A 227,384-nucleotide genomic window follows, 5' to 3' on the forward strand; every position below is an offset into this window, starting at 1 on the left:
GGACCAGCTGGTGCAGGCGTGGAACGTGCTGGCGACGATGACGCCGCCGGAGTATTCGGCGATGCGGCCCTACCTGGGGATGTCGTCCGGCTTCCAGTCGTTCCAGTACCGCGAGATCGAATTCATCCTCGGCAACAAGAATGCCGCGATGCTGCGTCCGCACGCGCACCGTCCGCAGCACCATGCGCTGGTCGAGGAGGCGCTGCGCACGCCGTCGCTGTACGACGAGGCGATCCGGCTGATGGCGCGGCGCGGCTTCGCGATCGACGCGGCCTGTCTCGAGCGCGACTGGACCGAGCCGGCCGGCTACAACGCCTCGGTCGAGGCGGCCTGGCTGGAGGTCTATCGCCAGCCGGAGGCGCATTGGGAGCTGTACGAGCTCGGCGAGAAGTTCGTCGATCTCGAGGATGCCTTCCGCCAATGGCGCTTCCGCCATGTCACCACGGTGGAACGCGTGATCGGCTTCAAGCGCGGCACCGGCGGCACCGAGGGCGTCAGCTATCTGCGCAAGATGCTCGACATCGTGCTGTTCCCCGAACTGTGGAAGCTGCGCACGGACCTGTGATGGCGATCGCTCGCTGAGCGGCCCCGGCGACCCGAGCGACTCGGATGGCCGGGGCGGCCTCTGCGGCTCCGACGGCCCAGCGCCCCAGCGCCCCAGCGCCCCAGCGACCTCAGCGACCCAGCGACCCAGCGACCTCAGCGACCTCAGCGACCCAGCGACCCAGCGACCTCGGCGGCCTGAGCAACCGCAGCGGCCCAGGCTGCCGCGCTCAGCGCGCGGCGCCCTCCGACAACCGCGCCGCCAGCGCGCGCAGCGCCGGAGCCAGCGTCTCGTGGAAGACCGCCTCGTCGACGCTGCCATACGACGCGCTGCAGCTCAGCATGTGGATGTCCTTTTCGCCGATCGGCCGGAACGGCACCGCGCAGGCGTGGATGGCCGGATGCCAGTCGCGGAACGAGGCCGCGTAGCCGCGCTGCTCCGCCTCGGCGACCGCCGCCCGCATGGGCGCCTCCTGCGCCTTCCATTGCTCGGGATAGGCCTGCGCGAATTCGGCCAGCAGCCGTTCCCGCTTCGGCCCGGCCAGCGCCGCCAGATAGGCCCGCCCCATCGAGCTCGACACCAGCGACAGCCGCGATCCGACCCCAAGGCCCAGCATCGAGCCGGCGTCGTTACGGATCGACTCCAGATAGATCACCTCCAGCCGCTCGCGCTTGCCGAGCGACACCGACACGCCATGCGTCTGCGCGAACGCCAACATATGCGGCCGCGCCAGCGCGACCACATCGGAGGCCGACAGATAGGCAAAGCCCAGCGCCAGCACGCCGGCGTCGAGCGCGTACTTGCCCAGGCTGTCGTCGTAGCGCAGATACCCGAGTTGCACCAGCGTGCCGGCGAGGCGGCTGACGGTCGCCTTCGGCAGGCCGGTGCGCCGCACGAAGTCCTGGTTGCCGAGCATCGACTCGCCGGTGCGAAAGCACCGCAGCAGCTCCAGCCCGCGGGCCAGCGCGGTGACGAAGTTGGGGTCGCTCTCGCGCACGGCGCGCTCCGACCCGGGCTCGGTCGCCTTGGTGACCTCCGCGGCCGGAGGGCTCTTTGCGGCCGGGGTGGCTGGGGCAGCCGCATTCCCCGTGCTGGCGGCGGAGGAAAGCGCGTCGGAATTGGCCACGGCGGGCTCCTGGGTCGAAAGGCGGTGAACGAAGTCGGGAGGTCCGAACGGGCTGTTGCCGGCCGGACGCTTTGCGCTATACTAACGCATCGGAACACGGTTCCGCAATGCGGAACCTCAAAACGAGACCGGCAGCGCCCCGCCAGCCGGTCCTCCGCGCCCGATTACCACGTTCCATTCCAAGCTCAATCACGCTGACCCGCGTTCACCGCTCTACCGAAGGAGACCTCGATGGCCGCCAACGCCGAATTCCACTGGGCCGACCCGCTGCTGCTCGACCAGCAACTGACCGCCGACGAGCGCATGGTGCGCGACGCCGCCGCGGCCTACTGCCAGGACAAGCTGATGCCGCGCGTGCTGGAGTCGTTCCGGCATGAAAAGACCGACGCGACCATCTTCCGCGAGATGGGCGAACTCGGCCTGCTGGGCCCGACCATTCCCGAGCAGTACGGCGGCCCGGGGCTGAACTACGTCAGCTATGGCCTGATCGCCCGCGAGGTCGAGCGCGTCGATTCCGGCTATCGCTCGATGATGAGCGTGCAGTCGTCGCTGGTGATGGTGCCGATCTACGAATTCGGCAGCGAGGCGCAGAAGCAGAAGTACCTGCCCAAGCTGGCCACCGGCGAATGGATCGGCTGTTTCGGCCTGACCGAGCCGAACCACGGCTCCGACCCGGGCTCGATGGTGACGCGCGCGAAGAAGGTCGACGGCGGCTACGAGCTGAGCGGCGCCAAGATGTGGATCACCAACTCGCCGATCGCCGACGTGTTCGTGGTGTGGGCGAAGCTCGCCGACGATCCGCAGAACGGCGGCAAGGAAGCCATCCGCGGCTTCATCCTGGAAAAGGGCTGGAAGGGCCTGAGCGCGCCGGCGATCCACGGCAAGGTCGGCCTGCGCACCTCGATCACCGGCGAAATCGTCATGGACCAGGTGTTCGTGCCGGAAGAAAACCTGATGCCGGGCGTCAGCGGCCTGAAGGGCCCGTTCACCTGCCTGAACTCGGCCCGCTACGGCATCGCCTGGGGCGCGCTGGGCGCCGCCGAGTTCTGCTGGCATACCGCGCGCCAGTACACGCTGGACCGCAAGCAGTTCGGCCGCCCGCTGGCCGCCACGCAGCTGGTGCAGAAGAAGCTGGCCGACATGCAGACCGAAATCACGCTGGGCCTGCAGGGCTGCCTGCGCCTGGGCCGGATGAAGGACGAGGGCACCGCGGCGGTCGAGATCACCTCGATCATGAAGCGCAATTCGTGCGGCAAGTCGCTCGACATCGCCCGCGTGGCGCGCGACATGCTCGGCGGCAACGGCATCTCGGACGAGTTCGGCGTGATCCGCCATGTGGTCAACCTCGAGGTGGTCAACACCTACGAGGGCACGCATGACATCCATGCGCTGATCCTTGGCCGCGCGCAGACCGGCATCCAAGCCTTCTTCTGAACGGCTCCGGAATGACCCCGGCCGAGCCAGTGCGCACGGCCCAATAAAAAGGCCCGGCTGTCGCCGGGCCAAAGCACACTACCAAGGAGACGACGGGCGAACCCGTCGGTACGACACCGTTGGCGCCGCGCCGTCCCCGCTTGCATCACGCGGGGCGGCGCGGCGTTTCTCGTTTCTGGTTCTCGTTTCTGGTTCTCGTTTCTGGTTCTCGTTTCTGTTTATCGCTGCGGTTTCCCGCTGCGTTTATCATTGCGGCTTCTCGCCGCGATTCTTGCGCGGTTTCTCGTGCAGCCGATGGCTTACTGCTGCTTGTCCGGCTGCGGCGTCATCCGCAGGTACGGGCGCAGCGCCTTGTAGCCCTTCGGGAACTTCTGCTTGATCACCTCTTCGTCCTTCAACGACGGCACGATGACCACGTCCTCGCCCTGCTGCCAGTTGCCCGGCGTCGCCACGCTGTGCTTGTCGGTCAGCTGCAGCGAATCGATGACGCGCAGGATCTCGTTGAAGTTGCGGCCGGTGCTGGCCGGATAGGTAATGATCAGCCGCACCTTCTTGTTCGGATCGATCACGAACAGCGAGCGCACCGTCAGCGTCTCGTTGGCGTTCGGATGGATCATGTCGTAGAGCTCGGACACCTTGCGGTCGGCGTCGGCCAGGATCGGGAAATTGACCTGGCAGCCCTGGGTGTCGTTGATGTCCTCGATCCAGCGCTGATGGGACTCGACCGGGTCGACCGACAGCGCGATCGCCTTGACGTTGCGCCTGGCGAACTCGTCCTTGAGCTTGGCCGTCAGTCCCAGTTCGGTCGTGCAGACCGGGGTGAAGTCCGCCGGATGGGAGAACAGCACGCCCCAGCTGTTGCCCAGCCATTCATGAAAGCGGATGCGGCCTTCGCTGGAATCCTGTTCGAAGTCCGGCGCAATGTCGCCTAGCCTGAGTGCCATGGTTGCCTCCTTGCCTGTCGGTCGTCAGTCGTCTGTCGGATGTTGCTTGCCTCCGGGCCGCCAGCGCCCGGACTCAGACCAGTCTATTCCGATTGCGGTGAGACACAAACAAATATAAAGTCACTACAACATCACGCGAAGTCATTTGCCGAATCGATGGTCGAAGGCTTTGGCGTGACGCCGAAACCCGCCGCCACCTCGCGATCCGGGGACGCGCCGGACGGGCGCGCGACGCCCGACGGCGTGCCGGCCGATAAAAACCGCTCAGGTTTGCATCGCGCTGCGCCGATGTCCTACATGACTTGTAGGACTCGCTGTCTTGAAACCATTGCAGACCGCCGCATATCCTAGGAAATGCTTGGACCGCAGCAAGGCGAAGACACCCTACGAGAGCGAGGAAGGCCAACATGCAACTATCCGAAACAACCGCCCGCAACCAGGAGAAACTGATGAGCGATGTCAAAACCGTCCTGTCCGATGCCGAGGAACTGCTCAAGCAAGCCGCCTCGACCACCGGCGAGAAGGCCGCCGAACTGCGCGAGCGTGGCATGGGCCTGCTGAAGCAAGCCAAGGAAAAAGCGCAGGATCTGCAGGACGCCGTCGTCACCAAGAGCAAGGCCGCGGCCCGCGCCACCGACGACTACGTACACGACCATCCCTGGCGCGCGGTCGGCATCGCCGCCGGCGCCGGTCTGCTGATCGGCCTGTTGCTGAACCGCAAGTAAAGCCAGCCGGTCGGGCCGCTGTACCCGCAACCCGCGGGTTCCCGCGCCCGACCGCGACTTGCCGGCCTGCGCGCCGGCGCCCTTCCGGAGCACCCCGTTCGCGGGCGCTCCCGGTGCGCCGATCGCGCAGGCCCCCTCCTGCCGGGTGCCGCAACGCGGCGCATGACGACACTCCAATCAGCGGAACCGCATGACCGACGACACCTCCTCACCCAAGTTACTGGACTCGCTGCGCACGCTGGGCAGCTCGGTGGCGGCGATGGTGCAGACCCGGCTGGAACTGGCCAGCGTCGAACTCTCCGAGGAAAAATCACGGCTGTTGCGCATGGCGCTGCTGGCGCTGGTCGGCCTGGTGTTCTTCGGCCTCGCGCTGTTCGCGCTGACCGGCCTGATCGTGCTGCTGTTCTGGGACAACTACCGGGTGCAGGCGCTCGGCGCGGTGATCGTGGTCTATCTGCTGCTCGGCGGCGGGTGCCTCCTGGCCGCGCGTAATATCGTCCGCCATTCGCCGCCGATGTTCGAAGCCACGCTGGCCGAAATCGACAAGGACCGGGAGAGCCTGCGCCAATGACCCCGACCCCCGCTCCGACTCCGATTCCGTCCCCTTCCCCGTCTCCGACCGCGGGCGCTGCCCCGGCCCCGACGCCGACCCCATCCGCGGGATCGTCCGCCGACGCCTACGCCGCGCCGTCGGCCACGGCGCTCGACGAAGCCGGACTGCCGCCGATGCCGCCGACCGGTGTCGGCGCGCGGACGGCGCGCACCGAACCGCCGGCACGCCGGCGCACGGCCCGCGAAGTCCGCTTGCCGCTGGCGGTCCGCAAGGAATTGCTGATCACCCGCGCGGCGCTCGAGCGCTACGACTGCGCCCAATCGCTCGCCGACGTGCGCGCCAGCGTCCGCAACATCGGCCGCATCGGCGCCTGGTTGCCGCGCATGGCGCGGCCGCAATCGATGTGGAAGCTGCTGGGCCTTGCCAAAGACTATCCGATCGTGGGATCGGCCCTGTCGCTGGCGCTGCCGCTGATGCGCCGCGTGCCGGTGCTGCGCTGGGGCTGGAAGCTATCCAAGCTGGGCGCCGTCGCCGGCGCCGGCTACTGGGCCTACCGGACCTGGCAGCAGGCGCGCTCGCAGACGCCCGAAGGCAATGTTCCCGCGCCGGGCACCGCCCGCGGCGACGCCGCCGCGCGCACCGATACCGGTTTTCACGATCCGCTGGTACGCTGAGCCGTCGCGCCCGCCGCGGGACGCCGGATTGCACTGGCATCCGAGCGGGCCGCCGGCTCGCCAGCGGATCGCCCATCCATCGCGTGTCCTCGACACGTCCACACCTCGACACTGAACCGCCATGCACCAGAAGGCCTTCTACATCCTGTTGGCCATCGTCACCATCGCCTTCTTCTGGGTGCTTCAGCCGTTTTTCGGCGCGGTATTCTGGGGCGTGATCCTGGCGATCATCTTCACCCCGCTGAACAATCTGCTGACGCGCAAGATGCGCGGCCGCGCCAACCTTGCCTCGCTGATCACGCTGCTGCTGTGCCTGCTGGTGGTGGTGCTGCCGATGTTCCTGGTCACCGCCTCGCTGCTCAATGAAACCACCGCGGTGGTGCACCAGATCCGCTCCGGGCATATCAATTTCACCGCCTACTTCGAACAGGCCGTGGCGGCGCTGCCGTCGAGCCTGAACTCGGCGCTGACCCGGCTCGAGCTGAACGACGTCGCCTCGATCCAGGAAAAGCTGGCCACCGCGGCCGGACAGATCAGCCAGTACCTGGCCACGCAGGCGCTCAGCATCGGCCAGAACACCTTCCAGTTCGTCATCAGCTTCGGCGTGATGCTGTATCTGCTGTTCTTCCTGCTGCGCGACGGCGCCAAGCTGACCCGGCGCATCCGCCTGGCGCTGCCGCTGAGCGAGGAACACAAGCAGATGCTGCTGCTGAAGTTCACCGGCGTGATCCGCGCGACCATCAAGGGCAATCTCGCCGTGGCCGCGCTGCAGGGCCTGCTCGGCGGCGTGCTGTTCGCGGTGCTCGGCATCCAGGGCGCGGTGCTGTGGGGCGTGGTGATGGCGGTGCTGTCGCTGCTGCCGGCGGTCGGCGCGGGCCTGATCTGGGGACCGGTCGCGATCTATTTCCTGCTGACCGGCGTGCTGTGGAAGGGCATCACGGTGATCGCCTTCGGCGCGCTGGTGATCGGCGCCGTCGACAACGTGCTGCGCCCGATCCTGGTCGGCAAGGACACCAAGATGCCAGACTGGGTGATCCTGATCTCGACGCTGGGCGGCATGGCGCTGTTCGGCATCAACGGCTTCGTGATCGGACCGCTGATCGCCGCGCTGTTCATCGCCAGCTGGGACCTGTTCGTGTCGATGCGGGAAACCGAGTCGAACACGCCGACGAAGACGCCGCCTACCCAGCCGCCGACGCCCGGCCGTTGAAGGCCTTGTCCGGCCGCAACGCGGTCGGGACACCATGCGGTCGGGACACCATGCACGCCTGGGACACCATGCACGCCTGGGACACCATGCACGCCTGGGACACCACGCACGGCTGGGACACCACGCACGGCTGGGACACCATGCAAAAAAGGGCCTGTGACTTGCGCCACAGGCCCTTCTTCAATACTTGGTGGGTCGTGCAGGATTCGAACCTGCGACCAACGGATTAAAAGTCCGCTGCTCTACCGGCTGAGCTAACGACCCGAAAAAACCGAAGCCGCGATTATAGTCAGCTTCACTTGATCATGTCAACGGCACTGCCCTTGGCGTCCGGACCGCAGCGTGATCGCGCGGCTCAGGCCATCCGCTCCAGCCGCCACATCTGATAACGGAACGCCAGCACGGCGCCGAGCAGGATGCCGGCCAGCGCGATGAAGGAACCGATCGCCAGTGTCGACACGCCGGACAGGCCCTGCCCGATCGTGCAGCCCAGCGCGGTCACGCCGCCCGCGCCCATCAGGATGCCGCCGACGATATGGTTGGCGACGTCCTCGGCGTTGCCGAAGCCTTCCCAGCGGAATGTGCGCGAGGCCAGCGCATAGGCGGCCGCGCCGGCGATCACGCCGATCACGCTGACGATACCGACCGTCAGCACCTTGCTCTTGTCGCTGAACATCATCAGCCAGTCCAGCGTATAGGCGTAGGGCGCGACGAAGCTCAGGCTCTCCATGCGGCCGCTGTTGGTGGCGACGAACACCTCTTCCAGCGTATTCGGATCTTCCGGCACGAAGCCGAGATGGCCGGACACGTACCACATCGCCACGATGATCAGCCCGACCGCGATGCCGCCGAGCAGGTTGTCGAAGGTGCGAAAGCCCTTGCCGGCCAGCGCCCACAGCGACAGCACACCGCCGAGCAGCAGGCCCAGCACGAGCTGCAGCGTGCCGCGCGACAGGCCGGTCTGCGCCAGCAGCGACGGCAGGTCCTGCGAGGTCGGCAGCTGCATCGCCACCGCGTCGACGGTATTGACGCGGATCACGCCGAACAGGCCGCGCAGCGTCATATAGGCCGACAGGCCCAGGAACACGAACACCACCAGCGACTTCAGGTTGCCGGCGCCGATCCGCACCAGCGTCTTGCTGCCGCAGCCCGAGGCCAGCACCATGCCGAAGCCGAACAGCAGCCCGCCGACCAGCGCGGACAGCCACGCGAGCTTGTCGGCCGCATAGATGGTCCGGGCCGGATCGATCTGGCCCGACCACGCCAGCACGCCGGTGCCGATCATCGCGACGCCGATCGCCAGCACCCACATGCGCATGCGGGTCCAGTCGCCCATGTTGACGATGTCGGAGACAGCGCCCATGGTGCAGAAGTGCGTGCGCTGCAGGACCGCGCCGAACAGGAAGGTCAGCGCGAAGGTGCAGACCAGCACGGTGCGGGTCAGCGCGGGGACGTCGATTTCAGGCATGGCGGATTGCCGGTGGCAGGACGATAAGAGGTAAGCGAAGCAGCCGGGCCGCGGCGGTCAGGATCACGCGGCGCTCTGGTAACGGGTCGGATCGGGCACGCCGGCGGCCTCGAAGCCCGCGCGGCGGATCCGGCAGGAATCGCAGACGCCGCAGGCGCGGCCCTGCTCGTCGGCCTGGTAGCACGACACCGTCATGCCGTAGTCGACGCCGAGGCGGACGCCGGCCTGGATGATCTCGGCCTTGGTCATGTCGATGATCGGCGCGTGGACGCGGATGCGCTCGCCCTCGACGCCGGCCTTGGTGGCCAGGTTGGCCAGCGCCTCGTAGGCCTGCACGTATTCCGGACGGCAATCGGGATAGCCCGAATAATCGACGGCATTGGCGCCGAAGAACAGGTCGCGGCCGCCGATCGCCTCGGCCCAGCCGAGCGCCAGCGACAGCATGATGGTGTTGCGGGCCGGCACGTAGGTGACCGGGATACCGCCGGCCGCGCCGTCGGTCGGCACGTCCAGCGCGTCGTCGGTCAGCGCCGAGCCGCCGAAGCGGCGCAGATCCAGGTCGACGATCTCGTGCCGCTTGGCGCCGAGCGCCGCGGCGACGCGCTTGGCCGCCTCCAGCTCCGACGAATGCCGCTGGCCGTAGCGCATCGACAGCGCATAGGTCTCGAAGCCCTGGGCATTGGCCATAGCGAGCACGGTGGCGGAGTCCAGACCGCCGGAAAGCAGGACGATTGCGCGTTGGGTCATCTCGGGGTGGCGCGTGCCGGGTAGCGGGCGAAGGCCGCTCGGCCTTCGCGGTACATCGGGTAACCCGTTATTTTAGCGCGACCACGAAAAAGGCCCGCTTGCGCGGGCCCCCGGCACATCCCACGCCGGCGCCGCCGCGAGCGGCGGGCTTCAGCGTCCTCGACTTCCGTGCGCCTTACTTCAGCGTCTTCAGCCGGTTGCTGGCCGCCTGGGCGCCCTCGGTGCCGGGATACTTGGCCACCACCTGCTCGAGCGTCTTGCGCGCCGCCGCCTTCTGGTTCGACTCCAGTTGGTTGTTGGCGATCGCGATCATCGCGTCGGGCACCTTGGGGTGCGTCGGGCTGGCCTGCACCATGTTCTGCAGCACCGTAATCGAGCCACGGTAGTCGCGTTGGGCGTACAGCGAATTGCCCAGCCAGTACTGCGCCAGCGGCAGGTACGGGCTCTGCGGATACTTCTTGATGAAGGCCGAGAAGTTGGCGCCGGCGCCCTTGAAGTCCCCGGTCTGGAACTGCTTGAGCGCGGCGTCGTACTCGGTCTTCTCGCCCGGCTGGGCCAGGCCCTGCTGGCCTTCCACGGTGACCTGCTGCGGCTCGAACTTCTTGAGCCGCGCGTCCAGGTCCGCGTAGTAGTCCTTCTGCTGGCGCTGCAGATTCGCGACTTCGTTCTGCAGCACCTCGTTCTGGCCCCGCAGGCGCGCCACTTCCTGGCGCATCCCTTCGAGCTGGTTCTGGATCTCGATCTGGGCCCGGCTGTTCTGGTCGATCCGCTGCGAGGCAGTGGCCTGGAAGCCATTGAACTGCTCTCGCAGCGTGATGATGGCGCGACGCGCCTCGTCATCGTCGAAGACACCGGCCTGTGCCTGGGCGGCCGGCAACAGGCCGGCACAAACTGCGGCGACTAGCCACGACAGAGTAGAGACGCGTGCTTTCATGGATCGACTTTCTTCAGCGCGGGATCAACGGATCGAAACGAATCCAGACGGCAATCAATAAACGATATCGGCGCGGCGGTTCTCTGCCCACGACGCTTCGTCATGACCGGTCGCCTTCGGCTTTTCCTTGCCCAGGCTCACGGCTTCCATCTGGGTCTCGGGCACGCCCATGGTGGCCAACGAACGGCGCACCGCCTCGGCACGCTTCTGGCCCAGCGCCAGGTTGTACTCGCTGGTACCGCGCTCGTCGGTGTTGCCCTGGATCAGGATGCGGCGGCCGCGGTTGCCCTGCAGGTACTTGGCGTGCTCGTTCAGCATGCCCTGGTATTCCGGCTTGACGCTGTAGCTGTCGAAGTCGAAGTAGACGCTGCGGCGGGCCAGCGGGCTGTTCGGGTCGTTCAGCGGATCGCGCGAGACGTCCACCGGCGCGACGGCGCGCGGGTCGGTGGTCGAGGTGCCGCCGGTGCTGGCACCGGCCTTGGCGGAGTCGTCCAGCTTGACGCCCGACGAGCAGGCGCCGAGGGTCAGCAGAACGGCGATGGCGAGAGACTTGGTGATCATGTTGGACATGGTAGGAGGCTCCTGTTTCTGTTATTGCATGAAGGGTCCCCAGGACGGCTCGCGAACCTCGCCGGACTGGAGCGACAAAACCTGCTTGGTACGTCCATCGGTCGACACCGCCGCCAGCACCGCGCGACCGCCGACGCGAGTGGCGTAGAGAATGTACTTGCCGTTGGCGGCGAAGCTGGGCGCCTCGTCGTTGGCCGTGTCGGTCAGCGCGGTGACATCGCCGCTGCCCAGGTCCATCAGCTGCAGCTTGAAGCCGCCGCCGCGGCTAATGTACGCCAGTTGCTTGCCATCCGGCGAAACCCGCGGGCTGACGTTGTAGTTGCCCTTGAAGGTCACGCGCTGCGCCGCGCCCGACTCCTCGCCGGCGGCCGGCATGCGGTAGATCTGCGGCGCGCCGCCACGGTCGCTGGTGAAGTAGATATGGCGGCCATCCGGCGAATACTGCGGCTCGGTATCGATCGCGCTGCTGCGGCTCAGGCGGCGCAGCCCCGAACCGTCGGCATTGACCTGATAGATCTGCGTATTGCCGTCGCGCGACAGCGCCAGCGCCAGATGGCGGCCATCGGGCGACCATGCCGGGGCGCTGTTGTTGCCCTTCTGGTTCGACACCAGCGTGCGGCGGCCCGTGGCCAGGTCATGCACATAGACAACCGGTTTCTTCGCCTCGAACGAGACGTAGGCCACCTTGGCGCCGTCCGGCGACCACGACGGCGAGATGATCGGCTCGTTGCTGGTCAGCGCGACGCGCGAATTCTGGCCGTCGGAGTCGGAGATCAACAGCTGGAAGCGGTTGCCGACACGGGAAACGTACGACAGCCGGGTCGCGAACACGCCGCGCTCGCCCAGCAGCTTCTCGTAGATATAGTCGGCGATCTTGTGCGCGGTCACGCGCAGCTGGTCCTGGCCGACGGTAAAGGCCAGGCCGCCCAGGCTGGCGCCCTTGACGGTGTCGTACAGGCGGAAGCGGACCTCGTAGCGGCCGCCGCCGGCGGGCGTGACGCTGCCGGCGACGAAGGCGTCGGCGCCGCGGGTCTTCCAGCCGGCCAGGTCGACGTTGGCGGTTTCCGGGACGGTGGCGCCGGCCACGTCGACATTGCGGAAGCGCCCGCTGCGCTGCAGGTCGGCGCGGATGATCGCCGTCAGATTGGTCGGCGCCGCGCTTTCATTCTGGAAGTTGGCGACGGCAATCGGGAACTGGCTGGAGCCGACGCCGGAGATTTCGACGTTCAGCTGGGCGTGGGCGGTGCCCATCGTCAGCATCATGGCCAGCGCCATGGTGATCCAGGCCAGCACGGCCGAACCGGCGGTGCGCCGGCCGGCGGCGGGGGTGGCTGGGGTGCGTCGGCGGGCGTCGGCCGCCCGATAGGCGAAGCCCCCATGGGCCAAAAGGGCCAAAAGCGATCGCATGCTGCTCCTCTATCTATATCGAGATCGTCAATCGATGCATCGGACGCGTCGGCAACGGCGCGCGGAGCGAGGCGCCGCCGGGCCGCGCCAGGCAACCGTCGATGGTAGCCAGCCGCCCCGCGGCCAGCGATCCCGGTTGCACTATGTTGCAAATCATACGCTTCCCCTGCCTCAGTCCTTGGGCCGGAAAGTGATCGTAAAGCTGGACGGCGCCTTGCCGTTGTCGTCGCGCGGCAGCGGGTCGGAACGCTCGACCGCGCGCAGCACGGCGTTGTCCCAGGCCGAATTGCCGCTGGACTTGGACAGGCGGGCCGACAGCAGCGAGCCGTCCGGCGCCAGCGACACCGACACCACGGCGGTCGGGTTGCCCTGCACGTCCTCGGTGAAGACGATGTTCGGCTTGACCCGGCGGCGCACCTTGTCGGCGTAGCCCGGCGAGGCGCGGCCGCCCGAACCGGCGTTGTCGGAAGTGCCGCCGCCCGAGCCGCTGCCGCCGGCCAGCGCCTTCAGGCGGGCCAGTTCGGCCTGGCGCTGGGCATTGGCGGCGGCCTCGCGCTTGGCCTTCGCGTCCGCGTCTGCCTTCGCCTTGGCCTTGGCCTCGGCGTCCGCCTTGGCCTTCTTCGCCTGCTCTTCCTTGCGCTCGGCCTGTTCCTTGCGCTTCTGCTCCTCGGCGCGCTGCTGGTCTTCCTTGCGCTGGGCCTCTTTCCGCTGCTCTTCCTTGCGCTGCTCTTCCTTGCGCAGGGCTTCCTTGCGTTGTTCTTCCTTGCGCTGCGCCTCGCGGCGCTCGGCCGCCTCGCGTTCCTCGCGCTCCTGGCGCGCCTTCAGCTCGGCCTGCTTGCGCGCGGCCTCGCGCGCCTCGGCTTCGCGGCGCTTCTGGCGCTCGAGCGCGATGTCGGCGTCCTCTTCCGGCTTGGGCTGCGCCACGGGTGCCGGCGGCGCCGGAGTCGGCTGGGGCTGGGGCCGCGGAGTGGGCTCCGGGGCCGGGGTATCGGGGACTTCCTCCCACAGCTCGGCTTCGACGCCGGCGGGAGTGCTGATCTGCCAGTTGACACCGTAGTACAGCACGATGGCCAGCAGCAGATGCATGAAGAGCGCCAGCAGGAAGGAGCGCAGCGTGCCGCGTTCCTTGACCGGCTGATACGGATAGGAGTCGGCGGTCTTCATGGAAAAGGCTAACGGCAAGGTTCCGGGCGACATCCGGTCGTCATCCAGCGGTTACTTGGACTTGACCATCAGGCCGACGCGCTTGACGCCATCGGCCTTCAGTTCGGACATCACGTCGAGCACCGCCTCGTACTTGACCGCACGGGCGGCGGCGATCACCACCGGCTGGTCCGGGTTCTCGTTCTGGCGCTGGTGCACGAAGTCCAGCAGGCCCTTGGTGTCGAGCTTGCGCTCGAACGAGGCGCCCTCCGGGCTCTTGCCGCGCGCGGTCAGCGTGCCGTCCTCGTGCACGGTGACGACGATCGGCGGGGTCTTCTGCTGCGGCGTGGCGTCGGCCACGGTCGGCAGGTCCACCACGGCGGGGCTGACGATCGGCGCCGCCACCATGAAGATGACGAGCAGAACCAGCATCACGTCGATATACGGCACGACATTGATGTCGGCGCTGGCCCGGCGGCGCGAGCCGCCGCGGCGCTGAATGGCTGCCATGCTGCGCTTCTCCTTGGCCTGGCCTTCAGCGGGTCTGCCGCTGCAGGATGTTGAGGAATTCTTCCATGAAGCTCTCGAAGCGGATCGCCAGCCGGTCGATCTCGGTCGCGTAGCGGTTGTACGCGATCACGGCCGGAATCGCCGCGAACAGGCCGATCGCGGTGGCCACCAGCGCTTCGGCGATGCCGGGCGCGACCGAGGCCAGCGTCGCCTGCTGGACGTTGGACAGGCCGCGGAAGGCGTTCATGATGCCCCAGACCGTGCCGAACAGGCCGATGTAGGGGCTGACCGAGCCGACCGAGGCGAGGAACGGCAGGTGAGACTCGAGCACGTCCATCTCGCGCTGGTAGGCGGCGCGCATCGCGCGGCGGGCCGCGTCGAGCAGCGCGCCGGCGTCGTTGCTGCGCTCGCGCGCCTTCAGGTACTCGCCCATGCCGGACTCGAAGATCCGCTCGAGCGCGCCGGTGCTGTGCCGGTTGTTGGCCGCGCTGTGATACAGCGCCTGCAGGTCGCCGCCCGCCCAGAAATCGCGCTCGAAGCCCTCGGTCTGGGTGCGCGCGGCGCGCAGCGCCATGTGCTTGCGGAAGATATAGGTCCAGGAGAACAAGGACATGACGACCAGCAAGGCCATCACGGCCTGCGCCAGGAAGCTGGCGTGCATCACCAGCGTTAGGATCGACATGTCTTGCGTGACGGTCACGGGATTCATCGAGCGGTCTTGATGGTTGCGAGGACGGGTGCGGGAATCGGGGCCGGGCGGAAGCTGTCGCGGTCCACGCATCCCACCCGGATCGTGCCCGCGGCCAGCATCAGCGGCCCGCGCCACGCTTCCTGGGCGAATTGGACCGAGGCCGGCCCGACCCGTTCAATACGGGTACGGATCTCCAGCAGGTCGTCCAGCCGGGCGGGCGCATTGTATTCCACCGCCGTGCTGCGCACGACAAAGACCACGCCCGATTCATCGGCGAGGGCCTGCTGCTCGATACCGAGCGAGCGCAGCCATTCGGTGCGCGCGCGTTCGAAAAACTTGAGGTAGTTGGCGTAGAACACCACCCCGCCGGCGTCGGTGTCTTCCCAGTAGACGCGCAGCGGCCATACGAAATTCGTCATGGCCGCGATTGTAACGGACGCGGGCGCGGCTTCGGTGTCACACGGCGTCCGACAACGCAACGCCGTGGCGTCCTACAGACGAGCGCCCCCCCTTCCCGCCCGCCAGGCCCCGTCCCAGGCGGCCCAGCCGGCTTGCGGCGAGCCGGGGCCTCGCGTAAACTCCGGCCAACCATTCCACCTTGCGCGACTGGCGAAGTCAGTGGGTACTACCACGAGGAAGCGCAAGATCTCTGGCGCCAAGCCACCGGAAGCGGTCCGAAGCCAGGGCGCAACGCCCGGCCCCGGCCCCTTGCGATAGCCGCCGCGCCTGCCGCTCGCCTGGGCCAGCGAATGGGAAGCAGGGTGCGCCCTGCGCCGCCAGTCCCGGGCCCCGCGCCCAGGCCGGCGACGCGGTTCGCATGCGTCTTCCCCGCGCGCCCTACCGTCGTTCCGTTCCCGTATCCTTCGGTCAATCCGCCGTCATTGCACGGTTTTCACCGATCCTTCTACAGACGAGTTTTCGCCATGTTCGAACGCAGCCGTTACACGATCGACCAGATCGATCCCGAACTCTGGTCCGCCATCCAGCAGGAAAATCAGCGCCAGGAAGACCATATCGAGCTGATCGCCTCCGAGAACTACACCTCGCCGGCCGTGATGGCCGCCCAGGGCTCGCAGCTGACCAACAAGTACGCCGAGGGCTATCCCGGCAAGCGCTACTACGGCGGCTGCGAATATGTCGACGTCGTCGAGCAGCTCGCGATCGACCGCGTCAAGCAACTGTTCGGCGCCGAGGCCGCCAACGTGCAGCCGAACTCGGGCTCGCAGGCCAACCAGGGCGTGTTCTTCGCCGTGCTCAAGCCGGGCGACACCATCATGGGCATGAGCCTGGCCGAAGGCGGCCACCTGACCCACGGCATGGCGCTGAACATGAGCGGCAAGTGGTTCAACGTGGTCAGCTACGGCCTGAACGCCGACGAGGACATCGACTACGGCGCGCTGGAAAAGCTGGCCCAGGAGAAGAAGCCGAAGCTGATCATCGCCGGCGCGTCGGCCTTCTCGCTGCGCATCGACTTCGAGTGCATCGCGGCCGTGGCCAAGTCGGTCGGCGCCTATTTCATGGTCGACATGGCGCATTACGCGGGCCTGATCGCCGCGGGCGTCTACCCGAACCCGGTGCCGCACGCGGACTTCGTCACCACCACCACGCACAAGAGCCTGCGCGGCCGCGCGGCGGCGTGATCCTGATGAAAGCCGAGCATGAGAAGGCCATCAATTCGGCGATCTTCCCCGGCATCCAGGGCGGCCCGCTGATGCACGTGATCGCCGGCAAGGCCGTCGCCTTCAAGGAAGCGCTGTCGCCCGAGTTCAAGGCCTATCAGCAGCAGGTCGTCAGGAACGCCCAGGCGCTGGCCGAGACCCTGATCGCGCGCGGCCTGCGCATCGTCTCGGGCCGCACCGAGAGCCACGTGATGCTGGTCGACCTGCGCGCCAAGCAGATCACCGGCAAGGAAGCCGAGAAGATCCTGGGCGACGCGCATATCACGGTCAACAAGAACGCGATCCCCAACGATCCGGAAAAGCCGTTCGTGACCTCGGGCATCCGCCTGGGCTCGCCGGCGATGACCACGCGTGGCTTCAAGGAAGAGGAAGCGCGTCAGGTCGCCAACCTGATCGCCGACGTGCTGGACAACCCGCACGATGCCGGCAACATCGCGCGCGTGCGCGAGCAGGTCGCGGCGCTGACCAAGCGCTTCCCGGTCTACGGCTGATCGGCCGTCGCCGCGCGCCCCCGCTTCGGCGGGCGGCGCGCGGCCGCTCAACCTCCGCCTCCAGGTGGTCCGATGAAATGTCCCTTCTGCGGTCACTCCAATACCCAGGTGCTCGACACCCGCATGTCCGAGGAAGGCGATACCGTGCGCCGGCGCCGCCGTTGCGAGGCCTGCGATCGGCGCTTCACCACCTATGAGCGGATCGAGCTGTTCTTCCCGGCCATCGTCAAGAAGAACGGCAGCCGCGTCGACTACGCGCGCAGCAAGCTGAAGGATTCGATGCGGCTGGCCCTGCGCAAGCGGCCGGTGTCGGCCGAGGCCATCGACGAGGCGATTGCGCGCATCGAGGAAAAGCTGCTGGCGCTGGGGCAGAAGGAAATCCCGAGCAGCCAGGTCGGCGAACTGGTGATGCGCGAACTGCGCAAGCTCGACAAGATCGCCTATATCCGTTTCGCTTCGGTGTACCGCAGCTTCGAGGACGTGTCCGAGTTCTCCGACGTGCTGGCCGAAGTCAGCTCGCCCAACGGCAAGCGCTGAGGCGTTGCTTCGCGGCGGCGTGGGGGTGTTGCGGCTTTTAGCTGCTTGGCGCCGCGTGTTGCTGCCTGATGCTGCTTGTCGCCGCGTGTTGCTGCCTGATGCTGCTTGTCGCCGCTTGTAGCTGCTTGTTGCCGTCGCCGCTGTTTGCTGCAGTTGCCGTTGCCATTGCCGCTGTTGCAATCCTTGTCGAATCCTCCACGGTCCGAAACCTTATCCCCGCTCGCTGACGATTAATCTGGTCCCCGCTTGTCACGCGCAGGACCAGAGCGATGGTTGCTATCCCTTTTGCGGCTTCAGCGGTGCCGACCGCTTCGGCGTTGTTGGCGGCTTCCGAGTTAACGACCGCTTCGGCGTTGCCGGCCGCTTCCCGGTTATCGACCGGTTCGGCGCCTTCCGGCGCCTCAACTGCCGGCGCCCTTCCATGGCGCGCCGACTGCCGCTCCCCTTCTTGCCCTTGCCTGACTGACCGCCGGCGTGCGCGCCACCGCGGCTACCTGCTGCTCGAATCGCTGGTCGCGCTCGCCCTGCTCGGCATCGGCCTGCTGCCGCTGGCCGGGCTCGCCCCAATGGCGCTGCAATGGTGGCGCGAGCCGCTGCGGATCGGCCAGGCCCTGCGGCTCGCCGCCGAGGGCGCCGAGCTGGCCGGGCTGGCGGGACCGGATGCGCTGCCCGATCCCGCCCGGCTCCCTGCGCTGGCGCGGATGCCTGGCGTGCCGCCGCCACGCTGGTGCGCGTCGGTGCCGGCCGACGCGGCGCAATCGAGCTGTCCGGCCGGCCAGCGCGTCGTCGTGGTCGGCCCCTTGCCCCCCGGCGCTCGGCATAGGCAGCGGGGCGGATGCGGCCCAGCCCCGGACCGCGTTGCGCGCCATCGCGCTGCGGTTGCGGCCATGAGCACGACGGTTGCAACCATGCGCGCGGCGATCGTCGCCCCATGGGCGATCGGATCGCCCGGGCCCAGCCGCGCGGGTTCGCCATGGCAGTCCGCCGCGACGGCCGGATGGTCGCTGGTCGAGGTGATGGTCGGCCTGCTGCTCGGCGCGCTGGCGAGCAGCGCTGCGGTGACGGCCTTCCTGACCATGCGATCCGCCTATGTCCTGGCCGCCGAGCAACGTGAACTGGAGCAGCGCGGCGGCGCCCTGCTGGACGCGATTGCCGCGCTGCTGCGCCATGCCGGCTGGCATCCGGCGCCGACCGCCGCCCTGCCCCCGCCGCTGATCGGTCGCGACGACTGCGGCCAGCCGACGCTCGGCGACGCACTGAACTGCGGCAAACCCGGCATCGCCGGCAGCGATGCGCTGCTGATCCGCTTCGGCGGCGACCATCCCTTCGGCGATCCGGCGGTGCCCGACCGCTACCTGTCCGACTGCAGCGGTTACCCGGTCCCCATCGCGGTGGCCGCCGCGGAACCCGCACCGGCCTCGTCGCCGCGGGCGGCCGGCTACCTGACCGCCAACCTGCTGTACGTGGCCAACGGCGCCGACGGCGAGCCGCAATTGCTGTGCCGCTATCCCGGGCGCCGCGATGGTGGCAGTGGCAGCAGTGGCAGCAGTGGTGGCAGTAGTGTCGGTGGTGGTGGTGGTGGTGGTGGTGGCGGTGGCGGTGGCGGCATTGGAGGCAGCGGCGGCACGACGTGGAGCACCGGCGCACTGGCCCGCGGTGTCGAGACCCTGCAGCTGCGCTATGGCGTCGACCGCGACGGCGACGGCCGCGTCGACACCTTCCTGCGCGCCAGCGAACTTGCCATCGGCGGAACGGAAGCGTGGCGCAAGGTGTTGGCCGTGCAGATCGCCCTGGTGCTGCGCAGCGGGGCTGGCATGCCGGGCACGGCCGCGACGCCCTTGCCACTGCTGCCGCCACGCACCACCGGCGAGCAAGGCGACGATATCGCGTTTATGCCCCGCTCCCGGCCCACCGTTTCGCGGCGGGTGTTCGCCACCACCGTGTGGCTGCGCAATGCCTCGTTCTGCGCGGAGTCGCCATGCTGAGCGCCACCGGCGTTGCGATGCCAGCGCGGGTCCCACGCGGCGCCATCACGCTGATTTCGGTGGTCGTGCTGTCGACGCTGACCCTCGCCCTGGCCGGCGCGCTGTTCGTACTGCTCCTGGCCGGACATCAGGCAATCGGCCAGCGGCTCGAGCGCGAGATTGCGTTTCGCGGCGCGGAGGTCGCGCTGCTCGATGGCGAGCACGATTTGCTGAGCGCAACTGCCGCCATTGGGGGACCTGCCGCTATTGGGGGGACCCGCCGCCATGACGGGACCTGCCGCCATTGCGGGACCTGCCGCCATTGCGGGACCCGCCGCCATTGAGGGACCTGTCCCCGTTGGCGGACCTGCCGCCATTGCGCGACCGGCCGCCATCGACGGAACTACCGCCATGACGGGACCTGCCGCCAGCGCGGCGCTGGCCGGCCGCAACGCTCGCCTCGCCTCCTGGCCTGCGCCCGGCCATTGCGGCACGCAGGCGCAGCGCGGCCTGTGCAGCCCTGCTCCGGGCCGGCCACCGGCGTGGCGGGCCTGGATGGATCAGGCCCCGCCCGCGCACGGCATCGGTGTCCCGGTCGGAAACGTAACCGGCGCGACGCTGCCGATCATCCCGCCGGACATGGCCGGCGCCACCACCGTGCCGCGCTATCTGATCGAACGGCTGCCGCCGAAAAACACCGGCGGATCGGCGCCCGCCGGCATGCCGGCGCAGCGCTATCGCATCACCGCGCTTGGCCAGGGCCGCGACCCGGCCGCGCGCGTCGTGCTGCAGACCGAATGGATCGATGCGGAAGGGAGCGATCCGTCTTCACGGCGCGCAGCGGCAAGCCACCCGGAAGCCGCCCGCGTCCGGCGGCTCGGTTGGCGCGAACTCGTCCCGCCTTATCCATCGTGACGTCATGTCGCGTCATGAGGCGCCCTGACTCGCCATGAGGGCCATGCCCTTCCATGCGCCTGCAAGCCCCGCCGTGACCCGCATTACCGGCCACCACGCGCTTTGACTCGCCATAAACGCGCCATAACGCGCCCTGACCCGCCATGACCCGCCATGACCCGCTTTGACCCGCCATGACCCGCTTTGACCCTCCATGACCCGCCATGACCCGCTTTGACTCGCCGTGTCCCCCCCATCATCCGCCATGACCGCCAACCGCTCCCCCGCCTTCACGCTGATCGAACTGCTGATCGTGATCGCCATCGCCGCCATCGTCGCCGGCATCGCGGCCACCAGCTGGCATCGGCACCTGCAACGCAGCTGGCGCGCGCAGGCGCGCACCGCGATGATCTCGGCAATGCTGGACCTGCAGCGCCACGCGATGGCCCGGGGCGGCTTCGCCGACGACAGCGGTCACGGTCCCGCCGGACGATGGCCACAGTGGGTGCCCGCGCCGCCGGCGCCTGCGCGCTACCGGCTGGCGGCGCTGCCCTGCCTTGCCGCCGGCCAGCGCGAGCGCGACCTCCACCGTTGCATCGAACTGCATGCCGTGCCGCAATGGCCCGACCCCGCTTGTGGCACGCTGATCCTGCGCAGCAGCGGGGAATGGCTGATCGATTCGGCGGACACGGCCGGGCCGGTACCATGGCCGGAAGCGTGCTGAGCCGGCCCCGCGGCAAGGACCCGCGGCGCCGCGCACGCACAACGGGCGCCACACTGATCGAATGGCTCGCCGCGATGGCGATCACGGCAACGCTCGCGGCCTCGGCCTATCCGTCGTATCGCGACGCGCTGGAGCGGCAGCAGATCCGCCTGGCCGCCGACCTGCTGGCGGCCTCGATCGAGACGGCACGTGAATTCGCGCTGGCCAGGCGCAGCACGGTTCTGCTGGCGCCGCAGCCCGGCTCCGCCGACTTCTCGCGCGGGTGGCGCATCCTCCCGGGCGAGGCCAGCATGGCCGACGGGGCCACCAGTGCGACAGGGGCGACAGGGGCCATGGGAGCCACCGGGGCGATAGGGGCGATAGGGGCGATAGGGACGATAGGGGCCATAGCAGCCACAGGCACCAGCGAAGCCACCGACGCCCCGGCGCTGTCCTCCGTGGGCCTGGCCGCCGCCTGCCTGCGCGTCACGCTGCGCGCCACCGACGGCGGCCGCGCGCTGCGGCTGGCTCCTGTGGGATACTCTCGGTCGGAACGTGGCGGCTTCTATGCGGCCACCTTTACTGTGCGCTGCGGCCATGCGCAGCGTCAGGTCAGGCTCGGCGCGCTGGGCCGCTTGCGCATCTGTACGCCCTGGCAGGACGCCGACTGCGACAGCCGGACCGACAGCGAGCCCTGAGCCGCGCACCGGCCACGACCGCGGTCCGTCATGCCCGGCCGGCGTGGCCAGGCCGACTTGGCCGGCCGGCTTGGCCTGACCCAGTTAGCCAGACCGACCACGCCAGCCACGCCAGTCAAGACAACCGGCAGGAAAACCGCCCACTCATGTTCTCCGAAACCGATCACGCCGCCATGCAGCAGGCCCTCGCGCTCGCCGCGCGCGGCATGTTCATCACCACGCCGAATCCGCGCGTGGGCTGTGTGCTGACCAAGGGCGGCAAGGTGATCGGCGAAGGCTATACGCAGCCCGCGGGCCAGGACCACGCGGAGATCCAGGCGCTGAAGAACGCCGCCGCGCGCGGCATCGATCCCGCCGGCGCGACCGCCTACGTCACGCTGGAGCCGTGCAGCCATTTCGGCCGCACGCCGCCGTGCGCCGATGCGCTGGTGCGCGCCGGCGTCAAGCGCGTGGTCGCGGCGATGGAAGACCCGAATCCCACGGTATCGGGACGGGGCCTGCAGCGGCTGCGCGATGCCGGCATCGACGTGCGCTGCGGCCTGCTGGAGAAGGAGGCGCGCGACCTGAACATCGGCTTCGTCTCGCGCATGACACGCGGGCTGCCGTGGGTCCGCGTCAAGGTCGCGGCCTCGCTCGATGGCGGCACCGCGCTGCATGACGGCACCAGCCAGTGGATCACCGGCCAGGCCGCGCGCGACGACGGGCATGCCTGGCGTGCTCGCGCCTGCGCGATCCTGACCGGCATCGGCACCGTGCGCGACGACGATCCCCAACTGACCGTGCGCGCCATCGACACGCCGCGCCAGCCGCAGCGCGTGCTGATCGACTCGCGCCTGGAGGTGCCGCTGGACGCGCGCATGCTGACGCCTGACACCGGCGAATTCGCCAAGCCCGTGCTGGTGTTCTGTGCGATCGACGATCGCGCGCGCCGCACCGCGCTGGAGGCGCGCGGCGCCGAAGTGGTGGTGCTGCCCAACGCGCACGGCAAGGTCGAGCTGCGCCGCATGCTCGAGGAGCTGGGCCGGCGGGGCATCAACGAGCTGCATGTCGAGGCGGGCTTCAAGCTCAACGGTTCGCTGATCCGCGAAGGCTGCGCAGACGAGCTGCTGGTCTATCTCGCGCCCCGGCTGCTCGGCGACGCGCAGGGCATGTTCAACCTGCCGCCGCTCGCCCGCCTGCAGGACGCGCCGGCCTTCCGCTGGCACGATGTGCGGCAGATCGGCGACGACCTGCGGCTGATCGCGCGCCGCCATCCGGCGGGCTGAACGGCACGTCTCGCTTCGGGCTGCTAGCATGCCGCTTTCCTCTTTGCTTTCCCCTTTGCTTTCCCTCCCTGCTGACCAGACCATGTTTACTGGCATTGTGGCGGCCGTCGGCCGCATCGACTCCGTGACGCCGCTGGGCGACCAGAACACCGACAACGCCGGCGTCCGCCTGCGGATCGACGCCGGGGGCCTGGACCTGTCCGACGTGCAGATCGGCGACAGCATCGCCATCCAGGGCGCCTGCATGACCGTGGTGGCGCTCCAGCCCGGCCGTTTCGACGTCGAGGTTTCGCGCGAGTCGCTGGACAAGACCACCGGCCTTGCGCAGCCCGGCCGCGTCAATCTGGAAAAGGCGCTGCGCCTGGCCGACCGGCTCGGCGGGCATCTGGTGTCCGGCCATGTCGACGGACTCGGCGAAGTCACCCATTTCGCGCCGGTCGGCGAATCGCACGAGCTGCGCGTGCGCGCGCCGCGGGAGCTGGCGCGCTATCTGGCCTACAAGGGCTCGGTGGTCGTCAATGGCGTCTCGCTGACGGTCAACCGCGTGACCGACCAGGCCGACGGCTGCGAATTCTCGATCAATCTGATTCCCCATACGATCGAGGTGACCACGCTGCAGGACCTGCGTCCCGGCGCCAAGGTCAATCTGGAGATCGATCTGATCGCCCGCTATGTGGAGCGGATGCTGAGCGCCGAGGGCAAGCTGGGCTGAACGCCCGCTGGCGGGCCCACGCAGGGCTGCCGCGGCCGGATTGCCCCGTCCATCGGCGGGCCCATCCCCTCGTCCATCTGCTGGCTATCCCGCGGGCCATCCCCGCGGCCATCCCCGCGGCCATCCCCGCGGCCATCCCCCGGGGCCATCCCCCGGGGCCATCCCCGAGGGCCATTCCCGGGCCGGCTCCGACCGGGGGCGCCTCGGGCGAACCCAGCCCCCGGCGCCCCTTGCCCCCGCCCCGCATCGCGTACAATGCCGGGTTAAACCGCGCGCCGCCCCGGCGCGCCGCAGTCGCCTCACGGGCCTCGCCCGGGGCCGCCCCGCCAGACTTTCCTTTGCCTACCTCATGACGATCGCCCCAACCGAAGACATCATTGCCGAGATCCGTGCCGGCCGCATGGTCATCCTGGTCGACGAGGAAGACCGCGAGAACGAGGGGGATCTGGTGCTGGCGGCCGATTTCGTGACGCCGGAGGCGATCAACTTCATGGCCAAGTACGGCCGTGGCCTGATCTGCCTGACGCTGACGCCCGAGCGCTGCCGCCAGCTGGAACTGCATCCGATGGTCAGCCGCAACGGCACCCCGCACGGCACCGCCTTCACGGTGTCGATCGAGGCGGCCGAGGGCGTGACCACCGGTATTTCGGCGGCCGACCGCGCCCGTACCGTGCAGGCAGCCGTCGCGCGCGACGCCAAACCCAGCGATCTGGTCCAGCCGGGCCACATCTTCCCGCTGACCGCCCAGCCCGGCGGCGTGCTGATGCGCGCGGGCCATACCGAAGCGGGCTGCGACCTGGCCGCGCTGGCCGGCGTGACCCCGGCCGCGGTGATCTGCGAAATCATGAAGGACGACGGCACCATGGCGCGCCTGCCGGACCTGATCGAATTCGCCGAGCTGCACGGCCTGAAGATCGGCACCATCGCCGACCTGATCCACTACCGCAGCCGCACCGAATGCATCGTCGACCGCGTCGGCGAGCGCATCATGCAGACCCCGTACGGCACCTTCCGCAGCATCGCCTACCGCGACAAGCCCAGCGGCCACGCCCATCTGGCGCTGATCAAGGGCGACCCGCAGCGCGACCGCGAGACCCTGGTGCGCGTGCACGAGCCGCTGTCGGTGCTGGACCTGCTCGAGGTCTCGCGCACCACCCACTCGTGGACCGTGCCGGCCTCGCTGGAGGCGATCGGCGCGGCCGACAGCGGCGTGATGGTGCTGCTGAACTGCGGCGACAGCGCCGAGCGGCTGTTCGCGCAATTCAGCGCGCTGGACGAGCCGCAGACCCGCGCCCCGCGCAAGCCCGACCTGCGCACCTACGGCATCGGCGCGCAGATCCTGCGCGATGTCGGCGTCGGCAAGATGCGCGTGCTGGCCTCGCCGCGCAAGATGCCCAGCATGACGGGCTACGATCTCGAAGTGACCGGCTACCAGCCGATGAACGGCGACGACGACTGAGCGTCCCCCCCAATACCGGCGGCCAGCCCATCCCGGGCGCGGCCGCCCACCGAACCCTGGAGAACGATATGGATCACGGTTTCTACCCGAGCAACCTCGACGGCGAAGGCCTGCGCATCGGCATCGTGCAGGCGCGTTTCAACGAGCCGGTCTGCGACGAGCTGCGCGAGGCCTGCGTGGCCGAGCTGGAAAAGCTGGGCATCGAAGGCGAAGACACGCTGGTGGTGACGGTGCCCGGCGCACTGGAAGTCCCGCTGGCGCTGCAGAAGATGGCCGAGAGCGGCCAGTTCGATGCGCTGATCGCGCTGGGCGCCGTGGTGCGCGGCGAAACCTACCACTTCGAGCTGGTCTCGAACGAGTCGGGCGCGGGCATCACCCGCGTCGGCCTGGACTTCAACCTGCCGATCGCCAACGGCATCCTGACCGTCGATACCGACGCCCAGGCCCATGCCCGCACCCGCGAGAAGGGCCGCGACTGCGCCCGTGCCGCGGTGGAGATGGCGAACCTGGTGGCGGCGCTCGATTCGCTGCGCGGCCAGGACGACGAGGACGAGGACGACGATGAGTGATGCAGCACAGGGCGGCAAGCCTGCCGCCAAGTCCGGCCGCTCCGACGCCAAGGCGCCGCCCAAGAGCGCGCGCCGCCGTTCGCGCGAACTGGCGCTGCAGGGCCTGTACCAGTGGCTGCTGAACCGCAACGACATTGGCGCGATCCAGGCCCATCTGCACGACGCCCAGGGCTTCAACAAGGCCGACCGCGAGCATTTCGACGCGCTGCTCAACGGCGCCGTGCGCGAGGAAGAGAGGCTGACCGCCGCCTTCTCGCCGTTCCTGGACCGCACCGTCGAGGAGCTGTCGCCGGTCGAGCGCGCGGCGCTGCTGATCGGCAGCTACGAGCTGGTGCACTGCATCGACATCCCGTACAAGGTCGTCATCAACGAGGCCGTCGAGCTGACCAAGACCTTCGGCGGCGTCGAGGGCTACAAGTACGTCAACGGCGTGCTCGACAAGGTTGCCGCGCAGGTGCGCGCCACCGAGGTCGCCGCCCGACGCTGACCGGCGCCCCGCCTCGCGGCATGCGCCGGACCGACACCCGCCCAGGCGGGTGTTTTCATTTCCGGCGATGATCGCGGTGGTGCGCCAAACCGCGCCGCGCCGCGACGGCGCACCGCCCTATTCCACCGATTCCGAGTTACCCGCCATGGACCCACAGCGCCTCGCCACCGCCTCCCGCCTCGCCAATATCCGCGCCTTCCACGTGATGGAGCTGGCCAAACAGGCCGCCGAACTCGAACGTGCCGGCCGGCACATCATCCATATGGGCATCGGCGAGCCCGACTTCACCGCGGCCGAGCCGGTGATCCGGGCGGCGGAAGCGGCCATACGCCGCGGCGTGACGCAATACAGCGGCGCGCTCGGCATTCACGCGCTGCGCGAGGCGATCGCGGGCTACTACAAGACCGCCTACGGGCTCGATATCCCGGCCCGCCGGGTGATCGTCACCGCCGGTGCTTCCGGCGCGCTGCTGCTCGCCTGCGCGGTGCTGGTGGAGATCGGCGCCGAGGTGCTGATGCCGGACCCGAGCTATCCCTGCAACCGGCATTTCGTCGCGGCCTTCGACGGCGTCGCCCGGATGATCCCGAGCGGCCCGGAGGCGCGCTTCCAGCTGACCGCCGACCAGGTGCGCGAACACTGGGGCGATGCCACCCGCGGCGTGCTGCTGGCCTCGCCATCGAACCCGACCGGCACCTCGATCCTGCCCGACGAGCTGGAGCGCATCCTTGCCGAGGTACGCCAGCGCCGGAGCTTTGCCATCGTCGACGAGATCTATCAGGGGCTGTCGTATGACGGCCGGCCGGTGTCGGCGCTGTCGCTCGACGACAATGCCGTCACGGTCAACAGCTTCTCCAAGTACTTCAACATGACGGGCTGGCGGCTGGGCTGGCTGGTGGTGCCGGACGCGCTGGTCGCCGACTTCGAGAAGGTCGCGCAGAACCTGTTCATTTGCGCGTCGGCGGTAGCCCAGCACGCGGCGCTGGCCTGCTTCACGCCCGAGGCGCTGGCGATCTACGACGAGCGCAAGGCCGAATTCCAGCGCCGCCGCGACGCCATCGTGCCCGCGCTCGAAGCGCTGGGCTTTGGCGTGCCGGTCAAGCCCGATGGCGCCTTCTATGTCTACGCCGACTGCCGCGGCGTCCAGCACCCGGCCGCCGGCGATTCGGACCGGCTGACGCAGGCGATGCTGCACGATGCCGGCGTGGTGCTGGTGCCCGGCCTGGACTTCGGCCCGCATACCGCGCGCGAGTACATCCGCATCTCGTACGCGACGTCGATGGCCCACATCGAGGAAGCGATGCGGCGGCTCGGCAAGCTGTTCGGGAAATAGAGAGTGCGATAGGGCAATCGCGACGGCCGGCCATCGAGCCCGCCAAAACAGCCCGCCAAAACGAAAGCGGCGCAGCCTGGTTGGCTGCGCCGCTTTTTTTCGACGGTGCGCGTTCGGCCGTGCGCGGACCAGCCGCGCCGGAATCAGGCCAATCAGGCCTTGCGGGGCGTCTGCGCCGCCTCGAGCTCGAAGGTCTCGGGCTCGGGCGTATGCTCGGCCTGCGTCTTGGTCGACGACGGACCCGGCAGCGACTCGATCACGTCCGGCTTGGCCGCCGGCGCGTTGCCGCGGATGCCCAGCACCTGACGCAGCTTGGCGCGCTCGGCCAGCACCTTGGCGCCGTAGCCGCCATCGGTCGCCGTGGTGGCGCCGACGTAGTACTTCAGGCCGCCCTCGATCGAACCGGCGCGGGCGATGCAGTCCTTCAGCACCAGCGCACCGATCTTGATGTTGGCGTAAGGATTGAGCGCGGCCGCGACGCCGCCGACATGCTCGTACTTGTCCTGGTGGACCTTGGTCATGACCTGCATCAGGCCCTGCGCGCCCACGCCGCTCTCGGCGTACGGATTGAAGCTGGACTCGATCGCGATCACGCCCAGGATCAGCAGCGGATCGATGCCGACCTCGCGGCCGGTCAGATAGGCTGCCTTGACCAGTTGCGCGGTCGCCTGCGCGGCCACGCGGTACTTGCGCGCGATGTACTCGGCCACCGCGGCCTGTTCGCGCGCGCTGGCCAGCGTGCTGCTGTAGCGCGCGTCCAGGGCCACGCGCTGAGCCGGGATACGGGCCGCCAGATGGGCGACCGACGGCACCTTCGACTGGCTGGCATTGGCCCACTCGCCGACGCCCGACACGCTCGGCAGGCCCACGCCCGCCACGGCCGGCACGGCGGCGCCGCCTGCCGGCACCGCTGGCACCTTCACCGCCGGCAGCAGCTTGGCTGCCGCCACGTCGGCCGTGCTGGCATGCACAGGCGCCGACGCGGTCGCCGCCTCCAGCAGGATCGCAGGCGCTTCATTGCCGGCCAGCATGCCGGCCAGCGCGGTGCGCCATTCCTGGCTGACCGACAGCGAAATACCGGCCACCACCGCGATCAGACCCGCGCTGTTCAGCGCGTATTTCAACGTTGCGCGACCGCTGCGCAATGCGCGGCCCGCGACCGGATGCGCGAGACGAACCTGCAGGGCACGCCGCACACCGGGAACCGGTTGCCTGAAGCGGACCTGCAACGCCCGCCCGACACCGGGAAGATGAAGGGTTTTCCAACCACTCATGCTTACCTCCATGCGCCGCCGGCTCCCGGTCCTGCAGGGCATTCGCCCACGCATGACCGTCCACTGGCAACGTAGTCAAGTAAGGATGTCGCACCGCCTTGCAGGGGCGATCGGCATCTGTTGTTGGTGGGCGCTCCCCAAGCGCCCAGCGATTAGCAGAGGAGGCTCTTGGGGTAGCCTGCCCTGCTGCGAAGACTCAAGACGCGCCGGTCATTGCCGGCGGTGATCGGAGGGACCTCCCTTGTAGCGGTCCGCTCTGGTTGATCCAACGTGGTGATCTGCGTTACACCCCTTGACAGGATCGAAAACTTCGTTGTTGCAACGCAGCACACCTTTGAGCAGACGCGATTGTAAAAACCGTTTTATATCCAGTCAAGAATTAAGGAACGCAAAACGATTCCTTTTCGTTATAACGAAACCCCGCTATGGTGGGGTGAAAGAATCACTCAGCTGGCCGCAATCGTAGTGCTGGCCTAGGATGCCCCGCCCTGCTCGTCCGCCTGTCTTTCAAAAAAACTTACAATTTGCCGGTACGCTGTACCGCAAAATTTTTCTTCCGAAGCGGTCAGATATGGACCCTGGTTCACTCCAATCGATACGCCGACGTGCGTGGCGCCCTCGCCGCGCTCCTCGCCCAACCACAAATTCCTGATGCAATACAAAGACTTGCGCGATTTCATCGGTCAACTCGAACAGCAGGGCGAGTTGCGGCGCATCGCGGCGCCGGTGTCGCCCGACCTCGAAATGACCGAGATCTGCGATCGCCTGCTGCGTGCCGAAGGCCCCGCCGTGCTGTTCGAGAAGCCCGCGCGCGCCGCCACGGCAACTGGTGAGGCGATTTTCGACATGCCGGTGCTGGCCAATCTGTTCGGCACACCACGCAGGGTCGCATTGGGCATGGGCGCGGAATCGCTGGCCGATCTGCGCGACATCGGGCGCGTGCTGTCGGCGCTGAAGGAGCCCGAGCCGCCGCGCGGGCTGCGCGAGGCCGGCAAGCTGTTCACGCTGGTCAAGTCGGTCTGGGACATGGCGCCGAAGAAGGTGTCGAGCCCGGCCTGCCAGGAGATCGTCTGGGAAGGCAACGACGTCGACCTGGCGCGCCTGCCGATCCAGAAGTGCTGGCCCGGGGACGCCGCGCCGCTGATCACCTGGGGGGCTGGTCGTGACCAAGGGCCCGTACAAGAAGCGGCAGAACCTCGGCATCTACCGCCAGCAGGTGATCGGCCGCAACCAGGTCATCATGCGCTGGCTGGCGCACCGCGGCGGCGCGCTCGACTTCCGCGAGCACGCGCTGGCCAATCCGGGCAAGCCGTTCCCGATTGCGGTCGCGCTGGGCGCCGATCCGGCCACGATGCTCGGCGCGGTGACGCCGGTGCCCGATACGCTGTCCGAGTACCAGTTCGCCGGCCTGCTGCGCGGCAGCCGTACCGCGCTGGCCGGCTGCCTGACGCCGACGCTGTCCGAGCTGAGCGTGCCGGCCTCGGCCGAGATCGTGCTCGAAGGCCATATCCAGCCCGACCCGACGCATCCGTCCGGCTACCAGCACGCGCTGGAAGGCCCGTTCGGCGACCACACCGGCTACTACAACGAGCAGGACTGGTTCCCGGTCTTCACCATCGACCGCATCACGATGCGGCGCGATCCGATCTATCACTCGACCTACACCGGCAAGCCGCCCGACGAGCCGGCCGTGCTCGGCGTCGCGCTGAACGAGGTGTTCGTGCCGCTGCTGCAGAAGCAGTTCCCCGAGATCACCGACTTCTATCTGCCGCCCGAGGGCTGCAGCTACCGGATGGCGGTGGTGCGCATGAAGAAGCAGTACGCGGGCCACGCCAAGCGGGTGATGTTCGGCGTCTGGAGCTTCCTGCGCCAGTTCATGGAGTACGAAGTTCATCGTGGTGGTCGACGACGATGTCGACGTGCGCGACTGGAAGGAGGTGATCTGGGCGATCACCACGCGGGTCGACCCGACGCGCGATACGGTGCTGGTCGACAACACGCCGATCGACTACCTGGACTTCGCCTCGCCGGTATCGGGGCTCGGCTCGAAGATGGGCATCGACGCCACCGACAAGTGGCCCGGCGAAACCACGCGCGAATGGGGACGTCCGATCCAGATGGACGCCGCGGTCAAGACCCGCGTCGACGGCATGTGGGAGACGCTGTTCGAGCGGCCGGCCGGCGGCTGAGGGCCGAGGGCCGAGGGCTGAGAGCTGCGGGCTGAGGGCCGGGGCTGAGGGCTGGAGAGCTTGAGGGGCCCGGGACCCCATGCGTCCGGCGCGCTCGGGCGGCTCGGACGCGGCCTGCGCCATCCCCCGCTATCATCTGCAACCAGAACCGATTACAGGAGACCACGATGGCCAATGCGCTAGACCGAATCCAGGACCGTGCCCTGGTCCGCAGCCAGTCCTATGTCAACGGCGAATGGGTCGGGGCCGACAACGGCACCACCTTCCCGGTGATCGACCCGGCGAACAACCAGGAACTGCTGCAGGTCGCCAACCTGGGCGCCACCGAAACGGAACGCGCGATCGCCGCCGCCGAGGCCGCCTGGCCCGCCTGGCGCGCGAAGACCGCCAAGGAGCGCGCCAACCTGATGCGCCGCTGGTTCGATCTGCTGATCGCTCATACCGACGACCTGGCCGCGCTGATGACCGCGGAACAGGGCAAGCCGCTGGCCGAATCGAAGGGCGAGGTCGTCTACGGCGCGTCCTTTATCGAGTGGTTCGCCGAGGAAGCCAAGCGCGTCAGCGGCGACGTGCCGGCCTCGACCTGGGCCGACAAGCGCATGGTGGTGCTGAAGCAGCCGATCGGCGTGTGCGCGTCGATCACGCCATGGAACTTCCCGATCGCGATGATCACGCGCAAGTGCGCGCCCGCGCTGGCCGCCGGCTGCACCATCGTGGTCAAGCCGGCCGAGCAGACGCCGTTGTGCGCGCTGGCCATGGCCGAACTGGCGCACCGCGCCGGCATCCCGGCCGGCGTGATCAATATCGTCACCGGCGACGCCGACCAGTCGATCGCGATCGGCAAGACGCTGTGCGCGTCGCCGGTGGTGCGCCATCTGTCCTTCACCGGCTCGACCCCGGTGGGCCGCATCCTGATGGAGCAATGCGCGCCGACGGTCAAGAAGATCGCGCTGGAGCTCGGCGGCCACGCGCCTTTCATCGTGTTCGACGATGCCGATATCGACGCGGCGGTCGAGGGCGCGATCGCGTCCAAGTACCGCAACGCCGGCCAGACCTGCGTCTGCACCAACCGCTTCTATGCGCACGAGTCGATCTACGACGAGTTCGTCGCCAAGCTGGCGCGCCAGGCGGAGGGCCTGCGCGTGGGCAACGGCTTCGACGCCGGCGTGGCCCAGGGTCCGCTGATCGACGACCAGGCGGTGCAGAAGGTGCGCCAGCATATCGACGACGCGACCTCGCGCGGCGCCCGCCTGCTGACCGGCGGCAAGCTGGTGGAAGGCCTGGGCTCGGGCCGCTTCATCGCGCCGACCGTGCTGGCCGACGCCACCCCCGAGATGCTGATCTCGCGCGAGGAGACGTTCGGCCCGGTGGCCGCGGTGTTCAAGTTCCGCGACGAGCAGGAAGCCGTGGCGCTGGCCAACGCCAGCGAGTTCGGCCTCGCCTCGTATTTCTACAGCCGCGATATCGGCCGCGTCTGGCGCGTGGCCGAGCAGCTCGAATACGGCATGGTCGGCATCAACACCGGCCTGATCTCGAACGAGGTGGCGCCGTTCGGCGGCGTCAAGCAGTCGGGCCTGGGCCGCGAGGGCTCGACCTACGGCATCGACGAGTACCTGGAGCTGAAGTACTTGTGCCTCGGCGGCATCTGACCCATCCGACCGCCTCGCGGGCGCCGACGGCGCCCGCCCCCACCCCTTGAGCCATCCCGGTCCCGCGCTGCCATCGGCACGCGGGCGCAAACAACAAGGCAGAGGAGGAGACATGACGACGCTGGAAGAAGGCAAGCTGGTCTGGACGCCGTCGCCCGCGGTGCGCGAGCGCGCGCGGCTGACGGCCTTCATGCGGTGGCTGCGCGAAACGCGCGGCCTCGCGTTCGACGATTACGACAGCCTGTGGCGCTGGTCGGTCACCGACATCGAGGCCTTCTGGGACGCGATCCGCGCCTACTTCGATGTCCGCTTCGACACGCCGGCCCGCCAGGTGCTGGCGCGCCGCGAGATGCCGGGCGCGCGCTGGTTCGAGGGCGCCAGCCTGAACTATGTGCAGCAGGTCTTCCGCCACGGGGGCGAAGGCGCGGCGCGCCAGCGGGCCGCCATCCGCCATGCCGGCGAAGCGCAGCCGCTGGCCGAACTGAGCTGGGACGCGCTGGAGTCGCAGGTCGCGGCATTGGCGCATACGCTGCGTCAGCTGGGTGTCGGTCGCGGCGACCGCGTCGCGGGCTATCTGCCCAATATTCCGCAGACCATCGTCGCCTTCCTCGCCACCGCCAGCGTCGGTGCGGTCTGGTCCGGCTGCGCGCCGGACATGGGACAGGTTGCGGTGACCGACCGCTTCCGCCAGATCGAACCGAAGGTGCTGATCGCCGTGGACGGCTACCGCTACGGCGGCAAGACCTACGACCGCGCGCCGGTGGTGGCGCAGCTGGTGGATGCACTGCCGTCGCTGAAGGACCTGATCGTGGTGCCGTTGCTGGGAACGCCGTACGAGGCGCTGGAAACTTCGCTGGAACCTGCACGGACAACCGCCCCGGGCAAAGCGAGCGCGCTGCGCCGCCATCGCTGGCAGGACGCGCTGGCGCACGACGTGCCGCTGCAGATCGACAGCGTGCCGTTCGACCATCCGCTGTGGATCGTCTATTCGTCGGGCACCACCGGCATGCCCAAACCCATCGTGCACGGCCACGGCGGCATCGTGATCGAGCAGCTCAAGCTGATGGCGTTCCACAACGACCTCGGCCCGGACGATGTCTTCCACTGGTACAGCAGCAGCGGCTGGATCATGTGGAATGCGCAGGTGGCCGGGCTGCTGCTCGGCAGCACCATCGCGATCTATGACGGCAATCCGGCCTGGCCCGACGCCGGCGTGCTGTGGCGCTTTGCGGAAGCCGCCGGCATCACGGTCTTCGGCGCCGGCGCGGCGTTCTTCACCGGCGGCATCAAGGCCGGCGTGGTGCCGTCGCGCGAGGCCGACCTGAGCCGCCTGCGCGGCATCGGCTCGACCGGCTCGCCGCTGCCCGCCGAGGCCTACGACTGGATCTACCGCAACGTGCGCGACGATATCTGGCTGGCGCCGATGTCCGGCGGCACCGACTTCGCGGGCTCCTTCGTCGCCGGCTGTCCGCTGCTGCCGGTCTACGCCGGCGAGATGCAGTGCCGCTGCCTCGGCGCCAAGGTCGAGGCCTTCGACGAGGCCGGCCAGGCGAGGATCGACGAGGTCGGCGAACTGGTCTGCACCGAGCCGATGCCTTCGATGCCGCTCTATCTGTGGGGCGACACCGACGGCAAGCGCTACCGCGACAGCTATTTCGATACCTACCCCGGCGTCTGGCGCCACGGCGACTGGATCAAGATCACCGCGCGCGGCGGCGCCATCATCTACGGCCGCTCGGACGCCACCATCAACCGGCACGGCATTCGCATGGGGACCAGCGAGCTGTACCGCGTGGTCGAGGAACTGCCCGAGGTGCTCGACAGCATGGTGGTGGACCTCGAATATCTGGGCCGCGACTCGTATATGCCGCTGTTCGTCGTGCTGCGCGAAGGCATCGCGCTCGACGACAGGCTGGTCGACACGATCCGCGCGCGCATCCGCGAGGCGCTGTCGTCGCGGCACGTGCCCAACGCGATCCTGCAGGTACCGGGCATTCCGCGCACGCTGTCGGGCAAGAAGATGGAGGTGCCGATCAAGAAGCTGCTGCTCGGCCACGATCCGGACAAGATCGCCAATCGCGATGCGATGGCCAATCCGGATACGCTGGACTGGTACTTCGATTACGCGCGGCGTTATCTGCGCGAGGCCAGCGCGGCGACGGCATAGTGCATCGAGGACGGGCGGGTCATGCCGCGCCTTACCGCGCGCCTTGCCGCGCCTTGCCGTGCCGGTATCATGCGGCATCGCCCCGCCAGTCTTCTGTCACCACCATGCCGAGTTATCCGACGTTTCGCTTCCAGGACCAGGACCTGATCCGCATCGGCGACGAGCACAACGCCCTGCTGCTCGCGCCCTGGGCCGGCGGCCGCCTGGTGCGCTGGATCCATCGCGGCATCGACGTCCTGTACTGGCCCGACGACGCCGACTGGTCGCGCCCGGCGAAGGTCCGTGGCGGCAATCCGCTGCTGTTTCCCTTCATCGGCCGCCATTTCGTCGACGGCCAACCGGGCCAATGGCGCGATCGCAACGGCGTGGTCCGTGCCATGCCGCAGCATGGCTTCGCACGCGACCTGCCGTTCGAGATCGCCGCGTGCGATCCGGCGCGTTCGATCACGATGGCGTTGACCGATTCGGACGCGACCCGCGACGCCTATCCGTTTTCGTTCCGCTTTGAAGCGAGCTACCGGCTGTTGGAGGACGGACTCGAGGTCGCGTTGGCGGTGCGCAATACCGGCAGCGAGCCGCTGCCCTTCTATGCGGGACACCACTTCTATTTCGCCGTGCCGCACGCCATGCGGAGCCGGTGCCGGCTGACGATGCCGCCGGCCGAACGGCTGCGCCAGCGCGCGGATGGCAGCCTGACGGCGACAGAGCCCGGCGAAGCGGTCTACGCGCTCGACGACCCGCGCTTGCAGGACACCTTCCACCGCTTGCATGCGCCCGTTGCCGGAACGTGCGAGCTGGCGATTCCATCGGGCGACGGCAGCGGCACGGGCCGCACGATCCGCATCGATCTCGAGGCCAACCGTGGGGCCGTCCCCTGGCAGGCCATCACGACCTGGAGCGAACGCGACGATTCGGACTTCTATTGCGTCGAGCCGTGGCTGGCCCTGCCCGATGCGATTCATCGGCCGGGAGAAACGCGATGGGTCGCGCCCGGCGACAGCACCGAAGCCGTTTGCCGGCTGCTTCCGTCCTAGCCGCCTTGCGCGCGCAGCCGGATCGCGCATAAAATGGCCGCCTCACGCGGGCGTCGTATAATGGCTATTACCTTAGCTTCCCAAGCTAAAGACGTGGGTTCGATTCCCATCGCCCGCTCCACCCTCCCCTGCAGTCCCTCCCCTGGTCCGATCCGGAAAGCGCTGTCCGTAAGCATGCGAACGGTCAAGGCCGCGCTCGTCTTGCGCCAGTGCGCGCTTGCCCTTCCTGAAGGCTTCCAGTGGCGCGACAGCGCAACGTTGGCGCCTTGATTCGCTACTGAGGCCGGCCTGCCGCAATCCATTGCTCGACCTGTCGCAACGTGAGGCGATACCGCGCGCAGTTGTGAAGGTCGAGCGTGCGCAGTTCCGCGGCAAGCAAGGGGCGGAAGACATCGACCTGTTCGTCTGGCAGCGACATGGCGGCGATCGCTTCTTCACAGGTCTGGCGGTCCCGCACCACGCGCCCGATCGCTTCGTTCAGCGCTTCGCGAAACTGGAGCCGCACAGGGTCGGGAACACCCATCGCTTCCAGCGTGACGGCGTATTTGCGGATCGAACGCCGATAGGCCCACTCGAAGAGATCGACGGCCAACGCCACGTTGCGGTGCTCATAGACGCCCATCATTGCCAACGCGTAGTCCTGCACCTCGATGTCCAGGAACGACAGCGGCGCGCAGTTGTACAGCATCAAGGGGATGTTGGCCGACAGCCGGCTGGTGCGCTTGTTGCCGTCTTCGAATGGCTGGAGGTACGCGAGATTGACCCAAAGGAAGAATGACGCTTCGACCGGGTTCTTCACGCTGCGCGCCTTTTCCACGATGTGCCTCAGCATCTCTTCCAGCAGGTCGGGCACCTGGGTCGGTATGTACGTCGTGTCGCTGATGTTGACGACCTTGCGTCTAATGCCGCCAAGCCCGCTGGCATCGAGCAACAGATCGCGCATCAGAATGGCGTGCAGATTTCTGACCAGCACGGTGGTCAGCCCGTACTCGGGCACAGCATCGACCAGAAACTCGATCGCGGCCTTGTGATTGAGCAGCATGACGGCATCCAGGTCGCCGCCCGCCGTGCCGCTCTTGAACAATTGTTCCGTGGCCAGCAGCGAATAGCGGTTGCCTTCCAGGCGCGAGGACGACCAGGACAGATCGATCAGCAACGGTTCCAGCACCTGGCGCGCGTACGTTCCGGCGGGCTGCTGGCCTTGCATGCGGCCCTGCTCGGCCAGCGATGCGGCGAGCAATGGCGGCAGCAGCGAACTGACATTCGGCACATAGTCGTCGACGAAGGCCCGCTGATAAGTGACCGGCTCGCGGGTACCCAGCGGGCGCAGCACCCGTTTGCGCACTCCCCTGCTTTCCTCTGTCCAGGCCGGGCCATCGCTGGGGGCCTGATGTGCAGTGGTCGGCGACGGCTCAGATACGCCCGGCGCGAGTCGATAACGCGTCGCCCGGGCTCGACCGTCCTTCAATACCGCGCCGCTGCGGACCAGGTCGTCAAGGTGGCGCCTGACGGTCGAACCGCTTGCTCCTACCTCTGCGGCCAGCACGGGGGGAACTCGCCCATGGTTGGCCGGTTTGTCCATGTCGCCGTAGCGCGGCACGGATGTCGTCCTTCAGCGGCATTGACTCTCCCGATCTGCTCGAATCGCGTCATATTAGCTCGAATCCGCTCAATATCGGAGGAATCGCGTCAAATCGCGTCGTATCCGCTCATGGATCGGGCGTTGTTTGCCTGAAAGCGCCCATATCGTCACAACAGGTGGCGACCCGCGGCGCGGCCCGAATGGGGAGGCACTGCGCTAGAATACGCGCTTGCCGCTGGCCGCCCGGCTCCACCAGGCACCGGCCACTGGCCCACGGAACCCATCATTCTCTGGCCGCCCCTCCGACACCGCGTCGTTCCGAACGGTGAATCGCCCGGCGGCCTTTTTGTTGCCATGTTTCCCGACGATCCCATCCCGACCGAGGCCACCGTGCCCGACGACGAGCCGGCCGGCACGGCTGGCGATCCCGCCGCCAACGTCGCCCATCCCCGCCGCATCCGCTCCTTCGTGCGCCGGGCCGGGCGGACCTCGACCGGCCAGCAGCGCGCCATCGACGAGCTCGGCCCCCGCTTCGTGCTGCCCTACACCGGCCAGCCGCTGGATTGGCAGGCCGCGTTCGGGCGCGCGGCGCCATCGATCCTGGAGATCGGCTTCGGCATGGGGGAGACGACGGCGCATATCGCGCAGTTGCGGCCGCAGGACAACTTCCTCGGTTGCGAGGTGCACGAGCCCGGCGTGGGCGCGCTGCTCAAGCTGATCGGCGAACGGGGCATCGACAATATCCGCATCCTGCAGCACGACGCGGTCGAAGTGGTCGCCCACATGCTGACCGAGGAAAGCCTGGATGGGGTGCACATCTTCTTCCCCGATCCCTGGCACAAGAAGCGCCACAACAAGCGCCGGCTGGTGCAGCCGCCGCTGGTCAAGCTGCTGGCCAGCCGGCTCAGGTCCGGCGGCTATCTGCACTGTGCGACCGACTGGGAGGAATACGCGCACCAGATGGTCGAGGTGCTGTCGGGCGAGCCGACGCTGGCCAATACCTCGGACGCGCCCGGCGGCTTCGCGGAGCGGCCGGATTACCGGCCGGTGACCAAGTTCGAGCGGCGCGGGCTGCGGCTCGGACACGGTGTGTGGGACGTGGTGTTCCGCAAGCGGGGGATGAGAGGAAGCTGAGCGCTTCGGGAAGCTGGCGGTATTCCCGCTCTTCTCTCAGGTGGAGAGGGCCGGGGGAGAGCGAGGCGGTCTCAAACCGCCCCGGCGTCTCTGCCCTGCCCCTCTGCCCTGCGCCTCTTCCGGCCCCTCCCCGGCAAGCGGGAGAGGAAAGCAAACCTCCGACGGACCTGCGCCGGATCAACCGTGCCAGGCCACGATGCCGAGCTGCGCCGTCGCCAGCACCAGCACGCCGAACACGATCCGATACCAGGCAAACGGCTTGAAGTCGTGCGTCGCGACGAATCGCAGCAGCCAGCGCACGCACAGGAAGGCCGACAGGAAGGCAAACACGAAGCCGATCGCGAACACGCCGATGTCGTCGGCCGACAGCAGGTTGCGCGCCTTGTACAGTTCGTAGACGCTGGCGCCGAAGATCACCGGAATCGCCAGGAAAAACGAGAACTCCGTCGCCACCTGGCGCGACAGTCCGAACAGCATGCCGCCGATGATGGTGGCGCCCGAGCGCGAGGTGCCCGGCACCAGCGCGAAACACTGCGCGATGCCGACCTTCAGCGCGTCGCGCCAGTTCATGTCGTCGACCGATTCGATGCGCGGCGCACTGGCCTTGGCCGCTTCCAGCAGCGCATTGCCCTGCGGATGCGAGACCTGCCCGCGCCGGCTCTCGCGCCATTCGGCCAGCAGGATCACCAGCCCGCCGACGATGAACGCGGTCGCCACCGTGATCGGGTTGAACAGATAGGCCTTGATCCAGGGGCCGAGCAGGAAAGCCAGCGCGATCGCCGGCACCGTGGCGATGATCACGTTCATCGCGAAACGCTGCGCGCGCGGCTCGGTGGCGAGCCCGCCGACCACGTCGACGATGCGCCGACGGAATTCCCAGCACACGGCCAGGATCGCGCCGAACTGGATCACGATCTCGAAGATCTTGCCCTTCTCGTCGTTGAAGTTCAGCAGCTCGCCAGCCAGGATCAGGTGCCCGGTGCTGGAGATCGGGAGAAACTCGGTCAGTCCTTCGACGATGCCGAGGATCAGGGCTTTGAGGGCGATGGCAATATCCATGCGAGTGCGGACGATTGGAGCGATTCAGGGACAAGGCGCCCGCCGGCCGGCGCATTGGCGCAGCCACACGAGCACGCGTAATTAGCGAATAGCGTTGATACCGGGGGACGACCCAGGGCGGCACGACCATGCCGCCCCGCGAAGGCCGGGCGAACGCCGGCCTCGCCATGAATGGTTCTGCGCTGCTACGGACGATTGATCTTGACGTTGATGCCGTCCGGCAGCACGGTGATTGTACCGGGCTCGACACGCGTGCCCCCGAACTTGAGCTCGTCGGGCTTGAACGTATAGAGCGGATAGTCCTGCAGCAGCTGCTCGGCCAGAATGCCGCCGAGTGCGTTCAACTGGCGCGAGTACTGCTGCGGCAATCCGGCCACGTCGAACTGCTTGACCTCGGGGTCCTGCAGCACCAGCGAACGCGTCGTCGGGTCGTAGCGCAACGCGCTGTCCAGCGCGAACCGTCCCTTCATCGCCTCGCGGAAGAACAGCCGGTTGTCCAGCGTGGCGTCGAACGTGATGCTGACGCGATTGCGCTGCGGATCGAGCAGCAGCTGCGGGTTGGCCAGCTGGATGTCGAATAGCTGCATGTAGCGCTGGCTGAACGGGAACTTGCGCTCGAGCGCCCGCCTGCAGCTGGCTCTGCGAGAAGGTGTATTCATTGCCGACCCAGCCGCAGCCGGCCAGCCAGACTGTCAGGGCGGCGGTGCCGCAGGCCGCCAGCCAGCGCCGGCGAGAAATCGTGGCCATCCACAGGTCTCCAGGTTCGGTCAGGCGCCGCGGGCCGATGCCGGCGCGGTCGCGACCTCAAGTTGCGTCAGCCAGTGCAGCGCCGCCTCGCGCGATTCGCCGCACATCTCGGCCGACGGCCGCAGGCCGCCGCAGAAGGCGGGCCGCTCGGGGCGGCCGAACACCGCGCAGCGCATATCGGGCAGCAGCTGCACGCACGGCACGCCGGCCGGCTTGCCGTGCGGCATGCCCGGCAGCGGCGAGGCGATCGACGGCGCGATACAGCAAGCGCCGCAACCGGCACGGCAGGAAACGTCAGACTGACAGGACATCGCAATGGTTCAGAACGGCTTGGGCGCGGCCTGGCCGGGAGCGCCAAAGCCGCCATTGTGCACCACCGCACCGCGCTGGCCTGTGTTCCCGCCCACATCCCGGCACCGCGCTTGACCGCTCCCCGGGGCGCACACTACATTACTGACCCATCGGTTATTTATTTCGCCGCCCGTCCTGGCGCGGCGCTCTCCTGCAGTGAATCCACCCCAAGTCCCACGCCTCGATGCCCGCGTTGGCCCCAACGAAGGTGCCAACGAAGGTGCAAACGACAGCGCCCCCGAAGCGCGGCGCTGGTCGCGCCGCAAGTCCGCCCGCCCGCAGGAGCTGGTGGCGGCCGCGCTCGAACTCTTCGTCGAGCGCGGCTACGCGGCCACGCGGCTGGAGGACGTCGCCGCGGCGGCCGGGGTGTCGAAGGGCACGGTCTATCTGTACTTCGCCAACAAGAAGGAACTGTTCAAGACCGTGGTGCGCGAGAACCTGGTGCCGGCGCTGGTGCGCGGCACCGATCTGGTCGACAGCTACGAGGGTTCGACCCCGGAGTTGCTGCGCGAACTGCTGCGCGGCTGGTGGGGCCTGATCGGCGCCACGCCGGTGGCGGGCCTGACCAAGCTGATCATGGCCGAATCGGCCAATTTCCCCGATATCGCGCGCTTCTACCACGAGGAAGTGATGGTGCCCGGCGACGAGCTGTTCGCGCGCGTGCTGGCGCGCGGCGTCGCCCGCGGGGGAGTTCCGCGCGCTGCCGGCCAATCCGACCACCACGCTGATCTGCGCTCCGCTGGTGTTCCTGATGCTGTGGCAGCGCGCGTTCCGCATCGGCTCGGACGTCGACATCGATCCCGAGGCGTTTCTGGACAACCTGCTGCAGGTGCTGCTGTTCGGCCTGACCGCCGGGGCCGCGCGCGATACCCCGCTGCCGCCGCAGGCCGGCCCCTACGTCTGGGAACAGATCCGCGACGAGATGCAGCAGCAAGCCCGCTTGCAGGGCGACGCGCCCGCCGATGGCTCGCCGTCCATCACGGTACATGGCAGCGCACGTACCACCGTACGCAGCACCGCGCGCACCAAGGCGCGCCCCACCGCACGCGCAAACGGCCGCCCTGCCCCGGCGGCCACTCCCGAACCGAAACCGAAGCGCCGCCGCACCGGCCGCGCCCCTGACGATGAAGATCTCGCGTAACAAGCTGCTGCTCGTGGTGCTGGGCCTGGCCGTACTGGTCGGCGCCGGCGCGATGGTGCGCAAGGCCAGTGGCAGCAAGCAGCCCACCGCGGTGGCCGCTGCCCCGGCGGCCAATGTCATCGAGCTGCTGCAGGCCGATGTGGTCGCCGCCGCGGCGCACGATCTGCGCGTGACCCTGCCCTTGTCCGGCAGCCTGCGCGCGCTGAACCAGGCCGCCGTCAAGGCCAAGGTCTCGGGCGAGGTGCGCGACGTGCTGGTGCGCGAGGGCGAACCGGTGCGCGCCGGCCAGGTGATCGTGCGCATCGATCCGACCGAATACCAGGCCAAGGTCACGCAGGCGCGCGGGCAGATGCTGGCCCAGCGCGGCCAGTACGAGAACGCGCGACGGAGCTATGAGCGCAATCGCGACCTGGTCGGGCGCGGCTTCATCTCGAAGACCGCCTTCGACAAGTTCCAGTCCGAGCTCGACGTGGCCAAGGCCAATCTCGATGCGGCCGAGGGCGGGCTGGCGGTCGCGCAGAAGGCGCTGGCCGACACGGTGGTCAAGTCGCCGCTGGACGGCATGGTTGCGGTGCGCTCGGTGCAGCCGGGCGAGAAGGTGTCGCCCGACACCGCGCTGCTGGAGGTGGTGGACCTGCGCATCCTCGAGCTGGAGGCGCCGGTGCCGATGGCCGATGTCGGCCGCGTGGCGATCGGCCAGCCGGTGCAGCTCGACGTCGAGGGCGCGGGCCAGTTCGAGGGCAAGCTGGTGCGGATCAATCCGGCCGTCACGCAGGGCACGCGGAGCATCATGGTCTACGTCCGCGTCGACAACCCCGAGCACCGGCTGCGCGCCGGCATGTTCGCGCAAGGCGGACTGGTGCTGGGACAGCGCGCCGGCGTGGTGTCGGTGCCGATCACCGCGGTGCGCACCGAGGGCGAGCGCGCCTTCGTCTATGTGATCGAGAACGGCATGCTGGCCGAGCGGCCGGTGGAACTGGGCATTCGCGACGACAGCACCGGGCTGGTCGAGATCGCCCGAGGCCTGGCGAGCGGCGCACAGGTCGTGCGCAGCAATCTCGGCACCTTGCGGGTCGGCAGTCAGGTTCGCCTGATCAAGGCCTGAACGAGCGGAGCGCCCGATATGTGGTTCACGCGTCTATCGATCCGCAACCCGGTGATGGCCACCATGATGATGCTGGCCTTCATCGTGATCGGGCTGTTCTCGTACCAGCGGCTGCCGGTCGACCAGTTTCCCGACATCACCTTCCCGATCGTCGTGGTGCAGACCGAGTACCCGGGCGCGCCGCCCGAGTCGGTCGAGTCCGATGTCACGCGCAAGGTCGAGGAGATCGTCAATACGATCTCCGGCATCGACGAGATCTTCTCGCACTCGTACCAGGGCACCTCGGTGGTCGTGATCAAGTTCGACCTGAGCGTCGACGTGGCCCAGGCCGCGCAGGACGTGCGCGACAAGATCGCGCTGATCCGGCCGCAGTTCCGCGACGAGGTCGAGGAACCGCGCGTGCTGCGCTACGACCCGTCCGACGCGCCGATCTTCCATCTGTCGGTATCGAACGCCCCCGGCTCCGCGCGCAGCCAGCGCGAGCTGACCACCATCGCCGACCAGATCGTGCGCAAGCGACTGGAGACGGTGCGCGGCGTCGGCGCGATCAGCATCGTCGGCGGCACCAAGCGCGAGATCGAGATCCGCATCCGGCCGGCCCAGCTGGAGGCGCTGGGCATCGGCGTCGACCAGGTGATGACCGCGATCCGCAACGAGAACCAGGAGCTGCCGGCGGGCGAGCTGCGCTCCTCGGCGACCGAGACCGTGGTGCAGATCAAGGGCCGCGTGGTCGATCCGGCCGCGTTCAGGCAGATCATCGTCGCGCGGCGCGGCAATCAGCCCGTCACGCTCGAGCAGGTGGCCGAGGTGCGCGACGGCGAGCAGGAGCAGGAGAGCCTGGCCCTGCTCGGCGGCAAGCGCGCGCTGTTCCTGTCGGTGGTCAAGGCGCAGGGGCAGAACACCGTCGATACGGTGGACGGCCTGGTGCGCATGACCGACGAGGTGCGCAAGCTGGTGCCGGCCGGCGTGCAGCTGACCGTGATCAACGACAGCGCGCGCGGCATCCGGCGCAGCGTCGACGAGGTCCGCTCGACGCTGCTCGAAGGCGCCTTCCTGACGGTGGCGATCGTCTTCCTGTTCCTCGGCTCGTGGCGCAGCACGGTGATCACCGGCCTGACGCTGCCCATCGCGCTGATCGGCACCTTCGGCGTGATGTACCTGTTCGGCTTCACGCTGAACGTGATCACGCTGATGGCGCTGTCGCTGTGCGTCGGCCTGCTGATCGACGATGCGATCGTCGTGCGCGAGAACATCGTGCGGCACAACCTGATGGGCAAGAACCACCGCGCGGCGGCGCTGGACGGCACCGAGGAAATCGGCCTGGCGGTGTTGGCGACGACGTTCTCGATCGTCGCGGTGTTCCTGCCGGTCGGCTTCATGGGCGGCATCATCGGCCGCTTCTTCCATCAATTCGGCATCACCGTGGTGGCCGCGGTGATGATCTCGATGTTCGTCTCGTTCACGCTGGACCCGATGCTGTCGTCGGTCTGGCACGATCCCGACCTGCACGGTACCGGCAACAAGCGCAGCTGGTACGGACGCAGCATCGGCCGGCTGCTGGACTGGTTCTCGGCGCGGATGGACGCGCTCGGCCACGGCTATGGCGCGATGCTCGGCTGGGCGCTGAAACATCGGCTGGCCACCGCGCTGATCGCCGTGGTGACCTTCTTCGGCAGCTTCGCGCTGGTGCCGCTGATCGGCACCGAATTCGTGCCGAACGCGGACCTGGGCGAGACCCAGATCGGCTTCACCACGCCGGTCGGCACGGCGCTCGAGGTCACCGAAGCCAAGGTGCGGCAGGTCGAGGCCGCGCTGCGCGAATTCCCGGAAGTGGCCTACACCTACGCCACCATCAATGCCGGCAATACCTCGGGCCGCAACAACGCGCTGGTGTCGGTGCGGCTGGTCGACCGCAAGCAGCGCGAGCGGACCACCACGCAGCTCAATCCGCTGATCCGCGAGCGGATGAACCGCATCGCGGGCATCACGCTGACGATGGTCGGCATGCCCGACGGCGCCGGCGGGCAGAAGGCGATCCAGGTGTCGCTGCAGGGCGACGACCTGGGCGAACTGAAGCGGCTGTCGGAGGAAGCGTCGCGCCGGATGCGGGCGATTCCCGGCCTGGTCGATCTCGATTCGAGCATGAAGGACGATCGCCCCACCGTGGAAGTGCGCATCCGCCGCGAGCTCGCCTCCGACCTGGGCATCGGCATCACGCAGATCGGCAACGCGCTGCGGCCACTGCTGGCGGGCGACGCCATCAGCAGCTGGCGCGCGCCGGACGACGAGAACTACGACGTGCGCGTGCGGCTGCCGAAGGACGCGCGCACCGGCATGGCGGACCTGTCGGCGCTGATGATCGCCAGCACGCAGACCAACCCCGACGGTTCGCCCCGGATGGTGCCTCTGCGCCAGATCGCCGAGCTGGTGCCCACCACCGGCGCCAACCAGATCAGCCGCCGCGACCTGAACCGTGAGGTCGAGCTGACCGCCAATACCGCGGGCCGCTCGCAGGGCGAGGTCGCGCGCGACATCAAGCAGGCGCTCGACGGCATGACTTGGCAGGTCGGCTACAAGTACCGCTTCGGCGGCTCGACCAAGTCGATGAACGAATCGTTCGGCTATGCGGTGTCGGCGCTCGCGCTGGCGGTGATCTTCATCTACATGATCCTGGCCTCGCAGTTCGCCAGCTTCTTCCAGCCGATCGCCATCATGACCTCGCTGCCGCTGACGCTGATCGGCGTGTTCGCGGCGCTGCTGCTGTTCGGCTCGACGCTGAACATGTTCTCGATCATCGGCTTCATCATGCTGATGGGGCTGGTGACCAAGAACGCGATCCTGCTGGTCGACTTCGCCAACCAGGCCCGGCGCGGCGAGCACGGCAAGGCCCCGCTGTCGCGCGAGGCCGCGCTGGTCGAGGCGGCGCGGGTGCGGCTGCGCCCGATCCTGATGACCACGCTGGCGATGATCTTCGGCATGGTACCGCTGGCCTTCAGCCTCGGCGAGGGCGCCGAGCAGCGCGCGCCGATGGGGCAGACGGTGATCGGCGGCATCATCACCTCGTCGATCCTGACGCTGGTCGTGGTGCCGGTGATCTACACCTACCTGGACGACTTTGGCGGCTGGCTGGCCCGGCGCTGGCGCGGCAAGGCGGCAACTGAGGGCACGCAGGGCGGGGCCGAGGCAGTGGCCCCGGCGGACCGCCAGCAGGACCACGAGCGAGGCCACGACCAGGGCCACGAGCCCACCAAGCCCCCCCTGCCCGCCTCAGGGCGGCCGGCGAGCGCGGAATGACGAGCGGAATGACGAGCGGAATGACGGCCCGGCCCGGCGGTGCCGGGCGCCCGGCCCCCGCTCCGGTCGGATGCCCCGGCGTCACGCCGGGGAGTTAAAATGTCGGGTTTGACGGAATTCCCCGGCCCCTGGCACCGCGCGGCCGGAACACGAAACAGATAGCGGTTGGCATAGCAAGGAAGGCAAGATGGACCTCGAAAAAGCCCGATTCAACATGATCGAACAGCAGATCCGGCCCTGGGACGTGCTGGATCAGGAAATCCTCGACCTGCTGGCCGTGGTCAAGCGCGAGCAATTCGTGCCCACGGCGTACCAGGCGCTGGCCTTCGTCGATACGGAAATCCCGCTGCCGGGCGGCCAGAACATGCTGGCCCCGCGCGTCGAGGCCCGCGTGCTGCAGGAGCTGGGCGTGCGCAAGCACGAGAACGTGCTGGAGATCGGCGCAGGTTCCGGCTACATGGCCGCGCTGCTGGCCCATCGCGCCCGCCACGTGCTGACGGTCGACATCCGCCCCGAGCTGGCCGCACTGGCCCGCGATAACCTGGCCAAGGCCGGCATCGTCAATGTCGAGGTCGCCGAAGGCAACGCCGCCGAAGGCTGGCCCACCGGCGCCCCCTACGACGTGATCTGCATCTCCGGCTCGCTGCCGGTGGTGCCCGAGGCGATCCTGTCGCAGATCAAGGTCGGCGGCCGCATCGCCGCCTTCGTCGGCACGCTGCCGGTGATGGAGGCGCAGCTGATCACGCGCGTGTCCGACACCGAATACCAGACCGTCAATCTGTTCGAGACCGCGGTCGCCCCGCTGACCGGCGCCAAGGCGCCGTCGCGCTTCCAGTTCTGAGCCGGAAAACCACCATGCAGCAGATTACCGCCACCGAGTTGTCCCAATGGCTGGGCGACGCCAGCCGCGCCAAGCCGGTGCTGCTCGACGTGCGCGAGGACTGGGAAGTCCAGACCTGCGCGCTGCCCGGCATCACGCATATCCCGATGGGGCAGATCGTCGCCCGCGCGGCCGAGCTGGACCCGGACGCCGAGGTCGTCTGCGTCTGCCATCACGGCGGCCGCAGCATGCAGGTAGCCAACTTCCTGGAGCGGCAGCATGGCTTCGGCAAGGTCTACAACCTGAGCGGCGGCGTGCATGCCTGGGCCGAGCAGGTCGATCCCGCGATGCCGAAGTACTGAGCGGACGCTAACCGTCGGCCGCGCCGCGTCCGACAAGCTGGAGACGTCATGAGGTTTGCGCTGTGTCCCGCGCGGAGTGCCGCGCATGCTGTTGCGTCGAATGTTGCGTCGAATGTTGCGTCGAATGTTGCGTCGAATGGTGTGCCGATTGGTGTGTCGGGTGGTCCGACGTGGGGTCGGCGCGATCGGCTTCCGCACGCGCCATCGCGCGCCGTCTCCGGCTTGGCGCTGGCGCTGTGCCTGGCCGCCCTGCTGCCCCTGCCGGCCAGCGCGGCCGACCTGCTGCAGGTCTATCGCGAAGCGCAGTCCAACGACGCCCAGTTCGCGAGCGCGCGGGCCCAGCTTGCCGCCTCGCAGGAACGCCTGCCGCAGGGCCGCGCCGGCCTGCTGCCGCAGATCAACGGCGTGGCCGGTGTCACGCGCACCAAGATCGACCAGAGCGCGCCGATCGACGCCAACCGCTTCCTGAACAACAAGAACTGGGCGCTGCAACTGACCCAGCCGCTGTTCCGCTGGGACCGCTGGGAAACCTACAAGCAGGGCGAACTGGCCGCGCTGGCGGGGGAAGTCACCTTCAGCCAGGCGCAGCTGGACCTGATCACGCGCACCTCGCAGGCGTATTTCGACGTGCTGGCCGCGCAGGACAACCTGTATCTGGCCGGCGCGCAGAAGCGCGCGATCGCCGAGCAGCTCGAACAGGCCAAGCGCAATTTCGAGGTCGGCACCGCCACCATCACCGATACCAACGACGCGCAGGCCCGCTACGACCTCGCGGTCTCGACGGAGATCGCCGCGCAGAACGAACTCGAAGTCCGGCGCGCCACGCTGCAGCAGATCACCGGCAGGCCGGTCGACGAACTGATGGGGCTGCGCCCCGCCGCCGATATCCCCGGCCCGCAGCCGGCCGACGTCAATCTCTGGGCGCAGCAGGCCGAGCAGACCAACCCGCAGGTCAGCCTCGCCCGCTACAACCTCGAAACCGCGCAGCGCGAATACAACAAGGCGCGCGCGGGCCATCTGCCCTCGGTCGATCTGGTGGCCTCCTACGGCTATCAGGACTCGTCGGGCCTGATCCAGCAGCAGATCAACGTCGCCAGCCGCTACAACAGCGCGCAGATCGGCGTGCAGCTGACCATTCCGCTCTACGCCGGCGGCCAGATCCAGTCCCGTGCGCGCGAAACGCTGGCGCTGGCCGACCGCGCCGCCAGCGATCTCGAATTCGCGCGCCGCACCGCCGCGCAGAACGCGCGGCAGACCTTCTCCGGCGTGTCCAACGGACTGGCCCAGGTGCGCGCGCTGGAAGCGGCCGAACGCTCGGCGCAGACCGCGGTCGAGTCGAACCGGCTCGGCTACGAGGTCGGCGTACGCATCAACATCGACGTGCTGAACGCCGAGGCCCAACTGTTCTCGACCCGCCGGGACCTGGCCCGCGCCCGCTACGACACCATCATGAACGGCCTGCGCCTGAAGGCCGCCACCGGCTCGCTGAGCGAGGAGGACCTGGTGCAGATCAACACGCTGCTGACCCTGCCGCCGGGCTCGATGTACAAGCTGCCCGAGCCGCCGAAGGCCGCCGCGCCGGGCGCGAAGCCGGCGCGGACGGCAAAGCGCGGCTAGCGCAAATCGATCCACGGCCATCGGTGCAATGCCGATGGCCGAATTTCTTCCGTTCGCGCCGCATCGGCAAAGCGGCGATCCCCCTCTCGCGATTCAATCCGCCATGGGCGCGCGCCATGGCATTTCTCCACGCGTCCCAACTCCCAGGTTCTGATCTCCTTGGCACATTTTTGTGCTACATAAATTCACCCATCCGCCGCTATAATGGCCTTGACACTGTCTTTCGACGCCGCGAAGCGGGAACGTACGCTCGCCGAACGGGGGCTGGATTTCGCCGAATGTTCGAAGGTATTCGATGGCCTTCACTTCACGCGCGCTGATGGCCGACAGGACTATGGAGAACCGCGATTCATCTCGGTGGGAACACTGGACCAACGCGTGGTCGTCATCGTGTGGACGCCCCGCGGCAGGACGCGACGCATCATCAGCATGAGGAAGGCAAATGCAAGAGAACAAGCGCACTACCAGGCAGCACTCGCTCGAGTCTGACGATGCGCCTGAACTGGATGCCCACTTCTTCCGCGAAGCCGATCTCTACGAGGGAAAGCGCCTGGTACGCCGGGGCCGGCCCAAGCAGGCGCAAACCAAGCAACATGTCTCCCTGCGGCTGTCGCCCGAAGTCCTTGCCGTGTTCCGCTCCAGCGGCAAGGGGTTGGCAACGCCGCGTCGATGGCGCCTTGAAGGTATTTCTTGTCGAACACCCTCTCGAGGACGCCGACGCCGATTTCGCTATCGAACCGAACTGAATGATGTATGACATCGGGCATGGCGCCCAGCCGGGGAGAGGGGAGAGTGGTTCACTCACCCCATCGGTAGAGCCCGCTTCCGTTCAATTCACCCGCGTACGCCGCTGTACCTCCAGCAGCTCCCACCGGATCGCGGACGCATCGGCCGGGGGATTGGGCACGCGGTACTCGCGCACGCGCAGCGTGTACGCGATGCCAGGCTCGAAGTCGAGCCCTTCGATCGGCCCGTACCACAGCTGCCACGGGGCTTTGGGATCGTCGCGGACGCGATAGCAGGTCTGCTTGCCGACGCCGGTGCATTCGACGCGCTGCGCATCCACATAGACCGTCTTCTCGACGCCCGACGCGGCGGCCTGAGACTGGCTCGGTTGCCCTGACTGGCCTGGCTGGCCCTGCCCTTGCTGGCCATCGAGCCGATCGCCGCGGCGGCCCACGCCCTCGCGTTCGACGAAATGCAGCAGATCGCCGCCCGCGGTCTTCCAGATGATCTGGCGGCCCGTGGAGCCGGCCGACGGCTGCGTGCCGACCGTCGTAAACGGCGACTGCATCGCCTTCAGCAGGCTGCTCTCCACCTCCATCAACGGCGGCGGGCAGGCGCGGCGCGTGCTGGCGATGCGATCGAAGCGCATGCCGCTGTCGGTCTTGCCATAGCTGCCGGTCATGCGATTGCAGCCGGTGTTGCCCGTCACCGTGCCCTGCGCCGCGTCGATGCCGGCGTTGAACTCGAACAGCACCGGCTCGCCGTTATCGCCATGCGGGATCTGTTTCAGCGAGCCGTCCGGCATCTGCCAGCGCACCAGCTCCCAGCGGCTGGGGCCGCCGGGCCGGGTCTCGCTCAGGGTCGGCGTCGCCGACGGCGAATCGGGGGCCGGCGCGGTGGCGCAGCCGGTCATCGCGGCGCCGAGCAGCGCTGCTGCCGCGGCTGCGGTACCCATGCGGAAGGACAGAGACATCGGTTCGCTCCTCGGGTTGGGGGGGACGCATCGAAGACGATGATGCGTCCCGAAGCAAAGAGAATGCCGGACGCGCCCACAGGGGGACGCCCGGCAAGTGTACGCAATCGGTTTGACGCGGCCGGGATCAGCGAGTGCCCTGACCTTCCGCCGGGGCGGGCCCATCGGCCGCGTCGCCGGCCTTGCCTGTTGGGGCCGGCGCCGGCAGCGCGGGCACCAGCGCCTCGACCGTGCGCGCGGTGGCGCCGCGGTGCTCGCCGGCAAAGGCGCGGGCCTGCGTCTGCATGCGAGAAAGCCGCTCGCGATCGGACAACAGCACCGCGGCGGTATGCATCAGTTGCTCGGCGCTGTCGACGCGCAGGCAGGCGCCCGCGGCAATGGCATCGTCGGTGGCCTGGGCGAAGTTGAAGGTATGCGGGCCGATCAGCACCGGCGTGCCGACCGCGCAGGCCTCGATCAGGTTCTGGCCGCCCAGCGGCAGCAGGCTGCCGCCGATAAAGGCGACATCCGATGCCGCGAAATACATGGCCATTTCGCCCATGGAGTCGCCCAGCAGCACGTCGGCCTCGATCGGCTGATCGAGCCCGCCTTCGCCCAGCGCACTGCGGCGCTGCAACGTGAAGCCGGTCTGCGTCACCATCGCCGCCACCGCATCGAAGCGTTGCGGATGGCGCGGCACCAGCAGCAGCGCCGGCGGACGCATCGTGTCCGAACCCTGGCCCCACACCTCGCCGCACAGCTTGCGCCAGCGCGACAGCGCGTCGAGCAGCATCGCCTCCTCGCCCTCGCGCGTGCTCGCCGCCGCCAGGACCGGCCGCGTGCCGAAGGCCCGGCGCAGCCGTCGTCCGCGCTCGATCTGCTCGTCCGATGGCTGCATGTCGAACTTCAGGTTGCCGGTCACGCGCACCGCCGCCACGCCCAGCGCGCGGAAGCGCTCGGCATCGCCCTGGGTCTGCGCCAGTACCTCGGTGAAGTCCGCATACATCGCCGCCGCGGCGCGCCCGAAGCGGGCGGTACGGCGAAAGCTGCGCGGCGACAGCCGGGCATTGACCAGGTACAGCGGCACGCCGGCCAGGCGCGCGCCGCGCACCAGGTTCGGCCAGACCTCGGTCTCCATCAGCATGCCGGCCTCCGGCCGGAAATGCGCGAGGAAACGCCGCACCAGCGCCGGTACGTCGTAGGGCAGATAGCACTGCACCAGCCGCGGCTCCTTGCCGAACAGTTCGGCGCCGGTCTGCCGGCCGGTCGGCGTCATATGGGTCAGCACGATGCGGTGGCCGGGATAGGCCGCCAGCAGCCGCGCGATCAGCGGCTGCGCGGCGCGCGTCTCGCCGACCGAGACCGCATGGACCCAGATCCACGGGCCTTGCGTCGGCAGCGCGTCGTAGCGCCCGAGCCGTTCGCCGACATGCCGGAGATAGCCGGGCTCCTTGCGCGCGCGCCACGCCAGCCGCGCCAGCGCGGCCGGCAGGATCAAACCCCAGGCCAGGTTGTACAGAACACGCAACAGCATCAGCCTTCCCGTCCGAGCCCACGCACGCGGCGCGCCGCCGCGTGGACTTCCTCGACCGTCGGCGCCTCGCCGTCGTCGCCGACATTGGCGATGCGCGGCGACCAATAGCCCTCGGTCTTCCAGCGCCAGGTCGCGGTATAGATCTCCACGGTCGGCCGGCACAGCGCCGCGGCGATATGCACCAGCCCCGTGTCGACGCCGACCACCAGTTCGGCGCGATTGATCAGGCCGAAGCCCTGCATCACCGTGAAGCGCGGCAGCACGCGCGAGCCCGGCACGCCGGCGGCGATGCGCTCGGCGGCATGACGCTCGGCCTCGTTGCCCCAGGGCAGCATCACCGCGAGGCCCTCGGCGAACAGGCGCCGGCCCAGCTCATGCCAGTGTTCCAGCGGCCAGCGCTTCTTCGCGCCGGCGGTCGCATGGAAGCAGACCGCGTAGCGCGTCGGCAGATCGGACCACAGCGGATCGTTGGCATGCAGCACACGCGCCTCGTCGCCGAAGAAACGCGGCGGCTCGGCCGGGGCCACGCCGGTCAGCGCGGCACCGAGCAGGCGCGAGCGACGAACGGAATGGGTCTGCAGCGGGACCTGGACCGGAGCGGTGTAGAACAGCCGCGCCGCCGGCTCGTAGCCCGAGCCCTGCGTCGCATTGGCCAGCCCGATCACCGGCGCGCCCGCATGGCGGCGCGCGATGCGCGAGACCACCGCGGTCTTCAGCAGCCCCTGCGTCTCGATCACCGCGTCGTAGGCGTCCTCGCGCAGCGCGCGGCGGAACGCGCCCAGCTCGGTCCACACCGCGCCCGAGAACAGGCCCTTGCGCCAGCGCCGCAGCGCGAACGGAATCACGCGCCGCACCTGCGGCAGCAGGCGCACCAGATCGACATAGCCCTCCTCGACCACCCAGTCGATCTCGCAACCGGGCCAGCGCGCGCGCAGATCGTGGATCAACGGCATGTTGTGCACGACATCGCCGAGGGAGGACACCTTGACCACCAGGATGCGCGGCCGCTCCGGCATGCGCACGCCCAGCGGGCGCGGCATGCCGGCGGCTTCGATCGCCTCGGGGGCGGCGCTGTCCTGCAACGGTACTGCCGGATCGACCGGCATCCGCTCAGAACGGCAGCTGGGCATCCGGCTTCTCGGCCAGGATCACGCGCTTGAATTCCGCCTGGATGCGGGCCAGCGCGGCGTCGTTATCGGCCTCGAAGCGCATCACCACCACGGGCGTGGTGTTCGACGGACGGGCCAGCCCGAAACCGTCGGGATATTCGACGCGCACGCCGTCGATCGTGATGACCTCGCGCGCGCCCTCGAACTTCGCATTGGCGCGGATCCTGTCGAGCAGCGTGAAGGGCTCGCCCTCGGCGCATTTGAGCTGCAGTTCCGGCGTGCAGATCGAATTGGGCAGCGCGTTCAGGACCGCGCTCGGATCGTCGTGCCGCGACAGGATCTCCAGCAGGCGCGCGCCGGTATAGAGGCCATCGTCGAAGCCGTACCAGCGGTCCTTGAAGAACACGTGGCCGCTCATTTCGCCGGCGATCGGCGCGCCGGTTTCCTTCAGCTTGGCCTTTACCAGCGAATGGCCGGTCTTCCACATCAGCGGCTCGCCGCCATGCTCGCGGATCCACGGGGCCAGCTTGCCGGTGCACTTGACGTCGTAGATGATCTGCTGGCCCGGATGGCGCGACAGGATCTCCTGCGCGAACAGCATCAGCTGGCGATCGGGGAAGATGACCTGGCCGTCCTTGGTGACCACGCCGAGCCGGTCGCCGTCGCCGTCGAAGGCCAGGCCCAGCTCGTTGTCGGTCTCGCGCAGGCAGCGCATCAGGTCCTGCAGGTTCTCCAGATGCGCGGGGTCCGGATGGTGGTTGGGGAAATTGCCATCGACGTCGCAGAACAGCTCGGTCACTTCGCAGCCCAGCGCGCGGAACAGATCGCCGACGAAGGCGCCGGCCACGCCGTTGCCCGCATCGAGGGCGATCTTCATCGGCCGCGCCAGCTTGACGTCGCTGGCGATGCGGTCCAGATACTGCCGGCGGATGTCGACCTCTTGATAAGCGCCCGCGCCGCTGGCAAAGCGCTCGTCGACGATGCGCTGGCGCAGGCCCTGGATCTGCTCGCCGTAGATCGCCTTGCCGGCCAGCACCATCTTGAAGCCGTTGTAGTCGGGCGGGTTATGGCTGCCGGTGACCATGATCCCCGAGGTCGCGCGGCGGCCGGCGAGCTCGATATTGGTCCCGAAGTACACCATCGGCGTGGCGACCATGCCGAGGTCGATCACGTCCATGCCGGCGGCGCGCAGGCCCTCTACCAGCGCCGACAGCAGGTCCGGTCCGGACAGGCGCCCGTCGCGGCCGACGACTACCGCGGTCTCGCCGGCCTCGGCGGCAGCGGAACCGAAGGACAGGCCAATGGCACGGGCGACGTCGCGGGTCAGGGTCTTGCCGACGATGCCGCGGATGTCGTAAGCCTTGAAGATGGAGGAGTCGATTTGCATGCAGCTTCCTGGAAGTGAAGGGAGCGGGCGCCCCGCCGCAGGCATGGAACCATGGGACTTCGTGGTCCCCGTGATGTGCCCGGAACGGCGCGCCAAAACCTGTATTTTGCCGGATTGCGATCAGGCACGGCAGTTATAATCGGTTCGGCCGGGCAGTTCGGTGTCCTGACACACGCCATCGCACGCACGATTTGCTGCGCCGCCCGCCGCCATGCCCGCCGCCATTCCGATATCGCGCCCTCCTGCCACCGTGCCCCTGTCGCCGCGCTCGTTTCCCCATTCTCCGGCGCGCCGGTCTCAGCGCCGGTCCCTGCGTGAGGCCCTGCCTTGGCCCCTGCGTTGGTCCCTGCATTGGTCCCTGCGTCGGTCTGAACCCCAGCCCCCGTCCCCCCTCCGCCTCGCCGGCGGATCCGGTGCAGGCGGCGCGGCCCCGCATCGCCTACCTGATCACCAATTCGGAGATCGGCGGCGCGCAGGCGCATGTGGCCACGCTGCTGGAGGCACTGGGCGACCGTGTGGAAGCGATCGTGCTGGCCGGCGGCGACGGTCCGCTGCTGCCGACCGCCGAGGCCTTGGGCGCGCGCACGATCCGGCTGTCCCTGCTCGACAACGCACTGTCGCCGCTGCGCGCGATCGCGGCGCTGCGCGAGCTGATCCAGGCGCTGCGGCAGGCCGATCCGGACCTGATCCACGCGCACAGCGCCAAGGCCGGCGCCCTGGGCCGCATCGCCGGCTGGTTGCTGGGCATCCCGGTCGTCTATACCGTGCACGGCTTCGGCTTCAAGCCGGCCGCGCCCCGCCGCCAGCGGCTCGCCGCCCGCGTCGCGGAATGGCTGCTGGCTCCGCTGACCGCACGGCTGATCTGCGTGGCCCAGGCCGAGCGCGAACTGGCCCGCAAGCTGCCGCTGCCGGCGCGGCGGATCGCCGTGGTCCATAACGGCATTGCCGATGTGCCGGAACGCGCCGAGCCCGGCGCGCCGATGCATCGCATCGTGATGGTTGCGCGCTTTGCGGCGCCGAAGCGGCCGGATCTGCTGATCCGCGCGTTCGCCAAGTTGGTCGAGCTGGTCGAACGCGCCGAACGCGCCGGACGTGGCGATGGCGCGCTGGCCCGCTGCGAGCTGGTGATTGCGGGCGATGGCCCGCAACTGCCCGCCATGCGAGCGCTGGCACAACGCCTCGCACCCGGCCGAGTGGTGTTTACCGGCAACGTCGCCGCGGTGCCCGCGCTGCTGGCATCGGCGCAGGCCTTCGTGCTGGCCTCCGACCATGAAGGGTTTCCGCTGTCCATTCTCGAAGCGATGCGCGCCGGCCTGCCGGTCGTCGCCACCGACCTGCCCGGCATTCGCGAGCAACTCGACGATGGCCGTTGCGGGCTGCTGTGCGCGCCAGGCAGCGTGACGGCGCTGGCCGATGCGCTGACCCGCCTGGCCGGCGATGCCACGCTGCGCACGTCGCTCGGCACGGCCGCACGCGAACGCTGGGCGCTGCATTATGGCGTGGCGGCGATGGCCGATGCGACCTGGTCGATCTATCGCGAACACCTGCCCAGCGCCACGCCGGCCACCGCGCCGCTCGCGCGGGACAGGGCCTGAGGCGATGCGCATGAACAAGGCATCGGGCACCGCCCGCCCCGCCCTGGCCATCCGCGCCCGCGGCCCGAAACGATGCGCCGCGCCAGCCGTATGCTCGGCTGGGCCCTGCTCGGCCTGCTGCCGTTCGCGCTCAACATGGGACTGGCCGAGGCGGCGCATCAGGCCGGCTACGTGACGCACGTGTTCCCGCGCACGCTGCTGTGGTCGATCGCGCCTTACCTGCTCGCCTTCGTGCTGCTGCACCGCTCGCTGCATCTGCCGGCGATGGAAGGCAACAGCCTGGTCGGCCTCGCGGCGACGCTGCCCTTCGTCGCGCTGCTGTTCGCCTTCGCCGCCTTCCAGATCCCGTACTCGCGCGGCGCGCTGCTGCTCGGCTACCTGACCACGCTGGCGTGGATCTGGGCCGGCTACCGGCGCTACGTGCAGAACTACGTGCCGGTGTTCGGCTACACCGACCCCGCCGCCCTCGCGCAGCTGCAGCAGCTGCTGGCGATGCCCGGCGCGCTGCCGCCGGGACGCACCCGCTTCGAGCCGATCGGCTCGATCGAGGAAGCGGTGCATTGCGATGGCCTGATGCTCGACCGCAGTGCCGCCGCCGATCCGGAACGGACGCGGCTGCTGGCGCGCTACAAGATGAGCCATGTGCGGATCTACTCGGTCGAGCGCGTGGGCGAGATGCTGACCGGGCGGCTGGGGCTCGACCATATCGACGAGAACTTCCTCGACGATCATGCCGCGCATTATTTCTACGGCTATCTGAAGCGCCTGATCGATGTGGCGACGGTGCTGTGCCTGGCGCCGCTGGCGCTGCCCGCGGCGCTGGTGGTGGCGCTGGCGATCCGTCTCGATTCGCCCGGCCCGGCGCTGTTCCGGCAGGGCCGGGTCGGCCTGCTCGGCAAGCCGTTCACGATGCTGAAGTTCCGCAGCATGGAAACCGCGCCGCAGGACACCGCGCGTTTCGCCGCCCGGCGCGATCCGCGCGTGACGCGCGTCGGCCGCGTGATCCGCAAATACCGGCTCGACGAGATTCCGCAGCTGTGGAACGTGCTGACCGGCGACATGAGCCTGATCGGACCGCGTCCGGAGCAGGTGCCGATGGTCGAGCGCTTCGCCGACACGATCCCTTACTACCCGTACCGGCATCTGGTGCGGCCGGGGCTGTCCGGCTGGGCGCAGGTCCAGCAGGGCTATGCCGGTACGCATGAGGAGACCGTCACCAAGCTCAGCTACGACCTGTATTACGTCAAGCATTGCAGCTTCGCGCTGGACCTGCTGGTGGCGGTGAAGACGGTGCGAACGCTGCTGACCGGATACGGGGCGCGTTGATGCGGGCGCGTGAGCAAGGCGTGGCGCCGGTGCCGGGGCTGTCGCCGGATGCGGCCCGTTCGTTGGGGTCGACTGGCTCGCCCTTCGCGTCGGCATCTTCCGCCTATGTGGCATTGCCGCAGCTGCCAGAGTCCCCGCGGTCGCCGATGCGCATCCTGCTGCTGACCACCGGCCTGCGCCTTGGCGGCGCCGAGCAGCAGGTCGCCGCGCTCGCGCGCCGCTTCGATGCGCTCGGCCATGCGGTGGCGGTGGCCAGCCTGACGCCGGGATGCGAAGTCGCGTTGCCGCCCGGCATCGAGACATTGGACCTCGCCATGCGCAAGACGCCGTGGTCGATGGCGCGGGCGCTGCGGCAGATGCGCCGTTTCGTCAGGGACTGGCGGCCGGACGTGATCCACGCGCATATGGTCCATGCCAACCTGTTCGGCCGCGCCTTGATCGCTACGGATCCGGCCCGCGCCATGCCGCCGTTGGTCTGCACCGCGCACAGCGCACGCGAGGGCGGCACGGCGCGCATGCTGGCCTACCGGCTGACCGATCGCTGGGCTCGCCTGACGACGCATGTCAGTGACGAAGGCCGCGAAAGAATGATTGCGGCCGGCGCAGTGCCGGCAGCGCGCATCGCGGTGATGCCCAATGGCATCGATACCGCACGGTTCCGGCCCGATGGCGCGACGCGGGCGGAGAAACGCGCGGAGCTGGGCTTTGATGCGGCGGCACCGCTGCTGCTTCATGTTGGCCGTCTCGTCCCCGAGAAAAACCAGACGCTGCTGCTGGAAGCCTTCGCGCGGCTGCCTTCGTCACTGGCGTCCGCGCAGCTGTTGATCGCGGGCGACGGCCCCGAACGCGCCGCACTGGAACGCCGCATTGCCGCCCTGTCCCTTGGCGACCGCGTACGCCTGCTCGGCACGCGCGCCGACGTCCCGGCCCTGCTCAATGCGGCGGACGTGTTTGCGCTGTCGTCCGACATCGAGGGCATGCCGCTGGTGGTCGGCGAAGCGATGGCCTGCGGCTGCCCGGTGGTGGCGACCGATGCGGCCGGTGTCGCGCAGATGGTCGACGGCTTTGGGCAGGTGGTACCGCGCGGCGATGCCGACGCACTGGCGGCCGCCCTCTCCCGCGCACTCCGCGACGGGCGCGGCGACCTGGCACAGGAAACGGCAAGGCATCGGCATATCGCGGATTCGCTCGGCCTCGACGCCATCGCGGACCGATGGCTGGCCCGCTACGCCGCGCTCGCCGCTGACACGGCGGGCGCACGCATGGGGACCGCCTGATGCGCAGACGCGTCGCCGGCAACCTGCTGTGGATGCTGACCGAGCGCGGGCTGCAGGTCGTCACCGGCATCGCCATCGTCGCGATGCTGGCGCGTGCGCTCGGCCCCGGAGGTTTCGCGCATTTCCAGTTTGCCCAGGCCGTGGTCACGATCGCGGCGTCGGTCGCGCTGATCTGCGGCAGCGAAGTGGTGGTGCCGCGGCTGGTCGCCGATTCCGCCAGCGCGGCGCAGCATCGCCTGCTCGCGCATGCCTTCGTGCTGCGCGCGTTCGGCGGCCTGCTCGGCTATGCGCTGATGTGCGGCTACCTGGCCGTGGCAGGCGCCGCCGCAGAGGTCTGGGCCGTGGCGCTGCTGCTCGGCATCGCGATCCTGCTGCGCGAACCGTTTGGCGTGGTCGGTGCCTGGATGCAGGCGCATACCAACAACCGGCCGGCCACCGTGTTCAGCCTGATTTCGCTGACCCTCAAGGCCGGCATGGTGGCGCTGCTGTTCACCGCCGGCAGCCGCGCCGCACCGGCGTTTGCCAGCGCCTTTGCGGTCGAGGCGGTAGTGCTGGCGCTGCTGCTTGCCGGCTACTACCTGAGCCGCGTACCGCACCGGCGCATCGCCGTCGATTCCACGCTGGCGGGCCAGCTGCTGCGCGGCGGCACGCTGTTCTGGGCCAGCTTCATGATGATGATGGCCGCGCGTCGCGTCGATCAGCTGATCCTGCAGCCGCTGGTGCCGCTCGCCGACTTCGGCGCCTATGCCGCGACGATGCAGATCCTCGACAACTACGCGGCCGCCGCCACCATCATCGCGGCCGGCGCCGCGCCGGTCTATGTCTACGGGCAAGCGGATCCCGTCCCGGCACGACGCAATGTCGGACGCCTGGCGCTGCTGCTCGGCGCGGTGGGCCTGGCCGGCGCAGCGGTGATTGCCGCTGCCGCCGACTGGATCATCCATCTGCTCTATGGCGAACAGTTCGGCGCGGCCGTCGGGCTGCTGCGCGTCGCCGCATTCGCCACCGCGCTGGTGTTCGTCGATGTCGGCCTGACCCTGCTGCCGGTGTATCTGCGCAAGCCCGAATGGGTCGCGCTGAAATGGGCCGGCACGCTGGCGATGATCCTGGTCTTCGACCTGATCGCGGTGCCGCGTTATGGCATCTGGGGGGCGGTTGCGGGGTATGCGTTGGCCAACGGATTCGCGGTCGTCATCGGGCTCGCGCTGTGGTGGCGCTGCCGGACGGCTGCGTTCCTGCAAACGGCAAGGGCAGCGCATGAGCACTAAGCCGACCCTGTGCTTCCTGACCGGAACGCTGAACGCGTTCGCCGGCGCCGAGCGCATGACCGCGGTGATCGCCAACGAGCTTGCGCGGCGGGGGGTACACGGTGCATATCCTGAGCCTGTGGGACGCCGCGAGCTGTTTCGAACTCGAACCGGCGGTGCGACACGATGCGCTGTTCGCGCAGCGGCCTTCGTTCAGGACGCGGTATCTGTCGACGGTCCTCGGTATTCGCCGGTATCTGAAGCGGCATCGGATCGAGGTGTTGATCGAGGTCGATACGATGCTGACGTTGTTTGCGCTGCCGGCATGCATCGGCCTCGGCGTACGGCGCATCGCCTGGGAGCACTGCAACTTCGACCAGGACCTGGGACGGCGGGCACGACGGCTGGCGCGGCGGTTGGCGGTTCGGACTTGCGAGCATGTCGTCGTCTTGACCCATCGTGATCGCCGCAAATGGGAAGCCGCGCTTCGGTGCCGGAACGTCGTGGTCATTCCAAACGCGTTGCCGCTTCCCATGCCATGCGAGACGGTGCCGGCGACGTCGAATGTGGCCCTGGCGGTCGGGCGCCTCACCCATGCCAAAGGCTTCGACGTCCTGCTGCATGCATGGGCGCTCGTCCATCGACAGTATCCCGATTGGCAGCTCGATATCGTCGGCGATGGAGAGCTGCGCGATGAACTGGTGAGGCTGCGGGATCAATTGCGTCTGCAGCAATGCGTCCGCTTCCTGCCCGCACGAAGGGAGCTGGAACCCCTGTATCGGCAGGCGTCCCTGTTTTGTCTTCCGTCTCGTTATGAAGGCTTCGGGCTCGTGTTGCTGGAGGCCATGGCGTTCGGATTGCCCGTCGTGTCCACCGATTGCGAAACGGGGCCCAGGGAGTTGTTGAGCGGCCGCGAGGTGGCGATCGTCGTCCCTCCGGACGATGCCGCGGCGTTCGGTACCGCGGTTTGCACGATCATTCGCGAGCCGAATCGCGCCATGGCAATGGGGCAAGCGGGCCGGGCATTCGCCGCGGGGTACGAAGAACGCGAGATCGGCGGGCGATGGGCAACGCTTCTCGCCGAGCCAGACGCGAAGGGCCGGAGTATCAGTCCCGCGTCCTCGATCTAAGCAGCGTGACAGCGCGGTTGAAGCGGCCCTGCCAATCGTGCTGCTCGCGGAACTGCGCGATGTCGCTTGCCGAGGGTGACTGACGGGTGGTTCGCGCCCACAGCGAGCGCCAATCCATGCCCTTTTCGATCCGTTCGGCCTGCCCGCCCTCGATACGACGCCGCATTTCTCCGAAGGCGGATGTCCACACCGGCACGCCAAGGGCCCGCAGTTCGTAGAACTTGATAGGATCGACCGATGCAGTCAGCGCGTTGATCTTGAATGGGATCAAGCCGGCCGCAAAGGTCCGGCAATGTTCGATCGCTTCATGCATCGTGCATTCCGGAGAGACGCGAACGTTCGGGGGGCAAGGACGGAGCCCGGCTGCGTACCGGGCCGATCAACTGCACCTGTTGCTCCGGCAGGGCCCGCGCGAGTTCCACGACAAGGTCCCAATCGAACCACTCGCCCATGGTGCCGACAAATCCGATCGCGGCGCCGGCCCGTCGCGTACAGGACTCGGCGGGTGGGAGCCTGCTCATGTCGTAGCCGTTCGGAACCACGTCCACCGCGGCTTTTCCCGCCGTCATCCTCAGAAATTTCTGCTTCAGGCCGGGGGCCGAGCAGATCACCACATCAACCATATCGGCGATCTGCCGTTCCACCCGGGACATGCTTCGTCGCGATATCCCCCTGGTAGAACAGCGGATAGTCGTCCATGGCATCTAGAAAACGGCATTTCGCGTCGAAGGTTCGCAAAGCGCGCACTGCCAGTTTCGACGGCCGGCCGACACCGACGACAGTCGGTCCTCGCGAGCAAAACTGCTCGCATCGCCGCCAGGCCACACGCCAGAAGAATTGATTGATCAGCTCCGAACCCGCAAGGGGCTCGATGGGCAGCCCGCCTGCCCGCTGTGTCGCAACGCGATTCACGGGGACATGCCGCGCAACGGATGCCTTGCGCAACAGCGCGAAGTCGGCGAGGCGCGGTAACCGTGTCGGATAAGGATCGACCCACAGCACTTCGGCGTCCACGTTCGTCACCATGTGGTGGACGAAATAATGGGGCCGCTGCCAGTAGCTGGCCATCGGAACCGGAGCGAAATAGAGCAGGCGCATGTTATCCGGCATAGCGCTCGCGCAGTACGTTGACGATGCGCTCAGCGGCGCGCCCGTCCCCGTAAGGCGAGACACCGCGCGCCATTGCCGCGTACGCAGCGGAGTCGTCGAGCAGCCGCTGCGTGTTCGACACGATTGCCTCGTAGTCGGCGCCCACGAGCTTGACGACACCCTGGACCACCGCCTCCGGGCGTTCGGTTTCCCTGCGCATCACCAGCACCGGCTTGCCCAAGGCCGGAGCTTCCTCCTGAACGCCGCCGGAGTCGGTCAGTATCAGGTATGCCTTCTTCATCGCAGCGACGAACGGCAGGTAGTCGAGCGGCTCGCACAGCGTGATGCGCGGATGCCCGCCGAGAATCTGGTGTGCCAGCGTATGGACGTTCGGATTCGGATGAACCGGATACAGAATCTCCACATCCGGATTGCTGTTGGCGATGTCACGCACCGCGCAGAATGTTTGTTTCATCGCCTCTCCGAAATTCTCCCGGCGATGCGAAGTGACAAGGATCAGGCGACGTCCTTCGCCGACCGCCGGCATTGCGCTATCGCAGCGGGCGGACACATCGAGCAGGGCGTCGATCACCGTATTGCCGGTGACGTAAATGGCATTCTCCGGTATCCCTTCTCTCCTGAGGTTTTCGCTGGAACTGGTGGTCGGGCAGAAGTGCCATTGCGCCAGCCGCCCCGCCACTACCCGGTTCATCTCTTCCGGGAAGGGATTTGCCATGTCGCCCGTTCGAAGCCCGGCTTCGACATGTCCGATTGGAATCCGGTGATAAAAGCAGGTGAGCGCCACCGACATGACGGTGGTCGTATCGCCCTGCACGAGCACGGCCTCCGGCTTTTCGGCTTGCAAAGCGTCGTCCAGATCGAGCAGCAGCCTGGCGGTCAGCGTGGTCAGCGCCTGGTTGGGCCGCATGATGTCGAGGTCGATATTGGGCTCGATGTTGAAGATCTTCAGAACCTGATCCAGCATGTGGCGATGCTGAGCGGTCGCCAATACCCGCACCTCGGCCCACGGCTCCCTCGCGAGGGCCCGAATGACAGGGGCCATCTTGATGGCTTCGGGACGGGTACCCACCGCACAAAGGATCTTTCGTTTCATGGCAGGTCCGATACGAGAGGGATGGACAGTGGAGTGAACGCCGGTCGATCAGATCGGGTCCACCACGAACGCCGGCATCGCCTCGCCCGTGGTCGTGGCGGCGAGATATTTCTCCACCACGTCAAGCGCTTCGGCGATGGTCACGTGCATATCCAGATACCGATAGGTGCCGAGCCGGCCAACGAACGTCACGCTTCTTTCCGCTTGCGCTCTTTCGATGTATCGGGCCAGCTGCGCCTTTTCGTTGACCAGGCGGATCGGGTAGTAAGGCGTATCGCCCTCCTCGCACAAGCGGCTGTACTCCTTGAAGATCACGGTGGGCTCGTGGCTTTCCCACGGCGCAAAATGCTTGTGTTCGGAGATGCGTGTCCACGGCACCTCGATATCGCCGTAGTTGATGACCGCATTGCCCTGGTAATCGCCGTGATGGCGCTCTTCGGCAAAATCCAGCGTTCGGTATCCGAGCCGCCCTTCCGAATAGCCGAACCAGCCATCGATTGGTCCGCTGTAGAACAGGTGCCTGTATCCCCCCTGCCATGTCGCGCGACAAGGGGGTATTCAGGTGCACCCTGATGGCGGGATGGTCGAGCATCTTCTCCACGATGTAGGTGTACCCGTTTCGAGGCATGCCCTGGAAATTGCTCGCGTAGTAGTTGTCGTCGTAGTTGAACCGGACCGGCAGCCGCTTGAGAATGCTGGCCGGCAGTTCGGACGGATGCATTCCCCATTGCTTCATGGTGTATCCCTTGAAGAAGGCCTCATACAGCTCGCGGCCCACGAAGCGCAGCGCCTGCTCCTCGAAGGTCTTCGGCTCGACAATGGTGGTGTCGGCCTGGGATTCGAGAAATGCCTGCGCCTGCGCCGGGGAGAACGTCTTGCCAAAAAACTGATTGATGGTGAGCAAGTTGACCGGCAGGGGAATAGACACGCCCCTGCGTGATGGCCTTCACCCGGTTCGTGAATGGCATGAATTCGTCGAACTGCTGGATGTATTTCCAGACCCGTTCGTTGCTCGTATGGAAGATGTGCGGGCCGTACTGGTGGATCATGATGCCGGTCTCGGAATCGCGTACCGCATGGCAATTCCCCGCGACATGGCTCCTTGCCTCGAAGACCTCGATCTCGTACTCCCCTGTCAGTGCCAATTCATGCGCGATCACTGCGCCCGACAGACCGGCACCCGCAACAGCGATCCTCTTCATGGCCGCTCCTTCAAAGGATGCGAAAGTTCCGATTCAACTCGTTGCTGATCGCCCAGTTGGTGCGTTGCCACCACTGCATCAATTCCCTCTTCGCGGTGTCGTCATCGCTGTAGGTCAGGTAGAACCAGGCGTGATGAAAGGCGATGTTCAGCAGATAAGGCCGCCGCTCCGATCCCTCGGGCAATGACTCGTACAGCGAGATGATGTTTCGCAGGATCTTGTGGTTGTCTGGCGCGCGCTTGCGCGCCACATCTGGCGCCACCGACTGTCCCGGTCTACCTATGTAGTAGCGGTAGAGCGCAAGATTCTCGTAAGAGACCTTCCGGATGAATTTCTGCGGGAAGGCGATATATTCCTGGTCCACATAGAACGACTTTTCCGTGATGCGGATGTCGTTGTCCTTCAACAAACTCGTGCGGTACGTGATGGCGTGCATGTGCGCGTAGGACAGGCTCGAGTTGTCGACCATCACCTGCCTGTAGAAGTCGGCCAACTCATAGTCCTTCTCCTCCAGCCGTTCGGCATAGGAGACCAACTCACTGCGGCCACCGTCGAAGCTTCGCAGGTAGTTGGTGACCACCATGTCGGTGTCCACCTTTGCCAGATAGTGCATGTGCTCGGTGAGGTCGACCGGATCGAGCCAATCGTCTGCGTCGACAACCTTGAAATACTTGCCGGTTGCTTCTCGAATGCCGGCGTTGATGCATGAGCCGTGTCCGCCGTTCTCCTTGTCGATGACCCTGACGGTGCCCGGGTACTTTCTTTCGTACTTCCGCGCCAGTTCCAACGAGCCATCCGTCGAACCGTCATTGACGACGATCACCTCCAGCCGGCCAAACTGGGAGGGCGCCACCATGCTTTCCATGCACCGCGGCAGCAGCGCCTCCATGTTGTAGGTCGGAACCACGACCGTAAGCAATGTTCCGTCCGTGGCCTGGACCATCGACAGCATGGACGTCTCGATTGCCTTGGCCCGGGATGCCCAGGTATTGGCCTCGGCGTCCCTGCGCAGCCTGGCGTGATGCTCCGGATCGTTCTTCAGCGTGAGGGCGCGGCCAACCTTGGCCACGAAGTCCTGCTCGTCGTCGGCGACCAGGCAGGATTCGTACTTGCGACACTCGTCCATGCCACTGGTCACCACGGGAATGCCCTGCGCCATGTACTCGAACATCTTCAATGGCGAGACGGACTTGGTCAGCTCGTACTCACGGAACGGTACGATCCCGGCATCGAAGAACCGCGAGAAATACTTGAGCCGGTGATATTTCTGGGCGGGCAGAATGTGGACGTTGGGAAGCTCGGAAATACGGCTCTGGGCAAAGGCGCCCTTTCCCCATTCGTAGTCGTAGCCGATCATGACAATGTTCACATCCGGACGCGCCCGGGACAGTGCCTTGATCAACTCATAGTTCATCCACGCGGCAAAGCTCCCGTAGTAGCCCACGATCGGCTTGCCTTCGTCGACGATCGCCTGGATCTCCTCCGGAACCGGAGGGTTGTCTTCCAGCGTCCAGTCCTCGAGGCGCACGCCGTTCGGCGCGCAAATCAGGTTCCGCTTGCGGTAACGGGCACACTGCCGATAGAGATTGTCAGCCGACGCCACTACCAGCACGTCCTCGTCGCGCAACAGATACTCGTGCCGCAGTAGACAGAAATCGGAAATCCCCGGATTGATGTCCTTCGAGATTTCATCGATGAAGTCGTACATGAACGTGTAGCCCAGCCGCTTCAGCCGCTCGATATCCTGCAGCGAAGTCCCGGGCTCCGTCCCAACCAGGTGATAGAACAGCGGCGCCCGGCTCTCCACCGCCAGCAACTCGATGAACTCACGCCAGATGGCACGATCGTCGAAATTGACCAGAAAGAGATGCTCGCCGTCGCGCTTGATGCAGTCCGTGAAGTCATCCTGGTAAAACCGGGTTCATTGCGCAAAGCACCAGATAGCCGGCGGACATCAGATAATCGGCAATATGGTGCGGCCGCTGCTTGAAGACCTCATGCCACCCCATGCAGCAAGAGCCCATGACAAAGACCCCCGCGTACTGCCTGTCGCGCAGATACGCGAGCAACTCGTCGGCACGCCCGTTCGCACGTACATCCACGCGCGCCACCGCCTGCTCCGTCGGCGCAAAGCTCTGCGCGCGAGACAGGTATGTCCTGGTCCTGTCCAGCGCGACCCGTGGGCCGTATAGCCGCATGTAGTTCAGGAACAGTCCGATATTGCGACGGTTCGCATTTCGCGCGCAGCGGGCGAGGAACCGTCCGCTGCGATAGACGGTGCGGACACCGCGGTAACGCAACGACCCTTCAGGCAGGACCCGCTTGCGCACAAGGTGCAGTGCCGTGAGGTACTTCCATCCCCTGGTAGCCTTGATGGTCGCCAATTCCCGCGCCACTCCCTGAAGTTCCTGGTCGCGGGTGGCCAGCACATCGCGGATGCGCTTGAGTTCGGTCCGCCCCTCGGCTACCTGCGCGTAAAGCCGGGACGATCGCTTCTTCTCCGCTTCCAGGTCACCCACAAGCCCCAAGATCCGCCTCTCACGTTCGCCCACGGCATCGTTCAACTGCGCAATGCTGGCATCGCGCCTGGCGAGTTCCTGCTCCGTATCGAGCAGGCGGTCACGCAGCGCCGTAGCGTGTTCATCGGTGATGCTAAGGTCCTTGAGAACGACCCCGCTATCAGCCAGAAAGCTGGTGCGTGCGTAGACCAGCAGGATTTGAAGGCCCGGCCAGTAGCAGGGTTGATGCCGGCTGGCGTCGATCACGATGGAATGAACGAGCGCGTATTCGCGCGACGGCGCAACGGCCAGATTCGATGCCTCGAAGGTATGGTGATGCTCGGGATGCCGCTCGAACTCCCGGTACGGCAGAAGCAGGACCACGCATTTGCTGGCCGCCGACATCAAGCGCTGCAATGTCGAATGCGGGTCATGGAAATGCTCCAGGGTATTGGACGAAAAGACGACGTCGTACTGCTGCGATGGCGCGGCCGCCGTTACCCAGTCCTCCACCAGGAATTTGAGTTGCGGGTAAAAAGGAAGCGGCCTTTCTGATGGCCGCATCGGAAAAATCAACGCCGGTGACGCTTCCCGCTCCGAAGTAGCCCGCCAGGACGTCGGTGCCATCGCCTTCCGCGCAGCCCCAGTCGCATATCGTCATTCGCTGGGCGCGCGCGAGTTGCACCAACCACGACGGCAGGTGGTCGAGGGCCACCCGCGCGAAATAGCGGGATTGCTGACGCCCCTGGCTTTCGTCCCAATCCGTCTCGAAGCGCAGGTCCCAGTACTGCTTGTCGTTGATCTCGATGTCATCCCTATACACGGGTCAGCTCCTGGGTGATTTCCGGTTGGAACACGCCGAACAGGCGCGCCGGGGCCGAGGACGAGAAGTAATGCGCTCCCTCCAGGTACTCGTAATAGTGAATGGCAGGACTGGCACGGTTCTCGACCGCCGCGACGAGCAGATACCGCCCCGTGACAAGCGGATTGCGGAAGCGGAAGGCAACGCGATAGATGCCGTTGTCCGACTCGAAACGCATGCGCCTCTGGTCGTGCGTCGAAGAGACGATGAGGTCGCTCCCCTTCAGGTCCTTGATCGAGAAGGCCACGCTGAGATCGTCTCTTTCCACGACTTGCGGCGGACGGAAGTCGATGCGCACTTCCATTTCCTCGCCCAGCTCGAAGACATCGGCTCGCCGTCCGTCCCGCCCGTAAATGCCGGCGTTCCGAATACAGCCGATATGCGAGCCCCAGTGCGTGACCGGCTTGGTGTCGTAGCCCTTCTCGGCTTCCGCATGGTCGTGAGGCGACCCGACCGCTGCGCCCATTGTTGCCTCTTCGAGTTCCGCAATGTCTCCCTCGAACAGGTGCGCCATGAAGCTGCCCGTCACGGGGAACACATCGCCGTCCATGCGCAGCCTGCCCTCGTGCAGCCAGATGGCGCGGTCGCACAAGGTCCGCACCGAGCCGACGTCGTGGCTGACGAAGAGGATCGTCGTACCGTTCTGCTGCAGGTTCTTGATGCGCTTCATGCATTTGGCCTGGAAGCGCACGTCGCCGACGGACAGCGCTTCATCGACGATCAGGATGTCGGGATCGACATTGATCGCTACGGCGAAGGCGAGGCGAACGTACATGCCGCTGGAGTAGGTCTTGACCGGCTGTTCGATGAAACCGCCGATATCGGCGAAGGAAGCGATGTCGTCGAAGCGGGCGTCCATTTCGGACCTGGTGAAGCCCTGGATTGCGCCGTTGAGATAGACGTTCTCCCGCCCGGTGAACTCGGGATTGAAGCCGGCGCCCAGCTCCAGCAACGCCGAAACTCGTCCCTGGGTTTCCACGGTGCCCAGTGTTGGGGTCAACGTCCCGCAGATGATCTGCAGCAGCGTGGACTTGCCCGACCCGTTGCGCCCGATCACGCCCACCGTTTCGCCCTTGCGAATCCCAAACGACACATCGTGAAGCGCCCAGAACTCCCGAAAGTAGTCGATGGCGCGCATGCCGGCCAGCCGCCTCAACTTTGGCAAGATGAACTGCTTCAAGCGCGCACGCCCGGATTCGTAGATTTCATAGCGCTTGCCCAGACCCATCGCCCGGATGGCGAAAGGCCTGGTTTCCGCCGCAACCGCTCGCGACGCCGGACTGTCGATCGCGTCGAGCACTTCGACGTTAGAGGACATCGGCGAACCCCTTGCGCGTCTTCTGGAACCACCAGAAGCCGAGCCACGCAACGGCGATGCTGATTGCGGCATACAGCAGCAGAACAGACCAGTCCGGAGGCTGCCCCAGCACCAGCACTTTTCGGCTCTCTTCAATGATGGAGGTCAGGGGATTGAGCTGCATCCAGAACTGGTATTTGACCGGCAACGCGGACACCGGAAAGAAGACCGGCGACAGAAACAGCAGTACCGTAGCCGCGATGCCCGTGACTTGCGCAACATCCCGGACGAAAACACCAAGGGAGGACAGAAACCAGGCGAATCCCATCGATCCGAGCGCGAGCGGTAGTGCCACCAGGGGGATAGTAGACCGCGGTCCACGGGAACGCTCGATTGATCAGGAGCTGCGCCACCATCAGGACAAGCAGACCGATCAAGGAGTGGAACAGCGATGCGCAGAATGCGACCAGCGGCAGGATCTCAAGCGGAAACACCACTTTCTTGACGTAGTTGATGTTCGACGTGATGACGCTTGGTGAGCGAGTAATGCACTCCGCAAACAAGCCGTGAACGATCATGCCCACAAACAGCAGGATGGCGAAGTCACCTTTGCTTTGGGCGTCCACCGCCGATCCCCAACGCGCATTGAACACTTCCGAGAATACGAAGGTATATACCGCGAGCATCAGCACTGGGTTGAAGAATGACCATGCCAAGCCCATCACGGAGCCCTTGTAGCGGCCCAGGACCTCGCGTTTGGTCATCTGGAGGATTAGGTCGCGATTGCGGTAGAGGCTGGCCAGAAGGTGAAATGGGCTGGTGGCGTTGCCGACATGTGGGTTCATGCGGCCTCCTGTCGGCTACGTGGATCCCCGGTCCTGCGGGCAATGCGAGCCCGAGGCTGCACACGCCAACGGCGTGGAGTCCGCCAGCCGAAGACAGCGCATCTCATCCGGTGCGCTTGGCCTTTGTCCGTAGCCGGCTACGCGCCCACCACACGCACACCGCGAACTGGCTTTGCAGGGATCAGTCGACATCGCGGTTGCGACCAATCGCGAAGACATTGCTTTCGAAGTCGGCAGCGGAATAGTCTGTCGCCCGATGCATCACATTCGCCTCCGTCGATAGCAGAACGAAGCCATTCGCACATTCCCGAGGGATCCATGGCTCCTTCAATTCTCGTTGGAAGATCAATGTTGGCCCATCCGCCAAAGGTGGGAATCCATGCGCCGACGTCGCAACGTCAATGCGGTGCATTCATGACCCAGCGGTGCTTTGCTCGCCATCGTTACCGAGCGTGCCTTTTCGCACCACCATGGCCGGGGGCGTCACCCACATCTCATTACGATCCCTTCGCGCCCATCGCGCGCCGGCGTCGCAAGACGTACGCAAGCCGCCGGCGGGTACGTACGCTACGTGATACCCCAAACCTGTAACAGACCGCGATATCAACAAGCACATCGCGCAGCACATCGCGCGCGCATGCGGCGGCCCTTGGAATGTGCAGCACGGCAAGAGCGCAGTGCCACGCGATCGCACTTGGTGAGCAGTCGTCGGCTACGTCGTGGCGACGCCTTGGCGGTGATAGTCGGGCTGTCGCGCGGTTATGGTTCGCGATGTCGGCGGAGGAGGCGCCGCGAAAATCGAAATTAGCGTTCGCCGTAGGGGGAGTTGACGTATGCGGAAGGGTTTGATGTACTGCTGCGGACGTGCGCCTTGATGGCGCAGCGATATCCCGATTGGCGACTGGATAACTCTGCCGGCTTGTTGCTCGCGCGGCGCGGCCTCACGCACTTGTATCGGCAGCCGTCGTTGTGCATGCCTGCCGCATTATTAGAGTTTTAGTCTGGTAGCGATCGAGGCCATGGCGAATGGGTTGCCGATGGGGCACCGATGGGGGAGACTTGGAGCGCTTGGAAGACCGGCGCGGCCTTGTTAAATTGGGTCCGCATCCAGCCCCTTTTTTCTTACCGTGCCGGGCCCTGGCACCACAGGGGCAGCCTAAGCAAGGCACCGTGAGCTTCAGCACGCCCTACCCTCGTATCCAAACAATAAGGACGCTATGAAATTCGGATACCGGCTCAAGGATTTCTCATTGGCTATGTCATTGCCATCGATCGTTTTCCTGATCCTGCCGCTAGCCGGTTTCCTGTTATCGCCACGCGCAACCCATACTGCGACCACGGCCCGCGCGGGCTGGCTCACGATGATCTTCTTTGGCGTCTTTTTTCCGCTCTCATCACCTTTGCGCTGTATGAGTATTGGCGCTCGCGTACTGGGTCCCGAGTAAGACGATTGTTTATCGCCGCCGTGCTCCTGCAAATCGGAGGTAGCGTTTTTCTGATATCGACGCCGGGATTCGGCACGCTGTACTGGGATTCGTACCATGTCATCAGGATGACGTCTGAAACGTTGCTGGTCGATTGGCGCTCGCTCTTCTTCGATGCTCTTGCGTTCTATCTGCTGCAGATATGGGACCATGTCTATACAGTTCCGCTGTTTGGCGCGGCTTTGCTTGCTGTGACCCTCAGCATCCCGATTCTGTGGTGCCGGGAATGGCAGCGCGCCATGGTCGTCGCACTGCTGGTCACGGTCCTCGCATTGACGCCCTTTTTTTTGACCTACGCCTCGGCGCTCTTCAGCGATACATTTTTCACATCCTTTTCGCTCCTCTCCATCTATGCACTAATGACGGTAGCGGAGCGGTTCGATCGGCGTAACGACCAGTCCGAGTCAGGGGGCGAGGCAACTCTCTGCATCCATCCTGTTCGTTCTAACGGCCATCGCAGCCGTCCAGTTGCGGCACAATGGCGTGATTCTGGCCGGCTTCCTGATGGTCGCGGCGATGTGCCTCGTACGGCACCGTATCGTTGGCGTCGGCCTCGCTTGTTGCTTGCTGATTCTCATGGCCGGGGCGACACAGGTAAAAAACTCAAAATACTTCCCCGACGCAAACCCCGATGCGCTGCTGACAAACCGAAATTTCCAGACGGTGGCACTGGTTCTCAACGCATGGGGCGCCATGCTGACAGCGCCGGCCGGGTATAAGACGCCTTCCCGGGAAGACGATTTGCAAAAGCTGTCGTATTTCATCGAGCCTCGCGTATTGGTGGAAAACTTCGATTCGAAAAATCCAATACCGGCGTGGGAGAAATTTGCATCACCATGGCGTCAGATCAGCAACGAAAAAACCAAAGACTTCTTCAAGCTCAGCGTTCTGCGAATCGTGCAAAACCTCCCGCTCGTCGCAGCCGACAAGGTTCGCTTTCTTGCCAGCATGGCAACAGAGTGGGATGTTGTACCCATGCGAATCGAGAAGGAGTGCACCCTAGCATCCCGACAGCCATGTCCTTCCTTCGGCGACGACATACGTAGCCGCCGCTATTATTCCCAAATCGAAACATGGACGCTGCCGTGGCCGCAACAGCTGGACGGCATCGTCCGCCAATACATTCAGCACCAGGAAGCGCCACTCTGGCTCGGACTCTCGCTGATCTGGTTCGTGCTGCTGTTGTGCGCGCCCGGTAAGAACTGGTGGGCCGTTTGGATGGGCCTGTACGGACTCGCGATGACCTGCGCGTTGGCGCTTGTGATCCCCGCCCCGGAGTTCCGGTATTTCTTTCCCGTAGTCTCGCTGTTCCCGGCTTCGCTAGGCTTGGCCATCGCCGGTGTACTGCGCCGCCAGAAATAGTGCACTGGTAAATTATTCACAAACTGCCATTTTTCATTGCAAATTATTCATAGTCACCCTACAGATTGATGTGAGTCGCGTGTAACGGTACACTCATCGCTCCACCAGCCTTCCATATCGAGCGTGAAAAAATTTATGCTGTTCGCAGCGTTATCGGGATGCGGATGGATTTGCGATTTCCTGACATTCACGCTGCTGGACAAATATTTTGGTGCACCGCCATTCGCGGCGAATTTCGCTTCTTCTTATGTCGGCGTCACGTTTGTCTGGTTCACATCGCTAAAGTCGGTGTTCGGAAGAAGCGGACCTGGTCACAATCGATATATTGTGGTTTTACTGGGCGTTCCAGTTTTTATCGATACTGGCCTACTCCCAAATATTGAGTCATCTGGTCAATATCCTGCAGCAGTCAAGCATTGCTGCATGGGCGGGCGGTCATCTTGCCATTGCCGCCAAGATCATCATTACGCCATTCAATCTCGTCACCAACTATGTGTTCATGAAGGGATTGACGCGCTTCATGCACCATCCAAACACCGCTTGATATGAATCCTCCACGCCCGCCGCGAGTTCTCGTATTCATTCCCGCTTACCGCTGTGAAGCTCAGATTCCTCGCGTCATCGAGCAGTTCGATCAAGAGGTGCAGGCGTGGGTCGATACGGTGATGGTGGTGGACAATCGCTCGCCGGACCGCACCTTGGAGGTGGCCATTGAGCGTGCCTCATCACGACTGACCGACTGTCGGTTCATCGCGTGGCGGAACAACGAAAACGTTGGCTTGGGCGGCTCTCACAAGGCAGCGTTCCGATATGCCATCGAACAGGGCTTTGACTATCTAATCGTGCTGCACGGTGACGATCAGGCCGACATTCATGATGTCGTGCCGCACCTCAGAGCGGGGCTGCACGAAAGCGCCGATTGCCTTCTCGGCGCGCGTTTCATGCAGGGCAGCCGGCTCAAGGGCTACTCCTGGTTCCGCACCTTCGGCAATCGCGTTTATAACGCCTTGTTCTCAATCGTGGCCGGGCATTCCATCAAGGATCTCGGCTCAGGGCTGAATCTGTATCGGCTGGCCGCGTATCGCGAGTTCTACTACAAAGGTTTTCCTGACGATCTCACGTTCAACTATGTGATGCTGCTCGCCAGCTATCACAGAGGGCAGTCGGTGCGGTTTTTCCCAATCAGCTGGCGAGAAGAGGACCAGATTTCGAACGTGAGATTGTTCCGGCAGGCCTTCAAGGTGCTTGGTCTGCTGGGGGGCTACTTTCTGCGCCGCAGTTCCTTTCTCGCCGACGACATGCGGGTGCGCCCCTTCCAGGCCTACACCGGTCAGATCGTGCATCGGCAACAAGGGAATCGCTGAACCGATATGTCGCGTGCTTTGTGCCTATACGCCGCGCTCCTCTGCATAACCGTTGCGGCATGGCTATGGGACAGCGGTCCCGCGCTTACCGGTCTTGCCCGTAGCGATCAGGCATGGGGGCTGATGGGCATCGTCGCTGTATATCTGAGCTCCCACTTGTTTCGCATGCTACGGTTGGCCTTGCTGACGCTGGACGAGCGGGACGAGGTCTTCCCCTTGATGGCGGCCCACGGCCTGACCGCCTTCCCAAGCAGCTTTCTGCCATTCAAGCTTGGAGAAGTTCTACGGTTGGCAGCCTTTTTCCACGTATACAACCGGCGTCGCAAGGCCTTTGCGGTATGGCTCGTCGAGCGCTTCGGTGACGTGCTGGTGATCGCCTGTTTTATCCTGGGTCTTTACCTGTTCAAGGCCGACATTCCGGACAGCATGCGAATTATCTTCGTTCTGTTCGTGATGGTAAGCGTGATCGGCCTTGTTGGGCTGTTCGCGTTTGCGAAGGCACTCGTCTATCTGAATCGGCACCTCGTTCTCAGCAGCCACAGTGCGCGCGGGCTGGTACTGTTGCGGTTCAGCCATGCGCTGCAGGCGCTGGAGGCCGATATACGAAGATCCGTGGAGAGCCGGATTTCTGGCTTCATCCTGTTGTCTGTGCTGGTCTGGGGAACGGAAATTGCCGCCCTGTCGTTGTTCGTCCACCGCTTCTCCAGTGGCAACCCGGACTTCTCCGCATTGTTCGTTTCCGGTTTGCTCGCCAGCGTGGCAGGTGACGCGGCGGGTGGTACTGCGGCATTTGGCTTTTATCAGTCGCTGTGCCTCGTCGTAGTCGCGCTGGTGGTATTGATTACCGTGTTGCTCTCAACTGGTCTTCGAAGCGCAGGAGGGAAATGAAATCCAGCCCGCACAACAAAGTATTGGTGGTGGTCGACGATCGTGAATTCACGGCAAACGAAGTGCGCAGTCTGGTGGGCGCACGCCGGTTCGGCGACATCGTCTTCAGGCGGCGACATCTGATCGAGTATGTGACTGCATCACTTCCGGAGTGGGCGCAGGGCCAACTCTTTCATATCCGCACAACGGACGATTTAGCCGACTTGCGGCGCCGGCTCGAATGCTGCGGCGAAGATACGGCGGCATTCATCATGGCCGCCCGCGCAGGCTTCACCGATCCAGACCGCCTCAGACAGCTGATTGAACGATTGCCATATGCGGAAGAGGATTTCACCGACCGGCTCTATAGGCCGCTGCTGATCTTCCTGCGCAATGCGCATCGACTCGTCGATCAATGGGAGGCAATCGAGTGCAGCCCATTGCATCATTGGCCACGTGCCTGGCAAAACACCGAGCGTGTGCGATCCGTGCAACCGCTGGACCTCGCCAAGATTCGCGACTTTCTTACGTTCACGTCCGGCTGGACCAGCGCACGGCATTTCAATGCCGTTGAGGTCGATGCCTACTACTACACGAAAAGTTCGACTGACAAGCGCAAGATGTTGGCTGAATACTCCTTTTACGGGCTGGCACCCGAGGCCATGCGCCCCTGGCTCGTCCAACCCTTCGACTACCAGGAGGGTAGTGAGCGCGCCTCATACAAGACAATGCGATATTACCTGGCGGACGCGGCCCTCCAATGGGTGCATGGCGCGTTCGATGCCGAGTCGTTCGAAGCCTTCGTCGACAGGTTGCTGTTTTTCATCAGGGAACGTCCGCGCCGGCCCTGCGGGAAGACGCAGTCCGCGTCGTTGGCGAAGGAGCTGTTCGTCACCAAGCTGCAGCACCGTGTTCACCAATTCCTGGCGCTGGAGGAAGGGCAGCGCATCGATGCTCTGGTCACCAGCAGCGACCCCGCCTTGGGCGTGAGTCAACAGGTGCAACGTTATTTGGCGCTATATCGGCGCCATGAAGACAGATTCGCGATGGACCACATGGTAGTGGGCCATGGCGACCCCTGCTTCTCCAATATCTTGTATGACCAGCAGCGCTATCTGCTAAAACTGATCGATCCCAAAGGCGCAGTAACGGATGGCGACTTGTGGACTCATCCGCTGTACGATCTGTGCAAGATCGCGCACAGTGCCTTAGGTGACTACGACTTCATCAACAACGGGCTCTACAGCGTCGGATTCAATGACCGGAACGACCTGATACTGCAAATCCAACATTCTGGCCACGACGAGTTAAAGCCGTTATTTGTGCACTGCCTCGAGGCGATGCACCACGATCCACGGATCATACGGCTGGGAGAAGCCTCTCTGTTCCTGTCCATGTTGCCGCTGCATATCGACTACCCCAACAAGGTCGTTGCCTTCCTGCTGAAAGCAAAAAATATACTGGACGAGGTTGAGCGTGAGTGAATCGCCCGAATCACTGGATGCCATGCTGATCGTCGACATCGACGGTACGCTATGCGATATAAAGTCGCCAGGCCAATCCTATGCCGAGGTCGAACCTCGTCGCGCGATCATCGACAAACTACGGGAGTACCGGGAGCGCGGCTACCACATCATGCTTTACACGTCGCGCAACATGCGAACCTATAACAACAATCTTGGCCTCATCAACAAGCACACCGCGCCGGTGTTGCTCGAATGGCTGGCCCGATGGGACGTGCCCTACGACGAGATCCTTTTCGGCAAACCCTGGCCACGGCACAAAGGCTTCTATGTCGACGATCGCGCTGTCCGGCCAAGCGAATTCCTCAGCATGAGTGAGCAGGAGATCCAGGACCTGCTGGCACGAGAATAGGGGTTGCCTGATGAAGGGAAACATTGTCATTACCATGGCCGGGCGAGGATCGCGCTTTCGCGAAGCCGGCTATACGGTGCCGAAATACGAGATCGTCGCGCACGGCCGCAGCCTGTTCGACTGGTCAATGCTTTCTCTACGGAATTTTCTCGGTAGCGGGACGAGAGTAATCTACGTTTGCCTGACGGCGAACCAGTCCACGGACTACGTGATATCGCGCAGCCGTGGTCTTGGTCTGGCAGACGCCCACGTTGTCGAACTGAGCGAGGTCACGGACGGACAGGCGACAAGCGCCTACTTGACGAAGGACCTGTGGGAGCCCGAGGCCCCGCTGCTGATTTACAACATCGATACCTACGTCAACCCACGATCATTGGCTCCGGAAATGATCCGACCCGGGTCCGACGGGTGGGTCCCATGCTTTGATGCACCGGGTGACCACTGGAGCTTTGTCAGCACTGGAAGCGATGAATGGGCCGACGCCATCGTCGAAAAGCAGCGAATTTCCGACCACGCCTCGATCGGTCTCTATTGGTTTCGCGAGGCAGCACAGTATGCTGACGCTTATCGTCAGTTTTTTTGCCAACGACGCGAATCTGGTAAAGGGCGAGCGCTATGTCGCGCCAGTTTATTCGCAGTTGATCGGCAATGGCGGCAAGATTTCGATCGCCAGCCTGCCGCGTGGCGATGTGCATGTCCTAGGGACGCCGCGAGAATTGGACGACTTCCTGGCAACGCCGGTGTCCGAAATCTTCTAGAGGTCAACGACCACGCGCGCGCGCAATGATGCGACGCCCGACACGTATGAACCGCCAGGCGTTGCGCATCACGAGTAGGTGAAATGCCGTGACGCCGAGGAACATCAGGAACAATGCCTGCTCTGAAACGCCGCTCTTCCATGCGGCGACACCAATCAAGCCCAATGCGGCGTTGCTCGCCAGAATAATGAGAACGATGACGTCCTGTCCGATGCCGAGCCGGAGCAGTACGTGGTGAAGATGAGTTCGATCCGCCGACAGGGGATTCCGGAGCTTCAGCGTCCGACGGACGACAACAACAAGAAGATCGATCAGCACGACCCCGAACACCCACAGCATCACAACGGGCGGCACGCGCACGCCACCATTGAACCTCGGCTGCGACAATTCGACGGCAAACCATAGGATCGCAAAGCCCAACATCAGGCTCCCTGCATCGCCGAGGAAGACCTTGAAGCGCCCGCGAAACGGGTTACGAATATTGAAGATCAGGAAACCGAGCAGCGCTCCGCAGAACACAATGCAGACCCTTTGCGCGGCGCCGTTGCCGATTTCACCCGCCAAGTAGGCGAGCCATGCAAAAATGATCAGCGCCAGACCGCCGGCCAAGCCATCCAACCCGTCTGTCATGTTCATCGCATTGATGACGGAGACACCGGCGAACAGGGTCAGCGGAATTCCCCAGTTGGCCAGTTCAATCTCACGCCGCCCGAACAGATCGCCCAGCGAATCGAGATAGACGTTGCCCCACGAGGTCATCAGGATGACGGCGAACAGCTGGCCGCCCAGCTTTGTGACGGGCGCGAGCCCGTACAGATCGTCCATCAAACCGATGAACGCAAGGACCGTCAGCCCGCCCAGCAGCGCGACATAGTAGCCGTGTGTGCGCAGGAAGAGCAGGCAGCCAATCCAGACCGCAATCGTCACCGCAATGCCGCCCACCAGCGGTATCGCGCCCTCGTGGCGCTTGCGAGCATCGGGTCGGTCCAGCAGGCCGCCCATCATCGCCAAGGGCCGCAATAACAGCACCGCGAGTACGGATACCAGGAAGGTGAACGAGGGCACCCAGAAATAGTCGTACATGGTCGTCAACTGATAGGTTTCCGGGTTGGCATTCTACGCAGCCGGAAGCCCCAATAAGCTGCGGACGTAAATAGGCGAAAAAAACTTCCAAGATGCCACAGCAGATACCGCAGCTGGCGGTGGCTGTCGCGGCGGGCGTCATGGAGAACCTTGACATTAGCCAACCGCACTACCTGCCAACCGCGCAACCAGGATCGCAGACAGATATCGACGTCTTCGCAATAAAGGTGAAATCGCTCGTCGAAGCCGCCCAGTTCACGATAGACGTCGCTATTGAACACCAAGAACATACCCGCTGCCCAATCCACTTCGACGTCCATCCCAGCTGGATAATCGGGGGGACACTTGACACCGCGCAGGCGCGCCATGACTCGACCCAGCAGGCGTGTCACAGTCGGCAATCGTCGCACACTATCCTCGACCGCCCCGTTCGGCGACACGATGGTGGGAACGGCGATGCCAGGTTGCTGGGCCAGTTGCCGGGTCAATGGCTGGAAAGGATTTCCGTCCAGCATCAGATCCGGGTTCAGCACACAGAAATACAACGTCCGGCAGCGAGAAAACGCAGCATTGTGGTTTTCACCAAAGCCCTTCGGCGACACGTTGCCAATAAAGTCGAAACCGTATCCGCGCACGGCGGATTCGCTGATTGCGGCCGGGTGATGCGGCAGGTTTTCTGTGACGATAACTTGCAATGGGAGTGCCTCCGCCAACTTGCCCAGTTGGTCAAGCAGCGGGGTAAGGACAGCGCCCTGCCCGTGGCTTACGACGGAAACGGTCAGCGTGGGATTGTTCACAGCGCGAAGGGGGACCGCTGATTCATGATCGCCATGCGACGACTGGCATGGCGCCGACTCGAACTTGTCGCCATCGGCCGGTTGCAGAATCTCGCCCCACACATAGCCGATCAATGCCACCCAGCTGCTGACATCTCGGTAGACGATGCGATCGAAATACGAGTTGAACTCACGCAGGAAATTCAGCACGCCCGGTGAGGTTTGCCGGCCCAGCACAGCGTGGCAGCGCAAGCCTTGCTGCCATGCGGACTTAAGCTGGTCCAGGCCGGGCATGGCCTCATCGGTGTATATGACCGGCTCCCGTGCCGAGTCGGGTTCCATCGGCTTGGATGCCTGTCCGAGCCACTTGAACTGATATTCCCGCCGCAGGACGTTCGATTTGTAGAACTGTCGCCGTGCATCGGAACGCGATACCGATCGCGCGTGGATCCGGTGACGGTACAAGGGCTGTGGGATGTAGCGAAACTCGCCGAACTCGGCAATCCGCAGCGCAAGCTCCCAGTCCTGAATACCGGAAAAGCGATCGGTGGTTCCGCCCGCGTGCAGGTAGGCGGCGCGGCGGATGACTTTCAGATGCGACGCGATCATGCCGTCCAGAAGATCGGCGCGGACATCGCTGTCGGCGGACGGCACGATATGATCGTAGCCTCCATAGACGGCGTGCCGGATCACCTTCCCATCGTCATCGATATCCGTTCGATCAGTGAAGAAGTAATCCACGTACGGATGGGTGGCAATCTCTTCAGCCATGATGGCCAACGCGGATTCCGACAGTGCATCGTCGCAATCGACAAACGCAAGATAATCGCCTTGCGCTACGTGCACTGCCTCATTCTGGTTCGCGGATATGCCGTGGTTCCGATCGCGCCGCAGAATGCGAAGGCGCGAGGACGTTCCTTCCAGCGCATCCAGCAAGGGCCCTACTCGGCTGTCCGTCGACGCGTCGTCGATGCAGATCACCTCAAAGTTCGTCGTGGATTGCATCACCACCGAGTCGAGACAAGTAAAGAGGAACTCGTAGTGGTTGAAGATCGGGATGATGACCGAAATCAGCGGTGTTCCGTCAAGGCCCGGCAATGCAGCAAATTTTGCGGCGAGGTCCCGCACGCGTCGCTCGTCAGGGGAGTGTCACGGCGATCGCCGCGGTCGGGTCGCCGGGAGTTTCCCGCCGGGGCAGCCGTTCATCACCACGCTGACTCGATGCAGCCAACTCCTTGGCATAGGTCGGATGCCTGCGATAGCACTCGGCATGCCAAGACACGGCAGCGTCCATAAAGCCCGGATGCAGGTGCGCCGGCATCGCGGCACGAATCTTGGCCGCCGCGCAAAGCCAGCTGTCGCCCATGCGCAGATACGAGCGGCGCATGCTTTCAGCGTGCTGCCTGTAGACGGCACCATGCACCGGAAAATACGCCATTTTGGCTTGACGCAGCTTCAGCGTGCACCAGAACACCCAGTCTTCCTTGGCGCGCAGCGACTCATCGAAACGCACGTCATCGAGGATCTGCCGCCTGAACAGCCCGCAATGAATCGGGATCGAAAGACCGCGTTCCCAGTGGAACAGAAAGTCGCTTAGCTCGAAACTCGACGTGGAGATGGCGCTCTGGACCTTGCTGCATGCAATGCGCGTCTCGTCGCACAGCATATAGTCGGAGATCGATACATCGAGACGTGGCACGATCGAAAAATGATCGACCTGCCTATCGATCTTGCCAGGGACCAAGAGGTCATCGGTGTCGAGAAACTGGACAAATGCACCGCTGGCACGACCCAGCCCGGTATTGCGCGCGTTCGACAACCCACCGTTGCGCTGCCGGACGATGTGAAGCTCTGCCCGGTTTGCGCGCAATTCGTCAAGAGCGCGCATCGTACGCGCCTCTGTGCTGCCGTCATCGACAACGATGACCTCAAGAGGGCCGCGGTACGCCGCCTCGATCGATTGCAAGGCGTCCTCTAGATACTGTCCCTGGTTGTAGCAAGGAACGATGACGCTCACAAGCGGAAGCGCCATCGTTGCAGCCGATTCGGTAGTCGCCCTTGTCATGACGATGCATCCAGATAATGTGGCACGCTGGCGAGGCGCTCCGAGAACGCGGGCCAGGTATGACGAGCCTCGATCAGCTCGAGGAGACACTGGGCCTTGCGCGCAGCAACGCGGCGGTCTGCGGAAATGGCGGCCAGAGCGTTCGCATAGTTGGCCGCAGTGGGTCTGGCCGGCACCAAAAATCCGGTGGACTCTCCGATCAACTCCCGTACGCCGCCAACATCCGGCGCCACGATCGGCACGCCCAAGGCGCCGACCTCGAGCAGCATGTTGGGCATTCCCTCCCAGCGAGACGTAAAACAGGAAGGCGTCATACGTCCTTTGCTGGACCAAATCGGCCGGATCAGCAAATGGGCCGTGGTAGCGCAGATTCTTCAGATCTGGCATCTGCAGCTTGGCGCCCACGACATTTTCGCCGTAGACGTGGAAGCGGATATCGGGACATTGCGCCGCAACCTCGTACAGCAGATCCACTCGCTTTTCCTCGTCGAGCCTTCCTGCCCAAAGCACGTCGAGTGGTTCGCCGGGCGAAGTCGCATGTAGCTGCGCCAGCCGATATCGCGCTCTGTCCAGCCAATCCCCTTCGGCGATACGGCAAGCGTTATATATGGGGAAGAACTTTTCGCGTGCCCGGCTCAAGCCATACGTTTCGATGGCATCGTTCTGGAAACGCGCGTTATCGCTGAACAAGCCGTCCAGGGAATCAATGGCGTCGCGCAAATAATATTCAGCATATCCAATGCGTGCGGCAAAGTCCTGCGTGAACTGGAACGCAAAGATACTGCCGAATAGCCGCATGACCTGCGCCAGCCGCTTGCCTTCGCGGCAAACCAACTTCCAGCCGATGTCGCTGTTGATCACGTGGAACACGTCCGGCCGCAGCGTCATCAGGCAATCGCGCAGAAAGGCTACCCGTGCATCCTCGCTCGCGTGGCCAGGCAGATATCGGCAGATATTGACCACGAACGCGCCCGCCGGGAGCGCCAATTCATTCGACACCATGTCGCGATCGGTAATCCATACGCCAACGCTGCATGGACTGCCACTCGCTATTACGGCACGCGCGAACTGCAACGCGGTCCGCTCGGCACCGCCCTTCCCCAGGAAAGGGAGTGCGATGATATGCGTCATCGGACCATGCGCACGGCAATGAGCGGAAATATCGGCGTACAGGCGAAGCGCCGCATGTTGGGCCGCCTCCCTATCGAAGGCGTCCCTCGACACCAAGGGATTAAGGGCATTCTTCAGATTGCCGAGCAGATCGCCATCGAGATCAGCTTTCTGCAACGCCAGCAGAAGTGGCCCCACTCTTTCGCGGAGGCGCCATTTGACCGCTTGCGGTAACGGCATGCGGTGATATAGGTAACGTGCAACGCGCAGCATCCGGCTCGACGATGTCATATCGCTGCGTTTCCTTTGCCGGCAATGGCAGTTACCACGCTGCTGCTACTGTGCGGACACGGCCTCGGGTCTATCTGGCGGCGCTCCGCCAGGGGCGGCGGCGAAAAGGACCAGGAGCGGCCAAATACCGCCCTGCTACGCGCCGAAATGCACTGTACTCGCGTCACTGCAAATAGCCAGGGATCCGTTCGACGACGGAGCGGAACAGCGCAGCGGCGTGGCGCTGTTCCAGCAAATCGACGGCGCGTTGCCAACGGGCACGGCCCTCCTCCGGCTGATCGAGCAGCACGCTAAGCCCGCGCACGTAACCCTCCAGACCATCGCCGCTCTTTACCGGGAAGCCGGTTGCGTCGGAAATGAATTCGCCGACGCCGCCAACCGCGGATGCAACAATGGGCAACCCTGCGGCCGTGGCGTCCAGTAGCACGATAGGCAAGCCGTCCCACGCGGACGTATAGAGGAACGCGCCATGCTGGCCCTGCCCCGCGATTCGATCGAGCGACTCGAATGGTCCATTGACGGTGACATTGCTCAGTGCCATCAGCCGTTTCGCGACGGCTTTCTCCTCGGAACTCGTGCCACATCCGTGAACTTCGAAGTGCACGTCGGGCATGGCTTTCGCAATCTCCTCGAGCAGATCGACCCGCTTTTGCCGGCTAAAGCGTCCCGCCCACAGTACAGAGCGTTTGGAGCCAGCCCGATACCGCGGCGCTGCGGTTATTGCGTGCGGAAAGTACAGCGTATGGAACAAGTTCCGCCGCGCACCGTAACGCCGCACCAACTCCCGCGGATAGTATTCGGTGTCGCAGAAGATGCCGTCGAGATAAGGCAGGCAACTCGGGAAATAGAGTTGCGCATAGCTCCACCGCACGCCATGGGCGTCATAGTCATCGCAGAAGACGCTGGCGAATATCGCCTTGCCCAAGGCGCGCAGCGACTTTCCGTGATAGCGCACGACATCCCAGCCCAACGGCGAATTGATCAGGTGAATCGTCTTGGCGGACGACTGAAGCAGAATGCGCGTGAGCACCGCCAGTTGTTCGTCGTGCGGCAGGCCGCTCGCCATCGTACCCAGCGGCAAGAAGTGCGCACCTTTCGGGAGGCGGCTCGCCCACGGCGATTCGGCGTCGAGCGTCGTGATCACGACCACGGATTTGCCTGCGGCCACCGCTGCTTCGGCATGGTGCAGAATGCCTTGGTCGGCGCCACCGTGCTTGAGCCAGGGTGCCAGGATAATCAGATCCGGTCGCGCGTCACGCACCGCCGGATAACACGCCGCATAAAGGTTGCCTGCGCCAGGACGGGCTGGGGTGACGTAGCGTTGGAAGGACCATAGCAGATCGGGGGGTCGGATACAGCGACGGCTCGATGTCGGCGAGCTCGCGCATCTCGTCGATCACCCATGAGGGCACAATGCCGGCGTCATCCGTGTCGGCCGCTGGCTCAACTACAGTCGCCGGAGCCTCCGTCAACTCGTCTCCGACAATCAGTCGCTCCGCGACCTCCGGGGAAATCGTAGGCGTCGGGACTACCTCGTGCTTGGTATGCGCTTCCAAGGACCGGAACGGGATGGTATGTCCCCCGACCAATGTCAGCTTCGTGTAGTGGACCAGCGTTTCGATCTGGTCGCTTCTCGACGGTGGCAACATGCGCACCAGCGGCTTGATCACCGACCGCCAGAGTGCCCGCAAGGCCTTTTTGCTCAGCTGCTTCACGACTGGCCTCCCATATAGGCGAATCCATCCCGCCATTTCTCGGGCTCATCGAAAAAGCGGCTGGGCCGTACGGTCGCGCCGCTTTGCACCATCTCGACCACCATCGATGATGTCTTGCGACGATAGAACATCGCCGTTCTGGGCGCGGTGACGTGGCGCACGCCGTGAGCCAGCGTTTCCACGTTCCAATGCCAATCCTCGTAGCCGAATCCGGTGGTGCGGACGTTCGTGAGCTGATAGGGATGCCGCAGATAGATGTCCCGCTTACCGAATGAACAGGAGATCCAGGGATGGTCCATCATGCAACCGGCCAGCGGATAATCGGCGGAGTCCATATCGAACGTCTTCGCAACGCAATGGACGGCACCAAACGAGATGGTCAATTCGGGATGGACGATGACGTCGTTCGAGGCCAACTGCGCCTTGTGCAACGCCGACACGAACCAGTGCCGGCAGTAGTAGTCGTCGCCATCGAGGATCGCGATATAAGGTGCGGTGGCATGCGCGATCCCGTCATTGCGCGACGAGGCGAGGTCGGCATTCCGGACCTGCACGATCTGGTCGCTCGATCGCACCGAGGGATGTTCCGTCACGATACGGGCCGTTTCATCGTCGGCGCAATCCAGCACCGCGACGAGTTCGACGGCAATGCCTTGGCTGTCGGCGACTGCACGCATCCGCTGCAGACCCAGCAGCGCAAAGTGTGCCAGGACCTTCTCCCCATGGAAGGTCATGATGGCACTGATGGCCGGATTCGGCGGGATTTCCCCGGTCATGACTGAGGCTTGCATTCTCGGCTCGATTTGATCTTGTTATCTGCTATTCGTTGGAGGGTAGGTAGGACAAGCTGCGCCTGATAAATCGTGACCCCTACTTATCGTCAGGTGCCGGCTTCTGTGATTCGGGAGCGGCGAGCGTCGGCGACGCCGAGTCTTCCGTGCTCTCACGAAGCGACGCTTCCAACTTCTCGACATATGCCATCGTGCGCAAGCGATTTTCTTCCAGCCACTTCTTGCCGTCCGCCAACAACCGGTTCTCGGCGTGCAACCCCGCGACCTCGGCATCGCGGTCGCGAAGCGATGCCTCCAGTTGCTCGACATACGTCATCGTGCGTACCCGGTGTTCTTCCAGCCACTTCTTGCCGTCCGCCAACGACTGATTCTCAGCCTGCAAGCTCGCAACCTCAGCATCGCGGTCCCGAAGGGAAGCCTCCAGGTCCTCCACGTACGCAATGGTCCGTGCACGGTTCTCCTCAAGCCAGGCCTTGCCGTCCAGCACGGCGTCCAGGTACGCCCGCAACTCCTTGATTTCTGCCGCCATGCGCTTGCGCTCGTCTGCCATGGCATCGATGCGCATCTGTGTGGCGAATGCCTCCTCCTCGATTTCGGCTTGATATACCGAGGGATGCGATTGTGCCAAGTCGGCGAATTTCCCACCGGCGAAGAGTCGGCCGATCTTGCGGACCACGGATGCCATCTCGCGCGGCTCGAAAGTCGGCGGATCATATTGGTCCGAAACGGACGTCATATGGGCTCCGACCGCCCTCATCCAGCGAAGCCCCTCGTTACGCCAAATCTCCCGGGCCAGTTCCTGCTTGCCGTCGGCCAGATGCATCGAGCCGAGCAACCAGGCCGCGTCGACGGCCTTGGTCACCAGGGTCACGCTGTATTCGGCCGGATTGTCGCGCAGCACCGCGGCTAGAGCCACCGCGGCTTCCGCCCTCCGGCCCATCTCCAGGTGCAGGAGAGCCAGCACATAGTTAAGCGAAATCGCCCAACGTCTGGCGTTGGGATTGCGCGGCGGTATAGACACGTACTTCTGGATTTCCGCGCAAAGCTGTTCCGCATCGCCGGCCGGCTGTTTGTCCAGCAAACGGTAGGCAAGAATCGCCAACGCTGCGCCGCGATCCGCGCTATCAGGCGCACTGGACGCCAGGACCTGTTGGGCCCATTCCATCTGCAGGTCCGGCGACTCCGTGCGCAAGCCGATCGACACCATGGCGCGAACCAGCCATGGATTGTCGTAGTCGCGCCCGAATGCCAGCGCATGGCCCGCGGCGCGCTGCTCCGCGTCCGTGAAATGCCGCTCCGAGTATGGAACGCTGGCACCGGCGAATGGGGGCTTCATGGCGACGCAAAGCCACCATTCCGCCTCGATAGGCTCGGCATCGGCATTGTCCAGTTCCACCAGAGAGCGGGGGGCGCCTTACCCATTCACATTTGGCGCCCAGCTTCTTCACGCGGTCAGCGGTCTGGCTGAAGAACTTCTCCACCGCGAAGCGCGCGCGGAGCTGTTGGCGGAATTTTTCGAGCGTATAGACGTGCAGGTGAAAGGGATTGGGATCCTCACCTGTTTCGTCGCTCCAGTCGTTCGGCACGCTGCCAATAAAACGTCCGCCCGGCGCCAGTACGCGGTCAAACTCGGCGAGCAGGCCTTCCGGGTCCTCGACATGTTCCAGGGTTTCGAAGCTGACCACCAGGTCCACGCTGTTATCCGGAATCGAATGCAGGCACTGTGGCAGAAAGCCCTCGCGAAACTCGAGGCCCTCGTCGGCATAGCCGAAATTGCTCGACGCGTACTTGGCCGCGTATTCGCTGCCATCGATGCCGATCACTTTGCTGGCCTTGGTCCCGGTCCAGATCAGGTGGCTGCCATACCCAAGACCACTGGCCGCATCCAACACCACGTCGCCCGGGCGTACAAAGCGGGCCGCCAGCTGATAACGGAATACGTGTGCGTCGGAGCGGCTGCCGCTCTCACGCAGCATGTCCATATGGAGGTCACGTTCCTCCCGCAGCCGCTCCAGCGGATACGTCTCCAGGGCCGCATCCGGAATTTTTTCCAGGGGGGATCACGATCCACGGCGCATCCTGCTGAAGACTGGCATAGTCGGACGCCACGTAGTAACGCGGATGCTTACGCCAGCCGGCTGAGAAACAGGCAGCCTCCCACCAGGCCCGGTTTCCCACGCTGGGGAGCGACTCCTGCCCATCGGGTTGCTGTATCGTCGGCACACGCAGCAGCATGAAGCGATGCGCCACGCGGCGCAGTTCCCGCAGAGCCGGCGCAATCTGCTCTTCGTTCAGCCGCTCCAGAAAGTTGCTCGCGACGACCGTGTCGAACGCATTCTCGCCGAATGGAAGTTGCCATGCCGGCGACCCGTCGGCGATCGGCGCGCCTACGAGGCTGCCGATGTCGAAAGACTGACCATGAAAACCGAACAGCCTCACTTCGCGCGATACGTCGCCCGGCGCAAGTCCTATATCGAGCACCTTCCCAGGGCCGCAGAACGCCAGCACCTGCCTGGTGAGGGAAGAAATATCGGTTGTGCTCACTGAAGAATCCTGTACGAATATTGGTTGGCTACGGCCATGGGGCTTGGCGATGGCTGCGAGTCAAAACGTGGCCCGCATGCCAAGATCCACGATGCCACCGAAAAAATTCTCGTCCCGCTTGACCAGTACCTGGAAGAAGGCGGCTTCGTCCACCCAGTGCAGTTGCCGTTGCGACATGTAGTCGGGCGTTGCCTCGTAGGTGATCGTGCTCTGGACCTCGTAGAGGTTGGATCCCAACGCGCATGGAAACTCCAGTTCGACCGCCACGCGCTCGTTGGCCCGGAAGCGCCGCTCCCAGAAAACCTCGCCCTGCTGCAACCCGGCCAGCACGCGCATGTCCTGATTGAGCGTGCCCCAGGAATAGATCTTGATCCCTTCCTTGTTGCGGATGCGGACGCCGACATTGAGGTGTTCAAGCGGTTGCGTCGTTTCGAAGACGATGCGGATTCGGGCCTTCTCGCCGGGATGGAAAACGGTGCACGGCTCGCCTTGTGTATCGAGCACCTCGGTGCTGACTACGGTCGCACCACCATCGCCGAACTCGAGTCGGCCCAACATGCTGGTGGGTGTGCCCTGCGCCGCCGCGTGGGCCGAAGCGCCTGCGTCGCCAGCGGGGGCTTCATCAACGTCCTCGTGTTCGCCGGCCAGCGCCAATGCAGGCGCGGGAGCAGATACCAGCGCCTGCGATGTCGCACGCTGCTTCAATTCATTGGCAATCTTGCTGTAGTACTCCGACTCCCGCGCATGCAGCAGCTTGCGGTACTCGAGCACCACTTCGGACGAATTGCCAATCGCTGTCATCCGCCCCGAGTTCAACAAGACCGCACGATTGGTCAGCGTCCGCACGGTCTCCTGGTCGTGAGACACGAACAGCAGCGTCACGCCATCGTTGAGCAAACGTTCGATCTGCTGATAGCAGCGCTTTTGAAACAGCGCGTCTCCGACCGCCAGTGCTTCGTCGACGATCAGGATATCGGGCGACAGCTGAACCTGCACCGCAAAGGCCAGCCGCACCAGCATGCCGCTCGAATAGGTGCGTACAGGCTGATCGATATGCTCGCCGATATCCGCGAATGCCGCGATGGAATCGAAGCGGCGCAGAATCTCGTCGTTGGAGAACCCGAGCACCGCACCATTCAGCATCACGTTCTCACGGCCGGTGAAATCGGGATTGAAACCCGACCCCAGCTCGAGCAACGCCGCAATACGACCCTGCGTGCGGACTTCGCCGGTAGTCGGCGATAGCGTTCCTGTAATGATCTGCAGCAAGGTGCTTTTGCCGCTGCCGTTGCTGCCGATAATGCTGACCGCCTCGCCTTTGCGCACGTCGAAAGAGATGTCGCGCAGCGCCCAGAATTCGCGGAAGTAGGGCCCTGCGTTGGCTCCGACCATCGACGCAAGGCGCGGCATCACGAATTGCTTCAATCGATCACGCGGAGTGTCATACAGCTCGTAACGCTTGCTGACGCCAGCAACGGAAATGGCGAGTTCATTAGAGGACATCAGCGAACCCCCGGCGAGTCTTCTGGAACCACCAATATCCGATCCATGCAACAACGGCGCTGCCTAGCGTATATGCGGCGAGCAAGAGCCAGTCCGGCCAATGGCCGAACACGACGGCGGCTCTGGCCTGCTCGATGATGAACGTCAACGGATTCAACAACAGCACCTTTCGATATCCCTCGGGCAGCGCATGGACCGAATAGAACACCGGCGACAGAAACATGATTACGGTGGTGGCGATGCCCACGGTCTGGGCCACATCGCGTACATAGACGCCAAGCGATGAGAAGATCCATCCCAGCCCAAGCGAGAACAGCAGTAGCGGCACCATGATCAACGGCAGGGCCAATGCCGAAATTGGAATGCTGCCCTGCGTGATGGCGAGCGCTGCCATCAGAACCATCACCCCGATCAGCGTGTGAAACAGCGCGGCACCGACGGCGACGACCGGAAGCACCTCCAGCGGAAAGATGACCTTCTTCACATAATTCGTGTTCGACGTGATCAGCGTGGGCGCGCGATTCAGCGTTTCGGCGAACAAGCCGAAGATATTCATGCCGACAAACAGCACAATGGCGAACTGCGTCTTGGTTTCCTCCGTGCCGACTCCCCAGCGCGCCTTGAACACCACGCTGAAGACAAAGGTGTAGACCGCCAGCATCAATATCGGATTGAAGAACGACCAGGTCAGTCCCATGATCGAGCCACGATAACGGCCGAGAATTTCGCGGCGCGTCATTTGGTTGATCAATCCTCGATTCCGCCATACGGAGCCGACGGCCGCCCATGGCGAGACGGAAAGCTGTTGGTGTGGATTCATACCTTCTGCAATTACCTCGTTCGTTCGCGCCTGCCGTTCACCGCGACACGTCCTTGCGGTGTAGCCGTGTCGTTGACGGGAATTACCGCGGAATGGACGCGCGCACCAGGATGCCGTCACAGCGTAAAGGGCTCACCGCGGGGCAAGCTTCGACCATCTATCGGTGGTCCGCCCCGCCGTAAGTTCCAAATATCCAATCCCAGGTCTCGGCGATACCGGTCTGAAGATCGATGGCGGCACGGAAGCCGCATTGCTCGGCCAGTCGCGTGGGATCGAGCACGTTGTACGCGACATCGACACCGCGCGGTTGCGCATACTGCAGGTCGATTTCGACGCCTTTGGCAGCCATCGCGGGCCGGATGAAATCGTTGATCAACGCATTGATCGACGTCCCCAGGCCAGTTCCGATGTTGTAGGTCTCGCCTCCTCGCCCCGCCTGAATCGCAGCCAGGATGCCGCGTGCGATATCGTCAACATGGATATAGTCGCGCACCGCGCTGCCATCGCCATAGATCGTGACGGACTTGCCTTGCAGTGCCGACGCCATCACGGTCGGGATCAGCCCTTGCCCTTTGAATGGGTGCTGACCGGGACCGTAGGCATTGCCGGGGCGCACCACAATGGCTTGTAAGCCGCGCTGTGCGGCATACAGCCCCAGCACCTGCTCGATCATGCTTTTGGATGTGCCGTAGACCGAAATCGGCCGCAGCGCAGTCCGTTCGACGATGGGCGTGCGCTCTTCCGGTTCCCCGTATACGGTGCCTCCGGAAGAAACAAAAATGAGCCGCAGACGCTTGTCGGCAACACACCGATCGAACAACCGCACCGTCGGGGCAACGTTGCGCTCCATCTCCTGCACCATGCTCGAATCCAGCCCGAGCAGCATGGCACGATGCACCAGATGTACGACAACATTCACGCCGTCGAGCATGCGCTCCAGATCGGCAGAATCATCGAAGTCACCGACGACGTATTCGATGCAGCCGTCCGCTGTATCTGCATCGGCGGCGGGTTGTACCACGTCAGCGATACGAACCGACAGTCCGGCCGCCACGCACTGCCGTGCCAGGCGTGCTCCGATGAAACCGCCACCACCAATCAGCAGAACCTTGGTCATGCGAAGTACTCGGCCTCGGCAAACGAGCCTGCAACGCGATCCTTGTTTGCCAGGATTGGATCGCCCTTCACCGGCCAATCAATCCCAAGGTCTGCATCGTTCCAGCGAATGCTGCGCTCGCTTTCGGGCGCGTAATAGTCGGTGGTCTTGTACAGGACTTCTGCCATATCGGAGGTCACGAGGAAACCGTGGGCGAAGCCCTCTGGCACCCACAATTGGCGCTTGTTCTCGGCAGAAAGCCGGACACCCGCCCATTTGCCGAAGGTCGGCGAACTCTTGCGCAGGTCCACCGCGACATCAAAGATCTCGCCAACAACAACTCGCACCAGCTTTCCCTGCGGCTGGCCAATCTGATAGTGCAAGCCACGCAGCACGTTGCGCACCGAACGCGAGTGGTTATCCTGCACGAACGCCGAGCGGATACTGGTGGCTTCCGCGAAAGCCTTCGCATTGAAGCTCTCGTAGAAGAAGCCGCGCTCGTCACCGAACACCTTGGGTTCGACAATCAGCACCTCAGGCAGGGCTGTCGGCGTAATAGTCAGATTCATGGTGGGATCAGCGAACGTTTTCAGAAATGATCTGGCGCAGATACCGCCCGTAGCCATTCTTGGCGAGCGGCTCGGCCAGTCGTTCGATCTGCTCGGCAGTGATCCACTTGCTCCGATAAGCGATTTCTTCCGGGCATGCGACCATCAAACCCTGCCGGTTTTGCAGCGTCGCAATGAAGCTGGCCGCCTCGAGCAACGAATCATGGGTACCGGTATCCAGCCACGCGTAGCCGCGCCCCATGATCTCGACGTTGAGCTGCGCCAGTTCGAGATAGCGCTTGTTGACGTCCGTGATCTCCAACTCGCCGCGCGCGGAGGGCTTGATCTCCTTCGCGATGTCGCAGACCTGGTTGTCGTAGAAGTACAGGCCCGTCACGGCATAGTTCGAACGCGGTTTGGCAGGCTTTTCCTCCAGCGACACCGCGCGGCAGTCGTCGTCGAACTCCACCACGCCATAGCGCTCGGGATCGTGCACGTGATAGGCGAATACCGTTGCGCCTTCGGTAGCGGCTGAGGCGCGATGCAACTGAGCGACCAGGTCGTGACCGTGGAAGATGTTGTCGCCCAGGATCAGTGTCGACGGATCATTGCCGACAAAGTCGCGACCGATGATAAAGGCTTGCGCCAGGCCGTCCGGCGAAGGCTGTACCGCGTACTGGAGGTTGATGCCCCAACTCGCTCCGTCGCCAAGCATTTCGACGAAGCGCGGCGTGTCTTCCGGCGTCGAAATAATCAGGATGTCGCGGATCCCCGCCAGCATCAGCGTGGATAGCGGGTAGTAGATCATCGGCTTGTCGTAGACAGGCAGCAGCTGCTTCGACACGGAGCGCGTGATCGGATAGAGGCGTGTGCCGGAACCCCCGGCCAGGATGATGCCTTTGCGCATATTCGGTTCAATGCAGGAGTTGGTCGAGCATATGGTGGACCTCGCTCTTCCAATCCGGGAGAAAAACGCCGAAGCACTGCCGCAATTTGCTGGTATCCAGCATCGAATTGCGTGGACGCGGCGCCGGCAGGGGATATTCGGCCGTGGAGATGGCTTCGATGGCGTCGACGCCGGCCTTCAGCATTGCGCCTCGACTGGCGGCGTACCGCACGACTTCGCTCGCATAGGAGTGCCAGGTTGCCTCGCCAGAGGCTGCCAGATGGAATACGCCCGTCATCGCCGCACCAACGTCGGCGTTCGAGAATCGGCGACGTGCAATGGCATGCGCCGTGACATCGGCAATCAAGGAGGCCGTCGTCGGCGCACCGTGCTGGTCGGCCACCACACGCAGACTGGTGCGCTCACGCGCCAACCGCAGCATGGTCTTGGCGAAATTACCGCCATGGACGCCGGCCACCCAACAGGTGCGAAAAATCAGTGCGTCGCCACCGACAGCCAGAATGGCTTGTTCACCCGCCAGCTTGCTCTGCCCATAGACGGACTGTGGATTGGGTGCATCCGTCTCGACATACGGTGCCGCCTTCGCGCCATCGAACACATAGTCGGTCGAGTAATGCACCAGCAAGCTGCCCAATGCTTTCGCTTCCTCGGCCAGGACGCCCGGCGCTGTGCCGTTGATCGCATGGGCGAGTTCAGCTTCCGATTCAGCTTTGTCCACGGCGGTGTATGCCGCGGCATTGACGACTACATCGGGCCGCACTTCACGCAGGACGCGCCGGATCTCGTCGGGACGTGCGAGGTTGCACGCGGTGCGGTCAAGCGCTACGACAGGACCGAGCGGGCTCAAGCTACGCCGCAGCTCGAACCCGACCTGTCCATTGCTGCCAAGGACAAGAAGCGTGGGCGCATTCGCCGCGCTATGCCGCATACTGCTTCGCCACCCAATTCCGATATTCACCGGACATCACATCCTGCACCCAGGCCAGATTGTCCAGATACCACTGCACCGTCTTGCGCAGGCCGGTCTCGAAGGTTTCCGCCGGCTTCCAGCCGAGCTCGCGCTCCAGCTTGCGGGCGTCGATGGCATAGCGCCGGTCGTGTCCGGGCCGGTCCTTCACGAAGGTGATCTGGTCCCGATAGGAGCCCGAGGCCTTCGGCTTCAGTTCGTCGAGCAGGTCGCACAGCGTGTGCACCACGTCCAGATTGGTCTTCTCGTTCCAGCCGCCGACGTTGTACGTTTCGCCGAGCCGGCCGCGCGCGAGCACTTCGCGGATCGCGGAGCAGTGGTCGCCCACATACAGCCAATCGCGCACGTTCAGGCCATCGCCGTAGACGGGCAGCGGCTTGCCGCCGAGCGCGTTGGCGATCATCAGCGGGATCAGCTTTTCCGGGAAGTGATACGGCCCGTAGTTGTTCGAGCAGTTGGTCGTCAGGACCGGCAGGCCGTAGGTGTGGTGGTAAGCGCGGACCAGGTGGTCGGAGCCGGCCTTCGACGCGGAGTACGGGCTGTTGGGCGCGTAGGCCGTGGTCTCGGAGAACGGCGGATCGTTCGGACCGAGCGAGCCGAACACCTCGTCGGTCGACACGTGCAGGAAACGGAAGGCGGCCTTGCGGGCGTCGTCGAGGCCGCTCCAGTAGGCACGCACGGCCTCGAGCAGCGTGAAGGTGCCGACGATATTGGTCTGGATGAATTCCCCGGGGCCATGGATCGAGCGGTCGACGTGGCTTTCGGCGGCGAAGTGCAGGACCGCGCGGGGCTGATACTCGGCGAGCAGCCGGTCCAGCGCGGCGCGATCGCAGATGTCGGTGCGAGAGAAAACGTGACGCGGGTCGCCGTCGAGCGACGCGAGCGTCTTCAGGTTGCCGGCGTACGTGAGCTTGTCGACATTGACGACGCTGTCGGCGTCGGCATTGTCAAGCCAGTTCAAGACGAAATTGGCGCCAATGAAACCAGCGCCGCCAGTCACGAGGATGTGCGGCAAACCCCTTTCTCCCTAACTATCGATATGTTTCGAAAACGGGACAATAGCCCGGCGCCCGCCTCGATCCGTTTGGGGGACGGCAGGATCATCAGTGTTCTCAGAAGTGGCGGTATTCTATCCGAGCGCCCCCCGGGGATTACCCGGGCCAGTCATCTTTTTGTAGCCTGTTGTAACGGCTCACGCCCCCCCCTCTTTACAATCGACAAAAAGCCGCCTCCGGCTCTCTTTTTTACCTCTATGCCCCATTCCTCGGTGCCAGCGCCCTACCCCTACGCCGTCGGCGACCTGCAAGGTTGCGACCCTTCCCTGGAACAACTTGTCACCAAAATCCCCGACGATGCGCCACTTCGCTTCGTCGGGGATCTGGTAAACCGCGGGCCGGCTTCGCTGGCGACACTGCGCCGGGTGCGGGCGATGGGCGAGCGGGCCGAGTCGGTGCTGGGCAACCACGATATCCATCTATTAGCGGTCGCCGCGGGCGTGCGCAATCCGGGTTCGTCTGACACGCTCGACGACATCCTGCAGGCGCCGGACCGCGAGGAACTGCTGCAGTGGCTGCGCCATCGACCGCTGGCGCTGCATCAGGACGGTTTCCTGCTGATCCATGCCGGGGTGCTGCCGCAATGGACGGTGGAGCAAACGCTGGAACTGGCCGGCGAAGTCGAGCGCGAATTGCGGGGACCGGGCTGGAAAGCATTTCTCGCGGATATCTTTGGCAATGCGGCGAACCGCTGGCACGAGGGGCTGCGTGGCATCGAGCGGCACCGGGTCGTGATCAACGCCCTGACCCGGTTGCGCTTCTGTACCGTTGACGGAGTGATGGACCTCAAGACCAAGGAGGGCCTGGGCAAGGCGCCCGACGGCCTCCTGCCGTGGTTCGATGTGCCGGCACGCCGCACCCGGGACACCACGATCGTTTGCGGCCACTGGTCGACGCTGGGGCTGGTGATGCGGCCCGACCTGATGGCGCTCGATACCGGCTGCGTCTGGGGCGGCCAGCTGACCGCCGCCCGCATGGCGCCCGAACCGGCGGACCGCGAGGTCATCCAGGTCGATTGCCCCCAATATTGTGATCCTTTAGGCTAATATTGTCATCCCCTTGCCGGGAATGGCGGTGCGCTGGCGCACCGACGATCAGGCCGGATTGCCGGCTGCCGTGGTTTGCGCCGGCGTGCCCGACGGCTCGCCGGCCGGCGACACCGCTTCACCCTTCAGCTCAACCTCCAGTTCGCCTTCGCCCTCCAGCTGCCGGCACAGCGCAAGCACCGCTTCGCGCGATTGCTCGGCCAAGGCACGCCGCTCGCACTCGCCCGCCTGAAGAGGCGGGCCGAATGCGACCTGCGCCGTGATCGGCGGCGCCTGCAGGATCGCGTCGAGGGTCTGCAGCAACGTGAGGTCGCCGATATAGGCCGGCGCCACCGTGCGTTCGCCGGTGGCGGCGTCGCAATAGCGCAGCGCCACCGGCAACACCGGTAGGCCCGCGGAGATCGGCGCCTGCATCAGGTTGGCGTGGAAGGGCAGCACGTCGGTGCCGTCGGTGGTCGTGCCTTCCGGGAACACGCAGACGCGGTCGCCCTGCAGCATGCAGTCGGTGATGTCGTGCAGCACCCGATGCGCATCGCGTTTGCGGCCGCGTTCGATGAACAGCGTGCCGGTCTGCGCGCACAGCCAGCCGATCAGCGGCCAGTCGCGGATCTCGGACTTGGCGACGAAACGGGCCGGCTCCCAGCTGTGCATCACGAAGATATCGAGCCAGGAGATATGGTTGGCGACGACCATGGCGCCGCGCCCGGTCTCCGGCACCGGCCCGATCAGCTCGATGTCGACGCCGCAGATGCGCAGCAGCCGGCGCGACCAGCGGCGGATATGCCATTGGCGCGATGCCTTGCCCAGCCACGGGAACAGGACCGCGCAGGTCAGCAGGCCGCGCAGCAGGTGCAGGCAGAGGGCGAGCTTGCGCAGGGCGATCATGCCGTGATGGGGAATGTCGGCGTCATGGGGTCGGTGGCGGTTTGCCAGCAACTGTTGCCCTCTCCTGCGGGCGCCCTCTCCCGCGCCATGCGGGCGAGGCGCGTCGGCAGGCGAAGGGCGTCGCGGCGCGGTGACGTCAACGGGCGGCCTGCGCCTCGCCGTTGCGCGACTGGCCGGCCAACTCGTACACCAGCTGGCCGCCGACCAGCGTGGCCGTGACGCGGCCGCGCATCTCGTAGCCCAGCCACGGCGAGTTCTTGCCCTGGCTCTTGAGCGTGCGGCGCTCGACCTTCCACACCGCCTCGGGGTCGAACAGGCAGACGTCGGCCGCGCCGCCGACCGTCAGGCGACCGGCCGGCAGGCCGATCACCCGCGCCGGCTCGCTGGTGATGCGGCCCAGCGCCTTGACCAGCGGCACCTTGTGCTCGTCGGCCCAGCGCAGCGTCAGCGGCAGCAGCAGTTCCAGGCCGGTCGCGCCCGGCGAGGCCTCGGCGAACGGCAGCAGCTTCTCGTCGTCGTCGACCGGCGTATGGTCGGAGCACAGCGCGTCGATGGTGCCGTCGGCCAGCGCGGCGACGATGGCGTCGCGATCGCGCCCGCTGCGCAGCGGCGGCGAAAACCGCATCTGCGAGTTGAAGTAGCCGATGTCCATGTCGGTCAGGCCGACATGGTGGATGTTGACGTCGCAGGTGACCGCCAGCCCTTCGCGCTTGGCCTGGCGCACCAGCTGCAGCCCGGCCGCCGACGATAGGCGGCACAGGTGGACGCGCGCGCCGGTGGAGCGCATCAGCTCGAAGATCGTATGCAGCCGCACGGTCTCGGCGATCACCGAGACGCCGGACAGGCCGAGCCGCGACGCCACCGCGCCGCTGGCCGCGACGCCGCCGCCGAGAAATGGGTCTTCCGGCCGCAGCCAGACGGTGAAGCCGAAGGTCTGCGCATACTGCAGCGAGCGCAGCAGCACCTGCGTGTTGCGGATCGGCGCCTCGGCCTGCGAGAAGCCGACGCAGCCGGCTTCCGTCAGCTGCGACATCTCGGTCAGCACCTCGCCCTTCAGGCCCAGCGTCAGCGCACCGAGCGGGTACACATGGGTCTGGTTCAGCGTGCGGGCGCGGTACTTCAGCATCTCGACCAGACCCGGCTCGTCGAGCACGGGGTCGGTATCGGGCGGGCACACCAGGCTGGTGACGCCGCCCGCGGTGGCCGCGGCCACTTCGGACTCGAGCGTGGCCTTGTATTCGTAGCCCGGCTCGCGCAGCCGCGCCGACAGGTCGACCAGGCCCGGGCAGACGATCAGCCCGCGGGCGTCGATGGTCTTGTTGGCCTGGAAATCGGCCGGCGCGTTGCCGATGCCGACGATCTTGCCGGCGGCCAGGAACAGGTCCTGCTGGGCATCGATATTGCCGGCCGGGTCGATCAGGCGGCCACCCTTGATGTGGATCTTCATATCGTGTCGCTTGCTATCGCTTGCCATTGCGGCTTGTCTTGGTGCTTGGCGGCGGTCCTCAGGCCAACGCCTGCCTGGTGGATCGCGCTTTTTGTCGTTTCAGTCGTTTCAGTCGTTGTTGCCGGCGACGATGCCCATCACCGCCATCCGCACCGCGATGCCGAAGGTGACCTGGTTCAGGATCACCGACTGCGGACCGTCGGCCACGGCCGAATCGATCTCGACGCCGCGGTTCATCGGCCCCGGGTGCATCACGATCGCATCGGGCTTGGCCAGCGCCAGCCGCTCCGGCGTCAGGCCGAACGCCTTGAAGTATTCCTGCGCCGACGGCAGCAGCGCGCCGCTCATGCGCTCGTTCTGCAGCCGCAGCATGATGATCACGTCGACGCCCTTGAGCCCCTCTTCCATGTTGTGGAAGACGCGTACGCCCATCTGCTCCAGCCCCGACGGCAGCAGGGTGCGCGGCCCGATCGCCCGAACCTCCGGCACGCCCAGCGTGGTCAGCGCGTGGATGTCCGAGCGCGCCACCCGCGAGTGCAGGATGTCGCCGACGATCGCCACGGTCAGCCTGGTGAAGTCCTGCTTGTAATGCCGGATCGTGTACATGTCCAGCAGGCCCTGCGTCGGGTGCGCATGGCGGCCATCGCCGGCGTTGATCACGTGCACGTGCGGCGCGACGTGCTCGGCGATCAGGTAGGGCGCGCCCGAGCTGGCATGCCTCACCACGAACATGTCGGCCGACATCGCCGACAGGTTGTTGATGGTGTCGAGCAGCGATTCGCCCTTGCTGGTCGACGACGCATTGATGTTCAGGTTCAGCACGTCCGCGGACAGCCGCTTGGCGGCGATCTCGAAGGTGGTGCGGGTGCGCGTCGAGTTCTCGAAGAACAGGTTGAACACGCTCTTGCCGCGCAGCAGCGGCACCTTCTTGACGTCGCGGTCGGAGTCCGACAGCGACACGAACTGGCTGGCGGTGTCGAGGATGTGCGTGATCATGTCGCGCGACAGCCCCTCGATGGACAGCAGATGCTTGAGCTCGCCGTTCCTGGTGAGCTGCGGGTTGCGGAACGTCTTGGTCATGGGTGAGGCGTGGGCGGGTGCGGTTTGGCTCGGTACGGGTGCGCGGGTGCTGGTACTTGTGCTGGTGCTTGCCCTGGCTCGGGCTTGTGTGCTCGTTCTCTACTGCGGTAATGCGTGCCGGTCAGCCGGCGGCGGAATCGTGGTTGCCGTTCAGCGTTTCGGTGGCGAAGGAAAAACGGATGCCGGCGCCCTCGCCTTCGCGCGACAGCACCAGGTTCGTGCCGCGCGGCAGCGTGATGCGCTCGCCGACGAAGTCCGCCGCGATAGGCAACTCGCGGCCGCCGCGATCGACCAGCGTGGCCAGCGCGACGCGCGCCGGCCGGCCGTAGTCGAACAGCTCGTTGACCGCGGCGCGGATGGTGCGGCCGGTGGCCAGCACATCGTCGATCAGCAGCACCTGGCTGTCCTGCACCGAAAACGGCAGCGTGCTTGGCTGCGCCTGGCTGTGCAGGCCCTTCTTCGCGTAATCGTCGCGGTGGAAGGCCACATTGATCACGCCGTGATGCGGCAGTTGCAGATCGGCAGCCAGCCGCTCGGCGATCCACGCGCCACCCGAATAGATGCCGGCGATCGACCAGGGCGCACCGCCTGAACCGGAGTCCGAGGCGGAGCCCGATGCCGCGGACAGCATCCCTTGCACGTGGTCGCGCAGCGCGCGGTAGAGCGCCTCGGCGTCGAGGGTGACGTTGGAAATCATAGCGGGAGTTGGTCGAAATACTGTTGCAGGATGATGCGGGCGGCTTCGTGATCGAGCGCCCCCGGCCTGGCGCCGGCCGACTGCGCCTCGAGCGAGCTGTAGCGCTCGTCGACCCAGGTCACCGGCAGGTTGAAGCGGCCGTTGAGCTGATTGCCGAAGCGCCGCGCCAGCTTGGTCGCCGGCTGTTCGCCGCCTTCCGGCGTCAGCGGCAGGCCCACCACCAGATGCACCGGCGCCCATTCGGCGATCAGCGCGGCGACGGCCTCGAAGCGCCCTTCGACGGTGATGTTCGGCAGGATGGTCAGCGGCCGCGCCTCGCGCGTGATGAAGTTGCCCAACGCCACGCCGATCTTGCGCTCGCCGTAGTCGAAACCCAATACGGTGCCGTCGGTTGGCACGGCGGACACGGGCGCACCTTGCGGCGCCGGCTTGTGGAGCGGCGTGGCCGCGTCCGCGCTAGGCATGCCCCGCCTCGCCGGAGAGCATGGTGATATCGATGCCCAAAAGGCGAATGGCGGCGGCGAAGCGTTCCTCGGGAGGGACGCTGAATACGATCTCGGGGTCGGCCTGCACGGTCAGCCAGCCGTTGCGGCTGAGTTCTTCCTCCAGCTGGCCTGCGCCCCAGCCCGCATAGCCCAGCGTCAGCAGGAAGCGATGCGGGCCGCTGCCGTTGGCGACGGCCTCGAGCACATCCTTGGAGGTGGTCATCTCCAGGCCGCCGGGCACGGTCAGCGACGAGACATAGACGCCGACCGGGTCGTGCAGCACGAAGCCGCGCTCGGTCTGCACCGGTCCGCCGAAATAGACGGGCTGCTGCGCGACGGGCTGGATTTCGAGCTTGAGATCGATCTTGTCGAACAGCGTGGCCATGTCGATGTCGATCGGCCGGTTGATCACCAGGCCGAGCGCGCCACGCTCGTTGTGTTCGCAGATGTAGACGACGGCGCCGGTAAAAGTCGGATCCGCCATGCCAGGCATGGCGATCAGGAATTGATTCGTCAGATTGATGGGGGCTGCGGACGTCGCCATGCGTTGCATTTTATCAAATCAGCGCCAATGTTCCGGAAAAGATTCCCTCCTCCGGGCCCGCGCAGGGATCTGGACGGTGCGCGCCGCCCCACAGCCGTTGCGCCGCAGCATCGCGGCCGCAGCCGCCCCCTGCCTCAGTCCTTGCGCGCCAGTTCAGCCAGATCGGCCGGCGTCAGCCAGCGCCATTCTCCGGGCGCCAGCGCCGGGTCCAGCGCCAGTCCGCCGATGCGGCTGCGGTGCAGTGCGGCGACATGGTTGCCGGCCGCGGCGACCATCCGCTTGACCTGATGATACTTGCCTTCGGCCAGCGTCAGCCGCAGCGCGCGTTCGCCGACGATCTCGCAGGCCAGCGCGGCAATCGGGGCCGGTTCGTCCTCCAATTGCACGCCTTCGCGCAGCGCCGCGGCCTGGGCCTCGGTGACCGGCTCCGCCGTCGCGACCTCGTAGACCTTGGGCACCTTGCGCTTGGGCGAGGTCTGCGCGTGGATGAACTGGCCGTCGTCGCTGAGCAGCAGCAGCCCGGTGGTGTCCTGGTCGAGCCGGCCGACCGCCTGCACGCCGCGCTCGCGCAGCGGCACCGGCAGCAGCGTGTAGACGCTGGGATGATGCAGCGGCCGCTGCGAGCACTCGTATCCGGTCGGCTTGTGCAGCATCAGATAGGCCTTGTCGTGGCAGACCCAGTCCTCGCCATCGACGGTCAGGCGCAGCCCTTCGAGCACGAATTCGGCGCGCGGGTCCTCGCACAGCTCGCCCTCGACCTCGACCATGCCGGCCGCCACCAGATCCCCGCAATAACGGCGCGTGCCGAAGCCCTGCGATTGCAGGATGCGGTCCAGCGGCGTGGTCTTGGGCGGTTTGGGGGTCTTCGAGTTCATCGGCGATCAGGGGGGTCGGGGGGAAAGCGGCGCGTTGCAGGGGAATGGCGCAGGGGGCCATGCTACGGTAAACGGTTGCGCGGCCGGCGGCGCGGCGCGGCGCTCAAGGAGAATCGAGTTTGAACCCATCCCCCCCATCGCGAACCGTACCGCGTCGGCCGTTCGTTCGACCGCGCGCTGGTCTGGTTTCGCCGCGACCTGCGCGTGGACGACCACGCGGCGCTGCATTATGCCCTCAAGCATGCCCGCCAGGTATGGTGCGCGTTCGTATTCGATCGGGAGATCCTCGACCCATTGTTGGCGCGCAGCTTGGCGCGCGGCCTGACCAACGATCGCCGCGTGGCCTTCATCCTCGCGTCGCTGGCCCCGCTGGACAAGGCCTTGCGCGAGGCCGGCGGCGGCCTGATCGTGCTGCACGCCGCGGCCCGCACGGCGATCCCCGAGCTCGCCCGCGAACTCGACGTGCAGGCGGTCTTCGCCAACCACGACTACGAGCCCGCGGCCATCGAGCGCGACCGCGCCGTGGCTGATGCGCTGGCCGCCGACGCGCGCCTGTATTTCAGCTTCAAGGACCAGGTCGTGTTCGAGCGCGACGAGATCCTGAACGGCCAGGGCAAGCCCTTCTCGGTCTTCACGCCGTACAAGAACGCATGGCTGAAGGCGTTGCAGCCCTTCGATCTGCGGCCCTACCCGGTCGCGCCCTATCTGCCCGCGCTGGCGCCGCTGCCGCCGGGGCACGACCGGCCGCTGCCGACACTGGAAGCGCTCGGCTTCGCCCCGGCCGAGCCGGGGGCAGTGCCGCTCGCTCCGGGCAGTCCGGGCGCGCACGCGCTGTTCGATGCCTTCCTCGACCGGCTGGGCGACTATGCGCGCCGGCGCGATTTCCCCCGCGGTGCGCGGGCCCAGCTATCTGTCGGTGCATCTGCGCTTCGGCACCATCTCGATCCGTACGCTGGCGCGCGCCGCGCATGCGGCGATGCTGCGGGGCGGGGCGGACGCCAACGGCGCGGCGACGTGGCTGTCGGAACTGATCTGGCGCGATTTCTATTTCATGGTGCTGCACCATCGCCCGGACCTGGCCGATGGCCGCTCGTACCACGCGGCCTATGACGCGATCCGCTGGCGCACGGGCCCCGTGGCGGAGCAGTACTTCGCCGCGTGGTGCGAGGCGCGGACCGGCTATCCGCTGATCGATGCGGCGATGCTCCAGCTGCGCCAGAGCGGCTATATGCACAACCGCCTGCGCATGGTCAGCGCCAGCTTTCTGGTCAAGGACCTGGGCATCGACTGGCGCCGCGGCGAAGCGGTATTCGCCGACCTGCTGAACGATTACGACTTCGCGGCCAACAACGGCGGCTGGCAATGGGCCGCATCGACGGGATGCGATGCGCAGCCGTGGTTCCGGATCTTCAATCCCGTCACGCAGTCGCGCAAGTTCGATCCCGAGGGCCGCTTCATCCGGCGTTACCTGCCGCAGCTCGCGGGCCTGCCGGACAAGTATCTGCACGCGCCGTGGACTGCGCCGGAAGCGGTGCTGGCGGCGGCCGGAATCTCGTTGGGGAAGGATTATCCGCGCCCGATCGTGCAGCACGACGTGGCGCGGCAGGAGACACTGGAGCGGTATGCGGTGGTGAAAGTCGGCGCAGGGGCAGGAGCGGGGGACGCGATCGGCATAGCGGGCGCCTTGCCTTCTCCCCCGGCCCCCGGCCTTCCCCGCGCGCGGGAGAGGTTCCTGCGCGGAAAAGGGGAGAAAACCGCGGCCGCCCCGGGATTCGTTTGACACGACCAGCGGTGTTACGCCACCAGCCGTGTTACGCGGCCAGCAGTGCTACGCCGCCAGCAGCGCGCTCTCCCGATAATGCCGTTGCGCGTCCTCCGGACGTTCGGTCTGCTCGAACAGCCGGGCCAGCGCCAGATGCGCGCGCACGCGCAGGCGGCGCTGTTCTTCGCTGGTGGCGTACTTCAGCGCGCGCTCGAAGTTGGACTGCGCCTTGCCCCACAGCTGTTCGCCCAGGCAAAGCACCCCCAGCGTGAAATGCAGCTCGGCATCGTTCGGATGCTGGGCCAGCCATTTCTCGGCCTGCTGGATCTGCGGCAGCGCCTGGCCGGGCTCGGCGCAGTCGGCGTAGCGCAGCACCAGCCGACTGTCCCAATTGACCTTCAGCGCGTCCTCGACGATCCGGCGCGCTTCCTGCTGGCGGCCCAGCGCCGAGAAATAGCGCGCGGCCGGCTCGGCGATACGCGCGGCGCGGCGCTCGTCGTTCGACAGCGAACGCCAGAAGTCCTGCAACGCGTCGGCGTCGTGGCGGCGCTCCTCCAGCATGGCCTCGCAGGCCAGTTGCTTCAGGCGCAGCGCCAGGACCGGATGCAGCGCGTTGCGCTTCTCCAGCGAGCGCGCGAGCCGCAGCACCTCGCTCCAGTTCTTCAGATGCTGGTGCGCACGCAGCGCGATCCGTTGCACATGGATCTGCCGCCCGCCCTGCGCCTGCAGCTGCGCGATGGTTTCCAGCGCGCCATCGGCATCGCGGGCGTCGACCAGCATCTCGGCCAGCGACACCAGCCGGGCCTGTTCGCGCTCGGGCGCCGTGACCTGGGCCAGCCAGCCGTCGCGCCGATCGGCCTCCTGCATCTGGTGCGCGGCACGGGCGCCGATCAGCGCCGCGGTCTGGGCCTGCTCGGGCCAGACCTGGGCCTCGCGCGCGGTGCGCTCGGCGCGGGCGAAGCGGCCGGCAAACAGGTTCTCGATCGCTTCGCGCAGCGCGGCCTGCGCCTTCAGCATGCGATTGCGCTCGCGATAAGCGGCGGCGCGCCGGGGCATCTCGGACAGATGCCGGATCGCCGACAGCACGGTCCAGGCAATGAAGAACAGCAGCAACAGCAGCGCCAGCGCCAGATTCAGCGACAGCTCGACCCGATACGGCGGGTAGAACAGCACCACATTGCTTTGATTGAACTGCGTGAACAGCGCCAGCCCGACGGCGCCGCCAAACAGGATCGCCACCCAGAATAGAAGTCGCATGCGCTACTCCTTCTTCAGGGAACGCAGCGCGCCGAGGCTGTCGGACATCGTCGGCAGCTGCACGGCCACCGCGCCGGCCTGCGCCTGCTTCAGCAGGGTCTGCACGGCCTGCACGCGGCGGCTCTTCGTATCGAAATAGCGTTCGATCATGCCGTGGGCCGCGGCCAGATCGTTGCGGAACACCTGCTCGTTGCGCGACAGCAGCGCCAGCCGCGCGTTCAGCAACCGCAGCTTGACGTTCTCGCGCAGGAACCAGCCCTGGTCGCCGGTCAGCAGCAGCGCCTCGGTATCGTCGACGCGGCGCACGCGGATCACGCGCATCAGCTCGTCGCGCACGGTCGCCCAGACGCCGGCGAACCACTGCGTCACGCGATTGCCGGTGCCGTCGCCCGTCCCCGCAGCAGCGGCCGACGCCGCGCCGGGCTGCGACGCGGCCGCCGTGCCGCGCGGCGTGCCTTCGCTGCGTTCGAGCATCCGTTCGCTCGACAGCAACGGCAAGGCGTCGATCTGGTTGATGGCTTCGTCGAGCTTGATCGCGGCGCCAGTCAGATCGGTGTCGGGCATCGCCTTGAGCCGGCCGATGTCGCGCGCGATCGCACGGCGCAGCTGGTTGTATTCGGGCTTGTCGGAGCGGGCCAGGCGAACGTCGGCGCTCTGCAGCGCCGACAGCGCGACCTGCACGTTGCCGGTCAGCTGCAGCTGCTGGCCGGCGTTGGTCAGCAGCTGCTGGATCTCGGCGATCTCCCAGTCGTCGCGGTTGCGCATCAGGTCCTGGTAGACCTGCTCGAGCGTGGCCTGCTTGTCGCGGGTCTCGCCGACCTGGGCTTCCAGCGCGCCGACCTTGGCCTGCATTTCCTTGACGGTGGTCTGCGCCTCTCGGGTCAGCACGCGCGACTCCTGCACCAGCGCGTCGTTGTTCTGCTGGCGGCGCGCCAGTTCCTCGGTCAGCCGGTCGACCCGTTGCTGCAGCCACCAGAACGCGCCGCCGGCGACCAGCACGAAGATCGCCAGCAGCAGCCAGGCCAGGGCGCCGCGGCCGCGGGATGCGGGCCGCTCGCCGGGCGAGGCGCTGGAAGGCGCCGCGCCTGGCGGCATGCCGGCAGGTGGAGGAGAGGAGGAAGCGGTGGAGGTTTGCTGTTGCGTCACGCGATCGACCTTCGTTGACGTGGATTGCGGTGATTCGGTGGGCGGGGTTGGGGGCGGCGCGGCGGGCGGGCTCGCCGGTGCAGCCGATGCGGCCAGCGATGGCGCCTGCCGTTGCGCTGCGGGTCCCGGCGCCGGAGCCGGCGCAGTCGAAGCGGCCGCGGGGACGGGCGCGGCAGTCGGGCCAGGCTCCGACTGGGAGACCGATGGCGACATCGATGGCGGCACAGGTTGCGACGCCGGTTGCGACACCGATTGCGACGCCAATTCCGACGCCGGCTGTGAAGCCGATTGCGCCGTCGCCTGCAATTGACTCCGATACGGCTCCGCCCAACGCAGGCAGGCCGCCTGCAGGCCCTCGTCCCCCGGCGCGGCCAGCAGCACGCGCGTGAAGCCCAGTGCCGCCGCCTGCTCGGCAATTCTCGCATGCGGGGCAATGCACTGCACCTCGCGCAGCGCGGCGTCTTCCTGCGGCGACAGGTTGTCGCGCGCCAGCTGGTCGAGGTTGCGCACGGCTTCGGAACTGGTCAGCAGCCACGCCTGTGGCGCCGCGCCCGGCTTCAGGCCGTCGCGCACGGCCTGCCATTGCATCGAGCCCGGCACGGGCATCGTGCGTCGATAGGCCTCGACCGCCAGCACGATGGCACCGGCCTCGCGCAGCTTGTCGCCGAGCCAGTCGCGGCCGCCGTTGCCGCGGACGATCAGCACCTCGCGGCCGGCCAGCGACGGCACGTCGAGCTGGGCCCACAGCGCCTCGGAGTCGAAACGGGTCTCGGCGGGATCGATATCCGGGGCGCTGCCATTGGCCCCCGCCGGCGAGATCACGCGATGGCGCGGCGCGGCGATGCCGCGCTCGGCAAGCGCCGCCACGCTGGCGGGCCCGACCACCGCGACCGGCACCGATTCGGGCCAGAGCGCGGCGCCTCCCTGTGCCAGCGCGAGCGCATCGAGCGCATAGGCGATCGCGTTGGGGCTGACGAACACGACCAGCGCGAACGCCGGCAGCCGCGCCAGCGCCGCGCGCAGCGGGCCGTCATCGGCCGCGGGCCCGATCGCCAGCAGCGGAAAGCTCAGTACGTCCAGACCCGCGGCCTGCAGCGCCTCGGTCAGTTGCCGGGACTGCCCGGCGGGTCGTGTGACAACGACGGTCGGGCGGGGCATCGCTTCCCCTCAGTGGCCGCCGGGGCCCGGGGCGCCACCGTTCTGCAGCGCGACGGCCAGCAGCGCGTCGGCGCCCTGGGCCAGCAGCGCGTCGGCGACGGCGTTGCCCAGCGCTTCGGCGTCGGCGGCGCTGCCGACCTCGGCCGCGCGCTGCGCATGCACGCTGCGGGAGCCATCGGGCGTGGCGACGAAGGCGTCCAGTTGCAGGCGGCCGCCATCCCGGCTGCCATCTCCGCTGCCATCCCAATAGGCATGGGCGGCCAGCGGAACCTGGCAGGAGCCGCCGAGCCGGCGCGATACCGCGCGTTCGGCGCCGACCGCCAGCGCGGTGGGAACATGGTTGAGCGGTGCCAGCCAGGCGGCGAGCTCGGGCCGATCCGAGCGGATCTCGATGCCGAGCGCGCCCTGCCCGGCCGCCGGCAGCGACGTCGCCGGGTCCAGCAGCGCGCGGATGCGGTCGGCCAGGCCCAGACGCTTCAGACCGGCCGCGGCGAGAATGATCGCGCCGTAGTCGCCGCGATCGAGCTTGGCCAGCCGGGTATCCAGATTGCCGCGCAGCGGCTGCACCACCAGATGCGGATAGCGGCTGCGCAGCGCGGCCTCGCGGCGCAGGCTGGAGGTGCCGACCACGGTGCCGGGCGGCATCTCGTCGAGCGAGGCGAAGCGCGTCGACACCAGCGCATCGCGCGGGTCCTCACGCTCCATCACGGCGGCCAGCGCGAAACCCTCGGGCAGCTCCATGGGCACGTCCTTCAGCGAATGCACCGCCAGGTCGGCCCGGCCCTCGGCCATCGCCACTTCCAGCTCCTTGACGAACAGGCCCTTGCCGCCGACCTTGGAGAGGCTTCGGTCCAGGATCTGGTCGCCCCGGGTAGTCATACCCAGAATGGACACATCGCACGCGGGATAGTATTGTTGCAACGCAGCACGCACATGTTCGGCCTGCCACATGGCCAGTCGGCTTTCGCGTGACGCGATCACGAGCCTGCCCGGCGCGGCGGATGAGGATGCGGAAGGGACGGAAGCTTGCATGCCGCGAATGGTAGCACGCACCCCCTGCCGCTCCGGCCGCCGCCCCGGACGCTGGCGGCGTGGCGCCCGAAGGCCGCAGAGCCGGGGCAACAGCGGGTCCGGACGACGATCGGAACGATCGGAAACACCAGCCACATCAGAACCAAACGCAGAGGAGATTGCATGACGCAGCCAGCTGCGCGCCCGGCCGGCCGCCGGATCCGCGCTGTCCGAGGCCGATCGGAAACCGCCGGGAGCGAGCCGAACCAGCCGACCGGGCCGGGAACGCCCGCCGTTTCGCCCGAGAACGCCGGTCCCCGCGAGAACGCCGATCACGAGGCATCGGCCCAACCGGTGCCCTCCACCGCGCCCACCACCGCCCGTTCCGCCCCTTCCGCTCGAACCGCCCGCCGCGCCGCCGCAAAACCGGCCTCCCACCTCGAAGTGGTGCCGGCCGCACCGGCACGCAAGGCGGCCAGCGACAAGGACCTGCCGCTGCGCGAAGACATCCGCTTCCTGGGCCGCCTGCTCGGCGACGTGCTGCGCGAGCAGGAAGGCGAGGCGGCCTTCCAGATCGTCGAGACGATCCGCCAGACCGCGGTGCGCTTTCGCCGCGAGAACGACCGCGCCGCCGCGGCCGAACTCGACCGCCTGCTCAAGCGGCTGTCGCGCGACCAGACCAACCAGGTCGTGCGCGCCTTCAGCTACTTCTCGCATCTGGCCAATATCGCCGAGGATCAGCACCACAACCGCCGCCGGCGCGTCCATGCGCTGGCCGGCTCGCCGCCGCAGCCGGGCAGCATGGCCCGCGCGCTGCAGGCGATCGACGCCGCCGGGGTCACCGGCAAGCAGCTGCGCAAGTTCTTCGACGAGGCGCTGATCGTGCCGGTGCTGACCGCGCACCCGACCGAGGTCCAGCGCAAGAGCATCCTGGACGCCGAGCGCGAGATCGCCCGCCTGCTGGCCGAGCGCGACCTGCCGATGACGGCGCGCGAACTGGCGCACAACACCGCCCAGCTGCGCGCCAAGGTCACCACGCTGTGGCAGACCCGGATGCTGCGCAATACCCGGCTGATGGTGGTCGACGAGATCGAGAACGCGCTGTCGTACTACCGCACCACTTTCCTGCGCGGCATTCCGCAGCTGATGACGGAGCTGGAGGAAGACATCGCCGCGGTCTACCCGGCCTCGCGCCGGGCCAAGGCCGAGCCCGGTCCGCTGCCGCCCTTCTTCCAGATGGGTTCGTGGATCGGCGGCGATCGCGACGGCAATCCCAACGTCACCGCCGACACGCTGGAGCACGCGGCCTGCCAGCAGGCGCTGCTGATCCTCGAGTGGTATCTGGACGAGGTCCACGCGCTGGGCGCCGAGCTGTCGATGTCGACGCTGATGGTCGAGGCCAGCCCCGCGCTGCTGGCGCTGGCCGAGGCGTCGCCCGACCGCTCCGAGCACCGCGCCGACGAGCCGTACCGGCGCGCGCTGATCGGCATCTATGCGCGGCTGGCCGCGACCTGCCATGCGCTGACCGGCCGCGCGGCGCCGCGCCATCCGGTCGCCGACGCCGAGCCCTACGCCAACGCGGAGGCCTTCGCCGCCGACATCGAAGTCGTCATCGACTCGCTGCGCGAGCACCACGGCGAGGCGCTGGCGCGTGCCCGCATCGATGCGCTGCACCGCGCGATCGGCGTGTTCGGCTTCCATCTGGCGTCGATCGACATGCGCCAGGTGTCCGACGTGCACGAGGCCGTGATCGCCGAGCTGTTCGCGGCCGCGGGCGTCGAGGCGGACTACGCCGCGCTGCCGGAGGAGCGCAAGCTCGAGCTGCTGCTGAACGAGCTGCGCCAGCCGCGGCTGCTGACGCTGCCCTGGCATACCTATTCGGAGCAAACCCGCAGCGAGCTGCGCGTGCTGACGACCGCCCGCGAGTTGCGGGCCCGCTACGGCGCCCGCGTGGCGCGCAACTACATCATCTCGCACACCGAGACGCTGTCGGACCTGGTCGAGGTCATGCTGCTGCAGAAGGAGACCGGCATGCTGCGCGGCACGCTGGGCAGCCGCAGCGATCCGGCGCGCATGGAGTTGATGGTGATTCCGCTGTTCGAGACCATCGAGGACTTGCGCAACGCCAGCGGCATCATGCAGGCGCTGCTCGACCTGCCCGGCTTCGCCGCCGTGCTGGCGAACCAGGGCGGCGAGCAGGAGGTGATGCTCGGCTATTCGGATTCGAACAAGGACGGCGGCTTCCTGACTTCGAACTGGGAGCTGTACAAGGCCGAACTGGCGCTGGTGCAGCTGTTCGCGCAGCGCAAGATCAAGCTGCGGCTGTTCCACGGCCGCGGCGGCACGGTCGGACGCGGCGGCGGCCCGACCTACCAGGCCATCCTGTCGCAACCGCCGGGCACGGTGAACGGCCAGATCCGGCTGACCGAGCAGGGCGAGATCATCAACAGCAAGTTCGCCAACGCCGAGATCGGCCGCCGCAACCTGGAGACCGTGATCGCCGCCACGCTGGAGGCGTCGCTGCTGCCGACGCAGAACGCGCCGAAGGACCTGGCCACGTTCGAGAGCATCATGCAGAGGCTGTCGGACCGCGCCTTCGTCGCCTACCGCGACCTGGTCTACGAGACGCCGGGCTTCAAGGACTATTTCTTCGCGACCACGCCGATCACCGAGATCGCCGATCTGAATCTCGGTTCGCGTCCGGCCTCCCGCAAGCTGATGGACAAGAAGAACCGCCGCATCGAGGATCTGCGGGCGATTCCCTGGGGCTTCTCGTGGGGCCAGTGCCGCCTGCTGCTTCCGGGCTGGTTCGGCTTCGGCAGCGCCGTGCGCGCGCTGCTCGACGAGGCCGGCGACGACAAGGCCCGCAAGGCGCTGGTGGCGACGCTGCGCCGCATGGTCAAGACCTGGCCGTTCTTCTCGACGCTGCTGTCGAATATGGACATGGTGCTCGCCAAGACCGACCTGGCGGTCGCCTCGCGCTACGCCCAGCTGTGCGACGACGCGGCGCTGCGCAAGGCCGTGTTCAACCGCATCAGCACCGAGTGGCACCTGACGGGCGAGATGTTGGGCCTGGTCACCGGCAAGCACGACCGGCTGGCGGACAACCCGCTGCTGGCCCGCTCGATCAAGAACCGCTTCGCCTACCTGGATCCGCTGAACCACCTGCAGGTGGAACTGCTCAAGCGCTACCGGGCCGGCAAGGACGGCGACGACGTGCGCGTCCGGCGCGGCATCCATCTGACCATCAACGGGATTGCGGCGGGGCTGCGCAATACGGGTTGAGGTGCGGGGGCTGGAGGGTAGCCCGCTGCCCTCCAGCGCTGCCGTCAAGCCACGTGACGCAGCGCGGATGAATTCAGCGGCCGCACCGCCAGGCACAATCCCATCGCCTCGCTGTGCGGTCTGCTTCGCATCGTCATCTCTGTCGCCGCGTCGTCACCTTGCCCAGACGCTGACTTCGTCGATAAGCGAAAATCCACGCGAATCGGCCCTGCGCATCGTGCCGACGGCAAGGCAACACGGCTTCGCCCGTCCCGGCCGCCCGGCAACGATATAATTGCCGCTTTTCCTATCCTCCTTTCCGTTGCCCGGCACGCCTCGGTGCGTGGGCACTGTCCAGTTCCCTACCGCCATGACCTCCCAACTTGCCAAGAAAGGCGAAGCCTGGTCCGCCCGCTTCTCCGAACCGATGTCCGACCTGGTGAAGCGCTACACCGCTTCGGTGTTCTTCGACAAGCGCCTCGCGCTGTTCGATATCCAGGGCTCGCTGGCGCATGCGGCGATGCTGGCCCGGCAGGGCATCATCAGCGACGCCGACCGCGCCGAGATCGAGCGCGGCATGGCGCAGATCCGCGGCGAGATCGAGGCCGGCGGCTTCGAGTGGAAGCTGGATCTGGAAGACGTTCACCTGAATATCGAGGCGCGCCTGACCGCGCTGGTCGGCGATGCCGGCAAGCGGCTGCACACCGGCCGCTCGCGCAACGACCAGGTGGCCACCGATATCCGCCTGTGGCTGCGCAGCGAGATCGACAACATCGTCGGCCTGCTGGGCGACCTGCGCCACGCGCTGCTCGATCTGGCCGAGCAGCACGCCGACACGATCCTGCCGGGCTTCACGCACCTGCAGGTCGCGCAGCCGGTGACCTTCGGCCACCATCTGCTGGCCTACGTCGAGATGTTCACCCGCGATGCCGAGCGCATGCAGGACGCCCGCAAGCGCGTCAACCGCCTGCCGCTGGGCGCGGCCGCGCTGGCCGGCACCAGCTACCCGATCGACCGTGAATTCGTCGCCCAGCAGCTGGGCTTCGACGGCGTCTGCCGCAATTCGCTGGACGCGGTGTCGGACCGGGACTTCGCCATCGAATTCTGCGCGGCCTCGGCGCTGGTGATGACCCACGTGTCGCGCTTCTCGGAAGAGCTGGTGCTGTGGATGAGCCCGCGCGTCGGCTTCATCGATATCGCCGACCGCTTCTGCACCGGCAGCTCGATCATGCCGCAGAAGAAGAACCCGGACGTGCCCGAGCTGGCGCGCGGCAAGACCGGCCGCGTCAACGGCCACCTGATCGGCCTGCTGACGCTGATGAAGGGCCAGCCGCTGGCGTACAACAAGGACAACCAGGAAGACAAGGAGCCGCTGTTCGACACGGTCGATACCGTGGTCGACACGCTGCGCATCTTCGCGGACATGGTGCCGGGCATCACGGTCAAGCCGGAGGCGATGCGCGCCGCCGCACTGCAGGGCTATGCGACCGCCACCGACCTGGCCGACTACCTGGTCAAGAAGGGCCTGCCCTTCCGTGACGCCCACGAGGCGGTCGCCCACGCCGTGCGCGCCTGCGATGCGCGCCAGTGCGATCTGGCCGACCTGACCGTGGCGGAGCTGCGCGAGGCCACTGGCCTCGCCGACAAGGCCGCCCTGATCGGCGACGATGTCCACGGCGTGCTGACCCTGGAAGGCTCGGTCGCTGCCCGCAACCACATCGGCGGCACCGCGCCGGACCAGGTCCGCGCCGCGATCGCGGCCGCGCGCAAGGCCGGCTGATCGATGACTTGGCTGATCGGCGGATCTGCCGATTCGCAGACCTGTTGATCCGCCGAGCTGATGATTTGCTGATTTGCTGATCCGCGGATCGGCTGCCGGTCCGCCGCGCACCACGGCGTCCCCGTTTCCCGCGGGGGACGCTCCCCACCTTGGTGGGGGAATCTCCCCTCTCCCGCCTCTCCCGCCTCTCCCGCCTCTCCCTCCACCCGCCCCCTTCCGGTGCGGACTACGCAGACAACCACGCAGACAAAGTGACGAATTGGGGATTAACCCTAGCGATTTGCCGTGGGGTTAAACCGTAAACTGACGCGCCACCCCGGTTTTTCCCCATCCCTAGGACGTTCACATGTCTCTCCTCATGAGGATCTCACGGCTTATCGACGCCGTGAACGATGTCATCGGGAGGTGGGCGAAATGGCTGATCCTGCTTGCCGTACTGGTCTGCGCGGGCAACGCCATCATTCGCTACACCTTCAGCATCAGCTCCAACGCCTGGCTCGAAATGCAGTGGTACATGTTCGCCGCCGTGTTCCTGCTCGGCGCGCCGTACGCCCTACGCAAGGACGAGCATGTCCGCATCGACGTGATCGCCGGACGCTTTTCCGAACGGACCCAGGTCTGGATCGACATCTTCGGCATCCTGCTGTTCCTGCTGCCGATCTCGCTGATCATCCTGTGGCTGTCCATCCCCTACTTCTGGCTGTCCTTCGTCGGCCATGAAATGTCCGGCAATGCCGGCGGCCTGATCCGCTGGCCGGCCAAGTTCCTGATCGTCGCGGGCTTCTTCCTGCTGATCCTGCAGGGCCTGTCCGAGCTGATCAAGCGCTTTGCCTACCTGAGGGGGGAGCTGCCGTTCCACGCCTTCCGCAAGCATGCGACCGACCCGGCCGAAGAGGTGGCGGCGATCGCGCAGGCAAACCGGTCCGGTCCGCCGGCAAACCCGTAAGCGAGGCGCGCGATGACGCAATTCCTGATCGACAACATGGCGCCGATCATGTTCGGCTCCCTGGTGGTCTTCCTGCTGTCGGGCTTTCCGATCGCCTTCGCCCTGGCCGCCAACGGCCTGCTGTTCGCCTTCATTGGCATCGAACTGGGCCTGCTGGCGCCCGAGCTGCTGCAGGCGCTGCCGAGCCGGCTGTTCGGCATCATCGAGAACGACACGCTGCTGGCGATTCCGTTCTTCACCTTCATGGGGCTGATACTGGAGCGGTCCGGCATGGCCGAGGATCTGCTCGATACCATCGGCCAGCTGTTCGGCCCGATTCGCGGTGGCCTGGCCTACGCGGTGATCTTCGTCGGCGCGCTGCTGGCGGCGACCACCGGCGTGGTGGCGGCCTCGGTGATCTCGATGGGGCTGATCTCGCTGCCCCTGATGCTCAAGTACAACTACGACAAGCGGCTGGCCACCGGCGTGATCGCCGCCTCGGGCACGCTGGCGCAGATCATCCCGCCGTCGCTGGTGCTGATCGTGCTGGCCGACCAGCTGGGCCGTTCGGTCGGCGACATGTACAAGGGCGCCTTCGTGCCCGGCCTGGTGCTGACCGGCCTGTACATGCTGTACGTGCTGCTGATGACGCTGATCAAGCCGGCCTCGGCACCGGCCCTGCCGCCCGAAGCGCGCGTGTTCCGCGAAGCCAGCGGCAAGAGCGGCTCGACCTCGGTGCTGGTGCTGACCGCGCTGGCCGTGGCGGTCGGCGTGGTGGTCGACCTGAACTACAACCCGGGCGGTCCGCTGGACGAGCGGCTGGTGGTGTCGATCGGCGCCGCGATCTCGTTCGCCTTCGTGCTGGCGGTGATCAACCGCGTGCTCAAGCTCAATCTGCTGTCGCAGATGGCCGAGAAGGTGACCTTCGTGCTGATCCCGCCGCTGGCGCTGATCTTCCTGGTGCTGGGCACGATCTTCATCGGCGTGGCCACGCCGACCGAAGGCGGCGGCATGGGCGCGCTGGGCGCCGTGATCCTGGCGATGATGAAAGGACGCCTGACCCTGGGCCTGACCCGGCAGGCGATGGATTCGACGCTGAAGCTGTCGGCGTTCGTGATCTTCATCCTGATCGGCGCGCGGGTGTTCTCGCTGACGTTCTACGGCGTCGACGGCCACCTGTGGGTCGAGCATCTGCTGACGGCGCTGCCCGGCGGCCAGACCGGCTTCCTGATCGCGGTCAACATCCTGTTCTTCCTGCTGGCCTTCTTCCTCGACTTCTTCGAGCTGGCCTTCATCCTGGTGCCGCTGGTCGGTCCGGTGGCGGACAAGCTGGGCATCGACCTGATCTGGTTCGGCGTGCTGCTGGCGGTCAACATGCAGACCTCGTTCATGCACCCGCCGTTCGGCTTCTCGCTGTTCTACCTGCGCTCGGTCGCGCCGCGCTCGGTCAAGACCTCGGACATCTACTGGGGCTCGGTGCCCTTCGTGGTGATCCAGCTGATCATGGTGGCGCTGATCATCATCTTCCCGGGCCTGGTCAGCACCGACAAGGCGAAGGCGCAGGACCGCAGCATCACGCGCAGCCTGGACATCGACCTGGGCAAGCCCTCGCAGCCGGCACCGGGCGGCCCCGCTCCTTCGGGCCCGTCGGAGGCGCCGGAAGCGCCGACGCTGCCGGGCGGCGCGCAGCTCGAGACGCCGGGCGCGCCGGCCCAATCGAACGACAGCGGGCCGGCGGCACCGGTGTTCGAGTTCGAGAAGAAGTAGTTCGAGAAGATGTAGTTCCAGCGGCGATCGATCGAGTCGACGTGGCTCGAACGACGGCACCAAGCAAAACGGCCGGCATCTACATGCCGGCCGTTTTGCTTTACCGCCTCGCCGCCGTCAAGCCGTCAATTCGTCTGCTTCACGCAATCGACGAAATACACGCGCTTGCCGTCGATCTCCTCGGCCACCAGACCGTGGATATCGGTCTCGAAGCCCGGGAACAGCTGGTTGAACTCGCGGGCGAACTTCAGGTACTGGACGATGGTCCGGTTGAAGCGCTCGCCCGGGATCAGCAGCGGAATGCCCGGCGGGTACGGTGTCAGCAGGATCGCGGTGACGCGGCCCTCCAGATCGTCGACCGGCACCCGCTCGATCTCGCGGTGCGCCATCATCGCCCAGGCGTCCGACGGCTTCATCGCCGGCTCCATGTCCGACAGGTACATCTCGGTGGTCACGCGCGCGACGTCGTTGGCCTTGTAGACGCTGTGGATCGCGTCGCACAGGTCGCGCAGGCCCATCCGCTCGTACTGCGGGAAGCGCGCGACGAACTCCGGCAGCACGCGCCACAGCGGCTGGTTCTGGTCGTAGTCGTCCTTGAACTGCTGCAGCTCGGTCACCAGCGAGTTCCAGCGGCCCTTGGTGATGCCGATGGTGAACATGATGAAGAACGAGTACAGCCCGGTCTTCTCGATGATGATGCCGTGCTCGGCCAGGTACTTGGTGACGATCGCGGCCGGGATGCCGCGCTCGCTGAACTCGCCGTCGACGTCCAGCCCCGGCGTGATGATGGTGGCCTTGATCGGGTCCAGCAGGTTGAAGCCGTCGGCCAGGTCGCCGAAGCCGTGCCAGCGGTCGTTGGCCTTCAGCATCCAGTCCTCGCGGTCGCCGATGCCGTCCTCGTTCAGGTCTTCCGGACCCCATACCTTGAACCACCAGTCGCCGTTGTTGCCGGCGTCGTAGTCGCCCTCGACCTTGCGCATCGCGCGGCGGAAGTCCAGCGCCTCCTGGATGCTCTCCTCGACCAGCGCGGTACCCCCCGGCGCTTCCATCATCGCCGCGGCCACATCGCACGAGGCGATGATCGAATACTGCGGGCTGGTCGACGTATGCATCAGGTACGCCTCGTTGAAGCGGTAGCGGTCCAGCTTGCGCGTCTCCGAGTCCTGCACGAGGATCTGCGAGGCCTGCGACAGGCCCGCCAGCAGCTTGTGGGTCGACTGCGTGGCGAACACCAGCGCGTCCTTGCTGCGCGGACGATCGCGCCCGATCGCGTGCATGTTGCGATAGAAATCGTGGAACGCCGCGTGCGGCAGCCAGGCCTCGTCGAAATGCAGCGTGTCGATCTCGGCCGCCAGCATCTCCTTGATCTGCTCGGCGTTGTACAGCACGCCGTCGTAGGTGCCCTGCGTGATCGTCAGGATGCGCGGCTTCTGGTTCTTTGCCTGGCTGGCGAACGGGTGCGCGGCGATCTTCTTGCGGATGGTTTCCGGGTCGAACTCGCTCTTCGGAATCGGACCGATGATGCCGTAGTGGTTGCGCGTCGGCATCAGGAACACCGGGATCGCGCCGGTCATCATGATCGCGTGCAGGATCGACTTGTGGCAGTTGCGGTCGACCACCACGATGTCGCCGGGCGCCACGTTGGCGTGCCACACCATCTTGTTCGACGTCGACGTGCCGTTGGTGACGAAGAACATGTGGTCGGAATTGAAGATCCGCGCGGCATTGCGCTCGGAAGCCGCCACCGGGCCGGTGTGGTCCAGCAGCTGGCCCAGCTCGTCGACCGCATTGCAGACGTCGGCGCGCAGCATGTTCTCGCCGAAGAACTGGTGGAACACCTGGCCGACCGGGCTCTTCAGGAAGGCCACGCCGCCCGAGTGGCCCGGGCAGTGCCACGAGTACGAACTGTCCTGCGCGTAGTCGATCAGCGCCTTGAAGAACGGCGGCGCCAGCGATTCGAGGTAGACCTTGGCTTCGCGGATGATATGCCGGGCCACGAACTCGGGGGGTGTCCTCGAACATGTGGATGAAGCCGTGCAGCTCCCGCAGGATGTCGTTCGGGATATGGCGCGAGGTACGGGTCTCGCCGTACAGGAAGATCGGCAGGTTGGCGTTGCGCCGGCGCACCTCGGTGACGAAGGCGCGCAGCTTCTCGATCGCCGCCGCTTCCGGCTCGTCGGTGCCGCTGGCGAACTCGTCGTCGTCGATCGACACGATGAAGGTCGAGGCGCGGCTGGACTGCTGCGCAAACGAGGTCAGGTCGCCATAGCTGGTCAGGCCCATCACCTCCATGCCCTCGGCCTCGATGGCCTGAGCCAGCGCACGGATGCCCGAGCCGGAGATGTTCTCGGAGCGGAAGTCTTCATCGATGATGATGACGGGGGAAGCGGAATTTCATCGGGCGTCCTCGCGGAAAGGAGAGAGAGGCAAAAGGACTTGAGCCACATGGCCGCGTTCAGGCGCGCGGCGGCATGTGGCTCGGAGATTCATGCGGAGCGGTCGGGCCGCTCCGTCGGTCGTCGGCAATCGGGGCGTGGTGCGTTCCCGGGGCCATTGGCCCGCATTGTAGGGCAATCAGGTTTTCGGCAGCGTGACACCGTGCTGGCCCTGGTATTTGCCGCCACGGTCGCGGTACGAGGTCTCGCAGACCTCGTCGCTCTCGAAGAACAGCACCTGGGCGCAGCCCTCGCCGGCATAGATCTTCGCGGGCAGCGGCGTGGTGTTCGAGAATTCCAGCGTCACGTAGCCTTCCCACTCGGGCTCGAACGGCGTCACGTTGACGATGATGCCGCAGCGCGCGTAGGTGCTCTTGCCCAGGCAGATCGTCAGCACGCTGCGCGGGATGCGGAAATACTCGACGGTGCGGGCCAGCGCGAACGAGTTCGGCGGGATGATGCAGACATCGCCCTTGAAGTCGACGAACGACTTCTCGTCGAAGTTCTTCGGGTCGACGATGGTGCTGTTGATGTTGGTGAAGATCTTGAATTCGTCGGCGCAGCGGATGTCGTAGCCGTAGCTGGAGGTGCCATAGGAGACGATCTTGCGGCCATCCATTTCCCTGACCTGGCCCGGCTCGAACGGCTCGATCATGCCATGCTGCTCCGCCATGCGGCGGATCCACTTGTCGGATTTGATGCTCATAAGGTAGCGGTAAAACGGGGGAAAGCGCCGCGAAGTGGAACGCCGCAACGGACGGCATGGCGCGCAATGGGCCGCATTGTACAACCAAAGCGCGGCCGGCCCGGCAAGGCAGGCCGGGGGTATCGGGGGGCAAGCCGGAAGGACGGCGGAAGGGTGAGCCGGTCGGAGAGCGAGAGGTTGACCGCGAAGAGATCGGCCTTATGCCACCGCGGCCTGCGGCTCGCTGTGGCGGAAGCGCTGGCGGCCCGTATAGAGCAGGAAATGCTTGCCGGTGCAGCGCGCGAACAGCGTCATGTTGACGCGCCTGGCCATCTGGTAGCCCATCTGCGTGACGCCCGAGCGCGACAGCAGGAAGGGAATGCCCATCTGCGCGCCCTTGATGACCATCTCCGAGGTCAGGCGGCCGGTGGTGTAGAACACCTTGTCGGCGCCGTCCATTCCCCTCCAGCCACATCCGTCCGGCGATCGCATCGACCGCGTTGTGGCGGCCCACGTCCTCGATGAACATCAGCAGCTCGCGGCCCTGGAACAGCGCGCAGCCGTGCACCGAGCCGGCCTGCTTGTAGACGGACTGCTGCAGCCGGATGGTGTCGATGATGCTGTACAGGGTCTGCTGGTCCAGCACCGCGTCGTCGGGCAGCCGGATCTGGTCGACCTCGTCGAGCAGCGAGCCGAACACCGTGCCCTGGCCGCAGCCGGTGGTGACGATCTTGCGCGCGGTGCGCTCCTCGATGCGGTCGACGCCACCGCGCGTGGTCACCGCGGCCGACTCGGTCTCCCAGTCGACCTGGATCGCGGCGATGTCCTCGATCGATTCGACCAGCCGCTGGTTGCGGAGATAGCCCAGCACCAGCGCCTCCGGGGCGCCGCCCAGCGTCATCAGCGTGACCAGCTCGCGCTTGTCCAGATAGACCGTCAGCGGCCGCTCGCCCGGCAGGAAGGCGGAGCGCACGCGGCCCTGCTCGTCGACCACCTCGACCTCCTCGATCAGCGGGACGGCGGCTTGGCTCAGTTCGGGACGCAGGGACATGGGTACGGGGGAAATCGAAAGCATCGAGGCGGGACCGGCGCCTTGGCGGGCCCGCCCGGTCAACCAAGGCGGGCCGCGGCGCCGGCCGCGCCGGTCTGGTCAGGTCAGGACTTGACCACCACGCCGCAGGCGATGCGGCCGCCCGAATTGCCGGTGGGCTGGGTCTTGTAGTCGTCGGGGTCCTTGTGCACGACCACCGCGCGGCCGACCACGCTGTTGGCGCCGGGCGCGACGGTCATGCTGGTCAGCTGGAAGCTCGCCCGCGCGCGGCCATTGGCGTCGGCGGTCAGGTTGGGCATGTCGCCGACATGGTGGTCCGGCGTATCGACGGAACCGTGCGGCTTCCCGGTCGGGTTGAAATGGCCGCCGGCGCTCATCGCATCGGGGGGCCGAGCAGTCGCCCTTCTCGTGGACGTGGAAGCCGTGCACCGAATTCGGCGGCAGGCCGGTCACGTCGGCGAGCACCATCACATGATCGCCATGCTGGGTGAAGGTCACGGTGCCCTGGGTATTGGTGCCGCTCTTGGCGGTCAGCGGGGCCACCGCGCGTTCCGCCGTGGCACCGCCGCCCATCTTGGGTCCCAGATGCTCCATCTGCGAACACGCTGCCAACGCAGCGCTTGCCACCAGACCGAAAAGAATACGCTTCATGCCGAACCTCCTGTCACGGTGATGTCGAGCATGCATTGTAGCGCTCATCCCGGCCCCTTCTGGCACACCGGCGCGTACAACGGCGCGCACAACGACGGTACGGCAGCGCCTACGCCTCGCCCGGCGCGGGCCGCCGTTCCGGCTGGCGGCGCGAAGGCGTGGAACGCTGGGCCGGGATCTTGCCCGAGCGGACGTCGTCGTACCAGTGCTCGTGGTGCTCCTTCGCCCAGGCCTCGTCGACATAGCCGTCGCGCATCGCGCGGTAGGCGCCTTCCATGCCGATCGTGCCCATGTAGATATGCCCGAACGCCATCGCCATCATCACGATCGCGGCGATCGAGTGGACGATATGGGCCAACTGCATCGTGGTGCGGTAGTAGTCCAGGCCCGGCACGATCTTGTCGAGCACGAAGCCCGAGGCCGAGATCAGCATGCCGAGGAAGAACACGCCGACCCAGAACCAGCCCTTCTCGCCGGCGTTGAAGCGGCCGCTCGGCACATGCTTGCCGCTCGCAATGCCGCCCAGGCTGGTCAGCCAGCGGATGTCGTCGCGCGACGGCAGGTTGTCGCGCACGAAGATCACGAAGCCGACGATCAGCGACAGCGTGAAGACCGGTCCGACGATGTTGTGGACGTTCTTCAGCAGATAGGTCAGCCAGCCGAACAGCGTATGGCCCATGATCGGCAGCAGGAAATGCTTGCCGAACAGCATCACGATGCCCGACACCGCCAGCACCACGAAGGCGATCGCCATGGTCCAGTGGACGATGCGCTCCAGCGGCGTGAAGCGCTCGATCATGCGGCCGGTCGGCGCTGACTTCAGCGGAATGGTGCCGCGCCAGACGAAGAACGCCAGGATCACCGCCGGCACCAGCACCAGCAGCCAGCCGCCCCAGACCGTGATCACGCCATTGCGCAACAGCCGCCATTCCTGGCCGGTACGCAGGATCAGCACGCCGGCTTCCTTGTCGGGCAGGCTGCTGTAGTGGCGCTGGTCAGAGTTGATCTCGCGCCAGACCGGCGCGTTGTTGCCCGGCTGCGTCCGCGTGCGGCTCTGCTGCTCGCGCGCCTCGGCGGCGATGTCGCGCTCGGGCACGTCGAAGATGTTCTGCGAGGCGATGCCCGAGAACGGCTGCTGCGGATGCAGCGCGGGGTTGTTCGTGTCGGCATCGCCCGGCGTCGGCGTAGCGGCCGGGCTCTGGCCCTGCGCGGCGGCCTGTGCGGGCGCTTGCGCGGGCGTTGTCTGCGCCTGCGCCGCGCCGGCGTGCAGCAGCGGCACGGCCAGGGCCAGCGCGCATGCGGCCGTTGCCGCGGCGGCACGGGCCTTGCCGGCCAGCGCGGAAATCAGCTTGGCGCTCATAGGGCCTCCTTCGGATCGGCTTGAAGTCGGCGGCAACGGCGGCCGCCCATGCACGCCCCGCTCATTGGACGCGCGTGTACTCGTTCTGCAGCTGATTGCGCTGGCGGATCTGCTTCTGCCAGCTGGTCTGGTCGCCCTGCGTCCAGCCGGTGGCGACGAAGGGATCGCCGGGCGCGCCCTTCCAGGCCGCGGTGTCGGTCTTCTTCGGGCTCGGCTTGGCAGTTTGCGGCTCCTCGCCGCAGCCGGCCAGCCCGATCAGCGCGGCGGCGCCCGCCGCCATCCACATCAGCTTGTTCATCTTCATGATGCCTGCCCCGCGGGAGTCGACGGACCGGCCGGCGTTTGCTGGGCCGGAGCCGGGGTGCCGGCCGGCGCGGCCGGGGCGCGCTGGGCGGCCTGGCCGTTGGTGCCGTAGGCCGTGCCCCAGCCGAACACATCGCCGCCGGTGCCGCGCTTGATCACGCGGTTGCGCAGGATGTCGGCGATCACGTCGCCATCGCCGCCAAGCAGCGCCTTGGTCGAGCACATCTCCGCGCACAGCGGCAGCTTGCCTTCGGACAGGCGGTTGCGGCCGTACTTCTCGAACTCGGCCTCGCTGCCGTTGGCTTCCGGACCGCCCGCGCAGAACGTGCACTTGTCCATCTTGCCGCGCACGCCGAAGGTACCGGTCGACGGGAACTGCGGCGCGCCGAACGGGCAGGCGTACGAGCAGTAGCCGCAGCCGATGCAGACGTCCTTGTCGTGCAGCACCACGCCGTCGTCGGTGCGATAGAAGCAGTCGACCGGACAGACCGCCATGCAGGGCGCGTCCGAGCAGTGCATGCAGGCCACCGAGATCGATTTCTCCGCGCCCTGCACGCCGTCGTTGACCGTCACCACGCGGCGCCGGTTGACGCCCCACGGTACCTCGTGCTCGTTCTTGCAAGCGGTGACGCAGCTGTTGCACTCGATGCAGCGCTCGGCGTCACAGATGAATTTCATGCGTGCCATTGTGTTCCCCTTACGCGAAGCGCTCGATCTGGCAGACCGTCGTCTTGGTTTCCTGCATCATCGTCACCGCGTCGTAACCGTAGGTTGTCGCCGTGTTGACCGCCTCGCCCCGCACGATCGGGTGAGCGCCGTCCGGGTAGTAGTCCAGCATGTCCTTGCCCTGCCACCAGCCCGAGAAGTGGAACGGGATGAACGCGGTATCCGGGCCGACCCGCTCGGTGACCAGCGCGCGCACCTTCAGCGTGGCGCCGGTCGGCGTCTTGACCCAGCAGTAGTCGCCGTTGCGGATCCCGCGTGCGGAGGCCGCGCGCGGATTGATCTCGACGAAGTTCTCCTGCTGCAGCTCCGCCAGCCACGGGTTCGAACGCGTTTCCTCGCCCCCGCCCTCGTATTCGACCAGGCGGCCGGAGGTCAGGATGATCGGGAACTTCTCGTGGATCTTGTTCTCGACGTTGCGCTGCTGCACGGTCTTGTACAGCGTCGGCAGGCGCCAGAACGCCATCTTGTCGTCGTGGGTCGGATACTTGGCGACCATGTCCGGACGCGTCGAGTACAGCGGCTCGCGGTGCTGCGGAATCGGGTCCGGGAAGTTCCACACCACGGCGCGCGCCTTGGCGTTGCCGAACGGGTGGCAGCCGTGAACCTTCAGCACGACGCGCTGGATGCCGCCCGACAGGTCGGTCTTCCAGTTCTTGCCCTCGGCCGCCTGCTTCTCGGCGTCGGTCAGGTCGTCCCACCAGCCCAGCTTCTTGAGCAGCACGTGGTCGAACTCGGGATAGCCGGTGGTGATCTCCGCGCCCACCGAGTGCGAACCGTCCTCGGCCAGCAGGCTGACGCCCTCGCGCTCCACGCCGAAGTTCGCGCGGAAGTTGCCGCCGCCGTCCATCACGTGGCGCGTGGTGTCGTACAGGTTCGGCGAGCCCGGGTGCTTGAGCTCCGGCGTGCCGTAGCACGGCCACGGCAGACCGAAGTAGTCGCCGGTCAGGTCATAGCCGGTGGCCGCGTCCTTGCCGCCCTTGCAGCGCAGCGTCTTGACGTCGAACATCTGCATATTCTTCATATGCGCCTTCAGCCGTTCCGGCGACTGGCCGGTGTAGCCGATGGTCCAGTTCGACCTGTTGATCTCGCGCAGGATCGACTCGGGCTCCGGCTCCATCCAGGTACGGCCGGCGCGCTTGACCTCGATCAGCTTGTAGTTGCGCGACAGCTCCTTGCCGAAGCCGAGCTTGTCGGCGAAGGCCTGCATGATCGTGTGGTCGGGCATCGATTCGAACAGCGGCTCGATGACCTTCTCGCGCCATTGCAGCGAGCGGTTCGACGCCGTGCACGAGCCCGAGGTCTCGAACTGCGTGGCGGCCGGCAGCAGATAGACGGCGCGGTTCGGATTGACCTTGTCGCCCTCGGCGGGCGGCATGTTGGCCATCGCCGCGGTGGCCGACGGATACGGGTCGATCACCACCAGCAGGTCCAGCTTGTCGAGCGCCTTCTTCATTTCCAGGCCGCGCGTCTGCGAGTTCGGCGCATGGCCCCAGAAGAACACGCCGCGGACGTTGTTGTCCTGGTCGATCAGGTCGCTCTTCTCGGTGACGATATCGATCCAGCGCGACACCGTGGTGCCGGACTTCTCCATCATCGCCTGCGAGGGGAACCGCGACTTGATCCACTCGTAATCGACGTTCCACACCGCGGCGTAGTGCTTCCACGCGCCGGTGGCCAGGCCGTAGTAGCCCGGCAGCGAGTCCGGGTTCGGGCCGACGTCGGTCGCGCCCTGCACGTTGTCGTGGCCGCGGAAGATGTTGGCGCCGCCGCCCGACACGCCGATGTTGCCCAGCGCCAGCTGCACGATGCAGGAGGCGCGCACCATCGCGTTGCCGATCGTGTGCTGGGTCTGGCCCATGCACCAGACCAGCGTGCTCGGCCGGTTCTTGGCCATGGTCTCGGCGACCTTGTAGACCTCGGCCTCGGGCACGCCGCAGGCCTCTTCCACCTTGTCCGGCGTCCACTTGGCGAGGACTTCCTCGCGCACCTTGTCCATGCCGTAGACGCGGGTGCGGATGTATTCCTTGTCTTCCCAGCCGTTGTTGAAGATGTGGTACAGCACGCCGAACAGGAACGGGATGTCGGTGCCCGAACGGATGCGGACATACTGCTCGGCCTTGGCGGCGGTGCGGGTGTAGCGCGGATCGACCACGATCACCTTGCAGCCGTTTTCCTTCGCATGCAGCAGATGCAGCATCGACACCGGATGCGCCTCGGCCGCGTTCGAGCCGATATACAGCGCAGCCTTGCTGTTCTGCATATCGTTGTACGAGTTCGTCATCGCACCGTAGCCCCAGGTATTGGCCACGCCCGCGACGGTCGTCGAGTGGCAGATGCGCGCCTGGTGGTCGGTGTTGTTGGTGCCGAAGAACGACACCCACTTGCGCAGCAGATAGGACTGCTCGTTGCTGTGCTTGGACGAGCCGATGAAGAACATCGAATCCGGGCCGGTCTCCTGGCGGATCTGCTTCATCTTCGCGGTGATCTCGTCCAGGGCCTGGTCCCAGCTGATGCGCTGGTACTTGCCGTTGACGAGCTTCATCGGATATTTCAGCCGGTACTCGCCGTGGCCGTGCTCGCGCAGCGCCGCACCCTTGGCGCAGTGCGCGCCCATGTTGATCGGCGAATCGAACACCGGCTCCTGGCGGACCCAGACGCCGTTCTGCACCACCGCGTCGACCGCGCAGCCGACCGAGCAGTGGCCGCAAACCGTGCGGCGCACGACGATATCGCCCTTGCCGTTGCCGGCGGCCTTGCCGTCGGCGGCATCCGCCTTGCGGATCAGCGTCAGTTGCGATGCAGCCAGGCCCGCGCCCACGCCGATGCCGGAGCGCTTCAGGAAGCTGCGGCGGTCCATGGTGGGCATCGCGCCGGCGAGGCTCGTGGCCAGCCGCGCCGACAGGCGTGCGGACGAAGCGGCGGCCGGCTGGGCGGACGCGAGTCGATCAACGCGCTGCGCAGGGGCGCCGCCCTGGGCCGCGTGCTTGCGGGTCAGAATCATGTGTCACCTCGGGAAAGGTACGAAGCAGGCAAAGGCGATATCGCGAGAGACGGCCGCGCCGGGATGACAGGCATCGCGGCGCACCGGCAATCGCGCGGCTTAAACCAGCGTCGTCCGGTAATACTTCCGTACGTGTTCAGAGACACGGTAACCGTTGCTGTCGGCGGGAGTGGGTTCCGGCGCGGGGATCGCACCGGCGGGGGGCGGCAGGCGTGCGCGCGGTCAGGGCCGCGGCACCCGCGGCGGCAGTCACGATGCCAGCACCGGCGAGGAAATGGCGACGTGCGACCCGGGTTTCCTTCTCTTTCATGGGGGGGCTCCTCGGTAATATTTACCGATTACCAATCTAGTTATGCATTCTTTTTGCGTATTGTAGATCGATCTGTACGCAATGGCCATGCTGACCGCGGGTTTATCCTGATTTTCCGTAATCATGGCGCTGTGCATCAAATGTCTTGAGACATGTCTTTGCACGCCACGCGAACCCGCATCGCGACATCTCGTTCTGCACGCCAACTGCGCATTTATCGGCTCGCCGAGCCATGCGCTTTAGCGCTGCCACGCACCTCACGCACTTCACGCAATCAATGCATCTCCATCGCGACCGCCTCGACGGCCGCGAACGACTTCAGCAATTCCGCCGCGCGCGCATAGAAGCGCGCGCCCGGATGCGCAATCACCGTATCGCACAGCGATTCGACCCACGGCTGCAGATGGCGCGCGAAGAAGCGCTGCTGCTCGCCGAGGTTGGACACCGCGAGATCGTCGCCGGCAATCAGGAAGCGCATCACCTCGCATAGCGTCGCGATATGGTCCTCGGGTTCGCTGACGCCTTCATGACGCTCGAGCCCGTAGCGCGCCAGATCCTCGCGCACCGCCACCAGCGGGCGTTCGTGCAGGAAGCCGGTCTGGTAGTACGAGCCGTACAGGAACACATCGGGCTTGCCGATGCCGACGAAGAGCTGCTGGTATTCGTCGGCGGCCTCGGCCTCGGTGGTGCCCGCGGCCGCTTCGCCCAGCGCGTTCCAGGCCTGGCCCAGCGGGCTGGCCGCATCGTCGGCATGCGCGCGATTGGCGGCGATATGGTGCAGCAGCGCCGCGTCGGGGGCGCGATAGAACAGCGTGGCCAGCAGGCCGTAGAGGTCGGCGCGGGCGGTGTCTTCGGCCTGGTCCGCGGGGGCGGCCTGGGTCAGCTGGATAGGCTGGAAATCGGTCATCGGATCGCGGTGAGAGATGTGGGCAGTACTACGTCAAGGGCCGCATCGGCCTGCGGCATTGGCTCGTGGCATCGGCGTGCGCAAGCGGCTCGTGGCATCGGCCTGCGGCATCGGAAACCGGCGCCGGCTGCCGCCGGCGCCCTGCTCATTGCAGCGTCGCGCCGGTCGCGGCCCCGGTGTCCTTCTCGATCATGTCGACGACCCGGCAGTCGCTGCACATCTTCAGACGATCGGCCGCGGCGCCGGCAAAGGCCGGATGGCCGGCCAGGCGTCCCAGCATGGCCTCGACCATCTGCGCGGTGCCGAAGGGCTTGGCGCAGCGGATGCAGTGGAACGGCCGGGTCTCGTGCAGCGTGACGGGCTGGCGCACGGCATCGCCGGTCAGCAGGCGCGGCACCAGCGTGATCGCGTCTTCCGGGCAGGTCCGCTCGCACAGGCCGCACTGCACGCAGTTGCGCTCAAGGAAGGACAGCACCGGGCGCTCGCTGTTGTCGCGCAGCGCCTGCGACGGACAGGAGCCGACGCAGGCCATGCACAGCGTGCAGCGGCCGGCGTCGACCTGCACCGCGCCCAGCGGCGCGCCGGCCGGCAGCGGCACGGTCTCGGCCGGCAGCGGTGCATGCGTAGCCAGGTGATCGAGCGCGAAGCCCAGCGTTTCGCGCTTGGCCGCGGCGGCATGGAAGGCCGCCGGCGGCAGCGCGGCGCCCTTCGGAGAGAAATTGGGCGACAGGCGCGCCAGCGCGCGATCGAGCGAGCCCGCATCGGGGGGCGTCGATCAGCGTAAAGAACTCGCCGCGATAGCCCAGGCCGGCCAGGATGGCCTGCGCCACGGCCATCTGCTCGGCCAGCGCGGTGCGATATTGCGGCGCTTCGTCGCCGGTCAGCATCACTGCGACGCGGTCCGCGCCCCAGGCGATCGCCGCCAGCCACAGCTCCAGGCCGACCGAGGCCGGATGGAACAGGCCGACCGGAATCACGTTCGGCGCGATGCCGTCGAGCCGGCCCGCGCGAGCCTCGCGGCCCAGCGTCAGGATGCGGGCGTCGCCATGCTCCTGCCCGTGCAGCAGCAGCACGGCATCGCGCCCGCCGGCCTGCCGGTAGGTCGACAGAAGCGTGCGCAGGCGCCGGCCCTGATGATCGGGCTTCGGATAGGCATAGCTGATCGCGCCGGTCGGGCAGACCGTGGTGCAGGCCCCGCAGCCCACGCACAGGTTCGGCGCGACCTCGATGCGGCCCTTGCCGTCCTGCCAGCGCGAGCCGATCGCTTCGGCCGAGCAGACGTCGATACACGCCGAGCAGCCGGTTGTCCGATTGCGGCCGTGCGCGCACAGCGATTCCTTGTACTGGAAGAACTTCGGCTTCTCGAATTCGCCGACCAGCTGCGTCGCGGCGAGCGCCATCCGTTCCTGGCGCAGCGGGTCCGCGCCCGCGTGCAGATAGCCCTGCGGCGGCGCGTGCCGGCCGAAGAAGGGGCTGTCGTTCAGATCGAAGACCAGGTCGAAGCGCTCGCTGACCGTGGCGGCGGGCCGGTCGAAATCGATCGCCGCGGCGGCGCCGCAGGCCTTCACGCAATCGCGGTGGGCGGTGCAGCGGCTCAGGTCGATCTGGTAGCTGAAGTCGATCGCGCCTTCCGGGCAGACCTCGATGCAGGCATTGCAGCGGGTGCACAGGTCCAGATCGATCGGATTGGCGCGGCCCGCGCCGGTCTCCCAGCTGGCCTCGAAGGCGCCGAGCCAGCCGCTCAGCTTGTCGAGCCGGCCGCTGTGGACCGGATAGTCTCGCGTCGCGGGCGGCGTCGCGCCATCGACGGCGCCGGTGCCCGGGCCGGTGCCATTGGACCCGCCGAGCAGAACCGTCACCTGCAGGCCCGCCTCGCCCAGGCGGTCAGCCCACGGCAGCGCGCGCGCGGCCGGACCGAACACCAGCACGCTGCCCGCCGAGCGGTAGTCGACCACCGGCACCGGGTCCGGGTCGGGCAGTGCCGCGGCGGCCAGCAGCGCGGCGATCTTGGCATTGGCCGTGCGCGGGTCCTTGCGCGCGCCGCGCGACCAGCCGCCGGTCTCGCGGATATTGACGAAGCGCACCGGCGCGGTGACGACGCCGTCGGCCTGCGTCTTCGCGGCCAGTTCGGTAAACAGCGGGCGTTCCTGCGTGCAGGCGACGATCACGTCTTCGGCGCCGTCGAGCGCGGCGGTGAAGGCGCCGACCTCGCGGCGGCACAGCAGGCGGTGGACTTTCAGCGGGGCGGCGCCCGGCTGGGTGGAGGCATCCGACAGTGCCGCCCCGTCAAGCGGCATGGTGTCGTTGCAATTGCAGATCAGCGTCGGCATGGTCGGTACAGCTGGCCGGCTTGCCAGCCCGCTTCTGTCGAGCGGGTCCGCGCCGGCGGTTTGTGGGGGAGTGACATTGTAGGCCCGCCGCGGGGCCAGGGCTACGCAGGTTTGTCCGTAGCTGGTTCGGTATGCGGCACGGCGGCGGTGGCATCGGCCTCCGGCAGGGGCGTGGTTTGCGCCTGCGCGCCCACCTTGGCGCCGTCGTCCGGGGCGGCCAGCGCGGTGCCATCCGGCTCGCCGGCACCGTCCTCGGGGACATCAACGGACGATTCGGCCTGGGCTTGAGCTTGAGCTTCGTCGTCCGGAGCCGAGCCCTGACGGCCGGCAGCGGTGCCGGGCTCTTCCACTTCCTCGATCGGATCGAACAGGCCCAGCGTCTCGGACTGGCGCAGGCGCCGCAGCACGTCGGGCGGAATCGGGTCCGGCTTGCTGTAGTCGTCGATATAGATATCGAGCCCGTCCATCACATTGAAATGCGGGTCGGCGAACAGCGTCTTCAGTGCGGCGCGCTTGACGGACTCGTCGACGCCCTGGGCGACGAAGCGGGCCACGCTGTCGCCGGGCTTGAGCATCGCCACGTCGGCCAGCGTCGGCGCGGGCGGGGCCTCGGCTTCGGGCGCGGCGGCACCGGCCGTCGCATCGACCTTCGCCGGAACGGCGACCGGCGCTGCGGGCGGCGCGGCAGGCGGCGATACGGGTTCGGCCGCCACGGCCTTGCCCTCGCGCACGGCGGCCTTGCGGCGTGACCAGCGGGACAGGAAGGACGTTTCGGTCGAATCGCTCATGATGGAGAGTCGGGCGGAAAGGATGGGGGATAACGACATCCCTGCCGCGGATTTCAATAGTGTGTTCAGCAACGCGTTCCGTGCTGCGTTCGCTGGTGCGTTTGCCTGTGCGCTTGCTTGTGGGCTTGCCGGTGCGTTCAGTAGCGCGCCCGGTCCTGCGGCGACTTGAACGACTCCGGCCGCCGGCGCTTCTTCGGCTCGGGCCGGTAGTGCTCGGCCACATAGGCCTGCAGCCAGGCCAGCTGTTCGGGCGCGAGCGGCACGTTCTCGACCGTCTCGCCGGCATCGAGCCAGCGCCCCGCCTCGTTGTACGACAGCGAGACGGTCACCGGCAGCGGCCGGCGACCGTCTTCCGGCTGGGTCTCGTCCATGCGCCACAGCACGAACCAGCACGGCGCCGTTGAGCTCAGGTTCAGATAGTAGCCCTCGGCTTCGTCGCGGAACAGCTCGACGGGGTAGCCGGGATAGAGCCAGCGCGCGCCCTGGTCGTCCTCGTGCAGGCAGTGCGGCTCGGTGCCGAACGCGCCAAGGTCCGGCACCACCGCTTCCAGCTCCCATTTCCAGGGCTGCCAGCGGCTGGCCAGCGCGATCCTGCGCATCACCACCGCCATCGTGACGGCGGGACGGCTGCCGGCCGGCGGCGGAGCCTCGGACTGCATCGGTTCCATGGTCAGGTGTTCTGCACGACGATGCTGGGAAACTTGCTCGTCATGTCGCGCGCCTTGTCGGCGACCTTGATCGCCACCTTGCGCGCGATGCCGCGATAGAGCTCCGCGATCGGGCTGTCGGGCTCGGCGACCACCGTGGGCCGGCCCGAATCGGCCTGCTGGCGGATCGACAGGTTCAGCGGCAGGCTGCCCAGCAGGTCGACGCCATATTGCTCGCACATCCGCTCGCCGCCGCCCTCGCCGAAGATATGCTCGACATGGCCGCAGTTCGGGCAGCAATAGACCGCCATGTTCTCGACGATGCCGAGGATCGGGATGCCGACCTTCTCGAACATCTTCAGGCCCTTGCGCGCGTCCAGCAGCGCGATGTCCTGCGGCGTGGTGACGATCACCGCGCCGGTCACCGGCACCTTCTGCGACAGCGTCAGCTGGATGTCGCCGGTGCCCGGCGGCATGTCGACGATCAGGTAGTCCAGCTCGTGCCAGTTGGTCTGCCGCAGCAGCTGCTCCAGCGCCGAGGTCACCATCGGACCACGCCAGACCATCGGGTTGTCCTGCTCGATCAGGAAGCCGATCGAGTTGGCCTGCAGCCCGTGGCCTTCGAGCGGCTCCATGGTCTGGCCGTCGGCGGACTCGGGACGGCCGTCGATGCCCAGCATCATCGGCAGGCTCGGGCCGTAGATGTCGGCGTCCAGCATGCCGACGCGCGCGCCCTCGGCGGCCAGCGCCAGCGCGAGGTTGACGGCGGTGGTGGACTTGCCGACGCCGCCCTTGCCGGACGCGACCGCGATCACGTTCTTGACGCCGGGCAGCAGCTTGACGCCGCGCTGCACCGCATGGGCGACGATGTGCATGGTCACCGTCACGCTGACATTGGTGACGCCAGGCAGGGCGCGCAGCGCCGCGATCACCAGCTTGCGGATCGGGTCGAGCTGGCTCTTGGCCGGATAGCCGAGTTCGACGTCGAGCGAGACATCGCCGCCATCGACACGGATATTGCGGGCGGAGCGCGTGCTCACCAGATCCTTGCCCGTGTTGGGATCGATCACGGTGCGCAAGGCTTCGGTAACCTGGTCAACGGTAAGGCTCAAGACAATCTCCGCTACTTGATATGTGGGGGAAGGCGCGTACTGTATCAAAGAGTGGCCCCGCGGCTCGGCGAGGGCCAGGAAGGCTTCGATTATCCCTGTGGTGCACAAGGGATTACACGTGCTTACAACTTTCACAGCGTGGCGCTTGTGCACGGGGCGCCATCTCCCTATTGTAGTGCCCCGAAACGTCGGCTCGCCCCGGATCCCGCCCGAGACTGCGGCGGTGCCCGGAAGCAGCCTGAATCGCCACTTGGCGCTTGCATTTTTTGGAAGCTGCTGGCGCAATTAGGCCAGTGCGTCACAATGCCTCAACCCGAGGCGCAGGCAGCCGCAGTTGAAGCACAACAATCGACAGAAGGAGAAAGCATGAAACTCAAGCTCGTCAGCCTTTCGATCGTCGCCGCACTGGCCGCCGGCTGTGCGACCGAGCAGGGTACGCACACCGCCGTGGGTACCGGCGCGGGCGCCGCCGTGGGCGCCGGCCTGGGCAACCTGATCGGCGGCAACACCAAGGGCACCGTGATCGGCGCCGCCGTCGGTGCCGCCGCGGGCGGTGCGCTGGGCTACAACTGGAACGCGATCCGGGGCAAGCTGAGCCGCGATACCGCCGGCACCGGCACCCAGATCACCGAGCAGCCGGACGGCTCGCTGAAGGTCAATATCCCCAGCCAGGTGACCTTCGATACCGACAGCGCGACCATCAAGCCGTCGTTCCGCTCGGTGCTCGACCAGGTCGCCCAGACGCTGAGCCAGCATCAGGACGTCAACGCCACGGTGATCGGCCATACCGACAGCACCGGCAACCCGACCTACAACATGCAGCTGTCCCAGCGCCGCGCCCAGAGCGTGGCAGGCTACCTGGGCGATCGCGGGGTCGCGCGCAACCGCCTGAGTGCCGAGGGCCGGGGTCAGTCCCAGCCCATTGCGGACAACGCCACCGAGGCCGGCCGGGCCCAAAATCGCCGGGTCGAAATTTTTTTGAAACCAATTCAAGGATGATGGAGTCATAGAAACAGGTACCGCTTGCCACCGTTGCTGGCTCGCGATGGGTGGCTGACCTCCCGGGCGGTACCTGATTTCTCCTCCTTTTCCGTTGTGGAAAGCTGCGCCGGCTCAGACCGGCGCTTTTTTTGGGCCGCGCCTGGTCACGCACTGGGCCGCGCGTTTGCCCGCACGCGTGGCCGCGCGGTCCGCACCGGCGCCGCGGCCGGTGCCCGCCTGCCCCGCTTGCTAGAATGTCGGTTTTCCGCGCCGGCCCCGCCCGCGCTGCGGAACACCGATATCCAACCGCTTCCCGACCGGCATCCCCATGACAGCACGTCGCATCCTCGTCACATCTGCCCTGCCTTACGCCAACGGCCAGATCCATATCGGCCACCTGGTGGAATACATCCAGACCGATATCTGGGTCCGCTTCCAGCGCATGATGGGCAACGAGGTCTATTACGTGGGCGCCGACGATACCCATGGCACGCCGGTGATGCTGCGCGCGGAAAAGGAAGGAATCACGCCGAAGCAGCTGATCGACCGGGTCTGGAACGAGCACAAGCGCGACTTCGACAGCTTCCTGGTCTCGTTCGACAACTACTACAGCACCGACTCCGAGGAGAACCGGCTGCTGTGCGAGAAGATCTACTCGGCGCTGAAGGCCGAGGACCTGATCGCCGAGCGCGACGTCGAGCAGTTCTACGATCCGGTCAAGAACATGTTCCTGCCGGACCGCTTCATCAAGGGCGAGTGCCCCAAGTGCGGCGCCAAGGACCAGTACGGCGACTCCTGCGAGGTCTGCGGCACAACCTATGTGCCGACCGACCTGAAGAACCCGTACTCGGTGGTGTCGGGCGCCACGCCGGTGCGCAAGTCCTCGACCCACTATTTCTTCAAGCTGTCCGATCCGCGCTGCGAGAGCTTCCTGCGCGAGTGGGTGGCCGACCTGGCCCAGCCGGAAGCCAGCAACAAGATGCAGGAATGGCTGGGCAGCGACGGCGAGGCCTCCACGCTGTCGGACTGGGACATCTCGCGCGATGCGCCCTACTTCGGCTTCGAGATCCCCGGCGCGCCGGGCAAGTTCTTCTACGTCTGGCTGGACGCGCCGATCGGCTACTACGCCAGCTTCAAGAACCTGTGCGAACGCAAGGGCATCGACTTCGACGCATGGGTCGGCCCGCATTCGACCGCCGAGCAATACCACTTCATCGGCAAGGACATCCTGTACTTCCACACGCTGTTCTGGCCGGCGATGCTGCGCTTCTCGGGCTACCGCACGCCGACCAATGTGTTCGCGCACGGCTTCCTGACCGTCGACGGCGCCAAGATGAGCAAGTCGCGCGGCACCTTCATCACCGCGCAGAGCTATATCGACACCGGCATGAACCCGGAATGGCTGCGCTACTACTTCGCCGCCAAGCTGAACGCCAGCATGGAAGACCTGGACCTGAACCTCGACGACTTCGTCTCGCGGGTCAACAGCGACCTGATCGGCAAGTACGTCAACATCGCCAGCCGGGCCGCGGGCTTCCTGGTCAAGCGCTTCGACGGCCGCGTCGACGACGCCGCGCTGTCGCACCCGCTGCTCGAGCAGCTGCGCCAGGCCGCGCCGCAGATCGCGCAGCTGTACGAGGGCCGCGAATACAGCAAGGCGCTGCGCCTGGTGATGGAGCTGACCGACGCCGTCAACGCCTTCGTCGATGCCGAGAAGCCGTGGGAACTGGCGAAGGACGAGGCGAAACGCCCGGCCCTGCACGCGGCCTGCTCGGTGTCGCTGGAAGCGTTCCGCCTGCTGACCGTCTACCTGAAGCCGGTGGTGCCCAACGTCGCGGCCGGCGTCGAGGCCTTCCTCAATGTCGAGCCGCTGGACTGGCGGGCGATCGACCGCCAGCTGAGCAGCGCCAGCCCGATCAAGCCGTACTCGCACCTGATGACGCGCGTGGACGCCAAGCAGATCGAGGCGCTGCTGGCCGCCAACCGCGACTCGCTGCAGGCCGCGCCGGCGGCCGGCGCGGCCGGAGCCGAGGCCGGCAATGCCGCCCCCCGCCGGCATCGAGCTCATCGCCGATACCATCACGATCGACGACTTCGCCAAGGTCGACCTGCGCGTGGCGCGCATCGTCGAATGCAGGAAGGTCGAGGGCTCGAACAAGCTGCTGCAGCTGACGCTGGACCTGGGCGAGGGCAAGACCCGCAACGTCTTCTCGGGCATCCAGTCGGCCTACCAGCCGGAGCAGCTGGTCGGCAAGCTGACCGTGGTGGTCGCCAACCTGGCGCCGCGCAAGATGAAGTTCGGCCTGTCCGAAGGCATGGTGCTGGCGGCCTCGGCGGCCGACGAGAAGGCGGCGCCGGGCCTCTATATCCTCGAACCGCATGCGGGCGCGGTGCCCGGCATGCGCATTCGCTGATCGCTTTGCGTGTGCGGGGGGCGGCGTCAGCCGCCCTGCACCTTCGACGGATCGTCGCTGCGCGAGGTATGCGTGACGAGCCCGTCCGTGCCGAAGTGCACGTTGAAGAAGGCCTTGTCCTGCGAGGTCTCCCACCAGCGGTAGCCCCACACGGTTTCCTGCTTCAGGCGGAAGGCCTCGATCTTCGTGGGCTTGCCCAGCATGCGGCGCACGCTGTCCTGGCTCATGCCGGCGCGTACGCGCTGGAAGTTCTCCGCCGTCAGCACCTGCTCGATCGCGCCGACCTTGCCGTCGGCGCCGATCGTCACCATCCAGGTGGTGGCACCCTCGGGTCCGCGCGGATATTCGAGGCGGCGGGCGCCGTTCTCCTCCTCCCAGACGATCTCGGGCCGGCCGGCCTGGCGGCGCAGGTCGTCCTCGGTGGAGACGCCGGGCTCGATCCCCTTGAACAGCTGGCCGTCGGGCTGGACCGATTGCCAGGCCGAGCGCGCGGCATCGCCGGCCTTGTTCAGCGCCTCGTCGACCTTGCGCTGGTCGCAGCCGAACAGCGCCAGCACCGAAGCGATCAGTCCCATCGCTGCCACCCCGCGCGCGGACCGGCGGCCCGCAGCCACGCCGCTGCCGCCGTCATCGCTTGATGGCCTCGGTAGGCCCTTCCGGTGGTGGGGGCGGATTACCGGCGTCCCCCGCCGGTGCTTTCCGTGCTTGCATCCTGCTCTCTCCTGGCGCCCTCGCGCCGTGGTGACGATCCTGAAAACAGCTGGCTCCAGCTGTCGAAACGGCGGTTGAACAGCAGCGACAGCCCGTTGATGGTGCCGCCCCTGGCGATCAGCGACCAGCGCCGCGAGAACGCCCAGGTCACCTTGGCGACGTTGGCGGCCGACGTCAGGCTCTGCTCGTAGCCGACCGAGATCTTCTCGCTGACCGCCTTGCCGACGCTGACCACCTGCTGCTCGTTCAAACCCGCGGTGCTCGGGCCGATCGAGAACTCGTCGATGCCGAAGCGCTGCACCACGCCCTTGCCGGCCTTCGAGCCCAGCATGCCGAGCGCCGCGCCGCCCAGCGCCGCCCCGCTCAGCTGCTGTTGCTGCCCGGCGGTGCTGCTGTCGGCGCCGTAGCCGAACATCAGCCACGACAGCTTGTCCTCGTCCGGCACGTTGGGCTCGGACACCAGCCGCACGCGCGGCAGCCGTACCGTACCGGTGACCTCGACGCCCGCCTCGACTTCCTGGTTCAGCCGCATCGCGCGGATATTCAGGTTCGGATTGCCGACCGGGCCGTTGAAATTGACGATGCCGCGCGTGATCTGCAGCCGCCGGCCGAAGGCCTCGTAGGTGCCGTCGACCACCCGCACGGTGCCGGTCACGCGCATCGGCGTCAAGGGCTCGCTGTTGACGCCCAGGCGCCCGGCCAGCAGCAGGTCCGCCCCCGCGCCGCGGAAGCGGAAGCGGTCGCCCAGGTCCACCGACAGGTCGATCACCGGGGCGAAGCGGCTGGTCGGCTGCGATTCGGGCACCGCCGGCGTGGCCGCGGTACGCACCTCGCGCTCGGCGCGCCGGTCCGACTTGCGCACGATCACCACGTCGTCGCCGAGCACCGGCGCACCGGCCTTGGGCAGGTCGAACAGGCCGCGATCGACGCGGAACTTGCCGCGGATCACGAACTGCCGGTTCTCGTTGGCCATATCGGCATTGCCCGACACCACCAGCGTCCGCTCCGGGCTGGCGAACAGCTCCAGCCGGTCGGCGACGATGCGGGCGCGCAGCGTCGGATCGGTTTCGCCGAGCCGCACGTTGCCGCTGGCGGTCAGCGTCCCGTCGCCGCCGCGGAACAGCACCTGGCGCAGTTCGATCACGTTGCGGTCGAGCACGATGCGCACGATGCCGTCGGTCAGGCGGATGCCCTGGTCGTACAGCGTGATGGCCAGGCCGTCGCCGTTGATGGTGCCGGTCAGCACCGGCGCGCCGATCGTGCCGGCCAGCTGCATCGCGGCCGCCAGCCGGCCGTCGAAGGCGTATTGGGGACCGGTCAGCGCCTCCAGCGCCTTGAGCCGCGGCACATCGAAGGCGACCTGGCCGCCCAGCGCCGAGGCCGGCGTCACGGTCAGCACGCCCTGCTCGGGCATCAGGCCGGCGAAGGCGTCGACCCTGGCGGTACCCAGGCGCGACGACACCACGTTGCCGCGCAGCTGCAGGCGGTTGCCGGCGGCGTCGGCACGCAGCACGGTCTCGCCCAGCCCCAGCGTGGTGTAGCCCCGGCCGGCGTTGACCGACAGGTCGCCGCTGCGGCGCCGCAGTTCGGCAAAGCCGGATGCGGTCTCGGCCAGGTTCAGGTTCCACTGGCCGTCCAGTATCAGATCCGAGCGCAGCGGCGGCGCATCGCCGGTGAAGGCCTCGGCGAGCGCGAGCAGATGGCCGACCTGCAGGCCATTGAGCGCGCCCTGCGTGCGGATGCGGCCGCGGTCCCAGTCCAGCCGGTCCAGGGCGATGGTGCCGCGTGCGAGTTGCAGCCGTGTCTGGCCCAGCGTCAGCTTCTGCGCGCCGGCGCTGACGGCCACCGGCGTCAGCAGCTTCAGTTCGACGGTGCCGCGCTCCTCCAGCGTGCCGACCGTGCCGGTCCAGGTGCCGTTCTTCCAGCTGCCCTGCCCCGCAGCCTGCAATTGCAGCGGCCGGCGCCGCATGCGGCCCTCGCCTTCGACACTGAAGCTGTGCCTGGCCTGCGTGCCGTCCAGGCTCGCCTGCAGCGTGCTCATCGTCAACTGCGGGCCGCGATAGCCGCGCGCGTCCAGCCGCAGCCGCAGCGGACCGTCGATGCCGCCGCGCAGGTCGGCGTTGCCGCTGGCGCTCTCGACGCGGTGCGGGCCCATCGACAGCGTGCGGGCATCGTAGGTCGCGGTGATCTCCGGTCGCTGCCAGGTGCCGCTGACCTGGGCGTCGAGCTTGAGCGTGCCGCCGACGCCGAACTTGAGCCGGTCGAGCTGCGGCGCGTCGACGGCCACCGTCATGCGGTCGCCGCGCGCCCCGAAGCTGCCGCGCAGGTCGGCGCGGTTGCCGGCCATCGACAGCGTCGCCTCGCTCGGCAGCAGCCGCTGTCCGGCCAGCCGGACCTTGCCGCCGCCGGTCATCGGCAGCCCGGCGTATTCGCTGTCGCCGATGGAAAAATCCGCCGCCACGCGCGGCTCGCCGGCCAGCGTGCCCGAGGCGTCGAAGTTCGCGTTGATGCGGCCCTTGGCGACGCTCGCCAGCCGCGCCGGGTCCAGATCGCTGATGCGGCCCTTGAAGCTGAACGGCTGCTGCTCCTTGAGCCCGAGCCTGCCCTCGGCGTGCAGGCTGCCCTGCGCGACGCCCAGGCGCAGCGCGGCCAGCGTGACGGCGTCGGCGTCGATGCGCGCGTCGGCGAACAGCTTGAGCTCGCCGCCGCCGAGGTCCAGCGCCACGCTCTGGCGGCCCGGCTCCAGCCGCACGATCACCGGGCCCGACAGCCGCGCGCTGCGCAACTTGCCGTGCAGCGCATGCGGATCGAGCCGGCGCACGTCCAGATCGAAGCCGCCGCGGCCGTCGCGCAGCGAGCCGCTGCCGGCGATCTCGCCATTGCCGGCCAGCGCCACGCGCAGGTCGCGCACATGCTGGGCGGCCTGGCTCAACTCGACCGTGGCGCGCACCGACTGCACCGGCAGCCGCTCGGCGTCGAGCGGCCCGGGCTCGTGGTTGCGGATGGAGACTTCGCCGGCCACGGTCAGCGGGGCCGCGCCCGGGGCCGCGGGTGTCGAAGGCTGGGGAGCCGAGGCCGCCGGCACGCTGGCCGCAGGATCTGAGGGCACAGCCGTTACCGGAACACTCGCCCCTGGAGCCGAAGGCGCTGATGCCGCCGGAACACTGGCCCCGCGAGCCGAGGGCGCCGGCACCGCCGGAACACTGGCCGGCGCGGACGCGGCCCCCGGCGCTGCGGGCGCTGCCGCGCCACCGCTGCCGTTCACCGGCCGCAGCTCCGCATGCACCGACAGATTCGCCTGCGGCGCGGAAGGGTTGAACAGCCTGGGGTTGATGCGCTCGCCGTCGACCCGCAGGCGCGTGAAGGGCACCTGCCCGAACGGCGTCAGTTCGATCTCGCCGCGGCCGCGCAGGCGGTCGCCGCTCGCCTCGATATCGGCCCGCAGCGCCTCCAGCGTGCCGTTGGCGCGCGCGCTGACGTTATAGGCCTCCTTCTCCCACTCGCCTTCGAGCACCGCCTCGCCGTTCAGCGCGAACGGCGCCTCGCCGGCGATCTGCGCGTTGGCCGACAGCTTGCCGTAGGGCGTCACCAGCCGGTCGACCGTCAGCCGATGCCGGCTGCCGTCCGTATGCAAGGCGGCCGACAGATCGGAAAACACCAGCGGCGACGCGGTCGCCTCGGGCCCGCGCAGGATCGACAGCCGCGCCAGCGTCAGCGCATCGACGTCGATCGCCAGCGGCAGCGACAGCGAGTCCGGCAAGGTTGGCGGCGGCTCGTCGGGCTTGTCCTCGGACGGCGGCAGCCGCACGTCGACGTTGCCCAGCCGCAGCGCGGCCACATGCAGCCGCGTCCGGCCGGGGCCGAGATGCCAGGCCAGCGACCAGCTGCCGTCGAGCCGGTCCACGCTGACGCGGGTCTCGCCCTGCGCGAACACCACGTCGCGCAACTGCAGGCCGCGCGCGAAGGTGCCGCCCTGGTACTGGCCGGCCAGCACGCCGGCGGACAGCCGGGTCGCCAGCGACCACAGCTCGCGCGAGCCGCGCTCGGTGCGCAGCGCCGCGCCGAGCGCGACCGCCAGCAGCACGATCAGCGCCAGCAGCGCGAGCAGCACGATGCCGAACACGCGCAGCCAGCGCCGGCGCCGCGGCTGCGGCGCGCGCGGCGTTTCGCTGCCGCGGGCGGGAACGGAAGGCAGGTCGGGCGTGCTCATGCGCCGGGACTCGGGAAATCGGCAGGGACGGTGGTGATCGAAGCGGCCGCGGCGATCGAAGCGATCCAAGCGATCGAACCGATCCGGGTGATCGAAGCGATCGAACCGATCTGGGCGATCGGAGCGATCGGATCGATCCGGGCGATCGAAGGGATCGGAGCAATCCGGGCGATCCGGGCGATCGGCGCAACCCCCGCGATCGCCTCTTGCGCCGGTGCCGGCCGGCACGAAGGACGCATCGCCATCAGAATGCCACTCCCAGCGAGATATGCGGGCGGAATTGCCGCTCCTGGATGCCGTAGCCCACGTCCAGCTGGACCGGCCCGACCGGGCTGCGCCAGCGGGCGCCGATGCCGACACCGTGGTAGATGCGCACGCCGTCGAGATTGTTGGTGGCGGTGCCGGCGTCCCAGAAGATCGCCGCGCCCCAGTCGGGCTTGAACCAGTACTGGTACTCCAGGCTGGTGGTGGCCAGGTACTTGGCCGGCAGCACGCTGCTGCCCCGCCGCGTGCCGATCGACTGGAAGCCGTAGCCGCGGATCGAATCGGTGCCGCCGGCGCGGAAGCGCAGCGTGGCCGGAATCTTGTCGGCGCTGCCGCTGGTCAGGTCCGCGCCCAGCTCGAGCCGGGCCACGATCAGGTCGCGGGTGCGTACCGGGATGTATTGCCGGATGCGGCCGTACAGGCGGACGAAGGTCTGGTCGGTCAGGAAGCCCTCCACCGCCGCGCCGACCTGGGTGTTGATGATGTTGCCGCGGCGCGGGAACACCGGATTGTCGACATCGCGCCGGGTCCACGCGTATTGCGGCACCAGCGCCTTGCTCAGCTGGCGCGGCTGGTCGTACGGCTGCAGGTCGTCGTAGAAGAAGTCCAGCGACAGCGCGGTGTCGTAGCGCTCGCGCGTGCGGGCCCGGCGCACGCCGGTGCGCCAGCTCCTGGTGTCGGTATTCTCGATGTCGAGCGTGCGCTCGTAGCTGGCGTACACGCTGTTGCGGTAGGTCTTGCTGTCCGGCGGCATCGCCACCTCGGCGAACGCGTACTGGCGCTTCTGCTCGATGCGCGCCTGCGAATCGAAGATCCAGGCGCGGTTGAACAGGTTGTAGTAAGCGTAGCGCCCCCTCGACCTGCGCGCCGGTATCGGTGTTGTAGCCGACGCCGGAGACGATCCGATGAACCGGATACTCGCGCACCCGCACATTGACCGGCGCGGTCACCGTCTCGCCATTGCCGTCGGCGTCGGGCACCGGATCGCCGAGCTCGACCAGCACATTGGAGAAGTACGGCTGGTTCTGGATCGCGCGCTGCAGCTCAAGCAGCCGCTCGACGCGATAAGGCTCGCCGACGTACAGCGGGTTGACGTTGCGCACGATCTGCTCGGGATACCGCCGCGTGCCGCTGACCACCAGCGCGCCCATGCGGTAGGCCGGACCGCTGTCGTAGGTCGCGCTCAGATCGGCGGCGCGCTCCTCGGGCTCGATGCGCGCCTGCGAGGCGGCCAGCTTTGCGCCGTAGTAGGCGTTGCTCTGCAGCTCCACCAGTGCGTCTTCCTTGGCCTTGTCCCAGTCCGATTGGCGGAACGGGTCACCGACCGGCAGTCCCCACTTCTTGCGCATCGCCTCGACCTGCTCGGGCGAGCGCGTCGCCGCGGGTCCGCGCACATCGACGTCGACCTGGCGGATCAGCGTGCGGGCGCCCGGGTCGACCGTCACGTGGATCACGCGGCTGTCGCCGCTGCCCCTCGACGCGGGTGGTGGTCTGCGGATCGAACCAGCCCTCGGTGGCGGCAAAGGCCCTGACCTGGTCGCCGACCGTCTCGACCATATAGGCGATCTGGTCCTCGCCCAGGTCGGCCCGCTCGCGATAACGGACCAGGTCCAGATGCTCTTCCAGGATGTCCTTGAGCGGCTCGGGCGCCTCGACCTGGACCCGGTAGGCCGCCTGGACCGGCGCCGGCAGCAGGGCGAACACCAGCGCCAGCAATGGGGCGAACAGTGGGGCGAACAGCGGGGCAAGCAGAGGAGTCGGCGGGCGAGCCGGCGCGGGAGGCAGGTGGGGAGCCAGGGAGGGTGCCGGCTGCGCGGCCAACCGCCGGGCAAACCGCCGCGATGCCTGCGCGGACGCCACCGCGCCGCTGCCCCGGGGGGCGGCGGAATCCGATGCGCATGATCCCGAGGTCCAATATCATCCGTCGTTGCGATCCGACAAAGTCGCTATTTGACCACACCCCGCGGCCCGATCCGCAAACCCCGAGCGCCCCAGGCCGGCAAAGCCCGCCCCGGCATGGCAATACGGTAGAATCGCGGCAGTTTTCCATTCCCCTATAGCATTCTGTATAGCTTTCCTGCCATGGCCATGTACGAATCCGAGATCACCCAGTTCCTGAAGGCGCTCAAGCAGGAGCGCCCGTCGCTGGAGGCGGAACAGCGCCAAGGCCGCGCCCTGCTGTGGGACAAGGCCCCGATCGACCTCGAGGAGCGCCAGCGCGCCGAGGCATCGCGGGTCCCGCAGAAGCCCTACGTCTACTCGCTGGACTGATGCCGGCACGCATCCCGGCGCCGCGGCCCCGGCCGACCGCCGCGATGCGCGCGCAACCGCCCCACTCATGAACCATAGCGAACAGGACAAGCTCGCGCTCGCGCTCGAGCTGCCCAGCGTGGCGCCCGAAGGCGCCTCGCCGGACACGGTCGACGGCATGGCGTTCGCGCGCCTGTACGGCGAGCCGCTGTTCCAGCTGCCGCAGGACCTGTATATCCCGCCCGACGCGCTCGAGATCTTCCTCGAAGCCTTCGAAGGGCCGCTGGACCTGCTGCTGTACCTGATTCGCAAGCAGAACTTCAATGTGCTCGACATCCCGATGTCGCAGGTCACGCACCAGTACCTGGCGTATGTCGAGCAGATCCGCAAGAGCAACCTGGAGCTGGCGGCCGAGTACCTGCTGATGGCCGCGATGCTGATCGAGATCAAGTCGCGCATGCTGCTGCCGGTCAAGAAAGCCGACAGCGGCGAGGACGCCGAAGACCCGCGCGCCGAGCTGGTGCGCCGGCTGCTCGAATACGAGCAGATGAAGCTCGCCGCGCAGAAGCTCGACCAGGTGCCGCAGCTGGGCCGCGATTTCCTGCGCTCGCAGGTCTACATCGAGCAGAGCCTGGCGCCGCGCTTCCCCGACGTCGACACCACCGACCTGCAGGCCGCCTGGGCCGACGTGCTCAAGCGCGCCAAGCTGAACCAGCACCACAAGATCTCGCGCGAGGAACTGTCCGTGCGCGAGCACATGAGCCAGATCCTGCGCCGGCTGCAGCATGCCCGCTTCATGGAGTTCACCGAGCTGTTCGAGGATGCGATCCGCTCGGGCAAGGGCGTGCCGGTGGTGGTGGTCAATTTCATCGCGATGCTCGAGCTGTCGCGCGAGTCCCTGGTGGAAATCACCCAGGCCGAGCCCTATGCGCCGATCTATGTGCGCCTGGCCTATACCCCCGCATAGCCCCGGCATCGCCGCGCGCTTTTCCTGACGAGCAGTAACGCATCCATGAAAGTCATTTCCTCCATTCACGAGCTGCGCGACCAGTTGCGCGGCCAGAACCGGATCGCCTTCGTCCCGACCATGGGCAATCTGCACGAAGGCCATCTGTCGCTGATGCGGCTGGCGCGCCAGCACGGCGATCCGGTGGTGGCCTCGATCTTCGTCAATCGGCTGCAGTTCGGTCCCAACGAGGATTTCGACAAGTATCCGCGCACGCTGCAGGACGACATCGAGAAGCTGCAGAAGGAAGGCGTCTACGTGCTGTTCGCGCCCACCGAGCGCGACATGTACCCGGAACCGCAGGAATACCGGGTCGATCCGCCGCACGACCTGGGCGACATCCTCGAGGGCGAGTTCCGCCCGGGCTTCTTCAACGGTGTCTGCACGGTGGTGATGAAGCTGTTCTCGTGCGCGCAGCCGCGCGTCGCGGTGTTCGGCAAGAAGGACTACCAGCAGCTGATGATCGTGCGGCGCATGGCCAACCAGTTCGCGCTGCCGATCGACATCGTGCCGGCCGAGACCGTGCGGGCCGAGGACGGGCTGGCGCTGTCGTCGCGCAACCGCTATCTGTCGCCGGACGAGCGGGCCGAGGCCCCGATGCTGTACCGCACGCTGCATCAGGTGCGCGACCAGGTGCTGGCCAACGCCGGCGGCGGCGCCGAGCTGACCGCGGTCGAGGCGCAGGCCCTCGACGCGCTGAAGGCCCGCGGCTGGAAGCCCGACTACGTGTCGATCCGCAAGCGCAGCAATCTGCAGGCACCGAGCCGCGATGAATACGCGGCCGGCGAACCGCTGGTGGTGCTGGCCGCCGCCAAGCTCGGCGCCACGCGTCTGATCGACAATCTGGAAATCTAGCGGGCGCGGCCGGCGGCGTCTGGCCCGCCGGCCCTGCCCCTTCTCGCCTTCCGTTCCCTGCCTTACCCTCCCCCGCCTTCCCCCTCCCCGCCTTACCCTCCCGTTCCCGCCTTCCTTCCCGCCCTTCCCCGGCCCCCCGCCGCCCCTACTCGGCGTCAGCTCCCATCCCGGCCCGCAGCGACCGCTCCAGCTGGACCAGGCCGCGCTGCAACACGACCTCGCACGCCAGCCGGCCCGCGCCGTCCCGCACCTCGGGGTTGATCCCATGCGCGATCAGTACCTGCAGCACCTCGGCGCTGCCGGCGCGCGCGGCGAGCGTCATCGCGTTCCACCCATCCTCGTTGATGGGATACCAGGCCGCATCGCCGCTGAGCAGCACATCCGCGATCCCGGCGTGGCCATTGGTTGCCGCATACATCAGCGGTGTGCCGCCGCGGCCATCGGTGGCGTCGACGTCCGCCCCGGCCAGCAGCAGCCGCAGCAGGTTCTCGCGCTGACCGTCACCGGCGGCCAGCATCAGCGGCGTGATCCCGGCCTTGTTGCGGGCATCGACCTCCGCGTCCGCCCTCAGCAGGGCGTCGACCACGTGCTCCGATCCGATCGCGGCCGCCATGTGCAGGGCGGTGTTGCCGACATTGTCGCGGGTGCGCACCGAGGCGCCCTCCTCGAGCAGCAGCGCGACCGCGTCGGCGTGGTCGCCCAGCACGGCCGCCATCAGGGCGGTGCGCCCGTCCATGTCGGGCATTTCGCGCAGCGCTGGCCCGCCCTCGCGCAGCAGCCATTGCAGCGCCGCGTCCGAGGCGCGCATCGCGCCCCGCAGCGCATAGTGCAGCGGGCTCGCGCCCGCGCGGGTGACGGCGCGCAGATCGACCCCGCGCGCCAGCAGCAGTTGCAGGACTTCCGGACCGCTGCGCCCGAAGGCGGCGAAATGCATCAGCGTCTCTCCTCCCTCCGTACGAAACCGCCGCAGCGTGGGATCGTGCGCCGGCCACGATGACAGCAGCCGCAGTGCGCCCTCGTCGTCGCCGCGGCTGAGCGCGTGCAGCAGCGTGGCGATGGCGGCCACCGGCATGGCGAGCCCGGCCGGCCGGGAAATGGACGACGCACGCGGACATGGTGCAGAGAACATGCTCCCTCCCGTTTCGAACGTTGGTTTCCAGCGATGGATGCGCGGCGGCCGGGTTGCGTGGCGGCCGGCGCCGGCCAGTATTGCGGCGTGCGGCGAAGGCGCTTCGCCTTTTTGGCGGGCCTTGTGGAAATCGAAGTGCGAGGGGAGGGGAACTGCGAATGCGAAAGGTTGCGCCGGCATGGCGGCGCGGCGGCGCCCGCGCGAGATCCAGCGGGATCGCGCGGGCCCGTGCGGGGAATCAGCGGTGCACCGCCTGCCGCTGCTCGGTCTTCTTCAGATGGCGCCGGTGGCCGCGCTGGCGCTTCCACCAGATCAGCACGCCGGTCAGCGCAAACAGCAGCGGCGCCAGCCCGAACGCGGAGATGAAGATGCGGCCCGGCATGCCGAACGCCTCGCCGGTATGCAGCGGGTACATCCAGTTCAGCACGGTGTCGCCGGCCGGCGCGGCGAGCGGATCGCGCACGCCGAGGCGGGCCCCGGTATAGGGATCGAGCCACAGCCGGGTCGCACCGCTGCCCTGGCGCACCTCTCCCGGCTGGCGCAGCCGGATTTCGTAGGCATCGGTCGGCTGGCGCGGGAAGGACACGCGCGACACGATCGCATCCGGGTACAGCGCCTGGGCCGCCTGCACCGCCTGCTGCGTGCCCATCGGCATGGCGCCCTCGTAGGGCGGCGTGGAGGTCGGCCGTGCCGGCGCGGTGACCGTCATCACGCTGCCGACCAGCGGCGTGACCCACTTCGGCAGATTCAGATACCAGCCGGAAAACGCGATTGTCGCGAGCACCGGCGCGGCCAGGATGCCGCCGGCGCGATGCAGCGAATAGTTCAGCCGCCACCACGAGCCGCCGTGCGTGATGCGGAACGCCTGCAGGATCGCCCGCGCCTTCAGCTTGGGCCACCACAGCGCGATGCCCGCCAGCACCGTGAACAGCAGCAGCATGCCGCCCACGCCGGCCACGGTCTTGCCGGTATCGCCGGCGAGCAGGTAGTGATGCAGATGGAAGAGCGTGGGCATCAGCAGCGGGCGCGACAGCCCCGGCTCGCCCCAGACGCGTTCGCCCTTGATCGCCAGCGTGGCCGGATCGATCATCACCTGCCGCGAGCGGCCCGGCACCGGGGCGGACTTGCCCGGCTCCTTGACGTGATACCAGGCGATGAAGACGTCGCGCTCCGACACCGGCAGCATCAGCATCCTCGGCTTGCCGTATTGCGGATCGGCCTTCAGCTTGGCGACGACCTCTTGCACGGCCTCGGCACGCAGCGGCAGCGAGACCGGCGCGGAGGCCACCAGCAGTTCGGGATTGAGCGCGGCGTCGATCTCGTGGCGCCACGACAGCACGGTGCCCGTCAGGCCCAGCAGCACGAACAGCACGCCGAGCCACAGGCCGATATACAGATGGAGTTTGACGAGCAGGACGCGCAGGCGGCCGGTAACCATGGTGTGGAACGATGGCGCGGCCGGCCGATACCGTCGCGCGCTACGAGGCTGACAAAGCCGACAAGTGTAGCAGGCCGGTCAGTCGGCGGCCGGCCTCAACCTGCGGCCGCCCGCAGCGGCGCGAGCAGGGTCCGCAGGTCCAGATGCGCGGCCATCGTATCGGCCAGGCGTTCGAGCGACGCCTCGCGCAGCGCCGCCAGGTCGACCCCGTCGGCGCCGTCCAGGCCGGCCCAGCGCAGCAGCGCGGCGCAGCCCGCCGGATCGTCGAACAGCCCATGCAGGTAGGTGGCCAGCACCTGGCCATCGTCGGACAGCGCACCGTCGACGCGGCCGTCGTCGAGGCGCAGCGCGGGCCGCGCCAGCGCCGGGCCCTCGGTGACGCCCAGATGGATCTCGTAGCCGGCAACGCTGGCGTTCGCCTCCGGCAGGGCCAGCGTGCCGCGCGCCTGGCGCAGCTGCTTGTCGGCCGCCAGCACCGTGGCGAAATCGAGCAGGCCCAGGCCGTCGCTGCCGCCCGGCGCGCCCTCCCGTCCGTCCGGGTCCTCGACGCGGCGCCCCAGCATCTGCATGCCGCCGCAGATGCCGACGACCTTGCCGCCATAGCGCAGATGCCGCAGCAGCGCGCGGTCCCAGCCCTGCTCGCGCAGGAACGCCAGATCGGCGCGCACGCTCTTGCTGCCCGGCAGCACGATCAGGTCCGCCGGCGGAATCGGCATGCCCGGACCGATCCAGCGCAGGTCCACGCGCGGATGGGCGCGCAGCGCGTCGAAATCGGTATGGTTGGAAATGCGGGGCAGCACCGGCACCACCACGCGCAGGCGCGGCGCGCCCTCGTCCTTGGCCGACTGCGTCGCGGCCACCGCGTCCTCGGCATCCAGATGCAGGCCGTGCAGATAGGGCAGCACGCCGAGCACGGGCTTGCCGGTGCGCGCACGCAGCCAGTCCAGTCCCGGTTCGAGCAGCCCGATATCGCCGCGGAAGCGATTGATGATGAAGCCCTTGACGCGCGCGCGCTCGCTGGCCGACAGGCAGTCCAGCGTGCCGACCAGATGCGCGAACACGCCGCCGCGGTCGATATCGGCGACCAGCACCACCGGACAATCGACCGCCTCAGCAAAGCCCATGTTGGCGATGTCGCGCTCGCGCAGATTGACCTCGGCCGGGCTGCCGGCGCCTTCGACCAGCACCACGTCGTAGCGCTCGCGCAGGCGCCGGTGCGAGGCCAGCACGGCCTGCATCGCGACCGGCTTGTACTCGTGATAGGCGCGGGCATCGAGGTCCAGCCGGGCGCGGCCATGGATGATGATCTGCGCACCGGTGTCGCTGCTCGGCTTGAGCAGCACCGGGTTCATGTCGGTGTGCGGCGCCAGCCCGGCCGCCTGGGCCTGCAGCGCCTGCGCGCGGCCGATCTCGCCGCCGTCGTCGGTGACGGCGCTGTTCAGCGCCATGTTCTGCGGCTTGAACGGGGCGACCCGTACCCCGGCTCGCGCCAGCAGCCGGCACAGGCCCGCCACCACGGTGCTCTTGCCGGCGTCGGAGGTCGTGCCCTGGATCATCAGCGTGCCGCGCAGCGCGGCGTAGGGGGACGGGGACGGCCGGCGTGTGGTCGGCGGCGTCGGCTGCGTCGCCCGGATCGGGGGGGGATCGGCGGGATCGGGATAGGCTTGCATCGCGGCGATTATCGCATCGGCCCATGCGGCCATCCTGCGCCTGTCCCCGCGCCGACCGCCGCACCGATCCCCACTCCCGTTCCGCCGCATCGATCCCTCGCACCGAGCCCCGCGCCGATCCGCCCTGGCGGCACGCGATGCGCCCGCTACAATACCCGGATGGAACCCAAGGCCCCTCCTCACGCCGCTGGCACCGGCCCCGCCGACACGCCGTCCGACGTCGCACTGCCCACCGGCGAAGCGGCCATCGCGGTGGCGACCCAGGCCGCCGTCGGCCTGCCCAGGCCCGGCCCGCGCGAGCTGACGCTGGTGCTGGGCGGCGCGCGTTCCGGCAAGAGCCACTTCGCCGAGCAACTGGCGACCGATCACGCCCTGGCCACCGGCGGTCCCGTGACCTATATCGCCACCGCGCGCGAGGACCCGGACGACACCGACGAGGAGATGCAGCTGCGCATCGCGCTGCATCGCGCGCGGCGCCCCGCCGACTGGAACCTGGTCGAGGAGCCGCTGCATCTGGCCGACGCGCTGTACGCGCATGCCCGCCGCGAGGGCTGCATCCTGGTCGACTGCATGACGGTCTGGCTCAACAACCTGATCTTTCTCGACAAGCGTTCCTATCCCGAGCACGGCGTCATCACGCCGCCGCCGGCCTTCACCGAGGAGATGGACGCGCTGCTGGCCGCGCTGCCGACCCTGCCCGGCCACGTGATCCTGGTTTCCAACGAGATCGGCTTCGGCGTGGTGCCGATGGGCGCAATCACCCGCTTCTACGTCGACGAGCTCGGCCGGCTGAACCAGAAGCTGGCCGCCGCCGCGGACCGCGTGCGCCTGCTGGTCGCCGGCCTGCCGGTCGCGATCAAGGGACCGGACCCGGCATGGTGAGTTCGCTGTGGCCCGCGGCGCCGCTGGCGCCGGGCGCCGCCATTGCGCTGACGGCCCTCGTTGGGGCGGGACTCGACCGCTGGCTCGGCGAGCCGCGCCGCTGGCATCCGCTGGTCGGCTTCGGCCGGCTCGCCAATGCCGCCGAGCGCGCGCTGAACCGGCCAGGACCTCGCTGGCGCCAACGTGGCATCGGGCTGATGGCCTGGTCCGTGCTGGTGCTCGGACCCGCCGCGCTCGCGGCGCTGCTGATCGCGGCCGCCACCGAACTTGCCGGTGCCGGGCTGGGCTGGCTGCTGCATGCGCTGGGCCTGTATGCCACGCTGGGCGCGCGCAGCCTGTGCCAGCATATTGCGCCGATCGCCAGCGCACTGGCCGACGGGAACCTGCCGCAAGCACGCCAGCTGACCGCGCGCATCGTCTCGCGCGACACCGCCGATGCCGATGCGCCCGCACTGGCCCGCGCGGCCTGCGAATCGGCGCTCGAGAACGGCAACGACGCGATCTTCGGCGCGCTGTTCTGGTTCCTGATCGGCGGCGCCCCGGCGGCGATCGCCTATCGGCTCGCCAATACGCTCGATGCGATGTGGGGCTACCGGACCGAGCGCCTGCTGCATTTTGGCTGGGCCGCGGCCCGCCTCGACGATCTGCTGAATCTGATTCCCGCGCGGCTGACCGCGCTGTCCTACGCGCTGCTCGGCTCGACCGCGCGCGCGCTGCGCTGCTGGCGCGTGCAGGCGCCGGCGTGGTCCAGCCCGAACGCCGGGCCGGTAATGGCCGCCGGCGCCGGTGCTCTCGGTGTCGCGCTCGGTGGCCCGGCCCGCTACCACGGCCAGTGGGAAGCGCGTCCGCCGCTGGGCGAAGGCCAGCCGCCGGGCGCCGCCGACGTCATGGCCAGCCTGCGGCTGGTGCGGCGAACGCTGTGGCTTTGGCTGGCCCTGGCCGTCGCGTACGGCATCGTCGCCCAGTGTTTGGCGCTGTCGCGATGAACCATCCGCATCCTTTGCCCCCTCCGATCCGCCACGGCGGCAATCTGCTGGCGCTGACGCTCGCCTGCGGCATCGTCGCCCAACGGCTGGCGCTGTCGCGATGAACCACCCGCATTCCCTGCCCCCCTCCGATCCGCCACGGCGGCAATCTGCTGGCCGCGGTGCGCCGCTACGGCCGCGACCCGGCCGACTGGCTCGACCTGTCGACCGGCATCAATCCCGACGGCTATCCGGTGCCGCCGTTGCCGGCGGACTGCTGGCAGCGGCTGCCGCAGGACGACGATGGCCTCGCGGAGATCGCCGCCCGCGCCTACGGCTCGCCGCATGCCTTGCCGGTGGCCGGCTCGCAGGCCGCGATCCGCACGCTGCCCGCGCTGCTGCCGCCGGGCCGCGTCGGCATCGCCGCGCTCGGCTACAGCGAGTACGCGCCGGCATTTGCCGCCGCCGGCCATCGCGTGGTGCCGCTGGACGAGGTTGACTTCTCGGATCCGGCCCTTGCCGATGGCCTCGACCATCTGGTGGTCGTCAATCCGAACAATCCGACCGGGCGCATCGTGCCGCGCGAGCGCCTGCTGGGCTGGCATGCCGCGCTGGCCCCGCGCGGCGGCACGCTGCTGGTCGACGAGGCCTTCGCCGATGCGTGGGTTACCGATGAAGGCGGTGGCTCGCTGGCGGCGGACAGCGACCGTGCCGGCCTGATCGTGCTGCGCTCGCTGGGCAAGTTCTATGGGCTCGCCGGGGTGCGCTGCGGCTTCGTGCTGGCGCAACCGGCGCTGCTGCAGGCGCTGGCCGAGCGTCTTGGGCATTGGACCGTGTCCGGCCCGGCACGCGCGGTGGCACGGCTGGCGCTGCGCGATACCGATTGGCAGGCCGCCACGCGGGCGCGTCTGCGCGTGGCCAGCGCGCGGCTGGATGCGCTGTTGCGGCGGCATGGCCTGGCGCCGGTCACGTTGCCGCTGTTCGCCTGGGTGCCGCATGCCGATGCCGAGCGCATGCATCAGGCGCTGGCGCATGCTGGCGTCTGGACCCGGCTGTTCGATGCACCGGTGGCGTCCTTGGCTTCGCGGGAGGCCGCCGGCGGTCGTCCCGGGGATTTCGCTGGCGGTCGCCCCGGGGATTCATCCGGCGATTCCACGGCCGAGTCCCCCCAGCGGTACCACCGGCAATACCGCCAGGCTCCCGAGCCTGCGCCTCGGCCTGCCGCCCGATCGCGAGGCCTGCTGGCAGCGGCTGGCCGATGCCCTCGCCACCAATCTTCCGCTCTGACATGTCCCTGTTGCCGTTCCTGTCCCGCCGACGTCGGCCGCACGCCGCCACGCGTTCCGCCGCGCCTTCAGCCACGCGTTTTGCCACGCGTTCTGCCGCCCACGGTCTTGCCGCCATCGCATGCCTTGCCACGGCGTTAGCGGCCGCCCTGCCCATCGATGCGCGCGCCGCGGTCTCCGTCGTCGACGATGCCGGCCAGACCATCATGCTGGCGCAGCCGGCGCGCCGCATCGTGTCGCTGGCCCCGCATGTCACGGAGATGCTGTTCGCGGCGGGGGGCGGCGACCGCATCGTCGGCACCGTCAACTACAGCGACTACCCGCCCGAGGCGCGCGCGATCGCGCGGGTCGGCGACAACAAGGCGCTCGATCTGGAACGCATCGCCGCGCTCAAACCCGACCTGATCGTGGTCTGGCGACATGGCAACGCGCAGAAGCAGACCGAACGGCTGCGCGCGCTGGGCCTGCCGCTGTTCCACAGCGAGCCGCGGCGCTTGATGGCGGTGCCCGACAACATCGAGAAGCTGGGCGTGCTGCTCGGCACCGGCCCGACCGCGCACGCCGCGGCCGAACGCCTGCGCGCGCGCATCGCCGCGCTGGGCAAGGCCCACGCCGCGCGTCCGCCGGTGTCGGTGTTCTATCAGGTCTGGCAGCAGCCGCTGATGACGCTGAACGGCCAGCACATGGTCAGCGACATGCTGGCGCTGTGCGGCGGCCGCAATGTGTTTGCCGACGAGACGCCGCTGGTGCCGACGATTTCGGTGGAAGCGGTACTCGCGCGCAATCCCGAGGCGATGATCACGGCCAGCATGGGCGCGACGCAGTCGGACCGGCCGCTGGCGGATTTCGCGCAATGGCAGCGCTGGCAGCAGCTGACCGCGGTGGCGCGGGGCAATCTCTTCACGATCGACGGCGACCTGATCAATCGCGCGGGACCGCGCGCCATCGATGCGGCGGAGATCCTGTGCCGCCAGCTGGAGGTGGCGCGAAGCCGGCGGCCCGCGCAGTAGCGCGGCGCCGGGGCGGCCGCCGCCCGGCCCGCTCTGCGTCCCCCGCTGCGTCGGTCTCTGCGGTCTACCTGTGCGTCGGCTTGCGACGGCTATGCGCGGTTATGCGTCGACCTTTGCGTCGGCTTTGTGCGTCGGCTTTGTGCGTAGGGCTGTGCATCGTCCCTCAGCCGACCGTACGGTTCCACCACAACAGGCGCGCCGGCCGCACCGCGCCCGGATCGAGCCGGAAGCCGCAGCTGGCGCCCCAGCCCAGTTGCCAGTCGAGCGTGTCGGACAGCGGCAGGCCCAGCCAATGCGCGGCGAGCATCCGCATCGGGCCGGCGTGGCCGACCACCCACAGGCATGATTCGGGCTCGGGCTCGGACACGGACGCGAGCACGGAAGGAGACGCTTGCAGCGAATCCGCCCATCCGGCCACACGGGCGTAGGCACTGCGCGCCGATTCGCCACCATGCGGGCAGGCATCCATCAGGTCTGCCGCCCACTGATCGAGCCCCTCCCGCGGCACCGCGTCCCAGCGCTGCCCTTCCCACGCGCCGAAGTCGAGTTCGTGCAGCCGCGCCTCGCTGCTGATCGCCGGCGCCGTTCCACCGGCTCGCGACAGATATGCCTGCGCGATGCGCTGCGCGGTGACCCGGGCGCGCTGCGCGGGGCTGCAGACGATCCGCGCCGGCGGTGGCACGCCGTTGGCCGAAGCCGCCGCCGATGCGGCGTTCACGATCGCATCGGCCGGCGGCGACATCGGCTCGGCCAGCGACAGGTCCAGCCGGCCATAGCAGACCCCATCGTCGACCGCGGGATGCGCGTGCCGGATCAGGACCAGATCCATGCCGCCGCCAGCAGATAGATCAGCAGCTCGCCAAGCTGCTGCGCCATGCCGAGACAGTCGCCGGTATAGCCGCCGATGCGGCGCACGAAATAGCGCCCAAGAACCAGCCGCAGCAGCGCCAGCGCGGCGATGGCGGCGACGCCGAAGCCCGGCGCGACGGCCAGCAGCGGCAGCGCGCCGCAGGCGAGCACCAGCGCCAGGCCGCGCGGCGACAGCCGCTGCGCGACCGGCTTGGCCTTGCCCTCGGGACGCACGTAGTCGAGCGTCGCCAGATAGCTGACCGCCATCGCGCGGCTGGCGGCATGCGCGGCCACCAGCACCAGCAGCAGTTCGCGCAGCCCGCCGCGCTGGCCGAGCGCCAGCAGCAGTTGCCATTTCAGCAGCAGGGCCAGCACCAGCGCGAGCGCGCCGAAGGCCCCGATGCGCGAGTCGTGCATGATGCGCAGCACGTCTTCACGCCGGTAGCCGCCGCCGAAGGCATCGACGCAGTCGGCCAGGCCGTCCTCGTGGAAGGCCCCGGTCAGCAGCAGCGTGGCGCCGATGCCGATCAGCACCGCGACCGCGGGCGGCCACAGCAGCCACGCGGCCAGCGTCACCAGCGCGCCAATGGCGCCGACCATCAGGCCGACCAGCGGGAAATAGCGGGCGGCGGCATGCAGGTAGTGCGGGGGCGAAGCCGACCCAGGCCGGCACCGGCACGCGGGTGAAATAGCCGACCGCGGTCAGCAGGTAGCGCAGCTCGTCGCAGGCGCGGTGCAGCAGGGGATGGGCCGGCCGCTGCAGTGGCGCTTCGGGGCGCGCTTCGGCTCCTGCTTCGATTCGCGTTTCGGTCTGCATTTCGGTCGGCGCGTCGGTTCCCGCTCCGGCCGGCCGCTCGACTTGGGGGTCGGTTGGCGGATCGATCTGCGGTCCGATGGGCCGCTCGTCTTGCCGATGCTGCAGCGGCGCGGACGTGGGCTCGGTGGGCATCGTCGTCATGGGCGGATGGCGAATGGGTTGGCGCGAGTCTATCGCGGCGACGTACCGTCGCTCCCGCCTGCGGTCGCGCTGGCCGTGCTGACACCGGCCGCGCCGAAGGTCGCCATCTCGCGCAGGAAGGCCACCGCGGATACGACCAGCGGATACGCCAGCGCGGCGCCGCTGCCCTCGCCCAGCCGCAGGTCCAGCGCCAGCAGCGGCCGCGCGCCGAAATGCTCGAGCAGCGCGCGATGGCCCTGCTCGTGCGAGCAGTGCGAGAACACGCAGTACGGCAGCACCTTGGGATCGAGGCGGCTGGCGACCAGCAGCGCCGCCGAGGCGATAAAGCCGTCGACGAGGATCACCATGCGCTGCGATGCCGCGGCAAGGAAGGCACCCGCCATCATCGCGATCTCGAAGCCGCCCAGCGCGGCCAGCGCATCGAGCGGCTCCACCGCGTCGGCATGCCGCGCCAGCGCGCGCTCGAGCAGCGCCAGCTTGCGCGCGAGTCCCGCATCGTCCAGACCGGTACCGCGCCCGACGCAGGCGGCGATCTGCAGGCCGGCCAGCCGGCTGACCAGGCAAGCGGCGGCGGAGGTATTGCCAATGCCCATCTCGCCGAAGCCGATCACATTGGTGCCTTGCGCGGCATGGTGCATCACCCGCGCGATGCCGGCCGCCAGCGCGGCCTCGGCCTGCTCGCGCCGCATCGCCGCTTCGTCGACGAAGTTGCGCGTGCCCGCATCGATGCGGCAGTCCACCAAACCCGGCGCCGCGCCCGGCGGCACGCGCACGCCGGCATCGACCACCTCGAGCGCCATGCCGTGCTGGCGCGCGAACACATTGATCGCCGCGCCGCCGCCGGCGAAATTGCGGACCATCTGCACGGTGACGTCGGCCGGATAGGCGCTGACGCCGGCATCGGCGATGCCATGGTCGGCGGCAAACACGATCATTGCCGGGCGCCGCAGTTCGGGACGCGCGCTGCGCTGGATCAGCCCGATCTGCAGGGCCAGCGACTCTAGCCGGCCGAGCGCGCCGAGCGGCTTGGTCTTGTCGTCGATGGCGGCCTGCAGCGCCGGACGCAGGGCCTCGTCCAGCGGGGCGATCGTGGGCAGTACGAAGTGCGACGCGGTGTTCGACACGGCGTTGGATACGGCGTTGGATACGGTGTTCGATACGGAGGTCATGGCTTACATCTCGATGCCGCGCTGGGCCTTGATGCCCTGCTGGAACGCATGCTTGACCGGCGTCATCTCGGTGACGGTATCGGCCGCCTCGATCAGCGCGGCCGGCGCGCCGCGGCCGGTGATCACCACATGCTGCATGGGCGGACGCGCGCGCAAATCGGCGATCACGGCATCGACGTCCAGATAGTGCAGCTTCAGCGCGATATTCAGTTCGTCGAGCAGCACCAGCCCGATCGACGGGTCGCGCAGCAGCGCGCGCGCGACCTCCCACGCGGCCTCGGCCTTGGCCACGTCGCGCGCGCGGTCCTGCGTTTCCCAGGTATAGCCCTCGCCCATCACGTGGAAGCGGCACTGCTCGGGAAAACGCCGCAGGAACATTTCCTCGCCACTGGGAAACGCGCCCTTGATGAACTGCACCACGCCGGCCTGCATGCCGTGGCCCAGCGCGCGGATCACCATGCCGAAGCCGGAGCTCGACTTGCCCTTGCCGTTGCCGGTGGTAATCACGATCACGCCCCGTTCGTCCTGCGCGGCGGCGATCTTCGCGTCGACCACCGCCTTCTTGCGGACCATGCGGGCCTTGTGGCGTTCGTCGCGGCCTTCGGTTTCGTTGCCGACTTCGATGTCGCCGTGGTCCGTGTTGTCGTGGTTGCCGGCGTTGTCGTTGTTGTCGTTGTTGTCGTGGTTGTCGGCGTTGGCGTTGTTGTCGTGGTGGCTTGTCATGGCGGTAGGCGGCAATCAGCGCGGCCGTGCCTCAGGCCGGACCATTGGCGATCAACGCCGTATGCGCGCCCTGCGCGACGGCGACGATCGGTGTGCGCAGCGCGCGCGAGCAGTGGGCGGGCGTCAGGATCTCGTCGGCCGGGCCGTGCAGGCAGCTGCCGTCCTCGGCCATCAGCAGCGCGTGCGTGGCATAGCGGCGCGCCAGGTTCAGGTCGTGCACGATCAGCATCGCGGCATGGCGGCCGCCGCGCGCCAGGCGCGCGAGCGTGTCCAGCACCAGGATCTGATGGCGCAGGTCCAGATGCGCCAGCGGTTCGTCGAGCAGCAGCAGCGGCGCCTGCTGCGCCAGCACCGCGGCCAGCGACACGCGCTGGCGCTCGCCGCCGGACAGCGTCAGCACATCGCGGCCGGCCAGGCCTGCCAGGTCGAGCGCTTCCAGAAGGGCCGCCACCACCGCGTCGTCGTCGCGGCCGCTCCAGCCCCATCCCGACAGATGCGGATGGCGGCCGACGGCGACCGCGTCGTGCACGGTCATCGAAAAGGTGTCGTGAATGGCCTGCGGCAGGTAGGCGCGCTGCCGGGCCAGGACCTCGGGCCGATGGCGCGCCAGCGTGGCGAGCGGCTCGCCGTCGAGACGCACCTCGCCGCGCTCGGCAAGGCGCAGCCCGGCGAGCACCGCCATCAGCGTCGATTTGCCGACGCCGTTGGGGCCGAGCACGCACCACAGCTCGCCCGGGCGCATGGTGAAGTCGAGCGCGTCGAACAGCGTCTTGCCGCCCGCGCGCAAGCCCAGGCCGTGCAGCGACAGCTGCGGGCAAGGCAGGGTGGGGATGGTCCAGTCGGCGGCGGTCGTCATTGCGGATCCTTCATCGCGGCCGGCGCAGCAGCAGGAACAGAAAGGTCGGCACGCCAAGCAGCGCCGTGATGACGCCCACCGGCAGTTGCGCCGGGGCAATCGCGGTCCGCGCGATCAGGTCCGCCGCCATCAGCAGCGTGCCGCCCAGCAGCGCAGCGGCCGGCAGCAGCAGGCGCTGGTCGTTGCCCCAGGCAAGCCGCACCAGATGCGGCACCACCAGACCGACGAAGCCGATCGAACCGGCCGTGGTGATGGCCGCCGCGATCGCCAGCGATGCCACCAGGTAGGCCGACAGGCGTACCCGGCCGACGCGCACGCCCAGCGACTGGGCCACGGTCTCGCCGAGCAGCATCACGTTCAGCGCGCGCGCCATCGGCAGCATCAGCAGCAGCGCCGCCACCAGCGTGCCGAGCGCGAGCCCGTAGCTGGCGGTGCCGCCGAGATCGCCGGTCAGCCAGAACAGCATGCCGCGCAGCCGGCCCTCGGGCGCGATGCTCAGGATCAGCGTGATGACCGCCCCCCAGCCCGCGGCCAGGATCACGCCGGTCAGCAGCAGCCGCGAGCCGGCCTCATGATGGCCGCCCTGGACCTGGGGATGCAGCAGATCGCGCCGCGCCAGCGTGGCCACCAGCACCATCGACACCAGCGCGCCGCCGGCGGCGCCGGCCTGCACGGCCCACAGCGGGCTCAGCGCCAGCATCGCCAGCAACGCGCCGGTGGCCGCGCCGCCCGACACGCCAAGCACATAGGGCTCGGCCAGCGGATTGCGCAGCAGCACCTGCATCAGTGCGCCGGATAGCGCCAGCAGACCGCCGCAGGCGAACGCGGCTGCGGCGCGCGGCAGCCGCAGCTCGCGCACGATGGCCACGGCGGTCTGGCTGGCCCCGTCGGAATCGCCCGATGCATCGGTCAGCCCGAACAGCGCGTGCCAGACCTCGGTCAGTGACAGGCCGACGCTGCCGACCGCCAGCGACAGCAGGAACACCGCCACGGCAGCACCGGCCAGCAGCGCGCACACGGCCAGCGCGCGCCGCATCTCAGCGGCGCCGCGCATCGGTCTGCCTGCCGCCGTACCGGCCGACGCCGCGGTTCGCATCATGGTCCCCGGTTCCGCCGATGCCGCTTAGCGCTGGCGCCAGCCGAGCGTGATGAAGCCCGCCCGGCCCTGCGTGTTGTAGGGATAGGCCAGCTGGTAGTCCTTGTCGAACAGATTCTCGACGCGGGCGGCGATGAACCATTGCTTATCGATGTTGTAGCGCGCGTTGAGGTTGACGATACCGTATCCGCCCAGCGTACGCGAGCCGCTGTCCCGGCGCGACGACGACACGATCCACTGTCCGCCGAAGCGCCAGTTGCCGATATCGCGGCCCAGGTCCAGCGCCGCATGCCGGCGCGCGCGGCGCATCAGCTGCGTGCCGGTCTGCTCGTCGACCGGATTCTGCATCGTGACGCTGGCGGTCACGTCGGTGCCGAGCAGGCGCGCGCGCCACGAGGCCTCGACGCCTTCGACCTTGGCGCTGCTGACGTTCTGCGCGAGGAACAGGCCGTTGGGCTGCAGCGCCGACGTGATCAGGTTGTCGTATTGCGTGCGGAACGCCGTCACGCGCAGCAGGCCCGCGCCCTTGCTGTCGTACTGCGCGCCGATCTCGACCGAGCGCGCGCGCTCGGGCTGCAGGTTCGGCTGGCCATAGTTCGGGTAATACAGCTCGTTGAAGGTCGGCGCACGGAAGGCGTTGCTGGCATTGGCGAGCAGCTTGAACTGCTCGGTCACATAGTAGCCGTAGCCGGCGAAATAGCTGCCCTTGTCGCCGAAGTCCGAATAGTGGTCGTTGCGCAGGTTCAGCTGCAGCTGGTGCTTGCCGATGCGTCCGTCGTAGCCGCCGAACACCGACACCACGTTGCGGCTCGGCGCGGCGTACGAGTTCGAGTCGAACTGCTGCTGCAGGTATTCGGTGCCGAACATCAGCTGATGGCCTTTGGCCAGCGCGTATTCGTTCTGCCAGGTGAACTGGCGCGTGCGGGTCTTGAAGCGGCTGTCGAACACGCCGTTCAGCGTGTTGTCGCTGTCGTCCTCGCTCTGCGCAACCTTGAAGCGCGTGGTCCAGTCCGGTGCCAGCTTGCCGTTGACGAAGGCCGACAGCGTATAGAGCTCGCTGTCGCTGCGCCAGTCGTCGGTGGGCCGCCCGAAGGTGCTGTCGTACGACAGCTTGCTCTTGCTGTAGTAGGCCGCGACGCCCGCCTCCCAGTCCGCGGTGAAGCGATGCTTGATCTGGCCCGATACGCTCTTGTTCTCGTACGGGTTGTCGTTCGGATTGGCGCGCGGCTGCAGGCGCGTGTTCACCGCGGAGAAGCCGTCGGTCTTGAAGATCGAGCCGGTCAGGTTGAACGAGGTGTCGCCGACCTGGCCGCCATAGCCCACCGTCGCGCGGCGCGTATTGTCGCTGCCGTATTCGACCTGGGCGTTGGCCGCCGGCGGCTTGCCGGCGCCGCTCTTGGTGAAGATCTGCACCACGCCGCCGATCGCGTCGGAGCCGTACAGCGCCGAGACGTTGCCGCGCACCACCTCGATCCGGTCGATCTCGTCCGGCAGGATATTGGCCAGCTGCGCGGTGCCGCTGCTGGCCGAGGCGATGCGCACGCCGTCGATCAGGATCAGCGTCTGGTTCGAATTGGCGCCGCGCATGAACAGCGTCGTGTTGGCGCCCATGCCCCCGGTGGCGGCCAGTTCCAGGCCGGCCTGCGTGCGCAGCAGCGAACGCAGGTCGGGCGCCTGGCTGTTCGCGATCTCCTGCTGCGTGATCACGGTGGTATGGGGCAGCGCCTCGTCCAGCGGCTGCGCGGTGCGCGTGGCGCTGACGACGACCGGCGCCAGCGTGGTGTCCGCCGACGGCGCGGGCTGCTGCGCCAGCGCGGGCCATGCGCACAGCGTGGTGGCGGACAGCAGCGCGGCCTGCGCGGGCGAACCGGCGGCGCGGGCAATATCGCCGGCAAGATTGCGGGCGATATCGGCGGCAGGATTGCGGGCAATATCCCCGACAAGACGGCGGACGATGGCATGGGCGCGGACGCGCGCGGTCGGGCGCGGGGCTGGCAGTGCCAGGCGACGCGACCTCGAAGACGTTGAAAGCATGGTGCTCGAGCGGAAGTGATAGCCTGGCCCGTTCCCCCCGCGGACCGTCTGGCGGTGAGGCTGCGCGAGCGCGATGGCGACCGGCATGCCCGCATCCAGGCCGGTATCCGGGCTGGCGATCGGCACCGCCCGCCTTCCCGGACCTTCGGTCCAGTGGCATGTAGGGCGGTGAGGCGAAGCCGGCGGGCGTGGAGCCGATCGTGCCGATCGGCTCGGGGCGCGGCGGCGATCGCAATCGCTTACCGTTGCGGGGGCAGCACAGGTTGGCCCGGCATCGCGCGGCGGCGTGGCGGACTCCCCTGTTTCCCGTTTAACTGCAATCCGATGGGGACCGGATCGCGAGCACCTGAAAACGCGCGTGAGTGTAGGCAGTTTGGCGGTCCCCGTCAAATTGGCGGCGCCCTCGGCCCATTGCGCTGCAGCGTGCCCCCTGGGTTGCGCTCATTGAGGCGATTGGCCGACGATCGATGCAACTTCGAGGGGAATGCACGGTCACAATCGCTTCCCGCAGTGATGACGCGGACCATGCATCGGCTAGAATCCCGTTACCTGACACCCTGAGAACACGACAGGCCCATGCTGACCGAACTCGAACAACTGGCCGCCAAGATCGGCCGCGTGCTGCACCACGCGGATACGCTGGCGGCAGAAAACCAGCGGCTGCGCGAGGAGATCGAACGCCTTGCAGGCGGAGGCCGCGCAGCTGCGCAGCGATCGCGAAGCGATGGCTGCCGATCGCGAACTGCTGAACATCAAGATCGAGGAAGCGCAATTGCGCATCCAGTCGATCCTGGACAAGCTGCCCACGGCCACCGATGCGCGCCAGCTGGATCTGCTCGAGGAAGGGGAGCTTCCCGGCGAGCGCATCCAGGGAGAACCGCGCGGCGCCCAGCCTTCCGGAGAACACGCATGAGCGGCAACAAGCAAGTCGAAGTCCATATCGCGGGGCAGCCCTACCGCTTCGCGATCGCCCCCGAGAACGAGGCCGCGCTGCTCGAAGCGGTGGCCCTGGTCGACGACCAGATGACGCGGATCAAGTCCGGCGCCTCGACCAAGGGAGTCGAACGGGTCGCGGTGATGGCCGCGATCAGCATCGCCTCGGATCTGCTCGCGCTCAAGCGCAAGCAGCAGGAGGACGGTGCGATTCCGGTGGACGCGGTACGCGCCCGCATCCGCGAGCTGAACGAGCGCGCCGACGAGGCGCTGCGCCAGTACGCGCATGTCGGCACCAGCATGGGCGGCGGCAGCGCCGGCCATGGCAATACCGGCCATAACCATACCGTTTCGCCGGCGCAATCCTGACCCCTTGAATTGCCCGCAGGGGCCCACATATGGGCCCTTGTGCAAGGGTCTTCACCATAGCGATATAGGGCAAATGAACGGTAAATGAAGGGCATGTGAAGACCGTGCCGCGGCTGCCACGCAAAATGTAACGACAAGCCAAGACGCGCTTGGTATGCGAGAAAGCCCGGTGTATAGTGGAGCCACTGCACGGGGGTACCAAGGTGCAGAAACATGGTCGGGTTATCGCGCCCGGCCGCCGTTCTCCTCCCATCCTAGTTAGAAACGGCAAACGTCTGACCTCCCCCGGACTTCGATGTCCGGGCCCAATTGGATAGTCAGACGTTTGACAGTTTCCCTGCCTGGTTCGCGAAGGTCATAAACTCCTTGAACCGATATGCATTGCATGGTGCGGGATGATGCCGTGTGGGCGAGCGCGTCACAGTGTTCATAGCGTAGGTCTCGAACCTGGGCTCCCTGAATAGGTGATGTACCCGAAATGCGGCTTCCGCAGCCACACTGAACCTCACTTGGGTTCAGGATGCCGACCCAACGGCCGAGGCGGGGACCCTACAGCAAGGCGATGGTCTTTGGACCATCGCCTCTTTTTTTGCCCGCGTTTCTGCCCGCGGTTTTGCCAGCGTTTTGCCCGCGTTTTTGCCCGCATTTGTGCCCGCGCAGTGGCCGAGCGCGATTGCCGGCGCTGCCGCCTGCCCTGTTGCGCGCGTTTTTGCCTACGATGCCAATGCGGGCGACGAAGGCGCTTTCACGGTATGCTTGCCGCGTCGCGCCGCCGCTGCAAGGCCCTTGCCGCGTCCCCGCGATGCCGTTCCGACCATCCACGACGTGCGAGCATGAGTCCCTCCGACAAGAAGGCGGCCACCCAGTCCGCCGCAAAATCGGCTGCGAAACCGGCTGCGAAATCGGCTGCAAAGTCGGCTGCAAAGCCGCCTGCTGAATCGGCCCCAAGGTCCGCAACGAAGGCCGCCGACAAACCGGCCGCGGGCGCATCCCGCGCGCGCCAGTACTGGCTGATGAAATCCGAGCCCGACGAGGCGAGCATCGATACGCTGGCCGAGCAGGGGCGGCTGCCCTGGACCGGCGTGCGCAACTACCAGGCGCGCAATTTCATGCGCGACGCGATGCGTATCGGCGACGGCGTGCTGTTCTACCACTCGTCGTGCCCGCAGCCCGGCATCGCGGGGCTGGCCGAGGTCTGCTCGACGCCCTACCCCGATCCCACCCAGTTCGATCCCCACAGCAAGTACCACGACCCCGCCTCCAGGCCGGAGCATCCCCGCTGGGAGCTGGTCGACGTCAAGTTCGTCGACAAGTGCGAGCTGATCTCGCTGGCGCAATTGCGCGAGCATGAAGAGCTGGCCGACATGACCGTGCTGCGCCGGGGCAACCGGCTGTCGATCACGCCGGTCACGCCGCAGCAGTGGCAGTTCATCACCACGCGGCTGATGGGACGCCGCTGAACCGCGTGCGATGCGCGCGGGCGGTACACGCACCGCCCGCGAGATAACCATAACGAAAAACATCACGAAGCGATCCACGCATGACTCTCTCCCTGATTCCCGCGCTGTTGCTGCTCGGCGCGTTCACCGGCTTCTGCGCCGGACTGCTCGGCGTAGGCGGCGGCATGATGATGGTGCCGTTCCTGACACTGACCTTCAGCTGGCTGGCCTTTCCCGAAGAAGCGATCGTCCATATGGCGATCGCCACCTCGATGTCCACCATCCTGTTCACCTCGCTGTCGTCGGTGCGGGCCCACCACAAGCAGGGCGCGGTGCGCTGGAAGATCGTGCTGGCGCTGGCGCCCGGCATCCTGCTGGGCGGCATGATCGGCGGCGGCAAGGTGTTCGCCGCGCTGAAGACCGGCTGGCTGTCGCTGCTGTTCGCGCTGTTCGTCGGCTTCTCGGCCTCGCAGATGCTGCGCAATCGCAAGCCGTCGCCAAGCCGGCAGCTGCCCGGCTTCCCCGGCATGTTCGGCGCGGGTTCGGCGATCGGCTTCCCTGTCGAGCCTGGTCGGTGCCGGCGGCGGCTTCGTCTCGGTGCCGTTCATGACCTGGTGCAACGTGCCGATCCACCACGCGGTCGCCACGTCGGCCGCGCTGGGCTTTCCGATCGCCGCGGCCAGCGTGATCGGCTATGTCTGGAGCGGCTACCAGATGACCGGCCTGCCGACCGGTTCGCTCGGCTATGTCTATCTGCCCGCGCTGGCCGTGATCGCGATCGCCAGCGTGCTGACCGCGCCGCTGGGCGCGCGCACCGCGCACCGGATGGAGGTGCGCAAGCTCAAGCGCATCTTCGCCGGCATGCTGTTCTGCCTGGCCACCTACATGCTGTGGAAGGCCTGGCAGGCGTTCTGAGCGAGCCGGCGAGGGCGCGATGTCCGCTCGGTCGCGAGTCGCGTCCAGCCCGCGTCGGCCCCCATTGGCCCGGTAATACGCCGATACAAGCGCCCGGCGACGCAGGGGGAACCCGGCGCTGCCAGTGACCGTCTGATCACCATCACATTGTCATGGAGAACTCGATGAAGCAATTGCTCGCCGCTACCCTGCTCGGTACCACCGCACTGGCCGCCTCCGCACAGGGCGGACCGACGCCGCCCGAAGGATGGCAGCCGCCCGCGGGCGTGCTGTCGCTGTCGGCCGAGGCCGCGGCGGAAGTGCCGACCGACGTGGTACGCGTGACGCTGGCCGCGGAGCAGGAAGGCGCCGAGCCGGCCGCGATCTCGTCGGCGCTGTCGGCCAAGGCCCAGCAGGTGATCGCGCGCGCCAAGCGCGAGTCCGGCATCCAGGCCGAATCGGGCGGCTTCACGATCTATCCGAGCACCGACCGCAACGGCCGCATCAGCACCTGGCGCGGGCGCGCCGAAGTCATCCTGCAGTCGCGCGACTTCAGCGCGGCCTCGAAGCTCGCCGGCGAGCTGGCCAGCCAGATGCAGGTGCAGAACATCAGCTTCTCGCTGTCGCGCGAGGCCCGCCTTGCGGCCGAGAGCAAGCTGACCGAGCAGGCGGTCGCCGCGTTCCGCGACAAGGCGCAGACCACAACGAAGCTGTTCGGCTACGGCAGCTACACGATCCGCAGCGTGCAGGTCGGCGAGGCCGGCACCGTGACGCCGATGCCGCGCATGTACGCCAAGGCCGCGATGGCCGCGGAGGCGGCACCGGTGCCGATGGAGGGCGGCAAGGCCCAGGTCACCGTGACGGTGAACGGCTCGGTGCAGATGCTCAAGTAAGGCGCGGCAGGCCTGGCCTGCCCGATGCGTACGCCCTCTCCTCCCCACGGGGAGAGGGTCGGAAAAAGGGGGGCGGTTTCGAGCGGCGCGCATCATCGGCGCTGCTCGAAACCGCCCCCTTCGCCAAGCCCCCCTCCGCGAGCGCAGAGGGCGCAATCCCGGCGGGAACCCCGCCCTACCCGCTGAACCGCTCCCGCAGCAGGTTCTTCTGCACCTTGCCCATCGTATTGCGCGGCAATTCGCTGACCAGGTGAATCCGCTTGGGCACCTTGAAGTTGGCGATGCGGTGCTTCAGCGTGCCGATCATCGCCTGCTCGTTCAGCTCGGCGCCCGGCTTGCCCACCACCACGGCCACCACGGCCTCGCCGAAATCCGGATGCGGCACGCCGATCACCGCGCTCTCCTGCACCCCCCGGCATCTCGTCGAGGAAGCTCTCGATCTCCTTCGGATAGACGTTGTAGCCGCCGGAGATGATCAGGTCCTTGCTGCGGCCGACGATGGTCAGGTAGTCGTCCGGCACCTTGCGCTCCCCCGGACATGCCGACGATGGCGCCGCCGAAGCGTCCCATGTCGCCGGTCTTGAACCAGCCGTCCGCCGTGAATTCCTCGCGGGTCTTCTCCGGCATGCGCCAGTAGCCCTTGAACACATTGGGACCCTTGACCTCGACCGCGCCGATTTCGCCGGCCGAGCAAGGCTTGCCCTCGCCATCGACCACGCGCACCGACACGCCCGGCAGCGGACGGCCCACGGTGCCGCCGATGCGTTCGCCCTCGCCGGCGTCATAGGGATTCGACACCAGCATCACCGTCTCGCTCATGCCATAGCGCTCGAGGATCGTATGGCCGGTGCGCTCGCGGAACGCATCGAAGGTCTCCAGCAGCAGCGGCGCCGAGCCCGACACGAACAGGCGCATGCGGCGGCAGGTGTCCTCGTCGAAGCGCTGGTCCTGCAGCATCCGCACATAGTAGGTCGGCACGCCCATCATCACGGTCGAGCGCGGCAGGAAGCGCAGCACCTGTTCCATGTCGAACTTCGGCGCCCAGATCATCTTGGCGCCGGCCAGCAGCGCGCCATGCGAGGCGACGAACAACCCGTGCACATGGAAGATCGGCAGCATGTGCAGCAGCACGTCGTCGCTGCGCCAGCCCCAGGCCTTGTGCAGCGTCTCCGCGTTCGACGACAGGTTGCGATGGGTCAGCATCGCGCCCTTGCTGCGGCCCGTGGTACCCGAGGTGTAGAGGATCGCCGCCAGGTCGTCCGGCTCGCGCTGCACCGTGTCGAAGCGGTCCGGCTGCGCCGCGGCGCGCGCCAGCAGCGTGCCGCCGCGATCGTCGTCGAGCGTAAAACACATGGCCGGTGCCGTGGCGGAACGCCAGCTTCGACACCCAGCCGAAATTGGCGCTGCTGCAGACCACCACGGCCGGCTCGGCATTGCCGATGAAGTAGTCGATCTCCGCTTCCTGATACGCGGTGTTCAGCGGCAGATAGACATAGCCGGCGCGCAGCGTGGCGAGGTACAGGAACAGCGCCTCGGGCGACTTCTCGACCTGCACCGCGACGCGCGCGCCTTCCGGCAGGTCGAGCGAGGCGAGCAGATTGGCCAGCTTGGCGGTGGCGCGATCGAGATCGTCCCAGCTGTAGTACAGGCCGTCGTGCGTCTCGATGCAACAGGCCTCGCGCTTGGCGGGGAAGCGGGATTCGAACAGGGCGAACAGATTGGCGTTCATGCGATCAGCGGATAAAAGCTTGGAGGGATAAGAAGAAAACGGGGGACGGCAGCGGCGGCGCTAGGCGCCCTCCTGTCCGTCGAAACGGGGCGGGCGGCGCGCCAGGAAGGCCGCGACGCCCTCGGCATGGTCGCGGCTGGCCGCGTAGGAGAAGTGCGCATCGAGCTCGGCCGCCGACAGCGGCGCGGGCTGCGGCGACAGGCGCGCGATGGTGGCCTTGTTGATGCGCGCGGCCAGCGGCGCGCCGGCGGCAATGCGGCGCGCGGTGGCCATCGCCTCGGCGGCGACGTCGCCGCGCGATACCACGCGCGTCAGCAAGCCCTTGGCCTGCGCCTCGGCGGCATCGAACACGCGGCCTTCCAGCAGGATCTCCAGCGTCGCCGCGCGGCCGGCCAGTGCCAGCAGGCCCTGCAGCTCGCCGGGCGCCATCGGGAAACCCAGCTTGTTGATCGGCACGCCGAAGCGGCTGTCCGTCGACGCGATGCGCAGATCGCAGTGGCAGGCGATCTCCAGCCCGCCACCGACGCAGACGCCCTCGATGCAGGCCACCGTCGGATGCAGGCAGCCCGCGATTGCCGCGAGCGCCGGCGCCAGCAGGTCGACGTGGTAGGCGCGCACCGAGGCGGGATCGCCGCGCAGCCGCGGAAACTCCGCGATATCGGCGCCGGCGGCGAAGTTGCCGTCGGCGCCGCGCAGCACCACGCAGCGCAGCGTGCGGTCGTCCGACAGGCGCGCAAAGCCATCCGTCAGCGCGCGCCACATCGCTTCCGAGATCGCGTTGAGCTTGCCGGGGTTCGACAGCGTGACCAGCGCGATGTCGCCATCGCGCTCGAAGCTGACCGCGCCGCTCACGGCGCCCCCTGCGTGCTCGGGCTCGTCACCATCATCGCCAGCCTCATCGCCATCAATCCATCTTGGCGCCGGACTGCTGCACCACCTGGGCCCAGCGCTTGATCTCGGCGCGCTGGAACTGCGCGAACTGGTCCGGCGTGTACGACGGCGTCTCGGAGCCGTTGTTCAGCCAGATCTGCTTGAGCTCCGGCGTATTCAGCGCCTTGTTGACCTCGGCGTAGAGCTTGTCGCTGATCTCCTTGGGCGTGTTCTTCGGTACCCACAGCGCGTACCAGGTCGACACCTCGTAGTTCGGCACGCCCGCTTCGGCCGCGGTCGGCACGTCGGGGAAGGCCGGCGAACGCTTCGGCGCGGCCACCGCGAGCGCCCGGATGCGGCCGCCGCGGATATGCTGCGCCGACGAACCGAGGCCATCGAACACCATGTCGACCTGGCCGGCGATCAGGTCGGACAGCGCCGGCCCCGCGCCCTTGTACGGAATATGCGTGATGAAGGTCTTGGTCTGGATCTTGAACAGCTCGCCCGCCAGATGGTGCGACGACCCGTTGCCGGCGGAGCCGTAGTTCAGCTTGCCGGGGTTCTGGCGCGCGTAGGCGATCAGCTCCTGCAGCGTCTTGGCCTGGACCTTGGTCGGGTTGACCACCACCACCTGCGGCGGCTGCGCGATCACTGTGATCGGCACGAAGTCCTTCTCGATGTCGTAATCGAGCTTCTTGTAGAACGAGGGCGCGATCACGTGATGCGCGCCGCCGATGAAGATCGTGTAGCCATCGGGCGCGGCCTTCGAGGCGAGGCTGGCGCCGACCGTGCCGCCCGCGCCGCCGCGGTTGTCGATGACGAACTGCTTGCCGAGCTGCTTGGACAATTGCGCCGCCAGCGGGCGCGCAAAGGCGTCGGTGCCCCCGCCGGCCGGGAACGGCACGACGATCGTGACCGGCCGGGACGGCCAGGGCTCCTGCGCCGCCGCCGGGCCGAGCGCCATCATTGCGATGCCGCCGGCCACTGCCAGCATCCGTGCCGTCCGCTTGAACTGACTACGTTCCATGGTGTGCCTCCTCGCTTTGTCTTATGAAAATGCGATGTGAACTGCTGGTGTGAACCGCGTTGGAACTTCCCGTCGAAAATGCACTGCGAAACTTGATGCTGCGGTAATGCGATCCGGTAATGCCATCCGGTAATGCGATCCGGTAATGCCATCCGGTGATGCGAGCCCTGCCGGCCGCGCTCCCTCAGGAGCGCGCCAGCAGCTTGGCGACCGACCGGCTGATGCGCGGACTGCCCTCGCCGAGCTTGGTCAGATTGTCGTCAAGCGCCTCCGGCACGTACAGGTAATTGACCATCATGCCGCACGACTGCGCGCGGCCCTTGCTCGACAGGTCCGCGCCCCCAGTTCAGCCGCTCGACGCAGGCGCCGTTGCCGAGGTGGAAACGCGCCACCGGGTCGGCAGGCAGCGCGCCGTTGCGGGCGTGCACCAGGAAGTGCGCCGCCAGCGCCAGGCCGCTGTCGCGCACCAGCGCATCGTCGGAGCTCGCGTTCAGCGCCGCCAGCCATTCGGCACCGGTCGCGGGCACCGCCGGCGGCTTCGTTTCCCCCGGCGGCCGGCGCGCGCGCTCCAGCGCTGCATGCACTTGCCGCCCAGCACCCTGGCGACGGTATCGCCGTCCTGCTTGCGCAACCAGTCGGCGAAACCCGGTATCGGCGACAGCGTGGCGAACTGCTTGACCTTGGGAAATTCGCGCTGCAATTCCTCGATGACGCGCTTGAGCAGGAAGTTGCCGAAGCTGACGCCGCGCAGGCCGGGCTGCGTATTCGAGATCGAGTAGAAGATCGCCCATTTGACGCGGCGCAGGTCTTCCTGCGGCGCGGCCTCGTCGAGCAGGCTCTGCACGTTGGCGGCCATCTCGGGCACGAAGGCCACCTCGACGAAGATCAGCGGCTCGCGCGGAATCCGCGGATGGAAGAACGCATAGCAGCGGCGATCCGAATCGAGCCGGTTGCGCAGGTCGGCCCAGGAGGCGATCTCGTGCACCGCCTCGTAGCGGATCAGCTTTTCCAGCAGCGACGCCGGCGAATCCCAGGTGATCGGCTGCAGCTCCAGCAGGCCGACGTCGAACCAGTTCGACAGCAGGCCCTCCAGGTCTTCGTCGAGCACGCGCAGGCCGGGGATCTTCTTGTACCAGCGCAGCATGTCCGCGCGCAGGTGGATGATGAAATGCAGGCCGCAGGCCGACGTCGCGCTCGGGCCGTGCAGCCCGGCCAGCCGCTTGAAGAAGCGGATGCGGGCGCTCGCCAGCGCGTGCGAGAGGCCCGAGCCATTGCGTGCTGGCTTGCCGCCCTCGCCCGCCGTCGTGCCCGCTGTCGTCGCTTCGCCGGCGCCGTCCCCCTGCGCACCGCTGTTGGCCACCTCGGCCAGCAGCGTCAGCATGGCCTGGCGCGTCGGCTCGTCGGCGGCCTCGTATTCGTTGCGCCAGGCCTGCGCGGCCGCGTTGGCGGCGCCGTCGGTCAGGCGGGCATCGAAGCACAGCCGCAGTTCCTCGCGCTGCCGGCGCTGCACGCGCGTGCTCAGCGTCGCGGGCCCGGCGGCGCGGGTCTTGCCATCGTTGGCCGCATCGGCCTCGGCCGGGGTCCCCTTGCGGTTCCACCAGCGGCCGAAGCGCGCCAGCAGCGTGCCGCCGGCGGCGTCGGGACGGGCGTCCCCCAGGGTTTCGCTGGCGCCGAGCGGCGCGCTGACGGTCTTGTCTCCGGTCTCGAAAGAAGTCATCGAACTACCTGTCGGGCAAAGGATGGAAGCGGATCTCGAAACGTTACGGTGCTGCGTGGCGAGGGTGAGTGGGGGGTCGTCGATGGTCGGTCAGCGGTCAGTTGGCAGTCGGTTGGCGGTCGGTTGGCGATCGGTCTAGCGGTCGGAGGCGGCCTTGGCGGCGAGGCGCAGGCGGCTGTGGCGCCGCCGCGCAGGGGCCGCGGGTTCGGGCGCTGCGGCCTGCGCATCCGCGTCCAGCGCCTTCAACGCGGCGCGCTGGCGCAGCAGGTGGGTCTTCATCATCGCCTCGGCGCCTTCCGGGTCGCGCGCCTTCAGCGCGGCGAAGACCGACAGGTGCTCGGCACAGGATTCGTCGATGCGGCCCGGCAACTGCAGGCTTTTGTGCCGCGACAGGCGCAGCACCTTGCGCAGGTCGCCGATCAGCCCGGACAGCCAGCGATTGCCGGCAAGCCGCTGGATCGCCTCGTGGATCTGGTAATTCGTCTCGTAGTAGGCGTCGATCTGGCCTGCGCCGGCGTAGCGCGCCAGATCGCGATGCAAGTCCTCGAGCGCGTCGAGGTCGGCGGCGGTGGCGTTGCGGGCCGCCTCGTAGGCGCAGCGCCCTTCGAGCAGCGCCATCAGCGGAAAGATCTCGTCGAGGTCCTGTTCGGACAGCTCGTTGACGAAGCAGCCGCGGCGCGGCTCCAGCCGCACCAGCCCTTCGGCGGCCAGCACCTTCAGCGCCTCGCGCAGCGGGGTGCGGGAAATGCCAAGCGTGGTGGCCAGGGCCGCTTCGTCGATCCAGGCGCCGGGCACGAGCGTGTGCTCGTCGATCATGGCGCGCAGGCGATCGGCGACTTCGAGATACAACGCCTGCTGGACGATGCGCATGGATGCCTCCCGGTGCGATGCGTGGGACATCGCGATGGCCGTCGCCCCTGGGGAGGCCCTCGCAATAATTCATAATTATGAATAACGGCGAGGGAATGGCAAGGCGTTTCGATGTTGCAGAGCGGCAAGCGCTGTAAGCGCCTTGCACGATGGCCTGCAGGCGGCTTGTGCGTGGCTTATGCCCGGCTGTGGGCGGCTTGTGGGCGGCTTGTTAGCGGCTTGTGAGCGGCTTGTTAGCGGCTTGTGAGCGGCTTGTGAGCGGCTTGTGAGCGGCTTGTGGGCGGCTTGTGGGCGGCTTGTGGGCGGCTTGTGGGCGGCTTGTGGGCGGCTTGCGGGCGGCTTGCGGGCGGCTTGAGGCGCCTGCTGCGCTTGCGTAGCTCCGTAGCGGGCTGGGAAGCGGCGCCTTGGGCGGGCGCCGCGACGTACAGTACGCCGCTTCAGCCGTCCGCCAGAATGCGCCGCGCCCGCTCCAGCACCGGGCGATCGACCATCTTGCCGTCCACCGCCACGGCGGCGCCGTCGGCCGAGGCGGCCGCGTCGACCACGCGCCTGGCCCAGGCCAGTTCGGCCTCGGTCGGCGCGAGACCGGCGTGGACGGATCCCACCTGCGCCGGGTGGATCAGCAGCTTGGCGCCGAAGCCGAAGGCGCGCGCACGCGCCGTTTCGGCGCCCAGCGCCGCGGTATCGCCGAGCGCGGTGCAGACACCGTCCACCGGCGCAGGAAGCCCCGCCGCGCGCGAATACAGCACCAGCAGGCTGCGGAAGGCATGCAGCGGCTCGCCCTCGTCGCCGACGCCCAGGTCGCCCATCAGGTCGATGCTGCCGAACAGCAGCCGCACCACGCCGGGCTGCGCGGCCAGCTGCGCAAGCTGGGCGAAGCCCGCCGCGGTTTCCAGCAGTGCATGGCATTGCACGGCCGGCAGCGCCTGCCGCAGCGCCCGCATCGCCTCGGCATCGGCCTTGGGCAACACCAGCGTGTCGACGCCGAGCGCGCGGCACCAGGCGATATCGTCGTCGTGGTACGGCGTGCCGGCGGCGTTCACCCGCACCAGCAGCAGCACGCCTGCATCGGCGGCCTGCCGCGCCAGCGCGGGCCAGGGCGCGCGCAGGCCCTCGCGTGCGGCGGCCTTGTCGGCCGGCGCCACCGCGTCCTCGAAATCCACGATCACCGCGTCGGCCCCGGCCGCGAGCGCCTTGCCGACACGATCCGGCCGGTTGGCCGGCACGAACAGATAGCTGCGCGGCAGCCGCGTGCCCGGAGTCGTCATCGCGTTCTCCGCCGTCATACCGCGCCGGCCGCGCGCATCGCGGCAATCTGTTCGCCTGCGATGCCGAGCTCGGCCAGGATCGCGTCGGTATGCTGGCCGAGGGCCGGCACCGGATCCATGCGCGCGTCCGTCATGCCGGGCGGCAGCAGCGCCGGGATGGTGCCCGCCGGTGTGTCGACCTGGCGCCAGCGCTGCCGCGCGGCCAACTGCGGATGCGCCCAGACGTCGGCCATCGTATTGACCTGCGCGTTGGCGATCTTCGCGGCGTCGAGCCGCGCGCCGACCTCTTCGGCGCTCCACTGCGAGAACGCCGCGACGATGCGCTCGCGCAGCGCGGCACGATTGGCGCTGCGCAGGCTGTTGCTGGCGTAATCGGGATGGGCGATCAGCTCGGGCTGCTGCAGCACCGACTCGCAGAACACCGCCCACTCGCGCTCGTTCTGCAGGCCCAGCATCACGGTCTTGCCGTCGCCGGTCGGGAACGGCCCGTAGGGATAGATGGTGGCATGCGAGGCGCCCGCGCGCGGCGGCGGCGAGGCGCCATCGAAGGCGTAGTACAGCGGGAAACTCATCCACTCGACCATCGACTCGAGCATCGAGATATCGATGCGCTTGCCGCGGCCCGTCTGCCCGCGCTCGAGCAGCGCGGCCAGGATATTGGTGTAGGCGTACATGCCCGCGGCGATATCGGCGATCGATGCGCCGGCCTTGACGCCCTCCTCCGGCGTGCCGGTCACCGAGACGAAGCCCGACTCGCTCTGCACCAGCAGATCGTAGGCCTTCTTGTCGCGATAGGGACCGTCGGCGCCGTAGCCCGAGATATCGCAGACGATCAGCCGCGGAAAGCGCTCGGACAACGCGGCATGGTCGAGCCCCAGCCGCGCCGCCGCACCGGGCGCGAGGTTCTGCACCAGCACGTCGGCGCGCGCGAGCAGCGCGTCGAGCACCGGCGCCGCGCCGTCGTGCTTGACGTCCAGCGTCAGGCTCTCCTTGCCGCGATTGGTCCAGACGAAGTGCGAGGACAGGCCGCGCACGCGATCGTCGTAGGCGCGCGCGAAATCGCCGGCCCCGGGCCGCTCGACCTTGATCACGCGGGCGCCGAGGTCTGCCAGCTGGCGCGTGCAGAACGGCGCGGCGATGGCCTGTTCGAGGGAGATGACGGTGATGCCTTCAAGCGGTCGGGTCATGGCAGTGGCTTCGCGAAGGGGAATGGGAGGACCGGGATGGCGGGCGATGGCATCAATCTAGCCGCGATCGCCGGCGCGCGGAAATACGGAATCGCGAGCCAGCCATAAGTACAATCAATACCTTCGGCTTTTCACTGGGTCATTGGGGCGGGACATGGATATCCGGGGCATGCGCTATTTCGTCGCGATCGTCGAGCACGGCAGCCTGACCCGTGCCGCCGAGGTCGCCCACGTGGCGCAGCCCGCCCTGAGCCAGCAGTTGGCGTCGCTGGAAGCGGAACTGGGCGTGGCGCTGGTGCATCGCGGCGCCAAGGGCGTCAAACCCACCGAGGCGGGCCGCACGCTGTACCGGCACGCCCGCGCGATCCTCAAGCAGATCGACGTGGCGCGCGCCGACGTCAAAGTGGCCGGCGCGGACATCGCCGGCACCGTGGCGATCGGCCTGCCGACCACCGCCGCCGCGGCATTCGGCATGCCGCTGGTGCGCGTGGTGCGCCAGCGCTATCCGGGCGTCCGGCTGCAGCTGTTCGAGAGCATGAGCGGCTATATCGCCGAACTGCTGAACAACAACCGGCTGGACTTCGCCATTCTGTTTCGCGATACCCCATCGCGGGCGGTGGAACTGGAGCCGTTGGCCAGCGAGGCGCTGTACCTGGTCGGCACGCCGCCGGTCCCCGCGCAATCGAAGCGGCTTCGCGCCAAGTCCGGCAAGGAAGGAACCATTGCCCTGAAGGCGCTGGCCGATATCCCGCTGGTGTTGCCGAGCGGGGCACAAGGGCTGCGCGAAGTGCTGGAGCGGCATGCCAGCGGCGCCGGCATTCGGCTGCAGGTCGTGGCCGACCTCGACTCGCTGCCGATCCTGCTGCAGACCGCCCGGGAAGGGCTGGCCTGCACGATCCTGCCCGCGTCGTCACTGAGCCGCGAACCGGACGACGATGCCCTGCCGACACGGCTGATTCTTCCCGAGCTCGGCCGCACGCTGTCGCTTTGCTGGCCGCGTGCGCTGCCGCGGACCGCCGCCGCCGATGCGGTGGCCGAGGCCTTGCGCGAGATCGTCGCCGCGAAGATCGCGGAAGGCGGCTCGTTGAAGCCCGCCCGCGCGTAACGTCCCCCCTTACGGCCTTACGGCCCTTACGGCCCTTACGACCCTTTCGGCCCTTTCATCGGCTCGGGCCTCAATTCCCGCTCCATCGTCGCGATGCGTGCGGCGATGGATTGGGCGAAGAAGTGCATGGCTCGCTCGAGCGCCAGGTTCCGGAACGTTCGCTGGAAAACGGAAGCGCACACGTCGTCCAATTGGCGGACGAGCGCCGCCGCCTGGGCAATGACCGCGTTCCAGGCCTGGCTTGCCGCGGCGCGCTCCGAGGCATTGGGCAAATCGTCGAAGCTGATGCTGTTGTGGTCGTCGAACAGCGCACGCAGTCCGGTCACGTTATTGCCAAGAAACCGGCCGCGTTCCATATACATCGTGACGGCCAGCTGATTCATCGCACTGGCCGTGGCGAAGCGGTCGGCATGGAGGCCCCCCATCTGCTCCAGCGCGAGCATCTCGCTGCGTGCCTTTTCCAGAAGCTGAAAGGCGCAGAGATATTCGACCATGACGTCCTTCTTGTGCTCGGCCCCCTCGATCCGCTCCGGATAGGGCTGCGTGAGTGTCGTCGAGAGGTGCTGCACGTATCGCGCAGCGGTGCGGACCCGGCTCTCCGCCCAGGCCCGGCTCTCCTCCCACCGTGACTGCACGCCGTCCGGCGGCGCCTGCACGGCTTGCACTGCGGAGATCGCTGCCGGGACCGCGTTGTCATCAGCGGCGGCAGCGGCGACAGCGGCGGGAAGGGCCTGCGAGGCGCTCTCGCTCTTCCCAAGACCATAGGCCGACGCATCGCCCAACCCGTCCGGGCCCTCTTCCATGTCCACCGTGTTGTACGACCCAATGCTCGAGGTGGATACGGTTCGGCTCAATGTGCGATCGCTGGCGCTATCGCCCGCATTGTCGACCGACTCGTCCGCCGACGCCGCCTCCGCGGTGCAATCCACCGTGCTCGGCGGATTCTTCCGCTCAAAGCCCAGGCGGTACCAAAGCTGTTCGATCATCTGATCGTTGTCCAGCGCTTCGTGCCAATCGCTGTCGTGGCTGCCGGCCACGTCCTCGGGCGCGTTGGCGGGCACGTCGTCGGGCACGTTGTCAGGTGCATCGGCCGCGCTCCGGTCGAGGACGACCGGCCGCGACGATACGGTGCGCGCCAGTCCAGTCTGCGCCCGCGCTCGCTCGCCAACATGGTCGACCAGGCGCCTGGCCGCCTCGCACAACTCGCTGCCCTGCACTTCCGCGCAAAAGAGAGCCGCCCCGATCTCGCCGCCACAAAGCTCCTCCAGCACGTCGCGCGCCAGCGGCTCCGAGAAGTCGGAATTGGCTTCGAGCCAACCGCTCATCCGGTTGCCAAGCTGGCGTACCACTTCGGCGAGATCCGGCTGCCGGTCAGGGAAGTGGCGGTAGGCCTCGGGCTTGGCGAACACTTCCCCTGCGCCGAAGATCGTGGCAAGCACGCCCACGGCGGCCGATGCACCGGTTCCCGCCGCACACGCCGCCGTCAGCAGGAAGGGAGCCGCCCAGCGCAACGCCGGTCACGGCCACCGGCCACAGGATCACCGCCAGCGTGACGGCACCGGCAATGCCGAGCAGTGCACCCACGGCGAGCGCGATGGCCTTGCCGACGCTGCGCTTTTGCACATGGGGCGCGATGTCGTCCTGCAGCGACTGAAGCCTTTGCATCAGAGCCTGGCATTGCGTCGCCAGCTTCAGGTTGCGTGCCATGACCACGGCGAGGTGTCGCTCCTGCGCCTGCGGGTCGGCCTCCCGGGGCATGGTGGCACGATGCTCGAGCTGCACGATGTCCCGTGCCGTGTTCAGCAACGCCCCCAGCTCCTTGTCGCACGCATCGAGTTGCTGTCTCAGTGGCTGCTTCTGGCTGGCCGGAAGGGCCAGCGCGTCAATCGTCCTTTTCAGTCGACGCAGATGCTGTGCGCAGTCCGCCCTCACCGTGTCGCCGATCGCGCCTTCCGCCTGCGGGACCGTGGCGACGGGCGCCTCGGGGGGAGGATGAGCCGGGCCGCTTGCCGACATCGTCTCGGATGCCGGGAGTCAGCGACGGAAAGAGAACGGTGGCGATGGCAGGAGCGGACAGGGACGGCATGATGAATCCGGGAGCGGGCGGCTGAACGAATTGGGGAGCGAAGGCGACGGCCGCCAGAACGACGGCGCGGACGAAAGACGATGGATTTCAGTCGGGTCGTGACGTCGGCCGGGAAGCGATCGCCGATGCGCCGCAGGTTCGCTCAAATTATGTGCAAAGGCTTTCATAAATCGTCAGGCAACTCGCGATAAGTGACACATGTCTCTTGAGCCATGCCACGCCGTGGCCGCATGCTTTTCGCCCGCCCTCTCCCGGAGAACATCGTGTTCCTCGCCCCTCCCCCCCACGAAACAACCCGTCGTGGTGCAATGCGCAGTCCCGGAGGCGCTGCGCAACCGTGACCTGCGGCGGCTAATGCAAGCCCATGGCGGGTGGCTGCAATGTGGAAGCGATCGCTTCCGGATCCGTTGGGAGAATGGGCGGCTCCATGTCCGCAGCAAAACGGCTGCGGAGCCGCAACGGCAGGCGCTGGCGGCGCTGCTGGCCGACAGACGCAGTGAACTGTTCGAGGATCGGTTCCGCTGGCCACGCGGCACCAACCCCTGCGTGCGGCTCAATGGCCTGGTCTCCTTCTCGCGTGGACGCCCGTCCGGGCCGATTGCCTGCCGCCATCTGGCCGTCTTCTGGCTTGGCCTGTTCATCGATGGCCTGCCGCACGGTCCCGACTACTCCAGGCTGGCGACCGCACAGGCACTGCGGGACAACGTCCCGCTGAGCTATGACTACAGGGTGGTACCGAACGCCGTGCAGCTCGGCAAGCTGCGTGTGGTGATGATCGGAGACTGGGGCAAGGAGTTCGCCGCGCGCCTGGCCGAACTCGAGCGCCGTGACGAACCGGCCACGACCCTGCTGATCCTGACACCCGATCACGCAATGGCCGTCGGGCTGCGCATCCTGCGCGAGCCGCATCGAACCCGCTACGTCGTCGCCTTCTACGATCCCAACATCACCGCCACGCATCTGGAAGCGCGCTTCGACGACATGGAAGCGGTATGCGAGCTGGAGGCGCGATGCTTCACCGCGTTCGCGCGCGACTACGATCCATTCCTCCGGCAAGGCCAGACGCTGAACACGGTGGACGCCATGCTGATGGTCGAGCTCGACATGGCGACGCTGCGGCAGCTGCGCGAGATCGACGTGACCCTGCCCGAGCAGCCGCGGCAATTGTCGGGTGCGCTGCCGCCTCTCACTGCCGATGCCTTGTGGTACCTGCTGCGTTATGGCTGCGAGGACGCGGTCCGTCAGATGGCACCGGCACTGCGCGCGCTGCCCGGGCATGAACGCATCCAGCGGCTGAGCACGAACCGCTCGACTCAGCTGTTCTACGACATCATGTCGCACGGGCTGCCATCGTCGGCGAGGCTGTTTGGGGAACTGATCGCCGATCTTCCGCTGGAGCAGCGGATTCGCCTGCTGCGGTCGCAGGCGGACTGCGGCACGACGGCCTTCGGTTACGCCGTGAAGGCCGGCCGCACCGAGATGTTCCGGCCATTTCTGGAATTGCTGCAGGCGCTGGTGCCCAGCGACCATCACTACGCCATGCTGGCGGCCGCCATGCCGGACGGGACCTCGGCGCTCTATCACGCGTGCAAGCACGGCAGTTTCAATACGCCGCCGGCGTATGCCGCCGCCTTGTCGTCGTTGCCGCCCCTGCTTCTCGCTTCGCTGATGTGCGCGCGCTCGGCCGACAACGAAACGGGCCTGGAGGTGGCCGTGCGAAACAAGGATCTGAACACCATCGGCAATTTTGACAGGGTGTTCCCGCTGCTGCCGCCGCAAGCCTGCGTCTATCTGCTGAAACCGGCGTGGCGGTTGATTCGACGGCTGAATGCGCAGGGGCGCAAGGACCCGATGATCGAGCAGATGATGCGATCGCACCTGGAGCGGTTTGCCCCGTCGCTGCTGTCGGGCGACGGCAGCGGTCGGGACGGGCGTGCCAGAGCGGCCTCGAAAGGCCGGGCACGCTGGAAGTGGAAGCTGGGCTGACGCCGGCCGCTTTCGGGCGCTATCAGGCCGCTATCAGGCCGCTATCAGGCCGCTATCGGGCTGCTATCAGGTCGATATCAGCCCAAGGTCAGGCCGACAGCTGCGGCTGGCGCCGATACGCCCACCACATCATCGCCGCGCCCGCCACGATCATCGGCAGGCTCAGCCACTGACCCATCGAGAAGTTCAGCGCCAGCAGGCCGAGGAAGTTGTCCGGCTCGCGCGCGAATTCGGCGAGGAAGCGGAACACGCCATAGCCCAGCAGGAAGGCGCCGGACACCGCCCCCCATCGGCCGCGGATGGCGGGCGAACAGCCACAGGATCACGAACAGCGCGACGCCCTCGCCGGCGAACTGGTACAGCTGCGACGGATGGCGCGCGATATTGTCGCCAGCCTGCGGAAAGACCATGCCCCAAGGCAGATCGGTCGGACGGCCCCACAGCTCGCCATTGATGAAGTTGCCCAGGCGCCCGGCGGCCAGGCCGCAGGGAATCATCGGCGCGATGAAGTCGGTCACTTCCATCCAATGCCGGCCCCGCACCTTCGAGAACACCCACATCGCGATCACCACGCCGAGGAAGCCGCCGTGGAAGGCCATGCCGCCCTCCCACACCTTGAAGATGTCGAGCGGGTGCGACAGGTAGAAGGACGGCTTGTAGAACAGCACGTAGCCGAGGCGCCCGCCGAGGATCACGCCGAGCACGCCGTAGAACAGCAGGTCGTCGATATCGCGCGCGGTCCAGCCCTGCGCCGCCACCTGCGGCTGGCGCAGCCGGATGCGGCCGAACCACATAAACATGATGAAGCCGGCCAGGTACATCAGCCCGTACCAGCGGATCGCCAGCGGGCCCAGATGGATGGCGATGGGATCGAAGTTCGGATGGATCAGCATGCGGGTCTATCGCTTGGCGTTGTCGGATGGGGTTGGTGGGATGGATGGAATCGGGGTCAGCGTCGGGATCGGCGTCGGCATCAATGCTTCGGCTTCTGCCTGGGATTCGGCCCGGGATTCGGCCCGGGATTCGGCCCGGGATTCGGCTCGGACGCGGTGGCACGGCGCTTCGATGCGCCGCTTCCCGGGCGCGCGGCCGGCGCCAGCGCCGATGCGATCTCGATGAACGAGCGCAGCACCGGGCTGGGCCCGGCCGCGCCGTTGTCGCGCCAGGCCAGGCCTGTTTCGATCTCCGGCACCGCGCCGCGCAACGTCAGATACGACACGCCGGTACGCCGCAGGTTGCATAGCGAGGCCGGCACCAGCGCGACGCCGATGCCGGCCGACACCAGGCTGACGATGGTCTGCATCTGGATCGCTTCCTGCGCGATCACCGGGGCAAAGCCGTCGCGCGCATAGTAACCGGTAATGATGTCATGAAATGCCGGCGCGCTTCGGCGCGGAAACAGGATCAACGGTTCGTGCGCGAAATCGGCCAGCGCAACCACATCCGGCTGCGCGGCGCCGCCACGCCGTCCCGGCGCGCGCCAGTCCTGCGGCACGGCGAGCACCAGCGGCTCGCGCACCAGCGGCAGGTACGACAAGCCATGCGGCAAGGCCGGCATCTGCGGGCGGATCACCAGTCCGGCGTCGATCTGGCCCTCGGCCAGCGCATCGAGCTGGATATCGCTGGTGGCCTCGCGCAGCTGCAGCTGGACCTCGGGATGCCGCGCGCGAAAGCGCCGCAGCAGATCGGGCAGGATGCCGTAGTCCGCGGTGCTGACGAAGGCCAGCGACAGCGTGCCGATTTCGCCGCGGGCCAGCCGCTGCGCCAGCGCGGGCAGGCTGGCGGCGTCGGCCAGCACCCGCCGCACTTCGGGCAGCCACTGCTGGCCGGCCGGGGTCAGCGCCACCGAGCGCCGCGTCCGCACGAACAGTTGCACGCCGATCTCGTCCTCCAGCGCCTGGATCTGCTGCGACAGCGGCGGCTGCGTCATGGCCAGGCGCGCGGCGGCGCGGCCGAAGTGCAGTTCCTCGGCGACGGTAACGAAATAGCGCAACTGGCGCAGATCCACGCGGGCTCCCGGTGCGGCGAGGGCGTCAATCGCCTTCGATTCCCGGCGATCGCCCCCTTCCGTGACACGTTTTGTAATAGGCAAAACGACTCAATACAGCACGAATAATATATTTGACACTGCAAAACGCAAACGGCATGCTGTCGGCCACAACTACAGCGGCGCCCGCCCGGGCGCCACGCCAGTCCCCGGAGAGATACGCATGGCATACAACAACCGCTCGCAGAACATCACGCAAGGCGTGGCGCGCTCGCCCAACCGCTCGATGTACTACGCGCTGGGCTACCAGAAGGAAGACTTCGACAAGCCGATGGTCGGCATCGCCAACGGCCACTCGACCATCACGCCGTGCAACGCCGGCCTACAGCGCCTGGCGGACGCCGCCGTCGAGGCGATCAAGAGCGCCGGCGCCAATCCGCAGATCTTCGGCACGCCGACCATCTCCGACGGCATGTCGATGGGCACCGAGGGCATGAAGTACTCGCTGATCTCGCGCGAGGTCATCGCCGACTGCATCGAGACCGCCGCGCAGGGCCAGTGGATGGACGGCGTGGTCGTCATCGGCGGCTGCGACAAGAACATGCCGGGCGGCATGATCGCGCTGGCGCGCACCAATGTGCCGGGCATCTACGTCTACGGCGGCACCATCAAGCCGGGCAACTGGAAGGGCAAGGATCTGACCATCGTGTCCTCGTTCGAGGCCGTGGGCGAGTTCACGGCCGGCCGGATGAGCCAGGAGGACTTCGAGGGCGTGGAGAAGAATGCCTGCCCGTCGACCGGCTCCTGCGGCGGCATGTACACCGCCAACACGATGAGCTCGTCGTTCGAGGCGCTGGGCATGTCGCTGCTGTATTCGTCGACGATGGCCAACCCCGACCAGGAGAAGGTCGACAGCGCCGCCGAATCGGCGCGCGTGCTGGTCGAGGCGATCAAGAAGGACATCAAGCCGCGCGACATCATCACGCGCAAGTCGATCGAGAACGCCGTCAGCCTGATCATGGCGACCGGCGGCTCGACCAACGCGGTGCTGCACTACCTGGCGATCGCGCATGCGGCCGAGGTCGAATGGACCATCGACGATTTCGAGCGCATCCGCCGCAAGGTGCCGGTGATCTGCAACCTGAAGCCGTCGGGCCAGTACGTCGCCACCGACCTGCACCGCGCCGGCGGCATTCCGCAGGTGATGAAGATCCTGCTGAACGCGGGCCTGCTGCACGGCGATTGCCTGACCATCACCGGCCGCACGCTGGCCGAGGAACTGGAGCACGTGGCCGACCAGCCGCGCGCCGACCAGGACGTGATCCTGCCGATCGACAAGGCGCTGTACAAGGAAGGCCATCTGGCCATCCTGAAGGGCAACCTGGCCGAGGAAGGCGCGGTGGCCAAGATCACCGGGCTGAAGAACCCGGTCATCACCGGCCCGGCGCGCGTGTTCGACGACGAGCAGAGCGCGATGGACGCGATCCTGGCCGACAAGATCCAGGCCGGCGACGTGCTGGTGCTGCGCTATCTCGGACCGAAGGGCGGCCCCGGCATGCCGGAAATGCTGGCGCCGACCTCGGCGATCATCGGCAAGGGCCTGGGCGAGTCCGTGGGCTTCATCACCGACGGCCGCTTCTCGGGCGGTACCTGGGGCATGGTGGTCGGCCACGTCGCGCCGGAAGCGTTTGTCGGCGGCACCATCGCCCTGGTGCAGGAAGGCGATTCGATCACGATCGACGCGCACAAGCTGCTGCTGCAGCTGAACGTCAGCGACGAGGAACTGGCGCGCCGCCGTGCCGCCTGGAAGCAGCCGACGCCCCGCTATACGCGCGGCGTGCTGGCCAAGTTCTCGAAGCTGGCGTCGACGGCCAGCAAGGGCGCGGTCACGGACTGAGCCTCGATGTCATTCCCGCGAACGAGGGACCCCTGCGTCGTCGAACGCCACTGGGTCTTCGCCTTCGCGGGGATGACGGGTTGGCCAGCCAAGGAAGCCTGCGAGCGATCGCAGGCTTTTTTGTTAGGCGCTTGGCTTGGCGCTTGGTTTGGCGTCTTGCTTGGCGTCTTGCTTGGCGTTTGGTTCTGCGTCCACGCGGCGCCGTTCAGCCCGCCGCCACGGTCCGCTCGATCAGCCTGACCATCGCGGCGCGGATTGCGGCCGGATCGTCGCCGGCATCGATGGCGAGCGCGGCCCGGTCGAACGCCGCCGACAGCAACGTGGCCAGCGCATCCACCGTCAGCGGCGGCGGCAGGCGCGGGCCCAGCGCCGCCGCCAGCCCCTCGCGCAGCGTGCGGCCGGCGTGGGCCTGGTCCAGCGCCAGGCTTTCGCCGGCGCCGAGCACCGCCGGACCGTCCACCAACAGCAGCCGGGTGCGTCCGGCCACCGTCATCGCGTCCAGATAGGCCTCGCTGCCGGCGATCAGCGCCTTGCGCGGCGAACGGGTGGCGGGCGCCACGCGCTCGATCTCGTCGGCCACCGCCTTCGCCTCCTCCTCCAGCACCGCGCGAAACAGCGCGCGCTTGTCCTCGAAGTGGTGATAGAGCGCGCCGCGCGTGATGCCGGCCGCCGCGACGATCTCCGGGGTCGAGGTGTCCGCATACCCCTTGTCGACAAAGAGCGCGCGCGCGGCCGCCAGCAAGGCGCCGCGCGTGGCCTCGGTGCGTTCACGGTTGGTGCGTGGCATTTTTCTTTGCATACATACAGCCTGTATGTTATAACACCAAAAAGATACAGACTGCATGTTAATGTCATCTGGCCATTTCCCCAAGCGGCCGCACCGAACGGAGTCCGTCATGAAGATCACCAGCTTCTACCCCGTCATCCAGACCGCCGATGTGGCAGTCACGGCGGCCTTCTACCAACGGCATTTCGGCTTCAAGGCGCTGTTCTCCAGCGACTGGTACTGGCATCTGCAGTCGGCCGACGATGCCGGCGTCAATCTGGCCGTGCTCGACTACCGGCACGAGACCATCCCCGCGGGCAGCCGCGCACCGGTGGCCGGCACCATCCTGAACTTCGAGGTCGAGGACGTCGACACGCTGTACGCGCAGCTGCAGCAGGCCGGCCTGCCGATCCGGCTGGCGCTGCGCGACGAGGCCTTCGGCCAGCGGCACTTCATCACCGCCGATCCCAACGGCGTACTGATCGACATCATCAAGCCGATTCCGCCCTCGCCCGAGTTCGCCGCGCAATACGACCCGCAGGCCATGCCCGGCTGAGCGGCCCTTCGGGCGGTATCATGGCCCGGTGGTCGGCGGCCCCGACAACGCGCGGGCACCGGCGGCCTTCGATACCGCAAGGAGGGACCATGAAGACAGTGATGTTGATTGGCGCGCCTACCGATGTCGGCGCCAGCACGCGCGGCGCATCGATGGGACCGGAGGCGATGCGCGTCGCCGATATCGCCGGCGCCCTGCAGCGCAATGGGCTCGACGTCGTCGATGGCGGCAATCTGTCCGGTCCCGCCAATCCCTGGCATCAGCCGATCGACGGCATGCGGCATCTCGACGAAGTGGTGGCGTGGAACCGCGGCGTGTTCGATGCCTGCTACGGCTGCCTGCGGGACGGACGCTTTCCGCTGCTGCTCGGCGGCGACCATTGCCTGGCGATCGGCTCGATCAGTGCGGCCGCGCGCCATTGCCGCGACACCGGCAAGAAGCTGCTGGTGCTTTGGCTGGACGCGCACGCCGACGCCAATACCGGCTCCACCAGTCCCAGCGGCAACATCCATGGCATGCCGGTCGCATGCCTGTGCGGCGATGGCCCTGCGCCCTTGATCTCGCTGAGCGGCACGGTGCCGGCGGTCAAGCCCGAGCATATCCGGCAGGTCGGCATCCGCAGCGTCGACGCCGAAGAGAAACGGCGGCTGCGCGACCTGAACCTCGTGGTCTTCGACATGCGCTACATCGACGAGAACGGCATGCGCCATACCATGCAGAACGCGCTCGCCGGCATCGACGACAACACCCATCTGCACGTCAGCTTCGACGTGGACTTCCTCGACTGCAGCATCGCGCCCGGCGTCGGCACGACGGTGATGGGCGGCCCGACCTATCGCGAAACGCAGCTTTGCATGGAGATGATCGCGGACACCGGCCGGCTCGGATCGCTCGACGTGCTCGAACTCAATCCGGCTTGCGACGTCCGCAACCAGACCGCTCGGCTGATGGTGGATTTTCTCGAGAGTCTGTTCGGGAAATCGACGCTGATCCGCCAGTGAAGCGTCGGGGAGTTGGAGGGTCGCGATCGCGCGAAATGCGCCGCGACCCGGGCGCCGGCGGGACGGCCTTCGGCTAGCAGAGGAACACGTCATCGAGGCGTTGGGCGTACAGCACGCGACGCGCCCACTCCTCGATCTGCTGCACCGAGGCGGAAAGCACCTTGGCGGCGATGTCCTCGGGCAAGGGACCGAAGCGATGGTCGAGCTGTTTGATCAATAGCTCTGCCCTTACTTCGGCCTCGAGCTTGGCCTTGACCTTCCGCGTGATGTCGCGCTCCAACCGGCGCGCCCACTTTCCATAGCCTTGCGACAGTTCCATATCCAGCTCCATCAGGTTGTGCACTTCGTTAAGATCCAGCGCGGACGCGCTGTAGTTGGCGGCTCGCGCCACGACCCATGCGGCTAGCGCCGTGTCGAGCGCGGCATTGCCTTGCGCCAGTTCCCTGGCAAGCCGCAACGGCGCAAACACGGCATCCACCGTCGTCGCGTGTTCGAGTCGCATCAGCACGGCAACGAGGTTGCGCTGCGTTGCCAGTTCCGATTCGGTATAGGCACTGCGGTCGATCAGGCAGTACTGCAGCCTGGGCTGATGATCTGCGACGCGGCCCGGTACGACCGGAATCATTGCTCCAATGTCCGTCGGCGCACGCCATCGCTCGGTGCCGTTGTAAAGCACGATCGGGAATACCAGCGGATAGCGGTGCCGGCCCCGGCCGCGGCAGCGCCGGCTGGCATCGCGATAGAACATGCCGACGTAGGCCAGCATGCGCGCGGCCATATGCGGGTCGTTGCTGCTTTGGAACTCGATCAGCAGGTGGACCGGCTGCTGCTGTCCCGGCACGCGCACCCGCCAGACCACATCGTTCAGGCCCACGCGCAGGCCGTCCGAGACATGGTGCGTCGGCACCATCTCCATGGAATCGAAGTCGGCCGTCTGCAGCCACGGATCCGAGATGAAGTCGCGGATCAGGTCGCGGACGACCTCGCGAAACGCGAACACCAGCTTGTACGAGGCGTCGTGATGACGGCCGGGCGTTCGCAGCCCGTCCCCATTCGCCCCGTCACCGGGCTCGCGTACGTCGAGGCAGGTCGGCCCTGGCAGGCGGCACGGCAGGTGGACGTCATGACCGTCGTGTCCGTGCGGGATGCGGGAATGGCCGGTGGGATAGCGCAGAGGACCGTACGGCGGATAGCGGCCGGCATGATCGGCAGCATGGCGATCGACCGGGGTTCGGCCTGAATGGCGCGGCGGACGCGGCCGCGGCTGGCGAGCGGAGTAGTCGAGCATTTGGCAATGACACCTGAAGGAGGGACAACGGGACACGGCGAAAGCCGATGCCGTAAGTTGCCAGCCTATGGGCTACGGTGCTTGCCTGAAATGCTGGGAAGTTAACTGGCGGAGACCACTATAGGAAGCGTTCGAAGGGAGCGTTCGAGGGGAGCGTTAGAAGGCGACCGTTCGAAGGGGAGCGCTTGAAGCAAAGCGTTCGGACAGAGCGTGGGAGGGGCCGCGCTACGCCGCGCCAGGGAAGCCGAAGCTAGGCGCCGGCACCCTCGCCCTGATTGCGTTGCCCGATATCGTGGTGCATCAGCGGATAGCCCCGCTCGCGATATTGGCGATAGCGTTCGCGCCCCGCGGCGCGATCGTCGGCGTCGCCGCCGACCACTTCGATCATGCGTTCGAAGCTGGCGAACTGCAGCGGGATCTTCGTATCGAGATTGATCAGCAGTTCGTGGTGCGGCACCGCGTCGAGCGCGGCGGCCAGCACGATCGGCGTTTGCGCCGCGTGCGGGCTGTCGAGCCCGCAGTGCGGCAGGAAATCCAGCGCCGAGAAGGTCCACAGCTGCGCATCGAGCCGCGCCAGCACCGCGGGCTCGGCATGCACGACGATCTTCTGCCCTGCTCCGTACGCCTTGCGGATCAGCCGGCAGACATAGCCGAGCTTGTCCGGCACGTTGCTGTGGAAGTCGATGCGCGTCATGGGTGTTGAGGATCAGCCTGCGCGGTCCATCAGGAATTGCGTCAGCAGCGGCACCGGGCGGCCGGTGGCGCCCCTTGGCCGCGCCGCTCTTCCACGCGGTGCCGGCGATGTCCAGGTGGGCCCAGTCGTACTTGTCGGCAAAGCGCGCCAGGAAGCAGGCGGCCGTGACGCTGCCGGCCGGGCGGCCGCCGATGTTCGCCATGTCGGCGAAGTTGGACTTGAGCTGGTCCTGGTACTCGTCGTCCAGCGGCATGCGCCACGCGCCGTCCATCGCCTTGCGACCGGCCTGCACCAACTGGTCGGCCAGCGCGTCGCTGCGCGCGTACAGGCCGGTGTTGACATGGCCCAGCGCGATGATGCAGGCGCCGGTCAGCGTGGCGACGTCGATCACGGCGGCCGGCTTGAAGCGCTCGACATAGGTCAGCGCGTCGCACAGGATCAGGCGCCCCTCGGCATCGGTGTTCAGGATCTCGATGGTCTGGCCCGACATGCTGGTCACCACGTCGCCCGGCTTGGTGGCGGTGCCGCTCGGCATGTTCTCGCAGGTCGGCACCACGGCGATGACATTGAGCTTCAGGCCCATCTCGGCCACCGCCTGCAGCGTGCCGAGCACCGAGGCGGCGCCGCACATGTCGTACTTCATTTCGTCCATGCCCTCGCCGGGCTTCAGCGAGATGCCGCCGGTATCGAAGGTGATGCCCTTGCCCACCAGCACCACCGGCGCCTGGCGCGCGCCGCCGCCGTCGTAGCGCAGCACGATGAACTGCGGCGGCTCGGCGGTGCCCTTGGTGACAGCGAGGAAGGCGCCCATCTTCAGCGCCTCGATCTGCTTGCGGCCCAGCACCTCGACCTTCAGCTTGAAGCGGCGCGCGATCGAGCGCGCGGTATCGGCCAGGTAGGTGGGCGTGCAGATATTGGAAGGCAGGTTGCCCAGGTCCTTGGTCAGCTCCATGCCGTTGGCGATCGCCACGCCGCGCACCACGGCCTGGTTCGCCGCCTTGGCCTCGGCCGCATCGACCGCCAGCACGACCTTGCGCAGGCCCAGAGCCTTGTCGTTGTTCTTGGCGCCGTTGCGCTTCAGTTCGGGATGGCGCTCCAGCAGCCGGTAGCCCGCCTCGCGGATCAGCGTGACGGTGGTGATCACGCGCCAGGCGATATCGCGCGTCGCGGCCTCGGCGGCGCCCTGCCCGGCCGCACGCGGTGCCGGCTGTGCGAGGCACCACAGGACATTGGCGGCACGCGTGCCGCTCAACGCACGCAATGCGGTACGCACCGCATCGGCGAAGGCCTTGTCGCCGAACTCCGACTCCTTGCCCAGGCCGACCAGCAGCACGCGCGCGGCGCCGATGCCCGCGACCTCGTGCAGCACCAGCTGCGAATTGCGCTTGCCTTCGAAGTCGCCGAGCTTGATCAATCTAGCCACCAGGCCCCGGGTCGCGGCGTCCAGCGCCTTGGCGACGCCGTCCAGACTCTGGCCCTCGAACACACCGACCACCAGGCAGTCGGTCTTGGTCGCCAGGAAACCATTCTGGCCCGCTTTGCTCAAATCCAGGGCTTTTGTGCTAAATTCCATCGCGCTTCCTTCCAGGGGCTCGTGTAGAACGAAAGCCTCCATTATCCGCGATTTTGCTTCGCGAACTTTTGGCAGTCACTTCCGCAGCGACTGGCCGCCGCTGGCCTGCAGCGCTGACGCCGTACCCTCCGTCAGCCGCCGGCGTGCGCCGCCGCCGCGCTGGCCGGCAGCCCGGAACCGACATCGCATGATTTTTCAACAAGCCCTGCGACGCGAGCTCGCCTACACCGCCGGCGCGGTGTTCCTGGTCATGCTGACCTTCATGCTGACCTCGCTCGTGATCCGTATTCTCGGCATGGCCGCCACCGGCCGTGCCAGCCCCAACGACGTGCTGATGCTGATCGGCCTGGCCGCCCTCGGCTACCTGGCGATCCTGCTGTGCGCGACGTTGTTCATCTCCACGCTGATCGTGCTGACGCGCTGGTACAAGGACTCCGAGATGGTGGTCTGGTTCTCGGCCGGCCTGTCCCTGCGCGACTTCATCAAGCCCGTGCTGCAGTTCGCGGCGCCCTTCGTGTTGCTGGCGCTGTTCCTGGGCGCCTTCGCCTGGCCCTGGGCCAACCAGCAGAGCGCGCTGTTCCGCGACCGCTTCCAGCAGCGCGGCGTGCTGTCGATGATTGCCGCCGGCCGCTTCATCGAGCCGGCCAACGGCAACTACGTGCTGTTCATCGAGAGCATCGACGGCGATATGCGCCATGCGCGCAATGTCTTCGTGGCCAATGCCGAGGCCGGCAAGGTCGGCGTGGCGCTGGCCCATCAGGGCCAGTTCGAAACCATGCCCAACGGCGACCGGCTGGTGGTGATGGAGGATGGCCGCCGCTACGCCGGCACCCCGGGCAAGCTGGACTACCGCATCGTCGAATTCGACCGCTATGCGGTCAAGGTCGACAGCAAGCCGCCCGAAAGCGACGCCAACCTGCCGGTCAAGAGCCGCGACACCATCGAGCTGCTGCGCAATCCGACCAATGAGAACCTGGGCGAGCTGATCTGGCGGCTGTCGCTGCCGATCCTGGCCTTCAACTTCGTGCTGATCGCGATCCCGCTGGCCTATGTCAACCCGCGGCTGGGCCGCTATACGCCGCTGGTGTTCGCCGTGCTGATCTACCTGACCTACAGCAACCTGATCAACCTGTCGCAGGCCTGGGTCCGCTCCGGCTCGCTGCCGTTCGGGCTCGCCTGGTGGCCGTTCCACCTGCTCGCCTTCCTCGGCGCGGTGATGCTGTTCCGCTACCGCCAGCGCTACAGCCTCGGCGGCTGGCGCGCGGTGTTCGGGCTGCGCCGCCGCACCCCGCAGGGAGACCCGGCATGAGGGTGCTGCACGTCTACGAGCGCTACTTCGGCCGGCTGATCTACGGCGTCTTCGCGTTCATCCTGTTCGCGGTGCTGGCGCTGTTCGTGTTCTTCGACATGCTCAACGAGCTGGAGAACGTGACGGCCGGCTACACCTCGCTGGTCGCCTTCTTCCACGTCGTGCTGCAGGCGCCGACGCGGATCTACGAGGTGCTGCCGATCGCGGCGCTGATCAGCGCGATCTATGTGTTCTCGCAGCTGGCCAGCCAATCGGAATACACGATCTTCCGGGTGGCCGGCCTCAATACGCGGCAGGCGCTGTTCTCGCTGTTCAAGCTGGCGATTCCCCTGGCGATCGCGACGTTCCTGTTCGGCGAGTTCATCGGGCCGAAGACCGAGCAATACGCGCAGAAGGTCAAGCTCGATTCGCTGGGGGGCGACGGTGTCGTCGGGCTTCCGCTCGGGCGTCTGGGTCAAGGACCGCGGCAAGGATCCGGCCACCGGCGGCGAGCTGACCCGCTTCGTCAACGTGGCGGGCCTGAAGCCGGACCAGACCATCAATGGCGTGACGATCTACGAATTCGACGGCGACTATCGCCTCAGCGTGATCCGCGTCGCCGAGGAAGGGCGCTACCGCGGCGACCAGTCGTGGCAGCTGTCCAAGGTCACGGAAACCCGCTTCGCCGAAGCGCCGCCGCCGGCCGGCGCGCAGCGCGACGGGCTGGCGCCGGCATTCCGGGCCGAGCGCAAGAGCTTTCCCGACATGACGATGCACTCGGAGCTGACGCCGCAGATCCTCTCGGTGCTGCTGGTGACGCCCGAGCGCATGTCGACGCTGGACCTGTTCCGCTATATCCGCCATCTGCGCGACAACAAGCAGGACACACAGCGCTACGAGATCGCGTTCTGGAAGAAGGCGGTCTATCCGCTGACGCTGTTCGTGATGATGGCGCTGGCACTGCCGTTCGCCTATCTGCACGCACGCGCCGGTGCGGTCGGCATCAAGGTGTTCGGCGGCATCATGCTGGGCCTGTCCTTCCACCTGTCGAACACGCTGTTCTCGCACGTGGGCCTGCTGCACACCTGGCCGCCGATCGTTTCCGCGCTGCTGCCCGGCACGCTGTACCTGCTGGTCGCGCTGACGGCGCTGCGCTGGGTCGACCGGCATTGAGCGATGGCATCGCGCGCCGACCTGACCAGCGACAAGCCGGCCCGCCAGGCGCTGGTGCTGTTCGCCCACGGCGCGCGCGATGCGCGCTGGCGCGAGCCGTTCGACAGGCTGCATGCGCGGCTGACCGCGATGCTGCCCGACTGCGCTGTCCGGCTGGCCTTTCTTGAACTGATGACGCCGGACCTGCCGGACACCCTGACGCAGCTGGCCGCGCAGCAGATCGACGACATCCTGGTGGTGCCGGTGTTTTTCGGCCAGGGCGGCCATCTGCGCCGCGACCTGCCGGCGCTGCTCGACGATTGCCGCGCGCGGCTGCCCGGCATCCGGATCCGCAGCGCGGCGGCGGTCGGCGAGGCCGACAGCGTGCTCGACGCGATCGCCGCCTATTGCGCGGCTGCGCTCGCCGGCTCGGCGGGCGACGCCTCCGCCGACGATCCGGCCGACGATCCCGCCAACGACTCCACCAACGATCCGGCCGACGACTCCACCAACGGCTCCGCCGGCAAGCCCTGACGCCGCGGCATCATCGCGTCGCCACGATGAACAGCCGCGGAAACGGCAGCAGCACCACCCCATCGACCTGCGCCGGATAGGCTTGCGCGATCGCGGCCGTGTAGCGCGCCAGGAAGGCCTCCCGCTGCCCGGCGTCCAGCGGCTCCAGGAAAGGCCGCAGCCCCGTTCCCCTTCAGCCATTCGACCACGGCCGGCGCGCCCGCCAGCGTGTGGTGATACGTCGTGCGCCAGATGTCGACGCGCGCGCAATGCGGCCGCAGCAGTTCGTAGTACCAGCTCGCCGGCGGCAGCGTGGTACGCGCGGCCGCGGCCTGCGACAAGGCCTGCGCCCACGGCCCGTCGGCCGCGACCTCGCGCATCAGCCGATGGGTCGGCTGATCGAGGTTGTCGGGCATCTGCACCGCCAGGCTGCCGCCGGGCGCAAGGCGCTGCGCCAGCGACGGAAACAGCCCGGCATGGTCAGGCACCCATTGCAGCGCGGCGTTGGCGAGCACCAGATCGTACGGCCCCGGATCGCGCCAGGCGCTGATATCGCCGAGCTCGAACTGGAACTGCGGCAGCCGCTTGCGGGCGGCGTCGATCATGTCCTGCGAGCTGTCGAGGCCGACGATCCGCGCGTCGGGATAGCGCGCGGCCAGTGCCTCGGTCGAATTGCCGGGGCCGCAGCCCAGGTCGATGGCGCTGCGGACGGTTTGCGTCGGCACGGCGGCGATCAGCTCGCGCGCCGGGCGCGTTCTCTCGTCTTCGAATTGCAGGTATTGATTGGAGGACCAGGTCATGGCGGTGGGCTCCGTGTTGCTGGGCGGTCGAGGAATGCCGCAACGATACACCTGAGGCCTCGCGTTCGCATGCGGCGCCAGCTGGCACGGCGGCACCGGCCAGAGCCCCAGAGACCCAAGGCCCCAGACCCCATAGATCCAGATGCCCAAGGGCCCCTGAGCCCCCAGGGGCCTCCAACCCCCCGCCAACCCGCTCTCCCCGCTGCTGGCATAATCGCCAGCAAAAAACCAGGGAACACCATGACCACAACCCGCGCCGCGCCGCGCACCGGCCGCGTTTACCGCTACTACGATCTGGTGATGGTGGCCTTCGTCACCGTGCTGTTGTGCTCGAACCTGATCGGCGCGGCCAAGGCGGCGCATGTCACGCTGCCCTGGATCGGCCCGGTGACCTTCGGCGCCGGCGTGCTGTTCTTCCCGGTCTCGTACATCTTCGGCGACGTGCTGACCGAGGTCTACGGCTATGGCCGCGACCGGCGCGTGGTGTGGGCCGGCTTCGCGGCGCTGGCCTTCGCGACCTTCATGAGCCTGGTGGTGCTGTCGATGCCGGTGGCGCCGTTCATGGCCGATTATCAGAAGAGCCTGGAGGACGTGTTCGGCAATACCTGGCGCATCGCGCTGGGCTCGCTGATCGCCTTCTGCTGCGGCAGCTTCACCAACAGCTACGTGCTGGCCAAGATGAAGCTGTGGACGCGCGGCCGCTGGCTGTGGACGCGCACGATCGGCTCGACGCTGGCCGGCGAGCTGGTCGACTCGTCGCTGTTCTACGTGATCGCGTTCTACGGCATCTGGCCGCTGGAGAAGGTGGTGCAGGTGGCGGTCGCGCAGTACGTGCTGAAGACCGGCTGGGAGGTCGTGATGACGCCGGTCACCTATCGGGTGGTGGCGTTCCTGAAGCGCGCCGAGGACGAGGACTGGTACGACCGCGACACCGACTTCACGCCGTTCCGGCTGCGGGTATAGCGTGGGGGGATCACGCTCCGCAATAGCGCCGCGGCACAGCGCTGGAAGTTGCGCTCCTGAATAGCGCCGGGGAATAACGCCGGGGGAATAACGCCGCGGAACAGCGCCGGAGGATAGCGCCGACCGGAATCGGCGCTGCCGAAAGTCACGGCACGCGCCGATCGACCTCGTCCAGCGTGAGCGTAGCCAGGTGGCTGACGTCGGCCCATTGCGCCACGGTCAGCCGATGGCTGTCGCTGCGCAGGCGATTGACGCTGGCATTGAGCAGTTCGTGCTCGCGCGGCGCTTCCAGCGTCATGCCGGTGGCCTCGCGATACAGGCAATCCAGCACGCCGCCATGCGCGACCAGCGCGATGCGCTCGCCCGGATGGCGGCGCACCAGCGCCAGCACCACCTCGACGGCGCGCTCGTGGAAGTCCCGCAGCGACTCGCCCTGCGGCGGCGCGTAGTCCGGCACGCGCGCCTGCCAGCGGGCGAAGTCCTCCGGCCGCTGCTGCGCGACCTCGGCATAGGTCATGCCCTCGAGCGTGCCGTAGCAGCGCTCGCGCAGGCGCGGCTCGGACTGGACCGGCACGCCCAGCGCCTCGGACAGCGGCGCCGCGGTCTGCATCGCGCGCGACAGGTCGCTCGAATAGATCGCGTCGACCGGTTCGCCCGCCAGCGAGCCGGCCAGCGCGCGAGCCTGCGCGTGGCCGGTGTCGTTCAGCGGGATATCGAGCTGCCCCTGCAGCCGCCGTTCGCGGTTCCAGGCCGTTTCGCCGTGTCGGATCACGATCAGATGGGTGATGGCCAGCAGCGACTGCGGCCCGGGCGTGAACGTCATGCCGTTTCCTTCGCGCGCGCCGGGTGCGCGCTGATTCTTGATGTTGGTGCTGCTGCGGCGTCAGCCGGCCGGCTGCTGCGCCGCCAGTTTCGGGTTCAGGGTATAGGTGCCGGTCAGGCTGGCCTGGTCGAGCACGTGGCCTTCGATCGCCTCGCGCACCTGGGCGCCGGTGAAACGGCCTTCGAGCGGCAGCCGGTCCAGATCCAGCGCATAGATCGTGAACACGTAGTGGTGCACGATCGCGTCGTTCCACGGGGGACACGGGCCGTCGTAGCCGTAGTAGTCGCCCGCCATGTCCTTGTCGCCGGCGAACCAGCCGGTGTAGTCGTTGACGCCGTGGCGCAGGCCGCCCGCGGCAGCGGTGCCGCCGGTCGCCTCCGGACCGGGCTTGCCGCGCGCGATCACGCCGTCGCTGTGCGAGCCGGCCGAAATCGTCGTCAGCCCCGGCGGGATGTCGACCAGCACCCAGTGGAAAAAGTCCACGCGCGGCAGGCTCGCCGGCACTTCGCGGCCTTCCTGGTTGACGTCGTCGCCGCGGCTGGGCACGTCGCGGTCGTGGCAGATCAGCACGAACGAACGCGTGCCGGACGGCGCGCCTTCCCAGTGCAGGTCCGGGTTGCGGTTGCCGGACAGCGTGATGTGGTTGGCGGCATCCGGCACGGCAAAGGCGAACTCGCCGGGAATCGGCGCCATGTCGGCAAAGGCGTTGCTCCAGAGTCTCATGCTTGTCTCCTTGCGCTCAAGGGTTGGCCGCGCGGGGCGGCGTGGATGACGGGGACGGCGGCGACGGTGGCGGCACCCGCAGCCAGAACGTGACCGGGCCGTCGTTGACCAGGCTGACCTGCATCATCGCGCCGAACTCCCCGGTCTGCACCTCGGGATGGGCGGCGCGCGCGCGGGCGACGAAATGCTCGTACAGGCGGCGGCCGTCCTCGGGCGAGGCCGCCGGCGTGAAGCTGGGCCGCGTGCCGCTGTTGGTATCGGCCGCCAGCGTGAACTGCGACACCACCAGCAGGCCGCCGGGCGTGCCCTGGCCGTCGATGTCGCGCACCGGCAGGTTCATCTTGCCGGCGGCATCCGAGAACACGCGATAGCCGAGCAGCTTGGCCAGCAGGCGCTCGGCCTCGGCCTCGGTGTCGCCGCGTTCGGCGCAGACCAGCGCCAGCAGGCCGGCACCGATCTCGCCGGTGACCCGGCCATCGACCGTCACGCTGGCTCGCGCCACGCGCTGGATCAACGCGATCATCGGGGCCGCCTCAGGACAGCGTCACGCGCGCGAAACGGCGCTTGCCGACCTGGACCACATAGGTGCCGGCCTCGACCTTCAGCGCCTTGTCGCTGATCTGGGTGCCATCGATGCGCACGCCGCCCTGCTCGATATTGCGGTTGGCCTCGGACGACGACGGCACCAGGTTGGCCTGCTTGAGCAGCTGCGCGATGCCGATCGGCGCGCCGGACAGGCTGACTTCGGGGGATGTCGTCGGGCACGCCGCCGCGGGCGCGGTGGTTGAAGTCCTCCAGCGCCTTGCCGGCATCGGCCGCGCTGTGGAAGCGCGTGACGATCTCCTGCGCCAGCATCACCTTGCAGTCGCGCGGGTTGCGGCCGAGCGCCACTTCCTGCTTCATCAGGTCGATCTCGGACATCGGGCGGAACGACAGCAATTCGTAGTAGCGCCACATCAGGTCGTCCGAGATACTCATCAGCTTGCCGAACATCTCGCTGGGCGGCTCGGTCACGCCGACGTAGTTGCCCTTGGACTTGGACATCTTCTCGACGCCGTCCAGGCCGACCAGCAGCGGCATGGTCAGGATGCACTGCGGCTCCTGGCCGTATTCCTTCTGCAGCTCGCGGCCGACCAGCAGATTGAACTTCTGGTCGGTACCGCCGAGCTCCAGATCGGACTTCAATGCAACCGAGTCGTAGCCCTGCATCAGCGGGTAAAGGAACTCATGGACCGAAATCGGAATCCCAGACCGGTAGCGCTTGGTGAAGTCGTCGCGCTCCATCATGCGGGCGACGGTGTACTTGGCGGCGAGCTGGATCATGCCGCGCGCGCCCAACGGGTCGCACCACTCGCTGTTGTAGCGGATCTCGGTCCTGGACGGGTCGAGCACCAGGCTGGCCTGGCGGTAGTAGGTCTGCGCGTTGGCTTCGATCTGTTCGCGCGTCAGCGGCGGCCGGGTGCTGTTGCGGCCGGACGGATCGCCGATGGTCGAGGTGAAGTCGCCGATCAGGAAGATCACGTGATGGCCGAGGTCCTGCAGCTGGCGCATCTTGTTGAGCACGACCGTGTGGCCGATGTGGATGTCCGGCGCGGTCGGATCCAGGCCCAGCTTGATCCGCAACGGCACGCCGGTCGCTTCGCTACGCGCCAGCTTCTGCAGCCATTCGGATTCGATCAGCAGTTCGTCGCAGCCGCGCTTGGACACTTCCAGCGCGTGCATCACGGACGGTGTCAGGGGGATAGGAGGTCGCGGCGCCGGAGGATACGTCGGTCATGACTTAAGTCGTTGAAATACATGAACATTCGGGCGGACACCGGGGAAGTTTTTGGTATAATCCGCCGATTCGGCCGGCCGGGAGCCATCCCGTAGGCCAACCGCCATTGTAGGCGGCAAACGAAAGACAGCCCGCGCCGCACCTCGGGGGAGGAAGGCAGACACGCACAGATCGTCGCGGCAGCGGAGCCCGAACCAAGGCAGAATTTTACGTGATGTGGTCCAGACTCCGCGAAGTTTTCGCGCGTGAGCTCGTGGTGCTCGTCGATCCGACCCATGCGCTGCATGCGCGCCGCCGCAAGCAATTGACGGCATCGGTCGCGACCGTCTTTACGCTCGGCATGGCCGCCGCCATGGGCGTCGCACCGCGCACCGCCTACGACGATCCCGACGCGCCCCGCGTGGTCCAGGGCATGCGCCTGCCCGACCTGCGCGACCAGCTCGAGCGCCTGACCGATACCAGCGCCACCTTCGTACGCCAGGAGCGCATGCAGCGCGGCGACACCATCGCCACGCTGCTCAAGCGGCTCGGCGTGGACGACCCCGACGCGCAGGCCTTCATCCACAAGAACCCGACCGCGCGCGGCCTGTTCAAGCTCGAACCGGGCCAGATCGTGCAGGCGGAAGTCGACCAGAGCAATCTGCTGGTCTCACTGCAGGCCAACATGGGCGGCGACGTCTCGATCTCGCGCCAGCTGGTGATCGAGCGCGCCGGCGACCTGGCCGATCCGGACTACAAGGCCCGCATCGAGGTCGTCAAGAACGAGCTGCACTACGAGATGGGCTCGGGCACGATCGGCACGGGCGGCTTCTTCAAGGCGATGGACGCGGCCAACGTGCCGGACGAAGTGGTCGACCAGATGATCTCGATCTTCTCGGGCGTGATCGACTTCCACCACGACATCGTCAAGGGCGACCGCTTCCGCATCGTCTACGAATCGGGCTATCGCGACGGCGCCTTCGTGCGCAACGGCCGCGTGGTCGCGATCGAACTGATCAACCGCAACCAGCTGCACCAGGCGCTGTGGTACGCGCCGGACGGCAAGAACGGCGCCTACTACACATTCGACGGACGCAGCATGAAGCGGCCGTTCCTGCGTTCGCCGGTCGAGTTCTCGCGGATGTCGTCGGGCTTCGGCGGCCGCGATCACCCGCTGCACCACCAGTGGCAGCAGCACAAGGGCGTGGACTTCGCCGCGCCGACGGGCACCAAGGTGTTCGCCACCGGCGACGGCGAAGTCGATTTCGTCGGCCAGCAGAACGGCTACGGCAATATCGTGGTGATCAAGCACCATAACGGCTACTCGACCTACTACGCGCATCTGTCGCGCTTTGCCGGCGTCCAGCAAGGGCAGCGCGTGATGCAGGGGCAGCTGATCGGCTACGTCGGCTCGACCGGCTGGGCCACCGGCCCGCACCTGCACTACGAGTTCCGCCACAACGATGTGCCGCAGAACCCGCTGACGATCACGCTGATGGAATCGCCGGCGCTGACCGGACGCGCGCGCCAGCAGTTCCTGAGCTACACCAGCGACATGCTGAGCCGGATCAACGCGCTGCGCACCTACAACGTCGCCTCCAACGGCAACTGACGCGGCACCGAGCGCACCGCCCCACGCCGCGATGTCCGCCACGCGCCCCGAACTCCTGATCGGCCTGATGTCCGGCACCAGCATGGACGGGGCCGACGGCGTGCTGGTGGACTTCGCCGGGGCGCAGCCCCGGGTCCTCGCGGCCAGCCACCAACCCTTCCCCGACGACCTGCGCGCCGCCTTCGGCGCGCTGCAACAGCCGGGCGACGACGAGATCCATCGCGAGGCGCTGGCCGCCAATGCGCTGGCGCGCGTCTATGCCGAGTGCGTGGCGGCGCTGTTGCGCGAGGCCGCCGTGCAGGCCGACGCCGTGGCGGCGATCGGCGCGCATGGCCAGACCATCCGCCATCGTCCCGGCCGCTACGACGGCATCGGCTATACGCGCCAGAGCCAGCATCCGGCGCTGCTCGCCGAGCTGACCGGGATCGACGTCATTGCCGATTTCCGCAGCCGCGATATCGCCGCGGGCGGACAGGGCGCGCCGCTGGTGCCGGCCGTGCACCAAGCGCTGTTCGGCCTGGCCGGCGAGACCCGCGTGGTCTGCAATATCGGCGGCATCTCCAATATCAGCGTGCTGCCGGGCGACGGCGGGCCGGTGATCGGCTTCGACTGCGGCCCGGGCAATGCGCTGCTGGACCACTGGATCGCGCGCCATCGCGGCCAGCCCTTCGACGCCAACGGCGACTGGGCGGCCGGCGGCCGCATCGACGAAGCGCTGCTGGCGCGGCTGCTCGACGAGCCCTATTTCAAGCAAACCCCGCCGAAGAGCACCGGCCGCGACCTGTTCCATCCGGCCTGGCTGGACGCGCAACTGCAGGACGCCGAACGCGACCCGCAGCACGTGCAGGCCACGCTGGCGGCGTTGACCGCCGAAGCGATCGCCCGGGATATCCGCCGCCATGCGCCGGACGCGCGGCGCCTGATCGTCTGCGGCGGCGGCGCCCGCAACGGCTTCGTGATGGCGCGCCTGGCGGCCGCCCTGCCCGGCGTCACCGTGCAGACTTCGGACGATTTCGGCGTGCCGGTCCTGCAGGTCGAGGCGCTCGCCTTTGCCTGGCTGGCGCGCCAATGCCTGCGCCGCGCGCCGGGCAACATGCCGACCGTGACCGGCGCCGCCGGTCCGCGCGTACTGGGCGCGATTTACCCGCGCTGATCGCGCCGGCGACGCGGCGGTCCCGGCCTCGCGCTTCTCGCGTGCCGTGGATTGGCGGACTGGCGGATTGGCGGATTGGCGGATTGGCGGACCGGCGGACCGGCGGACCGGCGGACCTGCGGACCGGTCTCAGCGGGCCGCGCCGGCCTGCCCCCTCCTCGTGCAACGCCACGGCACCCCGTTCCTGCTCGACCCATCGAATGAAGGCCTCCGCCACCGGCGAGGGCCGGATCGATTCCGCCCGCGCCAGCACCACGCGCTGCGGCGTCACGGTCTCGCGCAATGGGCGGCAGGCGATCGGCGTGCCGTCGTAGCTGCGATCGCCGGCCGGCCGCGTGCACGACAGCGCCACGCCATAGCCGTGCGCGACGAGGCCGCGCTGCATCTCGAAGGTCTGCGTGTACTGATGCAGTTGCGGGTACAGGCCGTGGGCCCAGAACAGGGACAGGAAGTACTCGCGCGTCTGCGCAATGTCCTCGAGGATCAGCCGCTCGCCGGCGAGCTCGACCAGGCTGACGTCCGCTTGCGCGGCCAGCGGATGCTCGGCCGGCAGCAGCGCGTAGGGCGCCAGCTCGGCAAGACGCCAGCGCAGCACGCGATGATCGAAGCCGAGGTCGTAGGTCAGCGCAAGCTCCGCCTTGCCGGCGTGCAGCGTGCGCGCGACCGTGGCCAGGTCCGCCTCGAACAGCGTCACGGCGACGCCCGGATGGCGGGCGCGAAATCCGGCCAGCAGCGCCGGCACATGGTAGGGACCGAGATCCTGGAAGCAGACCAGCGACAGCTGGCCGCTCAGCGTCGCCGCCTCGCCCTCGTCCGCGCCGATGCCCGCCGCCAGCGCGAGGATGTCGCGGGCGCGCTCCAGCAGCCTTTGGCCCGCCGGCGTCAGCGCCAGGCCGCGGCTGACCTGCCGGCGAAACAGTGGCGTGCCGAGGATCTGTTCCAGCTGGCCGATCGCCAGCGACACCGATGGCTGGGAAACGTGGCGCACCCGCGCCGCGCCGCTGATGCTGCCCTGCTCGGCGACGGCGACAAAGTACTCGAGCTGGCGGAAGGAGAAGGCGATCATCGTGGGCGTGGCGGGCTGGGCCTAGGGGCTCGGGATCCGGAACACGGTACGGTCCCGGGGGTTGGGGTCGAGATAGGGGTCGCGGCCGCTCTATAGAGCTTGGCTATATTGAAGCATAGAGAATATATGCTTTTCCTATTCAGAAGGGCCCTCGATACTGTCGTGGCAGACCGATATCACTCAGGGGGAGCCATGGAAATCAGCGCCACGCAGATCGAGACCTACCAGCGCGACGGCGCGCTGGTCCTACGGGGGGCCTTCAGCGGCTGGGTCGAGCGGTTGCGCGAAGGGTTTGAGCAGAACCTGGCGGCGCCGGGGCCGTTTGCCATCGAGAACGTGCGCAGCGGCGAGAGCGGCCGCTTCTTCGAGGACTACTGCAACTGGCAGCGCATTCCCGCCTTCGCGGCCTTCATGCGGGAATCGCCAGCCGCCGCGATCGCGGGACAGCTGATGCGCTCGCAAGCAGCCCAGGTCTTCCACGAGCACATCCTGGTCAAGGAACCCGGTACGGCGAAGCCGACGCCCTGGCATCAGGACCTGCCCTATTACTGCGTCGACGGCTGCCAGACCGCCAGCTACTGGATCCCGCTGGACCCCGTCACCACCGCGAACACGCTGCGCGTGGTGCTCGGCTCGCATCGCTGGCCCAGGCTAGTGCGGCCCAAGCGCTGGGCCAGCAACGACAACTTCTATGCCGGCGACGACGCCTTCATGGAGATGCCCGACGTCGAGGACGGTTCGCACCGGATCCTGACGCCGGAGCTGGAGCCGGGCGACGCGGTGGTGTTCGATTTCCGCACCGTCCATGGCGCCGCCGGCAATACCGGCACCGGACGCCGGCGCGCGTTTTCGGCGCGCTTTCTCGGCGACGATGTGCGCTACATCGCCCGCCCGGGCCGCACCTCGCCGCCCTTCCCGGGCATCGGGCTCGCCGACGGAGAGCGCATGCGCGAGGACTGGTTTCCGGTGGTCTGGCGGGCGACGCAGTAAGACCCGCAGCCGCCGCCGGAAATTGGGGGGTAACAGCAGGGGCTGACAGGAGGGGGCAACCGAAGCGGCAACAGACCGAGCAACCGATGGAGCAATAAAGAGGGGCAAAAAAAGCGCACCGGCCGGTGCGCTTTTTCTTTGCCGAGGCGGACTGGCGTCAGACCGAGAACGACGAGCCGCAACCGCAGGTGGTCGTGGCGTTCGGGTTCTTGATCACGAACTGGGCGCCGTTGATGTCTTCCTTGTAGTCGATCTCCGCGCCGACCAGATACTGGTAGCTCATCGAGTCGATCAACAGGGTGACGCCGTTCTTGACCATCGTGGTGTCGTCCTCGTTCACTTCCTCGTCGAACGTGAAGCCGTACTGGAAGCCGGAACAACCGCCGCCCTGCACGAAGACGCGCAGTTTCAGATCGGCATTGCCCTCTTCCTCGATCAACTGCTTGACCTTGTCGGCGGCGCTGTCGGTAAAGACGAACGGGGCCGGCACGTCCTCGGTAACGGGTGCCTCTGCGACTGCGTTCATGGGGTTCTCCTATTTAGATACGCCGGTATTCTAAGCGCACTGGAAAGATCGTGCCGATCCCCCCATCGATTCAAGGGGCATGGTTCACGCGCATTTCCGGGCGCGCGGCCTCAGGCGCTTTCTTCGCTGCCTGCGGCCAGTTTCCAAGTTGGGCAACTGCTTGGGCTCGGTGTTCCCGAGCGGAACCAGACGGCCCTCGACAATCGCGCCCTGGTGCATTTCCAGAGCCGCGTAATGCACTTCGCCCTGCACACGGGCCTGCGGCTGCAGTTCCAGCAGCTCGGCCGCATGGACCGGACCGGTCACCGTGCCGTTCAGCACCAGATGGCCGACCTTGACCTCGCCCTCGACCACGCCGGTCTCGCTGACCACCAGCATGCTGGGCTGATCGGCCACGGCCAGCACGTTGCCGCGCACGCGGCCGTCGAGCCGCAGGCCGCCCGAGAAGTGGAGGTCGCCTTCGACGACGGTCTGGCGACCGATCAGGGTGTCGATCGTCAACCCTTTCTTCTTCGAAAACAGCATCGCGGCCTCACTGGGAAACTTGGGAAAGCGCCATTGTATCCATGACGATGCATTGTGCGGCCAACTGCCCGTACCACCGTGATGCGGCAACAACGCTGCTGGCAACGATGCTCCAAAGCAAAGGCGCACCAGGCAACGACGCTCCAGACAGCGACGCTACCAAAACAAAAACCGCACGACAGGCGTGCGGTTCTTGCTGGCTGCGCAATCCGGGACAGGATCCCGGCTTGCCCGGCGCATCAACGCTTCGAGAACTGCTTGCGACGACGTGCCTTGTGCAGACCGACCTTCTTGCGCTCGACTTCACGCGCATCGCGGGTGACGAAGCCGGCCTTGGACAGCGCGGACTTCAGCGTGGCGTCATAGTCGATCAGCGCGCGGGTGATGCCGTGGCGCACCGCACCGGCCTGGCCGGTTTCGCCGCCGCCGGTCACGTTGACCTTGATGTCGAAGGTCTGTGCGTGGGCGGTCAGTTCGAGCGGCTGGCGCACGATCATCAGCGAGGTTTCGCGAGCGAAGTACTCGTTGATGGGCTTGCCATTGACGACGATGTCGCCCTTGCCCGACTTGATGAAGACACGAGCCACAGCGCTCTTGCGGCGGCCAGTACCGTAGTTCCAATTTCCGATCATGGATGGCCCCCCTTAGATTTCCAGCGCCTTGGGCTGCTGCGCTTCATGCGGATGCTCGGCTTCGGCGTACACCTTCAGCTTCTTGATCATCGCATAGCCCAGCGGACCCTTCGGCAGCATGCCCTTGACAGCCTTCTCCAGGGCGCGGCCCGGGAAGCGCTGTTGCATCTTGCCAAACGTGGTTTCGTAGATACCGCCCGGGTAGCCCGAGTGGCGGTAGTACTTCTTGTCGGTTTCCTTCGTGCCGGTGACACGCAGTTTGGCCGCGTTGACGACGATGATGTAATCGCCCGTGTCGACGTGCGGAGTAAATTCCGGCTTGTGTTTGCCGCGCAGACGGCGTGCCACTTCGCTGGCGACACGGCCGAGGACTTTGTCCGTCGCGTCAATCACGAACCAGTCGCGCTTTACCTCATGAGGCTTGGCGGAAAAGGTTTTCATGATCTTTCCTGAGACTTGTAGAACCTGCCCGTAACATGACTTTCGTCGTCGGCCGGCCCTTTGGACCTGACCTTCCTGCTTGTGTGTGCAGGCTCTCCCTGAGTTCTTCTTCCGCGGGCATGACGGAAAAGCCCTCGATTATACTTGCGGTTCGCCGCCCGGCACAAGCAAACAATGCGTTTGCCGTCAAGAGATCGGGGCATGCAGTGTCTCGCGGACCGCTTTTTCCAGGAAAGGAAGCGGCGCAGGGGCGAAAAAAACCCAAGCCGCTGAGGCTTGGGTTTGAATCCACCAAAGGAGGAGGGTGGAGGAGACACTGGGAGAACAACGGGACGGGGCCGGCGGTGCGGGCTGGCGTCGGGAAACTGCCTCGGTCGCTTCGACCACCCTTCGCTTTCGCACTCTGGCGGGCCATCGGCGCGCCGTCGTTCAATGGTTGGAATTATACATGACGGCTTGTGCGATGCAAGAAAATTTGCAGTGCGAAATGGCATTTCGTAATGCAAAAAAATTGTCACGGCGACGACAGCCAGCAGAAAAGCTTAAGATTCAAGAACTTACGGGTAGGCCGAGATGTCATCAAACTGACATCTTAGAGGTTTCCCTCGGTTTTCCGCCCGTTCGAGCGGCAAAGACACCACACGGCGCAAGGAAAATTTGAGGAAAATGCAAGCGCTCGATGCACGCGCATCGCAGCATCGAAACGAAACATTGAGAGCAGGAACGAACGAAATGGAATGCAAGGTCACCTGGATGGGCAACGACGGCATGAGCTTCGTGGCGCAGACCGGCAGCGGTCACCTCGTCGCGATGGACGGTGCCCCCGGAGGGCGGCGGTCACAACCTGGCGCCGCGGCCGATGGAGATGGTGCTGCTCGGCACCGGCGGCTGCACCGCCTATGACGTGGTGCTGATCCTGAAGCGCGGACGCCACGACGTGCGCGGCTGCTCCGTCACGCTGCAGGCAGACCGGGCCGCCGAGGATCCGAAGGTGTTCACCCGCATCCACTTCAAGTTCACGGTGACCGGCCGCAACCTGAACCCGGCGACCGTCGAACGCGCGGTGCAGCTGTCGCACGACAAGTACTGCTCGGCGTCGATCATGCTGGCCAAGACGGCCGAGATCAGCCACAGCGTCGAACTGGTCGAGGTGTAAGACCGGAAAGCTTGATACTGGCGCGTCGGCGCCTTTGAGGCGTTCCCGGCGCGCCGCACCGGGAAGCGAATTCGAAGCGAAGCAGGCCGATAAGCCGGATTCTGTGCGCGACGCACGGGCCTTGCGATCCGCGCGCGCGTGACAACCATTCCTCTAGGCCGACCGTTACCGGCCGGCTCCAGCTCCCTACCCGCAGACTCGGCGGGCCGCTTCATCGTCTGCCTATTTGGGATTGCTCCGGGTGGAGGTTACCGCGTTTCACCCTTCGCACCGGGCAAAACCCGGCGCGAAGACTCGTCTCTGTGGCCCTATTCCGCACGTTGCCGTGGATGGCTGTTAGCCACCACCCTGCCCTGTGGAGTCCGGACTTTCCTCCCCTCGCCCGTTGCCGGGCGAGCAGCGGTTGTCTGTCCTGCTTCGCGGGCCGCAGTCTAGCACCTTTGGGTCGATCCCGCCGGTCGCGCCGGCCTCGCCAGTACCGCTTGCATTGCCGATACCGTGGATACCGCCGGGACCGCTGATACCGCCGGGACCACTGGGACCACTGGGACCACTGGGACCGCGGCGGCCGGGGCGGAACACCGTGGTGTCGTCGTAGAAAGCCGGATCGGCATTGGCCGGCCACCAGTGCGGAATGCCGAGCACCGGCAGCGGCGCGAAGCTGCTCCGGCCCCGCAGCCGCGCCTGCGCGAGCATCTCGGCGAGCGGCCCATCCAGCGTCTGCGCCGTGGCCGGATGCGGATCGGCGAGCGAACGGGCGATCGGCCAGGCGTGCGCCGTGATTGACTTGTAGGGTGCGACCAGTTTTTCCAGCAGCGCATGGCCGAACGGCACCACCGCGCAGCGATCAGGCCACGCGTTGCGGCCGTCGATGAACAGTTCGCGCCAGCGAAATCCTCTTAGCGCCGCCTCCAGCCGCGGCTCGGCGCAGACGAACAGCACCGCGTTCTCGTCGAACAGCGTCGCCGCGTCGCGCAACGGCCCGCGCGTGGGCTGCACGCCGTGCGCGGCGATGGCCGTGGCCTGCAGCCGGTTCAGCATCGCCTTCGTGCGCGGGAAATGCAGCCAGATCAGGCCGTTGAAAAAGTCGTGCAGGTTCTCGCGCGTCGGCACCTCGCCGTGCGCGTGGATATGGGCCTCGTAGGCGCTGCCGGGCGGCAGCGTGTGCTGCGGGACGAAGCGCAGCGGCAGACCGGCGGCATTGGTCAGCCCCTGTGCGGCGGCACAGGCATCGAGAGCCGCATGAACCGGCCGGCCCTGGCCGACCTCGGCCGCGATCGCGGCGCCCGCCCGCGCGAACGGCGCAAACCAGGGCCGGGACCAATCGACCCGGGCCAGCCGCTGCGCCAGGTCGACAGCAGGCGTGAGGCCCTGGACAGCAGGCTGCAGGCCCTCGACGGCCCGCTCAGCGCTGGGACCGCCCACCGCTCAGGCGGCCAGCGCGGCCTTCCATTGCAGCGTCTCGCCGCCCCGCAGCGGCACCAGCTCCGTCTCGCCGTACGGCAGCGCTTCGGGCAGCTGCCACGGCTCGCGCCGCAGCGTCAGCGTGCCGGTATTGCGCGGCAGGCCGTAGAAGTCGGGCCCGTGGAAACTGGCGAAGCCTTCCAGCTTGTCGAGCGCGCCGGCGGCATCGAAGGCCTCGGCATACAACTCCATCGCATGCAGCGCGGTATAGCAGCCCGCGCAGCCGCAAGGCGTGCTCCTTCAGGCCGCGCGCGTGCGGCGCACTGTCGGTGCCGAGGAAGAAGCGCGGGTTGCCCGATACCGCGGCCGCCACCAGCGCCTGGCGATGGGTCTCGCGCTTGAGCACCGGCAGGCAGTAGTAATGCGGGCGGATGCCGCCGATGAAGATCGCGTTGCGGTTGTACAGCAGGTGATGCGCGGTGATGGTCGCGCCGATCGGCCCTTCGGCCTCGCGCACGTAGTCGGCCGCGTCCTTGGTCGTGATGTGTTCGAACACGACCTTCAGCCCCGGGAAATCGCGGCGCAGCGGCGTCATCACGCGCTCGATGAAGACCGCCTCGCGATCGAACAGGTCGATCTCGCTGTCGGTGACCTCGCCGTGCACCAGCAGCGGCAGGCCGACGCGCTGCATCGCCTCCAGCGCCGCGCTGCAGCGGCGGATGTCAGTCACGCCGGCATCGCTGTTGGTGGTGGCGCCGGCCGGATACAGCTTCACCGCATGGACGAAGCCGCTCGCCTTGGCCGCGACGATTTCGTCGGCCTGCGTGTTGTCGGTCAGGTACAGCGTCATCAGCGGCTCGAACGACAGGCCGGCCGGCAGCGCGGCGAGGATGCGGGCGCGGTAGGCCTGAGCCTGCGCCACCGTGGTGACCGGCGGCTTCAGGTTCGGCATCACGATGGCGCGGGCGAACTGGCGCGCGGTATCGGGCAGCACGGCTGCGAGAGCGGCGCCGTCGCGCAGGTGCAGGTGCCAGTCGTCGGGGCGGGTGATGGTCAGGGTCTGGGTCATGACTTCGGCAAATCGAAAGCGTGGGGTTGAGCGGTCGGCAGCGGTCCGCAGCGGCGGCGGGCGGCGTGGACGATCGGCGATTACAGGATCAGGATGGCGCGGTAGTCGTTGACGTTGGTGCGGGTCGGCCCGGTCACGACCAGGTCGCCGATCGCATCGAACAGGCCCCAGGCATCGTGCGCCTCCAGCTGGCGGCGCGCCGGCATGCCGGCCGCTTCGGCGCGGGCCAGCGTGCCGGGATCGGCCAGCGCGCCGGCATTGTCCTCCGAGCCGTCGATGCCGTCGGTATCGGCGGCGATCGCATGCACGCCGGCCACGCCCTCCAGTTCGATCGCCAGCGACAGCAGGAATTCGGAGCAGCGGCCGCCGCGGGCCCGTCCGGCGCCGTCCTTGGGCAGCGTCACGGTGCATTCGCCGCCGGAGATCAGCGCCACCGGCGCGGCAAACGGCGCATTGTACGCGCGGATTTCGCGCACCAGCGCCGCGTAGACGCGCGCCACCTCGCGGGCCTCGCCCGTGACGGTGTCGCCCAGGATCACCGGGGTCACGCCGTGCGTGCGGAACACCTCGGCGGCGGCCGCCAGGCTGCCGTGCGCGGTGGCGATCATGCGGTTGTCGACGCGCGCGAACAGCGGATCGCCGGGCTTCGGCGTCTCGGCATGCTCGCCGCGCGCGCCGGCTTCCAGATAGGCCTGCACCGGGGGCGGCACGCGGGCCTCATAGCGGCGCAGGATCGCCAGCGCATCGTCGTAGGTACTCGGATCGGCAACGGTCGGACCGGAAGCGATGGCGCTGGGATCGTCGCCGGCAACGTCCGAGACGATCAGCGTGGTCACCGGCGCGCGGCTGGCCTGGGCCAGGCGCCCGCCCTGGATGCGCGACAGATGCTTGCGCACCACGTTCATCTCGGTGATCGGCGCCCCGCAGCGCAGCAGTTCCTGCGTGGTGGCGCGCAGATCGGCCATCGACACGCCCTCCGCCGGCAGCGACAGCAGGCTGGAGCCGCCGCCGGAGACCAGCACGATCAGCCGGTCCTCGGGGCCGAGCGCCTGCACGCTGGCCAGGATTTCCGCGGCGGCGCGCTCGCCGGCCTCGTCCGGTACCGGATGGCCGGCCTCGATGACGCGCACATGCTCGGTCGGCAGGCCATGCGCGTAGCGCGTGACCACCAGCCCTTCCAGTGCCACGCCGGCGCCGGCATAGGCGCGTTCGACCGCCACCGCCATCGACGCCGCGGCCTTGCCGGCGCCGACCACCAGCGTGCGGCCCTCGCGGCTCGGCGGCGGCAGGTGCGCGGCGACGATGCGCAGCGGATCCGCGGCCGCGACCGCCGCATCGAAGCTCGCGCGCAGCAGCGCGCGCGGGTCCATGCCCGGCTTGGCGGCCTCGCTCACAGCGCTTCCGCGATCGCGCGGCCGAGGTCGGCAGTGCCGGCGTTGCCGCCGATATCGCGCGTCAGCGGCGCGTGCGCGGGCCCGGCGGCCAGCACCGATTCGATCGCGCCCAGCACCGCCGCGCCGGCATCGGCATGCCCCAGGTGTTCGAGCATCATCGCCCCGCACCAGATCTGCCCGATCGGATTGGCGATGCCACGGCCGGCAATATCGGGCGCCGAGCCGTGGACCGGCTCGAACAGGCTGGGAAACGTCCGCTCCGGATTGATATTGGCCGACGGCGCGACGCCGATGGTGCCGGTACAGGCCGGCCCGAGGTCCGACAGGATGTCGCCGAACAGGTTGCTGGCCACCACCACGTCGAACCAGTCCGGATGCAGCACGAAGTTCGCGGTCAGGATGTCGATGTGGTACTTGTCGACCTTCAGGTCCGGATAGTTCGCCGCCATCGCCTCGACCCGCTCGTCCCAGTACGGCATCGTGATCGAGATGCCGTTGGACTTGGTGGCCGAGGTCAGATGCTTCTTCGGACGCTTTCTGGCCAGCTCGAAGGCGAACTTCAGGATGCGGTCCACGCCGATCCGGCTCATCACCGTTTCCTGGATCACGACCTCGCGCTCGGTGCCGGGGAACCATGCGGCCGCCGATGCTGGAATACTCGCCCTCGGTGTTCTCGCGCACCACGTAGAAGTCGATGTCGCCGGGCTTGCGGTCGGCCAGCGGGCTGCGGATGCCCGGCATCAGCCGGACCGGGCGCAGGTTCACGTACTGGTCGAAGGTGCGCCGGAACTGCAGCAGCGAGCCCCACAGCGACACATGGTCGGGCACCGTGGCCGGCCAGCCGACCGCGCCGAAATAGATCGCGTCGTAGCGCGAGAGCGTGTCGAACCAGTCGTCCGGCAGCATCTTGCCGTGGCGGGCGTAATAGTCGCAGCTGGAAAAATCGAAATGGTCCCACTGCAGGTCGATGCCGAAGCGGCGCGCGGCGGCATCCATCACGCGGACGCCTTCGGGCATCACTTCGGTGCCGATCCCGTCTCCAGGGATCACGGCAATCTTGTATTGGCTCATGGCGGAGGGCTCGATGGTGGAGGCTGGTTGAGGCGGGTTGAAGCTGGTTAAGCTCGTTGCAGCGAAGTAGCGGCTGGTGGCAGCGGATAGCGGCCGATGAAAGCGGATCGCCGGGCGATTCGGCTGCCTCTGGCGGCCACGCCGGCGGACGCGCCGACGGCCGCGGACGTGCTTGGCAGAACGCCCGGCCCGGCGGGATAATGTCGCAATTCTATTGCAATCGGCCGGCCCTCACGCCGTCCCGGTCCCACGCCATGTGCCAGCTGCTCGGCATGAACTGCGCCACGCCGACCGACGTGACGTTCTCCTTCACCGGCTTCGCCGCGCGCGGCGGCGTCACCGATCATCATGCCGACGGCTTTGGCGTGGCCTTCTTCGAGGACAAGGCCTGCCGCCTGTTCATCGACAACCAGTCGGCGGGCACCTCGCCGGTGGCCGAACTGATCAAGAACTACCCGATCAAGTCGAAGAACGTCATCTCCCATATCCGCAAGGCCACGCAGGGCACGGTGCGGCTGGAGAACTGCCATCCGTTCATGCGCGAGCTGTGGGGCCGCCACTGGATCTTCGCCCACAACGGCGACCTGAAGGGCTTCGCGCCGTTCCTGTCGGGCGTCTATCAGCCGGTCGGCGACACCGACAGCGAGCTGGCGTTCTGCGCGCTGATGCAGGGCCTGCGCAAGCGTTTCCCCGGCTCGCAGCCGCCGCTGAACGAGCTGTGCCACGCGCTGGCCGACATCACGCGCGAAATCACGCTGTACGGCGTCTTCAACTATCTGCTGAGCAATGGGCAGGCGCTGTTCGCGCACTGTTCGACGCGGCTGTATTACCTGGTGCGCCAGTGGCCGTTCTCGACCGCGCATCTGATCGATGCGGACCTGTCGATCGACTTTGCCCAGGTGACCACGCCGGAAGACCGCGTGGCGGTGATCGCCACCGCGCCGCTGACCGACGATGAAGTGTGGACGCCGTTCGCGCCGGGGGAATTGATGATGTTCGAGGCCGGGCAGCCGACGATGACGCTGACGGTGCCGATTCCGCCCGAGGTGCAGGCGCGCAACGCGGCCAATTCGGCCTGTACTTGAGGGGGAGTTGACGCCCCCTCTCCCGCAGGCGGGAGAGGGGCCGGGGAGAGGGAGCCCTCTCCTCAGTGCTGCAGGATCTTCGACAGGAACTGGCGGGCCCGCTCCGAACGCGCCTCGATATTGCCGAAGAACTCCTCCTTCGGCGTGTCCTCGACGATGTGGCCCTGGTCCATGAAGATCACGCGGTTCGCCACCTTGCGGGCAAAGCCCATTTCGTGGGTCACGCACATCATCGTCATGCCCTCGTGGGCCAGCTGCACCATCACGTCGAGCACTTCATTGACCATCTCCGGGTCCAGCGCCGAGGTAGGCTCGTCGAACAGCATGCAGATCGGATCCATCGACAGCGCGCGCGCGATCGCCACGCGCTGCTGCTGGCCGCCCGACAGCTGACCCGGAAACTTGTTGGCCTGGTTCTTCAGGCCCACGCGCTCCAGGTACTTCATGCCCTTGGCCATCGCCTCGTCGCGCGAGCGGCCCAGCACCTTGATCTGCGCGATGGTCAGATTCTCGGTGATCGACAGGTGCGGAAACAGCTCGAAGTTCTGGAACACCATGCCGACGCGCGAACGCAGCTTCGGCAGATCGGTCTTCGGTCCGCCGACCGGCGTGCCGTCGACGAAGATCTCGCCCTTCTGGAAGGGCTCGAGCGCATTGACGGTCTTGATCAGCGTGGACTTGCCCGAACCGGACGGGCCGCACACCACCACCACTTCGCCCTTGGCCACGCGGGTGGTGCAATCGGTCAGCACCTGGAAGGAGCCGTACCACTTGGAGACGTTATTGATTTCGATCATACAGCCACCTTTTTCTGGTATCGCTTGACCAGCAACGATGCGGAAAAACAGATCACGAAATAGACCAGACCCGCAAACAGCAGCATCTCGACGATGCGGCCATCGCGTTCGCCGATGCCATACGCCTGGCCGAAGAAATCGGCCAGCGCGCTGACGTAGACCAGCGAGGTATCCTGGAACAGGATGATGCCCTGCGTCAGCAGCAGCGGCACCATGTTGCGGAACGCCTGCGGCAGCACCACCAGCCGCATGGTCTGCCCATAGGTCATGCCGAGCGCCTGCGCGGCGTACATCTGGCCGCGCGACACGCTCTGGATGCCCGCGCGGATGATCTCCGAGTAATAGGCCGCCTCGAACAGCGCGAACGCGACCAGCGCGGACGTCATGCGCAGATCGGTCGCGGGCGACAAATTGAAGATCCCCTGCAGCACCTGCGGAATGATCAGGAAGAACCAGAGCAGCACCATCACCAGCGGTATCGAGCGGAACACGGTGACGTAGCCCTGCGCAAACCAGTTCAGCGGCTTGACGGAGGACAGGCGCATCATCGCGAGGATGGTGCCCCAGACGATGCCGACCACCACCGCGGTGGCGGTGATCTTGAGCGACACCATCATGCCCTCGCCGAGCACGTGCAGCGTATCGGCGTTGATCGAGGTGAAGTCGAATGAATAAGCCATCGCGTTCCCCTTACTTGCTGCCGATGAAGCCCGGCACGCGCGTGCGCTTTTCCACCCAGCGCATTCCCAGCATGACGACGATATTGATCAGCGCGTACATCAGCGTGACCGCGATGAAGGACTCGTACGGCCGCGCCGTGTAGTCGACCAGCTGGCGCCCTTGCGCCGCCAGTTCCAGCAGGCCGATCGTCGACGCCACCGCCGAGTTCTTGAAGATGTTCAGGAATTCGGAGGTCAGCGGCGGCACGATGACGCGGAACGACATCGGCAGCAGCACGTAGCGATAGGTCTGCGGCAACGTGAAGCCCATCGCCAGGCCGGCGTTGCGCTGTCCCGGCGGCAGCGAGTTGATGCCCGAGCGCACCTGTTCGCAGATCCGCGCGGCGGTAAACGTACCGAGGCAGAACATCGCGGCCAGGAATTGCTGGGTGAACGGATTCATCTGCTTGATCGATTCGCCGAACGGCAGCAATTCGGGAATGACGAAATACCAGATGAACAGCTGCACCAGCAGCGGAATATTGCGGAAGATTTCGACGTAGGTGGCCGCGATACCCGACAGGAATTTATTCGGAACCGTGCGCAATACGCCGAGAATCGAGCCGATGATCAGGGCGATCACCCACGAAGTCAGGCCGAGCGCGATGGTGACCTTCAGACCGGAAATCATCCAGTCCAGATAGGTCTCGTTCATCGCGGCTTCTTCGAGGAAAACACCCCAATGCCAGTTGTAATTCATGATGCGTCCTCAAAAAGAAACGGAAGGACATGCCTTCGCGCACGCCTTCCGTTTCACACGCGTGACTGGAGCCGAATCAGTCGAGCGCCTTGTCGTTCGGGTTCTTGATGAGTGCCTTCATGTCGTCGGACATCGGGAAGTCCAGGTTCAGGCCCTTCGGCGGCACCGGCTGGGTGAACCACTTGGCGTAGAGGTTGTTGATCTCGCCGGTCTTCATCAGATTGGCGATCACCGTGTCGGCAACCTTCTTGAACGGAGCATCGTCCTTGCGCAGCATGCAGCCGTACGATTCGCGCGACTGCGGCTTGCCGGTGACGACCCAGTCGGCCGGGTTGCGGGCCTTGGCGCGCTCGCCGTACAGCAGCGCGTCGTCCATCATGAAGGCGGCCGCGCGGCCCGACTCCAGCGTCAGGAACGACTGGCCGTGGTCCTTGGTGCTGATGATGTTCATGCCCAGCTTCTGCTGGTCGTTCATCGTGCGCAGCAGGCGCTCGGACGTGGTGCCCGCGGTGGTGACGACGTTCTTGCCCTTCAGGTCGGCCCAGTCCTTGATCCCGCTGTCCTTCTTGGTCATGAAGCGGGTGCCGATGATGAAGATGGTATTGCTGAAGGAAACCTGCTTCTGGCGGTCGAGGTTATTGGTGGTCGAGCCGCACTCGATATCGATGGTGCCGTTCTGCAGCAGCGAAATGCGGTTCTGCGAGGTGATCGGAATTTCCTTGACCTGCAGGTTCGGCAGCTTCAGCTGGTCCTTGATCGCCTCGACGATCTTGACGTTGATGTCATAGGAGTAGCCGACGGTGCGGACGCCGCCGAGGTTATAGCTGAAGGGGATCGACGATTCCCGCACGCCCAGCGTAATGACACCCGTGTCTTTGATCTTCTTCAGCGTGCCGGTCAATTGCTCGGCCGCTTGTGCGGTACCGCACAGCACGCCTGCCGCAATCATCAGCGCAGCCAGTTTGGCAACCTTCATAACATCTCCTTGACCATGAGAGAAAGGCGGGACTCTACAAGAAACGTGCCGCCGACGAAATAGTATTGCGCAAGCCGACGCTCCAATACAACGGGTATTTCCCTAGCCGCCGCTGTCCGGCAATCGGCTGCGCCACGCGGCTGTAATAAAAAAAGCGGCAGCCGGAATCTCCGGCTGCCGCCTCGCTTGTCGTCCGGACCCCGCCTTGGTGCATCGCAGCATGCCGCTTGCACTGGCGCGGGTCCGATTGCCCCGATATCGCGCTGGGCGATCAGGGATACAGGCCGCGCATTTCACGCGCCTGCAGGATACGGGTACAGGCAATGATGAACGCCGCGGTCCGCAGCGTGACCTTGTTCTCCTGCGCGACCTGCCAGATGGAGCGGAACGCCTCTTGCATGATCCGTACCAGCCGCTGGTTGATCTCCTCTTCGGTCCAGAAGAAGCTGGAGAAGTCCTGCACCCATTCGAAGTACGACACCGTGACGCCGCCCGCGTTGGCGATCACGTCCGGCGCCACCAGGATATTGCGCTCGCGCAGGATATCGTCAGCCTCCGGCGTGGTCGGGCCGTTGGCGCCCTCGATGACCATGCGGGTCTTGATGTGGGGCGCGTTGGCGGCGGTGATCTGGCCTTCCAGCGCGGCCGGGATCAGGATCTCGCTCTCGGTCTGCCAGAACTGCTCGGCGCTGATGGTCTCGGCGCGGAAGCCGTCGATGGTGCCGTTGTGGGCGACGTGTTCGATCAGCGCCGGCACGTCCAGGCCCGCCGGGTCGAACAGCGCGGTCTTGTGGTCCTGCACCGCGATGACCTTGGCGCCGGCCTCATGGAACAGCTTGGCGGCGACGCTGCCGACGTTGCCGAAGCCCTGCACGACGATGCGCGCGCCCTTGATTTCCAGGCCCAGGTTGCGCGCCGCCTCGGCGCCCACGACGAACACGCCGCGGCCGGTCGCCTCGCGGCGGCCCAGCGAGCCGCCCAGCGAGATCGGCTTGCCGGTGACCACGCCGGTCGACGTGCTGCCCTCGTTCATCGAATAGGTGTCCATCATCCACGCCATCACCTGCTCGTTGGTGTTGACGTCGGGGGCCGGGATGTCCTTGTTCGGCCCGATGATGATGTTGATCTCGCTGGTATAGCGGCGCGTCACGCGCTCGAGCTCGGCGCGCGACAGCTTGCGCGGGTCGACGCGGATGCCGCCCTTGGCGCCGCCGTACGGCACGTTGACGGCGGCGTTCTTGATCGACATCCAGGCCGACAGCGCCATCACCTCGGACAGCGTCACGTCCTGGTGGAAGCGCACGCCGCCCTTGCCCGGGCCGCGCGAGGTGTTGTGCTGGACGCGGTAGCCCTCGAAGTGGGCGATGGTGCCGTCATCCATTTCGATCGGCACGTCGACCACCAGCGCGCGCTTGGGGCGCTTGAGCGTTTCGACCCAGCGGGCCAGCGACCCCAGGTAGGGGGTCACGCGGTCGACCTGTTGCAGGTAGATGCCCCAGGGGCCGAGGTTGTCGGCGTTCAGATAGGAAGGGACGGAATGCGCGGAGGCGGTGATGATGGGCGAATCGGAAGACATCATGGAAATCCGGAGATGGAATGGCGACAAGCTTAGGGGCGCCGCCCTCGGGAAATCCAATGCCGTTTGTTCATTCGGTCATGCAGGAAATGCATAACCTTTCGCCGGGCGGCACTCCCTTCCAAAGTGGGGTGCCGGGCAGCGTTCGCGGCGGCGCCTTTGGAGTCAGCCCGCCCCGCCCTCGATCGGCGCCGCGCCGGCAGACAGGCTGGCCCAGATGCGGTCGACCAGCTCGCGCTTGCGGCGCAGCTGGCTGCCGCGCCGGTCGTTGCCATGCTCGCCGGGCCGCGCCCGGTACAGCCGGATCTCCATCTCGATCGACAGCGGCGCCGCACGCGGTCCCTCGGCCCGCACCAGCCGGCCCTGCGCGACCTCCTCCCGCACGGCGCTCTCGGGCAGGAAGGCCAGACCGTGGCCGGCCAGCGCCATCACCTTGAGCGCCTCGGCCATATCGGTCTCGTAGCATTTGTCCAGCTTGAACGACTCGCTGGTATCCGACAGCAGCATCTCGACCATCCGGCCGAGGAAGGCGTTCGGCGTATAGCTGAGGAAGGACACCGGCTTGCGGTCGGTGCCCGGCAGCCGGTACAGCGGCTTGCCGCTGGCGTCCGGCACGCTGAACGGGGACATCCGTTCGACGCCGAGCACCAGCATGTCGTAGTGCGAGGGATCGAGCTGGATCGCCTGGCGCGGATGGTGGTAGACCATCACCAGGTCGCAGCCGCCCTCGACCAGCATCAGCACCGCGTCGTGCACGTTCAGCGCGCGCAGCCGGCAGGCCAGCGTGCCGACCTGCCGCTCCAGCGCCTTCAGCCATTCGGGAAAGAACGTCAGCGACAGCGTGTGGGGCACCGCGAATTCGAGCATCTGCGCATTCGCGGAGCGCTGGCCGCGCATCAGCGCACGGGTCTCGCTGACCTGGGCCAGCATCGCCAGCGCCTGCTCGTAGAACACCTTGCCGGCCGGCGTCAGGTTGGTCGGATAGCTGGAGCGGTCGATCAGCTCGGTGCCGAGCCAGGCCTCGAGCGACTGGATGCGGCGCGAGAAGGCGGGCTGGGTCACGTGCCGCAGCTCGGCCGAGCGCGAGAAGCTGTGCGTCTCCGCCAGGCTGACGAAGTCTTCAAGCCATTTGATTTCCATGGCGCATTATCTCCCGCCGGCCGCCGGCGCAAAAATATTCTAGAGCTAGCGATCGAACCGGAATATCATTCCCCAATGGATCGCTTCGGCACCACATTTTAGATCGGCTTGCTCGGCCTCGCTGGCTATGATCGGACCCATCCGCTCTCTTGCCCTCCGGAGTCTCCATGTCCAGCCTGCACGCCGAATCGCAGCCGCGCCCGTCCTCGCCGCAATCCGCCGGCTCGCCGGCCATGCTGCCGCCGTCGTGCGCAGCGTCCGAACCATCCGCGCTGTCCGCGCTGTCGCCGGCGCTGGCACGGGTGTTCGACGACAGCGCGCGGACCGTGGCGGCGCAAGTCCAGGCCTGCCTCGGCGACGACGCCGACGCGCTGCTGGCGCTGTTGCCCGCGGCCGCGCGCGCCGGCAGTCCGGACGGTTATACGCGCCACCTGATCTATGCCGATCCGATGGCGCGCTTCTCGGCGATGCTGCTGGTCTGGCGCCCGGGCCAGGCGAGCCCCGTGCACGGGCACCGCACCTGGTGCGCCTACCGCGTGCTGCAGGGCTCGCTGTACGAGCGGCACTACCGCTGGGACGAGGCGGCGCAGGTCGCGCGGCCGAGCGGCGGCGTCGTGCGGGAGCCGGGCGCGGTGTTCAGCGTGCCGGCCGGCCTTGGGCATATCCACTCGCTCGGCCATCCGGGCCGGGCCATGGACCGGCGCATGGACCAGGGCATGGGCCAGGGCATGGGCCAGGGCATGGGCCAGGGCGAGGGCGAGGCCGGCGACATCGCCGTCTCGCTGCATCTGTACGGCGTCGAGGCCGCGCAGATCGCCACCGGCATCAACCTGCTGGTGGCGACCGGCTAGCGCGTCATGACGCCGTGCGCCGCGGCTGGGGGACGCAGTGGGCCCGCCGGATCGCGATCCACCGAACCTCGCAACACCGACGGAGCCAGCGCAATGGACCGATTTGACCGATACGACCGCCAGATCCTGGCCGAGCTGCAACAGAACGCCGACCTGCCGGTGGCCGAACTGGCCGAACGGGTGGGGCTGACCTCGACGCCCTGCTGGCGCCGCGTGCAGAAGCTGCAGGAGAGCGGCGTGATCCGCAAGCGCGTGGCGCTGCTCGATGCCGCCAAGCTGAACGTCGGCGTCACCGTGTTCGTGTCGGTCCGCACCAACCAGCACAGCGCCAAGTGGCTCAAGACCTTTCACGGGCTGGTGGCATCGATCCCGGAGGTCACCGAGTTCTACCGGATGGCCGGCGACACCGACTACCTGCTGCGCGTGGTGGTGCCGGACATCGCCGCCTACGACCGCGTCTACAAGCGGCTGATCCAGGGAGCGGAGCTCGCCGACGTCAGTTCGAGCTTCGCGATGGAGCAGATCAAGTACACGACGGCGCTGCCGCTGGAGTACGTTTAAGCGACGTCCCGGGCCTCACCCCCGATGCGCCCACCCGGTCATCCGCTTCTCCAGCACGGCAAACAGCTCGTACATCGCCATCGCCATCACCGCGATCACCACCAGGCCGGCGAAGGCCAGCGGCATCTTCATCGCCGAGCCGGCCGATACCAGCAGATAGCCGATGCCCTCGTTGGCGGCGTTCATCTCCGACACCGTGGTGCCGACGAAGGCCAGCGTGATGGCTACCTTCAGCGAGGCGAAGAAGTACGGCATCGCGCGCGGCAGGCCGACCTTGAACAGCACGTCGGTGCGCCGGGCGCCCAGCACGCGCAGCACGTCCTCCAGCTCGGGCTCCAGCGTCGCCAGCCCGGTGGCGATATTGACCATCACCGGGAAGAACGAGATCAGGAACGCCGTCAGGATCGCGGGACCGGCGCCGAGGCCGAACCACACCACCACGATCGGCACGAAGGCCGCCTTGGGCAGCGCGTTGAACGCGGTCATCAACGGGTAGCCGGCCGCATACGCGAGCCGCGACGAGCCCATCAGCAGGCCCAGCACCACGCCGACCGCGATGGCGATGCCGAAGCCCACCATCGTGGTCCAGAAGGTGCGCCACGCATGGACGGCGATCACGTCCCAGTAGTCGACCAGCGATACCACGATGGCCGCCGGGCTGGGCAGGATGAAGTCGGACACCTCGAAGATCATGCAGGCGCCTTGCCACAGCAGCAGGCAGGCGGCCAGCAGCAGCCAGGGGGCGACGCGCTCCACGCGCCGCTGGGTCGAATCGGTCAGCGTGGTCATCTCAGTGCTGGCGGACATGGCCGATCTTCTCGCGCAGCATGTGCACCAGATCGGCGAAGGGTTCGGTATAGGTCAGTTCGAGATCGCGGGGACGCGGCAGCGCGATCGGCTTGCGCATCAGGATGCGGCCCGGCCGCTGGCTCATCACGTAGACCGTGTCGGCGAGGAACACCGCCTCGCGCAGGTCGTGGGTGACCAGGATCACGTTGAACCGCTGCGCCTGCCACAGGTCGCGCAGCACGCACCACAGCTCCTCGCGGGTGAAGGCGTCGAGCGCGCCGAACGGCTCGTCCAGCAGCAGCATGCGCGGCTCGTGGATCAGCGCGCGGCAGATCGACGCGCGCTGCTGCATGCCGCCCGACAGCTGCCACGGGTACTTGTCCTCGTAGCCGGCCAGCCCAACGGTGCGCAGCAGCGTGCGGGCGCGCTCGACGTATTCGTCGCGCCGCGCCCGCAGCGTCGAGCGGTACGGCTCGACGATCTCCAGCGGCAGCATCACGTTCTGCAGCGTGGTGCGCCACGGCAGCAGCGTCGGCGCCTGGAAGGCCATGCCAACCATCTTCAGCGGGCCGGTCACCTTCTCGCCGGCGATCTTCACCACACCGCGCGTGGCCGGCTTCAGGCCCGTCGCCAGCTTCATGAAGGTCGACTTGCCGCAGCCCGACGGCCCGACGATCGCAATGAACTCGCCCGGCCGCACCTGCAGCGAGATGTCCTCGACCGCGAACTCGCCCTGGCGGGCCAGCTCGTCGTTGTAGGCCAGCCAGACGCGATTGAAGTCGACGAAGGGAGCTTCGGCGTCGGCGGCGGGCGGTGCGGCCGGTGCCCCCGGCACGCCGCCGCAGACCGTGGTCGATACCGCGGCCGATGCGGCTGCCGACGCTGTAGTCGATGCAGCAGCCGATGCAGCAAGGTCGGCCGTCATCGCAGCACGTCCAGTTCCGCCGCCGACGGCAGATAGGCGTCGGTCCACAGCGCATCCGGATTGATCCGCCCCTTGGTGCCGAACGCATCAGCCACCTGCGAGGCCATCAGCGACAGGCGCGGCTTGTTGACGCGGCCGAAGCCGTCGGCGCGGGCGTCGGGGGGACTTGACCACGCTGTCGAGCGCCAGCTTCAGGCGCCGGACCTCGAGCTTCTCGTCGATGATGCCGTCGCGCGCCTTGACTGCCTTGATGCCCTCCTCCGGCCTGGCGATCACGTCGCGCGCCGATCTGGCGAAGGCCCGCAGGAAGGCCTTGACCGCCTCCGGGTTCTTCTTCAGGAAGTCCTCCGACGCGATCACGGCATTGCCGTACAGCTTGACGCCGTATTGCGGGTACGGCAGCACCACGATGTCCTCGTCCTTCACGCCGCGCGCATTGAGGTTCAGGATCGAGGTGAACGAGAAGCCGGTGATCGCGTCGAGATCGCCGCGCGTCAGCATGGTCTCGCGCAGCGTCGGGTCCATCGCCTGCCAGTTGAAGCTCGATGCCTGCAGGCCGTTGGCCTTGGCGAAGATCGGGAAGGCGCGGCGGCCGGCGTCAAACACCGGCGCGCCGAGCTTCTTGCCGGCGAGGTCCTTCGGCGCCTTGATGCCGGACTTCTTCAGCGCCAGCACGGCGGCCGGCGTGTTGTTGTAGACCATCATCACGGCGACCGGCTTGTTCTTCGCGTCCGGGTTGTTGCCGTAGAACTCCATCACCGAGGCGAGGTCGGCGAAGCCCATGTCATAGGTGCCGGAGGCCACGCGGTTGACCACATTGCCCGAGCCATTGCCGGCGTCGATCGACACATCGAGCTTCTCGGCCTTGTAGTAGCCCTTCTGCTCGCCGAGCAGGAACAGCGCCGATGGCCCCTCGAAGCGCCAGTCGAGCTGGAAGCGGACCTTGGTCGCCGCCTGTGCATGGGCCGGCGTGGCCCATTGTGTCGACAGCACCATCGCGGTGCCGAGCACCGTGCCCAGCCGCAGCATTCGGCGGCGCAGCGACGATGGTGCCGCGCTGGCCTGAAGGCTCGGCGCGTCCGCGCGCCGGTGCGTGTCCTGCTGCGCCTCCTGCGCTGACTGCTGCGCTGACTGCTGCGTGCTCTGCTGCGGATTCTGGCGTTGCGACCTGTGGTGCGGCATGTTTGCTCTCCTGTTCGTGCCTGTTTTGCGCGAACAGTGTCTGCAAGCGATATGCCAGCCTAAACGGCCTGCAAGGGGCCCCAAAGCGGGGCATGGCCGCGGCCGTTTGTCCAACCAAACTTGTGCATCGGGCCTGGCCACGGGCGATTGCGCGCGGCCATTGTCGACAATGCGAGGGCGGCGGCCTGACGCGATCTCAGGCGGCCTCAGGCGATCTCAGGCAATCTCGAGCGGCCTGACGTTCGACCTGAGGCGATCTCGAGCGACCTCAAGCGTCCTGCGTCGCGTCGCCGAGGTCCGCCGCGACCGCGGCGGCGCCTTCGATGCGGGCCAGTTCGCCGCCGTTGGCATCGGCCGCCCCGTCGCCCGTCCCCTCGGCCGACGTCGCCCCCTGCGCCGCGCTGCGCGCCTGGATGCGCCACATCTCGGCATAGCGGCCGTCGGCGCGCATCAGCTCGGCGTGCGTGCCGCGCTCGACGATGCGGCCGCGGTCCATCACCAGGATCTGGTCGGCGTGCACCACGGTGGACAGCCGGTGCGCGATCAGCAGCGTGGTGCGGTTCTGCGCCAGCCGCATCAGTTCGGCCTGGATCGCCTGCTCGGTGCGCGAGTCCAGCGCCGAGGTGGCTTCGTCGAAGATCAGGATCGGCGGGTTCTTCAGCAGCGTGCGGGCGATCGCCACGCGCTGCTTCTCGCCGCCCGACAGCTTCAGCCCGCGCTCGCCGACCGGCGTGTCGTAGCCCTGCGGCAGCTCGCGGATGAAGGCGTCGATCTGCGCCGCGCGCGCGGCCTCGATGACCTCCTCGCGGCTCGCGCCCGGGCGGCCGTAGGCGATGTTGTAGTAGATGCTGTCGTTGAACAGCACCGTGTCCTGCGGCACGATGCCGATCGCGCGGCGCAGGCTGTCCTGCGTCACGGTACGGATGTCCTGGCCGTCGACCAGCACCGCGCCGCTGCCGACGTCGTAGAAGCGGAACAGCAGCCGCGCCAGCGTCGACTTGCCCGAGCCGCTATGGCCGACCACCGCGGTGGTGGTGCCGGCGGCGATCGTGAAATCGACATCGTCGAGGATGCGCCGGTTGCTGTCGTAGCCGAAGCCGACATGGCTGAAGCGCACCTCGGCGCCCTGCACGGCCAGCGGCCGGGCATCGGGCGCGTCGGCGACCTCCCGGTTGGTGCCGAGCAGCACGAACATCCGGTCCATGTCGGTGGTGGCCTGCTTGATCTCGCGGTAGATCACGCCGAGGAAATTGAGCGGGATGTACAGCTGGATCATCAGCGTATTGACCAGCACCAGATCGCCCAGCGTCAACACGCCCTCGGCCACGCCGACGGTGGCGCGCCACAGGATCAGGATCAGGCCGATCGCGATGATGGCCTGCTGGCCGAAGTTCAGCAGCGACAGCGAGTTCTGCGAGCGGATCGCGGCGGTCCTGTACGTACGCAGGTTCTCGTCGTAGCGCGCGGCCTCGTAGGCCTCGTTGCCGAAGTACTTGACGGTCTCGAAGTTCAGCAGCGAGTCGATCGCCTTCTGGTTGGCGCGCGAATCCAGCTCGTTCATCTTGCGGCGGAAGTGCGTGCGCCATTCGGTCACCACCACCGTGAAGACGATATAGGCCAGCAGCGCGCCGCCGGTGATCGCGGCGAACCAGATGTCGTAGTGCAGCAGGAAGAAGCCCATCACCAGCGCCATCTCGACCAGCGTAGGCAGGATGCTGTACAGCGAATACGAGATCAGCGACTGGATGCCGCGCGTGCCGCGCTCGATGTCGCGGCTCATGCCGCCGGTCTGCCGGTCCAGATGGAAGCGCAGCGACAGGCTGTGCAGATGGCGGAACACCTGCAGCGCGATCTCGCGCACCGCGCTCTGCGTGACCTTGGAGAACAGGATCTCGCGCAGCTCGGTAAACAGCGTGGTCGACAGCCGCAGCAGGCCGTAGGCGACGATCAGCCCGGCCGGCACCGCCAGCAGCGCGCGCGGATCGCCGGGCGCGATGTTCATCGCGTCGATCAGGCGCTTCATCAGCACGGGCACGCCCAGGTTGGCGGCCTTGGCGGCCACCAGGCAGGTGAGCGCCAGCATCACGCGCCACTTGTAATGCCACAGATAGGGAAGCAGGTTGCGCACGGTCTGCCAGTCGCTGCGCTGGCCGCGCGCGCCGGAGAACAGCGGCGAGGACGGGGCCGTGGGGGCAGGCTCGTCCGTCGTGGAGTAGCGTCGCATACGTTAGAATTCGGGCGAATATGCGATTGTCGCAGAGTTCGGGGCGAGGGGTTTTCCGCCTGTGTTTCCCCTGTATTGCCCCTGTATTGCCCCTGTATTGCCCCTGCACTCGCCCGGCTTTTCCTTCTGCCCCGCCCGTCTTGGACCGGCCCTGATTCGGGCCCATGAACCGGGCTTCTTGAAGGGGCCTATGGATCTGCCCCATGAACTCGGCCTGTGAATCGGGCCCCTACTGCCCCTGCTGCCTTCCGGATTGACCATGAGCGAACCCCAGACCCTGTCGTCCCTGCCTCCCGGCAAGAACCCCGCGCTGCGCGTGGTGCCGATGCCCGCCGATGCCAATGTGCACGGCGACGTGTTCGGCGGCTGGATCATGGCGCAGGTCGACATCGCCGGCTCGATTCCCGCGGTCGAGCGCGCGCAGGGCCGCGTCGCCACGGTGGCGGTCAATTCCTTCCTGTTCAAGCATCCGGTGTTCGTCGGCGACCTGGTCAGCTTCTATGCCGACATCGTCAAGACGGGTCGGACCTCGATCACCGTCGAGGTCGAGGTCTACGCGCAGCGGATGCGCCATAGCAACGAGATCGTCAAGGTCACCGAGGCCACGCTGACCTATGTGGCGACCGACGAGGGACGGCAGCCGCGGGTGCTGCCGAAGGTCTAGGACGGGCGCGGCGGCATCGCGTGCGCCCTTGCCCTTCCCCCTGCCCCTCTTCCGCACGCGGGAGAGGGGAGAAAACCAGCGGCGTGCTCGCGCTGTTCCGACTGTGTTCTCCCTCTCCCCCTCAGGGGGAGAGGGCCGGGGAGAGGGGGGTGGCCTGACCCACCCCACCCCGATCAATTGAACCGCGAGAAGTCCGGCTTGCGCTTCTCGAAGAACGCCGTGAAGGCCTCCTTCGCTTCGGGCGACTGCAGCAGCCGGCGGAACACCGCGCCCTCCTGCGCCATCTGCGTCTCCATCTGCGCGGTATCCGCGCCCTTCATCAGTCGCTTGGTTTCCCGCAGCGACGACGCCGGCAGCGCCGCCAGCTTGCGCGCCTGCGCCAGCGCGAAGTCGTGCAGCTCGGCACCGGCGACCACGCGCGTCACCAGGCCGATCTGCTGCGCCTCCTGGGCACTGAACGGCTCGCCCAGCAGCAGCTTCTCGGCCGCGCGCTGGTAACCGGCCAGGCGCGGCAGCAGCAGGCTCGACGCGGCTTCCGGGCACAGCCCCAGCTGCACGAACGGCAGCGAGAAGCGCGCGCCCTCGGCCGCATAGACCAGGTCGCAATGCAGCAGCAGCGTGGTGCCGATGCCGACCGCCGGCCCGCTGACCGCCGCCACCAGCGGCTTGGCGGCATGGCTGATCTCGTGCAGGAACTGGAACACCGGTGCCTTGGCGGCATCCTCCTCGCTGCTCGGCGGCCGCTTCATGAAGTCTTCCAGATCGTTGCCGGCGGTGAAGATCTCGTCCTTGCCGCGGATCACGATCGCCCGCACGGCGTCGTCGCTCGCCGCCGCGCGCAGCGCGTCGGCCATCTGCTGATACATCGCCGCGGTGATCGCGTTCTTCTTGTCCAGGCGGTCGAACTCGATCGTCAGCACGCCTTGGTCGATGCGGGTCAGGATGCTCATGGTGTCTCCTTGGTGGTCGGTGTTCTCGTCGATGTTCTTGGCGATGTTCCTGTCCGTGCCGCCGCGACGGGAACCGCCCCGAGGAAACACGGTTCCCCGGAGCGGCTTCCCGGCTCAATCCCAGGGCACGCCTTGCGTCAAACCCGTTCGAAGATGCCGGCGGCGCCCATGCCCGTGCCGACGCACATGGTCACCATGCCGTACTTCAGGTTGTGCCGGCGCAGCGCATGCACCACGGTGGCCGAACGGATCGCGCCGGTCGCGCCGAGCGGGTGGCCCAGCGCGATCGCGCCGCCCATCCGGTTCAGCTTGGCCGGATCGAGGCCCAGATCGCGGATCACCGCCAGCGCCTGCGCGGCGAAGGCCTCGTTCAGTTCGATCCAGTCGAGCTGGTCCTGCGTCATGCCGGCGGCCTTCAGCGCGTCCGGAATGGCTTCCTTCGGACCGATGCCCATGATCTCCGGCGGCACGCCGCGCACCGCGAACGACACGAAGCGGGCCAGCGGCACCAGGTTGCAGGCCTTCAGGATCTTCTCGGAGACCAGGATCAGCGCCCCGGCGCCGTCCGAGGTCTGCGAGCTGTTGCCGGCGGTCACGCTGCCCTTGTTGGCGAACACCGGGCGCAGCTTCGCCAGCCCTTCCAGCGAGGTATCGGGACGCGGGCCCTCGTCGAGCGACAGCGTGCGGGTCTTCAGTTCGACCTCGCCGCTGGCCAGGTTCGGCAGCTTCTCGACGATCTCGACCTGCGTGATCTCGTCGGCGAACTCGCCGGCCTGCTGCGCGGCCAGCGCCTTCTGGTGCGAGGCCAGCGCGAAGGCGTCCTGGTCCTCGCGGCTGACCTGCCACTTGCGTGCGACCTGCTCGGCCGTCAGCCCCATGCCGTAGGCGATGCCGACGTTCTCGTCGCGCGCGAAGATCGACGGCGACATCGACGGCGTATTGCCCATCATCGGCACCATGCTCATCGACTCGACGCCGGCGGCGATCATCACGTCGGCCTCGCCGACGCGGATGCGGTCGGCCGCCATCGCGACGGCGCTCAGGCCCGAGGCGCAGAAGCGGTTCACGGTGATGCCGCCGACCGAGGTCGGCAGGCCCGACAGCAGCGCGCCAATGCGCGCGACGTTCAGGCCCTGCTGCGCTTCGGGAATCGCGCAGCCGACGATGGCATCCTCGATCAGCGCCGGGTCCAGGTTCGGCACCTGCGCCAGCGCGGCGCGCAGCGTGGTGGCCAGCAGATCGTCGGGCCGGTAGTGCTTGAACGCGCCCTTGGGCGCCTTGCCGATCGGCGTGCGGGTCGCGGCAACGATATAGGCGTCTTGCAGTTGTTTCATGATCGATTTCCTCGCGTGCCGATTAGTTGCGCACCGGCTTGCCGGTCTGCAGCATGCCCATGATGCGTTCCTGCGTCTTGGGGTTGCCCAGCAGTTCGATAAAGGCGCGGCGCTCCAGCGCCAGCAGCCATTCCTCGCTGACCAGCGCACCCGCTTCGACGTCGCCGCCGCAGACCGCCTCGGCGATGCGCGAGGCGATCAGGAAGTCGTGCGCGGAGATGAAGCCGCCGTCGCGCATGTTGACCAGCGAGGCCTGGATGGTGGCGATGCCCGAGCGGCCCGCCACCGGCACCAGCTCGCCCTGCGCTGGCGGACGGTAGCCGGCCTCGTGCAGCGCGCGCACTTCGCTGCAGGCGACATGCAG

Annotated in this window: 182 protein-coding genes, 2 tRNA genes, 1 other RNA gene, 32 pseudogenes and 2 riboswitches (2 of these 219 cut by a window edge); of the genes and pseudogenes, 85 read left to right on the top strand and 132 right to left on the bottom strand. The window is 67.2% G+C overall.

What is annotated here, in order from left to right; all coding sequences use genetic code 11:
- On the top strand, positions 1-565 hold the 3' portion of the coding sequence (kynA, locus tag OJJOAM_RS05480) for a tryptophan 2,3-dioxygenase (RefSeq protein WP_422649504.1). Its footprint begins 227 nt before the window's first position; 565 of the gene's 792 nt are visible here — the last part of the coding sequence; the start codon falls outside the window, past its left edge; it ends in the stop codon at positions 563-565.
- Between the two features lie 208 nt (positions 566-773).
- Here the strand turns inward: kynA and OJJOAM_RS05485 are convergent, their stop codons facing one another.
- On the bottom strand, positions 774-1,541 hold the full coding sequence (locus OJJOAM_RS05485) for an IclR family transcriptional regulator (protein ID WP_422649505.1): 768 nt from the start codon (positions 1,539-1,541) through the stop codon (positions 774-776).
- 360 nt (positions 1,542-1,901) lie between these two features.
- Between OJJOAM_RS05485 and OJJOAM_RS05490 the strand changes: the two genes are divergently transcribed.
- Positions 1,902-3,104, top strand: coding sequence for an acyl-CoA dehydrogenase (locus OJJOAM_RS05490; RefSeq protein ID WP_422649130.1), 1,203 nt, complete (start codon positions 1,902-1,904; stop codon positions 3,102-3,104).
- A gap of 299 nt (positions 3,105-3,403) precedes the next feature.
- Here OJJOAM_RS05490 and OJJOAM_RS05495 read toward each other — a convergent pair whose 3' ends face one another.
- Positions 3,404-4,048: a peroxiredoxin gene (locus OJJOAM_RS05495; RefSeq protein ID WP_149317793.1), complete on the bottom strand. Its 645-nt coding sequence runs from the start codon at positions 4,046-4,048 to the stop codon at positions 3,404-3,406.
- 407 nt (positions 4,049-4,455) lie between these two features.
- On the opposite strand from OJJOAM_RS05495, the gene OJJOAM_RS05500 reads away from it, so the two are divergent.
- From OJJOAM_RS05500 to OJJOAM_RS05515, 4 genes are all read left to right on the top strand, one after another.
- Positions 4,456-4,773 (top strand): DUF883 family protein, encoded by a 318-nt coding sequence (locus OJJOAM_RS05500; protein ID WP_315904136.1) that lies wholly within the window; start codon positions 4,456-4,458, stop codon positions 4,771-4,773.
- Between the two features lie 190 nt (positions 4,774-4,963).
- Positions 4,964-5,344 (top strand): phage holin family protein, encoded by a 381-nt coding sequence (locus OJJOAM_RS05505; protein ID WP_422649131.1) that lies wholly within the window; start codon positions 4,964-4,966, stop codon positions 5,342-5,344.
- A 155-nt stretch (positions 5,345-5,499) separates the two neighbouring features.
- Positions 5,500-6,000: a DUF3318 domain-containing protein gene (locus OJJOAM_RS05510; RefSeq protein ID WP_422649132.1), complete on the top strand. Its 501-nt coding sequence runs from the start codon at positions 5,500-5,502 to the stop codon at positions 5,998-6,000.
- A gap of 121 nt (positions 6,001-6,121) precedes the next feature.
- Positions 6,122-7,210: an AI-2E family transporter gene (locus OJJOAM_RS05515; protein ID WP_422649133.1), complete on the top strand. Its 1,089-nt coding sequence runs from the start codon at positions 6,122-6,124 to the stop codon at positions 7,208-7,210.
- 188 nt (positions 7,211-7,398) lie between these two features.
- On the opposite strand, the gene OJJOAM_RS05520 is transcribed toward OJJOAM_RS05515, so the two are convergent.
- The 10 genes from OJJOAM_RS05520 to ybgC all read right to left on the bottom strand — a co-directional run bounded on the left by OJJOAM_RS05520 (position 7,399) and on the right by ybgC (position 15,099).
- Positions 7,399-7,474: transfer RNA gene (locus OJJOAM_RS05520), tRNA-Lys, on the bottom strand.
- A 91-nt stretch (positions 7,475-7,565) separates the two neighbouring features.
- The gene (locus OJJOAM_RS05525; protein WP_422649134.1) at positions 7,566-8,678 is read right to left on the bottom strand and encodes a YeeE/YedE family protein; all 1,113 of its coding nucleotides are present in this window, start codon (positions 8,676-8,678) and stop codon (positions 7,566-7,568) included.
- A 63-nt stretch (positions 8,679-8,741) separates the two neighbouring features.
- Complete coding sequence (queC, locus tag OJJOAM_RS05530; protein WP_422649135.1) at positions 8,742-9,425, bottom strand: 7-cyano-7-deazaguanine synthase QueC; 684 nt, start codon at positions 9,423-9,425, stop codon at positions 8,742-8,744.
- A 175-nt stretch (positions 9,426-9,600) separates the two neighbouring features.
- Positions 9,601-10,359 carry a tol-pal system protein YbgF gene (gene ybgF / locus OJJOAM_RS05535; protein WP_422649136.1) on the bottom strand — a complete coding sequence of 253 codons (759 nt, stop codon included), beginning with the start codon at positions 10,357-10,359 and terminating at the stop codon, positions 9,601-9,603.
- A gap of 54 nt (positions 10,360-10,413) precedes the next feature.
- Entirely contained in the window at positions 10,414-10,920 is a 507-nt protein-coding gene (gene pal, locus OJJOAM_RS05540; RefSeq protein ID WP_422649506.1) for a peptidoglycan-associated lipoprotein Pal, read from the bottom strand.
- A 30-nt stretch (positions 10,921-10,950) separates the two neighbouring features.
- The gene (tolB, locus tag OJJOAM_RS05545) at positions 10,951-12,204 is read right to left on the bottom strand and encodes a Tol-Pal system beta propeller repeat protein TolB (RefSeq protein ID WP_422649507.1); all 1,254 of its coding nucleotides are present in this window, start codon (positions 12,202-12,204) and stop codon (positions 10,951-10,953) included.
- 303 nt (positions 12,205-12,507) lie between these two features.
- Positions 12,508-13,500 carry a cell envelope integrity protein TolA gene (gene tolA, locus OJJOAM_RS05550; RefSeq protein WP_422649137.1) on the bottom strand — a complete coding sequence of 331 codons (993 nt, stop codon included), beginning with the start codon at positions 13,498-13,500 and terminating at the stop codon, positions 12,508-12,510.
- Positions 13,501-13,551: 51 nt separating this feature from the next.
- Entirely contained in the window at positions 13,552-13,989 is a 438-nt protein-coding gene (gene tolR / locus OJJOAM_RS05555) for a protein TolR (protein ID WP_149317785.1), read from the bottom strand.
- Positions 13,990-14,014: 25 nt separating this feature from the next.
- Complete coding sequence (gene tolQ, locus OJJOAM_RS05560) at positions 14,015-14,698, bottom strand: protein TolQ (protein WP_023264902.1); 684 nt, start codon at positions 14,696-14,698, stop codon at positions 14,015-14,017.
- Positions 14,695-15,099, bottom strand: coding sequence for a tol-pal system-associated acyl-CoA thioesterase (ybgC, locus tag OJJOAM_RS05565; RefSeq protein ID WP_422649138.1), 405 nt, complete (start codon positions 15,097-15,099; stop codon positions 14,695-14,697). The genes tolQ and ybgC overlap by 4 nt, the downstream gene beginning before the upstream one ends.
- A 173-nt stretch (positions 15,100-15,272) precedes the next feature.
- Positions 15,273-15,374: riboswitch (ZMP/ZTP riboswitch) on the top strand.
- Between the two features lie 229 nt (positions 15,375-15,603).
- On the opposite strand from ybgC, the pseudogene glyA reads away from it, so the two are divergent.
- Positions 15,604-16,850 (top strand): annotated as a pseudogene (glyA, locus tag OJJOAM_RS05570) (serine hydroxymethyltransferase).
- 72 nt (positions 16,851-16,922) lie between these two features.
- Positions 16,923-17,387: a transcriptional regulator NrdR gene (gene nrdR, locus OJJOAM_RS05575; protein WP_053821213.1), complete on the top strand. Its 465-nt coding sequence runs from the start codon at positions 16,923-16,925 to the stop codon at positions 17,385-17,387.
- Positions 17,388-17,788: 401 nt separating this feature from the next.
- Here the strand turns inward: nrdR and OJJOAM_RS05580 are convergent, their stop codons facing one another.
- On the bottom strand, positions 17,789-18,208 hold the full coding sequence (locus OJJOAM_RS05580) for a hypothetical protein (RefSeq protein WP_422649139.1): 420 nt from the start codon (positions 18,206-18,208) through the stop codon (positions 17,789-17,791).
- 66 nt (positions 18,209-18,274) lie between these two features.
- On the opposite strand from OJJOAM_RS05580, the gene OJJOAM_RS05585 reads away from it, so the two are divergent.
- The 11 genes from OJJOAM_RS05585 to OJJOAM_RS05635 all read left to right on the top strand — a co-directional run bounded on the left by OJJOAM_RS05585 (position 18,275) and on the right by OJJOAM_RS05635 (position 27,468).
- The gene (locus OJJOAM_RS05585; protein WP_422649140.1) at positions 18,275-19,372 is read left to right on the top strand and encodes a PilW family protein; all 1,098 of its coding nucleotides are present in this window, start codon (positions 18,275-18,277) and stop codon (positions 19,370-19,372) included.
- Positions 19,366-19,695 carry a hypothetical protein gene (locus OJJOAM_RS05590; protein WP_422649141.1) on the top strand — a complete coding sequence of 110 codons (330 nt, stop codon included), beginning with the start codon at positions 19,366-19,368 and terminating at the stop codon, positions 19,693-19,695. Before OJJOAM_RS05585 ends, OJJOAM_RS05590 begins: the two co-directional genes overlap by 7 nt.
- A 211-nt stretch (positions 19,696-19,906) precedes the next feature.
- Entirely contained in the window at positions 19,907-20,266 is a 360-nt protein-coding gene (locus tag OJJOAM_RS05595) for a pilus assembly protein (RefSeq protein ID WP_422649142.1), read from the top strand.
- A 244-nt stretch (positions 20,267-20,510) separates the two neighbouring features.
- The gene (locus OJJOAM_RS05600) at positions 20,511-20,969 is read left to right on the top strand and encodes a prepilin-type N-terminal cleavage/methylation domain-containing protein (protein WP_422649143.1); all 459 of its coding nucleotides are present in this window, start codon (positions 20,511-20,513) and stop codon (positions 20,967-20,969) included.
- The gene (locus tag OJJOAM_RS05605) at positions 20,912-21,646 is read left to right on the top strand and encodes a pilus assembly FimT family protein (protein ID WP_422649144.1); all 735 of its coding nucleotides are present in this window, start codon (positions 20,912-20,914) and stop codon (positions 21,644-21,646) included. The genes OJJOAM_RS05600 and OJJOAM_RS05605 overlap by 58 nt, the downstream gene beginning before the upstream one ends.
- 146 nt (positions 21,647-21,792) lie before the next feature.
- Positions 21,793-22,911, top strand: a complete 1,119-nt coding sequence (gene ribD / locus OJJOAM_RS05610; RefSeq protein ID WP_149317777.1) for a bifunctional diaminohydroxyphosphoribosylaminopyrimidine deaminase/5-amino-6-(5-phosphoribosylamino)uracil reductase RibD — start codon at positions 21,793-21,795, stop codon at positions 22,909-22,911.
- 82 nt (positions 22,912-22,993) lie between these two features.
- On the top strand, positions 22,994-23,623 hold the full coding sequence (locus OJJOAM_RS05615; RefSeq protein WP_422649145.1) for a riboflavin synthase: 630 nt from the start codon (positions 22,994-22,996) through the stop codon (positions 23,621-23,623).
- Between the two features lie 349 nt (positions 23,624-23,972).
- Positions 23,973-25,082, top strand: a complete 1,110-nt coding sequence (ribBA, locus tag OJJOAM_RS05620) for a bifunctional 3,4-dihydroxy-2-butanone-4-phosphate synthase/GTP cyclohydrolase II (RefSeq protein ID WP_422649146.1) — start codon at positions 23,973-23,975, stop codon at positions 25,080-25,082.
- Between the two features lie 68 nt (positions 25,083-25,150).
- Entirely contained in the window at positions 25,151-25,651 is a 501-nt protein-coding gene (ribH, locus tag OJJOAM_RS05625) for a 6,7-dimethyl-8-ribityllumazine synthase (protein WP_422649147.1), read from the top strand.
- The gene (gene nusB, locus OJJOAM_RS05630) at positions 25,644-26,138 is read left to right on the top strand and encodes a transcription antitermination factor NusB (RefSeq protein WP_149317773.1); all 495 of its coding nucleotides are present in this window, start codon (positions 25,644-25,646) and stop codon (positions 26,136-26,138) included. Before ribH ends, nusB begins: the two co-directional genes overlap by 8 nt.
- Positions 26,139-26,283: 145 nt before the next feature.
- Positions 26,284-27,468 carry a pyridoxal phosphate-dependent aminotransferase gene (locus tag OJJOAM_RS05635; RefSeq protein ID WP_422649148.1) on the top strand — a complete coding sequence of 395 codons (1,185 nt, stop codon included), beginning with the start codon at positions 26,284-26,286 and terminating at the stop codon, positions 27,466-27,468.
- A gap of 152 nt (positions 27,469-27,620) precedes the next feature.
- Here the strand turns inward: OJJOAM_RS05635 and OJJOAM_RS05640 are convergent, their stop codons facing one another.
- Both OJJOAM_RS05640 and OJJOAM_RS05645 read right to left on the bottom strand, forming a co-directional pair.
- Positions 27,621-28,742 (bottom strand): transglycosylase SLT domain-containing protein, encoded by a 1,122-nt coding sequence (locus OJJOAM_RS05640; protein WP_422649149.1) that lies wholly within the window; start codon positions 28,740-28,742, stop codon positions 27,621-27,623.
- 473 nt (positions 28,743-29,215) lie between these two features.
- Positions 29,216-29,422: a hypothetical protein gene (locus tag OJJOAM_RS05645; RefSeq protein ID WP_422649651.1), complete on the bottom strand. Its 207-nt coding sequence runs from the start codon at positions 29,420-29,422 to the stop codon at positions 29,216-29,218.
- Here OJJOAM_RS05645 and ubiD point away from each other — a divergent pair.
- From ubiD to OJJOAM_RS05670, 5 genes and pseudogenes are all read left to right on the top strand, one after another.
- Positions 29,394-30,931 (top strand): annotated as a pseudogene (gene ubiD, locus OJJOAM_RS05650) (4-hydroxy-3-polyprenylbenzoate decarboxylase). The gene OJJOAM_RS05645 and the pseudogene ubiD sit on opposite strands and share 29 nt — an antisense overlap.
- Positions 30,932-31,098: 167 nt before the next feature.
- Positions 31,099-32,580, top strand: coding sequence for an NAD-dependent succinate-semialdehyde dehydrogenase (locus OJJOAM_RS05655; RefSeq protein WP_422649150.1), 1,482 nt, complete (start codon positions 31,099-31,101; stop codon positions 32,578-32,580).
- Between the two features lie 112 nt (positions 32,581-32,692).
- A complete protein-coding gene (locus tag OJJOAM_RS05660; RefSeq protein WP_422649151.1) occupies positions 32,693-34,747 on the top strand; it encodes an acetoacetate--CoA ligase in 2,055 nt (684 codons plus the stop codon).
- Positions 34,748-34,851: 104 nt separating this feature from the next.
- The gene (locus OJJOAM_RS05665; protein WP_422649152.1) at positions 34,852-35,781 is read left to right on the top strand and encodes an aldose epimerase; all 930 of its coding nucleotides are present in this window, start codon (positions 34,852-34,854) and stop codon (positions 35,779-35,781) included.
- Positions 35,782-35,827: 46 nt separating this feature from the next.
- Positions 35,828-35,902: transfer RNA gene (locus OJJOAM_RS05670), tRNA-Gly, on the top strand.
- Between the two features lie 153 nt (positions 35,903-36,055).
- On the opposite strand, the gene OJJOAM_RS05675 is transcribed toward OJJOAM_RS05670, so the two are convergent.
- Complete coding sequence (locus OJJOAM_RS05675; protein ID WP_422649153.1) at positions 36,056-37,381, bottom strand: Fic family protein; 1,326 nt, start codon at positions 37,379-37,381, stop codon at positions 36,056-36,058.
- 336 nt (positions 37,382-37,717) lie between these two features.
- Here OJJOAM_RS05675 and trmB point away from each other — a divergent pair, with 336 nt between their 5' ends.
- Positions 37,718-38,497 carry a tRNA (guanosine(46)-N7)-methyltransferase TrmB gene (trmB, locus tag OJJOAM_RS05680; protein WP_422649154.1) on the top strand — a complete coding sequence of 260 codons (780 nt, stop codon included), beginning with the start codon at positions 37,718-37,720 and terminating at the stop codon, positions 38,495-38,497.
- Positions 38,498-38,674: 177 nt separating this feature from the next.
- Here trmB and OJJOAM_RS05685 read toward each other — a convergent pair whose 3' ends face one another.
- The 3 genes and pseudogenes from OJJOAM_RS05685 to OJJOAM_RS05695 all read right to left on the bottom strand — a co-directional run bounded on the left by OJJOAM_RS05685 (position 38,675) and on the right by OJJOAM_RS05695 (position 40,614).
- The gene (locus OJJOAM_RS05685; protein ID WP_174106749.1) at positions 38,675-39,556 is read right to left on the bottom strand and encodes an undecaprenyl-diphosphate phosphatase; all 882 of its coding nucleotides are present in this window, start codon (positions 39,554-39,556) and stop codon (positions 38,675-38,677) included.
- Positions 39,557-39,741: 185 nt separating this feature from the next.
- Positions 39,742-40,303, bottom strand: a pseudogene (locus OJJOAM_RS05690) (DUF1439 domain-containing protein).
- A 20-nt stretch (positions 40,304-40,323) separates the two neighbouring features.
- On the bottom strand, positions 40,324-40,614 hold the full coding sequence (locus tag OJJOAM_RS05695; RefSeq protein WP_422649155.1) for a YkgJ family cysteine cluster protein: 291 nt from the start codon (positions 40,612-40,614) through the stop codon (positions 40,324-40,326).
- 160 nt (positions 40,615-40,774) lie between these two features.
- Here OJJOAM_RS05695 and OJJOAM_RS05700 point away from each other — a divergent pair.
- The 8 genes and pseudogenes from OJJOAM_RS05700 to OJJOAM_RS05735 form a co-directional block, all read left to right on the top strand.
- Positions 40,775-41,618, top strand: a pseudogene (locus OJJOAM_RS05700) (TetR/AcrR family transcriptional regulator); the annotation flags it as partial.
- Between the two features lie 229 nt (positions 41,619-41,847).
- Positions 41,848-42,900: an efflux RND transporter periplasmic adaptor subunit gene (locus OJJOAM_RS05705; protein WP_422649508.1), complete on the top strand. Its 1,053-nt coding sequence runs from the start codon at positions 41,848-41,850 to the stop codon at positions 42,898-42,900.
- Positions 42,901-42,918: 18 nt separating this feature from the next.
- Complete coding sequence (locus tag OJJOAM_RS05710; protein ID WP_422649156.1) at positions 42,919-46,194, top strand: efflux RND transporter permease subunit; 3,276 nt, start codon at positions 42,919-42,921, stop codon at positions 46,192-46,194.
- 187 nt (positions 46,195-46,381) lie between these two features.
- Positions 46,382-47,035 carry a protein-L-isoaspartate O-methyltransferase family protein gene (locus OJJOAM_RS05715; RefSeq protein ID WP_422649157.1) on the top strand — a complete coding sequence of 218 codons (654 nt, stop codon included), beginning with the start codon at positions 46,382-46,384 and terminating at the stop codon, positions 47,033-47,035.
- Between the two features lie 14 nt (positions 47,036-47,049).
- Positions 47,050-47,376 (top strand): rhodanese-like domain-containing protein, encoded by a 327-nt coding sequence (locus OJJOAM_RS05720; protein ID WP_149317758.1) that lies wholly within the window; start codon positions 47,050-47,052, stop codon positions 47,374-47,376.
- Between the two features lie 222 nt (positions 47,377-47,598).
- Positions 47,599-48,993 (top strand): TolC family outer membrane protein, encoded by a 1,395-nt coding sequence (locus OJJOAM_RS05725; RefSeq protein ID WP_422649158.1) that lies wholly within the window; start codon positions 47,599-47,601, stop codon positions 48,991-48,993.
- 204 nt (positions 48,994-49,197) lie between these two features.
- Positions 49,198-49,482, top strand: a complete 285-nt coding sequence (locus OJJOAM_RS05730) for a BrnT family toxin (protein ID WP_422649159.1) — start codon at positions 49,198-49,200, stop codon at positions 49,480-49,482.
- Positions 49,436-49,750 carry a BrnA antitoxin family protein gene (locus OJJOAM_RS05735; RefSeq protein ID WP_422649160.1) on the top strand — a complete coding sequence of 105 codons (315 nt, stop codon included), beginning with the start codon at positions 49,436-49,438 and terminating at the stop codon, positions 49,748-49,750. Before OJJOAM_RS05730 ends, OJJOAM_RS05735 begins: the two co-directional genes overlap by 47 nt.
- A 72-nt stretch (positions 49,751-49,822) precedes the next feature.
- Here OJJOAM_RS05735 and OJJOAM_RS05740 read toward each other — a convergent pair whose 3' ends face one another.
- The 4 genes from OJJOAM_RS05740 to OJJOAM_RS05755 form a co-directional block, all read right to left on the bottom strand.
- Positions 49,823-50,692 carry an META and DUF4377 domain-containing protein gene (locus OJJOAM_RS05740; protein WP_422649161.1) on the bottom strand — a complete coding sequence of 290 codons (870 nt, stop codon included), beginning with the start codon at positions 50,690-50,692 and terminating at the stop codon, positions 49,823-49,825.
- Positions 50,693-50,819: 127 nt separating this feature from the next.
- Positions 50,820-52,202, bottom strand: coding sequence for a lipid IV(A) 3-deoxy-D-manno-octulosonic acid transferase (gene waaA / locus OJJOAM_RS05745; protein ID WP_422649509.1), 1,383 nt, complete (start codon positions 52,200-52,202; stop codon positions 50,820-50,822).
- Between the two features lie 2 nt (positions 52,203-52,204).
- Positions 52,205-53,335, bottom strand: a complete 1,131-nt coding sequence (gene waaC / locus OJJOAM_RS05750; RefSeq protein ID WP_422649162.1) for a lipopolysaccharide heptosyltransferase I — start codon at positions 53,333-53,335, stop codon at positions 52,205-52,207.
- Complete coding sequence (locus OJJOAM_RS05755; RefSeq protein WP_422649163.1) at positions 53,316-54,701, bottom strand: phosphomannomutase/phosphoglucomutase; 1,386 nt, start codon at positions 54,699-54,701, stop codon at positions 53,316-53,318. Before OJJOAM_RS05755 ends, waaC begins: the two co-directional genes overlap by 20 nt.
- Positions 54,702-55,114: 413 nt before the next feature.
- Here OJJOAM_RS05755 and OJJOAM_RS05760 point away from each other — a divergent pair, with 413 nt between their 5' ends.
- The 5 genes and pseudogenes from OJJOAM_RS05760 (at position 55,115) to OJJOAM_RS05780 (ending at position 61,276) form a co-directional block, all read left to right on the top strand.
- A complete protein-coding gene (locus OJJOAM_RS05760) occupies positions 55,115-56,296 on the top strand; it encodes a glycosyltransferase family 4 protein (protein WP_422649164.1) in 1,182 nt (393 codons plus the stop codon).
- 10 nt (positions 56,297-56,306) lie between these two features.
- A pseudogene (locus tag OJJOAM_RS05765) lies at positions 56,307-57,622 on the top strand (exopolysaccharide biosynthesis polyprenyl glycosylphosphotransferase).
- A gap of 146 nt (positions 57,623-57,768) precedes the next feature.
- A complete protein-coding gene (locus tag OJJOAM_RS05770) occupies positions 57,769-58,899 on the top strand; it encodes a glycosyltransferase (RefSeq protein ID WP_422649165.1) in 1,131 nt (376 codons plus the stop codon).
- A complete protein-coding gene (locus OJJOAM_RS05775; protein WP_422649166.1) occupies positions 58,899-60,167 on the top strand; it encodes a lipopolysaccharide biosynthesis protein in 1,269 nt (422 codons plus the stop codon). Before OJJOAM_RS05770 ends, OJJOAM_RS05775 begins: the two co-directional genes overlap by 1 nt.
- A gap of 101 nt (positions 60,168-60,268) precedes the next feature.
- Complete coding sequence (locus OJJOAM_RS05780) at positions 60,269-61,276, top strand: glycosyltransferase family 4 protein (RefSeq protein ID WP_422649167.1); 1,008 nt, start codon at positions 60,269-60,271, stop codon at positions 61,274-61,276.
- On the opposite strand, the gene OJJOAM_RS05785 is transcribed toward OJJOAM_RS05780, so the two are convergent.
- The 12 genes and pseudogenes from OJJOAM_RS05785 to OJJOAM_RS05840 all read right to left on the bottom strand — a co-directional run bounded on the left by OJJOAM_RS05785 (position 61,254) and on the right by OJJOAM_RS05840 (position 70,183).
- Entirely contained in the window at positions 61,254-61,589 is a 336-nt protein-coding gene (locus OJJOAM_RS05785) for a hypothetical protein (RefSeq protein WP_422649168.1), read from the bottom strand. The genes OJJOAM_RS05780 and OJJOAM_RS05785 overlap by 23 nt on opposite strands.
- Positions 61,582-61,929 carry a hypothetical protein gene (locus tag OJJOAM_RS05790; protein WP_422649169.1) on the bottom strand — a complete coding sequence of 116 codons (348 nt, stop codon included), beginning with the start codon at positions 61,927-61,929 and terminating at the stop codon, positions 61,582-61,584. Before OJJOAM_RS05790 ends, OJJOAM_RS05785 begins: the two co-directional genes overlap by 8 nt.
- Positions 61,892-62,374, bottom strand: coding sequence for a hypothetical protein (locus OJJOAM_RS05795; RefSeq protein ID WP_422649170.1), 483 nt, complete (start codon positions 62,372-62,374; stop codon positions 61,892-61,894). The genes OJJOAM_RS05790 and OJJOAM_RS05795 overlap by 38 nt, the downstream gene beginning before the upstream one ends.
- Position 62,375: 1 nt before the next feature.
- Positions 62,376-63,479, bottom strand: coding sequence for a non-hydrolyzing UDP-N-acetylglucosamine 2-epimerase (gene wecB / locus OJJOAM_RS05800; protein ID WP_422649171.1), 1,104 nt, complete (start codon positions 63,477-63,479; stop codon positions 62,376-62,378).
- Positions 63,480-63,527: 48 nt separating this feature from the next.
- Positions 63,528-64,037 carry a UDP-galactopyranose mutase gene (locus OJJOAM_RS05805; protein WP_422649510.1) on the bottom strand — a complete coding sequence of 170 codons (510 nt, stop codon included), beginning with the start codon at positions 64,035-64,037 and terminating at the stop codon, positions 63,528-63,530.
- 43 nt (positions 64,038-64,080) lie between these two features.
- Positions 64,081-64,215, bottom strand: a pseudogene (locus tag OJJOAM_RS05810) (UDP-galactopyranose mutase); the annotation flags it as partial.
- A 22-nt stretch (positions 64,216-64,237) separates the two neighbouring features.
- Entirely contained in the window at positions 64,238-64,681 is a 444-nt protein-coding gene (locus tag OJJOAM_RS05815; RefSeq protein WP_422649172.1) for an NAD(P)-binding protein, read from the bottom strand.
- 10 nt (positions 64,682-64,691) lie between these two features.
- A complete protein-coding gene (locus tag OJJOAM_RS05820) occupies positions 64,692-66,488 on the bottom strand; it encodes a glycosyltransferase (protein ID WP_422649511.1) in 1,797 nt (598 codons plus the stop codon).
- Positions 66,489-66,582: 94 nt separating this feature from the next.
- Positions 66,583-67,692, bottom strand: a complete 1,110-nt coding sequence (locus OJJOAM_RS05825) for a hypothetical protein (protein WP_422649173.1) — start codon at positions 67,690-67,692, stop codon at positions 66,583-66,585.
- Positions 67,610-68,002 carry a hypothetical protein gene (locus OJJOAM_RS05830; protein ID WP_422649174.1) on the bottom strand — a complete coding sequence of 131 codons (393 nt, stop codon included), beginning with the start codon at positions 68,000-68,002 and terminating at the stop codon, positions 67,610-67,612. The genes OJJOAM_RS05825 and OJJOAM_RS05830 overlap by 83 nt, the downstream gene beginning before the upstream one ends.
- Positions 67,995-69,359: an ABC transporter ATP-binding protein gene (locus OJJOAM_RS05835; protein WP_422649175.1), complete on the bottom strand. Its 1,365-nt coding sequence runs from the start codon at positions 69,357-69,359 to the stop codon at positions 67,995-67,997. Before OJJOAM_RS05835 ends, OJJOAM_RS05830 begins: the two co-directional genes overlap by 8 nt.
- Positions 69,349-70,183 (bottom strand): annotated as a pseudogene (locus OJJOAM_RS05840) (ABC transporter permease). The gene OJJOAM_RS05835 and the pseudogene OJJOAM_RS05840 overlap by 11 nt, the downstream one beginning before the upstream one ends.
- Before the next feature lie 1,217 nt (positions 70,184-71,400).
- Here OJJOAM_RS05840 and OJJOAM_RS05845 point away from each other — a divergent pair.
- The 9 genes from OJJOAM_RS05845 to OJJOAM_RS05885 all read left to right on the top strand — a co-directional run bounded on the left by OJJOAM_RS05845 (position 71,401) and on the right by OJJOAM_RS05885 (position 77,893).
- Positions 71,401-71,628 (top strand): hypothetical protein, encoded by a 228-nt coding sequence (locus tag OJJOAM_RS05845; protein WP_422649176.1) that lies wholly within the window; start codon positions 71,401-71,403, stop codon positions 71,626-71,628.
- Between the two features lie 5 nt (positions 71,629-71,633).
- Positions 71,634-72,386 carry a hypothetical protein gene (locus OJJOAM_RS05850; RefSeq protein ID WP_422649177.1) on the top strand — a complete coding sequence of 251 codons (753 nt, stop codon included), beginning with the start codon at positions 71,634-71,636 and terminating at the stop codon, positions 72,384-72,386.
- Positions 72,331-73,029 carry a hypothetical protein gene (locus OJJOAM_RS05855; RefSeq protein WP_422649178.1) on the top strand — a complete coding sequence of 233 codons (699 nt, stop codon included), beginning with the start codon at positions 72,331-72,333 and terminating at the stop codon, positions 73,027-73,029. Before OJJOAM_RS05850 ends, OJJOAM_RS05855 begins: the two co-directional genes overlap by 56 nt.
- Positions 73,030-73,408: 379 nt before the next feature.
- Positions 73,409-73,573, top strand: coding sequence for a hypothetical protein (locus tag OJJOAM_RS05860; RefSeq protein ID WP_422649179.1), 165 nt, complete (start codon positions 73,409-73,411; stop codon positions 73,571-73,573).
- A gap of 1 nt (position 73,574) precedes the next feature.
- Positions 73,575-74,393 carry a glycosyltransferase family 2 protein gene (locus OJJOAM_RS05865; RefSeq protein WP_422649180.1) on the top strand — a complete coding sequence of 273 codons (819 nt, stop codon included), beginning with the start codon at positions 73,575-73,577 and terminating at the stop codon, positions 74,391-74,393.
- A 6-nt stretch (positions 74,394-74,399) separates the two neighbouring features.
- Positions 74,400-75,281, top strand: coding sequence for a lysylphosphatidylglycerol synthase domain-containing protein (locus tag OJJOAM_RS05870; protein WP_422649181.1), 882 nt, complete (start codon positions 74,400-74,402; stop codon positions 75,279-75,281).
- Positions 75,278-76,744: a hypothetical protein gene (locus OJJOAM_RS05875; RefSeq protein ID WP_422649182.1), complete on the top strand. Its 1,467-nt coding sequence runs from the start codon at positions 75,278-75,280 to the stop codon at positions 76,742-76,744. The genes OJJOAM_RS05870 and OJJOAM_RS05875 overlap by 4 nt, the downstream gene beginning before the upstream one ends.
- Positions 76,737-77,135, top strand: coding sequence for a capsular biosynthesis protein (locus OJJOAM_RS05880; protein ID WP_422649183.1), 399 nt, complete (start codon positions 76,737-76,739; stop codon positions 77,133-77,135). The genes OJJOAM_RS05875 and OJJOAM_RS05880 overlap by 8 nt, the downstream gene beginning before the upstream one ends.
- 554 nt (positions 77,136-77,689) lie before the next feature.
- Positions 77,690-77,893, top strand: coding sequence for a hypothetical protein (locus OJJOAM_RS05885; RefSeq protein WP_422649184.1), 204 nt, complete (start codon positions 77,690-77,692; stop codon positions 77,891-77,893).
- Between the two features lie 3 nt (positions 77,894-77,896).
- Here OJJOAM_RS05885 and OJJOAM_RS05890 read toward each other — a convergent pair whose 3' ends face one another.
- The 16 genes from OJJOAM_RS05890 to rfbB all read right to left on the bottom strand — a co-directional run bounded on the left by OJJOAM_RS05890 (position 77,897) and on the right by rfbB (position 95,124).
- Positions 77,897-78,976, bottom strand: a complete 1,080-nt coding sequence (locus OJJOAM_RS05890) for an MraY family glycosyltransferase (protein ID WP_422649185.1) — start codon at positions 78,974-78,976, stop codon at positions 77,897-77,899.
- A gap of 5 nt (positions 78,977-78,981) precedes the next feature.
- Positions 78,982-80,880, bottom strand: a complete 1,899-nt coding sequence (locus OJJOAM_RS05895; protein ID WP_422649186.1) for a glycosyltransferase — start codon at positions 80,878-80,880, stop codon at positions 78,982-78,984.
- 10 nt (positions 80,881-80,890) lie between these two features.
- On the bottom strand, positions 80,891-83,218 hold the full coding sequence (locus OJJOAM_RS05900) for a glycosyltransferase (RefSeq protein ID WP_422649187.1): 2,328 nt from the start codon (positions 83,216-83,218) through the stop codon (positions 80,891-80,893).
- A 163-nt stretch (positions 83,219-83,381) separates the two neighbouring features.
- Entirely contained in the window at positions 83,382-84,479 is a 1,098-nt protein-coding gene (locus OJJOAM_RS05905) for a glycosyltransferase family 4 protein (protein ID WP_422649188.1), read from the bottom strand.
- On the bottom strand, positions 84,472-84,933 hold the full coding sequence (locus OJJOAM_RS05910) for a hypothetical protein (RefSeq protein ID WP_422649189.1): 462 nt from the start codon (positions 84,931-84,933) through the stop codon (positions 84,472-84,474). Before OJJOAM_RS05910 ends, OJJOAM_RS05905 begins: the two co-directional genes overlap by 8 nt.
- Positions 84,930-85,709 (bottom strand): glycosyltransferase family 2 protein, encoded by a 780-nt coding sequence (locus OJJOAM_RS05915; RefSeq protein ID WP_422649190.1) that lies wholly within the window; start codon positions 85,707-85,709, stop codon positions 84,930-84,932. Before OJJOAM_RS05915 ends, OJJOAM_RS05910 begins: the two co-directional genes overlap by 4 nt.
- A 94-nt stretch (positions 85,710-85,803) precedes the next feature.
- Positions 85,804-86,931 carry a hypothetical protein gene (locus OJJOAM_RS05920; protein WP_422649191.1) on the bottom strand — a complete coding sequence of 376 codons (1,128 nt, stop codon included), beginning with the start codon at positions 86,929-86,931 and terminating at the stop codon, positions 85,804-85,806.
- Complete coding sequence (locus OJJOAM_RS05925; RefSeq protein WP_422649192.1) at positions 86,849-87,706, bottom strand: class I SAM-dependent methyltransferase; 858 nt, start codon at positions 87,704-87,706, stop codon at positions 86,849-86,851. Before OJJOAM_RS05925 ends, OJJOAM_RS05920 begins: the two co-directional genes overlap by 83 nt.
- Before the next feature lie 7 nt (positions 87,707-87,713).
- Entirely contained in the window at positions 87,714-88,268 is a 555-nt protein-coding gene (locus OJJOAM_RS05930; RefSeq protein WP_422649193.1) for a class I SAM-dependent methyltransferase, read from the bottom strand.
- 60 nt (positions 88,269-88,328) lie between these two features.
- A complete protein-coding gene (locus OJJOAM_RS05935) occupies positions 88,329-89,771 on the bottom strand; it encodes an ABC transporter ATP-binding protein (RefSeq protein ID WP_422649194.1) in 1,443 nt (480 codons plus the stop codon).
- Positions 89,761-90,591: an ABC transporter permease gene (locus OJJOAM_RS05940; protein WP_422649195.1), complete on the bottom strand. Its 831-nt coding sequence runs from the start codon at positions 90,589-90,591 to the stop codon at positions 89,761-89,763. The genes OJJOAM_RS05935 and OJJOAM_RS05940 overlap by 11 nt, the downstream gene beginning before the upstream one ends.
- A 157-nt stretch (positions 90,592-90,748) precedes the next feature.
- Positions 90,749-91,708, bottom strand: a complete 960-nt coding sequence (locus OJJOAM_RS05945) for an NAD-dependent epimerase/dehydratase family protein (protein ID WP_422649196.1) — start codon at positions 91,706-91,708, stop codon at positions 90,749-90,751.
- Positions 91,705-92,256 (bottom strand): dTDP-4-dehydrorhamnose 3,5-epimerase, encoded by a 552-nt coding sequence (gene rfbC, locus OJJOAM_RS05950; RefSeq protein WP_422649197.1) that lies wholly within the window; start codon positions 92,254-92,256, stop codon positions 91,705-91,707. The genes OJJOAM_RS05945 and rfbC overlap by 4 nt, the downstream gene beginning before the upstream one ends.
- 7 nt (positions 92,257-92,263) lie before the next feature.
- Positions 92,264-93,142, bottom strand: a complete 879-nt coding sequence (gene rfbA, locus OJJOAM_RS05955; protein WP_422649198.1) for a glucose-1-phosphate thymidylyltransferase RfbA — start codon at positions 93,140-93,142, stop codon at positions 92,264-92,266.
- A gap of 7 nt (positions 93,143-93,149) precedes the next feature.
- Positions 93,150-94,070, bottom strand: coding sequence for a dTDP-4-dehydrorhamnose reductase (gene rfbD / locus OJJOAM_RS05960; protein ID WP_422649199.1), 921 nt, complete (start codon positions 94,068-94,070; stop codon positions 93,150-93,152).
- On the bottom strand, positions 94,060-95,124 hold the full coding sequence (rfbB, locus tag OJJOAM_RS05965) for a dTDP-glucose 4,6-dehydratase (protein ID WP_422649200.1): 1,065 nt from the start codon (positions 95,122-95,124) through the stop codon (positions 94,060-94,062). The genes rfbD and rfbB overlap by 11 nt, the downstream gene beginning before the upstream one ends.
- Positions 95,125-95,376: 252 nt before the next feature.
- Between rfbB and OJJOAM_RS05970 the strand changes: the two genes are divergently transcribed.
- A complete protein-coding gene (locus OJJOAM_RS05970; protein ID WP_422649201.1) occupies positions 95,377-96,210 on the top strand; it encodes a symmetrical bis(5'-nucleosyl)-tetraphosphatase in 834 nt (277 codons plus the stop codon).
- Positions 96,211-96,258: 48 nt separating this feature from the next.
- Here OJJOAM_RS05970 and OJJOAM_RS05975 read toward each other — a convergent pair whose 3' ends face one another.
- The 7 genes from OJJOAM_RS05975 to OJJOAM_RS06005 form a co-directional block, all read right to left on the bottom strand.
- Positions 96,259-97,095, bottom strand: a complete 837-nt coding sequence (locus tag OJJOAM_RS05975) for a lysophospholipid acyltransferase family protein (RefSeq protein WP_422649512.1) — start codon at positions 97,093-97,095, stop codon at positions 96,259-96,261.
- Positions 97,096-97,231: 136 nt separating this feature from the next.
- Positions 97,232-98,542 (bottom strand): dihydroorotase, encoded by a 1,311-nt coding sequence (locus OJJOAM_RS05980; protein WP_422649202.1) that lies wholly within the window; start codon positions 98,540-98,542, stop codon positions 97,232-97,234.
- Between the two features lie 108 nt (positions 98,543-98,650).
- The gene (locus OJJOAM_RS05985) at positions 98,651-99,622 is read right to left on the bottom strand and encodes an aspartate carbamoyltransferase catalytic subunit (protein ID WP_422649203.1); all 972 of its coding nucleotides are present in this window, start codon (positions 99,620-99,622) and stop codon (positions 98,651-98,653) included.
- A 121-nt stretch (positions 99,623-99,743) separates the two neighbouring features.
- Positions 99,744-100,319: a bifunctional pyr operon transcriptional regulator/uracil phosphoribosyltransferase PyrR gene (gene pyrR, locus OJJOAM_RS05990; RefSeq protein ID WP_422649204.1), complete on the bottom strand. Its 576-nt coding sequence runs from the start codon at positions 100,317-100,319 to the stop codon at positions 99,744-99,746.
- Positions 100,316-100,783 carry a Holliday junction resolvase RuvX gene (gene ruvX / locus OJJOAM_RS05995; protein WP_422649205.1) on the bottom strand — a complete coding sequence of 156 codons (468 nt, stop codon included), beginning with the start codon at positions 100,781-100,783 and terminating at the stop codon, positions 100,316-100,318. Before ruvX ends, pyrR begins: the two co-directional genes overlap by 4 nt.
- Positions 100,776-101,348 carry a YqgE/AlgH family protein gene (locus OJJOAM_RS06000; RefSeq protein ID WP_006575892.1) on the bottom strand — a complete coding sequence of 191 codons (573 nt, stop codon included), beginning with the start codon at positions 101,346-101,348 and terminating at the stop codon, positions 100,776-100,778. The genes ruvX and OJJOAM_RS06000 overlap by 8 nt, the downstream gene beginning before the upstream one ends.
- A 134-nt stretch (positions 101,349-101,482) precedes the next feature.
- Entirely contained in the window at positions 101,483-102,223 is a 741-nt protein-coding gene (locus tag OJJOAM_RS06005) for a 16S rRNA pseudouridine(516) synthase (protein ID WP_422649206.1), read from the bottom strand.
- A gap of 177 nt (positions 102,224-102,400) precedes the next feature.
- Here OJJOAM_RS06005 and OJJOAM_RS06010 point away from each other — a divergent pair.
- Positions 102,401-103,880, top strand: a pseudogene (locus tag OJJOAM_RS06010) (cryptochrome/photolyase family protein); the annotation flags it as partial.
- Positions 103,881-104,051: 171 nt separating this feature from the next.
- Here the strand turns inward: OJJOAM_RS06010 and OJJOAM_RS06015 are convergent.
- Genes OJJOAM_RS06015 through hemC form a run of 3 tightly spaced genes read right to left on the bottom strand, consistent with a single transcriptional unit; the run spans position 104,052 to position 108,578 of the window.
- Positions 104,052-105,242 (bottom strand): heme biosynthesis protein HemY, encoded by a 1,191-nt coding sequence (locus tag OJJOAM_RS06015; protein WP_149317736.1) that lies wholly within the window; start codon positions 105,240-105,242, stop codon positions 104,052-104,054.
- 3 nt (positions 105,243-105,245) lie between these two features.
- The gene (gene hemDX / locus OJJOAM_RS06020) at positions 105,246-107,546 is read right to left on the bottom strand and encodes a fused uroporphyrinogen-III synthase HemD/membrane protein HemX (RefSeq protein WP_422649207.1); all 2,301 of its coding nucleotides are present in this window, start codon (positions 107,544-107,546) and stop codon (positions 105,246-105,248) included.
- A 9-nt stretch (positions 107,547-107,555) separates the two neighbouring features.
- Entirely contained in the window at positions 107,556-108,578 is a 1,023-nt protein-coding gene (gene hemC / locus OJJOAM_RS06025; RefSeq protein ID WP_422649208.1) for a hydroxymethylbilane synthase, read from the bottom strand.
- Between the two features lie 162 nt (positions 108,579-108,740).
- Here hemC and ppc point away from each other — a divergent pair, with 162 nt between their 5' ends.
- The 4 genes from ppc (at position 108,741) to OJJOAM_RS06045 (ending at position 116,293) form a co-directional block, all read left to right on the top strand.
- Positions 108,741-111,842, top strand: coding sequence for a phosphoenolpyruvate carboxylase (gene ppc / locus OJJOAM_RS06030; protein ID WP_422649209.1), 3,102 nt, complete (start codon positions 108,741-108,743; stop codon positions 111,840-111,842).
- 349 nt (positions 111,843-112,191) lie between these two features.
- Complete coding sequence (gene argH / locus OJJOAM_RS06035) at positions 112,192-113,601, top strand: argininosuccinate lyase (protein WP_422649210.1); 1,410 nt, start codon at positions 112,192-112,194, stop codon at positions 113,599-113,601.
- A gap of 346 nt (positions 113,602-113,947) precedes the next feature.
- Positions 113,948-114,547: a TRAP transporter small permease subunit gene (locus OJJOAM_RS06040; RefSeq protein ID WP_422649211.1), complete on the top strand. Its 600-nt coding sequence runs from the start codon at positions 113,948-113,950 to the stop codon at positions 114,545-114,547.
- A 12-nt stretch (positions 114,548-114,559) separates the two neighbouring features.
- Positions 114,560-116,293: a TRAP transporter large permease gene (locus tag OJJOAM_RS06045; protein ID WP_422649212.1), complete on the top strand. Its 1,734-nt coding sequence runs from the start codon at positions 114,560-114,562 to the stop codon at positions 116,291-116,293.
- 125 nt (positions 116,294-116,418) lie between these two features.
- Here OJJOAM_RS06045 and OJJOAM_RS06050 read toward each other — a convergent pair.
- From OJJOAM_RS06050 to apbC, 14 genes and pseudogenes are all read right to left on the bottom strand, one after another.
- A pseudogene (locus tag OJJOAM_RS06050) lies at positions 116,419-118,691 on the bottom strand (Orn/Lys/Arg decarboxylase N-terminal domain-containing protein).
- 176 nt (positions 118,692-118,867) lie between these two features.
- Positions 118,868-119,434: a dCTP deaminase gene (gene dcd, locus OJJOAM_RS06055; RefSeq protein ID WP_053821151.1), complete on the bottom strand. Its 567-nt coding sequence runs from the start codon at positions 119,432-119,434 to the stop codon at positions 118,868-118,870.
- Positions 119,435-119,632: 198 nt separating this feature from the next.
- Positions 119,633-120,464 (bottom strand): annotated as a pseudogene (locus tag OJJOAM_RS06060) (formate dehydrogenase accessory sulfurtransferase FdhD).
- Positions 120,465-120,568: 104 nt separating this feature from the next.
- Positions 120,569-121,163 (bottom strand): annotated as a pseudogene (locus OJJOAM_RS06065) (superoxide dismutase family protein).
- A 61-nt stretch (positions 121,164-121,224) separates the two neighbouring features.
- Positions 121,225-122,475 carry a formate dehydrogenase subunit gamma gene (locus OJJOAM_RS06070; RefSeq protein ID WP_422649213.1) on the bottom strand — a complete coding sequence of 417 codons (1,251 nt, stop codon included), beginning with the start codon at positions 122,473-122,475 and terminating at the stop codon, positions 121,225-121,227.
- A 61-nt stretch (positions 122,476-122,536) separates the two neighbouring features.
- Entirely contained in the window at positions 122,537-122,773 is a 237-nt protein-coding gene (locus tag OJJOAM_RS06075; RefSeq protein ID WP_422649513.1) for a hypothetical protein, read from the bottom strand.
- Between the two features lie 2 nt (positions 122,774-122,775).
- Complete coding sequence (gene fdh3B / locus OJJOAM_RS06080; protein ID WP_064572710.1) at positions 122,776-123,465, bottom strand: formate dehydrogenase FDH3 subunit beta; 690 nt, start codon at positions 123,463-123,465, stop codon at positions 122,776-122,778.
- Between the two features lie 10 nt (positions 123,466-123,475).
- Positions 123,476-126,505 carry a molybdopterin-dependent oxidoreductase gene (locus tag OJJOAM_RS06085; protein ID WP_422649214.1) on the bottom strand — a complete coding sequence of 1,010 codons (3,030 nt, stop codon included), beginning with the start codon at positions 126,503-126,505 and terminating at the stop codon, positions 123,476-123,478.
- A 99-nt stretch (positions 126,506-126,604) separates the two neighbouring features.
- Positions 126,605-126,815 (bottom strand): annotated as a pseudogene (locus OJJOAM_RS06090) (formate dehydrogenase).
- A gap of 274 nt (positions 126,816-127,089) precedes the next feature.
- On the bottom strand, positions 127,090-127,722 hold the full coding sequence (locus OJJOAM_RS06095; protein WP_422649215.1) for a TorD/DmsD family molecular chaperone: 633 nt from the start codon (positions 127,720-127,722) through the stop codon (positions 127,090-127,092).
- Positions 127,723-127,867: 145 nt separating this feature from the next.
- A pseudogene (locus OJJOAM_RS06100) lies at positions 127,868-130,052 on the bottom strand (4Fe-4S binding protein).
- A gap of 101 nt (positions 130,053-130,153) precedes the next feature.
- On the bottom strand, positions 130,154-130,840 hold the full coding sequence (locus OJJOAM_RS06105; protein ID WP_422649216.1) for a DUF3306 domain-containing protein: 687 nt from the start codon (positions 130,838-130,840) through the stop codon (positions 130,154-130,156).
- Positions 130,841-130,977: 137 nt separating this feature from the next.
- Entirely contained in the window at positions 130,978-131,499 is a 522-nt protein-coding gene (locus OJJOAM_RS06110; RefSeq protein ID WP_422649514.1) for a DUF3305 domain-containing protein, read from the bottom strand.
- An 11-nt stretch (positions 131,500-131,510) separates the two neighbouring features.
- A complete protein-coding gene (apbC, locus tag OJJOAM_RS06115) occupies positions 131,511-132,599 on the bottom strand; it encodes an iron-sulfur cluster carrier protein ApbC (protein WP_006578138.1) in 1,089 nt (362 codons plus the stop codon).
- A gap of 366 nt (positions 132,600-132,965) precedes the next feature.
- Here apbC and OJJOAM_RS06120 point away from each other — a divergent pair, with 366 nt between their 5' ends.
- Together OJJOAM_RS06120 and metG are read left to right on the top strand one after the other, a co-directional pair.
- Complete coding sequence (locus OJJOAM_RS06120; protein ID WP_023263915.1) at positions 132,966-133,598, top strand: OmpA family protein; 633 nt, start codon at positions 132,966-132,968, stop codon at positions 133,596-133,598.
- A gap of 310 nt (positions 133,599-133,908) precedes the next feature.
- Positions 133,909-135,994 (top strand): annotated as a pseudogene (gene metG / locus OJJOAM_RS06125) (methionine--tRNA ligase).
- A 26-nt stretch (positions 135,995-136,020) separates the two neighbouring features.
- On the opposite strand, the gene bamE reads toward metG, so the two are convergent.
- The 4 genes and pseudogenes from bamE to OJJOAM_RS06145 all read right to left on the bottom strand — a co-directional run bounded on the left by bamE (position 136,021) and on the right by OJJOAM_RS06145 (position 142,931).
- Entirely contained in the window at positions 136,021-136,569 is a 549-nt protein-coding gene (bamE, locus tag OJJOAM_RS06130) for an outer membrane protein assembly factor BamE domain-containing protein (RefSeq protein WP_422649217.1), read from the bottom strand.
- A gap of 98 nt (positions 136,570-136,667) precedes the next feature.
- Positions 136,668-140,915 carry a translocation/assembly module TamB domain-containing protein gene (locus OJJOAM_RS06135; protein ID WP_422649218.1) on the bottom strand — a complete coding sequence of 1,416 codons (4,248 nt, stop codon included), beginning with the start codon at positions 140,913-140,915 and terminating at the stop codon, positions 136,668-136,670.
- A complete protein-coding gene (locus OJJOAM_RS06140) occupies positions 140,912-141,160 on the bottom strand; it encodes a hypothetical protein (protein WP_422649219.1) in 249 nt (82 codons plus the stop codon). The genes OJJOAM_RS06135 and OJJOAM_RS06140 overlap by 4 nt, the downstream gene beginning before the upstream one ends.
- Positions 141,160-142,931 (bottom strand): annotated as a pseudogene (locus tag OJJOAM_RS06145) (autotransporter assembly complex protein TamA). The gene OJJOAM_RS06140 and the pseudogene OJJOAM_RS06145 overlap by 1 nt, the downstream one beginning before the upstream one ends.
- A gap of 330 nt (positions 142,932-143,261) precedes the next feature.
- Here OJJOAM_RS06145 and OJJOAM_RS06150 point away from each other — a divergent pair.
- From OJJOAM_RS06150 to panC, 3 genes are all read left to right on the top strand, one after another.
- A complete protein-coding gene (locus OJJOAM_RS06150; protein ID WP_149317714.1) occupies positions 143,262-143,450 on the top strand; it encodes a DUF3460 family protein in 189 nt (62 codons plus the stop codon).
- A 67-nt stretch (positions 143,451-143,517) separates the two neighbouring features.
- Positions 143,518-144,396, top strand: coding sequence for a segregation and condensation protein A (locus OJJOAM_RS06155; protein ID WP_422649220.1), 879 nt, complete (start codon positions 143,518-143,520; stop codon positions 144,394-144,396).
- Positions 144,397-144,441: 45 nt separating this feature from the next.
- The gene (gene panC / locus OJJOAM_RS06160; protein WP_422649221.1) at positions 144,442-145,290 is read left to right on the top strand and encodes a pantoate--beta-alanine ligase; all 849 of its coding nucleotides are present in this window, start codon (positions 144,442-144,444) and stop codon (positions 145,288-145,290) included.
- A 145-nt stretch (positions 145,291-145,435) separates the two neighbouring features.
- Here panC and OJJOAM_RS06165 read toward each other — a convergent pair whose 3' ends face one another.
- From OJJOAM_RS06165 to OJJOAM_RS06175, 3 genes are all read right to left on the bottom strand, one after another.
- Positions 145,436-146,599, bottom strand: coding sequence for an ankyrin repeat domain-containing protein (locus tag OJJOAM_RS06165; protein ID WP_422649222.1), 1,164 nt, complete (start codon positions 146,597-146,599; stop codon positions 145,436-145,438).
- A 58-nt stretch (positions 146,600-146,657) separates the two neighbouring features.
- Positions 146,658-147,857 carry a PepSY-associated TM helix domain-containing protein gene (locus OJJOAM_RS06170; RefSeq protein WP_422649223.1) on the bottom strand — a complete coding sequence of 400 codons (1,200 nt, stop codon included), beginning with the start codon at positions 147,855-147,857 and terminating at the stop codon, positions 146,658-146,660.
- A 95-nt stretch (positions 147,858-147,952) separates the two neighbouring features.
- Positions 147,953-149,413: a cobyric acid synthase gene (locus tag OJJOAM_RS06175; protein WP_422649515.1), complete on the bottom strand. Its 1,461-nt coding sequence runs from the start codon at positions 149,411-149,413 to the stop codon at positions 147,953-147,955.
- 273 nt (positions 149,414-149,686) lie between these two features.
- Here OJJOAM_RS06175 and cobU point away from each other — a divergent pair, with 273 nt between their 5' ends.
- The 4 genes from cobU to OJJOAM_RS06195 all read left to right on the top strand — a co-directional run bounded on the left by cobU (position 149,687) and on the right by OJJOAM_RS06195 (position 153,670).
- The gene (gene cobU, locus OJJOAM_RS06180) at positions 149,687-150,409 is read left to right on the top strand and encodes a bifunctional adenosylcobinamide kinase/adenosylcobinamide-phosphate guanylyltransferase (RefSeq protein WP_422649224.1); all 723 of its coding nucleotides are present in this window, start codon (positions 149,687-149,689) and stop codon (positions 150,407-150,409) included.
- Positions 150,403-151,395 carry an adenosylcobinamide-phosphate synthase CbiB gene (cbiB, locus tag OJJOAM_RS06185; protein ID WP_422649225.1) on the top strand — a complete coding sequence of 331 codons (993 nt, stop codon included), beginning with the start codon at positions 150,403-150,405 and terminating at the stop codon, positions 151,393-151,395. The genes cobU and cbiB overlap by 7 nt, the downstream gene beginning before the upstream one ends.
- Before the next feature lie 161 nt (positions 151,396-151,556).
- Positions 151,557-152,801, top strand: a complete 1,245-nt coding sequence (gene cobD, locus OJJOAM_RS06190; RefSeq protein ID WP_422649226.1) for a threonine-phosphate decarboxylase CobD — start codon at positions 151,557-151,559, stop codon at positions 152,799-152,801.
- Between the two features lie 65 nt (positions 152,802-152,866).
- Positions 152,867-153,670 (top strand): cobalamin-binding protein, encoded by an 804-nt coding sequence (locus tag OJJOAM_RS06195; protein WP_422649227.1) that lies wholly within the window; start codon positions 152,867-152,869, stop codon positions 153,668-153,670.
- Between the two features lie 163 nt (positions 153,671-153,833).
- Here OJJOAM_RS06195 and OJJOAM_RS06200 read toward each other — a convergent pair whose 3' ends face one another.
- The 7 genes and pseudogenes from OJJOAM_RS06200 to OJJOAM_RS06230 form a co-directional block, all read right to left on the bottom strand.
- Positions 153,834-154,499, bottom strand: a complete 666-nt coding sequence (locus tag OJJOAM_RS06200) for a histidine phosphatase family protein (RefSeq protein ID WP_422649228.1) — start codon at positions 154,497-154,499, stop codon at positions 153,834-153,836.
- A pseudogene (locus tag OJJOAM_RS06205) lies at positions 154,484-155,336 on the bottom strand (adenosylcobinamide-GDP ribazoletransferase). The gene OJJOAM_RS06200 and the pseudogene OJJOAM_RS06205 overlap by 16 nt, the downstream one beginning before the upstream one ends.
- A gap of 170 nt (positions 155,337-155,506) precedes the next feature.
- Positions 155,507-156,646, bottom strand: a complete 1,140-nt coding sequence (cobT, locus tag OJJOAM_RS06210; protein ID WP_422649229.1) for a nicotinate-nucleotide--dimethylbenzimidazole phosphoribosyltransferase — start codon at positions 156,644-156,646, stop codon at positions 155,507-155,509.
- 3 nt (positions 156,647-156,649) lie between these two features.
- Positions 156,650-157,219 carry a cob(I)yrinic acid a,c-diamide adenosyltransferase gene (gene cobO / locus OJJOAM_RS06215; protein ID WP_422649516.1) on the bottom strand — a complete coding sequence of 190 codons (570 nt, stop codon included), beginning with the start codon at positions 157,217-157,219 and terminating at the stop codon, positions 156,650-156,652.
- A gap of 181 nt (positions 157,220-157,400) precedes the next feature.
- Positions 157,401-158,225 (bottom strand): ABC transporter ATP-binding protein, encoded by an 825-nt coding sequence (locus OJJOAM_RS06220; protein WP_422649230.1) that lies wholly within the window; start codon positions 158,223-158,225, stop codon positions 157,401-157,403.
- 10 nt (positions 158,226-158,235) lie between these two features.
- Positions 158,236-159,279, bottom strand: a complete 1,044-nt coding sequence (locus tag OJJOAM_RS06225; protein WP_422649231.1) for a FecCD family ABC transporter permease — start codon at positions 159,277-159,279, stop codon at positions 158,236-158,238.
- 69 nt (positions 159,280-159,348) lie between these two features.
- Positions 159,349-161,355: a TonB-dependent receptor domain-containing protein gene (locus tag OJJOAM_RS06230; RefSeq protein WP_422649232.1), complete on the bottom strand. Its 2,007-nt coding sequence runs from the start codon at positions 161,353-161,355 to the stop codon at positions 159,349-159,351.
- An 81-nt stretch (positions 161,356-161,436) separates the two neighbouring features.
- A riboswitch (cobalamin riboswitch) is annotated at positions 161,437-161,706 on the bottom strand.
- Positions 161,707-161,931: 225 nt separating this feature from the next.
- Between OJJOAM_RS06230 and OJJOAM_RS06235 the strand changes: the two are divergent.
- The 5 genes and pseudogenes from OJJOAM_RS06235 to OJJOAM_RS06255 all read left to right on the top strand — a co-directional run bounded on the left by OJJOAM_RS06235 (position 161,932) and on the right by OJJOAM_RS06255 (position 165,883).
- Positions 161,932-162,268: pseudogene (locus tag OJJOAM_RS06235) on the top strand (hypothetical protein).
- Positions 162,265-162,657 carry a cell division protein ZapA gene (locus OJJOAM_RS06240; protein WP_422649233.1) on the top strand — a complete coding sequence of 131 codons (393 nt, stop codon included), beginning with the start codon at positions 162,265-162,267 and terminating at the stop codon, positions 162,655-162,657. The pseudogene OJJOAM_RS06235 and the gene OJJOAM_RS06240 overlap by 4 nt, the downstream one beginning before the upstream one ends.
- A gap of 1,013 nt (positions 162,658-163,670) precedes the next feature.
- On the top strand, positions 163,671-164,117 hold the full coding sequence (locus tag OJJOAM_RS06245) for an EVE domain-containing protein (RefSeq protein WP_422649234.1): 447 nt from the start codon (positions 163,671-163,673) through the stop codon (positions 164,115-164,117).
- A gap of 80 nt (positions 164,118-164,197) precedes the next feature.
- Positions 164,198-165,011: pseudogene (locus OJJOAM_RS06250) on the top strand (sulfite exporter TauE/SafE family protein).
- 164 nt (positions 165,012-165,175) lie between these two features.
- The gene (locus tag OJJOAM_RS06255) at positions 165,176-165,883 is read left to right on the top strand and encodes an SIMPL domain-containing protein (protein WP_149317699.1); all 708 of its coding nucleotides are present in this window, start codon (positions 165,176-165,178) and stop codon (positions 165,881-165,883) included.
- A 175-nt stretch (positions 165,884-166,058) separates the two neighbouring features.
- Here the strand turns inward: OJJOAM_RS06255 and OJJOAM_RS06260 are convergent.
- The 7 genes and pseudogenes from OJJOAM_RS06260 to OJJOAM_RS06290 all read right to left on the bottom strand — a co-directional run bounded on the left by OJJOAM_RS06260 (position 166,059) and on the right by OJJOAM_RS06290 (position 174,551).
- Positions 166,059-167,612: pseudogene (locus OJJOAM_RS06260) on the bottom strand (malonate--CoA ligase).
- Positions 167,613-167,672: 60 nt separating this feature from the next.
- The gene (locus OJJOAM_RS06265) at positions 167,673-168,464 is read right to left on the bottom strand and encodes an enoyl-CoA hydratase/isomerase family protein (protein WP_422649235.1); all 792 of its coding nucleotides are present in this window, start codon (positions 168,462-168,464) and stop codon (positions 167,673-167,675) included.
- A gap of 52 nt (positions 168,465-168,516) precedes the next feature.
- A complete protein-coding gene (locus OJJOAM_RS06270; protein ID WP_422649236.1) occupies positions 168,517-169,509 on the bottom strand; it encodes a Bug family tripartite tricarboxylate transporter substrate binding protein in 993 nt (330 codons plus the stop codon).
- Positions 169,510-169,693: 184 nt separating this feature from the next.
- Positions 169,694-171,226, bottom strand: a pseudogene (locus OJJOAM_RS06275) (malonyl-CoA decarboxylase domain-containing protein).
- A gap of 135 nt (positions 171,227-171,361) precedes the next feature.
- The gene (locus tag OJJOAM_RS06280; RefSeq protein WP_244258653.1) at positions 171,362-172,096 is read right to left on the bottom strand and encodes a GntR family transcriptional regulator; all 735 of its coding nucleotides are present in this window, start codon (positions 172,094-172,096) and stop codon (positions 171,362-171,364) included.
- A gap of 437 nt (positions 172,097-172,533) precedes the next feature.
- The gene (locus OJJOAM_RS06285) at positions 172,534-173,364 is read right to left on the bottom strand and encodes an HpcH/HpaI aldolase/citrate lyase family protein (RefSeq protein WP_422649237.1); all 831 of its coding nucleotides are present in this window, start codon (positions 173,362-173,364) and stop codon (positions 172,534-172,536) included.
- Between the two features lie 14 nt (positions 173,365-173,378).
- Positions 173,379-174,551 carry a CaiB/BaiF CoA transferase family protein gene (locus OJJOAM_RS06290; RefSeq protein ID WP_422649238.1) on the bottom strand — a complete coding sequence of 391 codons (1,173 nt, stop codon included), beginning with the start codon at positions 174,549-174,551 and terminating at the stop codon, positions 173,379-173,381.
- A 154-nt stretch (positions 174,552-174,705) separates the two neighbouring features.
- Between OJJOAM_RS06290 and OJJOAM_RS06295 the strand changes: the two genes are divergently transcribed.
- A complete protein-coding gene (locus OJJOAM_RS06295; RefSeq protein WP_422649239.1) occupies positions 174,706-175,656 on the top strand; it encodes a LysR substrate-binding domain-containing protein in 951 nt (316 codons plus the stop codon).
- 35 nt (positions 175,657-175,691) lie between these two features.
- On the opposite strand, the gene OJJOAM_RS06300 is transcribed toward OJJOAM_RS06295, so the two are convergent.
- Positions 175,692-177,101 (bottom strand): hypothetical protein, encoded by a 1,410-nt coding sequence (locus OJJOAM_RS06300; protein ID WP_422649240.1) that lies wholly within the window; start codon positions 177,099-177,101, stop codon positions 175,692-175,694.
- On the bottom strand, positions 177,028-177,672 hold the full coding sequence (locus OJJOAM_RS06305) for a hypothetical protein (protein WP_422649241.1): 645 nt from the start codon (positions 177,670-177,672) through the stop codon (positions 177,028-177,030). Before OJJOAM_RS06305 ends, OJJOAM_RS06300 begins: the two co-directional genes overlap by 74 nt.
- A gap of 370 nt (positions 177,673-178,042) precedes the next feature.
- Here OJJOAM_RS06305 and OJJOAM_RS06310 point away from each other — a divergent pair, with 370 nt between their 5' ends.
- Entirely contained in the window at positions 178,043-179,728 is a 1,686-nt protein-coding gene (locus tag OJJOAM_RS06310; protein ID WP_422649242.1) for a ShET2/EspL2 family type III secretion system effector toxin, read from the top strand.
- Between the two features lie 88 nt (positions 179,729-179,816).
- On the opposite strand, the pseudogene lgt reads toward OJJOAM_RS06310, so the two are convergent.
- Positions 179,817-180,621, bottom strand: a pseudogene (lgt, locus tag OJJOAM_RS06315) (prolipoprotein diacylglyceryl transferase).
- Positions 180,622-180,701: 80 nt separating this feature from the next.
- Positions 180,702-181,736 (bottom strand): LysR family transcriptional regulator, encoded by a 1,035-nt coding sequence (locus OJJOAM_RS06320; protein ID WP_422649243.1) that lies wholly within the window; start codon positions 181,734-181,736, stop codon positions 180,702-180,704.
- Positions 181,737-181,938: 202 nt separating this feature from the next.
- Between OJJOAM_RS06320 and ilvD the strand changes: the two genes are divergently transcribed.
- Positions 181,939-183,612: a dihydroxy-acid dehydratase gene (gene ilvD, locus OJJOAM_RS06325; protein ID WP_422649244.1), complete on the top strand. Its 1,674-nt coding sequence runs from the start codon at positions 181,939-181,941 to the stop codon at positions 183,610-183,612.
- 205 nt (positions 183,613-183,817) lie between these two features.
- Here ilvD and OJJOAM_RS06330 read toward each other — a convergent pair whose 3' ends face one another.
- Positions 183,818-184,399 carry a TetR/AcrR family transcriptional regulator gene (locus OJJOAM_RS06330; RefSeq protein WP_422649245.1) on the bottom strand — a complete coding sequence of 194 codons (582 nt, stop codon included), beginning with the start codon at positions 184,397-184,399 and terminating at the stop codon, positions 183,818-183,820.
- A 109-nt stretch (positions 184,400-184,508) separates the two neighbouring features.
- Here OJJOAM_RS06330 and OJJOAM_RS06335 point away from each other — a divergent pair, with 109 nt between their 5' ends.
- Together OJJOAM_RS06335 and rocF are read left to right on the top strand one after the other, a co-directional pair.
- Positions 184,509-184,934: a VOC family protein gene (locus OJJOAM_RS06335; RefSeq protein WP_422649246.1), complete on the top strand. Its 426-nt coding sequence runs from the start codon at positions 184,509-184,511 to the stop codon at positions 184,932-184,934.
- Positions 184,935-185,023: 89 nt separating this feature from the next.
- Positions 185,024-185,935 carry an arginase gene (rocF, locus tag OJJOAM_RS06340; protein WP_422649247.1) on the top strand — a complete coding sequence of 304 codons (912 nt, stop codon included), beginning with the start codon at positions 185,024-185,026 and terminating at the stop codon, positions 185,933-185,935.
- A gap of 73 nt (positions 185,936-186,008) precedes the next feature.
- Here the strand turns inward: rocF and OJJOAM_RS06345 are convergent, their stop codons facing one another.
- On the bottom strand, positions 186,009-186,935 hold the full coding sequence (locus tag OJJOAM_RS06345; RefSeq protein ID WP_422649248.1) for an Rpn family recombination-promoting nuclease/putative transposase: 927 nt from the start codon (positions 186,933-186,935) through the stop codon (positions 186,009-186,011).
- On the opposite strand from OJJOAM_RS06345, the gene OJJOAM_RS06350 reads away from it, so the two are divergent.
- The gene (locus OJJOAM_RS06350) at positions 186,828-187,175 is read left to right on the top strand and encodes a hypothetical protein (protein WP_422649652.1); all 348 of its coding nucleotides are present in this window, start codon (positions 186,828-186,830) and stop codon (positions 187,173-187,175) included. The two genes, OJJOAM_RS06345 and OJJOAM_RS06350, sit on opposite strands and share 108 nt — an antisense overlap.
- A 298-nt stretch (positions 187,176-187,473) precedes the next feature.
- Here OJJOAM_RS06350 and OJJOAM_RS06355 read toward each other — a convergent pair whose 3' ends face one another.
- Positions 187,474-187,917 (bottom strand): DNA polymerase III subunit chi, encoded by a 444-nt coding sequence (locus OJJOAM_RS06355; RefSeq protein WP_422649249.1) that lies wholly within the window; start codon positions 187,915-187,917, stop codon positions 187,474-187,476.
- Between the two features lie 12 nt (positions 187,918-187,929).
- A pseudogene (locus OJJOAM_RS06360) lies at positions 187,930-189,490 on the bottom strand (leucyl aminopeptidase).
- A 187-nt stretch (positions 189,491-189,677) separates the two neighbouring features.
- Here OJJOAM_RS06360 and lptF point away from each other — a divergent pair.
- From lptF to OJJOAM_RS06375, 3 genes and pseudogenes are all read left to right on the top strand, one after another.
- On the top strand, positions 189,678-190,799 hold the full coding sequence (gene lptF / locus OJJOAM_RS06365) for an LPS export ABC transporter permease LptF (RefSeq protein WP_422649250.1): 1,122 nt from the start codon (positions 189,678-189,680) through the stop codon (positions 190,797-190,799).
- A pseudogene (gene lptG / locus OJJOAM_RS06370) lies at positions 190,796-191,951 on the top strand (LPS export ABC transporter permease LptG). The gene lptF and the pseudogene lptG overlap by 4 nt, the downstream one beginning before the upstream one ends.
- 3 nt (positions 191,952-191,954) lie before the next feature.
- Positions 191,955-192,362: pseudogene (locus OJJOAM_RS06375) on the top strand (sirohydrochlorin chelatase); the annotation flags it as partial.
- 112 nt (positions 192,363-192,474) lie between these two features.
- On the opposite strand, the pseudogene tam reads toward OJJOAM_RS06375, so the two are convergent.
- A pseudogene (gene tam, locus OJJOAM_RS06380) lies at positions 192,475-193,243 on the bottom strand (trans-aconitate 2-methyltransferase).
- A gap of 240 nt (positions 193,244-193,483) precedes the next feature.
- Here tam and OJJOAM_RS06385 point away from each other — a divergent pair.
- A complete protein-coding gene (locus OJJOAM_RS06385; RefSeq protein WP_422649251.1) occupies positions 193,484-194,206 on the top strand; it encodes a queuosine precursor transporter in 723 nt (240 codons plus the stop codon).
- 145 nt (positions 194,207-194,351) lie between these two features.
- Here OJJOAM_RS06385 and OJJOAM_RS06390 read toward each other — a convergent pair whose 3' ends face one another.
- The 4 genes and pseudogenes from OJJOAM_RS06390 to tyrS form a co-directional block, all read right to left on the bottom strand.
- A complete protein-coding gene (locus OJJOAM_RS06390; RefSeq protein WP_422649252.1) occupies positions 194,352-195,029 on the bottom strand; it encodes a histidine phosphatase family protein in 678 nt (225 codons plus the stop codon).
- A 60-nt stretch (positions 195,030-195,089) separates the two neighbouring features.
- Positions 195,090-195,752 carry a YbhB/YbcL family Raf kinase inhibitor-like protein gene (locus OJJOAM_RS06395; RefSeq protein ID WP_422649253.1) on the bottom strand — a complete coding sequence of 221 codons (663 nt, stop codon included), beginning with the start codon at positions 195,750-195,752 and terminating at the stop codon, positions 195,090-195,092.
- 16 nt (positions 195,753-195,768) lie between these two features.
- Positions 195,769-196,275: a D-aminoacyl-tRNA deacylase gene (dtd, locus tag OJJOAM_RS06400; RefSeq protein ID WP_422649254.1), complete on the bottom strand. Its 507-nt coding sequence runs from the start codon at positions 196,273-196,275 to the stop codon at positions 195,769-195,771.
- A gap of 10 nt (positions 196,276-196,285) precedes the next feature.
- Positions 196,286-197,529, bottom strand: a pseudogene (tyrS, locus tag OJJOAM_RS06405) (tyrosine--tRNA ligase).
- A gap of 214 nt (positions 197,530-197,743) precedes the next feature.
- Between tyrS and OJJOAM_RS06410 the strand changes: the two are divergent.
- Positions 197,744-199,120: a M23 family metallopeptidase gene (locus tag OJJOAM_RS06410; RefSeq protein ID WP_422649255.1), complete on the top strand. Its 1,377-nt coding sequence runs from the start codon at positions 197,744-197,746 to the stop codon at positions 199,118-199,120.
- Positions 199,121-199,151: 31 nt separating this feature from the next.
- The gene (locus tag OJJOAM_RS06415; protein WP_422649256.1) at positions 199,152-200,273 is read left to right on the top strand and encodes an anhydro-N-acetylmuramic acid kinase; all 1,122 of its coding nucleotides are present in this window, start codon (positions 199,152-199,154) and stop codon (positions 200,271-200,273) included.
- Positions 200,274-200,460: 187 nt separating this feature from the next.
- Here the strand turns inward: OJJOAM_RS06415 and OJJOAM_RS06420 are convergent.
- Positions 200,461-201,339: pseudogene (locus tag OJJOAM_RS06420) on the bottom strand (LysR substrate-binding domain-containing protein); the annotation flags it as partial.
- A gap of 192 nt (positions 201,340-201,531) precedes the next feature.
- Between OJJOAM_RS06420 and OJJOAM_RS06425 the strand changes: the two are divergent.
- Positions 201,532-202,329 (top strand): phytanoyl-CoA dioxygenase family protein, encoded by a 798-nt coding sequence (locus OJJOAM_RS06425; RefSeq protein ID WP_149317669.1) that lies wholly within the window; start codon positions 201,532-201,534, stop codon positions 202,327-202,329.
- 157 nt (positions 202,330-202,486) lie between these two features.
- Here OJJOAM_RS06425 and erpA read toward each other — a convergent pair whose 3' ends face one another.
- The 4 genes from erpA to rplM form a co-directional block, all read right to left on the bottom strand.
- Positions 202,487-202,855, bottom strand: a complete 369-nt coding sequence (gene erpA, locus OJJOAM_RS06430; RefSeq protein ID WP_149317668.1) for an iron-sulfur cluster insertion protein ErpA — start codon at positions 202,853-202,855, stop codon at positions 202,487-202,489.
- 84 nt (positions 202,856-202,939) lie between these two features.
- Positions 202,940-203,380: a bactofilin family protein gene (locus OJJOAM_RS06435; RefSeq protein WP_422649257.1), complete on the bottom strand. Its 441-nt coding sequence runs from the start codon at positions 203,378-203,380 to the stop codon at positions 202,940-202,942.
- 239 nt (positions 203,381-203,619) lie between these two features.
- Entirely contained in the window at positions 203,620-204,012 is a 393-nt protein-coding gene (gene rpsI, locus OJJOAM_RS06440) for a 30S ribosomal protein S9 (protein WP_006576929.1), read from the bottom strand.
- Between the two features lie 12 nt (positions 204,013-204,024).
- Positions 204,025-204,453 (bottom strand): 50S ribosomal protein L13, encoded by a 429-nt coding sequence (gene rplM / locus OJJOAM_RS06445; RefSeq protein ID WP_006576930.1) that lies wholly within the window; start codon positions 204,451-204,453, stop codon positions 204,025-204,027.
- Between the two features lie 732 nt (positions 204,454-205,185).
- Here rplM and OJJOAM_RS06450 point away from each other — a divergent pair.
- Positions 205,186-205,609: pseudogene (locus OJJOAM_RS06450) on the top strand (OsmC family protein).
- 74 nt (positions 205,610-205,683) lie between these two features.
- Here OJJOAM_RS06450 and rnpB read toward each other — a convergent pair.
- The 5 genes and pseudogenes from rnpB to OJJOAM_RS06475 form a co-directional block, all read right to left on the bottom strand.
- Positions 205,684-206,028, bottom strand: an RNA gene (gene rnpB / locus OJJOAM_RS06455) — RNase P RNA component class A.
- A 139-nt stretch (positions 206,029-206,167) separates the two neighbouring features.
- Positions 206,168-206,998 (bottom strand): annotated as a pseudogene (locus OJJOAM_RS06460) (DUF3025 domain-containing protein); the annotation flags it as partial.
- A gap of 39 nt (positions 206,999-207,037) precedes the next feature.
- Positions 207,038-208,082 (bottom strand): annotated as a pseudogene (pyrC, locus tag OJJOAM_RS06465) (dihydroorotase).
- 80 nt (positions 208,083-208,162) lie between these two features.
- A complete protein-coding gene (locus OJJOAM_RS06470; protein WP_422649517.1) occupies positions 208,163-209,452 on the bottom strand; it encodes a glycerate kinase type-2 family protein in 1,290 nt (429 codons plus the stop codon).
- Positions 209,453-209,472: 20 nt separating this feature from the next.
- Positions 209,473-210,547, bottom strand: a pseudogene (locus OJJOAM_RS06475) (tartrate dehydrogenase).
- Positions 210,548-210,801: 254 nt separating this feature from the next.
- Between OJJOAM_RS06475 and OJJOAM_RS06480 the strand changes: the two are divergent.
- Positions 210,802-211,632 (top strand): class II glutamine amidotransferase, encoded by an 831-nt coding sequence (locus tag OJJOAM_RS06480; RefSeq protein WP_149317664.1) that lies wholly within the window; start codon positions 210,802-210,804, stop codon positions 211,630-211,632.
- A gap of 62 nt (positions 211,633-211,694) precedes the next feature.
- On the opposite strand, the gene OJJOAM_RS06485 is transcribed toward OJJOAM_RS06480, so the two are convergent.
- The 6 genes from OJJOAM_RS06485 to OJJOAM_RS06510 all read right to left on the bottom strand — a co-directional run bounded on the left by OJJOAM_RS06485 (position 211,695) and on the right by OJJOAM_RS06510 (position 217,540).
- Positions 211,695-212,429: an amino acid ABC transporter ATP-binding protein gene (locus OJJOAM_RS06485; protein ID WP_422649258.1), complete on the bottom strand. Its 735-nt coding sequence runs from the start codon at positions 212,427-212,429 to the stop codon at positions 211,695-211,697.
- On the bottom strand, positions 212,426-213,109 hold the full coding sequence (gene gltK / locus OJJOAM_RS06490; protein ID WP_149317662.1) for a glutamate/aspartate ABC transporter permease GltK: 684 nt from the start codon (positions 213,107-213,109) through the stop codon (positions 212,426-212,428). The genes OJJOAM_RS06485 and gltK overlap by 4 nt, the downstream gene beginning before the upstream one ends.
- A 10-nt stretch (positions 213,110-213,119) precedes the next feature.
- Positions 213,120-213,848 (bottom strand): amino acid ABC transporter permease, encoded by a 729-nt coding sequence (locus OJJOAM_RS06495; RefSeq protein WP_053821098.1) that lies wholly within the window; start codon positions 213,846-213,848, stop codon positions 213,120-213,122.
- Between the two features lie 76 nt (positions 213,849-213,924).
- On the bottom strand, positions 213,925-214,824 hold the full coding sequence (locus OJJOAM_RS06500; protein ID WP_422649259.1) for a glutamate/aspartate ABC transporter substrate-binding protein: 900 nt from the start codon (positions 214,822-214,824) through the stop codon (positions 213,925-213,927).
- A gap of 271 nt (positions 214,825-215,095) precedes the next feature.
- On the bottom strand, positions 215,096-216,400 hold the full coding sequence (locus OJJOAM_RS06505) for a Glu/Leu/Phe/Val family dehydrogenase (protein WP_149317660.1): 1,305 nt from the start codon (positions 216,398-216,400) through the stop codon (positions 215,096-215,098).
- 165 nt (positions 216,401-216,565) lie between these two features.
- Entirely contained in the window at positions 216,566-217,540 is a 975-nt protein-coding gene (locus OJJOAM_RS06510; protein ID WP_149317659.1) for a LysR substrate-binding domain-containing protein, read from the bottom strand.
- A gap of 233 nt (positions 217,541-217,773) precedes the next feature.
- Between OJJOAM_RS06510 and OJJOAM_RS06515 the strand changes: the two genes are divergently transcribed.
- Both OJJOAM_RS06515 and OJJOAM_RS06520 read left to right on the top strand, forming a co-directional pair.
- Positions 217,774-218,391 carry a cysteine dioxygenase gene (locus tag OJJOAM_RS06515; protein ID WP_422649518.1) on the top strand — a complete coding sequence of 206 codons (618 nt, stop codon included), beginning with the start codon at positions 217,774-217,776 and terminating at the stop codon, positions 218,389-218,391.
- A gap of 93 nt (positions 218,392-218,484) precedes the next feature.
- Positions 218,485-218,952 carry an Lrp/AsnC family transcriptional regulator gene (locus OJJOAM_RS06520; RefSeq protein ID WP_422649260.1) on the top strand — a complete coding sequence of 156 codons (468 nt, stop codon included), beginning with the start codon at positions 218,485-218,487 and terminating at the stop codon, positions 218,950-218,952.
- A 15-nt stretch (positions 218,953-218,967) separates the two neighbouring features.
- Here OJJOAM_RS06520 and OJJOAM_RS06525 read toward each other — a convergent pair whose 3' ends face one another.
- The 4 genes and pseudogenes from OJJOAM_RS06525 to OJJOAM_RS06540 form a co-directional block, all read right to left on the bottom strand.
- Entirely contained in the window at positions 218,968-219,741 is a 774-nt protein-coding gene (locus OJJOAM_RS06525) for an ABC transporter permease (protein ID WP_422649519.1), read from the bottom strand.
- Between the two features lies 1 nt (position 219,742).
- Entirely contained in the window at positions 219,743-220,666 is a 924-nt protein-coding gene (locus OJJOAM_RS06530) for an ABC transporter ATP-binding protein (protein ID WP_422649261.1), read from the bottom strand.
- A pseudogene (locus OJJOAM_RS06535) lies at positions 220,663-221,695 on the bottom strand (ABC transporter substrate-binding protein). Before OJJOAM_RS06535 ends, OJJOAM_RS06530 begins: the two are co-directional and overlap by 4 nt.
- A gap of 421 nt (positions 221,696-222,116) precedes the next feature.
- Positions 222,117-224,072 (bottom strand): ABCB family ABC transporter ATP-binding protein/permease, encoded by a 1,956-nt coding sequence (locus tag OJJOAM_RS06540; RefSeq protein WP_422649262.1) that lies wholly within the window; start codon positions 224,070-224,072, stop codon positions 222,117-222,119.
- Positions 224,073-224,331: 259 nt separating this feature from the next.
- On the opposite strand from OJJOAM_RS06540, the gene OJJOAM_RS06545 reads away from it, so the two are divergent.
- Positions 224,332-224,736, top strand: a complete 405-nt coding sequence (locus OJJOAM_RS06545; protein ID WP_422649263.1) for an acyl-CoA thioesterase — start codon at positions 224,332-224,334, stop codon at positions 224,734-224,736.
- Between the two features lie 173 nt (positions 224,737-224,909).
- Here the strand turns inward: OJJOAM_RS06545 and OJJOAM_RS06550 are convergent, their stop codons facing one another.
- The 3 genes from OJJOAM_RS06550 to OJJOAM_RS06560 all read right to left on the bottom strand — a co-directional run.
- Positions 224,910-225,686: an enoyl-CoA hydratase gene (locus OJJOAM_RS06550; RefSeq protein ID WP_422649264.1), complete on the bottom strand. Its 777-nt coding sequence runs from the start codon at positions 225,684-225,686 to the stop codon at positions 224,910-224,912.
- A gap of 137 nt (positions 225,687-225,823) precedes the next feature.
- Positions 225,824-227,023: an acetyl-CoA C-acyltransferase gene (locus tag OJJOAM_RS06555; protein WP_422649520.1), complete on the bottom strand. Its 1,200-nt coding sequence runs from the start codon at positions 227,021-227,023 to the stop codon at positions 225,824-225,826.
- A 19-nt stretch (positions 227,024-227,042) separates the two neighbouring features.
- Positions 227,043-227,384: the final stretch of a 3-hydroxyacyl-CoA dehydrogenase/enoyl-CoA hydratase family protein gene (locus OJJOAM_RS06560; protein ID WP_422649265.1), read on the bottom strand. 2,085 nt of this gene lie beyond the right edge of the window; the window shows 342 of its 2,427 coding nt (coding positions 2,086-2,427); its start codon lies off the right edge, out of view; it ends in the stop codon at positions 227,043-227,045.

The sequence above is a fragment of the Cupriavidus sp. H18C1 genome (assembly GCF_049311595.1).
In the GTDB taxonomy this organism is placed as follows: Bacteria; Pseudomonadota; Gammaproteobacteria; order Burkholderiales; family Burkholderiaceae; genus Cupriavidus; species Cupriavidus cauae.

What these genes read in the sequence shown, in the direction of transcription:
- OJJOAM_RS06120 (WP_023263915.1), top strand. Translation starts at nt 132,966, where the DNA reads ATGAAACTCAAGCTCGTCAGCCTTTCGATCGTCGCCGCACTGGCCGCC.
- hemC (WP_422649208.1), bottom strand. Translation starts at nt 108,578, where the DNA reads ATGCAAGCTTCCGTCCCTTCCGCATCCTCATCCGCCGCGCCGGGCAGG.
- OJJOAM_RS05665 (WP_422649152.1), top strand. Translation starts at nt 34,852, where the DNA reads ATGCCGAGTTATCCGACGTTTCGCTTCCAGGACCAGGACCTGATCCGC.
- OJJOAM_RS06495 (WP_053821098.1), bottom strand. Translation starts at nt 213,848, where the DNA reads ATGAATTACAACTGGCATTGGGGTGTTTTCCTCGAAGAAGCCGCGATG.
- OJJOAM_RS06140 (WP_422649219.1), bottom strand. Translation starts at nt 141,160, where the DNA reads ATGGCGATGCGTCCTTCGTGCCGGCCGGCACCGGCGCAAGAGGCGATC.
- OJJOAM_RS05785 (WP_422649168.1), bottom strand. Translation starts at nt 61,589, where the DNA reads ATGCATGAAGCGATCGAACATTGCCGGACCTTTGCGGCCGGCTTGATC.
- OJJOAM_RS06000 (WP_006575892.1), bottom strand. Translation starts at nt 101,348, where the DNA reads ATGGCGACGTCCGCAGCCCCCATCAATCTGACGAATCAATTCCTGATC.
- OJJOAM_RS05585 (WP_422649140.1), top strand. Translation starts at nt 18,275, where the DNA reads ATGAGCACGACGGTTGCAACCATGCGCGCGGCGATCGTCGCCCCATGG.
- OJJOAM_RS06295 (WP_422649239.1), top strand. Translation starts at nt 174,706, where the DNA reads ATGGATATCCGGGGCATGCGCTATTTCGTCGCGATCGTCGAGCACGGC.
- ilvD (WP_422649244.1), top strand. Translation starts at nt 181,939, where the DNA reads ATGGCATACAACAACCGCTCGCAGAACATCACGCAAGGCGTGGCGCGC.
- ribBA (WP_422649146.1), top strand. Translation starts at nt 23,973, where the DNA reads ATGACGATCGCCCCAACCGAAGACATCATTGCCGAGATCCGTGCCGGC.
- bamE (WP_422649217.1), bottom strand. Translation starts at nt 136,569, where the DNA reads ATGGGACTGATCGCTTCGGTGCTGGCGCTGTTCGGCTGCGACCAGCGC.
- OJJOAM_RS05505 (WP_422649131.1), top strand. Translation starts at nt 4,964, where the DNA reads ATGACCGACGACACCTCCTCACCCAAGTTACTGGACTCGCTGCGCACG.
- ybgF (WP_422649136.1), bottom strand. Translation starts at nt 10,359, where the DNA reads ATGAAAGCACGCGTCTCTACTCTGTCGTGGCTAGTCGCCGCAGTTTGT.
- OJJOAM_RS05870 (WP_422649181.1), top strand. Translation starts at nt 74,400, where the DNA reads ATGTCGCGTGCTTTGTGCCTATACGCCGCGCTCCTCTGCATAACCGTT.
- OJJOAM_RS06530 (WP_422649261.1), bottom strand. Translation starts at nt 220,666, where the DNA reads ATGACGGCCGACCTTGCTGCATCGGCTGCTGCATCGACTACAGCGTCG.
- OJJOAM_RS06520 (WP_422649260.1), top strand. Translation starts at nt 218,485, where the DNA reads ATGGACCGATTTGACCGATACGACCGCCAGATCCTGGCCGAGCTGCAA.
- OJJOAM_RS06470 (WP_422649517.1), bottom strand. Translation starts at nt 209,452, where the DNA reads ATGGACCCGCGCGCGCTGCTGCGCGCGAGCTTCGATGCGGCGGTCGCG.
- nusB (WP_149317773.1), top strand. Translation starts at nt 25,644, where the DNA reads ATGAGTGATGCAGCACAGGGCGGCAAGCCTGCCGCCAAGTCCGGCCGC.
- OJJOAM_RS05645 (WP_422649651.1), bottom strand. Translation starts at nt 29,422, where the DNA reads ATGAAATCGCGCAAGTCTTTGTATTGCATCAGGAATTTGTGGTTGGGC.
- OJJOAM_RS06425 (WP_149317669.1), top strand. Translation starts at nt 201,532, where the DNA reads ATGGAAATCAGCGCCACGCAGATCGAGACCTACCAGCGCGACGGCGCG.
- OJJOAM_RS06385 (WP_422649251.1), top strand. Translation starts at nt 193,484, where the DNA reads ATGACCACAACCCGCGCCGCGCCGCGCACCGGCCGCGTTTACCGCTAC.
- OJJOAM_RS05605 (WP_422649144.1), top strand. Translation starts at nt 20,912, where the DNA reads ATGGCTGATCGATTCGGCGGACACGGCCGGGCCGGTACCATGGCCGGA.
- OJJOAM_RS05770 (WP_422649165.1), top strand. Translation starts at nt 57,769, where the DNA reads ATGCGCATCCTGCTGCTGACCACCGGCCTGCGCCTTGGCGGCGCCGAG.
- OJJOAM_RS05795 (WP_422649170.1), bottom strand. Translation starts at nt 62,374, where the DNA reads ATGCGCCTGCTCTATTTCGCTCCGGTTCCGATGGCCAGCTACTGGCAG.
- dtd (WP_422649254.1), bottom strand. Translation starts at nt 196,275, where the DNA reads ATGATCGCGTTGATCCAGCGCGTGGCGCGAGCCAGCGTGACGGTCGAT.
- OJJOAM_RS05490 (WP_422649130.1), top strand. Translation starts at nt 1,902, where the DNA reads ATGGCCGCCAACGCCGAATTCCACTGGGCCGACCCGCTGCTGCTCGAC.
- OJJOAM_RS06330 (WP_422649245.1), bottom strand. Translation starts at nt 184,399, where the DNA reads ATGCCACGCACCAACCGTGAACGCACCGAGGCCACGCGCGGCGCCTTG.
- OJJOAM_RS05925 (WP_422649192.1), bottom strand. Translation starts at nt 87,706, where the DNA reads ATGGACATGCTGCGTGAGAGCGGCAGCCGCTCCGACGCACACGTATTC.
- OJJOAM_RS06095 (WP_422649215.1), bottom strand. Translation starts at nt 127,722, where the DNA reads ATGACCGATTTCCAGCCTATCCAGCTGACCCAGGCCGCCCCCGCGGAC.
- OJJOAM_RS05685 (WP_174106749.1), bottom strand. Translation starts at nt 39,556, where the DNA reads ATGGATATTGCCATCGCCCTCAAAGCCCTGATCCTCGGCATCGTCGAA.
- OJJOAM_RS05915 (WP_422649190.1), bottom strand. Translation starts at nt 85,709, where the DNA reads ATGACCGGGGAAATCCCGCCGAATCCGGCCATCAGTGCCATCATGACC.
- OJJOAM_RS05920 (WP_422649191.1), bottom strand. Translation starts at nt 86,931, where the DNA reads ATGGTGTCGATCGGCTTGCGCACGGAGTCGCCGGACCTGCAGATGGAA.
- OJJOAM_RS06505 (WP_149317660.1), bottom strand. Translation starts at nt 216,400, where the DNA reads ATGTCTTCCGATTCGCCCATCATCACCGCCTCCGCGCATTCCGTCCCT.
- OJJOAM_RS05595 (WP_422649142.1), top strand. Translation starts at nt 19,907, where the DNA reads ATGGATCAGGCCCCGCCCGCGCACGGCATCGGTGTCCCGGTCGGAAAC.
- OJJOAM_RS05985 (WP_422649203.1), bottom strand. Translation starts at nt 99,622, where the DNA reads ATGACCAAGACGTTCCGCAACCCGCAGCTCACCAGGAACGGCGAGCTC.
- OJJOAM_RS06165 (WP_422649222.1), bottom strand. Translation starts at nt 146,599, where the DNA reads ATGCCGGCGCAACCTTTCGCATTCGCAGTTCCCCTCCCCTCGCACTTC.
- rocF (WP_422649247.1), top strand. Translation starts at nt 185,024, where the DNA reads ATGAAGACAGTGATGTTGATTGGCGCGCCTACCGATGTCGGCGCCAGC.
- gltK (WP_149317662.1), bottom strand. Translation starts at nt 213,109, where the DNA reads ATGGCTTATTCATTCGACTTCACCTCGATCAACGCCGATACGCTGCAC.
- OJJOAM_RS06525 (WP_422649519.1), bottom strand. Translation starts at nt 219,741, where the DNA reads ATGACCACGCTGACCGATTCGACCCAGCGGCGCGTGGAGCGCGTCGCC.
- OJJOAM_RS06225 (WP_422649231.1), bottom strand. Translation starts at nt 159,279, where the DNA reads ATGCGCGGCGCCGCTGAGATGCGGCGCGCGCTGGCCGTGTGCGCGCTG.
- OJJOAM_RS05980 (WP_422649202.1), bottom strand. Translation starts at nt 98,542, where the DNA reads ATGAAGATCCACATCAAGGGTGGCCGCCTGATCGACCCGGCCGGCAAT.
- cobO (WP_422649516.1), bottom strand. Translation starts at nt 157,219, where the DNA reads ATGGTCCGCAAGAAGGCGGTGGTCGACGCGAAGATCGCCGCCGCGCAG.
- OJJOAM_RS05975 (WP_422649512.1), bottom strand. Translation starts at nt 97,095, where the DNA reads ATGATCGCCCTGCGCAAGCTCGCCCTCTGCCTGCACCTGCTGCGCGGC.
- OJJOAM_RS06350 (WP_422649652.1), top strand. Translation starts at nt 186,828, where the DNA reads ATGGTGCGTCGGCACCATCTCCATGGAATCGAAGTCGGCCGTCTGCAG.
- OJJOAM_RS06305 (WP_422649241.1), bottom strand. Translation starts at nt 177,672, where the DNA reads ATGTCGGCAAGCGGCCCGGCTCATCCTCCCCCCGAGGCGCCCGTCGCC.
- OJJOAM_RS06075 (WP_422649513.1), bottom strand. Translation starts at nt 122,773, where the DNA reads ATGAACAAGCTGATGTGGATGGCGGCGGGCGCCGCCGCGCTGATCGGG.
- rfbD (WP_422649199.1), bottom strand. Translation starts at nt 94,070, where the DNA reads ATGCGGCATAGCGCGGCGAATGCGCCCACGCTTCTTGTCCTTGGCAGC.
- OJJOAM_RS05940 (WP_422649195.1), bottom strand. Translation starts at nt 90,591, where the DNA reads ATGAATCCACACCAACAGCTTTCCGTCTCGCCATGGGCGGCCGTCGGC.
- trmB (WP_422649154.1), top strand. Translation starts at nt 37,718, where the DNA reads ATGTTTCCCGACGATCCCATCCCGACCGAGGCCACCGTGCCCGACGAC.
- tolR (WP_149317785.1), bottom strand. Translation starts at nt 13,989, where the DNA reads ATGGCAGCCATTCAGCGCCGCGGCGGCTCGCGCCGCCGGGCCAGCGCC.
- OJJOAM_RS05635 (WP_422649148.1), top strand. Translation starts at nt 26,284, where the DNA reads ATGGACCCACAGCGCCTCGCCACCGCCTCCCGCCTCGCCAATATCCGC.
- OJJOAM_RS05500 (WP_315904136.1), top strand. Translation starts at nt 4,456, where the DNA reads ATGCAACTATCCGAAACAACCGCCCGCAACCAGGAGAAACTGATGAGC.
- OJJOAM_RS05660 (WP_422649151.1), top strand. Translation starts at nt 32,693, where the DNA reads ATGACGACGCTGGAAGAAGGCAAGCTGGTCTGGACGCCGTCGCCCGCG.
- OJJOAM_RS05705 (WP_422649508.1), top strand. Translation starts at nt 41,848, where the DNA reads ATGGTGCGCAAGGCCAGTGGCAGCAAGCAGCCCACCGCGGTGGCCGCT.
- OJJOAM_RS06070 (WP_422649213.1), bottom strand. Translation starts at nt 122,475, where the DNA reads ATGAGCGCCAAGCTGATTTCCGCGCTGGCCGGCAAGGCCCGTGCCGCC.
- hemDX (WP_422649207.1), bottom strand. Translation starts at nt 107,546, where the DNA reads ATGCCCCGCCCGACCGTCGTTGTCACACGACCCGCCGGGCAGTCCCGG.
- ribH (WP_422649147.1), top strand. Translation starts at nt 25,151, where the DNA reads ATGGATCACGGTTTCTACCCGAGCAACCTCGACGGCGAAGGCCTGCGC.
- cobT (WP_422649229.1), bottom strand. Translation starts at nt 156,646, where the DNA reads ATGACCTCCGTATCGAACACCGTATCCAACGCCGTATCCAACGCCGTG.
- OJJOAM_RS05815 (WP_422649172.1), bottom strand. Translation starts at nt 64,681, where the DNA reads ATGAAGAGGATCGCTGTTGCGGGTGCCGGTCTGTCGGGCGCAGTGATC.
- OJJOAM_RS05720 (WP_149317758.1), top strand. Translation starts at nt 47,050, where the DNA reads ATGCAGCAGATTACCGCCACCGAGTTGTCCCAATGGCTGGGCGACGCC.
- OJJOAM_RS06540 (WP_422649262.1), bottom strand. Translation starts at nt 224,072, where the DNA reads ATGCGACGCTACTCCACGACGGACGAGCCTGCCCCCACGGCCCCGTCC.
- OJJOAM_RS06395 (WP_422649253.1), bottom strand. Translation starts at nt 195,752, where the DNA reads ATGAGACTCTGGAGCAACGCCTTTGCCGACATGGCGCCGATTCCCGGC.
- OJJOAM_RS06200 (WP_422649228.1), bottom strand. Translation starts at nt 154,499, where the DNA reads ATGGATCTGGTCCTGATCCGGCACGCGCATCCCGCGGTCGACGATGGG.
- dcd (WP_053821151.1), bottom strand. Translation starts at nt 119,434, where the DNA reads ATGAGCATCAAATCCGACAAGTGGATCCGCCGCATGGCGGAGCAGCAT.
- OJJOAM_RS06390 (WP_422649252.1), bottom strand. Translation starts at nt 195,029, where the DNA reads ATGACGTTCACGCCCGGGCCGCAGTCGCTGCTGGCCATCACCCATCTG.
- OJJOAM_RS05900 (WP_422649187.1), bottom strand. Translation starts at nt 83,218, where the DNA reads ATGACATCGTCGAGCCGGATGCTGCGCGTTGCACGTTACCTATATCAC.
- OJJOAM_RS05510 (WP_422649132.1), top strand. Translation starts at nt 5,500, where the DNA reads ATGCCGCCGACCGGTGTCGGCGCGCGGACGGCGCGCACCGAACCGCCG.
- OJJOAM_RS05715 (WP_422649157.1), top strand. Translation starts at nt 46,382, where the DNA reads ATGGACCTCGAAAAAGCCCGATTCAACATGATCGAACAGCAGATCCGG.
- rplM (WP_006576930.1), bottom strand. Translation starts at nt 204,453, where the DNA reads ATGAAAACCTTTTCCGCCAAGCCTCATGAGGTAAAGCGCGACTGGTTC.
- OJJOAM_RS06410 (WP_422649255.1), top strand. Translation starts at nt 197,744, where the DNA reads ATGTGGTCCAGACTCCGCGAAGTTTTCGCGCGTGAGCTCGTGGTGCTC.
- OJJOAM_RS06290 (WP_422649238.1), bottom strand. Translation starts at nt 174,551, where the DNA reads ATGACCCGACCGCTTGAAGGCATCACCGTCATCTCCCTCGAACAGGCC.
- OJJOAM_RS06105 (WP_422649216.1), bottom strand. Translation starts at nt 130,840, where the DNA reads ATGAGCGATTCGACCGAAACGTCCTTCCTGTCCCGCTGGTCACGCCGC.
- OJJOAM_RS06005 (WP_422649206.1), bottom strand. Translation starts at nt 102,223, where the DNA reads ATGAACTCGAAGACCCCCAAACCGCCCAAGACCACGCCGCTGGACCGC.
- OJJOAM_RS06170 (WP_422649223.1), bottom strand. Translation starts at nt 147,857, where the DNA reads ATGGTTACCGGCCGCCTGCGCGTCCTGCTCGTCAAACTCCATCTGTAT.
- fdh3B (WP_064572710.1), bottom strand. Translation starts at nt 123,465, where the DNA reads ATGGCACGCATGAAATTCATCTGTGACGCCGAGCGCTGCATCGAGTGC.
- tolB (WP_422649507.1), bottom strand. Translation starts at nt 12,204, where the DNA reads ATGGCGCTGGCCATGATGCTGACGATGGGCACCGCCCACGCCCAGCTG.
- OJJOAM_RS06175 (WP_422649515.1), bottom strand. Translation starts at nt 149,413, where the DNA reads ATGATCCAGGGCACGACCTCCGACGCCGGCAAGAGCACCGTGGTGGCG.
- rpsI (WP_006576929.1), bottom strand. Translation starts at nt 204,012, where the DNA reads ATGATCGGAAATTGGAACTACGGTACTGGCCGCCGCAAGAGCGCTGTG.
- OJJOAM_RS06155 (WP_422649220.1), top strand. Translation starts at nt 143,518, where the DNA reads ATGAACCATAGCGAACAGGACAAGCTCGCGCTCGCGCTCGAGCTGCCC.
- OJJOAM_RS05655 (WP_422649150.1), top strand. Translation starts at nt 31,099, where the DNA reads ATGGCCAATGCGCTAGACCGAATCCAGGACCGTGCCCTGGTCCGCAGC.
- OJJOAM_RS06230 (WP_422649232.1), bottom strand. Translation starts at nt 161,355, where the DNA reads ATGCTTTCAACGTCTTCGAGGTCGCGTCGCCTGGCACTGCCAGCCCCG.
- OJJOAM_RS05615 (WP_422649145.1), top strand. Translation starts at nt 22,994, where the DNA reads ATGTTTACTGGCATTGTGGCGGCCGTCGGCCGCATCGACTCCGTGACG.
- pyrR (WP_422649204.1), bottom strand. Translation starts at nt 100,319, where the DNA reads ATGATTTCCAACGTCACCCTCGACGCCGAGGCGCTCTACCGCGCGCTG.
- OJJOAM_RS05515 (WP_422649133.1), top strand. Translation starts at nt 6,122, where the DNA reads ATGCACCAGAAGGCCTTCTACATCCTGTTGGCCATCGTCACCATCGCC.
- cbiB (WP_422649225.1), top strand. Translation starts at nt 150,403, where the DNA reads ATGGTGAGTTCGCTGTGGCCCGCGGCGCCGCTGGCGCCGGGCGCCGCC.
- OJJOAM_RS05755 (WP_422649163.1), bottom strand. Translation starts at nt 54,701, where the DNA reads ATGCAAATCGACTCCTCCATCTTCAAGGCTTACGACATCCGCGGCATC.
- OJJOAM_RS05945 (WP_422649196.1), bottom strand. Translation starts at nt 91,708, where the DNA reads ATGACCAAGGTTCTGCTGATTGGTGGTGGCGGTTTCATCGGAGCACGC.
- OJJOAM_RS05935 (WP_422649194.1), bottom strand. Translation starts at nt 89,771, where the DNA reads ATGTCCTCTAATGAACTCGCCATTTCCGTTGCTGGCGTCAGCAAGCGT.
- OJJOAM_RS06220 (WP_422649230.1), bottom strand. Translation starts at nt 158,225, where the DNA reads ATGACGACCGCCGCCGACTGGACCATCCCCACCCTGCCTTGCCCGCAG.
- OJJOAM_RS06280 (WP_244258653.1), bottom strand. Translation starts at nt 172,096, where the DNA reads ATGCGCATCGTCCAGCAGGCGTTGTATCTCGAAGTCGCCGATCGCCTG.
- OJJOAM_RS05495 (WP_149317793.1), bottom strand. Translation starts at nt 4,048, where the DNA reads ATGGCACTCAGGCTAGGCGACATTGCGCCGGACTTCGAACAGGATTCC.
- queC (WP_422649135.1), bottom strand. Translation starts at nt 9,425, where the DNA reads ATGACCCAACGCGCAATCGTCCTGCTTTCCGGCGGTCTGGACTCCGCC.
- OJJOAM_RS05580 (WP_422649139.1), bottom strand. Translation starts at nt 18,208, where the DNA reads ATGCCGAGCGCCGGGGGGCAAGGGGCCGACCACGACGACGCGCTGGCC.
- OJJOAM_RS05735 (WP_422649160.1), top strand. Translation starts at nt 49,436, where the DNA reads ATGCAAGAGAACAAGCGCACTACCAGGCAGCACTCGCTCGAGTCTGAC.
- erpA (WP_149317668.1), bottom strand. Translation starts at nt 202,855, where the DNA reads ATGAACGCAGTCGCAGAGGCACCCGTTACCGAGGACGTGCCGGCCCCG.
- OJJOAM_RS06285 (WP_422649237.1), bottom strand. Translation starts at nt 173,364, where the DNA reads ATGACGACTCCGGGCACGCGGCTGCCGCGCAGCTATCTGTTCGTGCCG.
- tolA (WP_422649137.1), bottom strand. Translation starts at nt 13,500, where the DNA reads ATGAAGACCGCCGACTCCTATCCGTATCAGCCGGTCAAGGAACGCGGC.
- nrdR (WP_053821213.1), top strand. Translation starts at nt 16,923, where the DNA reads ATGAAATGTCCCTTCTGCGGTCACTCCAATACCCAGGTGCTCGACACC.
- OJJOAM_RS06245 (WP_422649234.1), top strand. Translation starts at nt 163,671, where the DNA reads ATGAAATCCGAGCCCGACGAGGCGAGCATCGATACGCTGGCCGAGCAG.
- OJJOAM_RS05640 (WP_422649149.1), bottom strand. Translation starts at nt 28,742, where the DNA reads ATGAGTGGTTGGAAAACCCTTCATCTTCCCGGTGTCGGGCGGGCGTTG.
- OJJOAM_RS06485 (WP_422649258.1), bottom strand. Translation starts at nt 212,429, where the DNA reads ATGATCGAAATCAATAACGTCTCCAAGTGGTACGGCTCCTTCCAGGTG.
- ppc (WP_422649209.1), top strand. Translation starts at nt 108,741, where the DNA reads ATGACGCAGCCAGCTGCGCGCCCGGCCGGCCGCCGGATCCGCGCTGTC.
- wecB (WP_422649171.1), bottom strand. Translation starts at nt 63,479, where the DNA reads ATGAAACGAAAGATCCTTTGTGCGGTGGGTACCCGTCCCGAAGCCATC.
- OJJOAM_RS06355 (WP_422649249.1), bottom strand. Translation starts at nt 187,917, where the DNA reads ATGACGCGCATCGACTTCCACAGCAACGTGCCGGACAAGCTCGGCTAT.
- OJJOAM_RS06510 (WP_149317659.1), bottom strand. Translation starts at nt 217,540, where the DNA reads ATGGAAATCAAATGGCTTGAAGACTTCGTCAGCCTGGCGGAGACGCAC.
- OJJOAM_RS05845 (WP_422649176.1), top strand. Translation starts at nt 71,401, where the DNA reads ATGAAATTCGGATACCGGCTCAAGGATTTCTCATTGGCTATGTCATTG.
- OJJOAM_RS05710 (WP_422649156.1), top strand. Translation starts at nt 42,919, where the DNA reads ATGTGGTTCACGCGTCTATCGATCCGCAACCCGGTGATGGCCACCATG.
- OJJOAM_RS05730 (WP_422649159.1), top strand. Translation starts at nt 49,198, where the DNA reads ATGGCCTTGACACTGTCTTTCGACGCCGCGAAGCGGGAACGTACGCTC.
- OJJOAM_RS06135 (WP_422649218.1), bottom strand. Translation starts at nt 140,915, where the DNA reads ATGAGCACGCCCGACCTGCCTTCCGTTCCCGCCCGCGGCAGCGAAACG.
- ybgC (WP_422649138.1), bottom strand. Translation starts at nt 15,099, where the DNA reads ATGACGAATTTCGTATGGCCGCTGCGCGTCTACTGGGAAGACACCGAC.
- OJJOAM_RS06515 (WP_422649518.1), top strand. Translation starts at nt 217,774, where the DNA reads ATGCTGCCGCCGTCGTGCGCAGCGTCCGAACCATCCGCGCTGTCCGCG.
- lptF (WP_422649250.1), top strand. Translation starts at nt 189,678, where the DNA reads ATGATTTTTCAACAAGCCCTGCGACGCGAGCTCGCCTACACCGCCGGC.
- OJJOAM_RS06270 (WP_422649236.1), bottom strand. Translation starts at nt 169,509, where the DNA reads ATGGAACGTAGTCAGTTCAAGCGGACGGCACGGATGCTGGCAGTGGCC.
- OJJOAM_RS06085 (WP_422649214.1), bottom strand. Translation starts at nt 126,505, where the DNA reads ATGATTCTGACCCGCAAGCACGCGGCCCAGGGCGGCGCCCCTGCGCAG.
- OJJOAM_RS06335 (WP_422649246.1), top strand. Translation starts at nt 184,509, where the DNA reads ATGAAGATCACCAGCTTCTACCCCGTCATCCAGACCGCCGATGTGGCA.
- OJJOAM_RS06015 (WP_149317736.1), bottom strand. Translation starts at nt 105,242, where the DNA reads ATGCGACTTCTATTCTGGGTGGCGATCCTGTTTGGCGGCGCCGTCGGG.
- OJJOAM_RS05590 (WP_422649141.1), top strand. Translation starts at nt 19,366, where the DNA reads ATGCTGAGCGCCACCGGCGTTGCGATGCCAGCGCGGGTCCCACGCGGC.
- OJJOAM_RS06240 (WP_422649233.1), top strand. Translation starts at nt 162,265, where the DNA reads ATGAGCGGCAACAAGCAAGTCGAAGTCCATATCGCGGGGCAGCCCTAC.
- OJJOAM_RS05890 (WP_422649185.1), bottom strand. Translation starts at nt 78,976, where the DNA reads ATGTACGACTATTTCTGGGTGCCCTCGTTCACCTTCCTGGTATCCGTA.
- rfbA (WP_422649198.1), bottom strand. Translation starts at nt 93,142, where the DNA reads ATGCGCAAAGGCATCATCCTGGCCGGGGGTTCCGGCACACGCCTCTAT.
- ribD (WP_149317777.1), top strand. Translation starts at nt 21,793, where the DNA reads ATGTTCTCCGAAACCGATCACGCCGCCATGCAGCAGGCCCTCGCGCTC.
- OJJOAM_RS05835 (WP_422649175.1), bottom strand. Translation starts at nt 69,359, where the DNA reads ATGTCCTCTAACGTCGAAGTGCTCGACGCGATCGACAGTCCGGCGTCG.
- OJJOAM_RS06480 (WP_149317664.1), top strand. Translation starts at nt 210,802, where the DNA reads ATGTGCCAGCTGCTCGGCATGAACTGCGCCACGCCGACCGACGTGACG.
- OJJOAM_RS05600 (WP_422649143.1), top strand. Translation starts at nt 20,511, where the DNA reads ATGACCGCCAACCGCTCCCCCGCCTTCACGCTGATCGAACTGCTGATC.
- argH (WP_422649210.1), top strand. Translation starts at nt 112,192, where the DNA reads ATGACCTCCCAACTTGCCAAGAAAGGCGAAGCCTGGTCCGCCCGCTTC.
- waaC (WP_422649162.1), bottom strand. Translation starts at nt 53,335, where the DNA reads ATGCCCAGCTGCCGTTCTGAGCGGATGCCGGTCGATCCGGCAGTACCG.
- panC (WP_422649221.1), top strand. Translation starts at nt 144,442, where the DNA reads ATGAAAGTCATTTCCTCCATTCACGAGCTGCGCGACCAGTTGCGCGGC.
- OJJOAM_RS06110 (WP_422649514.1), bottom strand. Translation starts at nt 131,499, where the DNA reads ATGCAGTCCGAGGCTCCGCCGCCGGCCGGCAGCCGTCCCGCCGTCACG.
- OJJOAM_RS05865 (WP_422649180.1), top strand. Translation starts at nt 73,575, where the DNA reads ATGAATCCTCCACGCCCGCCGCGAGTTCTCGTATTCATTCCCGCTTAC.
- OJJOAM_RS06415 (WP_422649256.1), top strand. Translation starts at nt 199,152, where the DNA reads ATGTCCGCCACGCGCCCCGAACTCCTGATCGGCCTGATGTCCGGCACC.
- OJJOAM_RS05695 (WP_422649155.1), bottom strand. Translation starts at nt 40,614, where the DNA reads ATGTCCTGTCAGTCTGACGTTTCCTGCCGTGCCGGTTGCGGCGCTTGC.
- OJJOAM_RS06150 (WP_149317714.1), top strand. Translation starts at nt 143,262, where the DNA reads ATGGCCATGTACGAATCCGAGATCACCCAGTTCCTGAAGGCGCTCAAG.
- OJJOAM_RS06500 (WP_422649259.1), bottom strand. Translation starts at nt 214,824, where the DNA reads ATGAAGGTTGCCAAACTGGCTGCGCTGATGATTGCGGCAGGCGTGCTG.
- pal (WP_422649506.1), bottom strand. Translation starts at nt 10,920, where the DNA reads ATGATCACCAAGTCTCTCGCCATCGCCGTTCTGCTGACCCTCGGCGCC.
- OJJOAM_RS05740 (WP_422649161.1), bottom strand. Translation starts at nt 50,692, where the DNA reads ATGTCTCTGTCCTTCCGCATGGGTACCGCAGCCGCGGCAGCAGCGCTG.
- cobU (WP_422649224.1), top strand. Translation starts at nt 149,687, where the DNA reads ATGGAACCCAAGGCCCCTCCTCACGCCGCTGGCACCGGCCCCGCCGAC.
- rfbC (WP_422649197.1), bottom strand. Translation starts at nt 92,256, where the DNA reads ATGAATCTGACTATTACGCCGACAGCCCTGCCTGAGGTGCTGATTGTC.
- OJJOAM_RS06195 (WP_422649227.1), top strand. Translation starts at nt 152,867, where the DNA reads ATGCTGGCGCAGCCGGCGCGCCGCATCGTGTCGCTGGCCCCGCATGTC.
- OJJOAM_RS05525 (WP_422649134.1), bottom strand. Translation starts at nt 8,678, where the DNA reads ATGCCTGAAATCGACGTCCCCGCGCTGACCCGCACCGTGCTGGTCTGC.
- OJJOAM_RS06435 (WP_422649257.1), bottom strand. Translation starts at nt 203,380, where the DNA reads ATGCTGTTTTCGAAGAAGAAAGGGTTGACGATCGACACCCTGATCGGT.
- OJJOAM_RS05885 (WP_422649184.1), top strand. Translation starts at nt 77,690, where the DNA reads ATGCTGACGCTTATCGTCAGTTTTTTTGCCAACGACGCGAATCTGGTA.
- OJJOAM_RS06040 (WP_422649211.1), top strand. Translation starts at nt 113,948, where the DNA reads ATGTCTCTCCTCATGAGGATCTCACGGCTTATCGACGCCGTGAACGAT.
- OJJOAM_RS06550 (WP_422649264.1), bottom strand. Translation starts at nt 225,686, where the DNA reads ATGAGCATCCTGACCCGCATCGACCAAGGCGTGCTGACGATCGAGTTC.
- OJJOAM_RS06045 (WP_422649212.1), top strand. Translation starts at nt 114,560, where the DNA reads ATGACGCAATTCCTGATCGACAACATGGCGCCGATCATGTTCGGCTCC.
- OJJOAM_RS05775 (WP_422649166.1), top strand. Translation starts at nt 58,899, where the DNA reads ATGCGCAGACGCGTCGCCGGCAACCTGCTGTGGATGCTGACCGAGCGC.
- OJJOAM_RS05790 (WP_422649169.1), bottom strand. Translation starts at nt 61,929, where the DNA reads ATGTCCCGGGTGGAACGGCAGATCGCCGATATGGTTGATGTGGTGATC.
- OJJOAM_RS06545 (WP_422649263.1), top strand. Translation starts at nt 224,332, where the DNA reads ATGAGCGAACCCCAGACCCTGTCGTCCCTGCCTCCCGGCAAGAACCCC.
- tolQ (WP_023264902.1), bottom strand. Translation starts at nt 14,698, where the DNA reads ATGAATCCCGTGACCGTCACGCAAGACATGTCGATCCTAACGCTGGTG.
- OJJOAM_RS05875 (WP_422649182.1), top strand. Translation starts at nt 75,278, where the DNA reads ATGAAATCCAGCCCGCACAACAAAGTATTGGTGGTGGTCGACGATCGT.
- OJJOAM_RS06255 (WP_149317699.1), top strand. Translation starts at nt 165,176, where the DNA reads ATGAAGCAATTGCTCGCCGCTACCCTGCTCGGTACCACCGCACTGGCC.
- ruvX (WP_422649205.1), bottom strand. Translation starts at nt 100,783, where the DNA reads ATGCCTAGCGCGGACGCGGCCACGCCGCTCCACAAGCCGGCGCCGCAA.